Origin of the sequence: Psychrobacter sp. 219-2-C, assembly GCF_049560815.1 — a bacterium.
GTDB lineage: Bacteria > Pseudomonadota > Gammaproteobacteria > Pseudomonadales > Moraxellaceae > Psychrobacter > Psychrobacter faecalis.
The window spans coordinates 230,686-461,371 of the sequence record NZ_CP186933.1 but is presented as its reverse complement, the minus strand read 5'-3'; the positions used below and the strand labels follow the sequence as shown (position 1 = coordinate 461,371).

At 43.5% G+C, this 230,686-nt stretch carries 178 protein-coding genes, 1 tRNA gene, 7 pseudogenes and 2 riboswitches (2 of these 188 running past the window's edge); of the genes and pseudogenes, 88 read left to right on the top strand and 98 right to left on the bottom strand.

Annotation, left to right across the window (positions count from 1 at the left end; translation table 11 throughout):
- The 8 genes from ACPEGP_RS01900 to ACPEGP_RS01865 all read left to right on the top strand — a co-directional run.
- On the top strand, positions 1-65 hold the 3' end of the coding sequence (locus ACPEGP_RS01900; protein WP_191691233.1) for a 1,6-dihydroxycyclohexa-2,4-diene-1-carboxylate dehydrogenase. It extends 715 nt beyond the left edge of the window; the window shows 65 of its 780 coding nt (coding positions 716-780); its start codon lies beyond the left edge, outside the window; it ends in the stop codon at positions 63-65.
- An 89-nt stretch (positions 66-154) separates the two neighbouring features.
- Positions 155-1,384 carry a benzoate/H(+) symporter BenE gene (benE, locus tag ACPEGP_RS01895; protein ID WP_191691235.1) on the top strand — a complete coding sequence of 410 codons (1,230 nt, stop codon included), beginning with the start codon at positions 155-157 and terminating at the stop codon, positions 1,382-1,384.
- A gap of 113 nt (positions 1,385-1,497) precedes the next feature.
- The gene (locus ACPEGP_RS01890; RefSeq protein WP_191691237.1) at positions 1,498-2,220 is read left to right on the top strand and encodes a 3-oxoacid CoA-transferase subunit A; all 723 of its coding nucleotides are present in this window, start codon (positions 1,498-1,500) and stop codon (positions 2,218-2,220) included.
- Between the two features lie 26 nt (positions 2,221-2,246).
- Positions 2,247-2,912 (top strand): 3-oxoacid CoA-transferase subunit B, encoded by a 666-nt coding sequence (locus ACPEGP_RS01885; protein WP_191691239.1) that lies wholly within the window; start codon positions 2,247-2,249, stop codon positions 2,910-2,912.
- A gap of 17 nt (positions 2,913-2,929) precedes the next feature.
- On the top strand, positions 2,930-4,165 hold the full coding sequence (gene pcaF, locus ACPEGP_RS01880; RefSeq protein WP_201589658.1) for a 3-oxoadipyl-CoA thiolase: 1,236 nt from the start codon (positions 2,930-2,932) through the stop codon (positions 4,163-4,165).
- Positions 4,166-4,247: 82 nt separating this feature from the next.
- A complete protein-coding gene (gene pcaD, locus ACPEGP_RS01875) occupies positions 4,248-5,027 on the top strand; it encodes a 3-oxoadipate enol-lactonase (protein ID WP_191691254.1) in 780 nt (259 codons plus the stop codon).
- A gap of 274 nt (positions 5,028-5,301) precedes the next feature.
- The gene (locus ACPEGP_RS01870) at positions 5,302-6,666 is read left to right on the top strand and encodes an MFS transporter (RefSeq protein ID WP_102076542.1); all 1,365 of its coding nucleotides are present in this window, start codon (positions 5,302-5,304) and stop codon (positions 6,664-6,666) included.
- Positions 6,667-6,965: 299 nt separating this feature from the next.
- Positions 6,966-7,499, top strand: coding sequence for a DUF2058 domain-containing protein (locus tag ACPEGP_RS01865; protein WP_102076920.1), 534 nt, complete (start codon positions 6,966-6,968; stop codon positions 7,497-7,499).
- 156 nt (positions 7,500-7,655) lie between these two features.
- On the opposite strand, the gene ACPEGP_RS01860 is transcribed toward ACPEGP_RS01865, so the two are convergent.
- The 4 genes from ACPEGP_RS01860 to speB all read right to left on the bottom strand — a co-directional run bounded on the left by ACPEGP_RS01860 (position 7,656) and on the right by speB (position 13,620).
- Positions 7,656-9,155 carry an aldehyde dehydrogenase family protein gene (locus ACPEGP_RS01860; RefSeq protein WP_423813765.1) on the bottom strand — a complete coding sequence of 500 codons (1,500 nt, stop codon included), beginning with the start codon at positions 9,153-9,155 and terminating at the stop codon, positions 7,656-7,658.
- 93 nt (positions 9,156-9,248) lie between these two features.
- Positions 9,249-10,655: a YjiH family protein gene (locus ACPEGP_RS01855; protein WP_423813764.1), complete on the bottom strand. Its 1,407-nt coding sequence runs from the start codon at positions 10,653-10,655 to the stop codon at positions 9,249-9,251.
- A 124-nt stretch (positions 10,656-10,779) separates the two neighbouring features.
- On the bottom strand, positions 10,780-12,531 hold the full coding sequence (locus ACPEGP_RS01850; protein WP_423813763.1) for a 5-guanidino-2-oxopentanoate decarboxylase: 1,752 nt from the start codon (positions 12,529-12,531) through the stop codon (positions 10,780-10,782).
- A gap of 120 nt (positions 12,532-12,651) precedes the next feature.
- The gene (speB, locus tag ACPEGP_RS01845) at positions 12,652-13,620 is read right to left on the bottom strand and encodes an agmatinase (RefSeq protein WP_296192769.1); all 969 of its coding nucleotides are present in this window, start codon (positions 13,618-13,620) and stop codon (positions 12,652-12,654) included.
- A gap of 254 nt (positions 13,621-13,874) precedes the next feature.
- On the opposite strand from speB, the gene ACPEGP_RS01840 reads away from it, so the two are divergent.
- A complete protein-coding gene (locus ACPEGP_RS01840; RefSeq protein ID WP_423813762.1) occupies positions 13,875-14,774 on the top strand; it encodes a LysR family transcriptional regulator in 900 nt (299 codons plus the stop codon).
- 72 nt (positions 14,775-14,846) lie between these two features.
- Here the strand turns inward: ACPEGP_RS01840 and ACPEGP_RS01835 are convergent, their stop codons facing one another.
- Together ACPEGP_RS01835 and ACPEGP_RS01830 are read right to left on the bottom strand one after the other, a co-directional pair.
- A complete protein-coding gene (locus ACPEGP_RS01835) occupies positions 14,847-16,637 on the bottom strand; it encodes a potassium/proton antiporter (RefSeq protein ID WP_200661726.1) in 1,791 nt (596 codons plus the stop codon).
- A 477-nt stretch (positions 16,638-17,114) separates the two neighbouring features.
- Complete coding sequence (locus ACPEGP_RS01830; protein ID WP_423813761.1) at positions 17,115-18,779, bottom strand: alpha-keto acid decarboxylase family protein; 1,665 nt, start codon at positions 18,777-18,779, stop codon at positions 17,115-17,117.
- Positions 18,780-19,039: 260 nt separating this feature from the next.
- On the opposite strand from ACPEGP_RS01830, the gene ACPEGP_RS01825 reads away from it, so the two are divergent.
- Positions 19,040-19,114, top strand: a tRNA-Gly gene (locus ACPEGP_RS01825).
- 428 nt (positions 19,115-19,542) lie between these two features.
- Here the strand turns inward: ACPEGP_RS01825 and ACPEGP_RS01820 are convergent.
- The gene (locus tag ACPEGP_RS01820; RefSeq protein WP_105245245.1) at positions 19,543-19,767 is read right to left on the bottom strand and encodes a helix-turn-helix domain-containing protein; all 225 of its coding nucleotides are present in this window, start codon (positions 19,765-19,767) and stop codon (positions 19,543-19,545) included.
- A 196-nt stretch (positions 19,768-19,963) separates the two neighbouring features.
- Here ACPEGP_RS01820 and ACPEGP_RS01815 point away from each other — a divergent pair, with 196 nt between their 5' ends.
- From ACPEGP_RS01815 to ACPEGP_RS01780, 8 genes and pseudogenes are all read left to right on the top strand, one after another.
- Complete coding sequence (locus tag ACPEGP_RS01815; protein ID WP_011513303.1) at positions 19,964-20,179, top strand: hypothetical protein; 216 nt, start codon at positions 19,964-19,966, stop codon at positions 20,177-20,179.
- A 16-nt stretch (positions 20,180-20,195) separates the two neighbouring features.
- Positions 20,196-21,440, top strand: coding sequence for a tyrosine-type recombinase/integrase (locus tag ACPEGP_RS01810; protein WP_423813760.1), 1,245 nt, complete (start codon positions 20,196-20,198; stop codon positions 21,438-21,440).
- Entirely contained in the window at positions 21,437-21,730 is a 294-nt protein-coding gene (locus ACPEGP_RS01805; RefSeq protein WP_423813759.1) for a hypothetical protein, read from the top strand. Before ACPEGP_RS01810 ends, ACPEGP_RS01805 begins: the two co-directional genes overlap by 4 nt.
- Positions 21,731-21,740: 10 nt before the next feature.
- Positions 21,741-22,058 (top strand): hypothetical protein, encoded by a 318-nt coding sequence (locus ACPEGP_RS01800; protein ID WP_423813758.1) that lies wholly within the window; start codon positions 21,741-21,743, stop codon positions 22,056-22,058.
- Positions 22,059-22,519: 461 nt separating this feature from the next.
- Positions 22,520-22,786: pseudogene (locus tag ACPEGP_RS01795) on the top strand (transposase); the annotation flags it as partial.
- A gap of 147 nt (positions 22,787-22,933) precedes the next feature.
- Positions 22,934-23,812: pseudogene (locus tag ACPEGP_RS01790) on the top strand (IS3 family transposase); the annotation flags it as partial.
- Positions 23,813-23,876: 64 nt separating this feature from the next.
- Positions 23,877-24,083 (top strand): annotated as a pseudogene (locus ACPEGP_RS01785) (SIP domain-containing protein); the annotation flags it as partial.
- A 249-nt stretch (positions 24,084-24,332) separates the two neighbouring features.
- Entirely contained in the window at positions 24,333-25,055 is a 723-nt protein-coding gene (locus tag ACPEGP_RS01780) for a hypothetical protein (RefSeq protein ID WP_423813757.1), read from the top strand.
- 87 nt (positions 25,056-25,142) lie between these two features.
- Here the strand turns inward: ACPEGP_RS01780 and ACPEGP_RS01775 are convergent, their stop codons facing one another.
- The 7 genes from ACPEGP_RS01775 to ACPEGP_RS01745 all read right to left on the bottom strand — a co-directional run bounded on the left by ACPEGP_RS01775 (position 25,143) and on the right by ACPEGP_RS01745 (position 43,611).
- Positions 25,143-26,312, bottom strand: coding sequence for an HlyD family efflux transporter periplasmic adaptor subunit (locus ACPEGP_RS01775; RefSeq protein ID WP_062844805.1), 1,170 nt, complete (start codon positions 26,310-26,312; stop codon positions 25,143-25,145).
- 2 nt (positions 26,313-26,314) lie between these two features.
- A complete protein-coding gene (locus ACPEGP_RS01770; RefSeq protein WP_423813756.1) occupies positions 26,315-28,561 on the bottom strand; it encodes a type I secretion system permease/ATPase in 2,247 nt (748 codons plus the stop codon).
- A 72-nt stretch (positions 28,562-28,633) separates the two neighbouring features.
- On the bottom strand, positions 28,634-30,085 hold the full coding sequence (locus tag ACPEGP_RS01765; protein ID WP_423813755.1) for a TolC family protein: 1,452 nt from the start codon (positions 30,083-30,085) through the stop codon (positions 28,634-28,636).
- A gap of 660 nt (positions 30,086-30,745) precedes the next feature.
- Positions 30,746-34,891, bottom strand: coding sequence for a Mur ligase family protein (locus ACPEGP_RS01760; protein WP_423813754.1), 4,146 nt, complete (start codon positions 34,889-34,891; stop codon positions 30,746-30,748).
- 267 nt (positions 34,892-35,158) lie between these two features.
- Positions 35,159-41,227 (bottom strand): beta strand repeat-containing protein, encoded by a 6,069-nt coding sequence (locus ACPEGP_RS01755; protein WP_423813753.1) that lies wholly within the window; start codon positions 41,225-41,227, stop codon positions 35,159-35,161.
- 63 nt (positions 41,228-41,290) lie between these two features.
- On the bottom strand, positions 41,291-42,280 hold the full coding sequence (locus tag ACPEGP_RS01750) for an OmpA family protein (protein WP_423813751.1): 990 nt from the start codon (positions 42,278-42,280) through the stop codon (positions 41,291-41,293).
- Between the two features lie 165 nt (positions 42,281-42,445).
- A protein-coding gene (locus ACPEGP_RS01745; RefSeq protein WP_423813750.1) for an IS3 family transposase occupies positions 42,446-43,611 on the bottom strand; the annotation gives its coding sequence in 2 pieces (ribosomal slippage) (positions 42,446-43,353 and positions 43,353-43,611; 1,167 coding nt in all).
- A 788-nt stretch (positions 43,612-44,399) separates the two neighbouring features.
- On the opposite strand from ACPEGP_RS01745, the gene ACPEGP_RS01740 reads away from it, so the two are divergent.
- Positions 44,400-45,281: an IS982 family transposase gene (locus tag ACPEGP_RS01740; RefSeq protein WP_423813749.1), complete on the top strand. Its 882-nt coding sequence runs from the start codon at positions 44,400-44,402 to the stop codon at positions 45,279-45,281.
- 287 nt (positions 45,282-45,568) lie between these two features.
- Positions 45,569-45,994, top strand: a complete 426-nt coding sequence (locus ACPEGP_RS01735; RefSeq protein ID WP_423813748.1) for a transposase family protein — start codon at positions 45,569-45,571, stop codon at positions 45,992-45,994.
- Between the two features lie 156 nt (positions 45,995-46,150).
- Here ACPEGP_RS01735 and ACPEGP_RS01730 read toward each other — a convergent pair whose 3' ends face one another.
- The 6 genes from ACPEGP_RS01730 to ACPEGP_RS01705 form a co-directional block, all read right to left on the bottom strand.
- Positions 46,151-46,450: an AtuA-related protein gene (locus ACPEGP_RS01730; RefSeq protein WP_238060452.1), complete on the bottom strand. Its 300-nt coding sequence runs from the start codon at positions 46,448-46,450 to the stop codon at positions 46,151-46,153.
- Positions 46,451-47,794: an acyclic terpene utilization AtuA family protein gene (locus tag ACPEGP_RS01725; RefSeq protein ID WP_198328004.1), complete on the bottom strand. Its 1,344-nt coding sequence runs from the start codon at positions 47,792-47,794 to the stop codon at positions 46,451-46,453.
- A 22-nt stretch (positions 47,795-47,816) separates the two neighbouring features.
- Positions 47,817-49,106 (bottom strand): CitMHS family transporter, encoded by a 1,290-nt coding sequence (locus ACPEGP_RS01720; RefSeq protein ID WP_423813747.1) that lies wholly within the window; start codon positions 49,104-49,106, stop codon positions 47,817-47,819.
- 368 nt (positions 49,107-49,474) lie between these two features.
- Complete coding sequence (locus tag ACPEGP_RS01715; protein WP_423813746.1) at positions 49,475-50,830, bottom strand: PLP-dependent aminotransferase family protein; 1,356 nt, start codon at positions 50,828-50,830, stop codon at positions 49,475-49,477.
- A 111-nt stretch (positions 50,831-50,941) separates the two neighbouring features.
- Entirely contained in the window at positions 50,942-51,889 is a 948-nt protein-coding gene (locus ACPEGP_RS01710) for an IS256 family transposase, variant Zn-binding type (protein ID WP_423814229.1), read from the bottom strand.
- A gap of 152 nt (positions 51,890-52,041) precedes the next feature.
- Positions 52,042-54,393 (bottom strand): FepA family TonB-dependent siderophore receptor, encoded by a 2,352-nt coding sequence (locus tag ACPEGP_RS01705; RefSeq protein ID WP_423813745.1) that lies wholly within the window; start codon positions 54,391-54,393, stop codon positions 52,042-52,044.
- A gap of 512 nt (positions 54,394-54,905) precedes the next feature.
- Here ACPEGP_RS01705 and ACPEGP_RS01700 point away from each other — a divergent pair.
- Together ACPEGP_RS01700 and ACPEGP_RS01695 are read left to right on the top strand one after the other, a co-directional pair.
- A protein-coding gene (locus ACPEGP_RS01700; protein WP_423813744.1) for an IS3 family transposase occupies positions 54,906-56,071 on the top strand; the annotation gives its coding sequence in 2 pieces (ribosomal slippage) (positions 54,906-55,164 and positions 55,164-56,071; 1,167 coding nt in all).
- A gap of 46 nt (positions 56,072-56,117) precedes the next feature.
- Positions 56,118-56,252: pseudogene (locus tag ACPEGP_RS01695) on the top strand (integrase core domain-containing protein); the annotation flags it as partial.
- Between the two features lie 111 nt (positions 56,253-56,363).
- On the opposite strand, the gene ACPEGP_RS01690 reads toward ACPEGP_RS01695, so the two are convergent.
- The 9 genes from ACPEGP_RS01690 to ACPEGP_RS01650 form a co-directional block, all read right to left on the bottom strand.
- Positions 56,364-57,353 (bottom strand): hypothetical protein, encoded by a 990-nt coding sequence (locus ACPEGP_RS01690; protein ID WP_423813743.1) that lies wholly within the window; start codon positions 57,351-57,353, stop codon positions 56,364-56,366.
- Positions 57,337-59,250 carry a dynamin family protein gene (locus ACPEGP_RS01685; protein ID WP_423813742.1) on the bottom strand — a complete coding sequence of 638 codons (1,914 nt, stop codon included), beginning with the start codon at positions 59,248-59,250 and terminating at the stop codon, positions 57,337-57,339. Before ACPEGP_RS01685 ends, ACPEGP_RS01690 begins: the two co-directional genes overlap by 17 nt.
- The gene (locus ACPEGP_RS01680; RefSeq protein ID WP_423813741.1) at positions 59,228-61,327 is read right to left on the bottom strand and encodes a hypothetical protein; all 2,100 of its coding nucleotides are present in this window, start codon (positions 61,325-61,327) and stop codon (positions 59,228-59,230) included. The genes ACPEGP_RS01685 and ACPEGP_RS01680 overlap by 23 nt, the downstream gene beginning before the upstream one ends.
- Positions 61,328-61,410: 83 nt before the next feature.
- Positions 61,411-61,737 carry a WYL domain-containing protein gene (locus ACPEGP_RS01675; protein WP_423814228.1) on the bottom strand — a complete coding sequence of 109 codons (327 nt, stop codon included), beginning with the start codon at positions 61,735-61,737 and terminating at the stop codon, positions 61,411-61,413.
- 191 nt (positions 61,738-61,928) lie between these two features.
- A complete protein-coding gene (locus ACPEGP_RS01670) occupies positions 61,929-65,141 on the bottom strand; it encodes a tyrosine-type recombinase/integrase (RefSeq protein WP_423813740.1) in 3,213 nt (1,070 codons plus the stop codon).
- The gene (locus ACPEGP_RS01665; RefSeq protein WP_423813739.1) at positions 65,134-67,557 is read right to left on the bottom strand and encodes a hypothetical protein; all 2,424 of its coding nucleotides are present in this window, start codon (positions 67,555-67,557) and stop codon (positions 65,134-65,136) included. Before ACPEGP_RS01665 ends, ACPEGP_RS01670 begins: the two co-directional genes overlap by 8 nt.
- Positions 67,550-68,101, bottom strand: a complete 552-nt coding sequence (locus ACPEGP_RS01660) for a hypothetical protein (protein ID WP_423813738.1) — start codon at positions 68,099-68,101, stop codon at positions 67,550-67,552. Before ACPEGP_RS01660 ends, ACPEGP_RS01665 begins: the two co-directional genes overlap by 8 nt.
- Before the next feature lie 398 nt (positions 68,102-68,499).
- Positions 68,500-69,201, bottom strand: coding sequence for an IS1 family transposase (locus ACPEGP_RS01655; RefSeq protein ID WP_423813737.1), 702 nt, complete (start codon positions 69,199-69,201; stop codon positions 68,500-68,502).
- 474 nt (positions 69,202-69,675) lie between these two features.
- Positions 69,676-69,912 carry a helix-turn-helix domain-containing protein gene (locus tag ACPEGP_RS01650; RefSeq protein ID WP_281490000.1) on the bottom strand — a complete coding sequence of 79 codons (237 nt, stop codon included), beginning with the start codon at positions 69,910-69,912 and terminating at the stop codon, positions 69,676-69,678.
- A 122-nt stretch (positions 69,913-70,034) separates the two neighbouring features.
- On the opposite strand from ACPEGP_RS01650, the gene ACPEGP_RS01645 reads away from it, so the two are divergent.
- The 3 genes and pseudogenes from ACPEGP_RS01645 to ACPEGP_RS01635 all read left to right on the top strand — a co-directional run.
- Complete coding sequence (locus tag ACPEGP_RS01645) at positions 70,035-70,250, top strand: hypothetical protein (protein WP_423813736.1); 216 nt, start codon at positions 70,035-70,037, stop codon at positions 70,248-70,250.
- Between the two features lie 26 nt (positions 70,251-70,276).
- A complete protein-coding gene (locus ACPEGP_RS01640; RefSeq protein WP_423813735.1) occupies positions 70,277-71,224 on the top strand; it encodes an Arm DNA-binding domain-containing protein in 948 nt (315 codons plus the stop codon).
- A 21-nt stretch (positions 71,225-71,245) separates the two neighbouring features.
- Positions 71,246-72,294, top strand: a pseudogene (locus ACPEGP_RS01635) (IS3 family transposase); the annotation flags it as partial.
- A gap of 342 nt (positions 72,295-72,636) precedes the next feature.
- Here the strand turns inward: ACPEGP_RS01635 and ppiC are convergent.
- Both ppiC and rluF read right to left on the bottom strand, forming a co-directional pair.
- Complete coding sequence (gene ppiC / locus ACPEGP_RS01630; RefSeq protein WP_193031961.1) at positions 72,637-72,915, bottom strand: peptidylprolyl isomerase PpiC; 279 nt, start codon at positions 72,913-72,915, stop codon at positions 72,637-72,639.
- A 110-nt stretch (positions 72,916-73,025) separates the two neighbouring features.
- Positions 73,026-74,018, bottom strand: coding sequence for a 23S rRNA pseudouridine(2604) synthase RluF (gene rluF, locus ACPEGP_RS01625; protein WP_423813734.1), 993 nt, complete (start codon positions 74,016-74,018; stop codon positions 73,026-73,028).
- A gap of 415 nt (positions 74,019-74,433) precedes the next feature.
- Here rluF and ACPEGP_RS01620 point away from each other — a divergent pair, with 415 nt between their 5' ends.
- Positions 74,434-75,429 (top strand): diaminopimelate dehydrogenase, encoded by a 996-nt coding sequence (locus tag ACPEGP_RS01620; protein WP_423813733.1) that lies wholly within the window; start codon positions 74,434-74,436, stop codon positions 75,427-75,429.
- A 123-nt stretch (positions 75,430-75,552) separates the two neighbouring features.
- Here the strand turns inward: ACPEGP_RS01620 and ACPEGP_RS01615 are convergent, their stop codons facing one another.
- From ACPEGP_RS01615 to ACPEGP_RS01570, 10 genes are all read right to left on the bottom strand, one after another.
- Entirely contained in the window at positions 75,553-76,266 is a 714-nt protein-coding gene (locus tag ACPEGP_RS01615; RefSeq protein WP_423814227.1) for a DarT1-associated NADAR antitoxin family protein, read from the bottom strand.
- Positions 76,267-76,514: 248 nt separating this feature from the next.
- Positions 76,515-77,834 (bottom strand): short-chain fatty acid transporter, encoded by a 1,320-nt coding sequence (locus ACPEGP_RS01610; protein ID WP_423813732.1) that lies wholly within the window; start codon positions 77,832-77,834, stop codon positions 76,515-76,517.
- Between the two features lie 234 nt (positions 77,835-78,068).
- Positions 78,069-79,322, bottom strand: coding sequence for an NAD(P)/FAD-dependent oxidoreductase (locus tag ACPEGP_RS01605; protein ID WP_423813731.1), 1,254 nt, complete (start codon positions 79,320-79,322; stop codon positions 78,069-78,071).
- A gap of 91 nt (positions 79,323-79,413) precedes the next feature.
- Positions 79,414-80,442 carry an ornithine cyclodeaminase family protein gene (locus tag ACPEGP_RS01600; protein WP_423813730.1) on the bottom strand — a complete coding sequence of 343 codons (1,029 nt, stop codon included), beginning with the start codon at positions 80,440-80,442 and terminating at the stop codon, positions 79,414-79,416.
- Between the two features lie 238 nt (positions 80,443-80,680).
- Positions 80,681-81,967, bottom strand: a complete 1,287-nt coding sequence (locus tag ACPEGP_RS01595) for an NAD(P)/FAD-dependent oxidoreductase (RefSeq protein WP_423813729.1) — start codon at positions 81,965-81,967, stop codon at positions 80,681-80,683.
- A 14-nt stretch (positions 81,968-81,981) separates the two neighbouring features.
- Positions 81,982-83,442 carry a Na+/H+ antiporter NhaC gene (nhaC, locus tag ACPEGP_RS01590; protein WP_423813728.1) on the bottom strand — a complete coding sequence of 487 codons (1,461 nt, stop codon included), beginning with the start codon at positions 83,440-83,442 and terminating at the stop codon, positions 81,982-81,984.
- Positions 83,443-83,593: 151 nt separating this feature from the next.
- On the bottom strand, positions 83,594-85,084 hold the full coding sequence (locus ACPEGP_RS01585; RefSeq protein WP_423813727.1) for an aldehyde dehydrogenase family protein: 1,491 nt from the start codon (positions 85,082-85,084) through the stop codon (positions 83,594-83,596).
- A gap of 141 nt (positions 85,085-85,225) precedes the next feature.
- Positions 85,226-86,653 carry a 2-oxoadipate dioxygenase/decarboxylase HglS gene (hglS, locus tag ACPEGP_RS01580; RefSeq protein WP_423814226.1) on the bottom strand — a complete coding sequence of 476 codons (1,428 nt, stop codon included), beginning with the start codon at positions 86,651-86,653 and terminating at the stop codon, positions 85,226-85,228.
- A 150-nt stretch (positions 86,654-86,803) separates the two neighbouring features.
- The gene (locus tag ACPEGP_RS01575) at positions 86,804-88,075 is read right to left on the bottom strand and encodes a 2-aminoadipate transaminase (RefSeq protein WP_423813726.1); all 1,272 of its coding nucleotides are present in this window, start codon (positions 88,073-88,075) and stop codon (positions 86,804-86,806) included.
- 284 nt (positions 88,076-88,359) lie between these two features.
- A complete protein-coding gene (locus ACPEGP_RS01570; protein ID WP_423813725.1) occupies positions 88,360-89,316 on the bottom strand; it encodes a LysR substrate-binding domain-containing protein in 957 nt (318 codons plus the stop codon).
- Between the two features lie 232 nt (positions 89,317-89,548).
- Between ACPEGP_RS01570 and ACPEGP_RS01565 the strand changes: the two genes are divergently transcribed.
- On the top strand, positions 89,549-89,962 hold the full coding sequence (locus ACPEGP_RS01565) for a hypothetical protein (protein WP_423813724.1): 414 nt from the start codon (positions 89,549-89,551) through the stop codon (positions 89,960-89,962).
- Between the two features lie 141 nt (positions 89,963-90,103).
- On the opposite strand, the gene ACPEGP_RS01560 is transcribed toward ACPEGP_RS01565, so the two are convergent.
- The gene (locus tag ACPEGP_RS01560; protein WP_423814225.1) at positions 90,104-90,493 is read right to left on the bottom strand and encodes an MgtC/SapB family protein; all 390 of its coding nucleotides are present in this window, start codon (positions 90,491-90,493) and stop codon (positions 90,104-90,106) included.
- A 348-nt stretch (positions 90,494-90,841) separates the two neighbouring features.
- On the opposite strand from ACPEGP_RS01560, the gene ACPEGP_RS01555 reads away from it, so the two are divergent.
- Positions 90,842-91,318 carry a CinA family protein gene (locus ACPEGP_RS01555; RefSeq protein WP_423813723.1) on the top strand — a complete coding sequence of 159 codons (477 nt, stop codon included), beginning with the start codon at positions 90,842-90,844 and terminating at the stop codon, positions 91,316-91,318.
- Here ACPEGP_RS01555 and ACPEGP_RS01550 read toward each other — a convergent pair.
- The 11 genes from ACPEGP_RS01550 to ACPEGP_RS01500 form a co-directional block, all read right to left on the bottom strand.
- Entirely contained in the window at positions 91,315-91,995 is a 681-nt protein-coding gene (locus ACPEGP_RS01550; protein ID WP_423813722.1) for a DUF421 domain-containing protein, read from the bottom strand. The two genes, ACPEGP_RS01555 and ACPEGP_RS01550, sit on opposite strands and share 4 nt — an antisense overlap.
- Before the next feature lie 232 nt (positions 91,996-92,227).
- Positions 92,228-92,794 (bottom strand): tellurite resistance methyltransferase TehB, encoded by a 567-nt coding sequence (gene tehB / locus ACPEGP_RS01545; RefSeq protein WP_423813721.1) that lies wholly within the window; start codon positions 92,792-92,794, stop codon positions 92,228-92,230.
- 40 nt (positions 92,795-92,834) lie between these two features.
- Positions 92,835-93,509: a glutathione S-transferase gene (locus ACPEGP_RS01540; RefSeq protein ID WP_423813720.1), complete on the bottom strand. Its 675-nt coding sequence runs from the start codon at positions 93,507-93,509 to the stop codon at positions 92,835-92,837.
- A 265-nt stretch (positions 93,510-93,774) separates the two neighbouring features.
- Entirely contained in the window at positions 93,775-94,410 is a 636-nt protein-coding gene (locus ACPEGP_RS01535; RefSeq protein ID WP_423813719.1) for a hypothetical protein, read from the bottom strand.
- Between the two features lie 281 nt (positions 94,411-94,691).
- Complete coding sequence (locus ACPEGP_RS01530) at positions 94,692-95,276, bottom strand: alpha/beta hydrolase (protein ID WP_423813718.1); 585 nt, start codon at positions 95,274-95,276, stop codon at positions 94,692-94,694.
- A gap of 57 nt (positions 95,277-95,333) precedes the next feature.
- Complete coding sequence (locus tag ACPEGP_RS01525; protein ID WP_423813717.1) at positions 95,334-96,263, bottom strand: hypothetical protein; 930 nt, start codon at positions 96,261-96,263, stop codon at positions 95,334-95,336.
- Positions 96,264-97,126: 863 nt separating this feature from the next.
- Entirely contained in the window at positions 97,127-99,172 is a 2,046-nt protein-coding gene (gene betT, locus ACPEGP_RS01520) for a choline BCCT transporter BetT (protein WP_423813716.1), read from the bottom strand.
- Positions 99,173-99,501: 329 nt separating this feature from the next.
- Positions 99,502-101,202 (bottom strand): choline dehydrogenase, encoded by a 1,701-nt coding sequence (gene betA, locus ACPEGP_RS01515; protein ID WP_423813715.1) that lies wholly within the window; start codon positions 101,200-101,202, stop codon positions 99,502-99,504.
- A gap of 118 nt (positions 101,203-101,320) precedes the next feature.
- Entirely contained in the window at positions 101,321-102,835 is a 1,515-nt protein-coding gene (gene betB / locus ACPEGP_RS01510; RefSeq protein WP_423813714.1) for a betaine-aldehyde dehydrogenase, read from the bottom strand.
- A gap of 112 nt (positions 102,836-102,947) precedes the next feature.
- Positions 102,948-103,523: a TetR/AcrR family transcriptional regulator gene (locus ACPEGP_RS01505; RefSeq protein ID WP_288727362.1), complete on the bottom strand. Its 576-nt coding sequence runs from the start codon at positions 103,521-103,523 to the stop codon at positions 102,948-102,950.
- A 332-nt stretch (positions 103,524-103,855) separates the two neighbouring features.
- Positions 103,856-104,584, bottom strand: a complete 729-nt coding sequence (locus tag ACPEGP_RS01500; protein WP_423813713.1) for a cupin domain-containing protein — start codon at positions 104,582-104,584, stop codon at positions 103,856-103,858.
- 323 nt (positions 104,585-104,907) lie between these two features.
- Between ACPEGP_RS01500 and ACPEGP_RS01495 the strand changes: the two genes are divergently transcribed.
- Entirely contained in the window at positions 104,908-106,107 is a 1,200-nt protein-coding gene (locus ACPEGP_RS01495) for a sugar transporter (protein ID WP_423813712.1), read from the top strand.
- A 116-nt stretch (positions 106,108-106,223) separates the two neighbouring features.
- Here ACPEGP_RS01495 and arfB read toward each other — a convergent pair whose 3' ends face one another.
- Positions 106,224-106,637: an alternative ribosome rescue aminoacyl-tRNA hydrolase ArfB gene (gene arfB, locus ACPEGP_RS01490; RefSeq protein WP_423813711.1), complete on the bottom strand. Its 414-nt coding sequence runs from the start codon at positions 106,635-106,637 to the stop codon at positions 106,224-106,226.
- Positions 106,638-106,967: 330 nt separating this feature from the next.
- Here arfB and uvrA point away from each other — a divergent pair, with 330 nt between their 5' ends.
- A complete protein-coding gene (gene uvrA / locus ACPEGP_RS01485) occupies positions 106,968-109,535 on the top strand; it encodes an excinuclease ABC subunit UvrA (protein WP_423813710.1) in 2,568 nt (855 codons plus the stop codon).
- A gap of 124 nt (positions 109,536-109,659) precedes the next feature.
- On the opposite strand, the gene ACPEGP_RS01480 is transcribed toward uvrA, so the two are convergent.
- The 4 genes from ACPEGP_RS01480 to ACPEGP_RS01465 all read right to left on the bottom strand — a co-directional run bounded on the left by ACPEGP_RS01480 (position 109,660) and on the right by ACPEGP_RS01465 (position 114,299).
- Complete coding sequence (locus tag ACPEGP_RS01480; protein ID WP_264753723.1) at positions 109,660-110,424, bottom strand: SDR family oxidoreductase; 765 nt, start codon at positions 110,422-110,424, stop codon at positions 109,660-109,662.
- A 42-nt stretch (positions 110,425-110,466) separates the two neighbouring features.
- A complete protein-coding gene (locus ACPEGP_RS01475; protein WP_289049931.1) occupies positions 110,467-111,249 on the bottom strand; it encodes an SDR family NAD(P)-dependent oxidoreductase in 783 nt (260 codons plus the stop codon).
- Between the two features lie 3 nt (positions 111,250-111,252).
- Entirely contained in the window at positions 111,253-112,272 is a 1,020-nt protein-coding gene (locus ACPEGP_RS01470; RefSeq protein ID WP_289049933.1) for an NADP-dependent oxidoreductase, read from the bottom strand.
- Between the two features lie 221 nt (positions 112,273-112,493).
- The gene (locus tag ACPEGP_RS01465) at positions 112,494-114,299 is read right to left on the bottom strand and encodes an acyl-CoA dehydrogenase (protein ID WP_423813709.1); all 1,806 of its coding nucleotides are present in this window, start codon (positions 114,297-114,299) and stop codon (positions 112,494-112,496) included.
- 201 nt (positions 114,300-114,500) lie between these two features.
- Here ACPEGP_RS01465 and ACPEGP_RS01460 point away from each other — a divergent pair, with 201 nt between their 5' ends.
- Positions 114,501-115,523 carry a GlxA family transcriptional regulator gene (locus ACPEGP_RS01460; protein WP_423813708.1) on the top strand — a complete coding sequence of 341 codons (1,023 nt, stop codon included), beginning with the start codon at positions 114,501-114,503 and terminating at the stop codon, positions 115,521-115,523.
- 345 nt (positions 115,524-115,868) lie between these two features.
- Here ACPEGP_RS01460 and ACPEGP_RS01455 read toward each other — a convergent pair whose 3' ends face one another.
- Complete coding sequence (locus ACPEGP_RS01455) at positions 115,869-117,092, bottom strand: LD-carboxypeptidase (protein ID WP_423813707.1); 1,224 nt, start codon at positions 117,090-117,092, stop codon at positions 115,869-115,871.
- Between the two features lie 260 nt (positions 117,093-117,352).
- Here ACPEGP_RS01455 and ACPEGP_RS01450 point away from each other — a divergent pair, with 260 nt between their 5' ends.
- A complete protein-coding gene (locus ACPEGP_RS01450; RefSeq protein ID WP_423813706.1) occupies positions 117,353-117,805 on the top strand; it encodes a YkvA family protein in 453 nt (150 codons plus the stop codon).
- Between the two features lie 117 nt (positions 117,806-117,922).
- Here the strand turns inward: ACPEGP_RS01450 and ACPEGP_RS01445 are convergent, their stop codons facing one another.
- Together ACPEGP_RS01445 and ACPEGP_RS01440 are read right to left on the bottom strand one after the other, a co-directional pair.
- A complete protein-coding gene (locus ACPEGP_RS01445) occupies positions 117,923-118,228 on the bottom strand; it encodes a hypothetical protein (protein ID WP_144297070.1) in 306 nt (101 codons plus the stop codon).
- Between the two features lie 57 nt (positions 118,229-118,285).
- Complete coding sequence (locus tag ACPEGP_RS01440; RefSeq protein WP_200662793.1) at positions 118,286-118,843, bottom strand: hypothetical protein; 558 nt, start codon at positions 118,841-118,843, stop codon at positions 118,286-118,288.
- 286 nt (positions 118,844-119,129) lie between these two features.
- Here ACPEGP_RS01440 and dnaQ point away from each other — a divergent pair.
- The 8 genes and pseudogenes from dnaQ (at position 119,130) to ACPEGP_RS01400 (ending at position 128,216) form a co-directional block, all read left to right on the top strand.
- Positions 119,130-120,733 (top strand): annotated as a pseudogene (gene dnaQ, locus ACPEGP_RS01435) (DNA polymerase III subunit epsilon).
- A gap of 180 nt (positions 120,734-120,913) precedes the next feature.
- A complete protein-coding gene (locus tag ACPEGP_RS01430) occupies positions 120,914-122,596 on the top strand; it encodes a hypothetical protein (protein ID WP_423813705.1) in 1,683 nt (560 codons plus the stop codon).
- A gap of 125 nt (positions 122,597-122,721) precedes the next feature.
- The gene (gene nudC, locus ACPEGP_RS01425; protein ID WP_423813704.1) at positions 122,722-123,765 is read left to right on the top strand and encodes an NAD(+) diphosphatase; all 1,044 of its coding nucleotides are present in this window, start codon (positions 122,722-122,724) and stop codon (positions 123,763-123,765) included.
- 121 nt (positions 123,766-123,886) lie between these two features.
- Positions 123,887-124,738: an RnfABCDGE type electron transport complex subunit B gene (locus ACPEGP_RS01420; RefSeq protein ID WP_144297075.1), complete on the top strand. Its 852-nt coding sequence runs from the start codon at positions 123,887-123,889 to the stop codon at positions 124,736-124,738.
- 53 nt (positions 124,739-124,791) lie between these two features.
- A complete protein-coding gene (gene nth / locus ACPEGP_RS01415; RefSeq protein ID WP_102077140.1) occupies positions 124,792-125,487 on the top strand; it encodes an endonuclease III in 696 nt (231 codons plus the stop codon).
- 509 nt (positions 125,488-125,996) lie between these two features.
- Positions 125,997-127,163, top strand: a complete 1,167-nt coding sequence (gene metK / locus ACPEGP_RS01410) for a methionine adenosyltransferase (protein ID WP_191691369.1) — start codon at positions 125,997-125,999, stop codon at positions 127,161-127,163.
- A 208-nt stretch (positions 127,164-127,371) separates the two neighbouring features.
- Positions 127,372-127,668 carry a DUF3144 domain-containing protein gene (locus tag ACPEGP_RS01405; protein WP_102077162.1) on the top strand — a complete coding sequence of 99 codons (297 nt, stop codon included), beginning with the start codon at positions 127,372-127,374 and terminating at the stop codon, positions 127,666-127,668.
- A 218-nt stretch (positions 127,669-127,886) separates the two neighbouring features.
- Complete coding sequence (locus ACPEGP_RS01400; RefSeq protein WP_144297078.1) at positions 127,887-128,216, top strand: hypothetical protein; 330 nt, start codon at positions 127,887-127,889, stop codon at positions 128,214-128,216.
- Positions 128,217-128,572: 356 nt separating this feature from the next.
- On the opposite strand, the gene ACPEGP_RS01395 is transcribed toward ACPEGP_RS01400, so the two are convergent.
- The 7 genes from ACPEGP_RS01395 to ACPEGP_RS01365 all read right to left on the bottom strand — a co-directional run bounded on the left by ACPEGP_RS01395 (position 128,573) and on the right by ACPEGP_RS01365 (position 139,532).
- Positions 128,573-130,222: a BCCT family transporter gene (locus ACPEGP_RS01395; protein WP_423813703.1), complete on the bottom strand. Its 1,650-nt coding sequence runs from the start codon at positions 130,220-130,222 to the stop codon at positions 128,573-128,575.
- Between the two features lie 132 nt (positions 130,223-130,354).
- A complete protein-coding gene (locus tag ACPEGP_RS01390) occupies positions 130,355-131,605 on the bottom strand; it encodes a PQQ-dependent sugar dehydrogenase (protein WP_423813702.1) in 1,251 nt (416 codons plus the stop codon).
- 206 nt (positions 131,606-131,811) lie between these two features.
- Positions 131,812-134,409, bottom strand: a complete 2,598-nt coding sequence (clpB, locus tag ACPEGP_RS01385) for an ATP-dependent chaperone ClpB (protein ID WP_423813701.1) — start codon at positions 134,407-134,409, stop codon at positions 131,812-131,814.
- 389 nt (positions 134,410-134,798) lie between these two features.
- The gene (locus tag ACPEGP_RS01380) at positions 134,799-135,362 is read right to left on the bottom strand and encodes a L,D-transpeptidase family protein (RefSeq protein WP_423813700.1); all 564 of its coding nucleotides are present in this window, start codon (positions 135,360-135,362) and stop codon (positions 134,799-134,801) included.
- Positions 135,363-135,493: 131 nt separating this feature from the next.
- Positions 135,494-136,279 carry an SDR family NAD(P)-dependent oxidoreductase gene (locus ACPEGP_RS01375; RefSeq protein WP_423813699.1) on the bottom strand — a complete coding sequence of 262 codons (786 nt, stop codon included), beginning with the start codon at positions 136,277-136,279 and terminating at the stop codon, positions 135,494-135,496.
- 179 nt (positions 136,280-136,458) lie between these two features.
- Positions 136,459-138,174, bottom strand: a complete 1,716-nt coding sequence (locus ACPEGP_RS01370) for an AMP-binding protein (protein ID WP_423813698.1) — start codon at positions 138,172-138,174, stop codon at positions 136,459-136,461.
- Positions 138,175-138,383: 209 nt separating this feature from the next.
- Positions 138,384-139,532, bottom strand: coding sequence for a DNA topoisomerase IB (locus tag ACPEGP_RS01365; protein ID WP_423813697.1), 1,149 nt, complete (start codon positions 139,530-139,532; stop codon positions 138,384-138,386).
- A 178-nt stretch (positions 139,533-139,710) separates the two neighbouring features.
- Between ACPEGP_RS01365 and ACPEGP_RS01360 the strand changes: the two genes are divergently transcribed.
- A complete protein-coding gene (locus ACPEGP_RS01360) occupies positions 139,711-139,887 on the top strand; it encodes a hypothetical protein (RefSeq protein WP_423813696.1) in 177 nt (58 codons plus the stop codon).
- Positions 139,888-139,902: 15 nt separating this feature from the next.
- Positions 139,903-140,163 (top strand): annotated as a pseudogene (locus ACPEGP_RS01355) (GNAT family N-acetyltransferase); the annotation flags it as partial.
- Between the two features lie 123 nt (positions 140,164-140,286).
- On the opposite strand, the gene ACPEGP_RS01350 reads toward ACPEGP_RS01355, so the two are convergent.
- The 3 genes from ACPEGP_RS01350 to ACPEGP_RS01340 form a co-directional block, all read right to left on the bottom strand.
- Entirely contained in the window at positions 140,287-140,571 is a 285-nt protein-coding gene (locus ACPEGP_RS01350; RefSeq protein ID WP_191691384.1) for a pyrimidine/purine nucleoside phosphorylase, read from the bottom strand.
- A gap of 213 nt (positions 140,572-140,784) precedes the next feature.
- Positions 140,785-141,880, bottom strand: a protein-coding gene (gene prfB, locus ACPEGP_RS01345) for a peptide chain release factor 2 (protein WP_191691386.1) whose coding sequence is annotated in 2 segments (ribosomal slippage) — positions 140,785-141,807 and positions 141,809-141,880 — 1,095 coding nt in all. Because the reading frame shifts where the segments join, the coding sequence is not laid out codon by codon here.
- Between the two features lie 116 nt (positions 141,881-141,996).
- Positions 141,997-142,698 carry an HAD family hydrolase gene (locus ACPEGP_RS01340; RefSeq protein WP_198328058.1) on the bottom strand — a complete coding sequence of 234 codons (702 nt, stop codon included), beginning with the start codon at positions 142,696-142,698 and terminating at the stop codon, positions 141,997-141,999.
- Positions 142,699-142,893: 195 nt separating this feature from the next.
- On the opposite strand from ACPEGP_RS01340, the gene ACPEGP_RS01335 reads away from it, so the two are divergent.
- Positions 142,894-143,340 (top strand): hypothetical protein, encoded by a 447-nt coding sequence (locus ACPEGP_RS01335; RefSeq protein ID WP_423813695.1) that lies wholly within the window; start codon positions 142,894-142,896, stop codon positions 143,338-143,340.
- Between the two features lie 19 nt (positions 143,341-143,359).
- Here ACPEGP_RS01335 and ACPEGP_RS01330 read toward each other — a convergent pair whose 3' ends face one another.
- Positions 143,360-143,896, bottom strand: a complete 537-nt coding sequence (locus tag ACPEGP_RS01330; protein WP_423814224.1) for a gamma carbonic anhydrase family protein — start codon at positions 143,894-143,896, stop codon at positions 143,360-143,362.
- 242 nt (positions 143,897-144,138) lie between these two features.
- On the opposite strand from ACPEGP_RS01330, the gene ACPEGP_RS01325 reads away from it, so the two are divergent.
- The 8 genes from ACPEGP_RS01325 (at position 144,139) to ACPEGP_RS01290 (ending at position 155,985) form a co-directional block, all read left to right on the top strand.
- Positions 144,139-144,687: a phosphatase PAP2 family protein gene (locus ACPEGP_RS01325; protein WP_198328060.1), complete on the top strand. Its 549-nt coding sequence runs from the start codon at positions 144,139-144,141 to the stop codon at positions 144,685-144,687.
- A 329-nt stretch (positions 144,688-145,016) separates the two neighbouring features.
- Positions 145,017-146,249, top strand: a complete 1,233-nt coding sequence (gene carA, locus ACPEGP_RS01320) for a glutamine-hydrolyzing carbamoyl-phosphate synthase small subunit (RefSeq protein WP_191691396.1) — start codon at positions 145,017-145,019, stop codon at positions 146,247-146,249.
- Positions 146,250-146,411: 162 nt separating this feature from the next.
- Positions 146,412-149,666: a carbamoyl-phosphate synthase large subunit gene (carB, locus tag ACPEGP_RS01315; RefSeq protein WP_423813694.1), complete on the top strand. Its 3,255-nt coding sequence runs from the start codon at positions 146,412-146,414 to the stop codon at positions 149,664-149,666.
- A 375-nt stretch (positions 149,667-150,041) separates the two neighbouring features.
- A complete protein-coding gene (greA, locus tag ACPEGP_RS01310) occupies positions 150,042-150,518 on the top strand; it encodes a transcription elongation factor GreA (protein ID WP_191691401.1) in 477 nt (158 codons plus the stop codon).
- A 497-nt stretch (positions 150,519-151,015) separates the two neighbouring features.
- Positions 151,016-151,966 carry a hypothetical protein gene (locus ACPEGP_RS01305; protein ID WP_423813693.1) on the top strand — a complete coding sequence of 317 codons (951 nt, stop codon included), beginning with the start codon at positions 151,016-151,018 and terminating at the stop codon, positions 151,964-151,966.
- A gap of 231 nt (positions 151,967-152,197) precedes the next feature.
- Positions 152,198-153,466 (top strand): putative DNA modification/repair radical SAM protein, encoded by a 1,269-nt coding sequence (locus tag ACPEGP_RS01300; RefSeq protein WP_423813692.1) that lies wholly within the window; start codon positions 152,198-152,200, stop codon positions 153,464-153,466.
- Between the two features lie 57 nt (positions 153,467-153,523).
- Positions 153,524-154,396: a TIGR03915 family putative DNA repair protein gene (locus ACPEGP_RS01295; protein WP_423813691.1), complete on the top strand. Its 873-nt coding sequence runs from the start codon at positions 153,524-153,526 to the stop codon at positions 154,394-154,396.
- Positions 154,397-154,566: 170 nt separating this feature from the next.
- Positions 154,567-155,985, top strand: coding sequence for a glycosyltransferase (locus ACPEGP_RS01290; RefSeq protein ID WP_423813690.1), 1,419 nt, complete (start codon positions 154,567-154,569; stop codon positions 155,983-155,985).
- 120 nt (positions 155,986-156,105) lie between these two features.
- Here ACPEGP_RS01290 and ACPEGP_RS01285 read toward each other — a convergent pair whose 3' ends face one another.
- The 3 genes from ACPEGP_RS01285 to ACPEGP_RS01275 all read right to left on the bottom strand — a co-directional run bounded on the left by ACPEGP_RS01285 (position 156,106) and on the right by ACPEGP_RS01275 (position 160,702).
- Positions 156,106-157,545: an APC family permease gene (locus tag ACPEGP_RS01285; protein ID WP_102077156.1), complete on the bottom strand. Its 1,440-nt coding sequence runs from the start codon at positions 157,543-157,545 to the stop codon at positions 156,106-156,108.
- Between the two features lie 211 nt (positions 157,546-157,756).
- The gene (gene gabT / locus ACPEGP_RS01280; protein ID WP_423813689.1) at positions 157,757-159,055 is read right to left on the bottom strand and encodes a 4-aminobutyrate--2-oxoglutarate transaminase; all 1,299 of its coding nucleotides are present in this window, start codon (positions 159,053-159,055) and stop codon (positions 157,757-157,759) included.
- A 174-nt stretch (positions 159,056-159,229) separates the two neighbouring features.
- Positions 159,230-160,702 (bottom strand): NAD-dependent succinate-semialdehyde dehydrogenase, encoded by a 1,473-nt coding sequence (locus ACPEGP_RS01275; protein ID WP_423813688.1) that lies wholly within the window; start codon positions 160,700-160,702, stop codon positions 159,230-159,232.
- A 278-nt stretch (positions 160,703-160,980) separates the two neighbouring features.
- Between ACPEGP_RS01275 and ACPEGP_RS01270 the strand changes: the two genes are divergently transcribed.
- Entirely contained in the window at positions 160,981-161,745 is a 765-nt protein-coding gene (locus ACPEGP_RS01270) for an IclR family transcriptional regulator (protein ID WP_144297099.1), read from the top strand.
- On the opposite strand, the gene ACPEGP_RS01265 is transcribed toward ACPEGP_RS01270, so the two are convergent.
- Positions 161,742-162,941 carry a CaiB/BaiF CoA transferase family protein gene (locus ACPEGP_RS01265; protein WP_423813687.1) on the bottom strand — a complete coding sequence of 400 codons (1,200 nt, stop codon included), beginning with the start codon at positions 162,939-162,941 and terminating at the stop codon, positions 161,742-161,744. The genes ACPEGP_RS01270 and ACPEGP_RS01265 overlap by 4 nt on opposite strands.
- A gap of 163 nt (positions 162,942-163,104) precedes the next feature.
- The gene (locus tag ACPEGP_RS01260) at positions 163,105-164,289 is read right to left on the bottom strand and encodes an acyl-CoA dehydrogenase (RefSeq protein WP_423813686.1); all 1,185 of its coding nucleotides are present in this window, start codon (positions 164,287-164,289) and stop codon (positions 163,105-163,107) included.
- 175 nt (positions 164,290-164,464) lie between these two features.
- Here ACPEGP_RS01260 and ACPEGP_RS01255 point away from each other — a divergent pair, with 175 nt between their 5' ends.
- The 4 genes from ACPEGP_RS01255 (at position 164,465) to ACPEGP_RS01240 (ending at position 169,215) form a co-directional block, all read left to right on the top strand.
- The gene (locus ACPEGP_RS01255; protein WP_423813685.1) at positions 164,465-165,292 is read left to right on the top strand and encodes an IclR family transcriptional regulator; all 828 of its coding nucleotides are present in this window, start codon (positions 164,465-164,467) and stop codon (positions 165,290-165,292) included.
- 179 nt (positions 165,293-165,471) lie between these two features.
- Positions 165,472-165,930, top strand: a complete 459-nt coding sequence (locus ACPEGP_RS01250; protein ID WP_289049898.1) for a DIP1984 family protein — start codon at positions 165,472-165,474, stop codon at positions 165,928-165,930.
- Positions 165,931-166,513: 583 nt separating this feature from the next.
- Complete coding sequence (locus ACPEGP_RS01245) at positions 166,514-168,316, top strand: FMN-binding glutamate synthase family protein (protein WP_102076647.1); 1,803 nt, start codon at positions 166,514-166,516, stop codon at positions 168,314-168,316.
- A 56-nt stretch (positions 168,317-168,372) separates the two neighbouring features.
- The gene (locus ACPEGP_RS01240) at positions 168,373-169,215 is read left to right on the top strand and encodes a phosphodiester glycosidase family protein (protein WP_423813684.1); all 843 of its coding nucleotides are present in this window, start codon (positions 168,373-168,375) and stop codon (positions 169,213-169,215) included.
- A gap of 137 nt (positions 169,216-169,352) precedes the next feature.
- Here the strand turns inward: ACPEGP_RS01240 and ACPEGP_RS01235 are convergent, their stop codons facing one another.
- From ACPEGP_RS01235 to ACPEGP_RS01220, 4 genes are all read right to left on the bottom strand, one after another.
- Positions 169,353-170,576, bottom strand: coding sequence for a vWA domain-containing protein (locus ACPEGP_RS01235; protein ID WP_423813683.1), 1,224 nt, complete (start codon positions 170,574-170,576; stop codon positions 169,353-169,355).
- 81 nt (positions 170,577-170,657) lie between these two features.
- On the bottom strand, positions 170,658-171,521 hold the full coding sequence (locus tag ACPEGP_RS01230; protein ID WP_144297108.1) for an AAA family ATPase: 864 nt from the start codon (positions 171,519-171,521) through the stop codon (positions 170,658-170,660).
- A gap of 258 nt (positions 171,522-171,779) precedes the next feature.
- Positions 171,780-172,397: a hypothetical protein gene (locus tag ACPEGP_RS01225; RefSeq protein ID WP_423813682.1), complete on the bottom strand. Its 618-nt coding sequence runs from the start codon at positions 172,395-172,397 to the stop codon at positions 171,780-171,782.
- 231 nt (positions 172,398-172,628) lie between these two features.
- A complete protein-coding gene (locus tag ACPEGP_RS01220; RefSeq protein WP_102076631.1) occupies positions 172,629-172,949 on the bottom strand; it encodes a YcgL domain-containing protein in 321 nt (106 codons plus the stop codon).
- A 236-nt stretch (positions 172,950-173,185) separates the two neighbouring features.
- A riboswitch (glycine riboswitch) is annotated at positions 173,186-173,322 on the top strand.
- 52 nt (positions 173,323-173,374) lie between these two features.
- Positions 173,375-173,533, top strand: a riboswitch (glycine riboswitch).
- Between the two features lie 182 nt (positions 173,534-173,715).
- Between ACPEGP_RS01220 and gcvT the strand changes: the two genes are divergently transcribed.
- The 5 genes from gcvT (at position 173,716) to ACPEGP_RS01195 (ending at position 180,212) form a co-directional block, all read left to right on the top strand.
- Positions 173,716-174,900: a glycine cleavage system aminomethyltransferase GcvT gene (gene gcvT / locus ACPEGP_RS01215; RefSeq protein ID WP_423813681.1), complete on the top strand. Its 1,185-nt coding sequence runs from the start codon at positions 173,716-173,718 to the stop codon at positions 174,898-174,900.
- A gap of 72 nt (positions 174,901-174,972) precedes the next feature.
- Positions 174,973-175,353, top strand: coding sequence for a glycine cleavage system protein GcvH (gcvH, locus tag ACPEGP_RS01210; RefSeq protein WP_068404068.1), 381 nt, complete (start codon positions 174,973-174,975; stop codon positions 175,351-175,353).
- Between the two features lie 259 nt (positions 175,354-175,612).
- Positions 175,613-176,371: a nitroreductase family protein gene (locus ACPEGP_RS01205; RefSeq protein ID WP_423813680.1), complete on the top strand. Its 759-nt coding sequence runs from the start codon at positions 175,613-175,615 to the stop codon at positions 176,369-176,371.
- Between the two features lie 71 nt (positions 176,372-176,442).
- Entirely contained in the window at positions 176,443-179,340 is a 2,898-nt protein-coding gene (gcvP, locus tag ACPEGP_RS01200; protein ID WP_201588929.1) for an aminomethyl-transferring glycine dehydrogenase, read from the top strand.
- A gap of 179 nt (positions 179,341-179,519) precedes the next feature.
- The gene (locus ACPEGP_RS01195; protein ID WP_423813679.1) at positions 179,520-180,212 is read left to right on the top strand and encodes an esterase/lipase family protein; all 693 of its coding nucleotides are present in this window, start codon (positions 179,520-179,522) and stop codon (positions 180,210-180,212) included.
- Positions 180,213-180,263: 51 nt separating this feature from the next.
- Here ACPEGP_RS01195 and ACPEGP_RS01190 read toward each other — a convergent pair whose 3' ends face one another.
- The 5 genes from ACPEGP_RS01190 to ACPEGP_RS01170 all read right to left on the bottom strand — a co-directional run bounded on the left by ACPEGP_RS01190 (position 180,264) and on the right by ACPEGP_RS01170 (position 184,713).
- On the bottom strand, positions 180,264-181,592 hold the full coding sequence (locus ACPEGP_RS01190) for a ribonuclease D (protein WP_286796990.1): 1,329 nt from the start codon (positions 181,590-181,592) through the stop codon (positions 180,264-180,266).
- 142 nt (positions 181,593-181,734) lie between these two features.
- Positions 181,735-182,328 (bottom strand): recombination mediator RecR, encoded by a 594-nt coding sequence (gene recR / locus ACPEGP_RS01185; protein ID WP_144297116.1) that lies wholly within the window; start codon positions 182,326-182,328, stop codon positions 181,735-181,737.
- 121 nt (positions 182,329-182,449) lie between these two features.
- Entirely contained in the window at positions 182,450-182,779 is a 330-nt protein-coding gene (locus tag ACPEGP_RS01180) for a YbaB/EbfC family nucleoid-associated protein (protein ID WP_423813678.1), read from the bottom strand.
- Positions 182,780-182,869: 90 nt separating this feature from the next.
- Positions 182,870-184,189, bottom strand: coding sequence for an O-succinylhomoserine sulfhydrylase (locus tag ACPEGP_RS01175; protein ID WP_423813677.1), 1,320 nt, complete (start codon positions 184,187-184,189; stop codon positions 182,870-182,872).
- 335 nt (positions 184,190-184,524) lie between these two features.
- A complete protein-coding gene (locus tag ACPEGP_RS01170; protein ID WP_423813676.1) occupies positions 184,525-184,713 on the bottom strand; it encodes a hypothetical protein in 189 nt (62 codons plus the stop codon).
- A 2-nt stretch (positions 184,714-184,715) separates the two neighbouring features.
- On the opposite strand from ACPEGP_RS01170, the gene ACPEGP_RS01165 reads away from it, so the two are divergent.
- The 3 genes from ACPEGP_RS01165 to dusA all read left to right on the top strand — a co-directional run bounded on the left by ACPEGP_RS01165 (position 184,716) and on the right by dusA (position 189,039).
- A complete protein-coding gene (locus tag ACPEGP_RS01165) occupies positions 184,716-186,386 on the top strand; it encodes a phospholipase D family protein (protein ID WP_423813675.1) in 1,671 nt (556 codons plus the stop codon).
- Between the two features lie 112 nt (positions 186,387-186,498).
- Positions 186,499-187,800, top strand: coding sequence for an MFS transporter (locus ACPEGP_RS01160; RefSeq protein ID WP_423813674.1), 1,302 nt, complete (start codon positions 186,499-186,501; stop codon positions 187,798-187,800).
- Positions 187,801-188,067: 267 nt separating this feature from the next.
- Complete coding sequence (gene dusA / locus ACPEGP_RS01155; RefSeq protein ID WP_198327926.1) at positions 188,068-189,039, top strand: tRNA dihydrouridine(20/20a) synthase DusA; 972 nt, start codon at positions 188,068-188,070, stop codon at positions 189,037-189,039.
- A 98-nt stretch (positions 189,040-189,137) separates the two neighbouring features.
- Here the strand turns inward: dusA and ACPEGP_RS01150 are convergent, their stop codons facing one another.
- The 4 genes from ACPEGP_RS01150 to ACPEGP_RS01135 form a co-directional block, all read right to left on the bottom strand.
- Positions 189,138-189,926: a lysostaphin resistance A-like protein gene (locus ACPEGP_RS01150; RefSeq protein WP_423813673.1), complete on the bottom strand. Its 789-nt coding sequence runs from the start codon at positions 189,924-189,926 to the stop codon at positions 189,138-189,140.
- Positions 189,927-190,000: 74 nt separating this feature from the next.
- Positions 190,001-190,888: an alpha/beta fold hydrolase gene (locus ACPEGP_RS01145; protein WP_423813672.1), complete on the bottom strand. Its 888-nt coding sequence runs from the start codon at positions 190,886-190,888 to the stop codon at positions 190,001-190,003.
- Positions 190,889-191,014: 126 nt separating this feature from the next.
- Positions 191,015-192,070: a signal peptide peptidase SppA gene (gene sppA, locus ACPEGP_RS01140; RefSeq protein WP_198327924.1), complete on the bottom strand. Its 1,056-nt coding sequence runs from the start codon at positions 192,068-192,070 to the stop codon at positions 191,015-191,017.
- 266 nt (positions 192,071-192,336) lie between these two features.
- Entirely contained in the window at positions 192,337-195,399 is a 3,063-nt protein-coding gene (locus tag ACPEGP_RS01135) for a ComEC/Rec2 family competence protein (protein WP_423813671.1), read from the bottom strand.
- A gap of 286 nt (positions 195,400-195,685) precedes the next feature.
- Here ACPEGP_RS01135 and ACPEGP_RS01130 point away from each other — a divergent pair, with 286 nt between their 5' ends.
- Complete coding sequence (locus ACPEGP_RS01130; RefSeq protein WP_223808538.1) at positions 195,686-196,264, top strand: DUF2062 domain-containing protein; 579 nt, start codon at positions 195,686-195,688, stop codon at positions 196,262-196,264.
- Between the two features lie 109 nt (positions 196,265-196,373).
- Here ACPEGP_RS01130 and ACPEGP_RS01125 read toward each other — a convergent pair whose 3' ends face one another.
- From ACPEGP_RS01125 to ACPEGP_RS01115, 3 genes are all read right to left on the bottom strand, one after another.
- On the bottom strand, positions 196,374-196,691 hold the full coding sequence (locus ACPEGP_RS01125) for a hypothetical protein (protein ID WP_198327921.1): 318 nt from the start codon (positions 196,689-196,691) through the stop codon (positions 196,374-196,376).
- Positions 196,692-196,889: 198 nt separating this feature from the next.
- Positions 196,890-197,570, bottom strand: coding sequence for a lipoprotein-releasing ABC transporter ATP-binding protein LolD (lolD, locus tag ACPEGP_RS01120; protein ID WP_423813670.1), 681 nt, complete (start codon positions 197,568-197,570; stop codon positions 196,890-196,892).
- A 51-nt stretch (positions 197,571-197,621) separates the two neighbouring features.
- Positions 197,622-198,857 (bottom strand): lipoprotein-releasing ABC transporter permease subunit, encoded by a 1,236-nt coding sequence (locus ACPEGP_RS01115; protein ID WP_423813669.1) that lies wholly within the window; start codon positions 198,855-198,857, stop codon positions 197,622-197,624.
- Positions 198,858-199,318: 461 nt separating this feature from the next.
- Between ACPEGP_RS01115 and ACPEGP_RS01110 the strand changes: the two genes are divergently transcribed.
- The gene (locus tag ACPEGP_RS01110) at positions 199,319-200,299 is read left to right on the top strand and encodes a hypothetical protein (protein ID WP_191690618.1); all 981 of its coding nucleotides are present in this window, start codon (positions 199,319-199,321) and stop codon (positions 200,297-200,299) included.
- A gap of 107 nt (positions 200,300-200,406) precedes the next feature.
- Here ACPEGP_RS01110 and ACPEGP_RS01105 read toward each other — a convergent pair whose 3' ends face one another.
- Entirely contained in the window at positions 200,407-200,796 is a 390-nt protein-coding gene (locus ACPEGP_RS01105; protein WP_068408139.1) for an SCP2 sterol-binding domain-containing protein, read from the bottom strand.
- Positions 200,797-201,673: 877 nt separating this feature from the next.
- On the opposite strand from ACPEGP_RS01105, the gene ccoN reads away from it, so the two are divergent.
- From ccoN to ACPEGP_RS01075, 6 genes are all read left to right on the top strand, one after another.
- Positions 201,674-203,155 (top strand): cytochrome-c oxidase, cbb3-type subunit I, encoded by a 1,482-nt coding sequence (gene ccoN / locus ACPEGP_RS01100; protein WP_191690616.1) that lies wholly within the window; start codon positions 201,674-201,676, stop codon positions 203,153-203,155.
- Positions 203,156-203,164: 9 nt separating this feature from the next.
- A complete protein-coding gene (ccoO, locus tag ACPEGP_RS01095) occupies positions 203,165-203,803 on the top strand; it encodes a cytochrome-c oxidase, cbb3-type subunit II (RefSeq protein WP_191690614.1) in 639 nt (212 codons plus the stop codon).
- Positions 203,803-203,985, top strand: coding sequence for a cbb3-type cytochrome oxidase subunit 3 (locus ACPEGP_RS01090; protein WP_191690612.1), 183 nt, complete (start codon positions 203,803-203,805; stop codon positions 203,983-203,985). Before ccoO ends, ACPEGP_RS01090 begins: the two co-directional genes overlap by 1 nt.
- Positions 203,982-205,127, top strand: a complete 1,146-nt coding sequence (gene ccoP, locus ACPEGP_RS01085) for a cytochrome-c oxidase, cbb3-type subunit III (RefSeq protein ID WP_191690610.1) — start codon at positions 203,982-203,984, stop codon at positions 205,125-205,127. Before ACPEGP_RS01090 ends, ccoP begins: the two co-directional genes overlap by 4 nt.
- Before the next feature lie 509 nt (positions 205,128-205,636).
- On the top strand, positions 205,637-207,049 hold the full coding sequence (gene ccoG / locus ACPEGP_RS01080) for a cytochrome c oxidase accessory protein CcoG (protein ID WP_423813668.1): 1,413 nt from the start codon (positions 205,637-205,639) through the stop codon (positions 207,047-207,049).
- A 198-nt stretch (positions 207,050-207,247) separates the two neighbouring features.
- Complete coding sequence (locus ACPEGP_RS01075) at positions 207,248-207,829, top strand: FixH family protein (RefSeq protein ID WP_191690606.1); 582 nt, start codon at positions 207,248-207,250, stop codon at positions 207,827-207,829.
- Positions 207,830-207,927: 98 nt separating this feature from the next.
- Here ACPEGP_RS01075 and ttcA read toward each other — a convergent pair whose 3' ends face one another.
- Positions 207,928-209,127 carry a tRNA 2-thiocytidine(32) synthetase TtcA gene (gene ttcA / locus ACPEGP_RS01070; RefSeq protein WP_423813667.1) on the bottom strand — a complete coding sequence of 400 codons (1,200 nt, stop codon included), beginning with the start codon at positions 209,125-209,127 and terminating at the stop codon, positions 207,928-207,930.
- A 273-nt stretch (positions 209,128-209,400) separates the two neighbouring features.
- On the opposite strand from ttcA, the gene queC reads away from it, so the two are divergent.
- The 8 genes from queC to ACPEGP_RS01030 all read left to right on the top strand — a co-directional run bounded on the left by queC (position 209,401) and on the right by ACPEGP_RS01030 (position 219,248).
- Positions 209,401-210,249, top strand: a complete 849-nt coding sequence (queC, locus tag ACPEGP_RS01065) for a 7-cyano-7-deazaguanine synthase QueC (protein ID WP_423813666.1) — start codon at positions 209,401-209,403, stop codon at positions 210,247-210,249.
- A 341-nt stretch (positions 210,250-210,590) separates the two neighbouring features.
- Positions 210,591-210,920 (top strand): hypothetical protein, encoded by a 330-nt coding sequence (locus tag ACPEGP_RS01060; RefSeq protein ID WP_068408057.1) that lies wholly within the window; start codon positions 210,591-210,593, stop codon positions 210,918-210,920.
- Positions 210,921-211,091: 171 nt separating this feature from the next.
- On the top strand, positions 211,092-211,589 hold the full coding sequence (locus ACPEGP_RS01055; RefSeq protein WP_198327913.1) for a peroxiredoxin: 498 nt from the start codon (positions 211,092-211,094) through the stop codon (positions 211,587-211,589).
- Positions 211,590-211,660: 71 nt separating this feature from the next.
- Positions 211,661-213,157 (top strand): dihydrolipoyl dehydrogenase, encoded by a 1,497-nt coding sequence (locus tag ACPEGP_RS01050; RefSeq protein WP_423813665.1) that lies wholly within the window; start codon positions 211,661-211,663, stop codon positions 213,155-213,157.
- Positions 213,158-213,401: 244 nt separating this feature from the next.
- Entirely contained in the window at positions 213,402-214,589 is a 1,188-nt protein-coding gene (locus ACPEGP_RS01045) for a mechanosensitive ion channel family protein (RefSeq protein ID WP_423813664.1), read from the top strand.
- 204 nt (positions 214,590-214,793) lie between these two features.
- On the top strand, positions 214,794-217,091 hold the full coding sequence (gene rlmKL / locus ACPEGP_RS01040) for a bifunctional 23S rRNA (guanine(2069)-N(7))-methyltransferase RlmK/23S rRNA (guanine(2445)-N(2))-methyltransferase RlmL (RefSeq protein ID WP_423813663.1): 2,298 nt from the start codon (positions 214,794-214,796) through the stop codon (positions 217,089-217,091).
- Between the two features lie 240 nt (positions 217,092-217,331).
- Positions 217,332-217,907, top strand: coding sequence for a TerD family protein (locus ACPEGP_RS01035; protein ID WP_068408067.1), 576 nt, complete (start codon positions 217,332-217,334; stop codon positions 217,905-217,907).
- Between the two features lie 279 nt (positions 217,908-218,186).
- Positions 218,187-219,248: a DUF475 domain-containing protein gene (locus tag ACPEGP_RS01030; RefSeq protein WP_423813662.1), complete on the top strand. Its 1,062-nt coding sequence runs from the start codon at positions 218,187-218,189 to the stop codon at positions 219,246-219,248.
- Between the two features lie 161 nt (positions 219,249-219,409).
- Here the strand turns inward: ACPEGP_RS01030 and ACPEGP_RS01025 are convergent, their stop codons facing one another.
- Complete coding sequence (locus ACPEGP_RS01025; RefSeq protein WP_201588881.1) at positions 219,410-220,069, bottom strand: 7-cyano-7-deazaguanine/7-aminomethyl-7-deazaguanine transporter; 660 nt, start codon at positions 220,067-220,069, stop codon at positions 219,410-219,412.
- Positions 220,070-220,396: 327 nt separating this feature from the next.
- On the opposite strand from ACPEGP_RS01025, the gene ACPEGP_RS01020 reads away from it, so the two are divergent.
- The 3 genes from ACPEGP_RS01020 to ACPEGP_RS01010 all read left to right on the top strand — a co-directional run bounded on the left by ACPEGP_RS01020 (position 220,397) and on the right by ACPEGP_RS01010 (position 222,670).
- Positions 220,397-220,972, top strand: coding sequence for a TerD family protein (locus tag ACPEGP_RS01020; RefSeq protein WP_068408073.1), 576 nt, complete (start codon positions 220,397-220,399; stop codon positions 220,970-220,972).
- A 196-nt stretch (positions 220,973-221,168) separates the two neighbouring features.
- Positions 221,169-221,921: a TIGR00266 family protein gene (locus ACPEGP_RS01015; protein WP_198327908.1), complete on the top strand. Its 753-nt coding sequence runs from the start codon at positions 221,169-221,171 to the stop codon at positions 221,919-221,921.
- A gap of 140 nt (positions 221,922-222,061) precedes the next feature.
- A complete protein-coding gene (locus ACPEGP_RS01010) occupies positions 222,062-222,670 on the top strand; it encodes a TerD family protein (RefSeq protein ID WP_068408075.1) in 609 nt (202 codons plus the stop codon).
- 108 nt (positions 222,671-222,778) lie between these two features.
- Here ACPEGP_RS01010 and ACPEGP_RS01005 read toward each other — a convergent pair whose 3' ends face one another.
- On the bottom strand, positions 222,779-224,032 hold the full coding sequence (locus ACPEGP_RS01005) for a TerD family protein (RefSeq protein ID WP_423813661.1): 1,254 nt from the start codon (positions 224,030-224,032) through the stop codon (positions 222,779-222,781).
- 302 nt (positions 224,033-224,334) lie between these two features.
- Between ACPEGP_RS01005 and ACPEGP_RS01000 the strand changes: the two genes are divergently transcribed.
- The 5 genes from ACPEGP_RS01000 to ACPEGP_RS00980 all read left to right on the top strand — a co-directional run bounded on the left by ACPEGP_RS01000 (position 224,335) and on the right by ACPEGP_RS00980 (position 230,238).
- Positions 224,335-225,498, top strand: a complete 1,164-nt coding sequence (locus tag ACPEGP_RS01000) for an ATP-grasp domain-containing protein (protein ID WP_423813660.1) — start codon at positions 224,335-224,337, stop codon at positions 225,496-225,498.
- Positions 225,499-225,540: 42 nt separating this feature from the next.
- Entirely contained in the window at positions 225,541-226,800 is a 1,260-nt protein-coding gene (locus ACPEGP_RS00995; protein ID WP_423813659.1) for a phosphoribosyltransferase domain-containing protein, read from the top strand.
- Positions 226,801-226,922: 122 nt separating this feature from the next.
- The gene (locus ACPEGP_RS00990; RefSeq protein WP_423813658.1) at positions 226,923-227,744 is read left to right on the top strand and encodes a hypothetical protein; all 822 of its coding nucleotides are present in this window, start codon (positions 226,923-226,925) and stop codon (positions 227,742-227,744) included.
- 83 nt (positions 227,745-227,827) lie between these two features.
- Positions 227,828-229,012 (top strand): cysteine protease StiP domain-containing protein, encoded by a 1,185-nt coding sequence (locus tag ACPEGP_RS00985; protein WP_423813657.1) that lies wholly within the window; start codon positions 227,828-227,830, stop codon positions 229,010-229,012.
- Positions 229,013-229,161: 149 nt separating this feature from the next.
- The gene (locus ACPEGP_RS00980; protein WP_423813656.1) at positions 229,162-230,238 is read left to right on the top strand and encodes an HpcH/HpaI aldolase/citrate lyase family protein; all 1,077 of its coding nucleotides are present in this window, start codon (positions 229,162-229,164) and stop codon (positions 230,236-230,238) included.
- A gap of 165 nt (positions 230,239-230,403) precedes the next feature.
- On the opposite strand, the gene ACPEGP_RS00975 is transcribed toward ACPEGP_RS00980, so the two are convergent.
- Positions 230,404-230,686: the 3' portion of an alpha/beta fold hydrolase gene (locus ACPEGP_RS00975; protein ID WP_423813655.1), read on the bottom strand. The gene runs 530 nt beyond the window's last position; only the last 283 of its 813 coding nucleotides appear in the window; its start codon lies off the right edge, out of view; its stop codon occupies positions 230,404-230,406.

Below are 230,686 nucleotides of genomic sequence, written 5' to 3'. Positions count from 1 at the left end.
CATCCGATGAGTCTTCTTATATTACTGGAAGTACCATTCCTGTGGGCGGTGGCGACGAAGGCTAATAATAAATCTGCCAATAAATAGCATGAACCTGAATTTGTCATCCCAAACTGTTAATCCCATGACCAATGCTAATTTGCAAGGAAGCAATATGGCCTCTGTAATCCAAACCTTAAAAAGCGATTGGTCGCTCTCCGCCTCGGTTGCAGGGTTCTTAGCGGTTCTTATTTCTTATGCGGGTCCTTTGATTATTTTTTTTCAGGCCGCACAAGCCGCACAAGTTTCAGATGCCATGATGGCGTCTTGGATTTGGGGTGTCTCCATCGGTGCTGCCATTCCTGGTATTTATTTATCTATTAAATATAAAACACCGGTTATTACAGCATGGTCCGCCCCTGGTACCGCTTTACTAGTTACCCTATTTCCACAGATGAGTATTAATGAAGCTGTTGCCGGTTATATCATCTCAGCGATTGTCATATTTATTGTTGGAGCGACAGGTTACTTCGACAAAATATTAAAATGGATTCCTAACGGTATTGCCGCTGGCATGATGGCAGGGATTCTATTTCAATTCGGCTTAGAATTATTTAAAGCCACTGATAGCATGCCATTTATCGTCTTTAGCATGCTCGGTTGCTATTTATTAGCCAAACGCTTTTCGCCGCGCTATACGATGATCTGGGTATTGATATGCGGTGTTATCTTAAGCGTCTTACTTGGCAAAATGAACCCTGTCCATTTCGATTTAGCCGTTACCATACCTACTTTTATTGCACCTGAATGGTCGTGGAACTCAACGTTTAACCTCGCTATACCCCTTATTCTTGTGAGCTTAACAGGACAGTTTTTACCGGGAATGGCTATTTTAAATCTTAGCGGTTATAACACGCCAGCCAAACCCATTGTCGCCATCTCTAGTCTCTCGTCGTTAGCAGTCGCCTGCGTTGGTGGTATTACCATTGTGCTTGCTGCCATCACTGCGGCGCTTTGTACTGGTAAAGATGCTCATGAGGTAAAAGAGAAACGCTATATTGCAGGCGTCGCCAATGGCATCTTCTATTTATTTGGCGGTTTATTTGCTGGCAGTATCGTGATGGTATTTAGCTTGCTTCCAAAAGAGCTTGTCGCGGCACTGGCCGGCCTTGCATTAATCGGTGCCATTTCTGCCAATATCACCATTGCTATGAAAAATGATGAGCAAAGAGACTCTGCATTGATTACATTTTTAGCGACAGCATCGGGTATGAGCTTTTTGGGATTAAGCTCTGTGTTTTGGGGCATTCTTATTGGCATGATTGCTCACTATATTCTGACCAAAAAACGCCTACTACCAACATCATCTATCTCATTAACGACCTCTAATAATGAAGCCAATTAAGAGCAAGTCTCTCACGAAAAAAATTAAGTAGTGTCAGAGCAATGAGTCCAACCCATGTACCACTTATTAATTTTAAAGACACTACCTCATATGACTTTTTATAGGATATAAACATGATTAACAAAGCAGATAAAAACATCACTGACGTACTTAGTCAAATCAAAGATGGCGCCACCATCATGATTGGTGGCTTCGGTACTGCAGGGCAACCAGCTGAACTCATTGATGGACTTATTAATTTAGGCGTAAAGGATTTGGTCATCATTAATAATAATGCCGGTAATGGCGATCACGGCCTTGCCAAGCTCTTAAAAACAGGTGCTGTGCGTAAAATCATTTGTTCTTTCCCGCGTCAATCGGATTCTTGGGTATTTGATGAGCTTTATCATGCTGGCAAGATTGAGCTGGAGCTAGTACCACAGGGTAATTTGGCTTGCCGTATTCAAGCAGCAGGTATGGGACTCGGTGCGGTATATACGCCCACAGGCTTTGGTACTTTACTCGCAGAAGGTAAGGAAACTCGAGAAATCGATGGTAAAGACTATGTTCTTGAATATCCGATCAAGGCTGATTTTGCTTTAATCAAAGCTTCTAGAGGCGATCGCTGGGGAAACTTGGTGTACCGCAAGTCTGCCCGTAACTTTGGTCCAATTATGGCAATGGCAGCTGACGTGACTATCGCCCAAGTCTCCGAAACGGTTGAGCTTGGCGCGCTTGATCCTGAACACATTATTACGCCGGGTATTTTTGTGCAGCATGTGGTGCAAATTCAGCCTGCTAGCACTGAATCTGCTAGCGCTGAACTTTTTAGCACAGCTACTACAGCCACCGCTTAATATTGCCAACTATAAGGAGCGTCATCATGAACCATACTTCCTACACCGTTTTGACCCGCGATCAAATCGCCGAGCGTGCTGCACAAGATATTCCAGATGGTGCCTATGTCAATTTAGGCATCGGACTACCAACTAAAATTGCCCAATACCTACCGGATGATAAAGATGTATTTTTGCATTCAGAAAACGGCTTATTAGCTTTTGGGCCACCACCTGCCAAAGGTGAAGAGGATCCCGAGCTGATTAATGCCGGAAAAGAGTACGTCACAATGCTCGATGGCGGCAGCTTCTTTCATCATGGCGACTCTTTTGCCATGATGCGCGGTGGTCATCTTGATATCTGCGTACTAGGTGCATTTCAAGTGGCTGAAAATGGTGATCTAGCCAATTGGAGCACCGGTGCGACAGATGCAATACCGGCTGTTGGCGGCGCTATGGATTTAGCCGTCGGTGCCAAAAAAGTCTTTGTGATGACCAATCACACCACCAAGACTGGCGACCCTAAAATCGTTAGCAAGCTTACCTACCCTGTGACTGGCAAAAACTGTGTTGATCGTATTTATACTGACTTATGTGTCATTGATGTCACTGATAAAGGTTTAGCCGTCACTGAAATGGTCGATGGCTTAAGCTTTGCGGACTTACAAGCATTGACGGGTGCGACGCTAATTGATGCTACAAATTCAAAATAATAAAAAGGACAAGGATGATGACTGATTCAATCACTGGTTTAAATGATGCTTATATTATCGATGCCATTCGCACACCTTTTGGACGCTACGGCGGCGCTCTAGCACAGATACGCGCTGACGATTTGGGAGCTATCCCTATCAAGGCGTTAATGGAACGTAATGCCAATGTCGATTGGGTACAAGTAGATGACGTTATTTACGGCTGTGCTAATCAGAGCGGTGAAGACAATCGCAACGTCGGGCGTATGTCATCGTTACTAGCTGGCTTACCTTATCAAGTGCCTGCCACTACCGTGAATCGCTTATGCGGCTCGTCAATGGATGCGTTAGCGATAGCGGCACGCGCCATCAAAGCCGGTGAAGCTGATTTGATTATCGCAGGTGGCGTTGAGAGCATGAGCCGTGCGCCATTGGTAATGGGTAAAGCAAATAAACCCTTTGATCGTAGTCAAACGCTTGAAGATACAACCATGGGCTGGCGCTTTATCAATCCAAAGCTTGACGAATTGTATGGCACGGAGACCATGCCGCAAACTGCTGAAAATGTCGCAGAACAATTCAATATCAATCGCGCTGACCAAGATGCTTTTGCCCTACGTAGTCAACAACGGACCGCAGCGGCGCAAAAGGCAGGGTTTTTCAAAGATGAGATTACTCCAGTCAGCATCCCGCAACGCAAAGGCGAGCCTATCACTGTCGATACCGATGAACACCCTCGCGCTGATACCACGCTTGAGAAGTTGACCAAACTGCGCCCTATCGTCACCTCAGATGGCACCGTGACGGCTGGCAATGCGTCAGGTATCAATGATGGCGCAGCGGCTTTTTTAGTGGCATCAGAGCAAGCGGTGAAAAAGTTCAATCTAAAACCGCGTGCACGTATTGTGGCCTCAACTACGGTAGGCGTTGAGCCACGTATTATGGGCTTTGCTCCAGCACCAGCGATAAAAAAACTACTGGTAAAAACTGGACTGTCACTTGATGAGATGGATGTCATTGAATTAAACGAAGCCTTTGCCGCTCAAGCTCTCGCTTGTACGCGTGACTTAGGGTTAGCTGATGACAGCGCGCGCGTCAACCCTAATGGTGGTGCCATTGCCCTTGGTCATCCACTCGGTGCCTCAGGCGCACGTTTAATTTTAACAGCACTCAATCAACTTGAGAAAACTGATAAGCGTTATGCTATTTGCTCGATGTGTATTGGGGTTGGACAAGGCATTGCGATGATTATTGAACGGGTTGTCAACGATTAGATAGTGCTATTCATAAATATCGCTCAAACCACCCACCATTACTACTGCAATGACATTACCATGATTAAAAAGGATAATAATGATGCCCATATTTGACAACAAAGACGTTGCCCTAAACTATGCCACTTTTGGCGATAGCAGCAATCCTGCTCTGATATTTTCTAACTCTTTGGGCACTAGCTATCATATGTGGCAGCCGCAAATCGATGCCTTACAAAACGATTACTTTATTATCTGCTACGATACCCGTGGCCATGGTAAATCTTCCGCACCAAAAGGCCCTTATCGTTTAGATCAGCTTGGACAAGACGTTATTGATTTGCTTGATTATCTAAACATCGATAAAGCGTCTTTTTGTGGCATCTCTATGGGCGGAATGACGGGTCAATGGTTAGCTATCAATTACCCTGACCGCTTCCATCACTTAATGCTTTGCAATACCGCCGCGAAGATTGGCAATGAGGATGCTTGGGTAGATCGGGCAAAATTGGTACGTGAGAAAGGATTAGAACCTATTGCATCGACAGCTGCTTCGCGTTGGTTTACAGCAAGTTTTATCGATGATTATCCAGATGTCGTTAAAGCATTATCTGATGCTCTCGCAGCTGGCAGTAGCGAGGGTTATGCTAGCTGCTGCGAGGCATTATCTGTCGCTGATACTCGCGAGCAGTTACAAGATATTCGTGTACCCGTCACAGTGGTTGCAGGTACTGAAGACCCTGTGACCACAGTTGCGGATGGTCAATACATGGTTGATCATATCCCAAATGCAACACTCACGACCATTAATGCCTCACATATCTCAAATATTGAACAGCCTGACGTGTTCAATCAATTAATCAAACAATATTTTCATGACTAATAGAGTTACGGATACCATCAGATTTTTTAGTAATAAAAAAATAGTCTAACAATTAAGAGTTTAAATCTTTCATTTGGTTTAAGAAAAGCACCTGCATATCTAAAGGATATGTAGGTGCTTTTCTCTTTTACCACATGTCACCGCCCTTTATTAAGTTACGTCAAAATCTATACTTTATAGGTATAAATTAATACTCAGATGGTTTTTGACTTGCTTGATAGAAAACAATAACTTAATAAAGACTTATAGGGATATTACCCACGGAGAAAAAAGAATGGACTCACCTACTTTAAACATCAATAGGGTTATTGATGAAGCCAAATTTGCACCTTTTCACTGGAAAGTCTTATTTTGGTGTTTATTGATTATTATCTTTGATGGCTATGATCTTATTATTTATGGTGTAGCATTGCCCCTACTCATGGAGGAATGGTCATTAACCGCAGTACAAGCAGGTTTTCTTGCCAGTGCTGCACTTTTTGGCATGATGTTTGGCGCCATGATTTTTGGAACACTCTCAGACAAGATTGGACGCAAAAAAACCATTATGATTTGCGTCGGCTTGTTCAGTAGCTTTACTTTTCTTGGTGCTTTTGCTGGTGGTCCAATACAGTTCGCCACTTTGCGCTTTATTGCAGGCCTAGGTATCGGTGGTGTTATGCCTATCTGCGTGGCTTTAACCTCCGAATATGCACCAAAACGTATTCGCAGTACTTTAGTTGCTATAATGTTTAGTGGTTATGCCATTGGAGGCATGGCATCGGCATTATTAGGCTCGTTTTTGGTGGTAGATTTTGGCTGGGAGATTATGTTTTATATCGCTGGCATTCCAATGCTACTTTTACCAATCATTTGGAAAATGTTGCCTGAATCTTTGATGTATTTGGTAAAAGAGAAGCGAGATAAAGAAGCCAAAATTATTGTTAAAAAATTGGCACCGCAAGAAACGATTACCACTTCTACCAGTTTGCTATTGGACGAGCCGACCAAAGGCGATGATGCACCCATTAAAGCCTTATTTCTGAAAAACCGTGGTTTCACTACTATCATGTTTTGGGTCGCTTTCTTTATGTGCTTACTGATGGTGTACGCCCTTGCTAGTTGGTTGCCAAAACTAATGATTCAGGCGGGTTACTCACTAGGTGCAAGCATGCTGTTCTTATTTGCACTCAATATTGGTGGCATGGTGGGAGCTATCGGCGGCGGCATACTGGCTGATAAATTTCATCTTAAACCTGTCTTAGCCATCATGTTTGCCCTAGGCGCTGCGGCGTTGATACTGCTTGGCTATAACAGCCCTCAGCTAGTACTATATACTCTGATCGCGATTGCAGGCGCTACGACTATCGGCTCACAGATACTACTCTACACCTTTGTCGCACAGTATTATCCGACGAGTGTACGGACAACAGCTATGGGCTGGGCATCAGGTATTGGTCGTATTGGTGCTATCGTAGGTCCTATCTTAACTGGCGCGTTACTTACACTAGAGCTAAGCCACCAGACGAACTTTTTGTTTATCGCGATACCAGGATTAATTGCAGCCACTGCTATTTTCCTTGTGAATTTAAGCGCAGCAGTGGATGGCAAAACAAGCAAGGTACAACCAGTAACTTTAGATACGCCTATAGCAACCTAAATCTGACTAAACTCTATTTTTATTTAAGCATTTTTATATTACACCTATATAGCTTTTAGCGTACTCACGATGTGGGTGCGTCTTTTTGACAATTTGAATAAAAGCTTAGCTCTTTATCTTTAAACCTTATGTGAGAGATATTATGTACAATTACTTTTTAAAATTATTCTTTTAAGGCGTAATGAACGATTTTTACGCCAGACTGTGACAGTACTGCACAAAATTTGCTACCATAACCTTTTTAAACACTATAATTTTGGATCTAGGCAATTTCACTTAGGTACTTAGGTAATACAGACATGGCCAAAAACGCCCTACAAGAACAACTCTTAAAAGCTGGATTGGTGGATAGCAAAAAAGCCAAAAAAATCAGCAAACAGTCACAGCATGCCAAGCGCACAGGTGACGCATCAAATCTTGAAGCCAAAAAAGCCTTGGCAGACGCTCAAGCCAAAAAAATAGAAAAAGACCAAAAGCTCAATCAAGAAAAACAGCAGCTTTTAGAAGAAAAAACGCTAAGAGCCAACGTTATCCAAATGATTAGGCAACATCAAATCACAGAAACACAGGGTGACATCACTTATCAGTTTGTTGATAATGGCAAAATTAAAAAGATTTATATCTCCCAAAAGCTCTATGATCAAATCGTAGCGGGTCATGTGGTGATTGCGCGCTTAGAAGACGATTATGCGCTGCTGCCTCGTCCACTAGCTGATCGTATCAACGCCAAGCTCGAAGGTTTCATTGTGGTGTCGAATGACAAGTCAGAGGTCGAGCTGGCAGAAGATGACCCTTATGCCGCTTATGTTATTCCAGATGATTTGATGTGGTAATCTACAATTTTATGGCTACGCATTAACCAAAATCCCCTATATAGAATATCTATAACAGGGGATTTTTATTAGCGAGATAGAAAAATGCTCTAAGCGCAGAAAAGCATGATGATTAAAATGACAATGATTAAAATGATAAAGCGCTAAAATCAGCAATTACGACGGTAGCAAAACGTGCTTACTCTTCTGATAAGCAGACAAACCATCAGCACCCAATTCGCGACCAATGCCACTTTGCTTAAACCCGCCCCAGCCTGCTTCGGGCAATACGATTTGCTGCTCGTTAACCCAAATATGACCAGCTTGAATTTGTAGCGCCATCTCTAACGCTGCACTTTCATTGGCGCTCACAATAGTCGCTGCCAAGGCATACTTACTATCATTGGCAAGTTCAACCGCCCACGCATCGTCTGCAAAGGTGGTACTGACCAATACCGGCCCAAATACTTCTTCTGTCCATAACCGACTACTCACTGGTACCTCTGTATAAATGGTCGGCGTGACAAAATACCCTTGACGCTCTAGTATCTTGCCACCTGTTAGGCAATTAAGATTTTCATCAACCGCGATATCGATATACTTTTTGACTTGAGCAAGTTGTTGCGCGCTAACCAATGGACCCATTTGCGTATCGACAGCAAAACCATCGCCTATTTTTAAACCTTCTGTTTTTGTTTTCAGTGTTTCAAATAACAATTGGGCAATGTCTTGATGGACGAGCAATCTTGAGGTCGCAGAACATATTTGACCGGCGTTGGTAAAGATACCGCCGATGATTAAATCACAAGCATAATCAATATTGGCATCTGCGCGCACTACGATAGCGGACTTACCTCCCAGCTCTAGACTGATATCCTTGATACCTGTTGCTGCTTGGCGCATTACTTTTTCACCGACGATATTACTGCCGGTAAAAGACACTTTATCAATCAGCGGGTGGCTGGTCATTGCTGCGCCTACTTCTGCTGCGCCTGGTAGAATGTTAACCACCCCTTTTGGCAGCTTAATAGTAGACAATATATTGCCCAGCATCAACTCTGGTAATAGTGTCACCTCTGATGGTTTGAGAATAACGGTACACCCTGCCGCCAGCGCTGGCGCTAGTTTCCAGGCGGTGGTCACCATCGGAAAGTTCCAAGGCACGATAAGGGCGCAAATACCAACGGGCGCATAGGTTTTTAATAAGCGTATGCTTGACTCGTTTGTCTCGACCTTAGACCAAGTCGTCTGCTCGGTGATAAGATTGGCATAATAGCGATAACAAGCAATGGCGTCGCTCACGTCTATTTTCGCCTCTGCAATCGGCTTACCATTATTCAATACCGACAACGCAACCAGCTTCTCAAACTGCTGCGCCATCGTATCTGCAATCGCCTGTAGATAACGCGCGCGCTCATTGACGCTGGTTTGCGACCAAGTTGCATAAGCGCGTGATGCGGCATAAGCGGCGCTGTCTACCTGTGCGCTACGACACAAGCGAGTTTTTGCAATGACTTCGCCGGAGTTTGGATCATATAAAGCATGCTCATCTACTGATTCAGAGGCTGCAATCGTGACCCAATCACCCTCTATGTAGGCGGCATTTAACCTAACTTCATTTTTCATGCTTTGCTGAGCGGCGGCTCTCGTTAAGGATAAAGAATTTGTTATTTCCATGATGACTAGTTGCCTTATATTGTTTAATAAAGTTGTCTTTACGCTAACTGTTCGCTGCTTTTTTAACGTTAAAATGAGGCGTTGCAATCACGGCTAATACAATAGATGCGCCACCGACGTAATGACCACCAAGCTAATCAGCGTCCGCAAGATAAAAATCATAAACAGCTCTAAGACGTTCAGCTTGATGTTTGATTTTAATATCAGCGCGCCTACCTCAGACATATAGATAATCTGGGTAATAGAAGCCGCACCAACGATAAAGCGCGTCATTTCACTCTCGATACTTTTACCAACCAAGGCTGGCAAGTACATATCGGCAAAGCCCATAATCATCGCAGGCGCCGCCTCTGCTGCCTCTGGAATTTGCAATAATTCAAGTAATGGCACGAGCGGCGCAGAGAGCCAATTAAATACCGGCGTGTATTCTGCCAAACCAAGACCAATGACGCCAATAGCAAAAATAACCGGAATTAAGCCAAAATAAATATCAAATAAGTTCTTTAGGCTATGCTTAAACACTTTCCCTAAGCTTGGCATAGAATGCGCGCGCGTGACGGCACGATTGATCGCCCATTGGTAAGTAGAATACTCAGTAGGAATTTCTTCATCGAGCATACTTTTGCCAGAATGATAAGTGTCAGGTTTTAATGACAGCGGCGGTATACGCGGCATAATAATCGCAGCGATAAAACCAGTTGCAGCAATGGTCAGATAAAAGAAAACAAAGTTGTTATCGACGCCGATGGTTTTGGCAACGACATAAGTAAAGGCGATGGAGGTCACCGAAAAAGTCGTCGCGATAATTGCCGCTTCACGCTGACTGTAGTAGCTTTTATCATACTCTTGCATGGTCACCAGCAGACCAATAGAGGCGGCGCCAAACCAAGAGGACATCGCATCGACCGCAGAGCGACCCGGTAACCTAAATAACTTAACGAACACCTTGCTAGATAAAGTACCTAAAAACTCCATCAAACCGAAATCTGTGAGAAACGGTAAAGATAAAATGGCAAAAAAGAACAAAGGAATCAAAATAGGAATCAGATCTTCAAAAATCACGCCGCCGGTATTACGATTGATAATAAACTCAGGTCCGACTTGTAAATAAATCATCCACGCAAACAGCACGCCCAAAAAGCGGGCAGCAAGCCAAAACCAGTCCACATCAAAAAGCTTTGCCCACATAGAGCCTTCATGCAGATTGGGTCTTAATACCTTAACTGCCAGCGCCCCGATAAAGGAAGCCGTTACAATTGCCAATACCGCGTAAACCACATAACTGCCCAGCACTGCTTGCAAGGTATCGGTTAATACGCCCAATAAAATGGTGACTTTGCCATCCCACTGAAAGGGAATAATAAACAGCGCAATACCCAGTGCTGAAAATAGCAAAAACTTCCACATTGAAGCTCGCCAATGTAGGCCTTCTGGCGTGCCTGAAACGATGGTATTGTTGCCTAAGATTGGCTGCTGGGATTTATCGATATAGTTCGTCATTCAATCCTCCTTGATAGGCGACGAGCGCCAATTTTTTTTGGCTGCCCAATCTATCCATAGACTGAGCGCATTGCGCAAATAGTTAGATAACGTTTTATAAGTTATTTTTAGTAGCAATTATGCTTTAGCTAAAGCAGGTAAAACCTTTACCCATTTCAAGAAGAAATTTATCGGCTTCATCGACTTCATAAATAATAGGTTGTTTGCCTTTGATATCCTTTTGCAAGGCATCTAATAGCTGCTGCTTATCTGTAATTCGACGATAACCGGCGCTAAATCCTGCGGCTAACCGCTCAAAGTTCGGGGTTTTTATATTGACTCCAATCAAAGGCAAGCCACCCTCTTGCATATAGCGGCGAATCTCACCATAACCTTGGTTGTTCCATAACAGCACAATTAATGGCAGCTCAAGCTCGGCAGCGCAGATTAGCTCGGCAATAGTAAACTGAATGCCGCCATCACCAATCAGGCTGATAACGGGCGCTTTTGAGCCAATCATGGCACCAATCGCGGCGGGCAAACCATAACCCAGGGTGCCAAAGCCCGTCGATGAGTTAAACCATCGACGCGTAGTTAACGCCTCAAAGCCAAGATTGCCGCTATAAACAGGCTGGGTTGAATCGCCAACGAAGATAACGTCTTCCACCTCATCTCGAATCAGCTGTAGCAGCGCGTTTTGACCAGCAAAATCTGGCGTCATTTCTTCTATCAACGCTTGCTTTACCTTTGCTACTCGCGGTGCTGCTTGATGATGCAGCGGTTGATTTGCCAAGCACGTACATAGACCACTAATGGCCATTTGCGCATCCGACAATAGCGCAATATCCGCTCTAAACGGACGCTGTAATTGCTGAGCGTCACAGTCGATACGAATCAACGTGCCATTGATTTTGAATTCACCGTTAAAGAAGACGTCGTAATCAGTCTCACCAAGCTCCGTACCTATCGCCAATACTAAGTCGGCCTCGCTAATGACGGCGCGACCAGCGGCCAATGATTGATTGCTACCCAAACTCAGCGGATGCGCAGGCGGCAGTAAACCTTTGGCATTGATGGTCAAAAATGTCGGCGCATCGATAAGTTCTGACAGTTTTTGTGCGTCATGATTAACATCCACGCAGCCACCACCATAAAGTAAGACTGGATTTTTTGCCGTTTTTAAGGTTTCAACAATCAAATCTAATTGTGCAGGGTGAGGAAGTGGTTTGTTTGCTTGTGGTTGCACCAAAATATTATTAGCAGATTGGCTGTTGAGAGAAGTATCTAGCTTATTTAGCTTATTTAGTTTAGGCGGCTTGGCGACATGACTGGCATCGGCGGTAATCACATCAATGGGCAGCTGGATATGCACCGGCCCTGGACGCGCGTCATTAAATAATGCAAAAGCTTCGGCGATAACTTTGGGTAGTGACTCAGGTTGCCAAATGGTTTTACTCATAAGCGCAACCTTACTGATCATACCTTGCTGATCGTGCAGCTCATGTAAGTGCCCTTCACCGCTGCCGGTATGCTGCACTTTATTGACACTAGATATCACCAGCATCGGTATAGAATCTGCCAATGCTTGCGCCATCGCCGTCATGATATTGGTCATGCCGGGACCAGTGATGATAAAACAAACCCCCACTTTGCCAGACGCGCGGTAATAACCATCGGCCATAAAGCCAGCACCTTGCTCGTGACGTGGCGTCACGTGGCGAATATTGGTATTCGGCAGGCCACGATATAGCTCGACCGTATGCACGCCCGGAATACCAAATACCGTCTCCACCCCGTAATATTCTAACCATTGGACAAGTAGCTCACCGCAAGTCAAAGATGAGGCAGTTGGCGCGGAATTTGGCAATGAAGAAGGCGTTTGCAGAGAGTGCGTCATGAGTTAATCATCCTAAAAAATTCAATAGCAATTAAATAAGTCGTTCAGTATCAAATCCAAGCTAAACCCAAACTGCCCTTTAATTCCTTATAAAAGGCAGTTTAAGTGTAGAAATTGTGCTTAATAAATGGCTTTAACCTTATCGTCATAGCGCACACCCGGTAGGATACATAGCATCTCAAATAGCAGGTTCGCAGCTAGTACCGAGGTGTTACCAAACGGGTCATACGGCGGTGACACTTCTACTAAATCGCCACCAACTACGTCAAGTCCGCGCATACCGCGAATGATTTCGATACCTTGCGTTGACGTTAGGCCGCCAATTTCAGCGGTGCCCGTACCGGGTGCAAACGCCGGATCGATGCCATCGATATCGAAACTTAAATAGACAGGGCCGTCGCCTAATTTTTCGCGCACTTCTGCCATTAATGGTGTCAGTGATTTGTACCAGCATTCTTCAGCAGGCACGACGCGAAAGCCTTGCTCGGTTGACCAATCAAACTCCTCGGCGCTATAACCCGTGCCACGCAGACCAATCTGAACGACGCGATTGCCATCGATAAGGTTCTCTTCGACAGCTCGGCGGAATGGGGTGCCATGGGCAATTTTTTCGCCAAACATCTCATCATTGATATCGGCATGGGCATCGATATGTACCATCCCAACAGGGCCATGTTTTTTGGCGAGCGCGCGCAAAATAGGCAAGGCAATCGTATGATCACCGCCTAACGTTAAAGGAATAGCGCCATGGCTAAGGATTTTATCGGTATAGAATTTCTCAATAATATCGACACTTTTTAGCAGGTTGAAAGTATTGATAGGCACATCGCCAATGTCAGCGACTTGTAAAGATTCAAAAGGCGCGGCACGAGTGGCGACATTATAAGGGCGAATCATGCGTGATTCATCGCGAATCTGTCTCGGACCCAATCTTGCACCGCTACGGTTTGAGGCACCAATATCTAAAGGCACCCCAACGAATGCTACATCTAGCCCTTCAGCATCGGCTTGGGTTGGTAGGCGCATCATAGAAGCGAAGCCGCCAAATCTTGGCATGTCGTTGCCACTTAGTGGTTGGTTAAATTTCATCACTTACATCCTTGTATCGATTGGTCAAAACAGACAATTTGTCTATATTACTTTTTATCTATATTACTTTTTGTCTATGCCGTTTTTTCTATAGCTCTGACAATACCTAAATATCAGAGGCGAGACCATGGTAAAATTCAGAAGTAAGCTTCTGGTTTTTCGTAGTAACTTTGATTTATTCGTTATTTGTAGAAGTTTTATAAAAAATTTGGTTAAGACAGATTAAGGTAATAGAGACGAGGACATGACTTTCAATGCTAGATGAATTGATAAAAATTGATATCAAGACCTTGCGCAGCTTTATGGCCATCGTAGAATGCCAAGGCGTGACCGCCGCGCAGTCACGCTTAAATGTCACGCCGTCTGTCATTAGCGGTCATTTAACCCATTTAGAAGATCGTTTGGGTATGACGCTTTGTCATCGCGGGCGCGCGGGTTTTAAGCTCACCGAAGACGGCGCAGCAGTTTACGAGGCGTGCTTAAGCTTTAATGAGGCAGTGGCCAGCTTTCAACATCAACTACACTATATTCGGCAGCTAGATTCAGTACGCGGCGGTCATATTCGATTATGTCTTATCGATCAGATGCCAACGATTTTTTATGATGTCTTGCGTCAGTGCTTAGCTGCGAGCTATCGCGACAATCCACTTATTCACTTTTCTATCGATGTGCAAAGCCCTGAGAGTATGCTTGATAAGTTACTTAGCAATGAAAGTGACATTGGCGTGGGATATTTTGGCAGCTTCCCGCCCCTACTAACCTTCCAGCCAGCATTTATCGAAAAGCAAGTCGTCTGCTGCGGCCGTGAGCATCAGTTATTTGATAAGTCAGCTGGTTTAACCTTTGAGGATTTGGAACAAAATTATCCATGGATAAAACGAGGCTATATTACCGATTTGAGCATCAATCATGTCCGCCCAAAAACGTTAAGCGCCACCACTTACCATATGGAGGCGACTGCACAGTTAATTTTGGCGGGTCATCATGTCGGCTACTTGCCCAATGATTTGGCCAAGCGCTATGAAGAAAAAGGAATGATGAAAATACTGTTACCCAATGAGGCAAGCTACGAGGTCAAGCATCATTGGGCCTATCGAGAAAACCTGCATAAGCATGTCGCTGATTTTTTGCAGCAAATGACTGGGCTTTTATAGAGTGATAAGCATTTAATGGATAATAATAAAGGATAACGATAAACAGTCATGGCAAAAAATAACGATAAACAGCTACCCTGCTTTTGGTAGCTCTTCACGTTTTAAACCAATCGTTCTAAGCTTGCCTTTATCATCGACTTCTTTGATGACCAGTGACCATTCATCATTAATCGCCACCGTATCGCCCGATACCGGCGCCATATCTAGGTTACCTTTGACGTATTCAGCAACCGTTTGCTGCCACATATTTTTTTCGTTATCTTCTGGTTTGGACTTAAGCTTATCGACCAAAGATTCAGAGGTCATGACACCAGTAAAAAATGGCAAGTCGCCCAGCTTAACACTCGGTGATAGGAGCCAATCGCCATAAAAGTCATCGATAGCTTTGCGGTCTAAGGTGGTGTCATTAAAAATCCGCGCAATTTGGCTGGCATGATTGCCGCGCATCGCATACCACACGCTATCACCAAATTTCAGCTTAGTGTCTTCGTCGACAATGACAATCTGCTGCCCGCGTACCAAGGCAAACACACTAATTTCATCAGGATTAACGTGGTTAGAAATGCTTTTTGGATGACGTCCAATCGCAAACGCCCCAGACTTTACTTGAAACTGATATAAAGTAATACTTGCCTTGTCCGATACCCAAACCTCATGCTTCTCTTCGGGGTCTTTGTTATTGGGAATGCGTACTTTAAATAAATCCGCCATAAAGGGAATGGTTGTGCCTTGCAAAATCAAGGATAAAACTACTACGCCAAAGGCAATATCAAACAGCATAAAGGCGCCGTCAATACCCGCCATTACGGGCAAAATAGCAAGGGTAATCGGTACGGCACCGCGCAAGCCAACCCAAGAAATAAAACCGATTTCTCGGTCTTTAAACTTAAAGGGTTTTACGCTGCTGTAAACGGCGATAGGACGAGCAATTAAAATCATAAAGGCGGCAATCGCAACCGAATAATACCAAACGTTAATGACGTTTGATGGCGTCACCAATAGACCCAGCACCACAAATAAGACGGCTTGCGATAGCCACGCAAAGCTGTCCATCACGCGCATGACATGCTCGGTTGAGCGCACTTTATGGTTGCCTATCAGCACGCCAGCCAGATAAACCGCCAAAAACCCACTACCACCGATTAAATTGGTCGCCGCAAACACTGCCAAGCCCGCCGACAATATCAAAATGGCATACATGCCTTCTGCCAAATGTATCTTCGGTAATAGCCTTGCCAATAAATAACCAAATAATAAACCCATACCGAGGCCGAAGCTCAGCTGCTGTAATAGCAAGCCTATAAAACCCAGTACCGTTTGTCCCTCAGGGTCGACATTTAGCGCAATCAATCCGGTGACCAATAAAATGGCTAGTGGATCGTTGGCACCAGATTCAAGCTCCAACGTCGCTTGTACGCGGTCGTTAAGTTTAACCCCGCCATTACGCAGCAATGAAAATACCGCTGCCGCATCGGTCGAACCGACAATAGCTGCCATCAATAGCCCAAAGCGCCAATCGACATCGAGTAGCCACGTGACAAAGACGCCCAGTATCATGACCGTTGCCAGCACTCCCCACGTGGCAAGAGTAATAGCAGGTCTTAGCCCCACTCGAAAAGATTTAAAGGAGGTGCGCAGTCCACCATCTAACAAAATACAAGCCAGCGCCGCCTGCCCGACAAAGTTAGCAAGACCATATTGAGAGAACTCAATACCCAAGATACCTTCTTCACCGGCGAGCATGCCCACGACTAAAAACAACAATAATAGCGGCACGCCCAAACGCGCCGACAAGGTACTTGCCATGATACTGGCAAAAATTAAAACTGCTCCTACGAAATACAGGATATTTAAGGTATCCATCTTTTTTAAGCCCTATTTTTAATCATTATTATGTAAGTGTGTCCTTTAGCTTTTCTAGCGTACTTGTTGCAAAAGCTTCAAATTGAAATGCTCTAAATTAAACAGTCTTATTGTAGTTTTCTTAACTGTCTAACTTTAAAAACCCAATCTATAAAAGCCTACTCTATTGTATAACATAGAATCCTAACGGTAGTTTGTGTTAAGCGTCGTACGCATGCAATTCCTATAGAAAATATTCACTATTGGCTCTTTATTTGTTCAATCATAAAGGCTTTTAGCGTCGCTATAAACCTTAGTCTAAGAATATTAGAAAGCAAATTAATAACCTGCCTTTTCATCATCAAAAAAGCCCTACTTAGCATAATGCCAAATAGGACTTTTCTGTTTTATAAGTGCTCAGTGTTTTTATAAATGCTTAATCATTATTAATGGTAAATGATAAATACTCATGCAAATTATAAAATTATATTACTTAGGCTATTTTGGTTTAAGGGCAGCACTGATATCAGCCAATAAAGGCGGGATATCGTGTTTATCTGTCATCACTTCTAACATTACCAGTTTATCTTTGGTGGCCGCTGCTTTTTCGAGCGCTGCTTTTAGTTCGCCAGCGGTTTCTGCTTTAAGGATTAAGCTATTTTCTTCCGTCGCGCCAAAGGCTTTTGGCATCATTTGCCAGTCGCACTTAGGAATGTCATTATAGCGCTGATTTTCACCATGAATCGCTCGCTCAACGGTATAGCCATCGTTATTAATCAGGATAATAACCGGATTGATGCGCTCTTTAATCATTACCGCGATTTCTTGAATGGTTAATAAAGCCGAGCCGTCACCAATCAATAAGATACTACGCTTATGCGGTGAGGCAATAGCGCCACCCAAACTCGCTGGCAAGGTATAGCCGATTGAGCCCCACATTGGTTGCCCATAAGACGTCACCCCTTCTGGCAGCCGCACATCACTGATACCAAAATACGCCGTGCCTTGGTCAGAAAATACGAGGTTTTTATCATCAAGCGCATCGGAGATGATATGCCACAAGTCATCTTGGCGAATCGGCTCGTCATCCTTGCCGTTTTGCTCATGCGGCTGCATCTCTTTGCAAAACTGCTTCGGTACGATATTAACGCCTGAGGTCATGACTTCATGCAGGGTTTGCAGCGCATCTTTGAGCGCAATCGGTGCAAAGTTTTGACCGCTGATAGATGCCCGCTCATAATGCAAATCAACCACAACTTTTTCATCAATATTTTGGCTAAAACCTGCGGTGGTTGTGTCGGTATATTGCACGCCGATTTTAATTAAGCATTCGCAATTTTCTACCGCATCTTTAACCACAGGACGCGATGCCACGCCTGCATAAGTACCTGCCCAACGCTCACTGTTTTCATCAAGCAAGGTTTTGCCCCATGATAACGTCGTATAAGGAATGTCGGTATCAGCAATTAAAGCCTTTAGCTGGTTTTGCAACCCCAAACGATGCACCATCAAATCTGCCATCAGTGTGGTGGTTTTATTAGGTAAAAACTCTATCAATGCTTGCTTAAAGTCTGCCAACGCGGCTTGGCTGGTGATATCTTCTTGGCTATCATCAAGCTTGGTCGTTGGCGGATAAATCGGCATCTTCGCCACATCTGGTGATAACAACAAATAACCGGGACGATGCTTTTTCAGAATAACTCGAATCACACGATCAATCTCAGAGGCAGCGTTATCAGGCGTGATTTGCGCGCGTGCCACGGTGACAGGTTCCACCATTTTAATAAAATGATTAAACACCCCATCACCTAAAGTATGGTGAATCCGGCGTTTCGAATCTTGCAGGGCGGTACTTGGCGCACCGACCACGTGCAGCACGGGTGCGTACTCGGCAAAAGAGCCCGCGGTAGCATTAATCGTCGACAGCTCACCCACGCCAAAAGTCGTCACCATAGCAGCAAAACCACGCTCACGGGCGTAGCCATCAGCAGCATAACCAGCATTTAGCTCATTGGTATTGCCGACCCAGCGCAATTTATCAGACGCAATAATATTATCTAAAAATGTTAAATTAAAATCACCGGGCACGCCAAATATTTCAGTCGCACCCGCTTCAGCGATACGATCGAATAAATAATCCGCGATGGTATATTGTTGACTCATTTTTTATCCTTAATGCTTAAAATTATAAATATTGATGACTATCAATAAGAATGACATTTTTCATAAAATGTACACCAGCTTATTTCTTCCATACAAAGCTTTTGGAATACATATTATAATAAACTGTTATAACATAAAATTATGGCTAGATGACATGCCTGTTTTGCTAACTTTTACTTTTTTTCGTGATAGGTGTTGACAGATAAATAAAAATGCGTATAATACGCCATCATCAACTGACGATAGTTAATTGATAATTAGCGGGAATAGCTCAGTGGTAGAGCATAACCTTGCCAAGGTTGGGGTCGAGAGTTCGAATCTCTTTTCCCGCTCCAAATACTTAAAAAGCCTCACTTAACAGTGAGGCTTTTTTTTGTCCGATTTTTAAGAGCTGTAGCGTTTTTCAGCATGAGCTATTCAGTCTAATTGCTAAGTTTATCTAACATATTAAAAGCTCAAAAATCAGCACCGTGACCAAAACGTGACCATTTCGTGCCCATGCTATAAATACTGATTCTATAACTGACCCCAACTTATTATTCTTATCTTTATAAAAAACCATCCTAAGAAAATATTTCTTAGCATGGTTTTTATTTTTTCACTGCTTTTGCAAATTAAGCTCATTGCGTGACCAAAACGTGACCAAATCATGAAAAAGGAATTATTAATAATAACCCCAACCTTAATTTCACACCTTGAAACGCCTTATATATATCGCTCTGCCACTTATTTCTCTGCGCATATTTTTCAATTTTGTAGATCCTCAAGACTCTTCATTATCTTTATTATTTGGCTTATAAATAAATAAGTCACCCACCTGCACATCTAAAAACTCACATAACTGGTCGATGGTATTGAAGTCAATTCTTGATGACTCTTCATTGTATAACTTATGAAGGGTTGATTTACTCATACCTGTTGCTCTTACAACATCTGCTACACGCAACTTTTTCTCTGCCAGAATCACAGGGAGTTTAGACACAATCATAATTAATACCTCTTTTCGGGTAAAAATGCTTTACATTGAGGTAAAAAGGTAATATAGTACACAAATCGGTTACTAACTACCTCTAAGCGGGTAAATTACAGCTGATACTTCAAAGGTGCATTTTTACAGGCTGATAAAATAATTTCTATTCTATCACTTAATGCGATGACTTAATAACTGAAAAGAGGTAAACACTATGAGCAATACTTATTTAACAACTGATGAGTTAGCCGAACGTATCAAGTACGACGCACGTACTATCCGCAATCAAATGAAAGACACCGTTTTGATTGAAAACATCCATTACATTCGTCCTTTCGGCGGTCGCAAGATTTTGTACGTATGGGAGCGTATCGAAGAGGATATGTGTAAGCCAGTTATGAGCGCCATCAACGGTATGGCACTTCAGTAATAAAAGGAGAATTACTATGGCTACTATGCGAGGACGGTTTGGCAAGCTGGTCGTTGACTTCCGCTACTTAGGTAAGCGCTGTCGAGAGAAAACCAGTTTAGAAGACAATCCAGCTAATCGTAAAAAATTAGCGCAAGTCTTGAAAAAAATGGAAGCTGAAATCACCTTAGGTATCTTTGACTACGCGTCTTACTTCCCAAAGAGTGAACGAGCGCAGGAAATGAATGCACTGGCTGATAGAGCGGAAGCTTGTATCAGTCGCAACCCCACCTTTAGGCAGTTTTCAGATATTTGGTATGAGGAGAAGAAGATTGAATGGCGGCCGAGCTATCGGCAAAAGACGCAGATTATTTTGAACAAGTACTTGTTGCCTGAGTTTGGTGGTAAAGCAGTGCATGCCATAAAAAAACCAGACTTGCTGACCTTCCGTAGCTCTCTCGCCAAAGTTCGTTACGGTAAAGATGGTCAGTCAAGTCTGTCAGTAGCACGAATCAATCAGATCATGATACTTCTTCGTATGATACTAGAAGAAGCATCAGATCGCCATGAGTTTGAGATGCCTTATAAAAATATTAAAAATCTCAAACAAGCTCGTCCGGATGTGAATCCTTTTACATTGAGTGAGGTATGGCTGATTTTAAAGCATGTACGCGCTGACTATAAGCCCTACTACACCATTCGCTTTTTTACAGGGATGCGTACCAGTGAGATTGATGGGCTTAAGTGGGAGTGCATTAACTTTGATCGTCGTGAGATCAGTATCAGAGGTGCATTAGTGAATGGTGAGATGGGTCCGACTAAGACGTTAGGTTCACAACGTGATATTGCAATGTCGCAGTTGGTCTATGACGCACTACAAGAGCAAAAGACTCGCACCTTTGGCAAGTCAGAGTTCGTATTCTGTAACTCACAAGGTAATCCGATGGAGTACCGTAATGTGAACCGGCGGGTATGGAAACCTACGCTTGCCCTACTCGGTCTCAAACATAGGCGGGCTTATCAGACTCGGCATACCGCAGCGACGCTTTGGCTCGCTGCTGGTGAGAACCCTGAGTGGATTGCTCGGCAGATGGGTCACAGCAGTACGGAGATGCTGTTTCGGGTGTATAGCCGTTATGTGCCTGATATCACCCGTCAAGATGGCTCAGCGATGGATAACTTGCTACTAGCGAGTAAGGATAAGTTAACAGGTGCATCAAATAGCTCTGACACTGAAGAAACAGCTACGAGCGCACAAACTGACAAGGAGACGTCACAATGAAAATTATCAATTATGAAGAGCTGTTTGGTGAGTTTAAACGGGATGGCGCGATCAGTGAAGATGCGAACCTTATTGCTAATGCATTGATGCGTGAGTTGTATATTTCATCGGGTCATAACCTCGCACGCTTCTTAGGAGTAAAGCGCTGCTTTACTAACGATATGGCGATGCGTGTGTGGGTACAGAAGCGCTTGGATGCGAATCTTGACTATGTGATTGAGGATATGCGTTGTCAGCTTCAGAGCGAGCTTTATGAGCTATTACCGCACTCCGACTATGTCGGCTACTAAGGAGAATGTGATGAGTGTAAAGCTTCAGCCGAATATGACGCAGAACGCACGAGATCTAAGAATCTGTGAGGATTACTGGTCATATGATAATAAAGGTGATTATATCGCACATGTAGAAGCGGTCTGTGAAAAGTATAAAATAAGCCCACAAGTACTATTCAAAACAATCGGTGAATGTTTTGCTTATTTAGATGATGTGCTTTGTGAGTACTGCGGCTATGTTTGTCCCTTACAAATACCAGCAGACATTCCATATATGCGCTCAAAAGAAAGTTGGTGCTGTGAGGTATGTGAGCATGCTGTATGGCGGGAGCATAATCATAGATAAGTCGTTCACAATATTAAAGCCAGACAGCTTAGGTTGTCTGGCTTTTTCGTGCGCGGCATTTCTCTTAAACACTGTCCAATTTAATTATGCCACTACAGTTAACAATTTGATTGTCGCTAAAGCGTGTCTTTTTCATAGAATTCTCCTGCTGATATATTTTAGCAGTTAATCTCTATTTCTAAGTGTTCTTATTTATTGGGGGGATTACCGTCTGATAATAAATGTAGGATCTTCTCTTTCATTAATTTTCTTTTGTGAAAAATCAATTGTGAAAGAAGTATCACTAACACCAACTATGTTAGTAGCGATGCAACCTGAAAGTACAGCTAAGGCCATAATACTAGTTACTATTGATAGTATATATTGCACAATTTACTCCTTAATTTTTTAGTATTTTGAGCTATGTTGAATAAACCGTACAACTAAACTTGGTAAACTAAGCGTATTAACCGGAGTTTACCATGACCAAGAAAGTAAGAACCTACAGTGACGAATTTATAGCCGAAGCTGTTAAAAAGATAGCAGACAACAACGGCAATATTTCAGCGACCGCAAAGCAGCTTGGCATTGCCATGCAAACCTTATCGAACTGGAACAACAAAGCTAATCAAGGCAAACTTGTAGGAACAGCTCAATACGATCCTGATCTTATAAGTGCTCTTCAAGAGATAAAGCAGCTCAAGCGACAACTTAAAGTTGCCGAAGAGGAGCGCGAAATACTAAATAAGGAGGGATAAAGCGAAGCACTGCTTCGCCCCGACGCAAGGGGAGAGCTATGCTCGAATGAGGCCACGGCGTACTTCGCGAATGAGGAACGTTAAGAAACAGTCTGGGAGACTGTTTTAGTGACGCAAGGCGAAGGGCTATGTCCGCAGTGACAGCTAGTCAAGTACGCCTTTATCAAAGACAACCAGAAAATCTTTAGCATTAGTAGGATGTGCCGCGTACTACAGGTTAAACCCTCAAGCTACTATGACTGGCTAGGTCGTCATATCAGCTGTCAGCAGGTACATCGTAATCAGTGCGAGTTACTGGTTAAAGCCGCTCACAATGAAATGAAAGAACGTTATGGCGTAGATCGACTGCATGCTCATCTAAGCGAGCAAGGCCACAACATTAGCCTGTATATGGTAAGAAGCATCAAAGAGCAACACGGCATTAAATGTCGTAGTCATAAGCGCTTTAAAGTCACCACCGACTCCAATCACAACAAGCTGGTCTATCCAAACGTACTGGATCAGAAGTTTGATGCTAAGCGCCCTAACGAGTCGTGGGTCAGCGACATCACCTATATCTGGACGAATGAGGGTTGGCTGTACTTAGCAGGGGTCAAAGACTTATACACCAAAGAGCTTGTCGGTTACGCTATTAACAAGCGTATGACCGCTGATCTAGTATGCAAAGCATTGAACATGGCCATCAGGAATAAACGTCCAAGCAAAGGGCTAATTGTTCACTCTGACAGAGGCAGCCAGTATTGCAGCCATGCCTACCACAAGATCGTTAAGCAGCATCAGTTTACAGGTTCAATGAGCGCTAAAGGTAATTGCTTCGACAATGCTCCAATAGAAAGCTTCTGGGGCACTTTAAAGAACGAGCTGGTATATCATCAGGATTATAAGACTAGATTTGCAGCGATCAACGATATTATTGGCTATATTGAGCTGTACTACAACCAAACGAGGATTCAAAAGGGCTTGAGCTATAAATCGCCAAGACAGGTGTGGTTTGACTATTATCGTCAGGCTGCGTAACTAAAATCTCCCAAGTTTAAGTCTACGGGATTGACGGCAGGGGTCAAACTGTCCATTACTTGAGCACACCAAAACGTTAACGTGGCTGACAGGAAAGCCCGCGGTATGGGCGGCTTGTGAATTCCATAGTATGCGCGCGCTACGCCAGTTTTTTAAAGTCGAGCGTCCGATAGAAAAAACGCATTTATACATCTCAAGCTATTGGAAAGTCGACAATACCGAAGATCAGCACAAAATTGAGAAACGCAACGATGCAGAAAGCGCTGCCTAATAGGCGACGTTCTTTAGTGGCAGTGACCATATTCGTAATAACATTAGCAATCCCTTAAGCAATATGATGACATCATATACTCAGTCATATCGCTTAAGGGGTTTTTGGTTTGATAGGTATGTTTTATTTCTAAAACCACCATTTGTAATGGCTTATATCGATAGCAACGTGTGGCATTATTTGCTAACCTCATCTATAGCATCAAGGTATTGGCCGCACGCTATCATCTATAAAAGGTATCGTCATCTAATGATAATATTTCGTGAAAAATGGCTTTGGGCATTGTGCCTTGCGATATTGGTACACGTGGGTTTTTTCTTTATTTTTTATATGAATGTTAATAAAGAAGATTCGACACAAGTGAGCAATAACCGTGTCGATACGGCCAATCCTTCCGAGAAGCCTGACATTCTAGATGACTTGCCGCCTACTATTGCCAAAACCTATACTGCATCTGCACCTGATAAAAAATCGAATACCGACAGCTCCAAAGATACGATAGAAATACAATCAACGACTCAGCAGAAAGCCATCACATCTACACAGACAGACGACATGAGCGCTGCTAAAACACTGACAGAAGACGCTGTATTAACGTCTACTAAGTCAGCCTCCACGCTTAAAGCGCGGGCCGAAAAAATCAAGCCGCCAAGTCCCGATACAGATGAGATGTCTGCGTCTATACCATCGGACAATATCGAGGCGCTAGAGAGTATCAAGACCCGTGCTGGTTTGTTGTCTATCGACGTGCCGACCCAGCAGCCCACTATCAAAATAGACAAAGACTATCTCTCGGCAAAATCTGAAGTAGAAGACATCAATAGCCAATTGAGCGCCGCCATTAATGAAGTTAAAAACCGCAATCAGCAAAAAATAGATGAGACGCAGCGGTTAAGAAATGGTGCTGATACCAGTGAAAATCAAAGCGCCAATCAGGTATTTGAACAAGAGCGTCAAGATGACTCACTCTAGAGATGATTACAACATTGCCTTTATAGTAAAACCCCAGTTATTATTGGGGTTTTATCATTTGCGCGCTAAAGGTTTATCAACCCTTTACTATCGTTCCCCCATGCCTTCTGATAAGGTTTTAGTAATAGGTTTGGTGAGATAAGACAATACCGTACGCTCCATCGCTTTGATATCGACAGAAGCTGTCATACCCGGCTTGATAACAATCTCATCTTCCCGACCTTCAAACTCAGCACCAGTAATAACAACCAATACCCGATAGTAAGGCTCTTCACCTTTAGGCGTTTTCTCTATCAAAGTATCTGGGCTGATGTAACTTACCGTGCCATTCATAGCCCCAAAGATTGAATAATCATAGGCATCGAGCTTGACGGTCGCGCTTTGTCCTTCTTGTACATAAGCAATATCGGCAGGACTGACCTTTGCATCAATCACAAGATCACTGCTGGTCGGCAAGATCTGCATGATGGTTTCGCCTGGTTTTACCACACCGCCAATGGTTGTCACGTTAATATTATTGATTTTACCCTCTGTCGGTGACAGCAGACGCTTTTCTTCTAATACTTGTAGACTGTCTCGCAGAACCTCAATCTCGGTATCTAGCTCTTCTTGTGCTTTGGTCATCTCAGCTTGCGCTTCTTCAAAATACTTATTGCGCTTGTTATTGATTTGCGCTTCGATGTCAGCGACTTGACGGCTCAGCTTTATAATATCTGCCTGACTGACATCACCGTACTTCAATAACGGCTCATTCATCTTAAGCTCTTGTCTTGCCAGCACGAGCATTTTTTCAAGTGAAGAAACCTCTTCGTTGATGGCTTGACGGCGACGATTATAGAGCGCGGTTTGGTTCTGTACATATTCTGGATAGTTTTTAACTTCTTTCGGAAAGACCAAAGGCGTTTCAAAAATCTCTGCGTTTAGACGTGACAGTTTGGCTTTTAACGCCGCTGTTTTAGAAGCAGAGTTATCCACTGCCGCTTTGGCACGCTCTTCTTCTAAAACCACAAGCAGCTGTCCTGCTTTTACTTCCTGACCTTCCACAACAGCCAACTCTGTCAATATCCCTCCTTCTGACGCTTGAATCTCTTGCGTGCGCGCGCTAGCAATCACCGTCGCTTTGGCACGCGTGACTTGATCAATCTTAGCAAAGGACGCCCATACGAGTAGCGTTATCATACCAACTAAAGCAATCCAAATATTCAGTCTTGAACGACCAACCTTAAGTTTTGTGGGCGTATATTTATAGTCTGCCATCTCTACTTACCTTGAGCGTGTATTGAAGTTTTGGTGGGGATAGGTTTGATAGTAGTGGTTTGGCTCTCTGCTTGACTCGCTTGTGCTTTTGTACGCTCATTTTTCCTCAATCCATCAAGCACGACTTGTTTTGGACCATCCATAATAATACGTTGATTGTCCATGATAATCAGACGATCAACCAATTCTAATAGCGCTGTTTTGTGGGTCGATACAATGAATGTCTGGCCTTCTACCAATGCTTGCTTCAGTACCTGCAAGCAGCGCTGCTCTTGTCTGTTGTCCATGGAAGCTGTCGGTTCATCGAGTAAAAACACATTGGGCTTGGTCAAAAGCAGGCGCGTGAATGCAACGAGCTGTTTTTGTCCGCCTGATAAGCCGCGACCACCTTCACTGATCGGCAAATCCAAACCACTTGAATGACTGGAGACCAGATTTATCAGCCCTGTCTTCATCAAGGCGTCTTGCAGTACATCGTCATCAGGTGCCGCCATTCCTATTAATAAATTCTCTCTTAGTGTGCCTTGGAACAGTCGATGGTCTTGCTGCAAATACCCCAAACACTCACTCAGGGTTTCGCGGCTGATCTGATGAATATCCAACCCATCTAACAATACCTGTCCTTTGGTAGGTGCGTATAAGCCAGCCAATACTTTTAGCAAAGTAGATTTTCCTGAGCCTATGGGGCCAAGAATGGCAATACGCTCACCAGGGCGAATGGTCAGATTTTTAATGCTAATAGCCGCCCTATCATTGTCTTTATAATTGAACACCAGATTGTCACATTGATAAAAACCACTAATGCGACTGGGTGACAAAGGATAGGCGACGCCATGATTGTCTTGCTCAAGCTCAAACAAGGCTTCGATATTGAGCTTGGCGGCTTTCGCATGCGAATACTGAACCAACAGATTGGGCAACGTCATCACTGGCGCCAGTACTCGCCCACCCAATATCGAGCAAGCAATCAGTCCACCCATGGTCATATCGCCTTGTATCACCACAAACGAGCCGACGATCACGATCCCTACATAGCTGACTTGTTGCAGCATTTGGGTAAAATACGTGAGATTGTCATTGGTGTGCTTCATATCCAGATCGTTTTTGATCGTCACATTCATCACATCAAGCCAGCGTGACAAAAATTTCCAATTGCCCGCCCCTGCTTTTATCGTCTCAACCCCTTCGACCGCTTCTACCAACAAGCCCGTCTTATAATAAGAGGCCGTCGCGCCTTCAGCCGCAATCGCATCAATACGTTTACGCGCAGACAAGCCCATGACTATCGCAATCACAGCCGCAATCACAGGAACGACAGCCACCAAAGGTGAGCCAATAAAAGCCACTAAGCTGACAAAAATAATGGTCATCGGCAGATCGACCAATCCAAATAAAGTACTGGCGGTGAAAAAACTGCGTACTTGCTCATAGCCACGTAGCTGCGCTGCCATAGAGCCCACCGACCCTGGCATCTGATCGATACGTACTTTGAGTAAGCGCTGAAACACTTCGCGAGACAAATACTGATCGAGTCCCACAACCACTTTATCCATAATTCTCGACCGTGAGAATTTCATAAAGGCTTCAAACAGAATAATAAGAAACACACCACTGGCTAAGATAATAAGCGTATATTCACTACGCGTCGGAATCACTCGATCATAAACTTGCATAGAGAATAGCGACACCGCCAATGCCAATACATTAATTAAAAATGTCGCAATAACCGCTTCAATCAAGATACCTTTATAATTACCCAAATCTGACTTAAGCAAATCAGAAAAAGACACTTTGCGCTGTTTGACAGGGTCATCTTTTAAACGGATTTTTAAGATTAATGACAGCTCATCAGCACGTGTGTGAACATGGCGTTTCTCTTGACGAAAATTCCAATTTTTTTGCGGCGTCTGACTATCGAGAATTCCCCACCCTAAGTCAGGATGATAGGCCAATAATGGCAAAAAAGCGGCATCCGGCTGCTCTAATATTTCTGGCGTATCGGTAATACCAATGCCTTCCAAGATTGCAATAATACCGCCCACTTCACGAATACTTTGGTTATTTTTGGGGTGATCGCTGTGCTGTTTGACGACATCATTCAGACGTATATTATCGACTGGATATCCTTGTTGACTCAGTAAATGCTTGATGGCATCGACTAAGCTTGAGGTCAGATCATTCTGATCAGGCGTGTTTTGCTCATCATGATGAACAAAAGCGGCTTTCGTCGGTTTCAAGTTTGAACTCATATTCATCACTTATTTAATATTTGGGACAGCCATAGGATTAGTAGCCCGATTATTTTGGTCGTGGTATTTTCTTTAGTTGATACTGTTTCCTTCAACGATAGGCGTAATGCTATAGTCATCGTTTAGCATGATACGTTCGCCTCTGTTTAGGCTTTCTTCTACATCAGCAGGCAGTCTGATTTCTATGTACTCTTCATTGAGATCTGACACGTCTGGCTGATAGCCCAAGCTCTGGCTGGCTCTTTTTTTATCCTGTTTGTTTATCCACTCTTTGACAGGATCTGTCGGTCTAAATAACGTCACTGGCTGACGGTTATGTCCAAACTGCTGCCACGGCATCGTACCGAAATCTACTTGCAGACGATGAAATGCACCCAATATGTCTGCGCGCGTTTGTACCAGTTGCACTTTATAATCATTGTTTTCGCGAACGGCGTTCAACACTTCAAGCCATGATTTACGCCCAGCAATGAACTGTCTACGATAAGAGTTGACGACAATCTGCGCGCCTGCCACAGCAGCAATGAGCGAGTTTTCTCTGTCTTTTGCACTTACAAACTGCTGATACTGAACCTGAATATTCTCAATCACCTGACGGCGTGACGCTTCTTGCGTTTGCACCAAGCTGTTGACTTGTGCCTGAGAGGCTCGTGCCAACGCAAGATTAGAAAACCCAGCGCCGGGCGCGTAACTCAACCCGAGTGAAAACTTGCCGTCATTTTCATTATCGTCATGATAATAGGCGTGTTCGTATTGAGCATAAACGGTAGGATAACGAGCGGCTTGCTGTGACTCGACGCCTTGTTTGGCAGATTCAATTTGAAAATGTTCTTTGACGATGACAGGGTTATAAAAACTGGCTTTTTCGAATGCCATTCTTTCGAAGTTGGCAGATTGTTGTTTGGCTTGATTGACCAACACTTTGATATCAGGAAGACTCATGGCGCTCATTTGCGATACAGGCTGGCCGATGATCTGCTCAAGTCTCGCCGCTGCGATACGTTGCTGCTCGCCAGCTGCTTGATAAGCCGTTTGTTCTTGCAAGATACGATTGGTCACAAGATCCAGCTCAATACGAGCAGAGACCCCTTGCCCCACGCGGCGCTGCATCATGGCCTCAAACTCGCTGAGCTCTTTTAGGGCTTCAGAATGAACATTTTGTTTTGCAATGGCTTGGATATAGCTTTGCCACGCGTCAATCGTTGTTTTGGCGACGAGGTTTTGTTGTTCGTAGATATATTCTGTAGCTGCTTTATCATCGAAGATGGCTTGATTGACATCGGCTGTCAGCTTGCCACCCGTCCATAAAGGCTGGCGGATAGACACTTGTGAGATAAAATCATTGTCTCTATCGTAGCCTGAGCTCACACTGGGTGTCGGTAAAAGGTTTAACTTTGCCGCATTGATGCCTTCTGTAGTGGCTTGCTGATTGGCTCTTGCCGAGCCCACCAAAGGATGAGTCTGGATGGCTTGCGTAATCAAACTGTCTACGCGCAAATCCTGTACTGCGGCTTGCGCTGTCATAGTAAAACACGTACCAATCACTAAAAGCGTCACATAATGGCAACGTAACAGCCGATCGCATAACTGGTTTTTGTTTGACGATTTTTTCATATTAAGTTTCAGTAGCTAGCCCTATAAAAATACGCTTGATTAAGTGTTTAGCTTTTGTGTGTTAAACCTTACTAAAACTTAGAGTATAAAACAATCATATACTGGCTAAAGAAATGTTTAAAGTAATAAATCAACCGAGATTGGGCTTAATATCAGATAGGTATAGAGATATACGAAGGGTAGAAAAATTAATATGAAGTAAGCCGATGAATCTATAGAAGTTTAAGCAGCATTTTTTATTTTTAGTCATAGGGTTGCAGATTCAACTATCAATATTCTATTTTTGTAGAAAATCAAATTCATCAGTAATCGTAAGTATTTTAGGATGGTAATTATGAAATGAGACTTATATGCCATTTATTGAATAAATGCATGCCGAATATTGGGGGGGGGGGAACAATAAGAGCTCATAAAATGAAACACCGCTTTTTAATGAGAAAAAATTAAAGCGGTGTTGGTCGTAAAACTTAAACATCAATAATTGGAGTAATCAAACCTCAACATATAGGAGATCTGATAAATTGGTAAACCTCTATAAGAATCACTCAAAATTTATGTTCGTATAATAGGTTAAACACACATCTCTATTATTCTTTCAGACAATGCATAGCAAGTCTCTCGATTTTCAGCCTCCAAAACAATACTAATGTAATGAACGTCCTTATCCACCCAGCAATTGATTAAATTAGAGCCGATACCAACTAGATTGCCCGTTTTTAATCCTTTAATATTTGTATAAGAACGTATTAATTTATTGGTATTAAAAACTTTTTTATTATTGTATTTAAAAATTTTAAGAGAACAATAGGAAGCAATTGCTGCGTATTGACTGATAAACACTTTGGCAAGCGTACTCATGTCTTGGGCTGTGGTATAAGCCTGTCTCTCAAGTCCTGTACAACTTGTCCAATGGCTGTACGTTAAGCCAAGCAAGTGCGATTTACGAGCCATATTCGGTACAAAATCGGATTCGCTACCAGAATGCCAGCAAGCCAAAGCAAAGGCGGCCTCGTTAGAGCTGGCGATTAGAGCAGATTTAATGAGTATGATTAATGGGATTTTCTCTCCTTTTTTATAAAACTGATAGTATTCACTACTGCCTTTTAATAAATCCACAGGCATCTCAATGAGCGTTTGTGCTGGGTCAATATTGTCCTGTTTTACTTTGTCCCATATCAGCATGATGGTCATTAGCTTCGCTAGTGACGCCATCATTTTTGGTACGACTGGCTGAACAGACATTATTACCTTATGTTCGCTGATCTTATTTTCCTCTAGCTTAAAACGTTCTACCAATATGGCGGCATCCGTTTTGACAGCTGTTAACAGCCTATTTTTTAGATCAGCAAAGTTTGTTTCTTGATTTTGCACGACCTCGTTTTGCTCACTTAGCTCGTTTTGCTCCCTTAGAAAGAGTTTATTAAGACCGATACCGTTAGACGCTTTGATAAAAACATGGTCGTTGTCTTTAATAAAACTAGGCATTTGAGTCGCTAGAGTTTGCGTATCTTCGGCATAATAAGCATGTATATTTGATAATTTAAGCTGGTCTACCAATACTTTCATGTGCTTACCCACCAAGATTAAAACTCTAAAATCCATTGATTCGATAATGGGCGCCATTCCTAAATGATATTTGCTACTGTCATTACCAAGCTCCAACATATCGCCCAAAATCAATACTTTTTGATGCGCGGGTACAGCTAACTGCTGAAAGGTTTCGAGCGCCGATTGCATGGAGAGTGGGTTGGCGTTATATGCGTCGTCATAAAGTGTGATTGCTCGGCCCTGATAAGTGGTATCAAGCACCTGCCCACGTCCAGCAACAGCTGTAAAAGACTCCAATCTAGTGATAGCGTTATCAATTGATAAATGATAATGCTGAGCCACTGCTAAAATAGCCATCGCATTCAGAACCATATGCTGACCACGGGCTGACAAATTCAGCGTATAAGTCTTATGGTCTATTACTATCTGTGCTTGTGCGTCTTCTTTGCTATAGTTTACTAGTCTAATGACAGCGTCATCATGCTTGCCATAGCTAATGACACGAATACCCCAAATGCGTGCGAGACGTTCAATCAGCTCATACTGCTCAATATCTCGGCACACGACGGCTAAAGAACCAGGTGCCATGCCTTCAAAAATACGTGATTTTTTGAGCGCGATATTATCGACATCATAATGATACTCAAGATGCGCAGGGGCAATATTGGTAATCAAAGCCACATCAGGACGCACCAAATCAGTATTGGCAGACATAGACCCAATCGCCATCTCTAACACCCAATAGTCGTTAGATGGCGGCATACATGCCAAGTTCCATGCGATACCGACAGGCAGATTTGCACTAGACTGCGTGTAATTGGCTTTGCCAAAACCATTTAGGGTATGCGCCAACATATGAACGGTCGTGGTTTTCCCTGCACTACCCGTAATGCCGATGACTTGACCATCAAACGCCTGCCGAGCATAACGACCAATATTCATCGTCGCTTGGCGCACATTGCGTACGTACAATACAGGAACGCCCATGTCTTTATAGGCTTCCATATCATCCGTGACGATCGCCACAGCGCCTTTTTTTACTAAAGACGCTATCGTTTTCTTCGAGAGATAACCCACATCCATTGTCTTGCTTCGAGCCACTATTATGTGGCCTGATTCAAAACTGGGTGGCCAAATGCAAAGACCTGTCGCTGACCAATCTTCTGCCGGTACGACCAGCCACCTACCTTTGGTTGCCGCTACAAGCGCACGAGGTGTTAATACAGATTGCTTTGGACATATGCAGTTTGCTTGTGGCGGTTGCGTGGTTATTTCATCATTTTTGCGGATGATGGTTTTGGTCTTTTGATACTGTTTGGTCGCTAGTGTCGGATATTGAGCAGTTTTTAAAAGATTTTGATACGCAATCGATCCTGATAAATAGTGCTCCACATCATCAATGCGCACTCTGAACGAATGATGACGAATAAAAAACCCATGCAAAATAGTCTGCGGCGCTTTATAAAACATCGCCATCTCGGGAAAGAAAAAACCATTCATTAAATGATTGGCACGCGCATGTAAGGCCTGATAAAAATGCTGAGTATCAAAACCTATTAATACGTCATGAAACTCTGGATGCTCATCAAGTTTCAATAGCATTTTGTGAAATGCCATCGACAGCTCAAGCAGGGTCGGAAACGTGGTGATACGATTTTTGATAAAATCGGTATAGCCTGCGATGTTATTGACCGCAAACTGAAAATATTTTTTTTCAGGTTTATAAATCACCAGCTCATTTGAGCAGTAAGAGAGCCAATGGTCATGAGCGCGGTGGTGCTTGGCTTCGATAAAATAATCAAAAGCTCGAGTCACACAATTCAGCCAGCGCTCATCTTTGGTCAAGCCATATAAACGCATCAGTGCAAATGCGGCCTCTCCATCATAATAAATGATGCGATGTTTTTCTTTTAAGGTTAAGTCTTTATGCAATACATGGACAAAGCTACCATCTTCTTGCTGCATATCAGTGATGCCCAGCGCTAACTTATTGGTCAAATCAAGATACTCATTTGCCAATGGTGTGTCTGCAAATACCTGTAAATACTTAACCAATGCCAATATTGCGACTGCGTTGGCGCCCAGTTTGATCTCGCCACCCGTATCTATTACATACGCTTTGTCATCATAGGTGTGAATCAATTGATGAATCAGATAACGCATTGCGCCATCAATATTGTTCTGCATATCAGTCAAACTTAACTTGGCAGGCGCGGCTATATTTACGCTATCTAAACGGTTAGAACTATTAAGATGACTAAAGCCACGGCAGGCTTCATAACCTTCAATCAGGGCATAAGTGCTACTGGCATGACGCAAGCTATTGTAAGTATTTATCTTACGATCAAAGCAAGGGAAATACCCATAGACGTATTGACCCGAAGGCTGGACTTGTCTGGCTAAGTACTGCGTGGACTGCTCGATGATAGGTTGAGTCGTGGCAGCTGAGAGTGGCAACAGCTTGCGGTGACCTTTGAAGCGCGGCTGTGTATCGAGATTATGGCAATCACCCGTATCGCCATCGAGAAACACACCCGCTGTGTTAAAGCTGATTACTGGTAAATCATCACGAAAATTGGGTATTTGGCTGCTACCATGGCGCGCTTTAAAGTAGACATCGAGGTTGGTGGTATTTACCTGTGCATGAGCCACGGTATTTCCTGCATAGAGGCAGGCATTGGCATTTAGTTCCACTTCTGTCAACAATAACCACGGCGCGCGTATGCCTTCAAATGCAATACCTGAACGATAATAGTTTCTTTTAAAGCGTTTTAAATCTTGCTGTAAATCTGCCCACGTTGTAAGTGTTGCCTGATGCAGCCACTCAAGTCGCAGCCACACAATCGGTGCGTCGAACTTTGATGAGAGTTTGTCTATTTTTGTGTGAATGACAGGTAGTATTTTTTCAAAATCTGCAAAGCGATTGGCGCTGTCGGTTTTATCTGCTTTTATCAAGTCATCAATGATGAAGGTAACTGTTTTGGCTTTTTTATGACCATCAGACACAGATAGAACAAAAGTATAAGGTAAAGTGTCTGTCCTACTGCCCTTTATATTATTTTTATTGTCTATATGAGCAATATGGGTTTGTATCCAATTGTCATAAATAGCTGGAAGATTTTGTTTTAAATGACTCATCAAACGGTTTATTTTTATAGGCTCATCCATGTTTTTATCATCCTTTTTATTTTTCAGTTCCATCGTATTTTTAATAATGTTTATTATAAAATCAGGTTAAATAGTCAAATTTTCGGACAAACACACATACAAAAAAAGCTGACAAATTTCCATTATAAAACTTGAGCTTATCATATCTGATTGCGTTCGCTCCACATTTTATATGCTTAAGTTACCCTTATTGTCTATGTCTTATTCAAAAAAAACGCCTCCAATTTGGAAGCGCTTTTCTAAGTTCAGTCAAGGATAAAGTAACTATCAGATAATGTGTGACGCATTTGCGATATTGGCCAAATTGTCCCAATCATTACTGGCAATCAGATTAGAACTATCTACTGTCATGTCAATCATTTGAGTATCAGTACTCACTTCATTATCTGATGACTTATTGCTTGTACCGTCGACGGTCACCGCTGTTTCAACCGTTTCTTGTCCAGTAAACGCTAGTGTCGTATTGCCGTCGTCATTCGTTGCAATATCGATATACAGTCCTTCGTCCACCTGTAAGACATCACTGAGCATAAAGTCACTGTTAATACTGGCAGTGGTATCACCCAATGCATCAATGGCTGCAAAACTGGAAAAGTCTAAATCAAGCGTTTCTGTTCCACTATACTCTACTCCTAAAGCCGTTAGATCATCAGAAAGTGCCATGCTATCATCTGATATTATACGAGCTGCTGCTAGATTTGAATTGGCAACAGTAGCCTGCCCGTCACCATTGATAGTTACGATCAACGTAGCTGTATCGATATTACCATTACCATTATCAATCGTATATTCAAAGCTGTCTGATTTACCAATCACATTAAGATTTGATTTCGGCGTATAGGTATATTGACCGTTAGTGTCTATAGCCAAACTACCGTATTCACCTGTAATAGTGGTTAATTCACTTATCGTATTGCCATTAACTTTGGTCACTACTGTCGACAGCCCAGTATCGATATCATTAGTAAGAACATTACCAGTAGATGGTACTAAATCAATATCAAAATCAGTCAGCGTAGTAGAATCCGTTTTAACAGTGACTGACGTCCCTGCGCCGAGATTTAATATTCCGCTTCCGTTAGCGACCACGATATAGTACTTCGCACCGCCAGAGAAAGTATCAAGCTCTAAAGGTAAGCCTGTCCAAGTGCCGCCTATAACACCAGCTATACCTGCTTTGTAATCAAGCCAGTTTGGTACTGCTTGAACCAACTCAGCTTGATTACTCCCTACCGCTTGGCGATAGACAAGAACATCAAAGTCTTCATCTGCACCAAGAGCCAACCCTAATGCCTGATTTCCAGTGCCAGATATCGTAAGATCCTGTGTGGTGTTAGTTGCAACATCTACTGTAAAGGCAGTGCTTGAGCTAAGCAAACTTACATTAACTACATCACCAACTGCGCCAAGGCTGACTAAGCTGCTAACGGTTCCAGACTGTCCACCTGTAGAGTTTGTTGCGACTGGTGTTAGGTCTAATCCAGCAGATGCCTGATCATCTAAAGCATCTGGCATCGTCGTGTCCACTTTTACAGTGACTACCGGAGCATTACCACTGACATTATCTACCGCGTCTTTTATATTGTAGCTTAGCGCATGATCCCCATCCTCTAATGCCGTTTGTGGCGTTAACGTATAACTGCCATTTGAGTTTTTCACGACGATTGCATCAACCACGATACCATCCACTACCAACTGCGGTGTTTGTCCGTCAGAAATAATATTAGGCGCAATTTCAATACTTGGCGTATTGTCATTGGTAGTGCCGCTGTCTGCAATGATCTCTGCATCGATAAATACACCACCGCTACCCACATTATCAGTGATAATTGGAGTAGGTGCTGTAAAGCCGATATTAATAGTCAGATTTGCAGTGTCAATAGTTGCACCATTAGAGATGGTATATTCAAATACTTCTGTTGCACCTGGTGGGAGGTAGTTACCATTTGCGGTATAACTATAATCACCATTTTCATCAATAACTAGAGCACCATATTCACCTTGAATGGTAAATACCTTGATACCATTCACGATATCAAATGTAGGCTCTGATTGAGTGTTGTTACTGTCTATATCAATTAGTACCGTGTTAGCAGTAACCGTATCTTCTCCAGGCTCACCTGGAATCAATACATCAGGATCAATGACATTTCCTTCAATGGCAGTATTGTTAGCATAATCGAACTCAGTCACTGTCGCTGTAATATCTGTGGTTTCGAGTAGCGTTAAAGTATTGCTAAGTAGCGCTTCAGCAACAGCATCGAGTGCTGGATCGATCACACCATCAAGTAATGTATTTAATACTGTACTTCCTTGAAGTAGACTTACGATTTCACCAGCACCTAACTCTCCTGTTAAACTTAGTGCAGTGCCAAGAACACTATTAACAGTACCGCCTATAAGTGAGCCTAGTGAATCTTCAATAGCAGCAAAAACAGCCTCTTGGTTATCAGCGCCTAATACTATTCCAGAATCGCCTAAATCAGCCAACTCTACGTCTTCCACTACAGTAGCTAGAGCACTATCACTTTTTCGGACGACAACAGTATAACTCCCTGGCTCTAAATCAGACACTGTGGCCGTTAATGTATCATTACCAGTTAAACCAAGTAGCTCTAAACCTATTACATCACCGACAAGTGGGTCACCACCAGTAGTACCAACATAAACAAGATCACCACTACTATTATAAACCTCTATGTTGACTGCATCAGCTACTGCTACTAATGCAGTCTGCTGGACAGATATATTTACCGAACCACTTGTGCCTTCACTCACAGTGAAGCCAAGGTTACTTTCTGCATTTCCAATACCTTCACCGATGCCAATGATGTCTAAGTCAGAGCCATTAACTGAAGGATAGTTGGTTACTTGTAGCTCGCCTAAATCTATATTATCTGTGTCATCTCGAGCAATGATAGTTCCAACCGCATCTTTCACATCCGTGTCGGTGGCAGTTAGTGGGTTGCCATTGTTGTCAGTGGCGGTGACCGTCGTGGTGATCGTGCCATCCAACAAGCCTGAGGTGTCAATGGCCGCCGTGGTGTAACTGCCATCAGCGCCTACGATGGCCGTGCCTGTCGCTGTGTTATTTGCGCTATCGGTTAAGGTCACGCTCACGGTGCTACCAGCAACCACATCGGTACTGGTTCCGCTCACGTCTGCAGTTGCATCGGTGATTTCAGTGGCAACCGTCAAGGCACCCTCAACCGCATCTTTCACATCGCTGTCCGTGACGGTTAATGGATTGCCATTGTTGTCAGTGGCCGCAACACTCGTGGTGACCGTGCCATCACGTAAATCTGAGAGGTCAACATCCGCGACGCTATAAGTGCCATCCGCACCCACAGTTGCCGTGGTGGTCACCGTGGCACCATCTGCATCAGTGAAGGTGATGCTCACGATCGTACCAGTCGCCACATCGGTACTGGTTCCGCTCACGTCTGCAGTTGCATCGGTGATTTCAGTGGCAACCATCAAGGCACCCTCAACCGCATCTTTCACATCGCTGTCCGTGACGGTTAATGGATTGCCATTGTTGTCAGTGGCCGCAACACTCGTGGTGACCGTGCCATCACGTAAATCTGAGAGGTCAACATCCGCGACGCTATAAGTGCCATCCGCACCCACAGTTGCCGTGGTGGTCACCGTGGCACCATCTGCATCAGTGAAGGTGATGCTCACGATCGTACCAGTCGCCACATCGGTACTGGTTCCGCTCACGTCTGCAGTTGCATCGGTGATTTCAGTGGCAACCGTCAAGGCACCCTCAACCGCATCTTTCACATCGCTGTCCGTGACGGTTAATGGATTGCCATTGTTGTCAGTGGCCGCAACACTCGTGGTGACCGTGCCATCACGTAAATCTGAGAGGTCAACATCCGCGACGCTATAAGTGCCATCCGCACCCACAGTTGCCGTGGTGGTCACCGTGGCACCATCTGCATCAGTGAAGGTGATGCTCACGATCGTACCAGTCGCCACATCGGTACTGGTTCCGCTCACGTCTGCAGTTGCATCGGTGATTTCAGTGGCAACCGTCAAGGCACCCTCAACCGCATCTTTCACATCGCTGTCCGTGACGGTTAATGGATTGCCATTGTTGTCAGTGGCCGCAACACTCGTGGTGACCGTGCCATCACGTAAATCTGAGAGGTCAACATCCGCGACGCTATAAGTGCCATCCGCACCCACAGTTGCCGTGGTGGTCACCGTGGCACCATCTGCATCAGTGAAGGTGATGCTCACGATCGTACCAGTCGCCACATCGGTACTGGTTCCGCTCACGTCTGCAGTTGCATCGGTGATTTCAGTGGCAACCGTCAAGGCACCCTCAACCGCATCTTTCACATCGCTGTCCGTGACGGTTAATGGATTGCCATTGTTGTCAGTGGCCGCAACACTCGTGGTGACCGTGCCATCCAACAAGCCTGAGGTGTCAATGGCCACCGTGGTGTAACTGCCATCAGCGCCTACGATGGCCGTGCCTGTCGCTGTGTTATTTGCGCTATCGGTTAAGGTCACGCTCACGGTGCTACCAGCAACCACATCGCTGCTGGTACCGCTCACAATGACCGTGTCAGTGGCGTCATCAATGACGGCATCGGCGCTCAAGGCGCCATCAACCGCATCTTTCACATCCGTGTCGGTGGCAGTTAGTGGGTTGCCATTGTTGTCAGTGGCGGTGACCGTCGTGGTGATCGTGCCATCCAACAAGCCTGAGGTGTCAATGGCCACCGTGGTGTAACTGCCATCAGCGCCTACGATGGCCGTGCCTGTCGCTGTGTTATTTGCGCTATCGGTTAAGGTCACGCTCACGGTGCTACCAGCAACCACATCGCTGCTGGTACCGCTCACAATGGCCGTGTCAGTGGCGTCATCAATGACGGCATCGGCGCTCAAGGCGCCATCAGCATCAGCATCGGCATCGGCATCGGCATCGGCATCGGCATCGGCATCAGCGTCGGCATCGGCATCGGCATCAGCATCGGCATCAGCATCGGCGTCAGCATCAGCGTCAGCGTCAGCGTCAGCGTCAGCGTCAGCGTCAGCATCGGCATCGGCATCGGCATCGGCATCAGCATCGGCGTCTGCGTCTGCATCAGCGTCTGCATCAGCGTCTGCATCAGCGTCTGCATCGGCATCGGCATCGGCATCGGCATCAGCGTCTGCATCAGCGTCTGCATCAGCGTCTGCATCGGCATCGGCATCGGCATCAGCGTCGGCGTCGGCGTCGGCGTCGGCGTCAGCATCGGCATCGGCATCGGCATCGGCATCGGCATCAGCATCGGCATCAGCATCGGCGTCAGCATCAGCGTCAGCATCGGCATCGGCATCGGCATCAGCATCGGCGTCTGCGTCTGCGTCTGCATCAGCGTCTGCATCAGCGTCTGCATCAGCGTCTGCATCGGCATCGGCATCGGCATCGGCATCAGCGTCTGCATCAGCGTCTGCATCAGCGTCTGCATCGGCATCGGCATCAGCATCTGCGTCGGCATCAGCATCAGCATCGGCGTCAGCATCGGCGTCAGCATCGGCGTCAGCATCGGCGTCAGCATCGGCGTCAGCATCGGCGTCAGCATCGGCGTCAGCATCGGCGTCAGCATCGGCGTCAGCATCGGCATCGGCATCGGCGTCGGCGTCGGCGTCGGCATCAGCATCGGCGTCAGCATCGGCGTCAGCATCGGCGTCGGCGTCAGCATCGGCGTCGGCGTCTGCGTCAGCGTCAGCATCGGCGTCAGCATCAGCGTCGGCGTCAGCATCGGCATCGGCATCGGCATCAGCATCAGCATCAGCATCAGCATCTGCATCGGCGTCGGCATCGCTGTCATCGTTATCATTATCGTCATTAGAGAAAGCAGCGGCAGCAAGACCAATTCCAGCAAGACCTGCTAACCAAGGCAGAGCATTAAAAGCGCCAGATTCTGTAGCACCTATCCACCAAGGCGAAACCTGTGGATCTCCGCCTAATGACTGGCCTTGTATCTCACCTGCTTCTAACTCAGTGACATAATCAGTAACTTCACCAGTATCAGGAACATAATAGTAATAACTACCATCTTCTGCGACACCGATAAGCGCACTCTCAGTAGCGTCGTAGAAACCCTCAATAATTAGATCAGGGTCGACACTATTGTTTTCAAAAGAAATCTGAAGGTCTTGACCGACACGTTTAGTAATAATGTTGTTGGGGGCGTAACCCGTTGACTCATCAAGAAACTCATAGTTAATTTTATCGGTAGCTTGGAGCACCGTAGGAGTACCGTCTTGTGTCACAACTGTATGTTCAGCAACGGTTTCGGCTTGGCCGTTTACCTTGATATTTATAGTGCTCATAAAATCATCCTTAATTAATTAATTCTAAATAAAATAAGTATCGACTTAGAATAAAGATTTGATTCAGTTAACTTTTTCACTAACAGTGGTGACAACTCGGCGGTTGTTTTGGCGTCCTTCTTCAGTATCATTGGTATCAATTGGCATCGCCTCTCCGTACCCTACGGCGCGTAAACGTGAAGGCTGCATACCATATTTATCTACTAAAATATTTTTTACTGTATTTGCGCGCTTTTGAGAAAGCTGCAAGTTATAGCTTTCAGAACCTCGACTGTCTGTATGACCTTCCACAGTGATATTGGTTCTTGGATAAGACTGAATAAAACTGGCCATGCCATCTAGCACAGCGTTATTGTTGTTTTTCAAGTTCGCGCTATCAAAATCAAATAACACACTGAACTGTTTAAGATCACTTATATCTACTGGAGTATTTGCTATAGGTTTCTTGACTGGTTCTTTTGGTAGATTTTGATTTGGCAATGGCTGACTGAGTAGCGTTTGACTTGTCATGCTACAGTCTGATGGCATACGACTGATTTGATGCGTCTGGCGATTGGCTTGGCTCAATGATGACAAGGCTTCGTTGGCTGATATTTGCTGAAGAACAGGTTTGCCCGTTGCTGTTAAGCTAACTCTTATATAAGTTGTTTTTTGAGGAAGGAATTGAAAACTTTCTGAATAAGAAACGATATCGCCATTTTCTTTTAAGACTGACGCATTGATGATTTGTGCGTTATCACAAATGATTTTTTCCGAGTAATGACCATTGTCTAGACTGGTTTGAAAAATATTATCCAGTCCAATACCTATATTGATATTATTTTTTTTCTCATTGTGAGCGTCTCGAAAAAAAACAATTCTACGCTCATTTACTTTTAGATCACTATCATTAGGCAAACGAAATAATTCACCACTTTTTTCCCAACCAACTTGATTAACTCGCTGGGTATCACTAGAGGAAAATTTTATTTTATCATTTGGTACAGTTTGACAGCCTACCAAACCTACCAATGTAAACAATGTCGTCGATAATAGTAAACCTTTACTGTCCATAGCTTTTCATCCTAATAAAATCTAGTTTATGGGCATCTATTTTTCTCTTATACAATTCATTCTTATTAAAAAATCATCATCTTTAAACGATATTTATTACAGTTATTATGAAATTTTTTTGACCCATGCTGTCAAATCCGTAGAACCAAACTTGGGAGATTTTAATTACGCAGCCTGACGATAGTAGTCAAACCACACCTGTCTTGGCGCTCGATAGCCCAAGCCCTTTTGAATCCTAGTCTGATTATAATACAGCTCAATATACCCAATGATATCGCTAGTGGCTGCAAACCTCGTTTTATAATCTTGATGATATACCAACTCATTCTTCAAGACGCCCCAGAAGCTTTCTATAGGTGCGTTGTCATAGCAATTACCTTTGCCGCTCATTGAGCCTGTAAACTTATGCTGCTTAACGATCTTGTGGTAGGCATGGCTGCAATACTGGCTGCCTCTGTCAGAGTGAACAATTAGCCCTTTGCTTGGACGTTTATTCCTGATGGCCATGTTCAATGCTTTGCATACTAGATCAGCGGTCATACGCTTGTTAATAGCGTAACCGACAAGCTCTTTGGTGTATAAGTCTTTGACCCCTGCTAAGTACAGCCAACCCTCATTCGTCCAGATATAGGTGATGTCGCTGACCCACGACTCGTTAGGGCGCTTAGCATCAAACTTCTGATCCAGTACGTTTGGATAGACCAGCTTGTTGTGATTGGAGTCGGTGGTGACTTTAAAGCGCTTATGACTACGACATTTAATGCCGTGTTGCTCTTTGATGCTTCTTACCATATACAGGCTAATGTTGTGGCCTTGCTCGCTTAGATGAGCATGCAGTCGATCTACGCCATAACGTTCTTTCATTTCATTGTGAGCGGCTTTAACCAGTAACTCGCACTGATTACGATGTACCTGCTGACAGCTGATATGACGACCTAGCCAGTCATAGTAGCTTGAGGGTTTAACGCTTAATACACGGCACATAGTAGTGGTGCTAAATATCTGACGATTGTCTTTGATAAAAGCGTACTTTACGGGCTGTTTTTCGCGAAGTACGCGGTCGCCTTTTTTAGAATCTCGCGCTCCTCTTCAGCCACTTTGAGCTGACGCTTGAGCTGCTTTATTTCTTGAAGAGCACTCATAAGGTCAGGATCATATTGCTCTGTGCCAACAAGCTTGCCTTGATTGGCTTTGTTATGCCAGTTTGATAGCGTTTGCATAGCAATACCTAACTGCTTTGCAGTAGCTGAGATATTGCCATTATTATCTGCTATCTTCTTGACAGCTTCAGCTTTAAATTCGTTACTGTAGGTTCTTAATTTCTTGGTCATGGTAAACTCCTATAATTGTGCTTAGTTTACCAAGTTTAGTTGTACGGTTTCTTCAGCATAGCTCATTTAGCATATTATTTTATAAAATAGAGACGTAGTTAAATTTTATTATATTCACATCAATTAATAATGCAATTTCAGAATGTTTAGAAAAATGCTTAATTCTTATATATGAATTGCGTGAATACTATGTTTATCAACGCCTGAAAACAAAAGAACTTATGTAAGGTAAATTGTAAAGAAACATTAATACTACATTTTCAATACTGAAGTATTAAACTTATAATAAGTAAATAATTACAATTAGCTCGCTTTTATTAGATTAACTTACTTATGTAATATTATTAGTACATTGCGAATAATTCTTTACAACAAAAAGTAGTGGATTCTTTAGATTAGAGATCTTCTCACTGTGATGCATGTTCTTTTGATTTACCTTTCTGACACACATCAAGGTATAAACTTTCAGAGAATCACTGATAAAAGTTCTGAATCCGAATCCTTTTTTGAGTAAATTACTGCACTAATTAGGTGACAATTTATACAAGGTAGAGGAAGAATACTGGTGATTAAACTGGTTATCTTCTTAATGACATCAATAAATACTATTACTGATAATAGAAATTAACTAAGAAATTAGAAAGCTGCCGACGTGAATGGTATTGACATTAATGTACGTCACTATTAACCCCCAGTTCGGGATAAGGGCTCAAAAAAAGGTAAAAAAAGAAGTCCGAAGTTGCTAAAGTAAGTTTACCAAGACCACTTAAGCAAAAAGGACTTCTTACATGGACAACCTAACCGAACTATACTGCCATATTGACGACTTTTATCAGCAATTCAAACCTGAGTTTGACGCTCATTTAATCGCAACGGGCCGTCAACGGCTAAGAGCATGCCAGATAAGTGTAGCAGAGATGATGACCATCTTGGTACTGTTTCATCAACGGCGGTATCGACAGTTTAAGGCGTTTTACTACCATCACATGCTTGGCATGATGAAACGGGAGTTTCCAAATCTGCCGAGCTACTCGCGATTTATAGAGCTTATGCCGCGCAGTATCATACCACTGTGCAGCTACTTGCAAAGCATGATGGGCGACTGTACAGGTATCAGCTATATTGATTCAACCAAGATAGCAGTTTGTCATAACAAACGTATCTACCGTCATAAAGTCTTTAAGGGACTTGCAACCCGAGGCAAAAGCAGCATGGGCTGGTTCTATGGCTTTAAGCTACACGCCATTATCAATCATAAGGGCGAGCTTGTATCTGTTAAAGTCACTGCGGGTAATACGGATGACAGAGTGCCTGTTAAGGATATGGCAACACCTGTGTTTGGCAAGGTGTTTGGGGATAGAGGCTATATCAGTAAAGCACTGAACGAGTGGCTCACAAAACACAGTGATACTACGTTGATAACTAAACTTCGGCGTAATATGAAACCCCAATTACTCAAGCCGATGGATGAGGCACTACTCAATCATCGCTCTTTGGTTGAAACGGTGTTTGGAGAGCTTAAAAACTTGTGCCAAATCGAACACTCACGCCATCGTAGTGTCACGGGGTTTATCACAAACTTGCTGTCAGGGTTGATTGCTTATTGCTGGTTTCCCTATAAGCCCACCATCAAAAACATGCCTCAGCAGGGACAGGTAGCGACATTGTAAATAGTATCAATGAGTTACAATGTGGCTTATCCCGAACTGGGGTTATTTAGATGATGTGCTTTGTGAGTACTGCGGCTATGTTTGTCCCTTACAAATACCAGCAGACATTCCATATATGCGGGCAAAAGACAGTTGGTGCTGTGAGGTATGTGAGCATGCTGTATGGCGGGAACATAATAGTAGATAAGTTATTAGAAATTTTAAAGCCAGACAGCTTAGGCTGTCTGGCTTTTTTGTGGGCGGCACATCTCCTCTTAAATACAGTCCAAATTTAGTGTGCCACTACAATGTATAGCGGTAAGAAAAAACAACACACCTTGAAAGCACAGGTTATCGTTCATTGGCAAACAGGGTTGATACTTGATGTGCAAACCTGCAAAGGGTCAATCCACGATTTTAAGCTCTATAAAGATACTTGTCCTGATTGGCTTCCTGACAATGCTAAATTACTAGCAGATAGTGGCTATCAAGGTATACCAAAGCTACATAAGCAAACCTTCACCCCTTTTAAAAAGCCACGTGGTGGTCAGTTACTGGAGATATGCAAACAGGCCAATCACTATCTGGCAAAGTTCCGTATTGTGGTTGAGCACAAAATAGGCTTAATCAAGTTGTTCAAAATCGTGGCTCATAAATATCGTAACCGTCGTCAGCGCTATGATCTTAGAATGAAGCTGTTTGCTGGTATCATTAATTTCGAGCTAAACCTATGACTTTTGCAAGAGGTCTATTACTTACTGTTTAAATCACCGTCTTAATATTGCAATTGCTACTCGGTTGGCTGCTCTATCCTGACCTGGCCTATAAATTTAAGCGATGTACACTTTTTCTCTATCGAACATAGCACTCTATTGAAGAATCTTGTCCATTTATATGTCTAAATCCAATAATTTAGAACTTAAACTTTTCCCGTGCATATCCTGTGCTAAGGATTTTGTAACACCACCACCTAAGGCTCCATACATAACAAAGTTGAATGCATTAAGGTTTGGCAGTTCATAGCGGACGACCTTTCCTTGCACAATACCCTTGAACCATTCTTTTACTACCCTCTCAGTAACTTTCTCTTTAATCAACTCATAGTCTTCGCTTTTGAATGCTATAAGCGAAATATTTGATATATCACCTTTATCACCGGTTCGAGAATGAGCTATTTCACGCAATTTCATTTATGTCACCTCACAATATGAAATTTTAATATTTGTATCTTCTTCTGGAATCAAAATTGAGCCTATTGAAACGATCTCTTTAATGTTTGAGCGAATCCCACCACCACCTGCGGGACCATTTGTATAAAGTGACTCTACTTCTCGAATAATAGCTTCAGCCATTACATCATTTTCGACTCTTGTAGCAATACGAAGTCTGACCTCATCCGCTTCCTGCGTACTCAGTATTTTATTTCCATATAATGAGTTAAGTCCGATAAAATCATAACGAATTTCATTGGGTTCTATGTTTTGAGCGGCCAGCCTTTTTTGAATAATTTCTTTTGCTAAATTGGCTCTTTGAACTGAGCCTGAACCCCCATAGCTGATTTCTGCCTCAGCAATATAGCCATCTTTATATCCTATACTGGTTTTTAGCAAACCTGTTTTTGGCTTACCAGACCCGCCAAATACCTTAATAACATTACTCTCTACTTCTTCGACTTGAATCTTGGAAAAGTCAGCAATAACATCGGGAGTCAGATAGTTGGCTGGATCATGGATTTCATACAGTAATTGTTCTTTTACAGTTGCTAGAGAAACCAAACCGCCAGCGTCATCCAGTTTAGTAATGTTATAATCACCTTTTTCATCCACTTCCATAATCGGGAACCCTACGTTCCAAAGTTCTGGCACTTCTTTATATCCAGGATCTGCAAAATAGCCACCCGTGATTTGAGCACCGCACTCCATAAGATGGCCACCTATGGTACCTTTCCCTAGCAGTTCAGTATCTTCAAAAGACCAGCCAAACTCATACATCATAGGTCCAAGAAATAGGGACGGATCAGCTGCTCTACCAGTAATCACAATGTCAGCCCCCGATTCAAGCGCTTGAACAATTCCTCTTGCGCCAATATACGCGTTAGCAGATACAATTGACGAGACAAGGTCTTTGATCTGTTTGTTGTTTTCTAGCAGCGTTTCATTCTGATAATAATTAATTCTTGAAAATACATCATCGCCTGTGACTGCTGCTATTTTCAGATTATGTAGCCCTTGCTTTTGTGCAATATTTTTGATCATTTCGGCAGCCGCTTCTGGATTAGCAGCACCCATATTGGTGACTATTTTTACTTTATTTTTTACACAAAGCGGTAAAACCTGCTCCATGCGATATTCAAGCAAGCTATCATAACCTTGTTTTGGGTTCTTCATTTTTCGTTGCTGTGCAATGGCAATCGTACGTTCTGCAAGACATTCAAAAACAATGTAATCGACTTCTCCGTACTGAATGATATCAAGTGCAGGTTGTAGCCTGTCATCTGAATAACCTGCGCCCGACCCTATTTTGATAGATTTCATAGCATACTCCATTTTATTCTATTTATATAATGACACCGGTAATAACGGCCACTACAGTCATAACTATTGTGGTACCAAACGCCCATTTGAATACGAATTTTTGGTGGTCAGCCAGTTCTACCCCTGCCAAACCAATTAATAAAAAGGTTGATGCGGTCAGCGGGCTCAATGGAAATCCCGTTGTCATTTGTCCCAGCATCGATGCTTGACCAATTTGTATTGGATCAAGTCCGTATGCACTGGCTGTTTGCGCGAGAATTGGCATGACACCAAAATAATAAGCATCTGGCGTGAAAATTAAACTTAATGGCATACCTATTACGGCGACAATAACGCCCATAGAGCCACCCACAGCCTCTGGAATGATATTGACCAGTGAAGTGGCCATAGCCGTGATCATACCAGTACCTGAAAGAATACCTGTAAAAATACCTGCTGCAAAAATAATAGAAACAACGGTAATCATGCCTACGGATTGGGTTCTTATTTGATCCATCTGATCATTTGGTTTAGGGTAATTTATGAGGACAGCGACTGCGAACGCCACCATAAAGACGATCGGTAAAGGCAACCAAACTTGAACCAAGGCCACAATGGTTAGAATGGTTAAAACCAAGTTGAACCAAAACAGTTTCGGACGGCGCATACTGCGCTCTTCTTCCGTCATTTCATCATGTAAACTGTGCTCCATCTCTTGAACGCCTAAGCGCTTACGCTCTTTTTTGCCCACCAGATATGCTACAAAAACAATCCAAACGATACCCGCTATAAAGGCCGGAATGATAGGATTAAATAATTGTGCCGTACTGACATCTAGTGCGGCTGCGGCTCTTGCGGTCGGTCCGCCCCAAGGTGTCAAATTCATAGTACCTGCGCCAAGAGCCACCATACCCGCCAGTACAATTCTGCTCATCCCTAACTTATTGTATAGAGGTAGCAGCGCAGGAATGGTAATCAAAAAAGTGGAAGCTCCAGATCCATCTAAGTGAGCAACCATCGCAATAATAACCGTCCCTATGGTAATTTTTACTGGATCTCCTTTAACCAGTTTTAAGATCCTCGAAATCATCGGATCAAATAAACCTGCATTGTTCATCACGCCAAAAAACAAAATAGCAAATCCTAACATGATGCCTGTGGGTGCGACGCTGACAATACCATCCAACATAAAGATTCCCAGCTCACTGCCAAAACCGCCAATTAAGGCAAAAACAATCGGTACTAAAATTAGCGAAACAATTACGGATACTTTCTTAGTCAGTATCAATCCCAAAAATACAGCAATCGTCAAAAACCCCAATAAAGCCAACAAATTTACTCTCCTTTTAAAAGTTAACTTCTTCCCTGTAATATCCCTACCAGTCCGCCTTGGCATAAGCTGATGACTTGCGTCAGACTGTAATAGAAATATCACGGACGGAATACGCTTCCAAGGGTACAGAGATGATTTTTCACATAAAACTGTACCCATTTTTAGTAAAAATTTATGCTTCAAGACAGGCAGTTGATAGAAAAAACGGAGATGTGGAGAGGTAAAATATTTCTGCAGCAATATTATCAAATATCGCTGTATTCTTAGAGGCTATTTACTGCCTTGGCTTTTTGAAAGTACAGGCTAAATGATTTTTAAAGACATTAAAAATAGAATTGGTGCTGGTAAATGCTGAGAATGAGAAGGCTTTAGTGATTATTAAATATGATTGTCTTAATGAATTTAACAGTGACTTTATCTATATAGAATTTATTAACCCTTAAGGCAAAATAAGCGGGGTCGGATGGAAAAAACAGATTGCCTGGAGCAATAAAAATATTATTACTTTTTGCATCGTTCACGGCTCTTTTGTCATCCATCGGAATACGAAACCATAAAAAATTACCGCTGGGATTGTGAGGATAAAGCGTAAGTCCGTCAATTTTGTTCAGCGCGGTGATGGCAGCGGCTGATTTCTCATAAGATATGCTTTTAAGTGCTTGTAGATGATTGGCTAAAGCACCACTGGTGATGAGATGATTGAGAATATTTTCAGTGATTGAGGAGGTGTTAATGACGGTGATCATTTTTAACCTTGTGAGTGATTTGATCACAGGTTTAGAAGCAGCTATAAAACCGCACCTGAGTGAAGCCGACACTGTTTTTGAAAAACTACTCACATAAATAACTGGACAATCTTTATTAAAAAAGTAACTTGCAGCGTTATTTCTTGTCAATAAAAACGGATCATTTTCAACAATGAGCACATTATAATTCATGCATAGTGCCTGAATAGCCGTCATATTGGGGACAGTCAAGTCTGTCCCTGTCGGATTATGGGCAAAAGGCTGTAAAAATAAAATCTTAGGATGTTTTTTTTGGATGATTGACTCTAAATTGTTTAAATCTAAACCAAATCTAGTTCGCTTGATAGCATTTATATGGACTTGATGTAAGTCAAGCTTACTAAATAATGGATAGTATCCAGGAGACTCTACGATGACATGATCGTCTTTGGTTAAAAAGTGCCTAATGATCAAGTCCAAACTGTGATTCGTACCATAGGTCATCAATAAGTTCTGAGACTCAACAGTCAACGCGCGCCTACTCAGGATATCCACAATTAGTCCTCGAAGTAAGATATTACCAGATGGATCACCATTACCACGGTCGAAGTGTAATACTTCATCGCTGTCACTTACCTGCCCCAAGTAGCTTTCGAGGTTGAGCCTATCCATATACTCTTTAGGGTAGCGGCCCGCACCAGGTTTATGGTAAGACTCGTTGATCATCTGTTGTTCTAATAAATCAATGCCAGTATAAAAAGAGGTTGAATTCAGCATCGGTGTATTGGACAAATCTTCACCGACATAAAATCCTGATTTCGGTAGCGCCTTGATCCAATGTTGCTCGAGTAAGATATTATAAGCATTTACTACTGTATTCTTGGACACCTTGTGTTTTTCTGCCATCGCTCTAATCGAAGGTATTTTATCCCCCACTTTTTTTCTACCAGACTTGATGTCATCAATAACTAATAGGCATATTTCTTCGAACTTCTTCACCTTTCAACTCCAATTTGAATAGAAGACTCATTAAATATCATAATAACCTGGTGTAATGGACAAAATTCATGCTAAAAAGTAGAAGGTAGTCGCTAATGGACATAATTCATGCTATTTGAGTGACTTTGACCCTAAAAAGTCTTTAATAAACCGCACCTTACGCTGCTCACTTAGACCGTGATGACTGTGTAATTGTCGCTTTAACTCACTGAATAATCCTTCAAGATAATTGGTGGTATTTGGTATATCTAAATGCCCATATTCTTGATAAGTGAATAGCCAATCGCTATTGGTTCTGAGACTACGATAAGCACTTCTAAGACGCTTATGCGTGTACCACGTTCTACTGTTATCGTCATTGGTACTACGCTCATTAAGATAGTCTTCATGAGTTAACAACCAATAATCTAAGTGCTCTATGACGTCAGCTTTATTAAGCTGTGTTAAGTCTAAAGTGAGCCGTCTAAGCTCAATACTTGCGATATTCTTAGGTCGACGAGTGAGATAGCGAGTTACTATTTGTACCTGATGGAACTGGCACATCTGGCAAGGGGTGTAGGTAAATAACGTACGCAGTCCTCGTCTACCATCACAGGTAATGCTTTGTACATCAACGCCTAACGATGCTAGATGATCAATTCCTTGCTTGTAGGCACTGTTGGTTTCATGACTGACTATCGCGTAGTAAAGAACGGCTTTAGTGGTATTGTCCATAAAAACCATTAAACCGAACTTACGACCGAAGTAAGTGGTATCCATGATGATGTTAGCAGTATTCGGTCGTTTAACTTGATACTGGGTACTGACTTTGTCTAAGCGTCTTTGAATGGTTTTAAGACTACAGCTATACTTGTCAGCCAGTTGTTTGTAGGTCTGTTTCCCTTGGGTGTATTCAGTCCAAAGGGTCTGGTTATTGAGTCTTTTGCCACCTAAAAACTGCCGTCTGCAAGCTAGACATTGATACTGTTGTTTGCCTAGCTTGCGTCCATTCTTCTTGGTGTGTTTATCATGACAAAAAGGGCAGTTTTTTGATTCATAGCTTTGATTCCTTGCAAATATAGACAGTATATAGCGTTAGACACTACGCCAGCATGAATAATGTCCATTACACCTTTTTACAAGATTATGAGACAATTGATCACCCAAATAAAAAGGTCTGAACCATTAGTTCAGACCTTTTTTATTCTTAAAGAAAATACTGTATCTAAGAATTAGAAATCAATACTCACATCAAACACATAAGCCCGACCTGGCTCATTAAAAGTTCGAGCACCCGCATTGGTACCCGTGCCTTCGCGTTTAATTTGCTTATCAAATAAGTTTTTGATTCCGGCACCAACGGTGACACTATCCGTCAAGTTATAGCGAGTGCTGATATTGGCAAGTGCATAAGGCTTACGATCAAGCTTTAGCGTTTCTAACGCATCGCCAGTAGTAACTGAAACTTCAGGCGCTTCAATAGTTCCGTAATAACTAACACCAAAGTCGGTATTCCAACGTGGGGTAATGTCCCAGTTAACGTTAGAATTAACAGTAAACTTAGGGATTAATGATAACGCTTCGCCAGTATCTTTACGTTCTGAGCGAATATTTCCAGTGACATTAGTAGACCAAGAAACCGTGTCAGTCACTGGCACTTTTACAAAGCCTTCAAGACCCTCAATGATGGCTTCGCCTTGGTTCTCCCATTGAAAAACAGAGCGGTTTATATCTGCACTATCAACCACCACACCAACTACACCCACACGATCTACACCCGCACCAATACGGTTGTCATAGGCATTATGATAATACGTCAGACCAGCATTGAGTCCTGTACCATCGTCATAGGTAAAAGTCAGCTCTTTGTTCCAAGAAGTCTCATGCTCGAGATCAGTGTTACCCAAAACATAGCAGCCTCGTTGATCAGTCGGAATCCAAGAAGGACAGCCATTGCCTTTAGTGTAGTAGATATAGTTGGGATCAAGTTGATAAAGTGATGGTGCTTTAAAGGCGCGACTGACCCCTGCTTTCACCGACCAGTTTGGGCTAAAGTCCCAAGTAGTATTGATACTCGGTGACCAATTGCTACCGGCTTCGCTGTGATAATCAAAACGGAGCCCTGGGGTTACATACCAATCTTGAGTGATTTGGTAGTTGTCTTCTAAATAAGCACCGACAAGGTAAGCATCTGATTTTGGATCGCGCTTAGCAGGGTCAGTTTCCACATCCCCAAAGTCAAAGCCTTCATCAAAAGTTAAATCTGAAACCACAGGATTATTGAGTTTTTCACCACGGAACTCAGCGCCTGCAGTCAAGGTGTGGCGGTCAAAAAAGATATCCCACTCTGACTTGGCGTTAAGTGTGTCATAAGTCGCTTTGTTCCATAGGTAATCTTCGCCTTCTACTGGAGGCTTAATTTGACCTTCAATACTACCACCAGTACCTTCAGCCAAGCGCTCATTATTGGTACGGTTAAACTCTAAATAGCTGTTACTACGGGAGTTTTCATAGTCACCTCGATGGGTTAAAGCAGCACCATAGCGGCGCATCTTATTGGTGGTGTCACCCCCTAGGGTTTCGACCAAGTCATCATTGACTGTTTGGAATTGCGAGTCGCCCGCCCAGCGGTTATCTTGCGTGCTGTAGTTGACCTCAAAACCCACAGTATTCATCGCATCCATAGCGTATTCAAAAAGCTGGCGGACGTCTACATTTTCTACCCCTTCAACACCTGCCGCAACCGAAGCCGCAGGCCCATCACGCCCATCAACAATCTGGGCATCTTCGGCATTAATGTAGGGGTCATCGCCTTCACTGTCATGATAGCCAAGCGTGGTACGAAAAGACAGTTTATCACTTAGAGAGCCAGCCATATTGATATTGGTACGCCAATCTTGACCTTCCAAATTACTCTCTGGCAACTCGTAATGACCGGTGACCGAAAATTCTTTTTTGGTAGAAGCTTTAGTGATGATGTTAACTACCCCGCCCATACTACCAGAACCATATCGAGCCGCCGCTGGGCCACGCAACACCTCGATTCGTTCAATAGCACTCGGCGGCACCCATTGTGAATCTCCACGGGTATCCTGCTCGCTAGCTCGACCGGGACGAACCGCATTACGAGAGGTAACAGGACGACCATCAATTAAAATCAGCGTGTTATTCGGGCCCATACCGCGAAGATCAATCTGGCGCTGGTTGCCACGTTGCCCAGAAGTTGACGAGCCTGACAGATTAACCCCAGGCATTTTGCGCACGATCTCTGCAATGTCATTGGAAACAGAGGCTTTTTCAATCGCCTCTTCGCTAATTACTGACAGACCAGCTGCTTGTTCTAGCTCCTCTCGTGCCGCCTTGACTACAATAGTCTCTAGCTCAACTGATGGCAGAGCTTGCTGTTCCGCAGCTTCTTGCGCTGCTATTTGTTGTACAGTAAGGCCATCACTCTCAGCTGCGAATGAAGTAGTAGTAAGAATAGAGGCGATAGTAATGCCAAGCAAAGCTTTCCTAGTCGTTAAACGCGGTAATTCTTGTAAGCAAGGGTTTTTTGTAGCAGAAGGGGTTCGAAATGTTGGCATAGATAATAATCCTAAAGGTACTTAGTATTCACCAATGCTTTTCAAATTTTCTGATAGAGGTGATTCGATATAACATCATGACTACCTGCTAGAAAAACACGGTAAAGTTATGCTTTTTAATTGCTATAAAAGTAAGATAAGTAATTGAAGTATTAATATAGATAACATCTTAAAACTAGAAGATGCAAAGAGCTACCCACTACTCAGCAATAAAGAATGCACACTTTAGCAACATTATAAAAATAACGCAAACAATAATGATAATAGTTATCATTATTCTTCAATACAATATCGAATACCTTCAATTAGCTGATCATTAGCCTTATCGTTAAGCTACATAACTAAAACCTCCGAAAATGTCAGTCGATTTTTGGATGGTGTTGGTGGTAACGTGATTTAGAAAGAATTAAAGCACATGATATAGAAAATTCTGTTTGAGACAATCGTTGAGCTATGCTGAAAAAACCGTAGAGATAAACTTGGTAAACTAAGCGTATTAATCGGAGTTTATCATGACCAAGAAAGTAAGAACCTACAGTGACGAATTTAAAGCTGAAGCTGTCAAGAAGATAGCAGATAATAATGGCAATATCTCAGCTACTGCAAAGCAGTTAGGTATTGCTATGCAAACGCTATCAAACTGGCATAACAAAGCCAATCAAGGCAAGCTTGTTGGCACAGAGCAATATGATCCTGACCTTATGAGTGCTCTTCAAGAAATAAAGCAGCTCAAGCGTCAGCTCAAAGTGGCTGAAGAGGAGCGCGAGATTCTAAAAAAGGCGACCGCGTACTTCGCGAAAAACAGCCCGTAAAGTACGCTTTTATCAAAGACAATCGTCAGATATTTAGCACCACTACTATGTGCCGTGTATTAAGCGTTAAACCCTCAAGCTACTATGACTGGCTAGGTCGTCATATCAGCTGTCAGCAGGTACATCGTAATCAGTGCGAGTTACTGGTTAAAGCCGCTCACAATGAAATGAAAGAACGTTATGGCGTAGATCGACTGCATGCTCATCTAAGCGAGCAAGGCCACAACATTAGCCTGTATATGGTAAGAAGCATCAAAGAGCAACACGGCATTAAATGTCGTAGTCATAAGCGCTTTAAAGTCACCACCGACTCCAATCACAACAAGCTGGTCTATCCAAACGTACTGGATCAGAAGTTTGATGCTAAGCGCCCTAACGAGTCGTGGGTCAGCGACATCACCTATATCTGGACGAATGAGGGTTGGCTGTACTTAGCAGGGGTCAAAGACTTATACACCAAAGAGCTTGTCGGTTACGCTATTAACAAGCGTATGACCGCTGATCTAGTATGCAAAGCATTGAACATGGCCATCAGGAATAAACGTCCAAGCAAAGGGCTAATTGTTCACTCTGACAGAGGCAGCCAGTATTGCAGCCATGCCTACCACAAGATCGTTAAGCAGCATAAGTTTACAGGCTCAATGAGCGGCAAAGGTAATTGCTATGACAACGCACCTATAGAAAGCTTCTGGGGCATATTGAAGAATGAGTTGGTATATCATAAGGATTATAAAACTAGATTTGCCGCCATTACCGATATCATTAGATACATCGAGCTATATTACAACCAGACTAGGATTCAAAAGGGTTTGGGCTATAAATCACCAAGACAGGTGTGGTTTGATTATTATCGTCAGGCTGCGTAACTAAAATCTCCCAAGTTTAAGTCTACGGGATTGACGGCAGGGGTCAAATCAGGAGCTGTTTGATAATCTAGAGCAGGTACGCGCACAAGCAGAAAACTGGTTATACCATTATAATCATAAGCGCCCAAACATGGGCAATGGCGGTTTTACACCGATACAGAAACTCAATCAGGCAGCTTAATTCTATTTATTAGGTGTCTTAAGTTTGGGAGGGTTACCTATATAGACCTTTATAAAGCATGCTCAGTGTAGTTAAGCAGCAATTAAACTATATTTAGTTAAAAATTGCGTTTTAAGAACCATACGCAACAAAGATAACTGCTATTAAAATTAAACAGTTTAATACTACCAAAACTTTAGTAGATAAATATATTTTATCTAGTTTTTTCTGTACAATTTCATAATTATTATTTGACTTAATAAGCACATTATCTATAGTAGATTTCAAACTAGAATTTAATTCTTTATACTGAGACTCCATAGTTTCCTTGGTTAACGTAAATTCCTTATCCATCCCTTGACTACTTTCATCTATTTGCTGTAGTAAAGAGTCGTATTTACTACAAATCAATTTATTGATAACAGACATTTCTTCTAACAACCTACTAATATTATAATTATTTTTTTCAGAAAATAATTCTTCTAAATTAGAGGAGTGTGTTAGTAATATTTCTTTCTCTATCTGCAAAACTTCTGTGAATTTCTGATATGTATCATCAGTAAACTGACGGTTCTCATCTATAGTACTCAATAAAGTATCAAGATTATTATTTAGTAATTGACCAACCTCAGAAATAACCTGCATTGTTTCTTTGGCTATCTCCTTACGGCTCAAATCTGAAGACTGTAGCAAGCTACTTAATGACTCATCTTTTGCAATTAACTCTTGACTACATTTTTTTAGGGTTTCAATAATTTCGCTAGTATTTTTACTATTATTAGCTTCTGCTGAAGACTGTAAATCTGATAAATTATTTTTTATATCAACACTATGCTTGTCAATAAATTCTAATAAGTCTTGAGATGTTTTATCAATTTTTTCTATTTTTTTTACTACATCTTCTAACTCGATATCATTTTTTATAAAATCTTCAATTCTATATATTTTTCCACTTAATATATTACTATTTTTTGATATTTCTTTTTTTATAAAATCTATTTGAAGTCCAACATCATCAAGTATCATATTTTTTTGATCAGAGTTTTTTTCCTCTATCATCTTACCGAAGATATCTTCCACTAAGATATCGAATGATTCTTCATAATCAATTTTTTCTGTCATTTTTTCCCTCTACAATTTTAAAGTCAACATTCAACTGTCTAATCAACATTATCCAATATAGCTTTGCCATATTATCTGATTCTTCTTTAGCAAGGTTTGAAAAGTATGATATAGCTAGTTTAAATTCAGTATGGACAAACTCTGAGAAGTTCTTACTGTATTCTATTTCTACATCACGCTCATAATTAAATCTCTCTAATTTTTCTTCTAAATTTGACTTTTTTCTATACAGCATATACCTCCTTTTAACTAAATCCCTTTTTCTATTTTTTAACTTTAGAATAGTATTATTGGAGTATTTGATTTTTTTATTACTTTCTGTTCTTATATAGCTCGAGCATTCTAAATACGAATTCTTTAGTGATTCATTCATACTTGACAACTGTTTATCGATGATATATTTTATTTTTTTTAAGTCATTACTATAGTTTTCTTTAAAAAAATATGTTTGAAAAGTATAATTCTTTAGACGAGATTGCATACTATCTATGTCATTTAAGTAAGGAAAGTCCCTAATATCAATACTACCTATACTATCTCGTTTAATTAACTCCCACTCATCCTCAATAATTATAATATTTTTTAATAAGTAGTCTGCTAGCATGCTAGTATTTTGTTGTTCAGGTTCTCTTATAGTTTTACTTAGTTTTTTTATAGATACATGTGATATCTTACTCCGATAATCATTATATAAATCATTAATATATGCTACCCGATTGCTTGTATATTTCTTCTCATAATCAATAGATGCTTGATGATTATCAATACTAATATCAATATTTTTTATTTCTTTGTTGATTTTTTTTATTTCTTTCTCTAATATATTTAGATCAATATTTATTTCTTGATTCTTTTCTAACTTAAAGTTTTTAGATATTTCACCAATCTGATATCCATGACAAAGCCTAATTATAGGACTACTAGCAGAGTAAATAACATCTTTTAGCTCATCGAAAAACACATTCCTAATTTTTTTTAGCGACTGAGTTTCTTCACTATATTCTGTTAAAAGTTGATACCAACTATCTCCCACCTCTAGTGCGTAAAGTTGGCTTTTGACATCCCATTTCCAATCATTATCCAAAGTATATATTTGCTCTTGAATATGAGTGCGAATATCATCTTTATTTATAGAACCTTCTTGCTCATGAAGTTGGTTACAGAGCCTTAGACTTGAGTCGTCTGAATAAAACTTAGTAAAGACAATCTTAAATCTTTGTGGGTTAACCCTCCATTTTTGCAACTCATCTAATTCTAAGTTTTCAGGCTGTACTACCAAACCTATGTTATCGATAGTAGTGACTAATAGCACTAAATCAGCTTTTTCAATCTTATCTTTAATCGCCTTAGTAACAAATTCGCGCTCATTATTGTTTTCTGCTTTAACTCCTGGTAAATCGCGAATGACAATATCTTTATATCGATCACTTTTTTTACTCAAATATTCTTCAGGAATACTAATATCAATTTCTTCGACATTATATTGGTCTCCCATAACTTCCATATCAGAACGAATTTTTGCTAAAACCTTTTTGGCTTGATTTTTATTTAAATTCTTCCTATCGTTGCTACTCTCGCTAACATCATGTATATGCCAGTAGTTATCACTAGACGCGCGATAGCGAACTACTGTTGCTGTAGCAGATCTTCCATAATCTCTATCCGCTCTAAGAACATTCTGAACCGTACTATGGTGTTCTGGGAGTACACCTATTAGCTCAAGAATTAAAGATGTTTTGCCCACTTGTGAAGCACCGTAGACGGCCACAAATATTTGATCTTTGATTTCATGTGTTGAATATAGGTCGTTGTCAAAATTAAGCATAAATTTTGAGTGAGCTGATTTAGCCCACTCAAATCTATGTTTATAAACTTCAGACCAAGTTAAGTTGTTCATTGTTCAACACTCTCCGTACGTCTCTATGAGTATTTTTTAAATATTTGAGTGCCACCATTAGATGATGCTGGGTATCTGTTGAACCTACACCATACATTTGCTCTAAGTTTGAACGTAAATACTGTGATATTTTTTGCATATGCTCATCGTATTCGCTAATTACCATTGCATTGTTTTTACGTCCTAGATCTTGTGCGTATGACTCAATAAATGCTTTATTTGATATATCCATTGAATTAACAGAATTAGACATTTGGTATGCAGTGAATGCTACAGCACCAACTGCGACTGCTAAACCTGCTACTCTAGTAGCTAATAAAGCAGCTGTTTGTAATCCATTATTGTTGTTCGATGAGCTATCTGAAAAATCGATTTGACCATCAAGCTTACCATCTATCATGTCCAAGCCTGTTAACGAACCAACTATACCCATAACTGTCTTAACACCTTCGGCAGTCGTATCAGTATTTCTAACTACATTAGCCATTAATCCTTGTATATCCGTTGTATCAAGATTTCTATTTTCGAGCTTGTTTTTTAAAGTAAAGTTATCTCCATCTGAATGTAAATAAGCAATTTGGACAATGCGAGAGTACTCCATTGCTACAGCAGGCAGTACTTCCAAGGCTTTTTCAATTATCACTTTATTATTTTTCCTGCTGCTACCATTATCAGGTAACTCTTCTTTTCTTAATAGTATTCTAAGCCCTGCATTAACTGATTCATGATAGTCTGTTGGAGAGTCTTCATAGTTGTCCATTTTTGTATCTGAATAACCTAATAAGTTGTTAGGTGTATGATTACTTAACTTTAAGTTTAATTGATTTTGAGCAGTTTCATTGATAGCCTCCAAATTCGAAGTCATAACGGCTGTAGGGGTAAAGTTATCCTTGACTCTTTCTCTGCGTTTATCATTAACCTTTGAGCGGTTAAAAGTAATGTACTTAAAGCCTAGTTTTACATTATTTATTAAGCCTACTTCTTCCTCACCGTATTCTTTTTGAGCACGCTGGATTGCTTTTGCAACCAATGTCGCAGTATTTCTATTAAGCTCTCTTAATAAGTCTTGTTTGTACTTATTGGCAGATTTATCAAACTTGTCTATAAGCTTATCTACTAAACTGTTTTGAGCACTATCGCTAACCTCAGCATTTAGTGCTAAACCTTCAAGATCATTGATGACTTCTGATAAATCATTATCAATGACCTCTAATAAAGTGTGGATTTTATTATTTTCTACAGCAGAGTTCTTATTTAATAAAGGTATTACAGCTTTTTCAAAGTTATCTCGCCAGTTATTCAGATCGGTTCCTGTAAAAATGACTTTATCCTCTGAGACTTTAAAAACTTCTTTTGCTCGTTTAGTCAGCTGGCTTATCTTTTCTTCATTATTGCGATAGTTCTCTGAACGAGAAATAGCAATAACCGGCTGACTAGATTGTAAGTTTTCTGCTAAGTCATCAGTAATATCAGTTTGCACATGTGCCAGTCTTTCTTCACTAGTTACAAGGACAACGCCTAGAGCATGAGTCATGACATAGCGCATAAGCTGCTGCCAAGCATAGTTTTTATGTGTCTCCACCTCATACCCTGGTAATAATACCCAACCAAAGGGAATATCGAATACTACAGGTACAAATAATTTGACGTAAACGACACGTTCATCATCTTTACCGTCGCCTTCCCATTGAGTGATAATCTTTTTAAACTCTTCTTTGGCACACTCAATCTCGGATTCTTTTTTTGTTTTTGTGTTAAAAACAATCTTACTAGCTATTATTTCTGTAATGCCTTGCTTCTCATAAACAAATACAGGAACTTGCTCCCCCCGACCACTATTAGAAGTAAGCCAGTCATCAGCATTATAGATGGTACTTAACAAAGTGGTTTTTCCTGCTCCTTGTGTACCTCCAATGGCTACGAAGTGTTCATTAGCTAACAGACGACTCAAGCGAATTTTCCGATATGTTTCAACAATTTTTTTCAAAGTCTCTTTACTGCAACTATCAAGATCACAGGCAATATTCATTACTTGTCTTAAGTTGCTTTCTAGCAATTTTAAATATTCAGCATTCATTTTTTACGCTCCATTTTGCAGTTCAAAAAATTATTCTTACTCATTGAATAAATATATGTTTAAGCCTAAAAAAAATAAAAATTTCAATTATATAAGTAATTCCTTAAGACTTTTGTCATTTGCTCCTGAATTCCACTCGGACTAATAACACGAATATGTGGTATACCATATTGAACGATAGGGACAACTTCTCTTGGGTGTACATCTTTACATATCAGAAGTAAGTCTCCATTATCAAGCTTTCGTACCAGCTCCTGATTGGGTAGTAGATCACGACGTTCAAAATATCCGGCAACTTTCTCATCGATTTGTAGGACGATTTTACTGATTTGATTGCCAAAGAATAAACTGTCCGTACCAAGGATTTTCTCTTTGATCTCTTCAGAACATGCAAAGGTCTTAGTACTAATTTGCAGGTTAGCTATTTAGGTAAAGCAAAATGTCCGCGTTTGTCCATTGCGACAGCCAACTACATACCAAATACTTTTTTTATTGAGTAGTCATTGCTTATTCTCCGGTTAGTGGATTATAAGCAGTTACACAAAGTTTGGGAAACTCTCTTTAATTACGTAGCCCGACAACAAAAACTATTCTATCAGCCTCACTTTTCACTATCTTGTTCAAGCATTATCACCAACACCTCTCCCAAAAACTTCAAAACGCCCGAAGACTCGTAAACCTTTGCATTATCAGAAGAGCTTTTTAATTTTCTGACAACTCTAACTTCAAAGCCTACACATTTTTGGTTGGCTTCTACCCTAATGGTACTATCGATTTTATGCCTCTTCTTAAAATCTCTAACCTCTTTTGCGCTACTAGAAGTGAGTTGCCAATGGTGAGGAGCAATAATTTGACACCCTATCTTCAAAAATTCAGCCAATAGCTCATGTTGAGATTTTTTAATACCAAACTTTAAGTAAGACCGAGAGGTAATGTGCTTTTGCTTATAGATACTGACAAACTCTCGTAATTGATCAGGTTTCTGTACGGACAGGTTATAAGCGTTATCCAATGCCGTGGTAATAATAGCTTGGGCAGCTTGACCTTTGACTTGAGTGATGAGCTTATCGTTATTATTTAAGCCACTCGCGTTTTTGTATAGCTCTCGTGCATTGAGTAAATGGATACCGTGTTTTATCGCTATATTTTCCAACTCTTTTTCACGCAGCTCAGGTCTGAGTCTATCTATCTCTCTTAGAAAGCTAATAACAGCATCGTACCTTGCTTCAATAAAAACAGAGTGCTGTATCCTCTCACCTTCAGCACTCTGCTGGATAAGTTTGGTGCTCACATCGGGTGCTGTAAATAAAGGATTGTGATGTGCTTTTAGCTTTTTTGCAAAATAAGGTCTTAATTTCTTCAACGCTACCGCTTTAGTAGATTTATCATAGGCAGTTTTATCGTGATAATTAATTGTTTGATAGTCTATACCAGTGATATTCTGTAGTACCGTAAAAGGTATTTCGATTTTTGCGTTGCTTAATTGCCATCCTGCTAATAAATGTGCGGTATGGATGTAATGCTCAAAAGTTGTATCACAAGTCAGATGACCTACAAAACTTGCTAGCCCAAACCAAGCACCCTGGATTTGATGATAGCCTGCCAAGCTGTCAGCAATACTTTGGCATTCCTGTTGGGTATAGTCGGTCATCACCTCCGCTAATGCAGACTGATTGATAGCCAATGCCAGATGACTGATTGCCGTATGTCTAAGGCTATGAAAAGTATAATTGTGATTGTCTTGCCCAAGCACGCCATCCCATAGTATTCTCATCAAATTGCTAAAAAAATACGTCGGTAGTGGCTGCCTACTAGCTCCTTGTGAAAATAAATAGGACGCCCCCATTCTTTTTTGCTGAGCAATAAACGACGTCAATATTTTTAATTCATCTTTCTTTAAAAGCGCCGCTAATAAAACTCTTCTTTTAGCACTACTACTTTTAAGACGTAGATAAGGGTTTGGCGTAAGTACAATGCTAACATCCGAAAGATTTTTTATATTTTTAAGCTTTATACCTGCAAGCTCATTAATACGCATGCCAGTACGATACGCTAAAATTAATATCGTCTGACATAACAGCGTTTGACTCTTGTTTAATTCAGATACTTGTAGTCCGCTATGCATGGCGTTATATACTCGAGGGGATACCATACTCGCTTTGACAACCTGCTTGTTTTCTCCCCATGCAAAAACTACATCAGGAGCTTCGAAATACTGCATCTGGTATCGATGAAAAGCGCGCAGACGCCCATAGGTATAAGACTGAGTGTTTTTCAGCTCATCTAAGCTAGTGGATTGTTTGCCTTCATCTTTTGAGTCGATATTTTGGTCTAGCGCCTGCTCTAAATCAGCTACTGGATCATCTAAATAATCATCTTTACCATTCTTGATATCATCATCATCAAGTTCAATGTCATCTCTATCATCGATCGGGTCTTTCTGCAAAACATCTTTTTTACGAGCATCTTTGACTTTACTTAAGATAATTTGCTCATATATTTCTTCATAATCATTGGTACCCCATTCCTCTAATTCTTCATCCATGGTCAACATAAGCCATTCACGTCCAATACAACCTACATATTTACTGACTGAGTTTAAGTTGGTTTGATTGCCTTCTAGTAAAAATAGTACCCAGCCTAGCAGACGTATGGCGTTAGGCTGAGGAAACTCATCTCTTATGTTGTTAATAGTATCTTTGGCAGATAATCGAGTGCCTTTCAATGCCTCTTGAATGAGCTGAATGATATTCTTGCTAAAAGCGGGATAGCTTTTACTGGGCTTAGAGGTATCGTTCGATGATGTGCTTTGAATAAACAGCTGTTGCCAAGTAATAGCTGGTTGAGTACTTTGGATGATTTCTTGGTTATAACTAAGTAGTTGGTCAGTAGGTAGTGACGTACTTTTAAGTTGTCCTTGCATGATTAAACTGCCAGCACTATCGATAGCACTACCAGGCCACTGCCGCCAATGAAAATTAGCGTATTTGATAAGATGTGATAAATGGATTTTTTTTGGATCTCGGCAAGTAAGTTCAAACTTATTATTCAATCCTTTGATAATCGTCTCAAACTGCTGTATTTTACGCTTATTTATACTAGTATCACCCAAAGCGTATAGAAACATAAGACTTAGGTCATCAGGAACATAAGAAGCATAGCGAGTCAATGAATCATCGTTGTCATAAACTCTGCAACCATATTTGTCATCTCTGATCTCTAAAGGGATCACGAGCAGAATTTTATCAGTATCTAACTTCTTATTATCTTCAGCCTGTTTTTTTAGGTTCACAAGATATAGTTTTCGATCGCTAAAGACCCACTGATATAATGCCTTTAATGCAGATAAATCATTTAGGCCGCCGAATATAATACTGCTATATAAAAAGTAAGCTACGTAGTCATTGGCACTAAAATTACGCTTGTTTTGCCAAGATAACTGCATCTTCTCCCAAGCAGTCGAAACCTTTGAACCTTCAACGAACCACCCATAGCTAATGGTGAGCTTATCTCGTTCAGCCACAATAGGAACGACTGGCTCATCTAACGAGCAGTTGTTAATTTTATTGTAATTCCTAACTGCTTGTAGAAACCCTTGCCTTGCACAGCGGTATTGAGTGAATGTAGTAAACTTTATCGATAACTCATTATCGATAATACGGTAATGTTCTGCCATATCAGAATCATTGAAGGGCTGATATTTATATAAATAGTCAGTAACGATAACTTCAGCTTTCCTGACTAAGAGTAACTTCTGATGCTGTAAATTAGCGGCTCTGCGCTCGTGTGAAAATAACTCTATTGGCTCAGCCATAACGTCTGACCTCAACTTGCTTAAGATCAAGCTTTTGTACCACACGATCTAACTGGGGCAATAGCTCCTCCCTATATTGATTTATAGATACAGAGGACATCGGATGGAATATCTCTTGATCCGCATGTTCATGGCCGAATAAGGCACAGATGTATAACTCGTCGACTTCGTTGGTCAGCATGGAGCGTAGTTGATGTCGCAGCCAATTATCTTGATGAGGAAGCGCATTGCCTACAGCGCTTCTAATACGTCTTGGTGTGATAGGCATAAATTTTTTCGGGTTAAAGCTAAAAATTTGTAAAAGAGAGATTTCTGATTGCAGAATCTTATCAATTTCAAGCCTGTGTTCTGGATACAAAGGATTATGCTCACTAGCAAAATGTTTGATATAGCTAATATAATTTTTCAATGCCGTTTTCAAAAAATGGCTAATAGGAATGAGGCGACCATAATCCTTACCTTGGCGTATAGATTTATCTGACACCCAATACATGTCATGGCTAAAGTTGAACTGATTTAAAAATCCAGGTACATCATTAACGGGTCTTATACCGGTCTGGATTTGAATAACATGCCATAGCCATAGGCTATAAGCATTAAACTGCTTGATATATTCATCCTCTCGATCGTTTTTGCCCCGGTTTAATTGTCGACTATCACCTTGTACATTATCGGCAAGCAGAGCGAAAAATTTACCACAAACCTTATCAGTCAATGCCATATTACTACCGACAAAGATTTTATTTTCATTACTAGCAACAGATGATACATTGGAAAAATATGTATACTTATGCGTTTGCCACATTTGATGATGTTTTGGATTTGAATAAATGGAAGACTTTTGCGAATCACCGACTTTAGAGTATAAGTTACTCCTAAAATCTTTAAAGCATCGAGCACTAAGCATATTGATTGCGATTTGGTAAGTATGCAATAAAGATGAGGTTTTGATGCTGGTATAGTAAAGTGGTGATGAATGCTCCACTTCCACACCTGTAAGAATGTCTGAGTGTAGTGGCTCACCGATTTGATGAGTAATAATAAAGGCTAGCGCTGATTCTATATGTTGACTTGATAATAAAGGTAAAGATAAATCTTCTTTAAGTAGTTTAAGAGTTTGGTTGACTTCGTTAGGCTCTACTGCAAACTTAAACTGTAATATACCTTGCAACGTTTCTGGTAGCGCCAAACTAAAATGATTGCTATCGCTTTTGACCACTTGCTTTATTGCATCACGCTGGTTAACTGTCACGTTAATACGGTTTCGAATCATGGCTATACCGCTCTCCTCTTCCACCAAAAACTGTCTTTGGCTTTTATTGCTTGCTACCTCATGAATTACGGTTTGAATTGATCTACCGGTTAACATTGATAACAACAATATAGTAGCAATCCGCCTATTAAGTTGCGCTTCGTTAGACAACATATCCCAGAGTTTAAAAAAAACTAACTGATAATCTGATAATGTTAATAACCTAGTGTTACTGGGAAACATAAATCGATTACGCTTACTATGCAAGTAGTTGGTTTTGACTTGATACTGTTGTAACTGTGATGATTTAGCAGTTGTCTTAGTGGGGTTAAATTGATTATCCAACAACGCCGGCGGATCATCATCCGCTAGGTTTTCTGATTTGACGACGTTATTATCTAAAGACAACTTAGGATAGCGAATTCGACGCGTGCTTTCAGTAACGAAAGGCAAAACCTGCTCATCTCTCGGTTTTTTTAAAACGGCAGCCTGAGCATTAGATTTTCGGTTTCTATCGATATAATCCTTATCTTCAATAATAACTTCATAGGCAAGCCTTATTTTGCCTATTTTCGTAGCTGTACTTTTGGTTTTAACTATGCCTGTCTGCTCCCTATGATCCATATTTTGCTCATAGGTTTTTATGTCAGCAAAGTTCTCAATAACATTAGCAGATGAGTCATGTATACGTATAAGCTCATCGATAATTTCAGTCTGAGAAGAGTTCTTTGTGAGCGCCATTCTTATACGAACACCAAGCGCATTAATCTTATTGAAATGCTTATCCTCACGCTCTGCTATTAAAAGTATGAGTTGGAGATACTTGCTCATAAAGAGCCAAGTTTTATCAGTAAATGATTTTTGCCTATAATAGTTAGTAAAGATAGCTAACATAAAAGGAACAGACCAAGCTTTAGTTTTTTTATTAGAGTTGACTGCTTTTATGATGACAATGCATTGCTCGTCGGTCAGTTTCTTTAAACTTGAACCTGCACTCTCAACATCCGTATTGATTAAGTAGTTTGGTGACAGCCTTATTAGATCAAATACCAATATATGTATTTGAACTGACAATGGTGAATCGTATGGCACAATTAGCCCGATTAAACGATGCACCTCTTCGACCTCTAAGACCCTGGGGATCCATTCTTTCACACTATTCATCGATCCAATCCGTATTCTGAGCCAAATCAAACGTTTCTTTACTTTGCTTTAAAGATTTCTGCGCGTAAGAATACTGATCCATATTTATGCCTGCAAAGCTGCAATAGTCCTCATTGTAAAGACTGTCACAGCCCATCAATTCTTTTAGTGTTGTTGCGGAACAATTCTCTTGTAAGTGCTCCCATAAGGAAACGTGGTCGACATTTTTATAAAAACATAGTTTCAATACCTCAGCCCATGCCGCCTTAGTAACCTGCTGATCATTACCTATAATAATGACGAAGGGTTGGCTTATATTCATTTCATACTGGAACACATTTGACATGCGCTCAAAATTATCAAAATAGAAATAATGATTTTTGTCGTAATAAATGATTCTGGTAAGTGGTCTATGATATTTATCGAGACCAGTAAGGTGTATAGGTGATGTTTTAGGACGATATTTAAGCCAAGTTTTGTAGGCCGATAAAGCCTTAGGGTGAACAGTCAAAGTAGTATGACTGGGGGTAAAAGAATGAAGGCGGGCAGATTGTTGCTTTGACATTTATCACCTCTGAGCTTTTTACCAATACTGTGTCATGATGTTGACGATAGGGTAGGAGTAGCTTTATACTATATTAATAATAGTTAGGTATCAATATATGCAATTATGCTGTGACTAAAATATCAAAACTATCTTTTAATTATCCTAAAATCTCCATTATTTTTGTTATAACCTTATTATTATATCAATTAATATCATATACTTAAGGTTTATATCCATTTTAGTGAAATAGTTCGACACCATTGCCAAGGTTGGGGTCGAGAGTTCGAATCTCTTTTCCCGCTCCAAATACTTAGAAAGCCTCACTTAACAGTGAGGCTTTTTTTTGTCTAATTTTCATAGGTTACAGCGGTTTTTCAATAAAACTATCTGGTGGTGTTCTAAAAAGTATGCTGACATCAGACATAGCCATAATTGACATAGAAGAATACCAAATCAAACACCTTAAAGTGGTTATCAAACTTCTTTGAGAAGCAACAGATCTTTCGAACGGCTCGTCGCAATCGGTGTCTAAGGCGACAGTTATTACCTTCTATGCCTACCGTATGCTGCTTGCCGATTTGTTTGTTATCTGCCTTAAAAGCCGTTATAAAGCTGTCCCAGTTATCCATGCTAATAGAACCATAGCTGACTTTCAGTTGTTTAAGACGGGCTCTTAGCTTCTTAGCTGTTTTCAGGTCACGTTTGCCCCAAACATAAGCAACAATCTCACCCGTAGCACGGTCATAAGCGTAGATGAGCCAGAATTTACGTTTCTTGCGATATACGTAAGTCCAGAACTCATCAACCTCTAAGCGTTCATAATAGCGCTTTTTAGGTGTAATCTTATAGACCGATGAGCCTATGGTGCTAAGGACTTTACCAATACTAATAGAGGCTATAACGGCTATGTCTCTGACGCCGCAACCTCTAACCGTCATTAGCCGTATGATGTCTTCTATTTTAGAGTGACAGCCATGATAAGTTAAAGCATGGTCGCCAATGAATTGACGTTTGCAGTCCTTGCACTGGTAATTCTGCTTGCCATAGCTTTTTATACCATGTATCGAAAAACTGGAGCTGTGACAGTCGGGGCATATGATATCTATTTGTGTCTTCATAACCTCAAATATATCATCTTGCTTCGGCTGTCACCCTCCTTTCATCTTCTCAGCATACTTTCTGACACACCACCAACTATATTAGTAATAATTAAGAAAAACTAACTAACTAAAAGGGGCGTTTTTAGAGCGGTGCCCATTTGGTGCCCAAACCGTGCCCTGCCCTAAAACTGCGTATACGTATCTGACCACAACCTAGCTATTTTTGGTTCAAAAACCATCATGACACCTAACCTAGTGAATTTGGCACTATGCTGATTTTTGAGCCCAACCTCAATTCAGCAAAAAACGTGTTTTTTAGAGGCCTAAATTTTCCGAAATCTATTTCATATTTATAACATTCGAAATTAATTGTCGCTTAAACAGTGATGACTACAACCTAATATTTAAAAGTAATTAGACCGAGTAAAATATGTATCGGCGCTAAGCTTAATGATTTTCAAGACACTTCGAACAACCATCCTAGTAAGCATTCTAACTTTCTTTTGAACTCTCTTCCTCACAAACTTCATCTTCTTCATAGAGGATAATATCGCCGGGTGTGCAATCTAAAAGCTTACAAAGCTCATTTAATGAATCAAAGTCTATTCTAGTGACTTCATTATTGTACATTCGATACAAAGTAGACCTTCCTAGTTTAGACATCCTGTCAGCATCAGCTACACGGATGCCTCTTTGTGCAAATAAAACAGGTAAATTGAGCTTAATCATATACAAAGTCCCTAAAATGATAAAAAAGTGCTTGCAAGTGATAATACTTATAGATAATATGTACTCATTAGTGATAACTAATCATTCACTAATAGTAAATTTATTTCACATGGAGAACTATTATGTCACAGACTTATCTCACTACTCAAGAATTAGCTGAACGTATCAAATACGATGTTCGTACTATCCGTAACCAGCTTAAGGATACTGTCTTGATTGAAAATATTCACTACATTCGTCCTTTTGGCGGTCGGAAGATTTTATATGTATGGGAGCGTATCGAAGAGGATATGTGCAAACCTGTTATGAGTGCGATCAATGGTATGGCTTTACAGTAAGTTTTATTTAAACAAGGAGATTAACAATGGCATCAGTAAGAGCAAGGCGTGGCAAGCTATTCATAGATTTCACATATATGAATATTCGTTGCCGTGAGACAACAATCTTCCCTGATACTCCCGCAAACGTTAAAAAATTGACTTTAGTGGCAAAAGAGATAGATGCAAAAATAACCCTAGGCATCTTTGACTATGGCGCCTACTTTCCGAAGAGTACGCGTTTAAAAGAGATGACGGCACTGGCTGATAGAGCGGAAGCTTGTATCAGTCGTAATCCAACCTTTAGGCAGTTTTCAGAGATTTGGTACGAAGAGAAGAAGATTGAATGGCGGCCGAGCTATCGGCAAAAGACGCAGATTATCTTGGATAAGTACTTGTTACCTGAGTTTGGTGGTAAAGCAGTACATGCCATAAAAAAACCAGACTTGCTGACCTTCCGTAGCTCTCTCGCCAAAGTTCGTTACGGTAAAGATGGTCAGTCAAGTCTGTCAGTAGCACGAGTCAATCAGATCATGATACTTCTTCGTATGATACTAGAAGAAGCATCAGATCGCCATGATTTTGAGATGCCTTATAAAAATATTAAGAATCTCAAGCAAGCTCGTCCAGATGTAAACCCGTTTACATTGAGTGAGGTATGGCTGATTTTAAAGCATGTCCGTGCGGATTATAAGCCCTACTACACCATTCGCTTCTTTACCGGGATGCGTACCAGTGAGATTGATGGGCTTAAGTGGGACTGTATTAACTTTGATCGTCGTGAGATCAGTACTCGAGGAGCATTAGTAAACGGTGAGATGGGCCCGACTAAGACGTTAGGCTCACAACGTGATATTGCGATGTCGCAGTTGGTCTATGACGCCCTACTAGAGCAGAAGGCACGCACCTTTGGTAAGTCAGAGTTTGTGTTTTGCAACTCACAAGGTAATCTGAGCTATGCTGAAGAAACCGTAGAGATAAACTTGGTAAACTAACGACTTGATGAGGAGTTTACCATGACCAAGAAAACTAGAACTTATAGCACAGAATTTAAAGCAGAAGCCGTTAAGAAGATAGCAGACAATAATGGCAACATTTCAGCTACCGCAAAGCAGCTTGGCATAGCGATGCAAACCTTATCAAACTGGCAGAACAAAGCCAATCAAGGCAAGCTTTTAGGAACTGAGCAGTATGACCCTGATCTTATGGCAGCTATTCAGGAGATAAAGCAACTCAAGCGGCAGCTTAAAGTGGCTGAAGAGGAACGAGAGATACTAAAAAAGGCCACGGCGTACTTCGCGAAGCACAGTTGATGAAGTACGTCTTTATCAAAGACAACCAGCACCTTTTTAGTATTACCTGCATGTGTCGTGTATTAAACGTAAAACCATCAAGCTACTACGACTGGATAAATCGTGAGATTAGTGAACAGCAGATACACCGTAACTACTGTGAGCTATTAGTTAAAGCGGCTCACAGTGAAACTAAAGAACGTTATGGTGTTGATCGACTACATGCCTACCTAAGTGCGCAAGGGTATGCTATCAGCCAATATATGATTAGAAGCGTTAAAGAAGAGCATGGCATCAAATGCCGTCGTCACAAACATTTTAAAGTCACTACCAACTCCGATCATAACAAGCTTGTCTATCCAAACATGCTGGAGCAGCAGTTCGATGCTAAGCGCCCCAATGAGTCTTGGGTCAGTGACATTACTTATATCTGGACTGCTGAGGGTTGGCTATACCTAGCAGGTGTTAAAGATCTCTACACCAAAGAGCTGGTTGGCTACGCTATCAATAAGCGCATGACCGCCGATTTAGTCTGTCATGCATTGAATATGGCAATTAAGAATAAACGACCCAGCCAAGCACTGATTGTGCATTCTGACAGAGGCAGCCAGTATTGCAGTCATGCCTATCACAAAATCATCAAGCAGCATCATTTTAAAGGCTCAATGAGTGGTAAAGGTAATTGCTTTGACAATGCGCCAATAGAGAGTTTCTGGGGCATATTGAAGAATGAGCTTGTATACCATCAGGACTATAAAACAAGGTTTACAGCGACCTGAGCTGTGCTCAAGAAACTGTAGAACCAAACTTAGGTAATTCCAATCGCAATTTTGGTTAGTCTCTACCCTAATGGCAATACCGAGTTTATGCTTCTTCTTAAAGTCCCTAACCTCTTTTATCCTACTTAAAGTCAGTTGCCAATGCTGCGGAGCAATAATTTCACCTTCTATCATCAAAAATTCAGCCAATAGCCCATGTTGTGACGTTTTATTACCAAACTTTCAGTAATATCTAGAGGTAATGTGCTTTTTTTGAGTAATGAGCTTATCGTTATTATTTAAGCGACTGGCGTTTTTATATAACTCTCGTGCATTGAGTAAATAAATACCTAACGCTTACGTCCTATAAAGCACCTTAACCACATGCCAGCCAAATTTAGTTTTCACTAAATGCGGGGTGAAAAGTTCGCCGTTAAAGCAAACTTTATCAAATGCTGGTACCATTTGACCTTTTTTAAACTCACCTAAGTTGCCGCCTTTTTTACCTGATGGGCAGGTTGAGTGTTTCTTAGCCAGCACGTCAAACTGCGCACCTTTTTTAAGTTTGGCCATAATGTCATCAGCCAGTTCTTTGTCTTTTACTAAAATGTGTAAGGCGCTAGCGGTACGAGCCATAATGTAAACTCTTTATAAAATATCGATTATCGGGGCATTATATCACTACTGAGTTTGGTGACTAACCTAACTTAAATGCTCTACTGCATCAAAAGTCATTACCTACTGGCCTATCGTTTTGAGGACCGCGAAGAACCTCGACCTTTTGAAGGACGTTTACCATTGGCCGCAGGTTTGCCACTGCCGCCAGACTTCTTGTTATCCCCGAAAGGACGCTTACCTTTAGAACCCGCTGGTTTTCTAGCGCCATCTTTGGGGTGTTTAGCATTGCCCTTTGCTGCGCCCGCTGGTTTTGAAAATTCTTTTGATTTTGATGAAGTATCAGTACGCGGTTTTTTTCGTGGCGACTTACGCGATTTCTTAGCCGCAGTATTGTCTTCTGAAGAAGAATCTTCTATAGATTTCAGTAAAACGGACAACTCTTTTGGGGTTAAATCTCGCCAGTCTCCAACGGGAATACCCTTTAGACTCACATTCATAATCCGTGTGCGTTCAAGCTTTACGACTTCATAGCCAAAATGCTCACACATACGGCGAATTTGACGGTTTAATCCCTGTACTAGCGTAATATTAAACACGGTAGGCGCTACCTTAGTCACCGGGCACTTTTTCGTCATTCTCCCCAAAATAGGTACGCCACCTGCTAGACCTTCAATAAAACTATCCGTTATCGGCTTATTGACCGTCACCACATAATCTTTTTCATGGTTATTACCCGCACGCAACACCTTATTAACCAAATCGCCATTGCTCGTTAAAAAGATTAAACCTTGAGAATCTTTATCCAGACGCCCAATCGGGAAAATACGGTCGCTATGTCCAACAAAATCAACGATATTGTTTTTCTCAGAGCTTTCTGTGGTGCTCACAATCCCGACTGGTTTGTTCAACGCAATAAAAATGAAATCGTCTGCTTCTCGTGGCTCAATGAGTTGCCCGTTAACTTTTACCGTATCTCCAGCAACCACTTGCGCACCTACTTGAGCACGTTTGCCATTGACGTACACGTTACCTTGTTCAATAAAACGGTCAGCGTCGCGCCGAGAGCAAATACCGCTTTCGCTAATATATTTATTTAAACGAGTCGAGGAAGTATTAAACATAAAGTGCCATTTTCACCTAATAAAAAGCTTTTTGTACTAAGAAAAAGACTGAATTGAATGAATAATCAATAACGAGATAGCTGACATTATATAGGAAATTCAGTACCTATTTTAAGAGAGATGAAGCCAAACCTATTTATCATCACTGAAAACAACTTAGCGACTCATTGAGGCAGTCATATTATGTAAAGTCCATACTTAACCTCATCTGAAATTTAGTATGACCGCGCCCTATCACTTGTAAAAATAATCCTCTAAAATAGATGCCATTTCTAGCAATCAGTTATTCATTACAGGGCAGATTACTGCGCATACTTTACTTCTCAGTAAGTATGAATTGCATAGCATTGTTACTTGTTACGTATCACTTTAGCAGTAACGGACTGTCCGCTTCATCAACGTAAGGCTAATCATAATGACATCAATAATTAGAGTCGCCATCGCCGGTTACGGCAACCTTGGCCGCGGCGCCCAAGCCGCCATTAAGCAAAGCCCAGACATGCAGCTGGTTTGTGTATTCAGCCGCCGCGATCCTGCCTCCGTCACCCTGATTGACGACAGCGTGCCCGTGTATGCGATGGACGATATTGCCCAATATAAAGACGACATAGACGTGCTGATATTGTGTGGTGGCTCTAAGTCTGATTTGCCTGAGCAAGGTCCAGCGCTCGCTGGTTTGTTTAATATCGTTGACAGTTTTGATACTCACGCCAAAATCCCTGAGTACTTTGCCGCGCTTGATACACCTGCCAAAAAAGCCAATAAAGTCGCCATGCTATCGGTCGGTTGGGATCCCGGTTTATTTTCTATCAACCGCTTATACGGCGAAGCCATTTTACCCGTTGGCGAAACCTACACCTTTTGGGGCAAAGGCTTAAGCCAAGGACATTCAGATGCGGTACGCCGCGTCGATGGCGTCAAATCAGGCGTGCAATATACCATTCCCTCAGAATCTGCGATGGAAAAAGTACGCAATGGTGAGCAGCCAACCCTGAGTACCCGCGAGAAACATACCCGCGAATGCTATATCGTGCTCGCTGATAGCGCCGATAGCGATAGCGTACGCGATACCATCGTCACCATGCCGGATTACTTTGCCGACTACGATACCACAGTGCACTTTATTGACGAGCAGACGTTTGAGCGTGACCATCAAAAAATGCCGCATGGTGGATTCGTTATTCGCAGTGGCGTAAGCGGTATGGATAATGCGCAAAACAATCAGGTGTTAGAGTTTTCGTTAAAGCTTGGCAGCAACCCTGAATTTACCGCCAGCGTGCTCGTGGCTTATGCCCGCGCTGCTTATAAAATGAATCAAGCAGGAGAGAATGGCGCAAAAACCGTCCTCGATGTCGCGCCTAGCTTGTTATCGCCTAAAACGCCTGCCCAGCTGCGTAAAGAGTTGCTGTAAGTACTGGCTATGAATTAGAAATAAAACCTCCACGCTAAAACAAAAAGCACCAAGCCATGCAAGCTCGGTGCTTTTTTTATACTTAACTGTCTTTATGTTCAAAAACTTAATTAAAAACACCAATCACAACAAACCATTTTCCAGAAGTTTAGCCGTATTACTGACTTTAAAGTCATGGTATAAATCATAAAACACAATCGGGTCTTCAACGCCATCAAGCAACCCACGTTTATTGAGCGCGACAAACATCGCTAGTGAATAGGCCGCACAATGGATAGATTTTTTGGGATTAAACTCACGATCGGTAAAGGCCTGATACTGCATAACCTCTTCATGCAGCTGAGGATTTTGCTTGAGCGCATTGACATACAGCCAATCATAAAACGCAGTCAATGGCTCAAGGCTCCACTCCATGCCAAAATAATCATAGCCAATCAGCTCACCAGAGGTTGTTAAACGCTCGTCTTTTTTGGCCTGTCTTGGTGCGACGGTCAGTAAGTCAAGATACGGCCCACCGTGCTCGAATACTTTACTGGCTTGCAAAGCATTTTCGACACTATAGGCTTGACCATCATGCTCATTGGTAATTTTTAAGCTTAATGGACTGAGCGGAAAACTGAGTTTATTGCCAGATTTGCTAGACAGCTCTAAGACATGGTTAAAGCCATATTTTTTGCGAATGACTTGATGCATATCTTTGATGGATTTTTTCTTTTGTCTACTGGCAAACCCCACATGGCGCTCAAACCTTACCATGTCCGTTTTGACCAAATTATCACTATTGACTCTAGGCATAAAGACCGGTTGATGCTCTACCGCGCTTGGCGTTTGTTCCATAGGATTCTGTCTTTGTTGCATCGTGATACGCCTTATATCAATGGTCTAGTATAAATATTTGGTTAAGAGAATTGATATGCTGCTTTATCAATGCTGCTTTAAGCGATTCATTTAATTTTAGGATAGCTATGATACCCCATTAGGGTTCGCATTTCATGGGGCGATATTGTTTTTTGCGTGAGGCGTTGTGGTTTTTCAAAAAAAAGCCTCACCTATAAACTAGGCAAGGCGGTTAACTACAGTCTTATTTATAAAAACAACAGCCCCACCCCAATCACAACACCGCTGACAATCAGCACAATGACACAAAAACCCATGATATCCTTGGCTTTGAGTCCAGCGATTGCCAAGGCAGGCAACGCCCAAAACGGTTGAATCATATTTGTCCAAGCGTCACCCCACGCTACCGCCATCGCAACTTTGGCGGGATCACTACCGAGCATCTCCGCCGCCTCTAACATAATTGGTGCTTGCACCGCCCATTGTCCGCCACCTGAGGGGACGAAAAAGTTAACCAGTCCTGCACTTAAGAAAGCAAAAAGCGGAAGCGTATCCACTGTCGAGACGTTAACAAACGCTTCTGACATCACTCCGGCTAAACCAGAAGCCGTCATCATACCCATAATCCCCGCATAAAATGGGAATTGAACGATAATACCGCCCGCCCCTTTAACCGCTTCTTGTATGGCAATCAAATACTTACGCGGCGTTCCGTGGAATATTATCCCAAGGAATAAAAACATGAAGTTCACCAAGTCGAGCGTTAAAGCAAAGCCGTTCTGCACAAAATAATAAACGATAAAAGCAATACCCAATAAGCCAATGACCATGGATAAAATCCAACTATTCTCTAAGCGCTCCGCTGGGGTCATCTCTGACTTTGCTGGAAGCGCCTCAACGATAGGGTCTACAAGAAGTTTTGGATCTACCGTAATCGTATCTTCTTTTTTCGGCATCATCAGACGGTTTAATAACGGCACGATAATGACCAATGCCGCGACGATAATTAAGTTATAGCTCGCAAAAATGGTAGCACTCGTTGGAATCACCCCAATCTTATCGACGAATGGATGGCCTTCTGTTGCAATGGATAATGGGATAGAGCCAGAGAAACCCGCATGCCAAATGATAAAACCAGAATACGCACTGGCAATAAGCAAACGGTAATCCACATTTTCGACACGTTTGGCCAACTCTTTTGCGAATAACGCGCCAATCACCAAGCCAAAGCCCCAGTTTATCCAGCTAGCGGCAAGGGACACCAAGGTGACCAATATAATCGCGCTACTGGGCGACTTTGCAAAGCTGGCCAGTTTGCCGAGCCCTTTTTTAAATATCGGACTACTGGCCAACACATAACCCGTAACCAGCACCAACACCATTTGCATGGAAAATGCCAGTAGTGCCCAAAACCCTTCGCCCCAAAACGCCACCATCTGTATCGGTGAGGAATCGGTCAGACCTAAGCCCATGACAAAAATAACCAAGGTCAAGATAATGACAAACAAAAATGGATCAGGTAAATATTTCTCCATTAAGCTGTTTGAGAAGCGTGTGATTCCTTTCATGTTTAAACTCCCTTTTTTATTTACATTTCCACTTCTTTTCTAAGCTTAATATTACCTCATTTCCATTTTTTCAGGGTGGGTGTTTGACTATCAATAGTACTAACGATATGCTTTAAGCGTTACGGCAAAACGCCCTAGCTCACGTATTAATCAGTAGGAACAAAAGTAAAAATCATGTTGCAAAAAAGAAAGATAGGAAAAGCAGGAAAGAGAGGAAGTCGCTGCGGAAAACGGTTAAAGATTAGCAGTAAAACGATGACTACTAAAGGGCTTAGCATCGATAAATAATGGCTTATTATGGATCATCTCTTCGATAAGACGTCCTGTGACGGGCCCTAATGTCAGCCCCTGATGAGCATGACCAAACGCAAACCACAAGTTAGTATGTTTTGATGCACGGCCAATCACTGGCTTCATATCAGGCATACAAGGCCGTGTCCCGCACCATGCTTCAGCCTCCACGGCATCTTCAAGTGGCACAAGCTTTCTTGCATGAGTCAGCACGGCTTCTAGTTGGGCGAATTTTTTTGGCGCGTCTAAATTTGCCATTTCAGCACCCGTGGTAACTCTGATACCTTGCTCCATTGCCCCCATCACAAACCCTTTATCAATATCGAACAAGCTATGTGAAAGGGCGTTTTTGGCCGTGATCTTAAAATGCTGATGGTAGCCACGCATAGGGAACATCGGTATGTTATAACCCAGTGGCTTGATAAGCTTAGCTGACCAAGGCCCTGCCGCTATCACGACATGCTGACAGACGTAGGTATCATCGCCGCATACAACTTGCCAGCCTTCTGCCGTTTGCATAATATCTGTCACGGTTGACTGCTTAACCTCGCCCGCCATGGCTGCAAAGCTTTTTGCATAAGCTTTCACCAAACGGCTAGGATTGTTTATTTGCCACGAGTTTTTCCAGTGGATACCGCCAATATAATCGGTAACATTTAGATTTGGCTCTAGGGCTTGCAGCGCTACTAGCGATAGCACTTGATACTCTACGCCTTGCTCCGCAGCCTTTACGGCTTTATTAATGGCTTTTTCAAAATGAATAGAGTTACGATGAAGCTCAATCCAGCCTATTTTACTGACCAGTGCTTCTGCGCCAGCCGCTTTAATCATCGGCTCGTGCTCATTGGTACAATGCTTAATCAGCGTCGCCCATTCTTTATCGATAACTTCGATATTTTTTGGGCTGGAATGTAGCCAGTACTGAAATAAAGGGCGCTGAGAACCATAAATTGCCGACCAACGGTAGCGAATATCGGTACGGTTATTTGGCAATACACTAGAAATCTCTTTAACACTTCGCGGAAAAGGTTTGGTATTGACCGCTTCTCTGGTGATAATGCCCGCATTACCATAGGAGGTTTCTTCTCCTGGGGGCTTTTTATCAAGTAAGAGTACCTGCGCGTTGTTTTTTTGCAGATGCCACGCGATAGAGGTTCCTACGATGCCTGCCCCAACTACAATCACGTCATAGCGCATATCAATACTCTTCAAGACAGTTAGACCAAAATAAAACCGTTGTCTTAAAAATCGTTGTCTTAAAAACTGTTACCTTAATAGCAGACAGCTTTTATAACGCAACAAACTGGCCCAAATCTTCTTTTTTGACCTTTTGAGCAACCTTTAAAGCGACGGCGGCATCAAAGCTTGCCGCGCCAACCGACTTAAACAGCGTGATACCTTTATCGACATTTAGGTCAATTTGCACTTTTTCATTGACCAAATCACTTAGCGTTCCCGTCAGCTTATCCCACGTCCAAGTACTATCAGCGTCTTCATGAGCCTGTATCAAATCGCCCGCTTCATGCAAGCCGCCCTCGGCGTCATCGATAATGACAGACGTGCTGGCTTCTATCACCGAATTGCTCACTTCCTTCATCGATGCTTGATAGGCGCCAACGGCATTGATATGAGCGTCGGCTTTTATCTGCGCCGCTTCGAACAAGCCTGACGTCGCACGCGTTGCCAAATTGATAATATCGGCGTCTTGAATCGCCGCTTCGATATCGTCGCAAACCGTAAAATCAACATCCCATTGTGGGTAGTCTTTTTTAAATTTCTCCTGAAATTTATGCGCGGTCTGCTTGGTTCGGTTCCAAAGATTCACCTGCTTGATATTTGGACGTACGGTAAGAATAGCATTAAGCTGTTCATACGCCATACCGCCCGTACCGACCACTGCTGCCACCTGACTATCGGGATTGGCTAAATATTTAGTTGCGATACCAGACAGCGCTGCGGTGCGTACTTGGGTGATATAGACCCCATCCAAAAAGGCCAACATCTCTCCTGTGTCATTGTCGGAGACCGTAACATTGGCCATGGTTGTCGGTTTATTGCGCTTAGGATTGTCTGGGCAGATAGTAACCAGCTTGACGATTGCATATTCATTAGTACCGTCAAATACCACTGCCGGCATGGATAAATGGCTGCCTAAGCTCTTCGTACTGCTTTCCTCAAAAGTTGGAATGACAAGGCGTTCAGGCGTTTTGACCCAAGTCGGATGCTCGCCTTGCACGTTGAGTAATTCCTCAATCGCCTCAATTGCCATCGACATGGTCAGCTGTTTTTTTACCGTATGAATGTCTAAAATTCGCATAATGTTCCTTAAACTGCCCTGTAATTTTATTATTAACAATCCCTAAATGTGACATTAAAAAAGCTAACAAGCAACCCGCCATTTATTAAAGCTTTTATCACGGTTTATAATTTTAAAATATTCTTAGCAATAAGCTTAAATGTATGACTTATAACGACGGTCATATTGACTATGATATTTATAAAATATTTAGTCGAATTTTAACCAAGTAAATAACCACACTATGTAAATAAACATGTTATCTGATAATTTTAAGGCATTGGCCAGCATGGTATAAAGTCAGTCCCAATTCCGTAAAGCCAGATTTAATGCCTGCAAAAGGGATTTTCGCTTCTTCTAAGGTCTTGAAGGGAATAGGTATACTCTCTCTATTACCAGTCAATATATACTCAGCAAAGCATTTACCCATGAGCGTACCGGTAGTAATACCGCGACCATTATAGGCCGTCGCGGTCAGCAAACCTTCATCGGGCTCCATCACGCGAAAGATATGATCTTGGGTAAAACCAAAGCTACCGCACCATTCATATTGCCAATTAAAGGCAGGCAGATCTGGATAATAGCTCTTTTGCACCGCATTGGCCCACGCTTGATAAAAGGATGTTGGTTTCATTTGCGTCCCACCAACCGTGCCCAATAATAGGCGATTGTCATTATCACGGCGGAAACTCGATAGCGCCAAGCGGGTATCCCATGCCCCTGTTTTATAAGGTAAAATGCGCTCTGCCGCCTCGCCGCTCAGTGGTTCAGAGGCGATTTGATAGTAATAAACCAGATAAAAAGTTTTCTTAATTTCTGTCCATTCGCCTTCGCTATAGGCATTGGTAGCGATGATGACGCGCTCAGACTTGACGCGCGCTTTGGCGGTTCTTGCATACCAATGACCGTCCACCTTTTCTAGTGCTTCAACGCCAGAATGCTCGTAAATCGTCACGCCAAGATTGGTGGCAACTTTGGCAAGCCCTCTGACATACGCCAGCGGATTGATGGTACCAGCGCGGTGGTCTAATAAAGCTTTATTAATACTGGTGGTACCGCAGTATTCATGGCATTTGCTGCCAGTCAATACCTCAACATTGGCACCGCGGCGGCGCAGCTGCTCGTATCTGATATCGACATCGATTTCACCTTTGGCATTATGCGCCATGTGAAGGTTGCCCGCTTGGGTGGCTTGGGCGTCGATATCATAGCGTTTGATTAGATCAAACACCAAACTTGGTGCTTGTCCAAGCGCTTGGGTCAAACGCTCACCGGCCACTTCACCCAGACTGATATTCAAGTCATCAGGGCGCGCCCACGTTCCGGCGTTGACTAGCCCAACGCTTTTTCCTGAGCCGCCACTACCGATGGTTTGGCTTTCAAGCAAGACAACTTTGACGCCTTTTTCAGCCAGATGAATCGCCGCTGACAATCCGGTATATCCGCCGCCAATGATGCACACCGCCGCTTGGGTATCGCTACTCATTTGGCTATAAGCATCAATATTAGGCGCGGTCATGTTCCATAAACACTGCTCTTGCAACATATCATCTTCCTTTATTAGCGCGCTTCATTGACAGAAAAAGCAACGTCGACCTTTTTTACTTCAGGCTCTTCGCGCGGTATAAATTTATCAAGGAACGCCCATAACAGTCCAAATAAAGGCGATAACCAACACGCAAAAGCAAAAGGTGCATAAGTCAATGTTGCTATCCCAAGTGTTGCTGCCACAAAGCTACCGCCCATATTCCACGGGATAAGGGGTGACAAAAGCGTACCAGTGTCTTCGATAGAGCGCGTCAAGGTTGTGCGCTTATAGCCCATGTTTTTATATTTGTCTTGTAATAAACGTCCTGGCAATACCAACGTCGTATACACATCACCGATTAACGTCCCAACTCCAAGAACACTGGCGTAGGTGGTAAGAATTAAACCGATACGCGACTTCACCGCTTTATCTATTTTGGCCATAATGGCTTTGAGCGTACCGTAGTGCTCAAGTGAACCGATAAAAGCAAGGGCAAAAATGGTCAAGGTAATGACCCATGTCATCGACATGACGCCGCCCTTTGACAACAATTGATCTACCACTTCAAAACCCGTCTCACTGACAAAGCCATTTTGTAAAACATTAAAAACATCACTCACGCCCACGCCTTGCATAAAGACGGCAATCACTGAGCCTACCAGCACCCCGCTTAATACGGTCGGTATCGCTGGCATTTTCATCACAGCGGCGACAATAACCACTAACGCTGGCAATAAGGTGATGACACTTAAATTGTAATTGGCCGCTAAGTTATCCTGCAATGCATGAATAGAAGACAAATCGATGCTATCGTCACCATAACCCATACCAATCCAAGCATAGAGCGCCAACGCCGTAATCATGGCGGGCACGGTCGTCGGCAGCATACCTTTGATATGATCCCAAAGGTCTACACCCGCCGCGGCTGGGGTTAAGTTAGTGGTATCTGATAGCGGTGACATTTTGTCGCCAAAAAAAGCACCGGAGACGATAGCCCCACCTGTTAGATGCGCGGGAAGACCCAGTCCCATGCCAATTCCCATCATCGCAAGACCTACCGTACCAACCGTGCCCCACGAGGTACCCGTAGCGACAGAAATAATGGCGCAAATAAGACAGACGGAAAATAAAAACGAGGAAGGCGAGAAAATACTAAAGCCGTAGTACAGAATGGTCGGCACGGTTCCGGCGATAATCCATGAGCCGATGAGCATACCGACGCCCATCAGGATAATCATCGCTGGCAAGCCGATTTTAATAACCTTTAAAAACCGCTCTTCCATACCTTGCCAACTACGGCCGCGCAGTTTCATAAACAAACCGGTGATTAAAATACCGCAGGCTAAGGGTATGTGGGGGGTGAAATCTTTGAAGACGAAAAACTGTATCATCAGAATGATGGCAGTCAATACAAGCGGCGCGATATCAAGTAAAAAGCTAGACGATGGATCATAACCGTCTATATCGGGGTTATGTGTTTTATCATCGATCATAATAGTTCTACCTTCCTTAGTAGTCGTCGATGGGAGTGGCAACCAATCCTTGATTGCTTATCATTTTTAGCCTGCCAAGCTTCTATAAAGTACGCTTGGCAGTTTATTTATAAATACATCAAATTAGCAAAAGTCTGTACTCACCTTTTTATTAACCAAAGCTAATGCCTTGGGCAAGTGGCAACTCTTTTGAGTAATTGATGGTATTGGTCTGACGGCGCATATAGACTTTCCACGCATCAGAGCCAGATTCACGGCCACCGCCAGTTTCTTTTTCACCGCCAAACGCGCCGCCAATCTCAGCGCCACTGGTACCGATATTAACGTTGGCAATACCGCAATCACTACCACGATCACTGAGGAAAATCTCCGCCTCACGCAAATCATTGGTAAATACGCATGATGATAGGCCTTGTGGCACATCGTTTTGCATCTCAATCGCTTCATCAAAATCTTGGTAGGTCATGACATAAAGAATGGGCGCGAACGTCTCGCTTCTGGCGACATCGTTTTGCTCGTCAAACTCGACAATGGCAGGCGTTACGTAATAGGCGTTAGGATATTTGTCTGCAAGGACGCGCTCGCCGCCCGTGACCGTGCCGCCCGCTTCTCGCGCCTTTTTTAACGCCGCTTGCATATTATTAAAGCTGTCTTCATCGATCAGTGGACCGACAAGATTACCTTCTAGTGGATGACCGATACTGACGGTTTCATAAGCGGATTTGATGCGCGGTAGGATGTCGTCTTTGATAGATTCATGCACAAATAGACGACGCAATGTCGTACAGCGCTGCCCCGCCGTCCCAACCGCGGAGAATAAAATGCCGCGTAACGCTAAGTCTAAATCTGCACTTGGTGCCAAAATCATGGCGTTGTTGCCGCCAAGCTCAAGCAAGCATTTACCAAAACGGTTGGCAACTTTTGGCCCGACTTCTCGGCCCATACGCGTACTGCCGGTGGCGCTGACCAAAGCAACATCTTTATGCTCAACCAAGGCGTTACCGACATCGGTTTTACCGAGTAAGACTTGCGATAGATGGTCTGGCGCATCGCCAAATTTGGCCAAGGCTTTTTCAAACAGTGCCTGACAGGCCAAAGCGACAAGCGGGGTTTTTTCTGATGGTTTCCAAATCACCGGGTTACCGCAGACGATAGCCAGTGCGGCATTCCAAGACCAAACCGCAACGGGAAAGTTAAAGGCTGAGATGACACCAATCACACCGAGCGGATGCCATGTCTCACGCATGTGATGGCCTGGACGCTCTGACGCAATCGTCAAACCATAAAGTTGACGAGACACCCCGACGGCAAAGTCACAAATATCAATCATTTCTTGCACTTCGCCTAGGCCTTCTTCTTTGATCTTGCCCGCTTCATATGACACCAGCATACCCAAGTCTTCTTTATGCTCGCGCAGCACTTCACCGAGCAGGCGCACCAGCTCGCCACGTCTTGGCGCCGGCACCACGCGCCACTCTTTAAAAGCTTTTTTGGCATTGGCAATCTTGGTATTGACCTCATCAACGCTGTCCAAGGTTATACTGCCAATCACCGAGCCATCAATCGGGCTATTGACGTCAAAATCACCATTTTGATATTGCACTTCTTCGACGCCCATCGCGGCCATATACTGCTTGATCATAGTCCATCCCTTTTATTAATTTATACTTCCTTGAAGACTTATTAACTTAACTTGCACCCAGCTAAGTTGCAAAATAATTAATTTCGTACTGCCATTCCTTTTTGGAATGCTCATTAATAGTTTCAATTATCTATCTCTGTTTTAGATAACACCATTTAAAGCTTTATTATTTAGATTCGCCAAACACGCTTTGAGACTTTGCGCTTGCAGCGTTTGATAAAGCGCTAGCTCATCGTAAACCTGAGCGCCCAAAGCATTCTCAAACGCTTCTTTATTAGTATGAACTTCACCCTTACTTTGTTTGCCGCCGTTTTCATTATCGTTTTCATTGTCGTTTGTGCTGTCGTCATGCAGATTGGACTGAAAAATCCCCGCCGCACTGACAGGTAAAAAATCCTCATAAACGATAGGTTCTAGGCGAATCATTCCTTGCTCAAGCAAATCAGTAACCACTTGCTTTGATAAAGAGTCATTTACGTTTTCTACGTCTATAGAATCTAGCGTTGGCTCGTTATCTGTATCGCTATCGACCGCTTGATAGTAAAAATACGCCAAACCTTCATCATGCAGCGTTTGATAATCATCAGGGAACGCTGCAAATGCACTTTCTAAAATCTGATAATACTCTGAGGCGTTATCGGCATTTGGCGTCACAGCTAACTGGCGGCGAGCTTGGCTAAGCAGTTGATCATAAAGCGCTCTACCTTTGGACGTTAAAGCCACGCCGCGCTGCTCAATCTCACCAAAGCGCGCAGTATGATGACCCGTTTCATAGCCGCCGTTAGGATTTTTAAAGCTAACCGCTTCTTCTAACGCTTTAAAACTTGTCTGACGCAATAAAATAGGACATCTCCGTCTCGGTGGTCCTTCTATAATGGCTTTTGGCGGAATACCTTTTGCCTGCATACCAGCTTGTACCGCATCGATATCTAAGGTTCGAGGGGTTAAATGATTGATGTGCGGGCCTTTAAAACCCACGACGTCAGCGATAAGTCCATGTTGGCTTAATAGTTGCTGATAAAGCACTTTTGAGACGGGCGTATTATCATGCCAGCGAAAGGTTTCTAACGCTTCTTTAACAAATTGCTTAGCGTCTTCCGCCGTCAACCCGCCCTGCGCCTCAAAGCGCTTAATTAAATTAATAACGTTATCTGTAAAGATAGTGCGCTTATCCAAAGCAGCAATCGCTTCTTGTTTTAATGCTTCATCATCTATCAAATCAAGGCGCAATAGAGAAGTAAAAACGCGAAAGGGACTTTTATTTAAAGACTGCGTGTCAATCGCTCGAAACGCCGTAGAGTGCACAGGCACGCCAGCGGGCGCCAAATCATAGTAACCAACGGGGTACATGCCCATCACCGCAAACAGCCTGCGCATCATGCTTAGCTCAGCGGCGGTGCCTAATCTGATCGCACCGTGGCGCTCCATACCTAGCCTATCAATCTCTCCAGTGTGCTCAAGTTGCTGCCTAATTTCAGGCTGCTTATTTAATACTTCAGTATTTACCTCGCTCACCAAATCAATGAGGTCACCATATAACGGCACTTCTTTTTGGTACATCTCTGACATGGCGAGAGAAAAATCGTGGCGAATATCATCGCTATTGATAAAGGTAGGGTTCACAAGTATGTATCCTTTTTAATTAAGATATTTTTAGATAAAAACAGTCGTCTCAGAAACTCTTAGCAAAGTAAAAAAATTCACAGTAGCTCACAGCAACTACCGCTTTGGTACTTCATTAGGAATACCGCTTAGCACCGTTTTTAAAATATCAAGACCCGCTGTTAGGGTTTCAGGCTCAATCGTCAGCGGCGGCAATAAGCGAATAATATGTCGATGCTTACCACTTGGCATCAACAGCAAGCCCTGCTCGCGCGCTTGTGTTAAGACACGCTCCATCACACTTGGATGCGTGCCATAAGTTGGATGACGCAGCTCGATACCGCGCATCGCCCCTATTCCTGTAAGCCCATATAGCCATGGAGAGAGGTTTTGCTGCTGCCATTCATTGACGGTATTTTCAATGGTGTTGGCATAATGCTTAGCTGATTGCCAGACTTCATCGTCTTGCATGATATCCAAAGTAGCATTTGCCGCCGCACACGCCACTGGATTACCTGAATAGGTTCCACCCAAGCTCCCTTTTGGCAGACCATTCATCACGCCAGCTTTGCCGACTACCGCTCCAAGTGGTAAGCCGCCGGCGATACTTTTACCGAGCAATAGCAGGTCAGGCTCAACCCCTAAATGCGTAAGAGCAAAAGGCGTACCTGTGCGACCATACCCCGACTGAATCTCATCCATGATGAGGAAAATGCCGTGCTCATCACAAAAGCTGCGTAGATATTGGGCAAACGTCGCTGACAGCAGCTGAAAACCGCCCTCACCTTGGACGGGCTCGACGATAATGGCGCCGATATTAGCCACATCAGTCTCTACCGTAAATAGACGTTCTAAAGCCGCGATCGCCTGCTGATCGCTGATATTGTTATCAGGACTAGGAAAAGGAATATGGTAGACGCCGCTAGACAATGGCCCAAGCCCGCGCTTATAAGGCGCGACCTTACCATTTAAATTAACCGCCGCCAGTGTACGCCCATGGAAACCACCATCAAAGGCAATCACACCAGTGCGTCCGGTCTGCATACGGGCAATTTTTATGGCATTTTCGGTGGCTTCTGCGCCGCAGTTGGTGAGCATGCCTGCAAGCTCACCTTTAATAGGTATCCATTCACACAGTCTTGGCATAAAAGTTTGATACGGCTTATGAGCCGCGGCGTTATAAGCATAATGAATCAGCGACTGCGCTTGAGTGACAATCGCGCTGACAATATGAGGATGACAATGACCAAGGTTTAAGACCCCAATACCGCCGACAAAATCAATATAGCAACGGTCTTTATCGTCCCAAACGTTGGCATTTTTACCTTTGGTTAAGGTCAGCGGATGCACCATCGTAAAGGCATCAGTGACGTTGTATAGCTGCTCCATGGTGGTCTCTTATCTTCCTTGATGAGAGATTCATTTGAGCAAACTGCTACCCTATCAGCAAACGAATAATAGTTGTGATGTCATTCCTTTTTGTCATTGCCATGCTTATTATTGCCATGCTTATCATTGCCATGTTTAACATTGACAAAAAAAACCGGCTCAAGGCCGGTGCGTTGCTATCTTTTCAAACTTTACTTTTGCAAACGTCACTTTTAACCTTGTTAATAGCCAAAGGATTAAAAGCTCACAGCGTTAATCGTTAAAAAGTTCCAATCTGTTTTACATTACAAGATAAAATTCAAGTCTGGCGTAGGCTCCTTTGACTTAGCAAGATAAGCTGAAATCCACTCTACAATGACCTTTATTTTATGCGAGTTGCCCATGGCTAAAGGGTAAGACATATAATAAGCACCCCTACCTTTTGAAGCATAACGCCATGCCGTCACCAAGGCACCTGATTGTAGCTCTGGCGCAACCAAACGCAGTGGCACCAGTGCAATACCATAGCCGAGTAGTGCCGCCGAAATAGTCGTATGAAAGGTGTCAAAGCGCGGGCCGACAAAGGTACCATCGATACGAATATCCTGCTGTCTAAAATATTCATACCAAGCGCTAGGACGTGAGCTGAGTTGTAATAACGTGCAATTATCTATATTGCCTATATCACCCATGCATACGGCTTTGTCTGTTAAATAATCCGGATGACAGACGGCCACATTGTACTCGTCAAACAACTTAATCGACTCCATGCCGCCCCAAATCCCATCACCATATAAAAACGCCACATCAACGTTTTGATCTTCAGAAAAAAACGGCCCCGCCAGCTCTTTGATGGTTAAATTAATCAGTGGATTTGCTGCCCCAAAGCCGTTTAATGCAGGCATCAGCCAGCGCGAGCAAAAAGTTGGATGCGAGACGATTTTCAGTACTTCTGAATTATCGCTGTTTGACATCAGACTAGTAGTCGCCGCCTCAATATGTTTGAGGATTTCGAGCACTTCTAAGTAGTAAGTCTTCCCAGCGGGCGTTAAAGAGATGCGATGCGGTGTGCGATAAAACAGCGACAGGTTCAGCATTTCTTCAAGCTGCGCGACTTGCTTACTGATAGCGCTTTGCGTCATGTGCATCTCTTGCGCCGCATTGGTAAAACTCAAATGCCGAGCCGCCGTCTCAAAACATTGCAGCGCCGTGGTCGAAGGATACCTTCTAAAAGCAAGTGGGGTTTTATTATCGGGTTTCATAATGTATTGGTTCTTTTAGTTACTTATAAATTATTTTAAAGAATATATGATACACAGATTGACAAACCTTTACCTTTATTCACCTGAGTTTTTTAAGTTTCTTTATTATATTTAGGCATACTGTCAGCTGAATTGTCAGGTATTTTAATTATCAAGCATAGACGAATAAACCGCTAATCTGGCTAAATATTATTGTAAGCTGGCAATCAAAAACAATAACAAGGATATGAAAATGAAAACATCAGTCACGCCTAAAAAGCTTCAAAACAAACTATGGATAGCCTTATTAGCCAGTGTGATTGGGCTTAGCGCTTGCAGCAATGAAAGAGAGGATGCAACGGATGTTAGTACAGAGCCTGACACTGCCGACATGACCACGACCAATGACAACGTCCAGTCTACCGATACGCAAGCTGACGAAATGGCGCCTGTAGCCACTACGACAGACAACGAAACCTCGACCACCACGGCGACCACTTCTACAGACACTACCACCACCTCTAATGACGCGACCGAGAATGATGGAGATCAAACCTATTATTCTGGCGTAGATGGAGCAGAAGATGAAGAAAAAGGCGTTGATGCTGTGGTTGTTAATGAAAACAATCCAAATCTCGATCAAACACCGGCAGAGGGCGTGCAATAACTTTGGGCTTGGCAAACCGCATCGCTATACGCAATAGATAAACCGCACAGCAACAGAGACATAAAATAAGCGAGACCATCATGGTTCTCGCTTATTTTATGTCTAATATCTTTTATCCAATCATATTAAATAGCTTAATTATCAATCTTTGCGCCTATGCTTTGGCTTAAAGGGTTTGGAGAATTGCAAAATAATAAATCCAACGACTGATAGAATAATGGCAATTTCATAGCGCCCATAGGCGACTGAGATACCAATTGCCGCTGTATTCCATAGCCCAGCGGCGGTTGCCATGCCTTTTGCCCCATTCTCGTTTTTAAAAATAGCCCCACCACCAATAAAACCCATACCAGTTATGATGCCGTACATGATACGAGCTTCTGCGTCCGAGCCTTGATAAATATCCATACCTACCAACATAAAAGCGCACGAGGCAATCGTAATCGTCACCAAAGGAAAGGTTCTGAGTCCCGCACCATTGTCTTCAAGCTCACGATTAAGGGCAATCGGTAGTGACAGTATAAAAGCAATGCCAAGCTAAAAGGCGTGGTAGGTTAAAATCTTCATACTGATATCAAATGCAAACATAACTATCGCCTAAAAGTCCGTTTAAAGGGTCATCAATTGTATTTAAAACCCAGTCTCTTCAGACTAAGCTAAAAACCGATTTCCTATCAAATATTTTATACTATATAAAGATATTACAAGAACTAATCCTAAAGCTAAATAACATTTAGTGAAGAAAGGTAAGTTTTAAATAATAGTTACGCAAATTCATCAATCCATAAATTGAATAATTACGAGCAAAGTACTGTAATAGTTTAAGTGAATAGTGGTTGTTTTTATTTTACGAGCTTTAATAAAGAAAAGGAGGCAGGCGTGACCGATAGTTGTGCAAAATTACTCGCTGATAAAGGATTGACGGTGGTCTTTATTGAAAGCGCGACCGCGGGCTACTTAGCGCATCGCTTTTCTGTCAGTCCATATTCTGGTGATGTATTAATGGGTGGCCTAGTATGTTATGACGTTTCGATAAAAAAGCAGGTATTAAAAGTACCTAGCCAATTAATTGAGGACTGTACGCCTGAGTCGTTAAAAGTGACGCGTGAGCTGGTCATCAAAGCCAAAAAAATGTTTGAGGCCGACTTACATGTTGCCTGTACGGGGCTATTAAAGCCCGGTGGCTCTGAAACTGAAGAAAAACCCGTCGGCACGTTTTTTTATTGTATCGGCTATCAAGGCGAGATTTATGATTTTCGCAGCCTGTGCCACGGCGCTCCTGAGCAAAAGCTACGCAGCATAAACAGCCTTATTTGTAAAAGTATTATTGAGGTGGTCACCAGTCATACTGCTTAATTTACAAACTTGGTATTGAGCGCTTTTGCCCATCCTTTTGACTGATGACAGCGATGGCAGACTTCATCTAGCATTGAGATATTGTCGATATAACCGCAATGCATACAGGCATAAGGTTGTCTCTTTTCTAACACTTTTGCTGCCTGAAATTCTTTAGGAAAAATGGGTAGTCCATACTGCGTTTTCTCAGGCTCAAATAACAACACGCTAAAATCACCATCTGTTTCGAGCAGCCCTACCTGAACTTGACCTAGATGACGCACGCCTTTTTGGCGCATTTCTGAAAAGAACTCATCGTGCGACATTTTGCCCTTTTTGACATCCTCTAAGACCAATAAACCATCCTCGACAATACAAGTCGGCTTACCTTCTAAGATAAGCTCAAAAATTTTGTATCTTGTCGAGCACCAAGTAAAAACCCGATAAAGTAGCAAGACAATACTCATGATGAGCACTGCTTGAATAAGCGGCAAATCTTCTGTGAACATCGGGTCGCCTGCAATAGAACCCAGTGACAAGATAATGGTTAACTCAAAAATAGAAAGTTGGCGGATGCCGCGTTTGCCCGTAAAGCGTAATAATAAAATAATCAGGCAAAACATGATGATAGTACGTATGGCGATTTCTGCCGCAAAAGACCATGTGGTGTCATAAATAAAAATACTGAACCAATCCATGTTATTTTTCCATTATTCTTTTTTATCGTGTTATTTCTCTAAGTATGAGTATATTAAAAAAACGACTGCTCCGCTGTATAGCGCGTTTGTTATTGCTGTATAGGCTTGTAAAATTTTTAATTAAAAAAGGCTGCTAACGCTGTGGTAAATATAGCGCTAACAACCTTGTGAATTGACAGTATGACTAATGTGATCTGATTAAGATTTCTTGTCTAACATCACTTAACATTGCTTAACTGGGCTTACGTGCCAACATGGTAGTAAACTGTAATTGCGCGCCGTTATGCATGGTGCCGACGTCTTCATTATATTTAATCAACTCCCAGCCCTGATACATGTCGCGTAATTGCCCTTCGTTTAGAGTAAACGGGAAATTAACCTGACATGGATAGGCTTGAGTGTTCATGGCACAAACAATCAAATTATAACCACCAGCCAGCGTATGCGCCTGCATATCGGCAATGACAGCGTCAACGCGCGCGGGGTCAAGGAACATCAGGGTCACCGTACAGCTGATAAAACCATAATCGGCATCATGGCTGGCACGATTGATATCGTACACTTCGGCTTTGAGGTTTGTAAGTCCTTCTTGTTCAACAATGTCTTGTAGCATATTGATAGCGCTAGGATTGGCATCTATCGCCGTCACATTAAACCCAAGTTGGCTAAGATACAAAGCATTGCGCCCATTTGAGCAGCCCATGTCGAGCGCATCGCACGGCTCAATAATTTGGCACGCTTCTACGACTTCACTATGAGCAGGATTCAAGCCGTAGCGGCTATTGAGATCAACGGTCATGGCAACCTCTTATATGTAATTGAGAGATTTTATCATAGCACTAATGACAATCGATGAAAGCGGCAGGAAAAACCACCACGTCATCTTTTTCTTGCCAGGGCGCAAACTTGGTCATCGCTTGCAAAAAAAGTGGATGGTTGAGCCAGTCTTGTAGCCAGCGCTGCAAATTTGGATAAGGTAAATCGTAAAAAACCTTGCGATTCACATGCGCAAATTGACGGACAAACGGCATGATACCAATATCAGCGATGGTTATACTCTCTCCTAGTAAATAAGGATTTTTGATTAATAACTCCTCTAACATTTGTAAAAAAGCTTCACCTCGTTGTCGATACTCTGCTTGGCTCATATCGAGATGGCGGTCGGCGTATTTATAGCGATCGAGCCAATATTTAAACTCATTGTCGTTTTTATCAATCAGCGCATTTGCTTGCGGCAAAGTCTGGGCAGCAAGCAACCCTTGCGCATCTTGCTGTTCAAGCGCCCATGTCATTATCTCTCTACTCTCTTCAATCACTGTGCCATCTAAAAGCTGCAAAACAGGCACCGTGCCTTTTGGGCTAATCGCTAGCATTTGCGGCGGCTTATTTTTTAATGTTATCTCGCGCAGCTCGACCTGCAGCCCCGCAAACAACAACCCAAGACGGGCGCGCATGGCATAAGGACAGCGACGAAAAGAGTACAGACGAGGATAAGAGGAAATCGAAGGAGTCATAGACGTGTTTCGCAGTTTGGTTAATCTTTATCGTTTTAGGCTTAAAAGTTATTATGTTATGTATAGCTTGGCTTATCATAACAATGACCACACTTGCCTTCAATGGTAGGCTTTAATTTTAAAAATTTTTACTTAATACAAAAAAGCCTCGCTATCATAAAAGGATAGAGAGGCTTATGTTTAAGATGATTTTTAATATGACATTTAATTTAAAGCAATGTAAGGATAGTTTTTTGAAATAATGATTTTATTTTTGCTTAGGTTATTACACACTTTTAGATTTTGGTAAGTCGTACGCGACTCTCTCGACCTCTTTATCTTGCAGTTCCATAATCAAGCAATAGCCTTTTATAGCGCCATCGTACGGCACGTTAGACCCACACTCTTGATAATGCGTGCGGATACGCTCTTTAATAATACTTTTACGCGCAGCTTCATCCAGTTTGGCAAATCCGCTCGGCAAATCTACCTGAGTCCAAAGTGCAGCGCCCCAACGAGACAGCCAATTGGCGTTGTCATCAAACTTAAAATCAACATCGGCGTATAAACGATATCGAGGTTGCGGCACAGCACCCTGTGCTATCTCATCTTTAATCTGGGCGATATCTTCTGCAAATGGCTCATAAGGCAAATCGAGTACCGAAAATAACTTTGCTAAAAACTCATCGGCGGTAAAGTATTTATCCATATAGCTGCCGTCAAGGCCAAGATGCTTATTGGACAGCACATGACGCAGGCGCTCGCAAGCAGGCATGGTATGCTTTAGTGGGTAACCCATGGTTTTAACAATATATTGCGCGCGATATTCTAACGTATCTATTTGCGCGATGACGTACTGTGCGAGAGGATGGCACGGCTGAAAACGGCGGGTAAATTTGGATGGCTGGGCAGATTGGCTCATGATGATGAAGACCTTATATTCCTATAACTCCGACGAAAAAGTATAAAATCAGGCACAAATGAGGATGTCGGAGTACAGGCTCATGCGCTTTACCAGGATTGTTTTATATCGTGCTGGAAGTTGCAAGGTTTGTACGCTGCCACCAATTGCAATCATGATGATTTGCAATAAATGACGAGGACAAAACTGTTAAACCCACGATAGTTTATTCAATGATGATAGCACATCAGCCCATAGAAAATAAATACGCGATCATGACTTCTTTTTAATCAGCAAATATCCTAATCTTCACCATGATACGTCGCCTCATCCATCCAAACGATAGGGTCTTCACACAGATGTACCAAGTGATACCAAATATCACTACTGCGAGCGATACGGTGATGACCGCCGTCAAAATAATCGACTTCCCAGCTATCCGGCAGATTAACCAAAGTTCGCCTAGCGACCGCCACATGCAAGCTTTCATCGTCGACTTCTACCATCACTCGCATCATCTCAGTATTTGAGGTCGGAAACGACAATTTCATATCGGCTACGGCGGGAATACGGTCCGCTAAAACATCACTTGGATAAATACACGGCGCAATTAAGAGCGCCCGCAAGTTATATTTATGGGCAAAATGATTGGCAAACCAAGCGCCAAGCGAATGCCCTGCCAACACCACGCGTGGATACTCTTGCATTTTTTCTTGAATTAAAGCATCGTAAATCTTAAAAATTTCTGCAAAATTTTCGCGGTAATTGACCGTTTGACAATATTTCGGCTCGCGCTTGATACACGTGTATTTACTGGTCTCGCAACTTGAATCGAGACCATGGAAAAACAGTAAAAACGTGTCGTTATTTTCGATAGGAAACATCATAGCTTTCTCCTTTTATCATTATTTTTTAGTATTATTTTTAATAATTTTATCTATTGTTTAAACCGCTTTTTGATTGGCAATTTGCGCTTGGTATAAACACAAAATCTCCTCACAAGCCTGCATTGAAGTATTTTTTGCAAAGCTCTTACCAAACCAAAAATCATAAACCGCTTGGATAATGGCTTTTACCGCTTCAGTATCTTTTGGTTTTTGCGCTGTTAATTTACACGCAATATCTTTTGCTTGAATATCGGACTCATTGTAGGGCGCACTCCAGCCTACACAATAGCGATAGAGCACATCATTAATAGCCAAGATAAATATAGCGTCAGCCACGCCATACTGTTCAATAAATTGCTCTAACATCGAACAGCGCTCGTCATAGAGTAAAGGCTCTATCGGCATCTCATTGCGCTCAGTCACATACTCACTGCTCACTACGTGCGAGGGCTTGCTAAAATCCTCCCACAGCAATGGATAAGATCCGCCAATTCCGCCCTTCTCCACCACATTAAAGCGCCAAATGCCATAATGCGTATCAATGCCTTTGGTATCAATGCCCTTATAAGGCACATCGATAAACCACTGCATCAGCGCATCGCTATCATAAATGACATGCGTACTGCCAATACGCACCGCTTGTTTCGGTAAAACGTCCGTATATAAATACTCGATATCATCGCTATAAAGTTTTGCCTTTTCTACGTTTTCAGCACTGACATCACCGAGCTTAGCCCTTGCCTCACCTATGTTTCGGCACAGCCGAAACGGCGCGACAAAGCTCAAGGTATCATCGGTATTATTGACAAAATATACATCATCTTCATAATTGTTTATCGAAACCGTCTCAAGATAAAACAATGGGCTTTTACGTACCCGCCCTTTCTCATCATTCGCCAATGCCGTTATTCCAGATAGTTTTGCGCCATCCGACCACTGCACATTGTCTATACGTTTTTGCTCAAATTGATAGGTTAACTTTGTCATCGTCATATCCTTATTATTTTGATTTTGGTTTGTTCGTTGCAGTATTTTTCGTACTTTTTTCTTGCTTTCTTATTTTTTGGGCTTTGTTAAGCGCAATTTTAAGCCAGCCGAGTCTGTTCGCCATTTGCTTAAATGACGTTATTGACTATAAAATTAGTGAAGTTAATTGGTTTTAGAATGTAAGATTGGGTGTTTTTTATAATTGTTTAGCCGTAGTTTCTCATTATCGTCGCGCTATTTTTTAGCGTTATAAATTTTAAAAAACTAACATTAACAGGCGTTTTTCTGTTCAGTTATTTTGCTTATTAATCAATATTTTTTTGGGGGTTCAGGTTTGGATCTGTGCAGGCGAAGTGGTTTAGGAGTAAACCAAAATAACATTATTAAAAATGCTTGCTAAAAACAACTCAGTTAAAAAGTGAAGCGTTGCGCCCCGAGGGTTAACGGTTTGTCCTGTTATTTTTGCCTGACTCAATAACTATAATATAAAAACTGATGAAAATAAAGCGACTAAAAAAACTGTGCGACAACCGCTGTCGCCCAATCACTTATTACTAGGTTTATCACTAAATTTATCATTAAACGCAATATGTGTTGAGCTAATTTATATAAAAAACCCCATAAGCTGTATGCAACTTATGGGGTTATGTTTTGCCAAATGATTAATCACATCTCTAACATCTAGCAAGTTATAGTAGAATTACTTTAAAATCGATACAGTGCGACTGGGATGAATTTTTCGTAGCCTCTGTGATAACAGCAAGCAAGGAAAATTTATACCAGTCGCACACAGCTATAATTTCTCGCTTTTATTTTGAACTAACTATATATACTAGCCTTTGATGAATGATTTTATGAATGGATTAACGTTCTAAATGCAGATACTGCATATGACATTCGTACTGATGCAAGATATCGACCAGCACTTGCTCTTTGGTATAGCCAACCAAGTCATACTCTTGCGAGCCATCACTTAAAAACACCTCAGCACGGTAATAAAACTCGGCCTGCTTACTGGAAGTATTGAGGGTAAAGTTTGGTCGCTCAGCTTTGATGAGATTGACTTCATAAATAAAGTCATCTTCATCACCATGCCCGACGCGCAGTTTTACCCCATCTATCTGACCGTCGTCTTCGTCCGTTGCAGTATCGATATTTTTACCAATGCTGGCCAAATTTCGGATATCCAGTGAGGTTTTAAGACCGCCTGCTTTTAGCTCGTTTTCTACCTCAATCATGGCAGGCTTAACGACCGTCTGTAAAAAGCGTTCGACTTGCTTGTGACTTGGGAAGCTGACGATACGCTGCAAGCGCGCTTTCCAGCCTTTACCGCTATCGAGCACGTTTGCCGTGCCAACCGTACTGGCTTTGCGCTTGTTGCCCTCTTCTTTTAGTGATTTCCACATAGCCATCATGTAAAGCAGCAAAATAAGCGAGAACGGCAGACCAGCAATGACGGAAACCGATTGTAGCGAAGTAAAACCACCCGCAAACAATAAACCTAAAGTAATCAAACCTGTGGCTGCTGCCCAAAACAGACGTAACCAAACAGGCGCGTCGGTATCATTGGTCATGCCTTTTGAGCTTAGATTTGCAAGCACTAAAGCGCCTGAGTCCGCTGAGGTCACAAAAAATATCAGGCCAATAAATACGCCTGCCAATGAAAAAACATCGCTATAGGGGAAGTATTCAAACAAGGCAAACATACCCATCGCGGCGTCATTGACGGCGATTTCACCGAGCTCAGTTGCGCCATTGGCGACCAAATCTATCGCTGAATTACCAAAGATGGAGAACCACGCAAAAATAAAACCAAGCGGGATAAACATCACGCCAAAGACAAACTCACGCAAAGTGCGACCGCGGCTAATACGCGCGATAAACAAACCGACAAAGGGCGCCCAAGCGACCCACCATGCCCAGAAAAATATCGTCCAACCTGACTTCCAATCAGCGCCAGCGCTGCCATCATAAGCATAGACATCAAAGGTTTTAAAAATAATCGTTTGGAAATATTGCCCAATATTTTGGGTAAAGGTATTGAGCAAATAAACCGTATTACCTAGCACCAATATGGCCAATAGTAGCAATATCGACGACAACATATTAAATTCGGATAAACGGCGCACGCCTTTTTCAACGCCGGTCATGGCAGAAATAGCGGCAGCAACAACCACGCCTAAGATAATCAGGCTCTGCACCATTTTGCTCGATTCGATACCGAAAACATGTGTCAAGCCTGCGTTGGCCTGCAATACCCCAATACCTAAGCTGGTGGCGATACCCATCAAGGTACAGACGACGCCAAAGGTATCAATACCATCACCAAGCCAGCCTCTGATTAAGCGCTCACCAAATATCGGTGTCAGCGGTGAACGTAGCGCGAGTGGCATGTTTTTACGATACGCAAAGTACGCCAATGCCATACCAATGAGCGCATAAATACCCCAACCATGCAGACCCCAGTGTAAAAAGGTTTGCGAAAGCGCTTCACGCATCGCTTCAGCACTGGCAGGCTCTAAGCCCGTATGCGGTGTCAAATAATGCATCAACGGCTCAGAGGCACCAAAGAATAATAAATCAATCCCGATACCGGCGGAGAATAGCATCGCTGCCCACGCTAAAAAAGGAAACTGAGCTTTTTCGTGATCTTGCCCAAGCTTGATATCGCCGTATTTAGAAAAACCAACAAACAAAGCAAAAATACTATAAGCGGCAACCACTAGCATGTAATACCAGCCAAAGCTCTCTGATACCCATGCCATACTGGCGCTTAATAATGCCTCACTATAATCTGGTAAGGCAATCGTCCAGATGATCAATAAAATAGAAATAATAGCTGAACCTAAAAAAACCGTCTTATTTAGAGTCAGGGGTTTCGTCGCATCTTCTGATGGCGAGCTGTACATAAAAGACCTCAATAGGTAAATGAAACAGGGTCTGATATTGCTTTGTCCGTCATAATTTTATGACTGATAGTCACATAAGATATTTATCACCGCATGACGCACAAAGCAGTACCAATTAATAAAAACTGAAAGATAAACGATTAGAAAAACAGCGACGCAAATGCTAAGTAATTTAACCTCAACGGTTTTCATCTCTATAAACATAAACGCTGATAAAAAAGACCTTTGCTACGAAAGGCCTTTTGATAGAAATGGACTTATATTACTTATTGTTTATTAGTTCACGCAGTTGCCTAAATACTCGTTTAGGCATTCATTTAAAAAGGCGTTTAAACGACAGAATTATAAACGCGCAGCGGTTCGGCTCTGAGCGGTGCGCCATTGGCAACGTAATAATCTGCTGTTGAACGTGGTAATTGCTTGCCTTTCATCTTATCAACGATTTTTTCAGCGAGCATAATGGTGGTTGCGTTCAAATTACCACTGATGATATTTGGCATAATCGACGCATCGACCACGCGCAAGCCATCGATACCGTGTACCAGCCCTTCGCCATTAACCACCGAATAATTACCTTCGCCCATCGCACAAGTACATGAGGGATGATAAGCCGTCTCACTATGGTTACGGACATACTCGTCTAGCTGCGCATCGGTCACCAAATCATCGGTCGGCGCAATAGCTCGACCACGATAAGGGTCAAGCGCTGGCTGATGCATAATCTCACGGGTGATACGCATGGCAGCGCGGAACTCTTGCCAGTCCTGCTCATGCGACATATAGTTAAATAAGATACTCGGATGCGCGCTTGGATCTTTTGAAGTTAGCTTGACGCGGCCACGGCTTGGCGAGCGTAATGAGCCCACATGCGCTTGGAAGCTATGCGATTTCACCGCGCTGCGACCATCGTAACGCACCGCTAACGGTAAGAAATGATACTGAATATTAGGATGGGTGAATTTCTCATCGGTACGAATAAAACCGCCGCCCTCAAACTGATTCGACGCGCCAAGTCCTGTGCCATTGAATAACCATTCCGCACCTATGGCTGGCTTATTCCACCATTTATTGGCAGGGGCAATTGAGACGGGTAGCTTACATTCATACTGCATATACAGTTCTAAATGGTCTTGCAGATTATTACCGACGCCCGGCAGCTCTAAAATCTCGTTAATATCTAAGTCTTTAAGCCATTGACCAGGACCAATACCTGAACGCTGCAATAATTGCGGAGAGGCAATCGCACCCGATGAAACAATCACTTCACGAGACGCATAGAATTTTTTGATTTGACCTTGGTGCTCGACTTTAACGCCGACCGCACGCTTGCCATCGAATAAGATGACATCGGTCAATGCACCGGTTAAAATGGTGATGTTGCTACGTGGTTTGGCGCGGTCAAGATAACCGCGCGCGGTGGATGCGCGGCGACCATTAGGCGTGACAAAACGATCCATTGGCCCAAAGCCTTCTTGTTGATAGCCGTTTAGATCCTCTGTACGCGGATAGCCAGCTTGCACGCCCGCTTCAATCATCGCTTCAAACAGCGGATTAACCCCAGGTTTTGAGGTGGTCATTTCAACCGGACCGCCGACGCCATGATAGTCATTTTCGCCAGCGTCACAATTTTCTGACTTTTTAAAATAAGGTAAGCAGTCGAGATACGTCCAGCCCTCTAAGCCTTTAATTTTGGCCCAATCATCAAAATCGAGCGCGTTACCACGGATATAGCACATCCCATTAATGAGTGACGAGCCGCCAAGCCCTTTACCGCGGCCACAGTCCATAACGCGGTTGTTCATATAGGGTTCGGGATCAGTTTTGTAGCCCCAGTTATACGTGGTGCCTTGTAGCGGCATCGCGAGCGCCGCTGGCATCTGGGTGCGAAAGTCTAAGCGATGGTCTGGACGACCTGCCTCTAACAGCAACACCTTAATGTTGGCATCTTCGGTCAAGCGCGTGGCTAGCACGTTGCCTGCTGAGCCTGCGCCGACGATGATGTAGTCATATTCAGGTGTGGTTGATGTCATAAAACGCTCCATAAAATTAAAAATATCCATCATTTCATAGCAGTGAAGCGGCGCAAAAAGGAAAAATGAGTCCTCACGCCTTAACTTTACTGTTTAAAAATTTTTACCGTACAACTGCTTAAAATACCGATTCAAACTTGCCAAGCTCTACTTGGATAGATTTGGTCTGCGTATAGTGCTCAAGGGCTTCGATGCCGTTTTCGCGGCCAATACCAGAATGCTTATAACCGCCAACTGGCATTTGCGCAGGCGACTCGCCCCACGTATTTAGCCAGCAAATACCCGCTTCAATCTGACCGATTACTCGATGCGCGCGGGTCAAATCAGCGGTTACCACTCCTGCCGCCAAACCGTACTCCGTATCATTGGCACGGCGAATCACTTCTTCCTCAAGCTCGTAGGTCAATATCGACATGACTGGACCAAATATTTCCTCACGTACGATGGTCATATCATCGCTGCAATCGCTAAACACGGTCGGTGCAACGAATGCCCCATTGGCAAGCTCGCCTGCCGTGATACGTTCGCCGCCCACCAATAAACGCGCACCGCCCGCTTTACCTTGCTCGATATAACCAAGCACTCGCTCCATATGCGGGAAGCTAACCAATGGCCCCATATTGATGCTCTCGTCCAGCGGATTGCCGAGCTTGATACGCTTAACACGCGTCAAGATTGCCTCTTCAAACTTGGATTGTAGCGCTTTTGGGATAAAGACGCGCGTGCCATTGGTACAGACCTGACCTGTACTGTAAAAGTTCGCCATCATGGCAATATCAGCAGCGGTATCGATATCGGCATCGTCGAAAATGATCAATGGTGATTTACCACCAAGCTCCAAGGTTACGTCTTTAAGCGACGATGATGCGGCGCTTGCCATGACTTTTTTACCTGTTGGCACGCCGCCTGTGAATGAGACCTTGGCGATATCAGGATGCTGGGTTAATGCTTCGCCAACTTTATAATCCCCTTGCACGACGTTAAAGACGCCGTCTGGTAAGCCTGCTTCGGTGAAGATTTCTGCCAGTTTTAGTGCCGTTAACGGTGTGACTTCTGAGGGTTTAAAAATCATCGCATTACCAGCAGCCAATGCTGCCGCTGCTTTCCACATCGCAATTTGAATCGGATAATTCCACGCACCGATACCTGCTACCACGCCGAGTGGCTCGCGGCGGGTATAAACAAAACTGCTATCACGTAGTGGAATCTGACGACCCTCTAACATTGGTGCAAGACCCGCATAATACTCAACGACATCAGCACCAGTGACGATATCGACATACTTGGTCTCAGAAAGCGCTTTACCCGTGTCTTTGGTTTCGAGTAATGCCAGCACATCATTACGCTCGCGCAATATCGCAACTGCGTTTAATAAAATCCGGCCACGCTCAACCGCGGTCATCGCTGCCCACACTTTTTGACCTTGTTGCGCGGCTTTTACCGCCTCATCGATTTGCTCAGTCGTCGTTTGTTGAATGATAGCTAACACTTCACCTGTCGCTGGGTTGATATCTTCGAAAGTTGATAAAGAATCATCGACCGCCAAATAGCGACCATTGATATAAGCGGTCTGTGTTTGTGTTAAGTCGATAATATCTGTTAAGTTATTTATGATTGTCTGAGTAGCTGTCATAAGTTTTCCTTAGGGCGACGGGTTCGCTTTATAAAAAAGCTTTTTTATAAAGTCTTAAAAACAATGTCGTCATGGATTAAAGGTGAAAAATAAAAGTGGTTTGTATGCATTTTTAAGCGTCAAAGTCACGCTGCGTCATAGTTATCAAGCGCGTGCGTAGTGAGGCTTTGTCCGAAATATCGATACCCGAAAAGTCAGAGAGCCAAATTCCATCAGCAACCAGACGCACCATACATAGCGTTTCGGTATTGTCCGTGGCAGCGTGTTTTTTTAGCTGCTCGTTTGACCATTCAGCCCAGCGTTCGCGCAGCATCCTATCTCCTAGCATCAAGACATATAGCGTGGCTTGGCTATTAAACTCGGCTTGACCTTTTTCGCCCAAACTGATGGTGGCATCGATATAAGCGCGGGTAAACGAGCCGTAGCTGACCGGATCTTTTGCCATCGCTTGATTGACTTCCGCCTCAAACTTAGCCATCGCGTCATAAAACACCTCTAAGATGAGCGCGTCCTTGGTGGCAAAATGATGCATCACCCCGCCTTTGGTCACGCCGACGGCATCGGCTACCGATTGGAAGGTCACTTTAGACAAGCCCTGCTCCAAAGTGATGCGCGCTGCTTCATCAAGCAGCGCCCGCCGTATAAGCTCTGGCTGTTTTTTACGTTTATGAGCGTTTTGAGTTTCCATTTTTATCTCGATATTAGCGCGTCAGTTTAACTAAAAATAATTTGGGCTTTAAAAGAATATGTTTTATTAATATAGAAGAAAAAATAGTTTCTTTTAAAGAAACCGTACGGTTGGTATTTTATAGAAATAAAGCAGCAATGTGAAGGGCAGATATGAACCGAGGAGTTACAGAACATTATTTTAATAATTTTCTGCATTTTATAGCTGATTATATGTAAAGGGTGTCAAAGCTATTTTCCAGAAAAATAGTTCTGACGCCTTTTTTATAGTGAAGCAGTAGCCTATAAACCATTAAAGTCGCTATTAATAATTGCTAAATCTACGTTTGCGTACTATTTTTCTTCTACTTTAGCGCCAATGACTTTAGACAGGTGACCAGTTTTGAGATAAACCGTAGCACCGTGCACGCCTGCTTTTATTTGCGGTAGTGCACCCACTGGCAAACGTAGCCAACCACCGCGAGTATAGGTTTTAGCGTCATCTGTAAGTTCAGTATCTATCAGCTCGCCATCTAGCACCAGTATCTCAGCGCCGCCTTTGATTGCATCGGTGAATACTGTGTCTATAAATACTGTGTCGGTAAATAGGGCTTCATTGGCCTTTAATCGCTGTAAGCTGACATGTTCGCTGTTATCTGAAAATAAATGACAGATATCACGATTGTCCTGTATTTGCCAATTTGCTGCATCGTTAGTATCGATAGCGACATAACGTGTTTCGGCGGCCGGCATTTGCCAAAGTTTGACAAAAATAACTGCGCCTTCTTTACTATACGGCTGATGGCCAGAATTTGGTGGATTGCGTAAGTACCAACCTGCTGGATAATCGATATTATCTGCCGAAAAAGTCCCCGATAAAACCAAAATCTCTTCGCCGCCCGGATGCATATGATGCGGAAAATAGGACTCAGGCGCATAGCGGACGATACTGGTGGCACGGGCTTTTTCTGCGCCGACGCGGTCGAGCATGACACGCTCGACGCCGTTTTGCGGTGATGGCACCCATTGATAGTGTTCGGGTGCCAATGCAGCACGGCGAGTAAAATCTGCATTAATCAGCATAAAATAGTTTCTCGAAATAAGGTTTAATGCTGTAGATTATCCCCTGATTTACAGCGGCTGACAAACAAGACACTGTTCTTATTATTAAAAAATCGTATTTACGCTCCTCAAAGTAAGTTTATAGCGCATAAATGCTTAACCTGAACAATCCTGCCAAGATTCTTGCTAATTATCAAAAAATTACTTTAACTGCTGCCTCTGACTTGGTATCTTGCTCTCCTTCTTTCTGTTACTACGACGTATCTTTGCCATCTTATTAAGCTAATGAGTGATTGTTAAGCCACTTTGCTGTATTAGCGCCTTCTTTATTTGTATTGGATCATATGAAACATAACCTTGAGGTGAGCGCAAATGCTCGCCGAACTCAGTATTTCCAAGTATTTTTGATGGGCGTCAGCGCCTTTATTATGAATACCACCGAATTTGTCCCCGTTGCCCTATTAAGCGACATCGCCCATGATTTTTCTATTACCACGGCTGAGACTGGCTGGATGTTGACGCTATATGCGTGGATTGTCGCAGCCATGTCATTGCCATTGATGCTGCTCACCAGCCGTTTTGAGCGTAAAAGCTTACTTTTGGGCTTGTTTGTGGTGTTTATTGCCAGCCACGTCTTATCCGTATTTGCTTGGAGCTTTGATGTATTGCTGATTAGCCGCGTGGGTATTGCGCTATCACACGCGATATTTTGGTCCATCACCGCCGCGATTGCGATACGCGTAGCACCGGAAGGTAAAAAAGCACTGGCGCTTAGCGTGCTTGCAACCGGTACTTCATTGGCGATGGTGCTTGGCGTGCCTCTAGGACGCTTAGTCGGTCAATGGTTTGGCTGGCGAGCGACCTTTGGCGGTATTGGCGTGATTGCTTTTATCGTCTTTATCTTGCAAGCAAGGCTATTACCAACGCTACCGAGTATGTTTGAAGGCTCGTTTAGAAAAATTCCAGAATTGCTTAAGAATCCGTTATTGGTCTGTTTGTATTTGCTGATTTTATTAGTCTTTACCGCTCACTATACCGCTTATTCTTATATCGAACCCTTTATGCGACAGGTTGGCGCTATAAGTGAAAACGCTGCGACTGTTGTCTTGCTATTATTTGGGGTAGCAGGGATTGCGGGCAGTGTGATTTTTAGCCGTTGGGGTGATCGTTTTAATACCAGATTGATGCTGATATCGATCATATTAATGCTGCTATCTATGCTGGTACTATTGTTTGCCGTGACTTCTATCTGGGCACTGAGTTTCATTGCGTTACTGTGGGGCGCGGCGCTGATGCTGCTGATTATCTCCATGCAAGCCAAAGTCATTATGGTTGATGTCACTGCCCAAGACATGTTGATGTCGATGTTCTCAGGGATTATTAACTTAGGCATTGGCGCAGGTGCGCTATTCGGTGGTTATGCAGTGACGCATATTTCCATATCAAGCGTGGGCTATGTCGGCGCCGCTATCGCTGGTGTGTCGCTGCTCTTGATGTTATTTATGATAAAGCGCTTTCCCAAATTAAGCAGAAGACTTGGTTAATTAGAAGGCTTGGATAGCTAAAAACTTGATAGTAAATAAGCATAAAAAATGCCAGCCAATTAAATGGGCTGGCATTTTGCTGTTTGGTTAATTAAAAAACCGAGTAAGCCGCTTATTTAAAAATCTACCTTGCCACGTAACGCTTTGGTCTTACCGCGCTGGGTTTTTTCATCAACGCGTTTACGTTTGGCATTTCTACTAGGTTTGGTCGGCCTGCGAGTTTTATTGACATGAGTGGCTTGAATAATAAAGCTTTGCAGCCGCTCAAGCGCATCAATTCGATTGCGTTCTTGGGTACGAAACTGCTGCGCTTTAATAATAAGTACGCCTTCTTTGGTGATTCGGCTGTCTTTACTGTCCAATAAGCGCTGCTTAATGACATCGCTCAAGCTTGAAGCATGAATATCAAAACGCAGATGAATCGCAGAGGACACTTTATTGACGTTTTGCCCGCCTGCCCCTTGCGCGCGTATGGCGCTAATGTCCACTTCGCTGTCATTCAGACTGATATTATTGCTGATAAAAATCATAAAACACTTTTATAAATGATTAATAGATAAGGTTAATGATAAAGCATTCGCAGTTAACACGCTACTTGCCCGCTTAATAGCGGTCAAAACGTCATATTTTTTAACCTCTATAATCCGCAATTTGTCGGGTAAACCTTATAAAAGTTATCGTTTGACGTTGCTGTGTCTATCCTCTGTCTATAAAGCGTAAGCCTGCGCAGGGTTTTGATTTTAAGGTGATAGGATGACGTTAAGCAGACACGATATTAAAAGAACACTGTATTAAATAAATACGGTATTGTTGAATCAAAGCGTTAACAAGCCGATTTTAGTCAAAGGAATAAGCGTTGTATGACAACCAATAATAAGAAATCTAATCATAAAAAATCTAACACTTCTCTCAAAAATCACAACCTTACCGCTGATGAAAGCATTCAAGTCAGGGGCGCGCGGGTGCATAACCTCAAAAATGTCGATGTGGATTTACCGCGTAATGCACTGGTTGTTTTTACTGGCATATCAGGCTCAGGTAAATCGTCGCTGGCATTTGGCACTCTGTTTGCTGAGTCGCAACGCCGCTACCTTGATTCGGTATCGCCTTATGCGCGGCGCTTGATTGACCAAGTTGGCGAGCCTGATGTCGATTCGATAGAAGGCTTACCGCCCGCCGTCGCCCTGCAACAGCAGCGCGGTACGCCGTCGGTACGTTCATCGGTTGGTAGCGTGACGACGATTTCAAATGGTCTGCGCATGCTGTACTCGCGAGCGGGCGAATACCCTGCTGGGCAAGATATGCTGTATGCTGATGCTTTTTCGCCAAATACGCCAGAAGGTGCTTGCCCTACTTGCTCAGGTATTGGCCGCGTGTTTGAGGTCACAGAAGATTTGCTCGTACCTGACAAGACGAAAACCATTCGAGAACGCGCCATTGCCGCTTGGCCACCGGCATGGCAAGGGCAAAATCTGAGCCGGATATTGACGACACTTGGCTACGATATCGACAAACCTTGGAACACGTTATCCAAGGAAACCCGCGATTGGATTTTATTTACCGATGAAACCCCAGAAGTGCCAGTTTACCCAGAGTACAATCTCGAGCAAGTACGCGAGGCGATTAAAAAAGGCGAAAAACCCAATTATAAAGGCACCTATACCAGCGCAAAAAATTTCGTCTTACATTCTTTTGCTACGACCCAAAGTCCACGTACCAAAAAACGCGTGGCGCAGTTTATGCAAATTTCAGAATGTCCAAGCTGCCATGGCAAAAAGTTAAAACAAGAATCGCTGTCGGTTAAATTTGCAGGGCTTGATATTGGCGAGTTATCACAATTAGCCTTAACTGAACTGGCGCTTAAACTTCACGACGCTGCCAATAAAAAACTCAGCGATGATATGCCCGATCGTGAAAAAGCCATCGTCGCCAAGCGTATTGTTAGCGATATTTTATCGCGTGTAGAAGCGTTAACCAGACTTGGGCTAGGTTATTTATCGCTTGAACGCACCACACCTACCTTATCGCCTGGCGAGCTACAGCGCCTAAGACTTGGCACCCAAATTCGCTCTAAACTATTTGGCGTGGTTTATGTGCTCGATGAACCGTCCGCTGGCCTGCATCCTGCCGATACTCAGGCGCTATTAGGCGCTCTAGATGAACTGGTAGCGGCGGGTAATTCATTATTCATTGTCGAGCATGATGTCAGCGTCATTCGCCACGCCGACTGGATAGTCGATGTTGGACCAAAAGCGGGCAGTCATGGCGGTGAAATCATGTATAGCGGCCCTGTCGAAGGATTGCGTGATATCTCTGATTCCTATACTGGACAATATCTCTTTAGTAAAGACACAGCAACTCAAAAGTTAAAAACCGAGCAACCAAGACGACCTACTCATTGGCTAAAACTTGCTAATATCGAGCGTAATAATTTACAAGGGCTAGATGTGGCATTTCCTTTAGCGGTATTAACCACAGTGACGGGTGTTTCAGGTTCGGGCAAATCGAGTTTGGTTAGTCAAGCGTTGGTTGAACTGGTCTACAATGCGCTAGGGCAAAAAACCGTGATTGAAGCACCCACCGATGAAGCGGCTTTACTGGAGCAAGAACAAGAAACACCAATAGGCGGAGAGATAGTCAGTGGTATGGAGCACATCAAGCGCTTAGTCACTGTTGACCAAAAAGCCATCGGGCGCACACCGCGTTCGAACTTGGCCACTTATACTGGACTGTTTGACCATGTGCGCAAGTTATTTGCCGCCACCAAAGAAGCAAAAGCAAGACACTATGATGCCGGACGTTTCTCATTTAACGTTAAAAAAGGACGTTGCCCAAATTGCGAAGGCGTCGGTTTTGTCAGCGTTGAGCTGCTATTTCTGCCGAGTGTTTACTCGCCTTGCCAAGTGTGCCATGGTCAGCGCTACAATGACGAAACCTTAGAAATTACTTATCAAGGTAAAAATATCGCCGAAGTGCTTGATTTAACAGTCGAAGCCGCTGCTGAATTTTTCATTGATGATGCCCCAATTATGCGCGCCTTAGATGCCTTGCTAAAAGTTGGGCTTGGCTATCTAAGGCTTGGGCAACCAGCGACCGAGTTGTCTGGTGGCGAAGCACAGCGTATCAAGCTTGCTACCGAACTGCAGCGTACCCAGCGCGGCGATACGCTGTACGTGCTCGATGAACCAACGACTGGCTTACACCCTTCTGATGTCGCGATGCTGATGGCACAGTTAAATGGGCTGGTCGCAACTGGTAATACGGTGATTATGGTTGAGCACGATATGCAAGTTGCTAGCAACAGCAATTGGATTATCGATATGGGCCCCGGTGCTGGCGATGAAGGTGGGCTTATTGTCGCAGAAGGCACACCTAAAGAGGTAGCGAAATCCAAAGACAGTCGCACTGCACCTTTTTTATTGACTTAGTATTGATATAAAAGACAGTACACTAACTAAAAAACGGAAATATGCAATAAGAAAAACCGCATCACTATTAAAGTCATGCGGCTTCCTATTTTTAAACATCGGTTTTTTAAACATGCATTGCTAACTAAGCAAGCATACCACCATCGACAACCACGGTTGCACCCGTCGTATAGCTTGAGGCGTCAGACACAAGATACAATACCGTGCCCGCCATCTCATCAGGATTAGCCACGCGCCCTAACGGAATCGCATGTAGCGCCATCTTTAAGACTTTATCATTGGTCGTTAACGCCGAGGCAAACTTGGTATCGGTTAACCCTGGCAGCAGCGCATTAACGCGAATGTTTAATGGACCACATTCTTTGGCAAAGGCTTTGGTCATGCTAATCACCGCCGCTTTAGTAATTGAATAGATACCTTGCTTGTCACCTGCGACCAAGCCATTGACCGATGCGGTATTTAAAATCACCCCGCCGCCCTGCTCGCGCATCATTTTCCCCGCTGCCGTCGACATAAAGAAATAACCGCGAATATTGACCTCTACGGTCTTATCAAAAGCGGCTAAATCGGTATCTAGAATATGGCCATAGTAAGGGTTTGCCGCGGCATTATTGACCAAGATATCAATTTGACCGAATTCACTTTTTATATGCTCAAAAATTGCCTCAATCTGCGCCATATCGCCAACATGACAAGCGAAGGCACTGGCTTTGTGACCATCAGCGACAATGCTATCGGCGACCGCTTGGCACGCGTCAATTTTTCGGCTAGAGACAATCACATGCGCGCCTCTTGACGCTAGTAAACGGGCAATAGATTCGCCAATACCACGGCTAGCACCGGTAACCAAAGCAATCTTACCCGTTAAATCAAATAAATCTTTCATCATTATTCCTTATATTTTTAAATATTTTAATAAATACTTTTGATGTTAAGCCAACATGCCGCCATCAAGGGTAAAGGCATGACCATTCATAAAGCTACTTTCATCACTTGCCAGCCATGCAATGGCGCCAGATACTTCATCGACATCTCCCAAACGGCGCATTGGGCTGGCTTTGATGGTGGCTTGCTGGGCACGCTCGTCCATTTTCGCCATGGTATTACGGACCATCGGCGTATCGATAAAGCTTGGGCAAACGGCGTTAAAGCGAATATTGACGCGCGCATATTCATGAGCAGCAGATTTGGTCAGCCCCATGACACCATGCTTCGCAGCGCTATAAGCTGTCAGCAGTGGTGCTGAACGCAAACCAGCAATGGAGGCCACATTAATCACATGACCACCACCATTGGTCGCCATGCAAGCAACAGCAGCGCGCATACAATGCCAGACGCCTTTTAGATTAACCGCAATATTACGGTCAAAATCATCGTCACTTAGCTCATGCATCGGCGCTGGCTTATGGTCAATACCGGCATTATTTATCACCACATCAAGGCCGCCCAATGTTTCCATGGCAAAGGCAAACAACGCGCGTACTTCATCGCCGCTCGTGACATCCACCTTTTTAAAGACAATACTATTACCAGCATCTTGCGCTTGTTTGGCAACAGCAGCGCCCATCTCTTCCGCCAAATCACCAATCACCACTTTCGCACCGCGACTGGCGAGCAATAACGCACTGGCAGCACCGATGCCAGATGCACCACCGGTGATTAAAATACGTTTACCAGTGACGTCTGATGCAATTCCATTTGTATTCAATGTCATAATTTATCCCTCTACCTTAAGTACCAGTTTACCGAAGTTTTCACCTTTAAAGAGCATCATCAGGGTATCTGGGAACGTCTCGATGCCTTCAACGATATGGTCTTTTACTTTAATGTCGCCTGACCCAATCCAGCCAGCAATATCTTTCATCGCCGTCGGATACTCTTTGATATTATCAAAGACGACGATGCCTTCCATACGTGCACGATTGACCAATAATGACAGATAATTTGATGGCCCTTTGACCTCTGTGGTGTTGTTATATTGGCTAATCGCACCGCAAATTACGATACGGGCATGCAGATTAATTTGCGTCAGCACATCATTTAAAATATCGCCACCGACGTTGTCAAAAAAGACATCAACGCCGTTTGGACAGGCCTGCTTTAAGCCTTTTTTCACATTTTCGTTTTTATAATCTATAGCAGCATCAAAACCTAGCTCATCGACTAAGAACTTACATTTTTCACTACCACCAGCGATACCAACAACGCGGCAGCCTTTGAGTTTGGCAATTTGCCCAACTAAGCTACCAACCGCGCCCGCAGCGCCAGAAATAACCACAGTCTCGCCAGCTTTTGGTGCGCCGGTTTTTAATAAGCCAAAATAGCCCGTCATACCCGGCATACCGAGCACGCCCAAGTAATAAGACAATGGCGCAAGGCTCGGATCGACTTTATGTAGACCTGTACCATCGCTGACTGCATACGACTGCACGCCGTTATGACCTACGACATAATCGCCAACAGCAAACTTCTCATGCTTACTTTCAATGACTTTACCCACCGTTCCTGCACGCATTACCTCGCCAATCTGTACGGGCGGTATATAAGATTTTGCATCGTTTAGCCAACCACGCATTGCAGGATCCATCGAAATATATTCAATTTTTATCAGCAGCTCACCATCTGAGATAGTCGGCAGTTCTGTCTCGGTATATTCCCACGTATCAGCGTTTGGTGCGCCCACAGGTCTTGCTTTTAAGCGCCACTGCTTATTGATCTGTTTGTTATCAGCTGTCATTATTTATTCCTTTAAATTTTTATAAAAAGCCATTGGTATCGTTTGCTTAAAAAGAGTTTATTCAAAATAAGCCAAATATATTAAAAAGCGTTCTTCTGGGATAAATTTTTCTCGCTTGCTGTGCGCTTTGCACTCTAGAGGCTTCGAAAAATTTACCCCAGCATCACTTTTAGCATCCTATTAGTAGATATTGTTATGTTAAAAACTTACCAAACAATCTCTTAAAACCATTCTACTTGCATATCGGTACAGACCGCATTGTCACTATTTAATAGCTCAATATCGCGCTTGATTAACGGCAATTCCCAATCAATAAAGTATTTTGCTGCTTGGATTTTTCCATGATAGAAGTTTTGCTTATCGACGTCGGCCGTATCATTTAATAATTGCTCAGCTTTACTCGCTTGGCGAATCCAAATCCAACTCACTACGATGGAGGCAAAGATATTCATCAAGGCCTGCGCATTACCCGTCAGCGTCATGGCTTTTTCCGTTTGTAGAATTTTGCTTAAATGCACGAGCACTTCATGTAAATGACCCATATAAGGCATCAGTTTGCCAGCAAGTTTGGCGGTTTCGGGTGTACTGATACTTTCTAAATCTTCGGTAATTTCACGTTTGAGAATTTGAATACCGAGTCCGCCTTTTTGCCATAACTTACGAAATGACAAATCTAGTGCCTGTACGCCATTTGTGCCTTCATGAATGGGATTGAGACGATTGTCACGCCAAAACTGCTCGGCTTGATATTCACGTGTATAGCCTGCGCCGCCCAATACTTGAATACCTAAATCATTGGCCTTTGGACCGTATTCAGATGGCCATGCTTTGAGTACTGGCGTAAGTAAGTCCAATAACTCTGATAGCTCAGCTTTTAGCGTGGCATCTTCACAGGTGTTGATACGGTCAATGAGATTGGAGCCATATAGACAGAGTGAAATACCGCCCTCGCTATAGGCTTTTTGCGCCAGCAGCATGCGCTTAACGTCACCATGCTGAATGATTGCCGTTGCCGCATCTTCAGGCTTATTATTCGGTGCGATTCTGCCCTGCGTTCTGTCTTTGGCATAATCGAGCGAATACTGATAACCGCGATAGCCAATCATCGCTGCACCAAAGCCAACTGCGATACGCGCTTCGTTCATCATTTTAAACATGTAGCGCAGGCCAAAATGCTCTTCACCGATAAGATAGCCGTGACAATCGCCTGCATCGCCAAAACTTAACGCCGTAGAAGTTGCGCCGCGATAGCCAAGTTTATGAATAAGTCCAGTTAAATGGACGTCATTACGCTCGCCGACTGATAAATCATCGTTTAAACGATACTTGGGTACGGCAAATAACGAAATACCTTTAACGCCAGCGGGTCCACCCGGCACTTTGGCTAATACCAAATGCACGATATTGTCAGACAGTTCGTGATCGCCTGCTGAGATATAAATCTTGCTGCCTTTGATACGGTATGATCCGTCTTCTTGTTTCACGGCAGTGGTTTTGATATCGGCAAGCGACGAGCCTGCATGTGGTTCTGTTAATGCCATGGTGCCAGTGAATTCACCGGTTAGCATACGCGGCATAAAGGCATTTTTAATCTCATCACTGGCGAAATGAGAAATGACATTAATCGCCGCCGTGGTTAAAAACGGATAAGCGGTGGTCGATGGGTTGGCCGCCATAAAATAGCCTGCTACCGCCGTCATCACGGTTTCGGGTAATTGCATGCCGCCATCGTCAAAACTATAACGACCCGCGATAAAGCCCGACTCGCGAAAGGCATCAAAAGCAACCTTTACGTCGTCTATCATGCTGACTTTTTTGCCGTCAAACTGCGGCTCGTTTTTATCCGCTACGTGGTTGTGCGGTAAAAATAGCTGGGTGGCGATTTTATTGGCGGTGCCTAATACCGCATCAAAGGTTTCGCGGCTGTGTTCTGCAAACTTTGCATGCTCGGTTAAATGCTCAACCCCCAATACATCGTAGAGTTGGAACGGTAATTCAAAGTCGTTGATAAGCGTATCTGCTGCCATAGTCATTTCCCTATTATGATAATGATAAATAAGCGGTGATGAATAAGTGATGCATTGATATTAATCTAATTTAACGCCTTACCGTATTGTCATTTATGACATAATTATGGTCAAATAAGACAAAATTAATATGCTAATTTGGGAAAAACTGCTAATAAACTGACATTTTAAATACGTCTTTTCATAGGAAAATAAGCACTTATGCCCTACTTTAAACCCTTTAAGGTCATTATTATCGGCTTCGATGGCGTGCTTGGCAGCGCTTTGACAGGCGCATTAGATTTATTTTCGTTCACCGGAGTGAGTTGGCAGCGCTTTTTGGATGAAGAAGTAGAACCAAGATTTAATGTGCAAATTGCCAGTCTTGGCAGCGTTGATATCAGATGTAGCAACCGCTTAATCATGCAAGCGCATTGCGATATTCAGGAAGTCACAGAGTGCGACTTATTATTAATTCCAACCATTGGCGATTCCATCGATAAAGTCTTGAGCCAAAATAACGCTCTAATTCCGCATTTGCAGCGACTGGCAAATACCAAAGCCGATATCGCTAGTAACTGTAGCGGCGCGTTCTTTTTAGCAAAAGCAGGCTTGCTCGATGGCAAAGTAGCTACCACCCATTGGGGTTATGCCAGTAAGTTTAAGGCAGATTTTCCACTGGTTGATTTGCAAGAAAACCAATTTGTCACTCAATCAAAAAGCCAGTCAAAAGAACAATCGGGCAATATATTTTGTGCGGCAGGCGGTAGCGCCTTTTATGACTTGGGATTATTGTTAATCGAGCGTTATTGCGGGCGTGAAATTTCTACCCAAGTGGCAAAAACTCAGATTATTGATAGTAAACGCGGTAATCAAAACAGCTATACCAATGTGACATTGCATAAACCGCATGCGGACCAATTGGTTCAGCAAGTACAAGAGTTTATCGAGGAAAACTTCAAACAACCCATTCAAGTTAGCGGCTTGGCAGCGATGGTCAATATCACCCCGCGCACACTGAATAGACGCTTTCAATCCTGCGTGGCGATGCGCCCGATTGAGTATATTCAAGCCGTTAGAATTGAGCAGGCGAAGCGTTTATTAGAATTGGGCGATGTGACGATAAAATCGCTCGCTGAGCAAGTCGGTTACGATGATATCTCGTCATTTACGCGGCTATTTAAACGCGCTACTGAGCTAACCCCGAAAGAATATCAGGATAAATTTTCACGCTTGGCGATTTAACTTTATAACGCCAATCTCAACTTATCGTAGGCTTTTGATTTTTATAGAATTTAAAATTCTAATTGTTTTAACTGAAATTTTAAAAACTAAGTAAACCAATACCTTAGAAAAACAAGTTGAGAGTGGGGTCTTTATAGTAGATTTGTTAGAAGTAATACGTTGCTGCAACAAATTTATCGCAGCAACAATTTTTATATAATTCATTCGATATAAAAACGATACGATGAAACGTTTTTTTCGTAGCCTATGTCGGCGTAGGCACAGCACGCAAGAAAAACAACGTTTCATTGAGCGACTTGATGGCTACGTATCTGATTTATTTGGATTCGACTATAGACCTAATTTTTATTGCCACAAGCCTTCGACAAGAATGGCATCTGCTTTAATCGTTGGATAGTCGCTAAACATCAATTGATAACCGCCAGCGTTATTTGGGCGAAGCTGACATGTGGCACCCAGCGGAAAGCTGTATTTTTGTCCAATATGACCAAAGCGCATACCGCTATAAATCGGCAATCCTGTCAGCTGATGCAATTGACGAATCACGGTGGCGACATCATAACGCTTATCATAACTGTCCTCACCACTACCCGATAACGCACCAAATACAATCGCTTGCTGACCTTTAAACACCCTTGCCAAATACAAATCATATAGCATGCGCTCGATGCGGTAAGCTTGCTCGCCGACGTCTTCTAAAAATACGATACCATCTTTGATCCGTGGTAAGTACTCACTCCCTGCCAGTGCCGATACTACGCTGAGATTGCCGCCCCAAATGGTGCCGGTTAGCGTTTTAGGTTCAGTGTTTGTCAAAATACTGGGTAAATTTACACTGGTTAAAGACGCATCTGCTATATTAATCGTCAAATTAGAATTGGTTAATGCTTCTACGAATTGGCGACAGCTGACTTGATCCGGTTTGGTTTTGCCAAACTCGCTATAAAGCATTGGCGCCGCAAGCGAGCTCATACTGCCTTTTGCCAGTAGCGCACACTGGATCGCCGTCACATCGCTAAAGCCCGCCAGTATCGTACCGCGCTCCTTCATAATACGCCCAAGCGTTGACCAATCCACCATTGGTAATACTCGCACTGCACCGTAGCCACCACGTACCCCAAGTAGCAGTTTAGGTGCTTTTATCGCACCCGTAGCGATGTTTTGCAAGTCACTGGCACGCTGCGAATCCGTACCCGCAAAGCGCAAATACTGCCGTTTGGTAATTGCCGGATTATCCACTTTAAAACCCGCGCAGGCTAAACGCTCTAACGCCAACTCATTACGTTCGTCACTACCACCGACATTAGAGCTAGCAAAAAGCCGCGTTTCAATCGTTGGGACGATACATCTTGCTGGCGCTGGTTGTGCCTCACCTTTAAAAGACAAATGCTCATCTGAAAACGCTGTTGGTAAATCATCCTTGGTAAGCTGCGTACCGCTATCTTGCTCAATAGCATTTGTAGCCAACGCCCGAGTGATATTTTGCGTCGCTAGAAGCCCTGCTCCGGCACCAATACCAACGTGACGTAAAAACTGGCGACGATTTAACTTGGATGATATCTTAGTCATAATGCTACCTTTTTTACCGTTTAATTGCTGCTTACCCTAGCAACCATTATTGAAACAAAGCGCGTATTATAACGCAGGTTGGGATACTATTTAGTACTCGAGCAGTATAGAACGCTTAAGTCAGGAGCATTTGGCATTTTAATAGACAACAAAACGATACAGAGTTACTTACCGTCTTATTTGGCTACAGACCCGACTCTTGCTATAGTAAAAAGCGCTGAACAACAAACAATAATGATAGATATAAAAGGATTATAAAGATGGCTGAGCAAGAAAGTGCAAAAGAGAAAGACAATAAAAGTCTGATCGATAGTATTAAAATCATCTTAGGTAAAGAAGATAAGCTGAAGGATCAACTCGAAAAAGAAAAAGGTCTTGAGAGTTATGCTAAGGATTTGCTCCTGCTGATGAGCTTAGTCAAAGACTACTATAAAGGCAACTATCGCAATATCCCTTATAAAACCATTTCAGCAGCCGTGGTTGGACTGCTTTACGTGATCAACCCTATCGATATCATTCCTGACTTTATCCCCTTTATCGGTCATATCGATGACGTCTTGGTACTCAGATTTTGTCTAAAACTTGTAGAAAAGGATTTGGCAAAATACAAAAGCTGGAAAAATGAGCAAACAGCGTCGAAAGACGCAACTTCAAAGCATAGCGATAAAAAGTTAGAGGATAAAAGTAAACGCTTAAAGAAAACAGATAAATAATCTGGTAAGCAATCCCATAAAAAACACGGTCAATGACGCCTGCACTGACCGTGTTTTTTATAGACCTAAAATAGAAAATTTTAAATGTATTTAAGCACTCAGCCTTTTAATTTTTTATTAATCAGGCACATCATAGCTTGGCTTTTCTGGATTTAGACCAAACGAGTAGACAAAGGTGCCTATAAGGCTATTAATGATAATAAATGGCAAATCAATGGCCACATGGCCGAGTAAATAGCGGCCGATGAGCCACGACACAATCAGCATAATTATGAAAAATGCACCGAGATATCCTAAGATAGTTGGATGTTTGAGATGATAAGGCTGCTCAGGTTTTGGCTGTTTATCGAGGATATAGGTTCTTACTGCCCAACCGGCCGCGTAACAAAATCCGCCTAACACCACATAACTAAAAAAATTCATATTGCCCGACTCTGATTAGAGGGTTGTTTATCATAAATACTGCTTTATAAAGGCCAATTACATACTGTCATTGACGTTATCAATAACGATATTGGCGTGAGGATTGGCTAAAATATCGGTATTAACGTCATCACATTCGACGCGATAAATGGTATTGGCACCGCGATAAATGTAAGACAAGTACTCACTATCTAGTAGCGGATCGATATTGGCATAAACAGGCTTCACATGCGCCAACACCAGCACTCTGTCTGGACGACCAATCACCGCATCGACATTATCAGGGTCGATAGAAAAATACGTCGGGATATCACTTTTTGCAAGCACTTCTAACGGTTCAGCGTCATCCCAAACGCGCTTAGCGCTAGCAGGCTCTTTCATTTGCATGACCCAACCGCCGCCCTGTTGGCTGACTTTTATTTGCGCTGGCTCATCATGGCTGACCGTATAGCAGCCTGCAAATATGGATAAATCCGCTGGCGCCTCAGCTTTTTTGGCATCAGCCGGCGTATTACTGTCATTACAGGCACTCAAAAACAGCGCGCTACTTGCGACCAGAGCAACCATTAAAGGCGTTAATTTTTTATTCAAAACACTCGAGCTTACGGACATCATCGATTTATCCTGCATTGGTACATAAAAGCTTATATTGTGCTTATTGTGCTAAGGCATGTCCGCACAATCAAAGCTATTTTAACAGAAAACGGCAGCGTTACCGCTATGATATGTGCTTTTGCCCTTTTATGGTTTTTATTCCTAGCAGTCACTGATAGATAAGCGACCATAAACAAGCAAGATTTGCTATACTCAACCCTAAAATAGATGGTGCTAGCCTGTGCAAAAATAACGCTAGAAACCCTCTTTGCTCGATGTTTATTACTTATTAGGCTCATACTTTTTTATGTCAGAAAACTCTACTTCAGCGCGTTCATTTAATACGAGCAATCCGCTTGCTGCCAAAGCAAATATGACGGTTGCTTATACCGACGGCGCTTGTAAAGGCAATCCGGGTGCTGGTGGTTGGGGGGCGCACCTAATTTTTAGCGATGGGCAGACGCAGGATTTGTATGGCGGTGAAAAAGTAACTACTAATAATCGCATGGAGCTGATGGGTGCGATACAAGCATTGACCCATAGTCCGCGTGCGCAAACCCTTGAGATTTGGACAGACTCAAGCTATGTTAAAAAAGGCATCACCGAATGGATTGAAGGCTGGAAAAAACGCGGCTGGAAAACGGCCAGCAAAAAACCGGTGGCCAATCAAGACCTTTGGCAGCAATTAGACGCGCTTTGCCAGCAGCGCGATGTTGCTTGGCACTGGGTGAAAGGTCACGCGGGACACGCGGGCAATGAAAAAGCGGATGAGCTAGCAAATTTGGGCGTGACGTCTAGCAGTGAAGATTTGAAAACGGCTAGCTTGCAAGATGCGGCTAAAAAAAAGATCTTCTAATGGCTGATAAAAAACAAAATCCAAGCGATGATTGGTTAAAATTTGACCCATTAGGCTTTGATATGATGGATGATGAGCTTGATGAGTCGCTATTAGATGGTCAAAATCTTACTGACGATATGGTAAATACAATAACAAATACAATGGCAAACACAGATATGTTAGTGGAAGAGAATCACAATCCGTACAATGCTAGCGAACCCATGAGACACACCGATATGCCAGATATAAATACCAATATGGATACTGAAGTAGAAACTAAAACGGAAGCTCGCATAGACACGGACACACCGACATTCGATGGTGACACTAGCCGAGCCAATCCGCATTTTATACCCCTGCTACCCAAACCTATCCACCGCCATGAATCTGACCGCCAGCTCATTATGGATACGGAGACCACCGGTCTTGATCCCATGAAGGGCGACCGCATTATTGAGGTCGGTATCGTAGAGTTAGTCGGGCGTAAATTTACCGGCGAGAAACTGCACGTCTACATCAATCCGCAGCGCGGAATGGATGAGGAGGTGATTCGTATTCACGGAATCTCTGAAGCGTTTTTAACCGATAAACCGACCTTTGATCAAGTGGCTCAAGCGCTTTATGACTTTATGGACGGTGCCGAAATCATCGCTCATAACGCTACCTTTGATATGAACTTCTTAAATATGGAGTTTGCCAAAGTTGGCATGCACGACTTTGCCGAGCGCGTACGAGTGACCGACTCTTTGATGATGGCAAAACAGCAATATCCGGGGCAAAAAAATACCCTAGATGCTCTGGTTCGTCGCTTAGATGTCGGTAAACAAGACCGTACTTTCCACGGCGCATTACTTGACTCGGAGATTTTGGCGGAAGTTTATCTGGCGATGACCGGTGGGCAAGTCACGCTGGCGATTGAGGAAGATACCCAAGCCGATGGCGGACATACTGCCCATGCAAACTTTGCCGGTTTGGCGGCTTTATTGCTCGAGTCAAGCAGTAATGAGAGCGCCAATCAAGGCTGGTATGCGTCGCTTGCGGACGATTATCCTGCGCTTAAAGATAAAATGTAACCCGTGAAGCATAAGTCATTAAAACGGTTTTTTATATGAACATAACGCCTTATACTGACCGTTAAGTAAGTAAATCTTGATTGTTATGCCGATAAGCGTTAAAACCTTATTTATAGACATTTTCAAATGCTCATCTAAACCTTTGCTATTTTCATCAGTACGTCATGGGAAAAAACAACTATGAATCCTTCTACACAAATGAAATTAACCGCCCCGACCTTGAGTGTGACTGATTTTAACCTACCATCGCTGCATTTATTGCACGATGAAATTAAGGTCATTTTAAAAGATACTGAAATTCATTTGGGCGAATTTAATGATGATGATAGCCAAGCGCCTTTATTGTTAGACTCTATTATTGTCCTAAAACAGCTGTCTTGTATTTTTCAGCTGATATCTTCGGTCGGGGCAGAAGTGCTCAATAACGCCATCGTCAATGGCTTGCAAAAACTTTATGACAGCCGTGATAATAATGATAGCGCTTTGATTATGGATTTATCAGAAGCCATTATGACGCTTGATCGTTATATTGAGTTTATTTTGCTGACCGAATCGGTAGAGCCGACTTTACTCCTGCCTATCATCAATAGACTCAACGCTCATGGGCAAACAGCACCAATCGATGCCGATTATTTTGCCGCCTTTGGTCATAGCAGCGTCATTATTGCCAACCCAGAAAACAACTTTCAACCGCTTAACGAGCTCAATCTTGATAGCGAATTATTAACTTATGCTTATCGTAGTGGACTTGGCGTTGCCTTATTAAATCAAGACGGTAAGGTAAGTGAGGATGAGCAGCAAAAACTCGATGCGATGTCGGCAGCGTGCGCTTTGATAGCAGCAAATACCAACAGTCTGTTTTGGCAAGCAGCCACCGCTGCCGTTACAGATATTGCCAGCATCTTACCGCTAAGCTTAAGCCAAAAACACACGCTTATCTATTTAGAGCAGCAGTTTCAAAGCTATCTGCCGGTTATGGACACGCGCTTTGCGCACTTGGTCAGCTTTGCTTGCCAGCGCGATACCAAAGAAGCTCAAACGCTGCGTGAGCTATATGCTGCCAATCAATTGGAAGACTCACAGCGCAAACAAATGGCGCAGTTCCTATTTGGACCCAATCGTGCTTTAACCGATACCTTAAACATCATTATTCAAGCGCAAATCAACACCATCAAAGAAAATGTCGATAGCTACGCACGCGGTGATTCTATCAACCCTGTTGATATGCAAACCTCGCAAATCACCGAGCAACTGACTGAGCTGCGTTCAGCTTTTCAGTTATTGGGTCTGGCAAATGCTGCAAACAGTCTCAATGCTGCCGCAGAAGCGGTGAAAAAATGGCGCGCGCCTACGCCAGAAGATTTTGACCATTTATTACTCGCTTTGATGCACGCAGAAAATGCCACTATCGCCATGGCAGAGATGCATACCCCTGGGGCAATCTATTTACCTTTGAATAATCCGCATATATCATTGCATCAGCTGAATACTGCCTATGATACCCTGATACAAGAAAGCCGTACGGCGATTGCCAGCGCCGAACAAGCCATCACCGATTATTTGGCTGAGCCTGAGCGCGATGTATTAAATATTCAAAATATTCCTGAAATGCTGCGCCAAGTGTCAGGTGCAGTGCGCTTTTTACAGCTGCCAACGCCCGCCAGTATGCTTAGCCAATTGGCAAGTTATTTACAGCAGCGTATTAATAGTGGTGCACGTCTAGATGATGGTACTTTGGCTTATATTGCTGATGTCATTATGGCCGTTGACCATCATTTAGATGGCTTTGAAAACAATCGCCCAGTCAGTAAGCAAGCGTTAGATGTTGGGCAACAAAGCTTAAGCCAACTGCTTGCGGCATAATTTTAGCGTACTAAATAAGTAGGTTATATAGCTTACTTATTTAAATATTAGTTAACTGTTTATGTGAAATAGACTCGTATCCGTTTGGGTACGAGTCTGTGTTTGATTGTTTGGAAACTGAACCTATGAGCCTTGCCTTTATACTTCGTGACGAGACGATTTTATGCCGTCAAACGCTTCATGGCTGGTGGCCTGTGCAGGTTGAGTTACCACAGTTGAATAATGATACAGGATTAAGTCATGAGACTCAGCCCGCCTATCAAGTTGGACGAGTGACGCTACTTGAAAGCTTAGCGCCGACCCATTGGCTACCTAATGATGATAGCCGTCAAAACAAAAACAGCTTGACTGCTTTTGAAAGCGAAACTGCTAATACATTTACTACTAATGCTTTTACGTCAAAAGCTACCTTAGCAATGACTTATGATTATGCGATAGCAAACCATGTTACGTTGCCTAAAATTTTAGAAAATGCTGAGTTAGAAAGTCGCGATTTAACAAGCAATAATAAAGAAAAAAATACTTTAGGTAATGACGAGTGTGCTTTTATTGCGTATCGCCTGCTTATTACACAGCTGCCATTTGCCTTATCTGACCAACTTAGCCAAGCCATACAGTTGTTACGCTGGCAAGCAGACACACGGTTTTGTAGTCGCTGCGCAGCTCCTGTTGTCCATGCCAACCACGGTGAGCGCGCGATGGTCTGTCCTGTTTGCCGCTTACGTCAGTATCCACGTGTGCAGCCGTGTATCATTACCGCCATTACCCGACCCAATCCGCAAACGGGTGCCATGCAAATTTTATTGGCGCACCATCATCGTTATGGGCAACAAAAAACCCCTCAACAAGCGCTACAATATGGTTTGATTGCCGGTTTTGTAGAGGTCGGTGAAAGTTTAGAGCATGCGGTGGTACGCGAAGTGGCAGAAGAGGTAAATATTAGTCTCAAAGACATTCGCTATGTCAGCAGTCAACCTTGGCCATTTCCGTCCAATTTGATGCTCGGCTTTCGGGCGGCGTATGCGGGTGGAGATATCGTCATACAAGAAGACGAGCTGTCACACGCCGATTTTTTTGACCTGACAAATTTACCAAAAATACCGTTTAAAGGTAGTATTGCCTATGCGCTGATTGCACAAATTGCTCATGAACAAGGCATCTCGCTCTAATCGATATTTAATTTATAAGACCAAGATGTCTTTTATTAAATATCAATGCTCTTGATAAATAACGCTATTACCCTGTTTTCTCATATTAGCACTTAGTACTAATATAAAGGTTTTACATTAAATGCAAAGCACTACCAGTAACAACAGCAATCTTATCCGTCTCGCCAATTTGCCTATCTTGTTCGATAGCTTGGACCTAGAGCGCTTGCCTACCGCAACCCAAGCAAAGATTGCGCGTATTGATGCCTGCCTACCGCAAACCCAATGCGGGCTTTGTGACCATGCCGATGGCTGCTTGCCGTACGCGGTGGCGATTGTTATTGATAATGAGCCTTATAATAAATGTGTGCCCGGCGGTCAGCCGGTGACCGATGCGATTGCGCAAATCATCAATCAAGATAGTAGCGATACACAACCACTTAACGCTGAGCCGTCAAAATGGCCGATAGATGTAAGCTCTCAGCGTCCAGTAGAAGTGCGCGCGGTGATTCGAGAAGATGATTGTATTGGCTGTACCAAGTGTATCCCCGCCTGCCCTGTTGACGCCATCGTCGGGACTGGTAAGCATATGCATACTATTTTTACGGACTTATGCACGGGCTGTGAGCTATGTATCGCGCCCTGCCCAGTTGATTGCATAGACTTAGTCACCGTTGAGCGTACCCAATCGACAGCTGAACGCACGCTTGAACAAGAGGATTTGCGCCAACGTTATCATACGCATTTAAGACGCGTGAGTAAGCAGCTAGCGGATAGCAGCAATAGCAAGCCGGTGGTCAGCATGGTAGAAGCCAAGCTAAATAATGCCGCCAGTCAATCGTTAAATATCAGCGAAGAACAAGCAAAAAATACCATTGCCGCAGCTAAACTACGCAGTAAAATCAAGAAGTTAGAAAAGCAGCTGAGCGTACGGCCTAATGAGAGCAAACAGACGGAGCTTGAAGCATTACAAACTGAGCTTGCCCAACTTTAATATCCCATCTCTAATTTTGAATAACCAATGAATAAAACAGTGCTAACAATACCATGAGTAAAACCGTTAAACATAAAACTGCCGATACGCCGCCATCGAGGCGCATGCCCAATCGTGATGTGCGCCCGTTTTTTGAGAAGTTGGCTGCGACGATTGATGAGCCAGTGACTGAGCTCAATTATAACAGCAACTTTGAGCTGCTTATCGCCGTCATATTATCGGCGCAGGCGACCGATGTCAGCGTCAATATCGCCACCAACCAGCTTTATCCGGTTGCCAATACGCCCGAGTCCATTTTGGCATTAGGCGAAGAAGGACTAAAAGCGTATATTAAGAATATCGGTTTATATAACGCCAAAGCCAAAAACGTTATCAAAACCTGCCGTGACTTGATTGAGAAGTTTGATAGCACCGTTCCTGATAACCGTAAAGATTTAGAGTCTCTAGCAGGTGTCGGGCGTAAGACGGCAAACGTGGTGTTAAATACCGCCTTTGGACAGCCGACGATGGCGGTCGATACCCATATCTTTCGCGTCGGCAATCGTACTGGCCTTGCTACGGGTAAAAACGTCTTAATCGTTGAGAAAAAACTGCTCGAACGTATTCCCGATGACTTTATCGTAGATGCGCATCATTATCTGATTTTGCATGGGCGCTATACTTGTCAAGCTCGCACGCCAAAATGCGGCGCGTGTCCTGTTTATGAAGAATGTATGTTTAAAGACAAAGCCAAGTTTTTAGAGTTATAGTTTAGAGTTAAAAATTGAAGTCACCGTTTAAAACAATCATTTTAAACATTAGGGTATATATTATGCTTTTCATATCCACTGAAAATTGCTCATAACAAAACGAACCTACAGATAGCATGCTACTTAACGACTATAGGCGCATTGTTGAGGTTTACTTATCGTATAACAAGCGCAGCTCACTAGAGTTTTGTCACGTTTCGAGTTAGAATAAGCCTATTTTTAGCCTGATGCGCCAGACTAATCATCTCTTATATCGTCAGGCAATAAACCCGTTACAGGTAAATGCTTAGTATTAATTATCATTTATGCTAACACATAGAAACTGGCTAAGTTGAACCATATTTTTAAAACCTATTTAGTAAATACCTTTTTTATAAACGAATTTAGCAGCACCCATTTATCAAAAATTTAACGCCGAGCAATTGATTTGTTTGGTCAATATTAATTAAAGCAGCGCTCAGACGTTATGCTTTTTCCTATCTTTATTGATTCAATTAAGCGATCCCATTATGCGCGAATACAACTTATTTACCTCAGAATCTGTGAGCGAAGGTCATCCTGACAAAATGGCTGACCAAATATCAGATGCTATTCTTGATGCCATCTTACGTGAAGACCTTCATGCCCGCGTTGCCTGCGAAACACTGGTTAAAACTGGCGCGGTCATCTTAGCAGGCGAAGTGACCACGACTGCCAATATCGACGTTGAGCGTATCGTCCGTGATACGGTAAATGGCATCGGCTATCATCACTCAGACTTGGGTTTTGATGGTGAGACTTGTGCCGTTATTAATATGCTCGGTAAGCAGTCGCCAGAAATCGCCCAAGGGGTTGATCGTAGCAGCCCTGAAGAACAAGGGGCAGGCGACCAAGGCTTGATGTTTGGTTATGCCAGCAATGAGACTGAAGTATTGATGCCCGCGCCTATCGAATATGCGCATCGCTTGATGGAGCGTCAATCTGAGCTGCGCCGCGCTGGTGAATTGCCTTGGCTACGTCCCGATGCCAAAGCACAAGTGACCCTCAAATACGACGGTAATAAACCGATTGCCATTGATGCCGTGGTGTTATCAACGCAGCATGATCCAAGCATCTCACAAACAGATTTGCAAGAAGCGGTCATGGAATCGATTATCAAACAAGTACTGCCAGCAGACTTATTGCATGCTGGTACGCGCTATCATATCAACCCAACTGGCAAATTTGTCATCGGTGGTCCTGTCGGCGATGCTGGTTTGACTGGTCGTAAAATTATCGTCGATACTTACGGCGGTATGGCGCGTCATGGTGGCGGTGCCTTTAGTGGCAAAGATCCTTCAAAAGTCGATCGCAGTGCAGCATACGCGGTGCGATACGTGGCCAAAAATATTGTCGCCGCCGGTATTGCTGATCGCTGTGAAGTACAAGTCAGCTATGCGATTGGCGTTGCTGAACCGACTTCGATTTCAATTAATACTTTTGGCACTAATAAAATCAGCAACGATGAAATTATCAGCTTGATTCGTAAACATTTTGACCTACGTCCTTATGGTATTACACGTATGCTCAATTTATTGCAGCCAATGTATCAGCAAACTTCAACCTTTGGACATTTCGGTCGTCAAGGTTCTGAAACTGCCTTTACGTGGGAAAAAACGGACAAAGCAGAAACTTTAAAAGCCGATGCAGGTTTATAAGACTGTTTCCATTTTTTAGATGTATTCGGTCTTTATACTTATCAATTTTAAAGACCGCTATGATATATTCAAATTTACTTACCATTCTTAGGAGTCGCTTATGTCTCAAGACAATATGCCAGACAATGCTCAAAATGACGCGCTAAACGACGCTTTAAATAATAGCCAAAATGACGAAATTGATACCGCTCTTGAAATCACTCCTGAAATGCAAGCGTTCTATCAACGTGCTGACGAAATCATTGGCGTCGCCAATAGTCAACTGGGCCCTAACGCGCACTCAGGTCAAGTCGGCGCGTCCTTGCTGTATGCAGCAGCGCGTTATAGTGCGTCAGTTGCCTCGATTGGCTTTGTAAAAGGTGATGATTTTGCCAAAGAAAAAGACGATATCGTTGAGTTTTATACCAAACAATATCGCCAAATGTTAAGCGACAACTTGACTGATTACGCACAAAACTTTGATAAATATGTGCAGCTTAATAAAGAGGATAAACCTGCGCAGTAAGTTTATAAAAGCTCTAAGTTTATAAAAGCTCAGTCAAGAAACGTATAAGAATTAATATCAAAAGCCCAAGCCTTCGTAGCTTGGGTTTTTTGTTACTCTAATAATATGCTTATTAAATATCAGCGACGAATTAAAAAACGAATAGCACATTTGCTTTTTGTTTGAAACTGGCGTTTAATGCAAAAATAAATGATAAAAACGATATAAGGATATTTATTATGCGCGCGCTCTCTACTTTCAAACTTACAGTCACCATAAGCTTTATGCTAGCTTTAGCAGGTTGTAACAATATTAGTTCTAACTCAAACCCGATGCCTGATAGCACGCCCATTCAGCCGCCCGCCTCTAACACCAGTCAACCCCCAAAAGGCCTTGTAGCACAGTGTCCAACCTTTGACCCTGCAAAAACCATGTGTACAGCGCAATACGATCCGGTCTGCGTAAAAACGCAAGTCGGCTCAGTGATAAGCTATCGTACGGCGGGCAATGCTTGCTCAGCTTGTAGCACTCCTGAAGCCGTCAGCTATGTCAAAGGTGAATGTTTATAGTGACAGTGTGGCTGTAAAATTGTCGTTGTGAAAATTACCAGTTTAAAACCTATAAATGATTAAATGTCCATAAAAAATCCTAAGACAACGATGCATCTTAGGATTTTAAATGACAATTATTATATTGTGTTTTTAAGTAAAACCAACGGCAGCTAACTACATTATTGGTTTAATAAAAATGATTTTAAAGCCGATATTTTTAGAACCGCTAATAGTAGGTTCTCTTTAAATCAATCAGTGCGACTGGGATGAATTTTGCGTAGCCTCTGTGATAGCGGCAAGCAAGGAAAATTTATACCAGTTGCACGTGCTAACTCACGTATCTATTGATTTCAAACCGACTATACGCAGCTTAATTAATCACCTTTAACAATTTTAGGCGGACCTTTTAATAAGTCCTCATCGACAAACTCACTGGCCGAATTATGGTCAGCTGACTCATCGGTAATATAACGCTGCTGATTGCGATATAAGATAAGTCGGTCGCGGCTCATACCGCGCAGTAACGCATACATCATCACAAAGATGACCAACGCAAAAGGTAGACCTGCCACAATAGCCGCCGCTTGCAGGGCATCTAAACCGCCCGCTGCCAATAATATGGCGGCAATCAAACCTTGCATCAGCGCCCAAAACAAACGCTGGATTTTGGGTGGATTGGTATCACCGCCCGCCGTCAGCATATCGATGACAAAACTGGCTGAGTCTGATGAGGTCACAAACCAAAGGACAATCATCACCACAATTAATAAGGTAATCGGTTTGGTCAATGGATAATATTCAACCAGCTTAAAGATGGCACTACCGTAATCGGCTTGCACTGCCGCGACCAATCCTGGGCTAACTACCTCAGGATTCATGCCGGCGAGCATCTCCATCTGTATCGCCACACCGCCAAAAGTCGTAAACCAAAAAAACAAAATCGTCATCGGAATCAGCAGCACGCCAAATACAAACTCACGAATGGTACGTCCACGGCTGATACGCGCAATAAAAACACCGACAAATGGCGACCAGCTGACCCACCATGCCCAATAAAATATCGTCCAAGCTTTTTGCCAATCAGTATTACTATAGGCTTCGCTCCACGTCGACAACGTGACGATGTTTGCCAAGTAGTTGCCTACGTTTTCTATAAAACTGTCAAAGATAAATAGCGTCGGGCCTAAAATTACCATAAACGCCAATAAAATACCGGTCAGCCCCATATTAATATCACTAAGACGTTTTATGCCTTTATCAAGACCGAGCATCAGTGAACCACAAGCTAATGAGGTCACAAAAGCAATGATAATAAACTGTATCGTTAAAGTAGAGGGAATACCAAATAATCCCTCAAGGCCCGCGTTAATTTGCATAACGCCAAGACCTAAAGAGGTCACCACCCCAAACATTGTCCCAAACACGGCTAAGACATCGACCGTATGCCCCCATTTACCATAAATCCTTTGTCCAAGAATAGGATAAAGGGTTGAGCGTATCGATAATGGCAGGCCACGGCGAAAATGGAAATACGCGAGCGACAGCGCAACGATAGTATAAATCGCCCATGCATGCAGCCCCCAATGCAAAAATGACAGATTCATCGCTTGTTTTGCCGACTCAAGGGTTTCTGCTTCCCCAAGCGGCGGTGCCATAAAATGATATAAAGGCTCAGCCGTCCCCCAATACACCAGTCCAATCCCGATGCCCGCCGAAAACAACATTGCAATCCATGAAAATAAGCTATATTGCGGTCGCTCCGTCTGTTTGCCTAGACGTATATCACCGTAGCGACTGGCAGTCAGATAAATACAGAATACCAATGCCATATTGAATAAGATGATAAACAACCAGCGGAATTTTTCGGCGATAAAGGCCTGTAAGAAGCTAAAAAGTGTTGCTGCCGTTTCAGAAAATAACGAACCAAAGATAATAAAACCGACGATTAAGACACTTGAGGTAATAAACACCGGTTTATTTACCTTTGGAAAGGGTCCAAGTTTACTTACTTTTACTTCGTTCATTGGCTAAAACCTTAAATTTAAGAAAGGCTACCTTAACAAACTGCGCCCTAATTATCAATTTACTACAAGATAAGGGCGACTAGACTCTTTTATTAGTAATATGACTCGCAGTCTAATTAGTTATTTAAATGGCTATCGAGGTAGTAATTGCAGCAGCCTACCTTTATCGCCATCTTCTAATAACCACACTTGCCCATCGACAGTTAAGACACTACGAATTCGTTCACCCATATCATAGCGGTAGCGTTCGGCAGCGCCGTTATTGTCAGCAAACTTAACCACGATAAGCGCTTTTGATGACAAGCCGCTGATAAGGGCATTACCTTGCCACGCTGGGAAATCATTATATTTACCAGTCTGATAAATGCTAATCGACGACGGTGATATTACAGGCGTCCACGATATTTTTGGTACAGCAAAATCAGGACGCGTATCATGATCAGGGATATCCGTCCCGGAATAATTGCGTCCGTTCGAGACCACGGGCCAGCCGTAATTATTGCCTTTTTCTATCAGATTAAATTCGTCACCACCGCGCGGCCCCATTTCATGCGCCCACAACCTACCTTTATCATCGAATGCCATACCAAGTACGTTACGATGACCAATCGTCCAAAATTGGGCGGCAATGTCGCTACCATTTTGTGCAAATGGATTATCGGCTGGCACTGAACCATCGCCATGTAATCTGATAATTTTTCCCAGATTCACACTCATATCTTGGGCTGGTGTTTTTTCTTGACGCTCACCTGAGCTGATATATAAATACTGCCCGTCAGGTGAAAAAAGCAAGCGATGGCTATAATGCCCTTGTCCTTTTAGTTTCGGGGTTTGCTCCCAGATGGGCGTTATGGCTTGCAAGCGTGGCGCGTCAGTATCTAAGCCCGTTAATGTGGCTTTGATAACTTTTGCCCCAAATTTATTACTGTCGCTTCCTGTGCCCGCCTCGACATAGCTGATATAGATATTATTAGAAGTAGCAAAATCCGGCGCAAGAATGATATCGCCAAGTCCGCCCTGCCCGCCATACGCCACTTTTGGCACACCATTAACGCTTGTCTTGACACCTGTTGCCGTATCAACAATCAAAAGCTCGCCTGCTTTTTGGGTTATGAGCAGTTTGAGTGGCTGATTATGAATGCGAGGTAATGCGGTCATTGCCCAAGGTTCATCGAAGCTAGCGACCGTCTTGGTTGTAAAAGTAGGTTTTTCAGTATTGGCTAGAGACTCATTGACAGAGGCTTGCCCTTCTTTATACTCGGTCAAATCGTTATTGGTATTGACGGTGGCAGGATTGGAGCATGCAGAAGCACTAAACAGCAGTGATGTCATGACTAATGATAATAGTAATGGCGTGTTTGTTGATTTCTCATTGGTTATCATCCTGATGTCACCTCCCTTAAATTTTTCATATTCTTATATGCACTATCATTATTTATACCACAATCAAAGCGCGCAAACGGTAAATAATATTGGCACAAAAAAAACCCCTTACCTGCCTATATAAAAATAGGCAAATAAGGGGTTTTTAGGTTTATACCATTTAGCAAATAATATTTAATCAATGCACGTTAAAACGAACGTTTATTTTAGCTCATTCTAAGCTTATCAAAGGTCAAATTATCATCAGCGCCGACATCAATTTTGATGATATCGCCTGGAACAAAATCACCGGCCAGCAGTTTCAATGACAATGGGTTTTCGATCTCTTGCTGAATAGCACGTTTGAGTGGACGCGCACCATACACAGGGTCATAACCCACTGCGACCAATTTATTCATCGCATCTGCCGACAGCTCGATATCCATCTCACGCTCTTGAATACGTTGACGTAAACGATCCAATTGAATATCGGCAATACCTGCCATCTGCGACATACCAAGCGGATGGAAAACCACAATTTCATCAATACGGTTGACGAACTCTGGGCGGAAATGCTGCCCGACCGACTCCATGACTTCCGCTTTGATATCCTCGTAGCTCTCACCGACCATTTCTTGGATTTTATGCGAACCCAAGTTACTGGTCATAATAATGACGGTATTTTTAAAGTCGACCACGCGGCCTTGCGAATCGGTCAAGCGACCATCGTCTAGCACTTGTAGCAAGATATTAAACACATCAGGATGCGCTTTTTCGACCTCATCAAACAATATCACGCTATAAGGCTTACGGCGTACCGCTTCGGTCAACGTACCGCCCTCTTCATAACCGACATAACCTGGAGGTGCGCCCACCAAACGACTGACGCTGTGTTTCTCCATGTACTCACTCATGTCGATACGAACAATTGCATCCTCACTATCAAACAAGAAGTTCGCCAGTGATTTGGTCAACTCCGTTTTACCGACACCCGTTGGTCCAAGGAACAAGAACGACCCAGAAGGACGATTCGGATCCGACAAACCAGCTCGGCTACGGCGCACGGCATTAGCGACAGCTTCGACAGCTTCGTCCTGACCGATGACGCGCTCATGGAGTTTTTCTTCCATCGCCAGCATTTTGTCACGCTCACCTTGCATCATTTTGCTCACTGGAATACCAGTCGCCGCTGCTACGACTTCGGCGATTTCGTTATCCGTGACTTTATTACGTAGCAGTTTTACACCGCTATCTTCACCGCTCTGTTCTTTTTGCTCTGCCAAATCAGACTCATGAATACGGCGCTCAAGCTGCGGAATGGTTTCATACTGCAGCTTACTCATGGTCTCATAGTCGCCTTCGCGGCTGGCTTTGTCATAAGCGATACGCGCTTTGTCCAGCTCGTCTTTTAGCTGCTGACTGCCTTTAACCAGCGCTTTTTCCGCTTGCCAAATCTCATTAAGATCGGCGTACTCTTTTTCTAGCTCTTCGATTTGACTATCAAGCACTTTACGCTCGGCTTGTGCGCCCGCATCTTCTTCGTTTTTGAGTACTTCACGCTGCATTTTTAACTGAATCAAACGGCTATCAAGCTTACCGAGTGCTTCAGGTTTGCTGTCCATTTCCATACGTAGGCGACTTGCCGCTTCATCGATTAAATCAATCGCCTTATCTGGCAATTTGCGATCGGTAATATAACGATGGCTCATGCGCGCTGCCGCAATAATCGCGCTGTCTTGGATATCGACACCGTGATGCAGCTCATAACGCTCTTTTAGACCACGCAAAATCGCAATGGTGTCTTCAACCGTTGGCTCATCGACCAGCACTTTTTGGAAACGGCGCTCAAGCGCAGCATCTTTTTCGATAAATTGACGATACTCGTCCAAGGTCGTTGCACCGACGCAGTGCAGCTCACCGCGAGCAAGCGCAGGTTTTAGCATGTTGCCTGCATCCATCGCGCCTTCTGACTTACCAGCACCGACCATGGTGTGCAGCTCATCAATAAATAAGATGACATTACCTTCTTGCTTCGCCAAATCACTAAGAACCGCTTTGAGACGCTCTTCAAACTCACCGCGGAATTTTGCCCCCGCAATAAGCGCCCCTAAGTCTAACGACAGCACTTCTTTACGGCGCAGTCCTTCTGGCACATCACCATTGATAATTTTTTGCGCCAAGCCTTCAACGATGGCGGTTTTACCAACACCTGGTTCACCGATGAGCACAGGGTTGTTTTTGGTACGACGCGATAGCACCTGAATGGTACGGCGAATCTCTTCGTCACGACCAATCACCGGATCGAGCTTACCAAGCTCCGCCTGCTCAGTTAAATTAATGGTATATTTATTCAACGCATCACGCTGATCTTCGGCATTTTGATTATTCACCGTTTCATCACCTCGCAGTTGCTCAATGACCGCTTTTAGTTTACTTGCCGTCACCCCAGCACTTTCAAATATCTTTTTGGTGTCGCCTTGCTCAGCAAGTGCCAACATCACCCATTCAGTGGCGATAAAATCATCGCCCTCTTTTTGCGCTTGGCGATCGGCCAAGTTCAAAATCTTCACCGAATTTGGGTTTAGATTAACGTCACCAGTTGGCTCGCTAATTGTCGCCTGATTGTCAAGCGCTTTTGCCACGCCATTTTTTAATGCTGGAATAGACGCGCCGGCTTGCTGACAAATAGATAAGTTAGACTCATCTTGTAGCAATACGGCCAGCAAATGCACAGGGTCAATCCCAGTGTGGTCGCGACCTAGCGCCAAACTTTGGGCTTCTTGAATCGCTGATTGCAATTTTTGGGTAAATTTCTCGAATCTCATAGTGTGTCCTTTAATCATTAATAGTCGTTTGTATCTGCTAGTCGCTGCGGCTTTTTATAAGTATTCAGATGCCGCAAGCTTTTCGTTGTTATCTATATAAGGTTTGTTGAGTAATATTTCAATGTCATTTTAACTATTGTCAATAGTATTTATTGACTTGTTGGTACCGACCTATGCAGCATATATATGAGCAAAAATAAAATCTGCAAAAAAAATAAAACCTTACTCATAACAATGATATAACGTTAAAGTATTAATAGGCACATTTATAAGAGATTTCAAGAGAGATTAGTAAAGAAAAATTAGGAAGTCTTGAGGCTGTACAAACACAGAGAAATGTATTTTAGCGGACGACTAAAACAGTCAAATGCGGGAGATTAACAAACTATTTATTCTACAATTTCGATCGGTGTACCAATCTTTACCGCAGCCATGATTTCATCCATCTCATCATTGGTCACGGCTATACAGCCTTCCGTCCAATCGCGTTGCTGGTTCAGTAGACCCAATGCACCAAAACCGTTTTTTTGCCCATGAATCATGATATCACCGCCAGCACTGACACCTCGCGATTTGGCTCGGGCTTTATCGGTAGTATTTGGATAACTTATGTGGATAGAGCGGTAATATCCAGATTTTTCATTTTTATAATCGAGTGTATAGCTGCCAACAGGGGTACGCTGGTCGCCTTGTTGCTGCTTATGACCGACAGGATTGCCACCGAGCGCAATATGATAAGCTTTAATCATCTTATTATCGCTTAACAACTGCAGGGTACGAGCAGATTTATCGACAAAAACTTTATCAACCACAATATTGTTAAGCATGGCTTGTTTGTTCTCTGAAACACCCTCAGCAGCAACGGCACTCGTGCTAGTCATGATAGCGAGGCTAATACCCATGACAATAAATAACCAAGGTGAATATTTACTATTTATATTGAAAAAAGACATAGCTTTTGCTTCTTAAAGGTAAGCGTTCATTGATAAAATCATCTTTGATAAGATAGCAAAAGACTATGCCAAGTTTATGCAAACGTTATAAATTAAACTTAAATTTGCTGCAATCAAAATCTAAAATCACCTTACACCATACGAATTGCACCATCTAGGCGAATCACTTCACCATTTAAGTAAGCATTATCGATAATATGTGTGACCAATTTAGCAAACTCACTAGGGTTGCCCAAACGCTTCGGATAAGGCACGCCTGCTTCTAGCTGTTCGCGCGCTTTTTCAGGGATAGTCTCCATCATCGGCGTGGCAAAAACACCAGGAGCAATCGTCATGACGCGAATACCATGACGTGCCAGCTCACGCGCTAGCGGTAAAGTCAGGCCAACGACGCCCGCTTTAGATGACGCATAACTGGCTTGCCCGACTTGCCCATCAAAAGCGGCGATAGAAGCGGTATTGATGATAATACCGTTATCGGCATTTTGCGCACTATCAGCGTTGGTATTGGCGGCGACACGCTTTGCAATACTAGCTGCCACCAAACGTGCGACATTAAACGAGCCGACTTGATTGATAGTAACGCCGCGTGTGAACGCCTCTAGATCCGCTGGGTTATTGTCACGGTCGAGTAGCTTTTGTACCACAGCGATGCCCGCGCAGTTGATAGAGCCTTGCAGACTACCAAAGTCCGTCTCAGCGGTAGCGACTGCCGCTTGTACGTCATCGCCGCTGGTGACATCACAGCGCACAAAGCGAACGTTATCGCCAAGCTCACGGGCTAAAGCTGTCCCCGCCTCTTCATTGAGGTCCGCGATGACTACTTTTCCGCCTTGCGCAGTGATAGCGCGAACCACGGCTTCGCCTAACCCTGAAGCGCCGCCAGTGACTAAAAAGCTGTGTTGTTCAATTTGCATAATCCTTCCTTTTATTTGTCTAGTATTCTTTGCATGTAGTCTTTATAGTGTACGGAAAAATATTTGAGACAGTGCATGATGCATTGCTCATCTTAAGCTAACATGGCCAATAAGGCGGTGACTGACGTACAGTCGCCCTTAATATGGCCGCGTCTTGATATCGTCGCGTTTTTCTTGGCTTATGCCGCAGACAAACTGCGCAGCAAAAAGCGCTGAATCTTGCCACTTGGGGTCTTGGGCAATGCTGCCACAAACTCAACGTCACGCGGATAGGCGTGTGTCGATAGACGCTTGCGTACCAGGGCTTGTATTTCTTTGGCCAGCTCATCTGAGCCTTCGATGCCGTCCTTTAGCACCACATACGACTTGATGGTATGACCGCGCACTTCATCAGGTACTCCGACGGCCGCCGACTCTGCCACCGCATCATGCTCCAGCACGGTGTTTTCGACATCAGTCGGCCCCACACGGTAGCCTGCGGTGATGATGATGTCATCATCACGCCCTGAGAACCAATAGCTACCGTCACTATGACGTTCGACCACATCGCCTGTTAGGTAGTAATCATCCACAAAGGCGTCTTTTTCATTCCAGCTATAACCACGGAAATAAAACGCGGGCGACTGACTGACCACCACCGCCAGCTGGCCTTGCTCACCATCAGGCAAGACATTCATGTCATCATCCAACACGACGAGGGTATGCCCTGGAAGCGCCATACCCATTGAGCCGATAGGACACTCATGGATCAAAGCATGGTGCTCGCAGCACGTCATTCCCGTCTCAGTTTGTCCATATTGGTCACAGACTTTGCAGTTTAGATAAGTCTCCACCCAGTTGACGACCTCAGTATTTAGGGTCTCGCCTGCCGAGTTGGCGCAGCGTAGGAATAACGCGGCATCGCTATCATCATGCGCCCGCTCAAACACGCCGCTGGATTTCATCATACGAAAGGCAGTGGGTGAGGAGGCCAAATTGGTAATCTTATGACGCACCATAAAGTCGCGCGTGTTTTCTGCATCAAATCCTGACTCATTAAAATGGGTGGTGATGCCCATCAGCAACGGCCCTGTAATGGCATAATACAACCCATAGGCCCAGCCAGGATCAGCCATATTCCAGTAATTATCATCGGCGCGCAAATCGATGGCATAACGCATATATAGATAAAAAGCCGAGAGCGCGCTGAGAGGAACGCTGACGCCCTTAGATTTACCGACGGTCCCAGAGGTAAACATCTGCAAAAATGGCACATCTGTATCCAAGAGCACAGGCGCCGCCGTAGATGACTGCGCTGCTACCACCTCCTCATAACGATCGTCACCCCAGCCATGGTCCTGCTGGCTATCATTGCCGCCCACCAAGACCATTTTGGTTTGCTCAGCCAAATCCTCAAACTTGCCGCGGTTCTCAAGGTTGGTAAATACCACTTTGGTATTGGCCTTATCCATACGGTATTTGATCGACTCATAGCCAAAAGCGGTAAATAACGGCTGATACACGGCACCAATACGCCATGTCGCCAATACAATAGTCAGCAGTTCAGGTGTGCGCGGCAGCATGGTCGCCACTTGTTCGCCAGCTTGCACACCATATGACTGGAGCAAGTTGGCAACGTGGCCACTGGCCTTATCAAGCTCAGCGAAGCTTAGGCGCGTGACGTTGCCTGCTGTGTCTTCGTGTACGAGTGCGAGATGCTCACCCCGCCCATCACGCACATGGCGCCCGCAGCAGGCCATGTAAGCATTTCGCTGGTCGTCCAGATGCTCGCCATAGATTTCTGCCAATAACGCATTCATATCAAAATTATGATAGTAATCGTTGTAGCTCGTTGGTGTGTGGGTAGTATCTTTAGTAGAGTTTGCGGACGAATGATTGGAAGATGTGGTGTTCATAAGCTAATCCTTTAGCAATAGAGAATCGCTGACGATAGACGATATCAGCACTTTATTAGAAGTCAAACAGTCCTATCCTAGTCACTATTTGCTCTTATGTTTTGCGCATATAAAAATACGTATACTCTATTAGTAACGCATTTTAATATTTATATCAATACATAACGTATCATTTTCAGAAATTAATAGGAGTTTTGCTAAAAATAGATTTATTGGATAGCATTTAAAAAGCCTAGCAGCGCTTTCTCTTCGCAGCTTTGATATTGTTTGGTACGGCCACGGCGTGCTTGTTTATAACACTCAAAAAACTGCCCTGCTAAAAAGCGCTCGATAATAATAGGATTGATATAAGACGCTCGGCAAACAGCAGGCGTGTTGCCAAGCTCTTCTGCCACCACTTTAACCATATCAACGACCAGCTGCTGGCGCTCATTGCTATTAGGCTCACTGGCTAATATTTCTCTGCCCTCGACAGTCTGCAGCTCGTCGTACAAATAACTGGCCGCAAGGACGCTTGCCATCCAAGTACGAAAATCCTTGGCGCTATATACATTGCTGCTGTATGTCTTGCCCTCACTATAATGACCGCCAGTATGATGACCGCCAGTATGCGACCGTATATAGTCATTGATATCGCTACTATCGACGACTTGCTTATCACCATTATCATCCAAATATTTAAAAATCTGATAACCTGGCAGCTCAGAGCAGGCTTGTACAATCTCAATTAAGCGCTCGTCTTGCAGTTCAATATGATGCTCTTTGGCACTTTTCCCGACAAAATCAAACGCCAAGCCATTATCCGTTTCGCTGACGTGCTTGCTGCGTAAGGTGCTTAAGCCATAGCTTTTATTCATCTTCGCATAGCGGCTATTACCGATACGAATTAAAGTGGTTTCCAGCAATTTAACCACGGCGGCGAGTACATTGGCGCGTGATAGTGGCGCTGCCTCCAAGTCTTTTTCGACTTGCGCTCGCAGATTTGGCAACGTTTCAGCAAAGCCTATCATCGCTGCAAACTTAGCATTGTCTCGCACGCGATTCCATTCAGGATGATACAAGTACTGCTTGCGCGCTTTATCATCGCGGCCTGTCGATTGCAGATGACCTTTAACATCTTGGCATATCCAAACCTCTGACCACATCGGCGGTATCACCAATGCATCAAAACGCTGACGCAACGCTTTATCTTTGACCGTTTTGCCGGTGGCGTCTTTATAAGTAAAGCCGCGGCCCCAACGCCTACGCGTAAACCCTGGCTCATCATCGCTGACGTAGCGTAAGTTGGCCAAGCGCGCCAAATGTTCATAATCATGGCGCACATCTTGCGTGGTCGTTTGGTCATCTAGCTTCGCCATAAAAAATACTCAATTAATCAAATAGTCGTTTTAGGATAATGAATTGCGACTATTTTTGCTGTTTGTTTGCCACAAGCAAAGTGTAATCGATGTGTAAAACACCGCTTTGAAAGGTTCTAAACGATGAGATTTTAAGCCATAATTCGCTGAACACCACAACTTAAGTCAAATAAATATAATGACAAATACTTCGATAAAAATAGCCCCATTGTCTAAAGCGGATTACGACGCTTGGTTGAAATTGTGGCAAAATTATTTAACCTTTTATGAAACTCGTCTGCCGCCAAGTACCACAGAAAAGACATGGCACAACCTACTTGAAAGCGATGTGCCGATTTATGGCTTTGGTGCGTAGCAGGACGACAAGTTAGTAGGTATCACGCATGTGGTACTACATCCCAATACTTGGAATACGACAGAATGTTGTTACTTAGAAGATTTATACGTTAGTGATGCGGTTCGCGGGCAAGGCGTTGGACGCGCACTGATTGAACAGGTGTATGAATTTGCCAATAACAAAAACTGCAACCGTGTTTATTGGACGACGCAAGAAGACAATGCGACGGCACGCAATCTCTATGATGTAATCGCTACTCAAACTGACATGGTGCAATATCGCAAAGACTTATAACTTTGATTGGCTCTATGTTGTCAGTCTACTATCTTTAAATTTATTCAGAATAATACGCACAAAAAAACGCCAAGCGTTAAGCACTTGGCGTTTTTTTACGACACAAATCTAAACTAAAAATGATTATTTACCATAAGTACATAAATAAGCACTTTCAACGTCTACTTTTACTTGAAACTTCTGGTTGGCTTCAACGGTAAATTGCTCGCCCGCATTAAAGGTCTGCCACTCATCACTTTCTGGCAGTTTTACCGTCAATGCTCCACTGACTACGCTCATGGTTTCAAAATCGCTAGTACCAAACTCATACTCGCCAATTTCCATCACGCCAACAGTAGCTGGCAGGGTTGCCGTTTGAAAGGCGATAGAAGTCACTTTATTATCAAAATAGTTATTAACGCTTGGCATAATTTTCCTTAAGTCGTTTCGTTTAAAGTCTGATTAGTGATTAAATAGCAGTAATAGGCTATCTATAACAGCATAGCAATTTAATAAAGAACACTCGGCTCTGTTGTTCGTAAACTCTCAAAGTCGCTCGTTTATCTTTATTAAATCGCCTTTATAATAGGCTATTTGCTGTTCCTTTTATGTATAGCAGTCGATAGTATTTATGGACTAAATTTACAGCCCAGCTTTTAAGCTTGCTACGATAAATTGATCGAGGTCACCATCGAGTACCGCGCCAGTATTAAAGGTTTCAACACCAGTACGCAAGTCTTTGATACGCGAGTCATCGAGTACATAAGAGCGGATTTGACTGCCCCAACCGACATCAGATTTATTATCCTCGACCGCTTGCTGGCTCTCCATACGTTTTTGCATCTCAAGCTCATACAACTTGGCGCGGAGCATTTTCATCGCCGTCGCTCTGTTTCCATGTTGGCTACGCTCGTTCTGACACGTGACCACCACGCCACTTGGCTCGTGAGTAATACGCACCGCAGAATCGGTGGTGTTCACGTGCTGACCACCCGCGCCTGATGAGCGGTAAGTATCGATACGCAAATCGGCTGGATTGATATCAATTTCAACGTTGTCATCGATTTCAGGCGATACAAAAACGGCGGCAAAGGAAGTATGACGACCATTATTACTATCAAATGGTGACTTACGCACTAAGCGATGCACGCCAATTTCGGTACGTAACCAACCAAAGGCATAATCGCCTTTAATCTCAATCGTCGCTGACTTAATGCCAGCGACACTACCTGACGATACTTCGATAACTTCGACTTTAAAGCCATGAGATTCGGCCCAGCGCGTGTACATCCGCAGCAGCATTTCCGCCCAATCTTGCGCTTCGGTGCCACCACTACCCGACTGGATATCCAAGTAGCAATTGTTCGGATCCATCTCACCGCTAAACATCCGGCGGAACTCTAAATCCGCAACGCGTTTCTCCGCATTGTCGAGCTCTGCTTGCACATCAGCAAGTAAGGATTCGTCTTCTGCTTCTACTGCTAAATCAAGCATGGCAGCGGCATCTGCTAAAGTCATTTCAAGCGAAACCACAACGTCGATGACGCCATCAAGCTGACTTTTTTCTTTATTAATCTTGGTCGCGCGCTCTGGATCATTCCACAGCTCAGGGTTTTCCAATTCTAAATTGACTTCCTCTAAGCGTTCTTGCTTACCGTCGAAGTCAAAGATACCTCCGCAAATCCTGCCCACGCTCAGATAAATCTTTGATACGTTCTTGATACGGATTGATTTCCATAAAGTTTCCTGTCTTTTTAAATAAATATCTTACTGATGTGGCGCTATTTTAAATGAGATTGATGCTAAATAGTTGGCTAATTAATACTGCTTTTATATTAAATAGCTATAGACCAGCTAAATCGTCCAATCTTCTACTGCCCAGCGATGGGCAAGCGCGTGCGCATGTAGCGCATCATCGGGTGACACGCAGATAGCCACATCCGCCCATTCGAGTAATGGGATGTCATTTTTGGAATCTGAATAGGCATAAGTTTTATCAAAAGTGATACCCGCTAATTGCTTTTTATTAAGCCACTTGTCTAGATGGTAGATTTTACCTTCTTTAAAATTGGGCTTATCGGTTAATTTACCGGTATAACGCTCGTTTTGTATCTCAAGTGGCGTCGATAGTACATTACTCTCTTCAATACCAAAACGCTTAGCAATCGCCGACACTACAAAATCATTGGTGGCAGAAATAATCACCACGTCGTGACCCTGCTCGACGTGATGACAGAGCGCCTCCATGGCTTTTGGGCGAATATGCGGCTCGATTTCCGTCTTAATATAATCTTCGCGTAGCTCATGCAGTCTGTCCATCGGTAAGCTACTTAAAAATTGCGCGACAAATTCATTGTATTCGGTCGCATCGAGCGTACCTTCGATATAATCTTGATAAAACTTTTGATTGGCGGTGCGATATTCAGCTTCGTCAACCAGATTATGCTTGACGATATACTCGCCCCATAGGTAATCGCTATCGACATCGAGTAACGTATGGTCTAAATCAAAAAGTGCCAACTCTTTTGGAGCTTGTCCCGCTTGTGTTGCCTGCATAATGGAGCCTTGTTTTTATTAATTAAAGGAATGATTTTTTGACTATAAAATATGTTAGAAAATTATTGGATATAAAACGTGTTGCATCATGCGCTATAAGTCTACTGTTTACTAAACATAATTATGCTAACTTATTTACTTTAATATCTCATTACCTTATCTTTAATCTGCTTGATAATAACAATAGAGAACTGTATGAAAGCGCCTGATGATAAAACTGCTTTGTCCAACCGACCGCGACGTCCTGCCCGCTCCATCAGAGAAATCAGGCGACGGCAGTTAGGCAAAAGCTATCAATCGCCTTTAGAGCGTCTACTTTATGCGCTGTTAAACGCTCTGTTATATGGTTTTGGCGGCTTACTTATCGACCTTGCCATCGTTGTTATTCGCTCCATCGCCGGTATGGGCAATGGCGAGATATTCTGGCTATTCACGCCGTTTATGCTAGTTTTGGGGGCGTTAACGGGTTTTATCGTCGGTAAAAGCGCCGGCGCTGAAAGCGTCAATGCTTTAAATATCGATGATACGAATAATAATTATTACCTTAATGACCATTCTATACGCCATGATATCTTCCGCGGACTGATTATCGGTATTATCATTTTTGCCGTTATTTGGCTTATCATGATGCTAATGGCATAAAATTCCGCTTTCTGATGCCTCAATCAGGCATCGCTATTTCTGTTAGGCCGGTTTTAAATTTCTGACAGCGCTCCGCATAATGCATAGCTGATAGCTTTAACATTGCCGCTTGCTCATCGCTTAAGGTTTTGACCACTTTTGCCGGCGCACCCATCACCAGCGAATTATCCGGTATCTCTTTACCTTCAGTAACCAAAGCTTTGGCACCAATGATACAGTTTTTACCGATTTTGGCATTATTCAATACCACCGCGCCAATACCAATCAAGCTATTATCACCAACTTCGCAGCCATGCAGCATCGCTAAATGGCCAATGGTGACGTAATCGCCGATTTTAACCTCAATCCCTGCATCGGTATGAATGACGCTGTTTTCTTGCACATTACTATAATCACCGATATGAATGCGCTCGTTGTCACCGCGAATCACCGCGCCAAACCAGACGTTGGCTTGATGACCCAAATACACATCGCCTATCACCTGTGCGGTATCAGCAACCCAACCATTAAATGGTACGGCAAACTCTGGCGTTTTGTCTAAATATTGATAAATCATCATCCATCCTTAGTGGTTATTTTTATACAAGTTTATATATGGTAAAAAGCGTGCCACAAATAAATGTGACTTAAAGCATGATAGTTGTAAAGAAAGATAAAAACTTTATAGTATAATGCTGCCGCCAATCAATAGAGCAATTAGAATTTAGAATAAAGCCGTATGCCATTTATCCCTATAAAATAACTATAGAATTTTATAGAGACAATCAACGCTCACCAACCTTTTTTAGGATCGCAGTGATGATCAGCAAAAAATACGCCCCTATCGTTTTATTATCGACCAGCTTGATGGCTGCCATCCCTGCCCACGCTGACAGTAGCACTACTAGTAAGGTAGGCGATGTACTGGCCTTTGCCATTCCAGCTGCTGCTTACGGTAGCACTTATTATATGGATGATAAAGAGGGTCGTCAGCAATTTTACTATTCATTTGCGACCAACGTTGCTACGACGCAAGTCCTAAAGTCGGTGATAGACAAAGAGCGACCCAATGGCCGTGATGAGGATTCCTTCCCTTCTGGCCATACCTCGATGGCGTTTCAGGGTGCCAGCTTTATCCATAAACGCTATGGCTTAGAATATAGCATTCCTGCGTATATTGGCGCAGGTTTCGTGGCTTATAGTCGTGTTGAAGCCGATGAGCATGATGTGGCCGACGTGGTGGCAGGGGCAGCATTAGGAATTGCCAGTAGTATGTATTTAACCAAAAGCTATTATGACGACCAAGTGCACATCGCCACCAATTTAGCACCCGACTATTATGGGGTATCGGTGCATTATAATTTTTAATAGCACTTATTTATCCCATTTGAAAGCACTAAATACAGACATTAGAAATAACAGAAGAGATAAGATGCTAGCCCTTAACGCAAAACTCTAGTATAATGCGCAAAATCTGTGCCAAAGCGAGCGGACATGATGCAAGTTACTCATTCACCCTTAGTGAATCCTGTACCTTTTCATCTATGATGTCTTCTCGCTTTTTTGTGGAAAAAATTTGGCTTCAGCCCTTTTTTATGTGTATTTAGCAGTATTTAAATACCTCTAAAAAGCCATTTTAGAACAAAATTTTTATCATAAAACATCACGGCACTCACCCATAACAGCGGAGGCAACCCTTGAATTCATCGGCAGAAATACAAGCAATTTTGGCACTAGCAGACGGTACGATTTTTCGCGGTTTGAGTATCGGTAGTCTTGGTCATCGTGTCGGTGAGGTGGTATTTAATACAGCCATGACAGGGTACCAAGAAATTCTAACTGACCCAAGTTACGCGCGCCAGCTGGTCACGCTTACCTATCCGCACATCGGCAATACTGGCACCAACGCTGAAGATGTCGAATCTGGTAATGGCCATCAAGTATGGGCTGAAGGGCTTATCATTCGTGACGCGACGATGGTCACTTCAAACTTCCGTAACTCAGAGTCATTGACGGATTATTTACAGAACCATGATACGGTCGCCATTGCTGATATCGATACCCGCCAGTTGACGCGCTTATTACGTGATAAAGGTGCACAAAACGGTTGTATCATGACCGCTTCTAACGGCGCAACGATTAGCAGCGAAGATGAGCAGCAAGCGATTAAATTGGCGCAAGAATTCGCTGGTATCGAAGGCATGGACTTGGCAAAAGAATGCTGTACGCCGAAGACGTTTGAATGGACAGCAGGCAGCTGGGATTTATCAGATACACTACTCAACCGCGATATACCGGGCAGCCATGATAGCGGTACGGGCGGCTTTTTTAAACAGCTTGGCACCCATGTTGACTCAAAATACAACGTTGTCGCCTACGATTTTGGTAGCAAAACCAATATCCTGCGTATGCTCGTAGACCGCGGTTGTCATGTGACGGTCGTACCCGCCCAAACGCCTATTGCAGATGTGTTAGCAATGAATCCAGACGGTATCTTCTTATCAAATGGTCCTGGCGATCCTGCGGCTTGTGATTACGCTATCGATGCGGTCCGTCATATCATTGAAGAAACCGACATTCCAACCTTTGGTATCTGCTTAGGTCATCAGCTCATTGGTCTTGCCAGCGGTGCCAACACCATTAAGATGAAAACCGGCCATCATGGTGCCAATCATCCAGTACAAGACTTAGCCACTGGTACGGTGATGATTACCAGTCAAAACCATGGTTTTGCCGTTGATGAAGACACCTTGCCTGATAACGTTAAATCTACCCATCGCTCATTATTTGATGGTACCAACCAAGGGATTGAGCTGACCAATAAGCCGGTCTTTAGCTTCCAAGGTCACCCAGAAGCCAGCCCTGGCCCACATGATGCTGCGCCACTGTTTGATAGGTTTGCGGATATGATGGCAGCGGCGAAAGCGTAACTTATCAATAGTTAACCGCAAACAGAGAATAAATATAAGTATAAAGCTTGAAGCACAGATGGTGGTTCAAGCTACACCCTAGCAGACACGATAAGTATTATCGAACATATCGTTAAAATACAGATTACTCAAAATATCACCCAAACGAAGGTAGCCCTAACTATGCCAAAACGTACCGACATAAAAAGCATTCTTATCATTGGCGCAGGCCCTATCGTCATCGGCCAAGCATGTGAGTTTGACTACTCAGGCGCGCAGGCGTGTAAAGCGCTAAAAGAAGAAGGCTACCGCGTCATCTTGGTCAACTCAAACCCTGCAACCATCATGACCGACCCTGTCATGGCTGATGCGACTTATATCGAGCCGATTACCTGGCAGACGGTTGAGCAAATCATTGCTAAAGAGCGTCCGGATGCTATCCTGCCAACGATGGGCGGACAGACAGCGCTAAACTGTGCTTTAGACCTAGACAAACATGGCGTCTTGACCAAATACAACTGTGAATTGATTGGCGCGACCAAAGACTCAATCGAGATGGCAGAAGACCGCAACTTATTTGATAAAGCCATGAAGCGTATCGGCCTTGAGTGCCCGCGCGCTGAAACCGCTGAGACCATGGAAGAAGCCTTTGCAACCCAAGAAAAAATGGGCTATCCGTGCATCATTCGTCCGTCATTTACCATGGGCGGTTCAGGCGGCGGTATTGCGTACAATCGTGACGAATTTATCGAGATTTGTGAGCGCGGTTTTGACTTATCACCGAACCATCAATTGCTTATTGATGAGTCACTAATCGGTTGGAAAGAATATGAGATGGAAGTGGTTCGTGATAAAAACGACAACTGCATCATCATTTGTGCGATTGAGAACTTTGACCCAATGGGCGTGCATACCGGCGACTCAATCACAGTCGCCCCAGCACAAACTTTGACCGACAAAGAATACCAAATCATGCGTAATGCTTCATTAGCCGTACTGCGAGAAATCGGTGTGGAAACAGGCGGCTCAAACGTCCAGTTCGGTATCAACCCTGACACGGGTCGTATGGTCGTCATCGAGATGAACCCGCGTGTCTCACGCTCATCGGCATTGGCATCAAAAGCAACCGGCTTCCCGATTGCTAAAATCGCTGCCAAATTGGCGATTGGTTATACCCTAGATGAATTGCAAAATGACATCACAGGCGGCAAAACGCCAGCGAGCTTTGAGCCGGCGCTCGATTATGTTGTGACCAAAATACCTCGCTTTAACTTTGAGAAATTCCCACAAGCCGACAGTGTGTTATCAACCCAGATGAAATCGGTTGGTGAAGTGATGGCAATCGGTCGTAACTTCCAAGAGTCGATGCAAAAAGCATTACGTGGTATGGAAACTGGCAATGATGGTTTTGATGAGCAAATCGACTTATCAAAAGTAAGCATTGAGAAAGCCCGTAGCGAGATTAACAATCGCTTAACCATTCCAACCCCTGAACGTATTTATTATATTGCTGATGCTTTCCGTATTGGGATGAGCGTCGATGAAGTGTTTAACTTAACCAAAATCGATCCATGGTTTTTGGTACAAATTGAAGACATTGTTAAAACCGAAGCACAAGTTAAAGCCCTAGGCTTTGGCGGTTTAACTGAGCAAAACCTGCGTAGCTTTAAGCGTAAAGGCTTATCAGATTTGCGTTTGGCAAAACTGCTTGGCGTCTCACAAAAACAGCTACGCAAAAAGCGTTGGGATTTAAACGTTTATCCTGTCTATAAACGCGTCGATACCTGTGCGGCAGAATTTGCCACCAGCACCGCTTATATGTACTCAACGTACGACAGCGAATGTGAAGCCAATCCAACGGATAACAAGAAAATCATGGTTATCGGTGGCGGTCCTAACCGTATCGGTCAAGGTATCGAGTTTGACTATTGCTGTGTTCATGCGGCGCTTGCCATGCGCGAAGACGGCTACGAGACCATCATGGTCAACTGTAACCCTGAAACCGTTTCGACCGATTATGACACCTCTGACCGTCTGTATTTTGAGCCAATCACCTTAGAAGATGTACTTGAAATCGTCCGTATCGAAAATCCAGACGGCGTGATTGTGCAATTTGGCGGTCAAACCCCATTAAAACTGGCGCGTGCGCTTGAAGCTGCTGGCGTCAAAATCATCGGTACCAGTCCTGATGCGATCGACCGCGCTGAAGACCGCGAACGCTTTCAGCATATGATTCAGCAATTGAACCTTGTGCAACCAACCAATGCGTTAGCGACAAGCTTAGAAGATGGTTTGGTCAAAGCCAAAGACGTTGGCTATCCGCTAGTAGTCCGCCCATCATATGTACTTGGTGGTCGCGCGATGGAAATCGTCTATAACGAAGACGAGTTAAGACATTACTTGCGCACCGCGGTTCAAGCGTCAAACGAAGCGCCTGTACTCCTTGACCGCTTCTTAGATGATGCCATCGAAGTCGATGTTGACTGTGTCTGCGACGGCACTGACGTGGTGATTGGCGGTATCATGCAGCATATCGAACAAGCTGGCGTGCACTCTGGTGACTCGGCTTGCTCATTGCCGCCTTACTCATTATCAGATGAGCTTTGCGATAAAATGCGCGCGCAAACCGTTGCGATGGCAAAAGAGCTTGGCGTCGTCGGTTTGATGAACGTTCAGTTCGCGGTAAAAGGCGAAACGGTTTACATTCTAGAGGTGAACCCACGTGCCGCCCGTACCGTACCTTTCGTATCTAAATGTATCGGTACGTCATTAGCACAAGTCGCGGCGCGCTGTATGGCTGGTACGTCATTGAAAGATCAAGGTTTTACCACTGAAATCGTCCCAGCATTTTATGCGGTCAAAGAAGCGGTATTCCCATTTGCTAAATTCCCGGGTGTTGACCCAATCTTGAGCCCTGAGATGAAATCAACCGGTGAAGTCATGGGCGTTGGTAAAACCTTTGGCGAAGCATTCTACAAAGCGGTTATCGGTAGTAATGAGCGTCTGCCAGGTCTACCAACTGAGGGCGAAACCAAAACTGTCTTTATCTCGGTGCGTGATAGCGATAAAGAACAAGTTACTCCTATCGCTCGCCAGCTTCTAGATTTTGGCTTTAACATTGTTGCCACCACTGGTACGCAAAAAGTACTGGCGGAAAACGGTATTGAATGTAAGCAAATTAACAAAGTCACCGAAGGTCGCCCACATATCGTCGATGCCTTGAAAAATGGCAAAATTGACCTTATTATCAATACTACTGAAGGCAAACAAGCGCAAGAGGATTCATTCTCTATCCGCCGCAGTGCCCTACAAGGTAAAGTATTCTACGTCACGACATTAGGCGCGGCAGATGCAGTTTGTAAATCTTATGCGATTGACCTACCGTTTGATGTGTATAAGCTACAAGATTTGCATGAACAAGCAAAGACTATCGCTTAGTACTATTGACTTGGTGGTATAATTTCAGTAGATTAAGCATCATAGTGACGTTTATTTAAAAGCGTTGGCAAAAATTATGTCTGGTTTTTATACGACTATAGTACTTAAAAAAATTGTACTTTAGAAAAATAAAGTTTTTAAAAGATAAACCTAAAAAGCATAGTGGCTGAACTGCGACTATGCTTTTTATTACGTAAGGTTAAGGCGTCTTTTCGGTAAGTGTATCCGTACTGATAGTTAATCGCTAAGTGTGCAGTTACTTACGACGCAGCCTCAACCTCATTCTTTTTATATTACATACTCATTGCAACAACACTGACACCATCTCACTATTCACTAGGAGATGGTGTGGTGTTATTGGTTTAAGGAAAAAACATGCAACGTTATCCCATGACTCCACAAGGACATGCGGCGCTAGAAGCCGAACTAAAACAGTTAAAAAGTGTCGACCGTCCACGTATTACAGCGGCCATCGCTGAGGCGCGCGAACACGGCGACTTAAAAGAAAACGCTGAATACCATGCCGCTCGCGAACAACAAGGTTTTTGCGAAGCGCGTATACGTGATATCGAAGCCAAGCTTGGCGCTGCACAGGTCATCGACCCTGCTACGCTACCAAATGATGGCCGAGTGGTATTTGGCGTGAGTGTGGTCATTGAAAATATGGATACCGAAGAAGAAAAACAATACAAAATCGTCGGTGATGACGAAGCTGACTTTAAAGCTGGCAAAATCTCAGTCAACTCGCCGATTGCGCGTGGTTTGATTGGCAAGTCTGAAGGCGACGAAGTCCGTATCGAAACGCCCAAAGGCATAGTCGAGTATGAAATCATGAAAGTGATTTACGATTAATCTTGCTTATTTTGTAGATAAATAGATCACCTTTAAGAAAAAGCTTTCGATAACAAAAGCTTTTTTTGTAGATAGGTATAGTTAATTAGATATAAAAACGATACAACTTTTCATTGAACGATTTGATAGCTACGTATCTAATTTATTTGTATTCAACTATATATTTTTAGTGCAACTTATAGATGCAAAAAATAGTACACAACGTCATTATTAGTAAAATATTAGTTACACAATGCAGCTTTTTTACTCAATTCTTTTTAGCGCATAATTGTTCACACATTAAGTGCTAAGCATTTGACTAAAATAATGATGGAATGATAGCAAGTGTTGGCTATCATAAGTACCTTTGCCCTCGTTATTTGACATGGTTTACATGCTCATTTGACGAGGGTTTTTTCTTATATAAGCGTTGTTTTTCTCAACCTTGTTTTTTTAAATTTTATTTTTTTGCTACTTCATTAGCGGCTTTATTTACTGCTACTTTAAAGGAATCTATTATGACCACGCCAATCAATACGCCAGCATTTCAGGCTACGAATAAAAAAGCGCTTAAACATGCCTTCATTAAAAAAAACACTATTCCTACAGCCATATCAATGGTCTTAGCGGGTAGTTTTCTGTCGCTAGCTGCTGCCCATGCCGCACCTGAAGTAACGGTTGTACCATCTGTGAGCAGCAGTACCACAGTGGTCGAAAGTTACTCAGACGGCAAAACAGCGGTTATCACTGCAACGCCAAATGGCATTACCATGCAAGATGGCATGCCGTTTTACAGTACACAAGTGAGCAATGTGCCTCGTTATATGGTTCGCTCAGGCGCTAATACTGTCGTTACTCAAGGCAATGCCACGGTCACGAGCGTACCTGTGACCAACCAAGTCACCAATCAAACCAGTAGAGTTGACGTCATAGCGGTTCCAACGACCAGCGTGACCGAAGTCTTGCCGGTGACGCCGGTGACCCAGTTGCCCGTCATCAATGCCCCAACGACTACTATCGTCACCAACCAACCGGCAACGACGCAAATCGTTTCTACCTCTTTAGATACTCTGCAATTGACCCCAACTTTTAGCACGCCTGATGTGGTTAATGCTCAAACCAAAGTCATGAAAATATTAAAAAATAAAGATGGTCGTGAAGTGGCCGTACCCGCCAATCATATCGCGCCTGGTGACGTCATCGAATATCACACCACTTATACCAATACCACCGCGCAGCCTGTTACCGATATCAATGCCATGGTTTCTCTGCCAAATGGCGTGCAATTAGTGTCACTAAACAGTCCGTTACCAACGCTTGCCACCACTGGCGGCGATAGCTATCAAACTATTCAGCAAGTAGGCAATACTGTGGTTGTAAAAGAAAACTATTCTGGTCTTAAATGGAACTTGGTTGATCTAAGTCCAAACGCTGCTCAGACCGTCGTTATACGAGCTAAAGTTCAGTAATGACGACCTTATAAAATATCATATTTTATTAAATGATTACTCTAAAGCCTTGCAAACGCGGGGCTTTTGTCATTTTAAAGAAGTATGAATCTCCAACTAATCTTGTTGAAAATCTTTGTCTTCAAGCGACACTAGCTGTCGTCTTGTTTATGTAGTTATCCTACCTTTACCATGACTTAGGCTTAATTTTGCTAAAATACATACCTATAAATGATTTGGTAAATCGCGCTTATGGCAACCATCAACTATGAACGACTACAAGGCAAGCTCAATATCTTAGCGGACGCTGCTAAGTATGATGTCTCTTGCTCATCCTCCGCTGGTACGCGCAAAAACCAAGGCGGTGGTCTTGGTGATGCCTCCGCAACGGGTATTTGCCACAGCTATACCGAAGATGGTCGCTGCGTCAGCCTGCTTAAAATCTTGCTAACCAATCACTGTATATACGACTGCGCTTATTGTACCTCGCGTAAAAGCAATGACACGCCGCGCGCCGCTTTTAGTGTCGAGGAAGTTGTTGATTTGACCATGCAATTTTATCGTCGTAATTATATTGAAGGGCTTTTTCTCAGCTCAGGTATCTTTAAAAGCGGCGATTATACGATGGAGCGCTTGGTCGAGGTCGCCAAGATATTGCGGACCCGCGAGCGCTTTAACGGCTATATCCATCTAAAAACTATCCCCGGCGCGTCAAAAGAATTGCTACTAGAAGCGGGATTGTATGCCGATCGCCTTAGCGTCAATATTGAGATTCCAACCAAATCAGGACTGGCTTTGCTCGCTCCAGAGAAGTCGCATGATGAATTAAAAGCGCCAATGGAAACGGTTAAAACTGAAATTATCACCATCAAAGAGAGCCGTAAAACCCATAAAAAAACGCCTAAATTTGTGCCAGCGGGTCAGACCAGTCAGATGATTGTTGGCGCCAGCAATGAGACCGATTTGCAAGTCATACAGCTATCGAGCCATTTTTATCAGCAATATGATTTAAAACGTGTTTATTACTCAGGTTACGTGCCGATGTTGTCCGATAGTCGTCTGCCAGCGATTGGGACGCCTGTACCGATGATACGTGAAAACCGTCTGTATCAAGCGGATTGGCTGATGCGTTTTTATGGTTTTGGTGCGCACGAAATCGTTGAGCCTGACTCGCCGTTCTTAGATTTGGACTGTGATCCAAAGCTGGCTTGGGCAATCCGCCATCGTGAGCACTTTCCCGTTAATATACAAACCGCCACTTACGAGATGATTGTGCGCATTCCCGGTATCGGTATTAAGACCGCTAAGAAGATAGTCAAAGCGCGTAAGTTTAATCAGTTGACGCTTTATCATTTAAAAAAAATGGGCGCGGCGGTCAATCGCGCTAAGTACTTTATCGCAACAACGGGTAAAAACGAGCATTTGGCGCATTTAACCCGCGGTAATTTCCGCCAATATGTGCTGGCGCAAACGCAAACCAAATATAAAGATCAGCGCAATGGTCAATTGGCGCTGTTTTAATCAGCATGGTTTTAGTCGGTATGGTTTTAATTGTCACTATTTTAAATAGGAACATAAATGTCACAGTTGATGCAAAGTCATGACTATATTGTCGGTCACTTAACGCCCAGTATTGTGCTTTATGAGCCCAGTTTTGAAGGTTGGCTCAGTGCCGTATTTTATGTCTATACCAATAAGTTACAGGACGATGAATCCCTACAACTAATTGCTCACGACTGCTATATACCATCGTTGATTGCGCAGGCAACAAGCGTAGCAATGGATGCAGACAACGCCGAACGTGTACTAACCAAGCTGCATAAACTCTTAGGTCGCTCAGGTATGCGCAATATCCTCTGGGGATTTTTATCAGAAAAAGCTCATATCGGCACCACTTTATTTCAAGTAATCAAATACGCCATTGACTACCCTAGCCGCCATATTATGGAAGATTTGGGCAACCTAAATGTTTTGGAATTGGTACAAACCGTCAAATCGGTCGGCCGAGAAAAACACCGCATGGAAGCCTTTGTGCGCTTTGAGCATACCACTGACGATATCTACTTTGCCCGCGTTGAGCCTGACTTTAATGTCTTACCATTGATTGGTGAGCATTTTCGTCAGCGCTACCAAGACCAGCATTGGGCGATTTATGATGTGGCGCGCGGCTATGGCATTTATTATGACAAAAGTAAAAGCACGCCGTCGCGCCCTGCTGCCCTGCAAACCATCACTAACCTAGATGATGCGGTACTGCGTAATCCTGCTAGCATTCATAGTAAGGACGAACAGCGTTATCAAAAGTTTTGGCAAGGCTACTTTACTAATGTCAATATCAAGGAGCGTAAAAACCCACGGCTACATAAGCAATATCTGCCGCAGCGCTATTGGAAATATCTTAGTGAAAAGCAAGTGCTACCAAATGCTGAGCATTTACAAAAACGTCGCTAGTTTAGTAACGATACCTATTGCCAAATGCTTATTCTTAGCTAAAAAACTCTTACTCTCAGCTAAAAAAAGTATGGCAAATTTGACCTTATCTTTTTATCTTGGTGGTTGAGTTTTCAGTACTTTTAACTGACAATAGCAGCTTGATATCTTATTTGGTGACCGACGCTATTATGAAAGTTATGCGCTTACTGTCGTCCTTAAAGCATGATGAATCCGAGCGCGGCATTTTTCATCTGGGTCGCGCTTTGGTTAAAAATGGGCATACTTCCATTATTATCGCTAGCGCCGATGAAGAAAATGACTTGGTCAAACGCCTAAAGCGCGATGGTAATATCTACCATCAGCTGTATATGAATAAGAAATCTTGGCTGTCGCTGCTACAAGTCGCCCCGCTGCGCCGCCTGATTGAGAAATATGACCCTGATGTCATTCATGTGCATTCGCGCACCCCTGCATGGATATTGCATTTGGCCTTGCGCCGCGCCCGCCTCAAGCGTCGTCCCAAACTGGTCTCGACCATGTACGGTTTTTATCCGATTAATAAGTACTCGCAAGCGCTGCTCGATGTCGATACCATCATCACGGTCTCTGATAGCGTCACCAATTATTTAAAAAAAGGCTTACGCCGTGAGGAGCTAGAGCCTAAAGTTATTAAGCGCATCTACCGCGGTGTCGATACCCGTCGCTATCCGTATCGACACAACCCTTCTGTGTATTGGCTGCGACATACGTTCGCCGAATACCCTGAACTTGAACATAAAAAATGGCTGGTTTTTCCGACCATTATTGGCAATGAATATGGGCAAGAATGGCTGATTGATATCTTGGGTAATCTGCAAGAACAATTTCCCAATATTCACGTCATTATTATGGACGATGATTACCGCGAAGGTGATGTGGCGCATGAAGATTTCCGCCAGCGCAGCAATACGCTTGGACTGTCTGAGCGCATAACTTACGTCGGCAGCAAACGTAATGACATGCGCGAATGGCTGTCGGCGGCCAATATCGTCATGGCGTTGGCCAACGAGCCAGAATCGATTGGCATCAATGCCCTGCAAGCAATTCACTTAGGTACGCCAGTCATTGGCTGGGATCAAGCGGCCTTTAGCGAGATACTACAGCCACTTTATCCGCAAGGATTGGTCAAAAAATACAACGCCAAAGCGCTCTGCAAGGCAGTGCGCAACCAGCTAGAGAGTGTCACCCGTCCTGAGATGACCAATAAATTCACCATGCGTGAGATGATTGAACAAACCCTACTCGTCTATCAAGGGTTATATGACCAATCGCTTGCAGAAGAACAAGCGCAGGCGGATGCAGCGGCGGTTAAAAGAATCAAAAAGAGTCTGAAACCAACGATAAAACCTTTTGATAAACCTTCTGATCGTTTAGTTAGTCAAGAGCCTGCGCTACCCATTACTCTCAAAAAAGATAAAACAATAGCGCAAGATAATGCCGTTATGAAATCTGACAAAGAAGTTGTGCAACATAAAGACAGTATCACTTTAAAGGATAAAAAACTGGATACTGACTCTTTAGATAAGCACGCTTTAAAGAATGATGCGTTAGATAATAAACCGTTATAAAATGCCAATCTCGCTAACGGTTTGGTGCAAGATTATTGATTGATAAGATTGATGCTGTGAATATGTAAAGAAAGCCTAACGCTTACGCTAGGCTTTCTTTATTTTGAGCAAATCTTATTTTTATTTGGGTGGATTATCCTTTAACCATAGCTGATTAACGATTTTTAATTCGCGTAACTCCTCTGCCATGATGGATTCACTGATACCGGGATATTTCATGACAGCATAGCTATAAAGACCGATACCAAGCGCTGTCCAACCAAAGAAAATCCACCACTCGATAGCGCTGAGCGCTGACGGCATACCCGGCATATATAAAATGAGCAAGCCAATGCCCAGTACGATGGTAAACATACCGACCAATTTGCCCGCTGGCACTCTAAACGGGCGCACCATATCTGGCTCACGGTAGCGCAAGACTAAGAAAGAGATGGCGACACAGGTATAAGCAATCACGATACCAAAACCACCAGCATCAACAATCCATACTAGCATCTTACGACCAAATAATGGCGCAAGCGTCGCTAGACCACCAATCAATAAAATGGCGTTTTTTGGCGTCTTATACTTCGGATGTAGCTTACCCAAAAATGCAGGCAACATATGGGCTTTTGACATGGCATAAAGTAAGCGACTACCACCGATTAAAAACGCGTTCCAACTCGATAAAATGCCTAATACACCGCCAATGACTAGTAAAATACCCGCCCATTTGCCATGCCACGCATTGGTCATCGCGTCAGCGGTCGCCAAGGTTGAGCCTTGTGCTTGAATGAGCGGCAAAGTGCGACCGACACTCCATGCTACGCCGACATACCACATCACCGCAATAATAATAGAGACAATCAAAAACTTACCAATATTAGGACGGGTCAGATCAATCTCTTCGGCCGCTTGCGGAATCACGTCAAAACCAACAAACATAAACGGCACCATGACAATCACCGTCATCATACCGCCGATACCACCGATAAAGGCAGGCGCTTGTACAGCGGTTGAATTCGCAGGATTGTAAATTACCGCACCAATAAACAATAACGTACCGACAAATAAAATACCGAGTACGGCTGTTTTTTGGAACCAAGCGCTGACTTCCATGCCGCGAATATTAAGCCAAGTGACGATGATTGAGCCTAGCATACCGACGCCAACCCACGTGGCATAAACGTCCCAGCCCGCTATCGTCCACAGATAGCCTTGGTTATAATTGGGAATAAAATATTCAACTACCGTCGGCAGCGCTACTGCTTCAAAAGCAACGACCGAGAAGTAACCAAATAAAATACTCCAAGAGCAAATAAAGGAAACCGTGACCCCGAGCGCTCGGTGGGTATAGGTATGCTCACCGCCGGTGACCGGCATTGATGACGCTAGCTCTGCATAGTTAACACCAATCATGATAACGGCCAGACCACCAATCATGAATGCTAACATCGCGCCCCATGTGCCCGCCGCTAAAATCCAGTCCCCTGCTAAAACGACCCAGCCCCAACCAACCATAGCACCGAATGCTAAAGCAATAATGTCAAACATGCCCAGCGATTTTTTTAGCTCAGACATAACTTACTCCTTGTCCGTGTGTCATCCGTGTCAGCCCTTTTTAACGGCACTGATACCCACTATTTTTATGTAATAGGGCGCTGCCCTTTTTTATCTTTTCCTGCCTATCGAGCGATAGGTTTAGTATTCAAAAAATGCTTAGCAAAGACAGCAACGGCGTCTTGATTTGCAAGGCGCCGCTGTAAAACCACCACTCAAAGCAGCACTGTCATTATCCTAAGCTTAAGCTTTCATTTTTTGAATTAACGCCTTGAGCGGTCAAAATACCTTTGATAATATCAAGGCCTTCTTGTAGCACTTCGTCCTCCACTGTGAGCGGCACCATCACACGAATGGCGTTGCCAAACATGCCACAAGACGCAAGCAGCAATCCTTGCTCGAAAGCTTTGGCTTTTAGGTTGGCAGTCGCCGCCGCATCAGGCTTGCCATCGTTGTCGATTAGCTCAAACGCTAACATCGCGCCTTTATGGCGAATATGACCGATGCTGCTTAGGTTCAAATCTTTTAAAAATGCTTCGATTTTGTCACCAATCTCGATACTGCGCTCAAGCAGATTTTCTTCTTCAATCACTTCCATGACAGCAAGCGCAGCCACACAAGCCAATGGGTTACCAGAATACGTACCGCCCAAACCGCCGACTTGCGGGGCATCCATGATATCAGCGCGACCGATAACGGCAGAAATAGGATAGCCACCCGCTAAGCTTTTAGCACTGGTCATCAGATCCGGCTCAACGCCCAACTGCTCAGACGCAAACAAGGTACCGGTACGAGCAAAACCACACTGGACTTCATCAAAAATCAGCACGATACCATGCTCATCGCAAATCTCGCGCAGCGCTTTGGCAAACGATGGTGTCACTTGATGGAAACCGCCCTCGCCTTGTACAGGCTCAATAATCATCGCCGCCACTTCACTTGGATCGATGTCCGCTTGGAAAATCATCTCGAGGCTATGCAATGCTTGCGCTTCGGTAACGTTTAGCTCTTCTGCTGGGAATAACGCATGGAACACAGGGCCTGGCATCGGACCAAAGTTCTTTTTGTATGGCAATACTTTACCCGTTAGGCTCATGCACATTAGCGTACGACCATGCCAACCACCAACGAAAGAGATGACACCCGGACGACCGGTTTTTGCACGGGCAATTTTGATACAGTTTTCGACCGCTTCTGCGCCCGTAGTCAAGAACAGGGCTTTTTTCGGACCGCTGATAGGCGCTTTTTCGCAAAGCTTTTCAGCAAGCTCGACGTAGCATTCATAGTTAACCATTTGCGCGGCAGTATGGGTAAATCTGTCTAGCTGCTCGTGCACACGCTGGGTGATTTTTGGATGGCTGTGACCAGTATTCAGTACTGAGATACCGCCGACAAAGTCAATATAACGATTGCCTTCGATATCCCACACTTCTGAGTTTTTTGCTTTTTCGGCAAAAATAGGAAAGGCAATGCCAAGGCCTGTTGGCAAAACAGCTTTACGGCGCGCAAGTAATGATTGATTGGTAGTCATAAGAATATCCTTTTCTTTTTTCTTTACGTAGATGCCAATGATGGTATGGCGGTTTATAAAATAAGCTGTGGCTAAATTTAGGATTTATGCTATTGAATCCCGTTAAATGCTAGGTGAAAATCTATAAAAAACAAATGGTTAAAATATAAAACAGCTAACCATTAGCTCTAACTATTAACTAACATCAGAGCACCAGTATTTGGTCACGACATACTCTTCAATGCCGTATTTTGAGCCTTCGCGGCCAAAGCCTGATTGCTTGACGCCGCCAAATGGGGCGACTTCGGTAGAAATAAGACCGGTATTATGACCGATGATGCCGTACTCTAAACCTTCGGTGACGCGCCATGACCGTGCATAGCTGCCGCTGTAAAAATATGCGGCCAAACCATAAATAGTGTCGTTGGCTTGGCGAATGACGTCGGCTTCATCTTTAAAGGTAAAGATAGTAGCGATAGGACCAAATATTTCCTCAGAAGCGATATCCATGTCACTGCTGATATCGGTAATTACTGTTGGGTTATAAGACAGCTCTGATACGCCGTTGGTGCTGCCGCCCGTGATAAGGGTTGCACCTTTATCTAGCGCGTCTTTGAGCAGCGCTTGTACTTTTTCCAAGGCTTTTTTGTTAATTAAAGGACCAATATCCACGCCTTCATCCATGCCGTTACCGACATTAAGCTCAGCGACTTTTTTCACAAAGACGTCGAGGAATTTGTCTTTGATACTATCTTGCACGTAGACACGGTTAGCACAAACACAGGTTTGACCCGCGTTACGATATTTAGAAGCAATTAAGCCTTCAGCGGCTTTTTCAAGATCGGCATCATCAAAAACGATAAATGGCGCATTGCCGCCGAGCTCTAATGACAGTTTTTTGATGGTTGGGGCGCACTGTGCCATCAAGGTACGACCGACTTCGGTAGAGCCAGTAAATGACAGCTTATGAATGCGTGGATCGCCGGTTAGGATATCGCCGATGGTTGACGATTTGCCCGTGACGACTTGAATAACGCCTGCTGGAATACCGGCTTGCTCAGCCAATACCGCTAATGCCAATGCAGAAAATGGCGTTTCGGTTGCAGGTTTGATAATCATGGTACAGCCTGCCGCTAGTGCAGGAGCTGCTTTACGGGTAATCATCGCTGCTGGAAAGTTCCAAGGCGTGATTGCCGCGCAAACACCGACCGGCTGTTTTAAGATGACATGGCGCAATTGGGTTTGATTGGCAGGGATAACATCGCCGTATACGCGCTTACCTTCTTCAGCAAACCAGCGGATAAAGCTATTGGCATAGCCAACTTCCCCGCGTGATTCGGTTAAAGGCTTGCCTTGCTCGGCGGTCATAATGATGGCCAAATCTTCTTTATTGGCATCGATAAGGTCGGCCCACTTTTGCAGTAGTTCCGCCCGCTCTTTAGGAGTTTTGGCCGCCCACGTGATTTGCGCCTCATGAGAAGCAGCAACTGCGTCATTGACATCATCGGTCGTCAAGCTCGGTACGTTACCGATGACATCACCGTTAAAAGGATTGCTCACGTCGATAGTCGCGGCATCACTGGCATCATGCCAGCCGTCTTTGATAAAGCACTGCTGTTTGAGTAAGTCTGGATTTGCTAGCGTTAGCGTATTTGACTGTTGTGACATGTTGACACTCCTTGTCAGTGTTATTATGCAAATAAGGTTTGCAGATTTATAGTGATAAACGAATAGCTAAAAATAAAAACGACTAAAAATAAAAGGTTATGACTTAAATAATCATTGATAACTTGTTATTTGTTCAGTATACTGAATATGTATTCTATATACGAGACATCATTATAAGAATGATAATCCCCTATTTGCAACCCTTATTATCAATTTTGTGCTGATTTATCATTTTATTTTGCTACTTCCTTAATTTTATCGTCTTTTATAGGTTTCTTATGAGCACCACTGCCGTTCCTGCTTTGGACAAAACTTTTCAAATTTTAGATTTAATAACTGACAGCGCCCAACCTTTAACGGCGGCGCATATTGCCAAAGCGCTTAACCTGCCGCGCAGCTCAACCCACAATATTTTGCAAAGTTTATTAGCCAAACATGTCATCTATAAAGACAGCGATAGCCGCTTTCATTTGGGCTCGTATTTGATGTATTGGGCGGGCAAATATGAGCAGCAGCAAGGCGTCATCCAGTTATTCAAAGACCTTATTGTCCAATATCCTATTCTGCTTCAGCATACCGTTACCTTATCCAAGCTCGATTTTGGTGAAGTGGTGTTTTTGGCTTGTCATGAAGCGCCGGCGCCGCTTGGCTTTACCTTTCGCGCTGGTGTGCGCGTACCGGCAGTATTCTCTGCCACTGGTAAAGCCATGCTTTCCACCTTTTCTATGGACAGCATAAAATCCATCTATGCCAGCGGTTTCCCTACGCCTATTACCAAATATGGTGTCGATAATTTTGCAGATTTATCCACCGAGCTGACGGCTATTAAAAACAGTCGTATCTCACTTGATGATGGGCAACTGCGCGAAGGTATGTATTGCTTAGGTACTTATATTCGTAACGCTTCTGGCAATGCTATTGCAGGTATGGCAGTCAGCTTTTTACAAGCAGAATATGAATCCAAGCGAGCTGAGGTCAGTGCGGTACTGATTGAATTGGCAGAGCAAATTGAGCAGCGTTTGGGTTTTAAGGACGAGCATTAAACAATCCCATCGGCTTTCAGCTTGGCGATCATCTCGCTGTCATAGCCCAAATCAGCAAGCGTACTATCGGTATGTTCGCTCAATTGCGGTGGCGGTGTCCGATAAGCGACCGGTGAGGCAGATAATTTAATGGGATTACCAAGCGCCCGCACAGGACTGCCTTGCTTACTAAAATCAACCACCATCTCACGAGCTTGTGCTTGCGGCATCGCCAAGGCCTCAGAGATATTATGAATCGCCCCGCACGGGATACCTGCTTTATCTAAAACCTCTAACCAATAACTGCGCGGTTGCTCGGTAAACTGCTTGCTCAGCTCATCACACAGCAGCTCACGATTGGCAACGCGTTGTGGATTGGTCATAAAGCGTTCGTCCGTATTCCAATCAACGCCCAATACGTTACAAAGCTTGGCAAACTGACTGTCATTACCGCAGGCTAAGATAAAGTGCGACGCGCCTTTTGCCTCGAATACTTGATAAGGCACGATATTGGGATGCTGATTGCCTAGTCTTGGTGGGACTTTATCTGATGCCAAATAGTTCATGCCGACGTTGGCGAGCATCGCAAGCGCGCTATCAAGCAATGCCACATCGACATGTTGCCCAAGTCCGGTATGCTGACGCGCTAATAGAGCAGCTTGAATGCCAATGGTCAGCTGTAACCCTGCAAACAAATCAACCACTGCCACACCAACCTTATGCGGTTCACCATCGCTTGGACCGGTAATGCTCATCAGTCCTGACAAGCCTTGAATGATATAGTCATAACCGGGGCGCTTGGCATCAGGCCCTGTCTGCCCAAATCCCGTTAATGAGGCGTAAATAAGGCGCGGATTGTCTTGTTTTAAACTGTCATAATCTAAGCCGTATTTTTTTAAACCGCCAACCTTAAAGTTTTCAACGACGATATCGCTATCGGCGACAAGCTGTTTGATAATGGTTTGTCCGGCAGGTGTGGTGATATCGACGGTGAGGGATTTTTTATTGCGGTTAATGGTGGCGTAATAAGCAGAAGTGTCATCGCTGAATTTTGGCGGTGCCCAGTGCCGCGTTTCATCTCCAATATGCGGACGTTCGACCTTGATGACTTCAGCGCCCAAATCTGCAAGTACTTGTGTACAAGAAGGACCGGCCAATACTCTCGATAAATCAAGCACCTTAATACCGTGCAATGCACCTTTTGCCATATCCGTCATAATAATCCCTTATTGTGTCGCGTATTTTTTGATCATAAAATTGTTCTTCGTCATTTAATGGCCAAGCAGTTAAATGATGAAAAACAACTGAAAAACGTACGCTACTGTTTAAAATCTGCTTATAGGAAGCCAAACAGTAGCGCACGTAATTAGCTAATAACGCTTAATAAAATGCTTGAATACCCGTCTGCGCACGACCTAGGATAAGCGCATGAATATCATGTGTACCTTCGTAGGTGTTAACCGCTTCTAAGTTCATGACGTGGCGGATAATATGGAACTCATCAGAGATACCATTACCGCCGTGCATATCACGCGCAACACGCGCGATATCGAGCGCCTTACCGCAGTTATTACGTTTAATGAGTGAAATCATCTCAGGCGCGGCATTGTCTTCATCCATCAGACGACCGACACGTAACGCCGCTTGTAAACCTAAAGCGATTTCCGTCTGCATATTGGCAAGCTTCAATTGCACAAGCTGGGTTGCAGCAAGTGGACGACCAAATTGCTTACGGTCTAGCGTGTATTGACGCGCCGCTTTCCAGCAAAATTCAGCCGCGCCCATTGCGCCCCATGCAATACCATAACGGGCTTTATTTAAGCAACCAAATGGCCCTTTTAGACCACGGATATCTGGGAAAGCATTGGCCTCAGGGACAAATACCTTGTCCATGACAATCTCACCAGTCACTGAAGCACGTAGTGAAAATTTACCTTCAATCTTCGGCGCCGATAAGCCTTTCATACCTTTGTCTAAAATAAAGCCGCGAATCTCATCGGCGTCGTCTTTTGCCCAAACGACAAATACATCAGCGATAGGACTGTTGGTAATCCACATCTTATTACCCGTCAGCTCATAACCGCCATCAACCGCGCGTGCACGGGTCGACATCGAGGCAGGGTCTGACCCTGAATCCGGCTCAGTCAGACCAAAGCAGCCAACGTACTCGCCAGTGGCAAGTTTCGGTAGATACTTTTCTCTTTGCTCTTCGGTGCCATATGCCCAAATAGGATGCATGACTAAGCTCGACTGCACGCTCATCGCCGAACGATAACCTGAATCCACCGCCTCAACTTCCTTGGCAATCAGACCATAAGCGACACTCGATAAACCAGCACAGCCATAACCGTCAATCGTCACACCAAGCAGGCCCATCTCACCCATTTGACGCATGATATTGCGATCAAAGTGCTCGTGACGATTGGCCTCTAAAATACCAGGCATCAGCTCTTTTTGAAAAAACTGACGGGCGCTGTCAGTGACCATGCGCTCTTCATCAGTTAATTGGTCGCGTAATAAAAACGGATCTTCCCAGTCGAAACTTGGACGCTTAGATGTTGCCATGTGGAACTCCTTGTTATCAGTCTTCCTGACCGATGAGTAGTGATTAATGCGTAAATCAGTTGTATAAAAGATTGACTTGCTTATTCCGCTATGCGAAACTTAGTTTCATAATTTAAATCTATTTAAGCAAAGTTTTACTACGCTGTAAACCTTTATCAAAAAAAATGAGCATAAAATGACAAAAGATGTATCGGCAGCTCTGCCACTACTCGATCGAATGACCACTATTCTTGTGCAAAGTAAGGACGATAACGATAGGCAGTTTGTCACTGCACTGGGCCGTGGACTGACTTTATTGGCAGCCTTTGAGCAGCATGAGCAGCTTAGCCATCAGCAATTGTGCCAGATGACCGCCTTGCCAAAAGCCACTATTACTCGGCTTATTCATACCTTGATGACGCTTGGGTTTTTACGTATGACCGAGCACGGACAATATCAGCTGGGCAGTAGCGCGGTGCGATTAAGTGCTACCGCGTGGAGTCGTCATGACATGGTGGCAACTGCTGAACCATTGCTGCGGCAATTTGCAAGTAGCAATGAGGTATCGGTGAATTTGGCAACCGAAGTCGAAGGAGAAATGCGCTATCACGCTTGTTGTCGTAGCCCTGCTCGTCTGTCAGTTAATCTGCAAGTTGGCTCAGCTGTACCTGTCGCCCGCACTGCCATTGGTCGCGCTTTTTATGCAGTAAGCTCGCCAGCGAGAAAGGCGGTGATTCGTAGTAATCTACAAGAGCATTTATCTAAAGAAGAGTATGACCGCGCGCAATCTGCGTTAACCGAGGCGACAGAGCATTATGCAAAATACGGCTATACGGTATCCGATGGTGAGTTTTCTACCGATATATTGGCAGTTGCTGTTGGCGTCTTTGACATCGCAACTGGACAGTATGCATATTCACTCAATGCCAGTGTGCCAAGTGCCAATTGGCAAGCGGAAGAATATGCAGCAATGATTGTGCCAAAGTTGCAGGTGTTGGCTGAAAGGATTGGCAGTGGGTTTTAGAAAAGCTGAGTGGATTTATTTATTTTTTAGCGGTGTATAAAGGTGTTGGTAATGCGATGAGACACAAAATGATTTGGTGGAAGTGCTATATAGTTTTCGGCAAGTGGTTTGTGTTAAAGAATGAGAAGCGCTAAACTTTAAAGCAAATATCAATAATAATAAAAGTATTGGAGTCAACCATGAAACTCGCCGAAGCCCTCCTCATCCGTAGCGATATGCAAAAAAAGCTCGCCCAAATTAAAGGGCGTATTCGTAGCAATGTCAAAGTCCAAGAAGGCGATACGCCAAACGAAGACCCAAACGCGCTGATGATTGAAGCCAGTCAAGTCATTACTGAATTATCGGCTTTGATTGAACGTATTCACCGAACTAACGCTGTCGCTCAGACCAATGAAGGTCAATCGATGCTGACACTATTGATCGAACGTGATACCTTAGAGATGCGCCATAAGTTATTGATTGAGGCCATTGAAGCCACTGATACCGAGGTTGACCGTTATAGCCCTCGCGAGATTAAATGGCATATCATGGTTTCGGTTGCCGGTTTACAAAAGCAAGCCGACGACATCGCGATGAAGCTGCGCAAAATTAATATCGTCATTCAAGCCAATAACTGGCAAATTGACCTTGTAGAATAAGTATTTTTAAACCATTGATATGATAATTTTCTGTCCGTTTTATTTATTTAACAATACTATTCGATAATAAACAGATAGACTGTCCCTTTGGAACCGACTGAGCGAGTGTCAGACCCCAAACCGCCACAGCAGGGGGTTGAAAACATACTGTAGTGGCTGCTACGCGTTGCGGGCAGACGCTTTTTTTACCATTCATGCCCTGCACCCGTCACAACTCACAAGGCACTATTTAGACCTTACTACCAGACACTGACAGTCGGTTTCAATCTTATTTTTAATGCTTTTCGTTATTGCCATTGAGTGCCTTTTCCTTATCTTCGACGCCAAATCATCAACGGAAAATCATTTGAAATAATCAATCAGAGCCGATTACGTCTAAAAACTGTTATTTTGAGCGCAACATTAGCACTCTGTTACCCAATTAAACCGTCGCAGTGATATCATATGTGTATGATGTACGCGATAAATTTAAGCATTTAATCCATTCTTAATAACCATGTTTATGACATGGTTATTTTGTTATGGATACTTTGTTTTTTATCATCGCGTTTTTATTATTTACGTAACACTGTTGAGTATCGTTATGCCCCAATCTCGTACCAATCTAAACCCAAAACCCAAACAGGATTCTCCTTATTTAGTTGGCGTCATGTTGCGCTACAGTACTTTTGCCGCTGCGACCCTGCTGTTTATAGCAGGGCTGTTATTGATGAATTGGTGGCTGATTATTCTTGGCGGATTGGGTGTGGGTTTGGGGATTTATGATGTCATACAGGCAAAGCATGCCATCTTAAGAAACTATCCAGTCGCTGGGCATATTCGCTATGTGCTTGAGGATTTTCGCCCTGAGATTCGTCAGTATTTATTAGAAAATGACAAAGAACAAGTGCCGTTTTCACGCCAGCAGCGCGCACTGGTGTATCAACGAGCAAAAAACGTCAGTGATACCAATGCTTTTGGTACGCTTGATAATTTATACGCACACGGTAAAGAATGGTTTTTGCAATCAGCGGTCAGCCAACCGTTAGAAAATAAAGACTTTCGTATTATCGTGGGCGGTGAGCGCTGCCAGCAGCCGTATGATATGTCGGTATTTAATATCTCAGCGATGAGCTTTGGGAGTTTATCAGCCAATGCCATTATGGCGCTTAATCAAGGCGCTAAATTGGGCGGCTTTACCCATGATACCGGCGAAGGCGCCATCAGCCCTTATCATCGTAAGTTTGGTGGCGATTTAATCTGGGAGCTGGGCACCGGTTATTTTGGCTGCCGTGATGAGCTTGGCAATTTTGATCCGCAGTCCTTTGCCGAACAGGCAACCGATCCGCAAGTAAAAATGATTGAGATTAAACTCTCGCAAGGTGCAAAACCTGGTCAAGGCGGCGTACTGCCAGCAGAAAAAATCACACAAGAGATTGCTGATACGCGCCACGTACCGATGGGCAAAGACTGCGTGTCGCCCTCGTCACACAGTGCTTTTAGCACGCCGCGTGAGTTGGTGACTTTTTGGCAGCAGCTACGTGATTTATCAGGCGGTAAACCGGTCGGCTTTAAGCTGTGTGTCGGTCAGCCGTGGCAGTTTATGGCAATCGTGAAAGCCATGATAGAGATGGACAATTACCCTGACTTTATCATCATTGACGGCGCAGAAGGCGGTACAGGTGCAGCGCCCGTTGAATTTATGGACAACGTCGGTATGCCGATGGTTGAAGGCTTTATGCTCGTGCATAATACTTTGGTTGGTGCGGGTATTCGCGATAAGATTAAGCTTGGCGTTAGTGGTAAAATTGTCTCAGGCTTTGATATTGCGCGTATGATTGCGTTGGGTGCTGACTGGTGTAACTCGGCGCGCGGCTTTATGTTTGCCGTTGGTTGTATCCAATCGCGCTCATGTCATACCAACACTTGCCCGACTGGCGTTGCTACCCAAGACCCGTATCGCCAAAAAGCTCTTGATGTACCAAGTAAAGCTGAGCGCGTGGCAAGTTTTCATAAAAATACGCTAAAATCACTTGCCAGTATCGTTGGTGCGGTTGGTCTTCAGCATCCAAGCCAATTACAGCCGTATCATATCGCCCGCCGTTTAGACGATGGCCAGATTAAGCTGTTATCGAAGTTTTTTTACTTTGCCGACCAAGGCGCCCTGCTTGAGGAAAATGCTCGCGCCGACGTCTTTAACCAAATGTGGGTGATGGCAAATCCTGATAGCTTCCTTGCCAATAACGATGCGCTGATTGCTTATAACAAAGACTCGCGTGATAAAGGTAAAGAAACCAATGCCCCAACCACCCAGCACCCCGATGATTCGGTAGATCTCATCGATGGTGGTCTGTTAATTGGTAACGTCAATAATACTTTCCGCGAAATTCCGCCATTAGACGACTAAGGATTATGGCGTTTTTTAGACCATCTAACGTTATCCTATAAAAAGATAAGTCATCGATGCCAAGTTCTATATTTAGGTTTCCTTACTCATTGTTGGCGGCAGCGCTGGTTGCATTAAGCATCAGCGCTTGCCAGCCGACAGAAGATAATAACCATGACGCGATAAGTAGTGATGGCAAAAATTGGTCATGTCAGGCGCAAAACACGCCCTTTGCCTATAGCGTTTGCCGTATTGATGCAAAGGCGCTGACCGACACGCGTTATTCATTACAGCTATTTTGGCAACAGAGCGATAGCAATGCTGATAACAACCAGCCGCTACTGACTTTTGATGCTTTATTAGCATCGCTACCTTCTAACCAAACCCTCAACTTTGCCATGAATGCTGGCATGTATAATGAAAATTATGCGCCGATTGGCTATACGGTTATCGAAGGTAAAGAGCTGCGCGCATTAAATATTAAAGAAGGCGGCGGCAACTTTCATCTGTTGCCCAACGGCGTCATGTGGTGGGATAAATCTGGCAAAGTAAAGATTACCGAAAGCAAAATGCTGGATAATCATCTCAAAAGTGGCAATGCGCAGCCTTGGTATGCGACGCAATCGGGTCCTATGTTAGTCATCAATAATGAGATTCACCCGCAGTTTAAGCCTAACAGCACTTCGCTTAAGCTACGTAATGGCGCAGGTGTTTGCAGTGATGGCAGCATACAATTTGTCAATAGCGAGGCGCCGGTGAGCTTTTATCAATTTGCCGCCTTGTTTAAAGATGAATTAAGCTGCCCAAATGCCCTATTTTTAGATGGCGGTATCGCTTCGGCACTCTACGCACCGACCATTGATAAGCATGATAAAAAAGAGATGGGTGTGATGATTGCGCTGATAGAAACGAAAAATTAGAAACAAAGAATTAGCAAAGCAAGAGTAAAAACAGAAATTAGAAATTAGAAATGAAAAAATAGCCGCTATATTTTATAACGGCTATTTTTATGCGTGTTTACAAAATAAATAAAGTAAATGATTCTTACAACTGTCCCTTAGCGCGCCAGATAATTGGTCATCTCTTCCACACCATGCAAGGTCATCGGATACATTTTATTGTCGAAGAGTTTTTTAATCTCAACGATGGTTTGGGTGTAATTCCAATACGCAGGATTTTCCGGATTGAGCCAAGCGACTTTATCAAAATGGGCCAGTACCCGTTTTAGCCAAACGATGCCCGCCTCATTATTCATATATTCGACGCTACCGCCAATCGTCATCAGCTCATACGGCGACATCGACGCATCGCCGACAAATATCACCCGATATTCGCGACCATAGGTATTGAGCAGCTCATAAGTCGGCATCGGAGCGCTGTGGCGACGATTATTGTCTTTCCAAACATAATCATATAAGCAGTTATGAAAGTAAAAAAACTCTAAGGTTTTAAATTCGTTTTTGGCCGCAGAAAACAACTTTTCCAATGCTTCGACGTGAACATCCATACTACCGCCAACATCAAATAGCATCAGCACTTTGACACGGTTGCGGCGCTCAGCTTGCATATGAATATCGAGCACACCTTTTTTAGCGGTGCGCTTAATGGTTTCGTGAATATCTAGCTCATCGGCGCTACCCGTACGGGCAAACTGGCGCAAGTTACGCAGTGCCATTTGGATTTGGCGCGTGCCAAGCTGATTGTCATCATCGAGATTGCGATATTTACGCTGCTCCCACACTTTGGCAGCGCTGCGTTTACGTGACTCGCCACCGACGCGCACGCCTTCTGGATGGTCGCCATAGGCACCAAATGGTGACGTGCCGCCAGTGCCGACCCATTTACTACCGCCTTGATGACGCTCTTTTTGCTCTTTAAGACGTTCTTCAAGCGCTTTCATCAACTCCTCTAGCGAGCCGTATTTTTTCAGCAAGCGCCGCTGCTCTTCGGTCAGATTTTTTGGATCAAGCTTTAAATCCAGCCACTCTTTCGGAATATCCGTCAACTTTGCGAGCAGCTCATCCATATCAAGACTATCGACGCCCTCAAAATAATCTGCCATAGCACGGTCAAATTTATCAAAGTGACGCTCGTCTTTGACCATACAAAGCCGAATCAATCGATACATATCCTCGCGACTGGCAAAAGTAGATAGCTCTGGGTTTTCAGGATGCGGCTGCATCATCAGCCCTTGATCTAAGGCCGCGTTTAGGTCAAGCAGCTCACGCGTACTGACTGGCACGCCGTAGGTCCGCAGGGTATAGAACAATTTGATAAACATAAAAGTCGCATCACTTATTGGCTGATAGAGTTACGAGTTGGACTGCTTCATTAGCGTCAATTATGACAAACGAGCTATCGCTTAACGACGCATCATATTGGCAAAACGCTGCAATAAACTCACATCGGCTTCGTTTTTCAGCAGCGCGCCATATAGCGGCGGAATAGACTTTTCCCCGCGTAAGTTTTCTTCCAGCTCGTTTTGTGCCATATCATCAGCGAGCAATAACGTTAACCAATCGACCAATTCTGAGGTTGATGGTGGCTTTTTAAGTCCTTGGATGTTACGCAGTTTATAAAAAATATCGAGCGCATCATTGACGAGTTTTTCTTGGATATTCGGGAAATGCACCTCAATGATTCGGCGCATGGTATCTTCTTCTGGGAAATCGATATAATGGAAGAAACAGCGGCGCAAAAACGCATCTGGCAGCTCTTTTTCATTATTTGAGGTGATGATAACCACCGGACGCTGCTCAGCAGTGATGGTCTCGCCCGTTTCATAAACGTAGAAAGACATTTTATCGAGCTCATGCAGTAAGTCGTTTGGAAACTCGATATCGGCCTTATCAATCTCATCAATCAATAACACACTGCGCTCACTGCTCGTAAAGGCTTCCCACAGTTTACCAGGCTTGATATAGTTGCCAATCTCATACACCTTGTCGTCGCCCAATTGCGAATCACGCAAGCGCGATACGGCATCGTACTCATACAGCCCTTGCTCAGCTTTAGTGGTCGATTTAATGTGCCACGTAATCAGCGGCATCCCTAAACTCTCCGCCACTTCTTCAGCCAGTAACGTTTTACCCGTGCCCGGCTCGCCCTTAATAAGTAGCGGCTTTTGTAACGTCATTGCCGCATTAACGGCCAGCTGCAAATCATCGGTAGCAATGTAGTTTTGCGTACCGGTAAAGCTTTTTTTCGTTTTATCAGTCGTGCTCATAATACATTCTCAGTTATTAGAAAAAGTTATTAAAATCAGTTATTGTTATCCGTTAAATATAGTAGAAAGCTTAGAGAAAGTCGTTAGCAGATACCTAATTATTTAGATTAGCACAGTGCCATTAATTGCCAAAGTACTCATGCGTTCGTAGTTATCATTGACTGGCTGTACAGCCGATAAATGAGTATAAAAAAAGACACGCAGGGTGTCTTTTGTCTAATAAATATCTACAGCAAAAAGCTTTATTACTCATATCTATTATTTGCGGTCTTTTTTTAAGCTAACCTCAGCTTTAGGCTTACTTAATTCATTCTTAGCCAATTCAGATTTAGACGACAATGCTGAATGATCAAACGACTCTGATAAACCCGCATCGTCTGCTAAATAATTACCAGTAGTCAATTGGGCAGTCGCTTGCGCATCATCCGCCGTACGGCTGCGAGCTTTATCCAAGCTGGACTCAAACGCGCCGCGAATCAGTTGCCAGACAAAACCCACAAACAAGCCCACGACCAACACCACTAAAATCGGCAGCATATTGGCTATCGCGCCAGCCGTATCTTTCATCATAATCGCATAAACGACACTGATACTCGCCGGCGCAATCACACTAGGATCACCAAGCGCCGTACCAGGTGCGAGCAAGACGGCGAACAACATCATCCAGCTCATACCACCAAGCGGGCGCGGCAAAATACGAGCAACCAACAACCAGAGTATCAAAACGATAATCACGCCGCCAAGATACGCATACATAGGTAAGTCTGCGGGTGGCACATCTTTGACCAGTTGCCCCCACCAAATCGTAATCTCACCGAGGATATCACTGATAGCGCCTATCGGTAAGCTGTCTATAATGCCTTTTAACCAATCCATGCGTGTTTCTTTACCTGCGTTTATTACCTGCGGCGCGTAAAGCGTCAAGCGGTATAGGGTAAGTTTTGTCAGACTAACAGTGCGACAAAATACATAATCATCAACTGCACTTAATTATGTGTGTCTAATGGCGATTAGTTTATCACGACTTGCTAGCAAAATGCATAAGCGCAAATGTTTCGTCGCTTTTTTAGTGCATTTAGGCCAAGTCTCTTAATTTCAAAACCTCTATCAATCGTAGATATTATCCTGCGCTTCACGAGCGCGTAGCTCCGCTTGACGGCGCATGACATCTTGCGGCGGCAACTGCACGAAATACCCTTGCGACTTTAGTTTTGTCAGCACTTCTTCTTTGTCAACGCGCGCCAATTTTGGCGTGCTCGCCAAGTCTAAATGCATGACAAACTGACTACGCCCTAAGCTTGCCCGAAACTCTTTTGGCAGTACACCAAGCCAGTCTTTAATCTCATCGGTATCATCAGGATAATCAGGGCGAGCAATGTAAACATACATATCGTCGTGTTTGGGAAATTTATAAATATCGCAATGCATAAAAACAACCTATCAGAAACTATCGCCATAGATTAGCATATTTGCAGCTGCAATCAGTAGTCGCTTTACGTTTTGCTATGGTAAATCACTGTAAAGTCCGCTAATTTAATGACCTTTTACACATGCTATTTATTCATAAATTTGTCAGCGCTGCTGCTAAAAAGTTGTTTTTAACAACATTATCGACTTTAATGCGGCAGATGGCTTGTAAAAACAGCCTGAACCTTTCATAATAAAAGCGTTTTTCAGGAGAGAGTCTTGGGCATTATATTAAGTGCGCTTATATTTACGAGCTGCGCTAATCACTGCTTGATGACCACCGAAGGCGCATACACCCTGCCAATCGCTCAGGTAAAAGGACTGAAAAACATATGTCATAACTGTTTTACTGCTATCACAACTGCATAGCATTCCAAAACATAAGACATAACAAATCTGGAGAGCGGTAAGGACGGACGACGCCTTACCCACCGAAGGGGAGAAAATGCGACATCATTTGCTTGGGCTTTTTAAGGCTTTGGCTTTAAAAAATCACAATGATGGTTCGTGTTGAAAATCTCAGGTTACAGGACAGATAGGGCTTTTGCTTAAACCGACGTTTGGCGTCTGTTTGGCTGATTGTTCTATTTTTTTGTACGACCCTTGGTTGCACTGCTTGCGCCCTGCAAGATTGCTACTCACTACTATGATAATGCACATCTGCCCTGCTACTTTGATATTTTATACCTGATTATCAAGTGCTGCTGATGTTCCATAAGGATTTGTTATGACCGACACTCACAATACCAGTTCTCACAATACCAGCACTTCCGCCCCTAAACGCACGCCCCTTTACCAGTCGCACCTTGATAGTGACGGCAAACTGGTGGATTTCTCTGGTTGGGAATTACCAATCCATTATGGTTCACAAATCGAAGAACACGAAGCCGTGCGTACCGACGCCGGGATGTTCGATGTCTCGCATATGGTCGTTGTTGATGTTAAAGGCTCGGATGCCAAAGCATGGTTGCAAAAGCTCCTTGCCAATGATGTCGATAAATTAAAAACCGTTGGTAAAGCACTTTATTCTCCGATGCTTAATGAGCAAGGCGGTATCATTGACGATCTAATCGTTTATCTGATGAATGAAGACGCGAGCGAATATCGTATCGTGTCAAATGCGGCTACCCGTGATAAAGACATGACACAATTTGAAAAAGTTGCCGAAGGTTTTGAGGTTGCTCTAACGGAACGTGATGACTTGGCTATGCTCGCGGTCCAAGGCCCGAATGCCGTTGCAAAGCTGGCACAAGTCAAACCAAGTTGGGCAGATACACTGGCTGCCCTTAAGCCTTTCGTTGGTGCTGATTTAACCGATATCGAAGGCAAAGATTGGTTTGTGGCGCGCACTGGCTATACAGGCGAAGACGGCGTTGAAGTGATCATGCATGGCGATGATGCACCAGCATTTTTTGAGCAATTAAAAGCCAATGGCGTCAAACCTGCTGGTCTTGGCGCGCGTGATACCTTGCGTATGGAAGCGGGCATGAACCTTTATGGTCATGATATGAATGAAGAAACCAGCCCTTACGAGTGCAACATGGGCTGGACACTGGCGCTAAAAGACGAGCGCGACTTTATCGGCCGTGACGCCTTAGTAAGTAAGCGTCAACAAGCAAAAGATGACAACAGTGCCATGAAGCAAGTCGGTTTATTATTGACGACACGCGGCGTCTTACGTGAAGGCATGACCGTGACCATCAATCAAGGATCAGACAACGAGCAAACTGGCCTGATTACCAGTGGCACTTTCTCCCCTAGCCTAAAAAATTCGATTGCTATTGCCCGTGTCCCTGCCAGCTTATCAGATGACGATAGCGTGCAGGTCGATTTGCGCGGCAAGGGTAAATTCGTCGACGTCCGCGTTGTCAAGCTGCCCTTTGTGCGTAATGGCAAGCAGCAATTTGACTGATATCCTTGTTACCTTTTATTATGAGCGTCCCTTGTTTTTATTAACCATTCTCTATCATTTAGGAGAGAGACCATGAGCAACATCCCAGCAGAACTAAAATACATCGCTAGCCACGAGTGGCTGCGCCTAGAAGACGACGGTACGATTACAGTTGGTATCACTGACCATGCTCAAGACTTGCTCGGTGACGTGGTGTTTGTTGAATTACCAGACGTTGGCGATATCATCGCGGTTGATGACGAAATCTCTGTGGTTGAGTCTGTAAAAGCGGCCTCTGACGTTTATGCGCCTATTTCAGGTGAAGTAGTAGCCATTAACGAAGCGCTAGAAGATGATCCAGAAATCATCAACTCTGACCCATACGGCGAAGGTTGGTTCTTTAAAATGAAGCCTGACAATATCGCTGACTACGAAGCTTTGCTAAGTGCTGATGAGTACGAAAACGAGCTGTAATAGTAAGCTAATAGGCGCTAATTAATTAAGCTATCGCTATTTTTAATATTAAAAAAATGACTTGTTGTGACAGATATTGGCGTCAGCTGGTATCTGTGCGCCTTTTCTTAACATACTTAGCCTTAGCGCTCAATTTAGCATTTGCAATCGCCAGGGCATTTTTGGGCCGTACTCATTGAGCAAAGAATATTAACCATGCACCTCAAGTATCTCGACACCCAAACTTAGCCACGCACTCAATCCCAGCATGGATTTTCATATGACCCCTGATACTAATAAGCAAACCATTATTGCTACGCCCGATCATACCCCGCAGCTACAAGCGTTTCGCGATGTGGTTGAATCACGCCGATCTGTCCGTCGCTTTACCGACACCAAGATACCTGATGATGTGTTGGCTGACTGTCTGCGTTTGGCCATGCTCGCGCCGAACTCAAGCAATCTTCAGCCGTGGGAGTTTTATGTGATTGATGATGCGGATAAGCGCAAACGCGCGGTAAAAAACTGCATGAATCAAAACGCGGCGAAAACCTCAGCGCGCTTGATTGCGGTCGTTGCGCGTACCGACATTTGGCACGACCATGCTAAGCAAATATTGCGTGAATACCCTGACACGCCCGTGCCCAAAAAGGTCAAAGACTACTACAACAAAGTTGTGACCATGGATTTCTTACGCGGACCGGTCAACGTTATATCAGCGGCTAAATGGGGTGCAACGCAAGTGGTCAGACGGGTAAAAGGTCCGATTAAATCGCCTTATTATACCTTTGAAGACACCAAAAACTGGGCAACCAACAATACTGCTCTTGCAGCCGAAAACTTAATGCTTGCTTTACGCGCGCACGGTTTTGATAGCTGTCCGATGGGCGGCTTTGATGAGCCTGCGATGAAACGCTTATTAAATTTAAGCGACGATCACCATATCATTATGATGATTGGTGCCGGTGAGCGCGCTGATAATGGCGTCTACAACACCCAGTTCCGCTTTGACCAAACTCAATTTGTCCATTACGTCTAAAACCGTAAACCGTTATTATTTATTCGTTATTTTAGCCATCTCCTTTATCATCCCTTTTATCAAGGACTGTTATGACTATCTCTCAAAACCCAACGTTTGATACCTTTCAAGGTTTATTCAACGAAGCTGAATTTGTCTATCGTCATTTAGGCTCAAATGATGCCAAACAAGCCGACCTATTAAATGCCGTTGGTTATCAAGATATGGCAAGCTTTATCAATGATACCGTGCCTGAACCTGTGCGCTTACATAAAGAGCTAGATTTGCCTGTGGCAATGAGTGAGCACGCCGCACTTGCTAAACTACGTACCATGGCAGACGATATCACGGTTAATAAGAGCTATATTGGTCAAGGTTACTCGCCTGTTCGTATGCCAGCAGTGATTCAGCGCAACGTCCTTGAAAATCCAGGTTGGTACACTGCTTACACGCCTTATCAAGCTGAAATCGCCCAAGGTCGCCTAGAAGCATTGCTTAACTTCCAGCAAGTTTGTATTGATTTGACAGGTTTGGAGATGGCTGGTGCGTCATTACTTGACGAAGCGACGGCTGCGGCAGAAGCGATGGCGATGTCGAAGCGTGTGAGTAAAAGTAAATCAAACCAGTTTTTTGTGGATGAGCGTATCTATCCGCAAACCTTAGATGTCATCAATACTCGTGCCAAATATTTTGGTTGGGAAGTGGTGGTTGGTGATTTCGAACTGGCTAAATCAGGTGATTATTTCGGTGCTATCTTCCAATACGTCGGTGTTGAAGGCGATGTAAAAGACTTAACCGATGTTATTGCGGCGGTAAAGAAAAACAAAACCTACGTCAGCGTTGTCAGCGACATCATGAGCTTGGTGCTATTAAAGTCACCAGCCGATATGGGCGCAGACGTAGCACTCGGTAGCACTCAGCGTTTTGGTATTCCGATGGGTTTTGGTGGTCCACACGCCGCCTACTTTGCCTTCTCGGATAAAGCCAAGCGTTCAGCACCTGGTCGTATCATTGGTGTCTCTAAAGACTCGCAAGGCAATACCGCGCTACGTATGGCACTGCAAACTCGCGAGCAGCATATCCGCCGCGAAAAAGCCAACTCAAACATCTGTACCTCACAAGTATTACTTGCCAATCTAGCTGGTATGTATGCCGTTTATCATGGTCCAAATGGCGTTAAGCGTATCGCCACTCGTATCCATGCGTTTGCGACTGCCTTTGCTGATGTTATTAAAGGCGCTAACGATAGCAATTTAAATGTGGTACATGATCAATTCTTTGACAGTGTCGTCGTTGATTGTGGTTCAGAAAAAATGGCAACGCAGATTTTTGAAAACGCCGACAATATTGGCTACAACTTATGGCGTCTTGGCGACACCAAATTAAGTGTTGCCTTTAGTGAGACTAGCGATGCGCAAGATTTTAATGTCTTAACGCAACTATTTGTCAGTAAAGCTCATGACTTGCCAACAGAAGCTCGCGTGTCACTCGATGGCGCTCACTTGCGTAGCGATGACATCTTGACCCATCCAGTCTTTAACTCGCATCATACCGAACATGAAATGCTGCGCTACTTAAAATCGCTTGAAGACAAAGATTTGGCGATGAACCGTAGCATGATTTCACTCGGTAGCTGTACCATGAAATTGAATGCGACCAGTGAGATGCTACCGATTACGTGGCCTGAATTTGCCAATGTGCATCCATTTGCGCCACGCGGTCAAGTGACTGGCTACATTGCAATGATTGATAGCTTGCAAGAGCAATTAAAAGCCATCACAGGTTTTGATGAAGTGTCTATGCAGCCTAACTCTGGCGCTTCAGGCGAATACGCTGGTCTCTTAGCAATCCGTCGTTACCATGAGTCATTGGGCGAAACGGACCGTGATGTTTGCCTAATTCCAATGTCAGCGCACGGTACCAACCCTGCTACCGCCATGATGATGGGCATGCAAGTCGTCGTGGTGAAAACCGATGAAAACGGTAACGTAGACATCGATGACTTGACCGCCAAATGTGAAGAGCACAGCGCGCGTTTAGGTGCCTTGATGATTACTTATCCATCGACACATGGCGTATTTGAAGAAGGCATTCGTCATATTTGTGATTTGATTCATAAGCATGGCGGTCAAGTATACATGGACGGCGCCAATATGAATGCGCAGGTCGGCATGATGCAGCCTGCTGATGTCGGTGCAGACGTACTACATATGAACTTGCACAAAACTTTCTGCATTCCACATGGCGGCGGCGGTCCTGGCATGGGCCCTATTGGCATGAAAGCACACTTAGCACCATACATGGCCAACCATACGTTGAGCCCTGTACATAATGCGCAAAATGATTGCTCAGCTGTATCAGCAGCCCCTTATGGTTCAGCGAGTATCTTACCTATCTCATGGATGTACATCGCTATGATGGGACGCGATGGTCTGCTAAAAGCCACTGAGCTTGCACTATTAAATGCCAACTATGTTGCCAGCCAGCTGAAAGACCACTACCCTGTTCTTTATACGGGTAAAAATGGCCGCGTCGCTCACGAATGTATCATCGATATTCGTCCATTGAAGGAAGAAACTGGCATCAGTGAAAGCGATATTGCTAAGCGCTTGATGGATTATGGTTTCCACTCACCAACGATGAGTTTCCCAGTTGCAGGCACCTTGATGATTGAGCCCACTGAGTCTGAATCTAAAGAAGAGTTAGATCGTTTTATCAGTGCGCTACAATCTATCAAAAATGAGGCAATGAAAGCCAAAGCTGGCGAAGATGGTTGGACATTAGAAGACAATCCACTGGTCAATGCACCGCATACCGCGGCGATGATTACTAGCAGCCAATGGTCACATCCGTACAGCCGTGATACCGCTGCATTCCCACTGCCTTACATCCGCACCCATAAGTTCTGGCCGAGTGTGGCACGTGTTGATGATGCTTACGGCGACAAGAACCTCATGTGTTCTTGCCCAAGTATCGAAAACTATATGTAGTTTTCAAACAAAGATAAATAGTTGATATAAAAACAAACCTCCAAGTCAGTAGCTGATTTGGAGGTTTTTATTTTGTCTATTCTGGGCTAATAATTTAAAAGATCATGAGATTAACGTTTAAATTAGGAGCTAGAGCCTAATATAATAAAATATCAGTAAAATAACTTTTGGACAATAACATGCAACAAAAAAACCGCGTTATTCTGATTCATGGTCTGCATCAAACCGCTTGGATTATGCGGCCATTAGCCAAACGCTTGCAAGCCGCAGGATTTGATACTTATCAATTTGGCTATCGTAGTCTGCGTGATGGCATCAAAACCAATAGCGCACGGCTCAATCGTTGGCTAGAAGAAAACCACCATCCTGACCAGCCAATCGATTTAGTCGGTCATAGTTTGGGTGGTTTGATTATTCGTGATTTCGTTAATGAATATGCACAATGGCAAATTGGGCGCTGCGTAACGCTCGGGACACCGCATTTAGGTAGTGTTTGTGCAGATTATATTTGGCGCTTATCCCCAGTGGTAGTGGGGCGTTCGTACGTCGATGCGCTAGATGGAACCGTCGCGCCCTTACCGGAGCATATTACCTTAGGCGTGATTGCCGGTAATCGTCCTTATGGCTTAGGGCAGTTATTTTTGCAGTATCATAATCGCAAACTTTGTAAGACAAATAATATGCCATCAGCAGAACATCTACTACACGATGGCACAGTATATATAGAAGAAACCAAAATAGAGGCAGCCACTGATCATATTGTCTTGCCCGTCTCGCATACTGGCATGCTGGTCGATAAAACAGTGGCCGCACAAACCAAGTATTTTTTACAACATGGACAGTTTGACCATAGCGAGCTTAAGCACTTATAAATGTTAAGCACTTATAAATGTTAAGCACTTATAAAAGCTAGTTTTTATCGCTTAGCGAACATTGATACCCATACCCTGCTGCAACTCGGTTTTATGCTCTTCAATCACCGGAATCAAAGTTTGCATCACCCACTCATTGCGCCAACCTTTTAACCCTTCAGGCAACTCGCTTATTTCCTTATCAAAAGCAATCACTTCATAGAGCTGCGCGAGCCATTTTTTACGCATCAAAACATTAGCAGGCACACCGATTTTTTCTGCTTGCGCATCGATTGCTTGTTGCACAGCTTTTGATAAGACTTTGTTTTTTGAACGATACGGTGGCAGTAGACAATCCGGATGCTCAGCAGGATGCAGGTTTTTGGCTTCTTTAATCACCTTGAGCAACTCTTCACCATAGAGACGCAGCATACTACGATGCATGGTAGTTTTGTGCGCAAGCTCGCGCATACTGCTTGGTTTTTCTGTAATAATCTCGCGTACTGCTTGTTTTTTTATCACAAAGGTACGCGGCTGATTGGTCGCGCGTGCTAGCTCCTCGCGCCATGTTGCCACTGCTTGCAATATCGCCATCTGCTCAGAGGTATAACGATAATCTGCCATCGTTAGATACATCTCATCATCGGCTACATGCTGTGCGTCATATAAGTCACTGGCATAAAGCTGGCAGTCCGCCCACACGTATTCAAACAGACCCTGCTTTTTCAGCTCATATTCAAGGCTTAGATAAAGCGCTGGCAAAAAACGCACGTCATCTATCGCATACTGCTCTTGCTCATCTGATAGCGGGCGTTGCAGCCAGTCTGATTGGCTTTGCTCTTTATCGATATGCATATCTAATTGGTCATCAAGCGCCTGCTGATAGCCCATTTGCAATTGGCCAGTTAAATATGACAGGGCAATTTGCGTATCAAAAATATTGGTCAACGGCGGGCAGTCAGACAATAGATAAAAAATCCCCAAATCTTCACCGCAGGCATGCCAAATCGCCACGTCTACTTTAGCCAACGCTTCCCATAGCTCGGCCAATTGCAACTGCGGCGCATCTAGTAAATACACATGATTGCCAGTATTCAGCTGCACCAGTGCCAAGCGCGGATAGTAGGTATCGCGCTTGATAAATTCAGTATCTAACGCCACCCGGCCGCAAGTTGCCAACGCATCGATAACTTCAGCCAAATCATCCTGCTTACGTACCCAGGTAACAGCCGCATCATCAGCGGCATCTAGCAATGCATCGATATTTGGCTTGGGTGGCAAATCTGTGGGCGCTACCTCGTCATTGACTGATGGTTTTGATAGCTCATCATCAGTAGCAGTATTATCTAAGCGGTTTGATTGGTTAGAAGTAGTTAAAGCTGTTGAAACATGGTTTGACACGGGCAGATACCTGCTGAAATAGAAGAAAATAAAACGCTAAACCGCGCCTTAATACAATGAAAAAAGAACTATAACAATATCATAAAATCAGATGAACAAAATTTTGTTTTAAAAAAGCAGTAATACCAAAGAGACAGAAATACTACAAAAATGAGCGATTTTGCATGGCTTGCCCAAGGGTCATACTATCAAGGTACTCAAGCTCGCCGCCCATCGGTACGCCTTGCGCCAAGCGGGTGACTTTATTGACATGACGACCAACCGCCTCACTGATAAAGTGTGCCGTCGTTTGACCTTCGACCGTCGTACCAGTCGCTAAAATTAGCTCTTCAACCGGCTCTTGCTTCACCCGCCAGACCAGCTGATCGATATTTAGATCATCGGCGCTGATACCGTCTATGGGCGATAAATGCCCGCCCAACACGAAATAACGCCCACGATAGCCTGCGGTTTGCTCTATCGCCATCACGTCCGCTGCGGTTTCAACCACGCATAACAAGCCATCATCACGTCTTGGATCTTGGCATAATGGACAAACTGCCTCGTCGCTAAAACTATGGCAGCGCTGGCATTCGACAATATCACGCATCGCCTCATCAAGTGCTTGCGCGAGCGCCATGCCTTGGGGACGTTTTTTGGTAAGCAAATGCAATGCCATACGTTGGGCGCTTTTTTGACCCACACCCGGCAAAATACGTAGCTGTTTGACCAGCTGATCAAATTTGGCTGTCAGCAAAGTAACTTCCTTTATTTAGCTTAATTTATAAATCGTAGCTATAAAAATGGGGTCGTATCGTGTCGATAACAACCCCATTTTTGTGTTCAATCAGCAGTTTTTAGCGCTTATAATTCGCTATTTAGAACAGACCTTGCATACCTGGTGGTAAGCCCATACCTGAGGTCGCACCAGCCATTGTTTCTTCATACAGCTCATCCGCTTGACGCACCGCATCATTGATGGCAGCAGCGATTAGGTCTTCAATCATATCTGGCTCGTCTTCCAATAAACTTGGATCAATGGTCAAACGTTTAACGACGTGGCGACCAGTCATAGTGACTTTAACCAGACCACTGCCCGCTTCGGCTTGCACTTCTTTATCGGCCAGTTCTTTTTTGGCGTTTTCAACGTTTGCTTCGACTTTCTTTTGCATCGTTTGTGCTTGTTGCATCAATGCTTGAATATTCATAGTTGCCTCTTTTATTTTGTATTAATGCGTATCATTATAAAACGTTATTCATCACTAAATCTGATGTTAATGGCGATTATACCTTGATCTTTACAAACTGTCTAAACCACGCGCCAAATCTTTGATGATATCTTCCACATCTTCTAAGCCTACCGACAGGCGGATGAGACTATCATTAACGCCTGCTTCTGCGCGCGCCTCAGGCGTCAAGCGAAAATGGGTAGTGGTCGCGGGATGGGTAATGGTGGTTTTAGCATCGCCCAAATTATTGGTGATAGAGACCATTTGCGTTGAATCAATCACATGCCACGCTGCGGCTTTTGCGTCCCCAATATTTGAATCAAGGCTTTTTGAATCAGAGCTAGCTGACGACTTAACTTCGAAGCCCATGATAGCGCCATAACCATCTTTCATATGATGTTGACGCGTTGCCAATTCATGAGCGGGATGGTCGCTTAATCCTGAAAAGTGCACGGTGCTGACGTTAGGATGATTGACCAAAAATTCTGCTATTTGATTGGCATTTCGACAATGCGCTTGCATACGTAATTTCAGCGTTTCAAGCCCTTTAGTAAAGACCCATGCGTTAAATGGGCTCATACTGATACCACCTGAACGAACCACAGTAAACGCCTCTTGCATCAGCGTATCGCTACCGACTAAAGCGCCGCCCAATACCCGACCTTGACCGTCTAAATATTTGGTTGCAGAATGAATGACCACATCCGCGCCCAAATCTAATGGGCGCTGCAAGGCTGGTGTGGCAAAGCAATTATCAACGACCAATAAGATATCATTGGCTTTACACAGCTCGCTCAGATAGCCGATATCACAAATTTGTGCAAGCGGATTGCTCGGGCTTTCACAATAAATAACCTTGGTATTTGGCCGCACAGCTTTTGCCCAAGCGTCATTATCGAAGCAATCGACATAGCTGACTTCAACGCCAAACTTTGCCATATAGTTATTAAACAAACCAATCGATGAGCCAAATAATTGATTGGCGGCGAGCAAATGATCGCCAGCTTTAAGATACGCCAAACACATGGTCAAAATCGCGCCCATACCTGAGGCAGTCGCCACCGCACGCTCGCCATTTTCAAGCGCGGCTAAACGACGCTCAAAGGTGCGGACGCTAGGATTGGTATGGCGTGAATAGACGTTGCCCGTCTTGTCACCGTTGAAATGGGCTGCTGCATCTGCCGCCGACTCATAAACATAAGAGCTGGTGGTAAAAATAGCCTCTGAATGCTCGCCTTCATCAGTGCGATGCTGCCCTGCTCGTACGGCGATGGTTTGCATGCCATAATCGAGTTCTAGATTGAGCGCGTCATCGCGCCAGTTAGGGTCTACTTTATTTGTCTCTGTTTTATTTGCATTGCTATCATCATGCACTTGCGACTGGCTCATAAATTTTCCATTGCACTGGTTATTATTAAACATACGGCCTATTTTGATTATAAACACTCTTTATTCGCGTTATCATAGCATGGCAACTTATTCCAAACAGCTGGTTTCAAAGCCATGCTAAATATTATTTTTGAATACTAGAGGTTTAGCACTTAGCATTAGGTTTCAGCACTTAGTGTTCAGAAATTATTATTAAATATTTAGAATTAACTATTAACGACTTAATACTAAAAACACCGATGCATTTATAAGGATAAGATGCAAGCGCAGACGATGACTGGACGATGTGGTTATCATGACCAAATAACGTGTCGTATCTAACAAAAATAACGTATTTATAATAGGCACGGATGACAACAGCTGCTAAGCTTAGCGGCGCTGCGAATATTGCTTTGAGCAATAGGATTTTGAACAATATAATTATACGCGCCATACTCAGTGCTACCATCGGTAAAAATAGCCAATAAATCAAGCCCACTTTTAACCCGTGCTTTATTCAATTCAGGTCCACTAAGGTCACTCATTTATGTCGATGTTCAGTATAGAACCAAGTAACTTATCGTTGAGCTTAACTCTCGGCCTTACCTTAGGTCTTAGTGGATGTCAGAGTTTGCCAAAGCAGCCGCATTTGCCTGAAAGCCAAGCTTTATCCGCGCGTATCGACGCTTTATATCAACAAGAGGGTCGCGAGCAAAATAGCAATCAGAAAGACGGCCAACAAAACAGCCAAACTACCAATACAAAAACGGATAGCACTGACTTAGTCGCCGCTATCAGTGAACAGAACGAGATTCACCCTGATTTATCGGGTTATCATCCGATTGTGACAGGTGCCAACGCTTTTGCTTCACGCAGTATTTTGACCAGCATGGCCACGCGTAATATCGATGCCCAATATTATATCTGGCACGATGACCAAGCTGGACAGCTGATGCTAAAAGACTTATGGGACGCGGCCGAGCGCGGCGTCATCGTTCGTTTGTTGTTGGATGACTTTAATAATAGCGCCAAATTTGATCAGCATTTATTACGTTTTGCCAGCCACCCAAATATCGCTGTACGTATTACCAACCCATTGATGTACCGCAAATTTCAAACCTTAAACTTCGTGACAGGTCTACCGCGCATCAATCGGCGCATGCACAATAAAAGCATGACCTTTGATAAGCAAATCACTATTATTGGTGGGCGTAATATTGGTGACGAATACCTAAGCAATGACAAAAACAGCCAATTTGCCGATTTAGACGTTTTGCTCATCGGTAAAGTAGTCGCTGACATTGACAATAGCTTTGCCAGTTACTGGTCAGCGCCAATTTCATTTGATATCCAAACCCTTGCCACCCTTGATAAAGGTGAAACCACGGATTTTTTGGAAGGTTTGGACAAACTCAGAGCTGATGAAAAAAACAACAGTAAGAGCAGCTTAGACGTCTATAAAACCGCTATCGAAGATTCCTCTATTGATAGTGACTTAATCAATAAGCGCGTGCCCTTTCGCTGGACTGACATGCAGTTTTTAAGCGATGACGTCGGCAAATTGACCAAGACTGTCCCAGCCGATACCAATTTGGTACATCAGCTGCGTACTTTATTGGGCAGTCCAACCAAACGCCTGACGATTATCTCATCCTATTTTGTCCCCACCAAAGACGGGGTCAATACACTGGTCGAGCTGGCAGAAGCTGGCATTGATATTAAGATTTTGACCAATTCTTTTGATGCCACCGACGTGACCGCGGTGCATTCTGGCTACAGTCAATGGCGCCCAAGCTTATTGCGGGCTGGGGTAAAAATCTACGAGCTAAAATCAACTGCTTCTGAAGAAAAACGCGAAAACAAGCTTTGGAAGGCGCGCAGTCAATCGTCTACCAGCCTGCATGCCAAGACTTTTGCCGTTGACGACTACCAAGTATTTATTGGCTCATATAATGTCGATCCGCGCTCCGCCAACATCAATACTGAGATGGGCGTCATTATCAATGACGAGGAGCTGGCAAAACAATTGCATAGTGCGCTCAGCGATGAATTATTGGGTCAAGCCTATGAAGTTAAGTTGTTAGAAAATGGCAGTTTGCAATGGCATACCGTAGAAGCAGGTGAAAAGGTCGTTTACGATTCAGAGCCGCGCGTCGATATTAGTGATCATGTTTGGTTGGCCATTATGTCGTGGCTACCGATTGATTGGTTGTTATAAGTTTTTATAAGTTGTTATAAATAGCTGAACCTTTTTAGCGCACGACCTTTATTTTATACGCTTTATTTACCCATTTTAATAAACCCCTCTTTATGTGGATGCGTGATCTGTTATGCCTTCTCGTTCTCAATATGCTCTGATGTCTTCTAAAGATAGAAATGCCGTACTGTTTATTTGCTTTAGTAGCGCAGTCGCGTTTTTTGATTTTTTGATTTATTTATATCTTGCCGATATCATCGCCGCTGCCTTTTTTCCTGCTAATACCAGTGCGGCGATGGCGAAAATACAAGGGCTTGGGCTATTTGCGATTGGGTATTTGGCACGTCCGTTTGGCGGGGTTATCTTTGGGCGCTTTGGTGATATCAGTGGACGAAAACCGATATTATTAATGAGTATTTTGGTGACCGCTGCAAGCTTGCTGGCGATGGCCTGCTTGCCAACGTATGCGCAATGGGGTATGGCTGCGCCTGCTTTATTCATTATTTTACGCCTGATACAAGGAATGGCGTTTGGGCTTTTTGCACCGCTGGCTTGGGTTTTTGTGTCAGAGCATGTGCCGCGCCAATATTTGTCAGTCGCCTGTAGTTATGTAACGGCAAGCTTTTTTGTCGGTGTACTATTTTCCAACGCCTTTTTTCTTTGGCTAACCAACTCCATGACCACCGAGCAACTGGCCGCTTATGGCTGGCGGGTACCATTTTTTATGGCGGCCATCCTAAGCGTGGTGCCTTTTTTGGCGTGGCGCTGGATAGATGAATCGCCGTTTTTTATCGCCATGAAAGCTGCAAAGCCGCGTGATTATATTGCCAAACCCTTTATCCTGCTCTTTAAGCATTGTAAGCATTCTATCTTTATCGGCTTGCTACTTACCTTTATCATAGCCAGTATCACCACCGTTATCATTCTACTCCTACCCGATTTAATTGAGCTGCGTTTTACTTTGGATAATGATTTATTTGGCTTTTCACACAGTTTAGGCATCGTATTTATGATTTTCGGCTGTGTGTTTTACGGAATCATATCCAACCATCAAAACTTTGGTAAAGTATTGGCCATTGGTTCTATCTTGTTGATTGCGCAGATGTTTGCATTCTTTTATCATCTGCAAGCAAGTGGCGATTATATTCTTATCATGTATGCGCTGTTAGGGTTTTGTGCGGGTATTGTGGGCATGGTTCCGGCCATTTTGGTACAATTATTTCCCACCAACGTGCGCCTGACAGGTATGGCACTTTGTTATAATGTTACTTATGGGATTGTCGGAGTGTTGGTGCCTTTTGGGCTTGGTTACGCCACTTTATATATCAGCTTTTCGCCTGCGCTATACATTGCCTTTGTAGGCTTTATCGGCATTATCATGGGCATTTATTTTTATAATTTGCCTGAATTCAAAAAAATTGATGAAGTGATTTAGAGAATAATTACTGAGCTTTTCCCTATTTTTGCTTTCTTATTGATTTTCCTATTATTTAACTTATATGGATAGAATAATCAAAAGGCGTCATGAAAATAACACTCATGGCGCTTTATCTATTCTCCTTTTAAACACATTTAAAAATGCACGTAAAAGCAAGGTCGGTTCGCAATAAAATTGGCAAATTGATGAATATCGACGTGAGACTGGTATAACGATTTTAAAACGACCTACTATATGCATGCATAATAACGAGGCTTTACCCTAATGGTTGATATGACCAACAAACGACTCTCTGTTGCTCCTATGATCGACTGGACAACGACAGATTATCGCTACTTTGCACGGCTGTTTAATCCGCATGTTTATCTTTATACCGAGATGATTAGTACTGGTGCGCTGCTCTATGGCAATCGCGCGCGGCATCTGCGCTTTGATACGCTTGAGCATCCACTGGTGCTACAGCTTGGCGGTGCCGATAGTAGCGAGATGGCCCAATGTGCCCAATTTGCGCAGCAGCATGGCTACGATGAGGTCAATATCAACGTCGGTTGCCCCTCTGATCGCGTCCAGCACAATAAAATTGGCGCCTGCCTCATGGCAGAGCCGCAGACGGTTGCTGATTTGGTCAAGCACATGCAGGCAGCTGTCGATATTCCGGTGACCGTTAAACATCGTATTGGTATCGACGATTTTGATAGTTATGAGTTTATGGTAGATTTTGTCGAAAAAGTCGCAGCGGCAGGTTGTACACGCTTTATTGTTCATGCCCGTACGGCGTGGCTACAGGGCTTGAGCCCGAAGCAAAATCGCGAAATACCGCCACTGCGTTATAATGATGTTTACCGTCTCAAACAAGACTTTCCAACGCTTGATATAGAAATTAATGGCGGTATCGAAACAGTTGCCGATATTAAAACGCATTTACAGCATGTCGACGGGGTGATGATTGGACGGGCGTTTTATCATAACCCGTACTTGTTGGCAGAAGCCAACAGTTTATGGGGCGCGCCGATTACTAAGCGCTCGGATATTTTAGCGCAATTATACCCTTATCTAGAAAAACAAAGCGCTAAAGGTGAAGCACTACCAACGATGACGCGGCATTATTTAGGGTTGTTTCAAGGCTTAACAGGTGCGCGCAAGTGGCGACAGGCATTGAGCGGTAAACCGCAGCTAACGATAGACGATATTAAACGAGCCGCTGAAGAAGTCTTAGCCTTAAATCCAGATGCCTAGTCATCAATCACTATAAACATAAAATAACAGCTAATGGGTGCATAGCTAGTTGATAAAGACATTCATCAATTAGCTATTTGACGTTTATATATAAACCTTTAACTAATTTCCGCTAAATACTGCGCCATCGCGGCGCCATTATTAATAATATGTAACAGCATCGGTAATACTAGCGAGCCTGATTTGATACGCGCATAGCAAAATATCAATGCCAATACCACAATGGTGCCGATTTCATAAATACCATATTGCAAGTGAATTACCGCAAATATCACGCTGGTCACTAAACTTGCAACTATTGCGCCGCGATGCTCTGCGTTAGCTACGTTTGAGAACTGCTCAGCAATAGCCGACCATAACAATCCACGAAATATAAGCTCTTCATAAATCGGCGCGACAATCACCATGGCAAATATCAATAACCAGACTGAGCTGACAGACTGATATAAAGGGTCGACGAAAACCAACGGTGATTCATTGAGCAGGTAAGTTAACGCTTGACTGCCAATCATAAATATCAGCAATAACCCTAACATACCGATGCCAACCGACCATGAAAATGGCTGTAGCGCCAGATACTTCCTTACATTGCCGCCCCTCACCCGAATCAATAAAGCGCTGACTGCCACCAGTAATACACAGCCGATAATGATAGAAAGACTGACCACCGTACCATCATTACTGCCGAAAAAGAAAATATCGCCCATAGTAGCGTTTTTAGTAGCGGGCAATATAAGCTTTCCGGCGATATAGACGCCGATTAATTGGCTGATAAAGAAAGTCACTACCATGCCTATCACTAACAACAACGCACCCAAGCGTGAAAATAGCGGCGTAGGTTTAGACGCTGTGGTCTTAATAGATGCGGTGGTCGCTTTTTTTAGCATAAATCGTCACTCAAAAAAGTGTGCTAGCTGCTCACATTACATTTATCCTAACTTCTAGGATTCACAACCATCAGTTATTGTGGCAACTGCTTTTTGATAAGCTCAAGCACTTGACGCGCCACCGACTCTGGGTGCTCAAGCGGGAACATATGGCCGCCAGCGTGGGTTTCATAATCGATATTCAGGCGTGATTTGATTTGCTGCGGGAAGCGGCGCTTAAGAAAGATACTGTCTTCACCAATGATGAGCGTCACTGGCGGTTTAGGTGCACGGTTTGGGGTCAGCCAATACCATGACGGATTGGTACGAAACACCTCAACTTCACTGGCTTTAGGGATTGCCAGTGTGACTTTGCCGTCCGCACGCTCATGTAAACCATGCTCGATATAGCCTTGAAAACTACGCTCATCGAAATCTTTAAAAAAGCCTTTATGACGCAGCTTATCATAGGCGTCTTCGCGGCTATCCCAAACATCACGGCGATGCTTAGACACGCCCGCTGGCGAGAGCTTATCCATCAAACGATTATTCATCAGCGGTAATCTATCGGCGGTTTTGGCTAAATGCCAGAGCAGGCTGACTTTGCCATAAATCCACGGCGGATCCATCAGCACCGCTTGCGCAAATATCTCCGGCGCACGGTATAACGCCTGCATAGTACACATGGCACCAAGCGAATGACCGACACCAACCACCTGACTCACGCCATGCTGCTCACACGTGCGTTTAACGCTATCAATAATCTGCTGGGTCAGGCTTTGCCAATGGTTATCTACTGGATAATCGGGCGTATTACCCAGCATAGGGATATATTCAATGGTAAAAAATTCAGCAAGCGGGGCAAAAAACGGCGCATAAACGGCGCTTGGCATACCATTGGCATGGGCAAAATGAATGACAGGTTTTTGGGTTATCTTAGACTTGGGTAGTGACGCAAAGGTCTGTGGATTAATGGCACTCATGACAAGCTCTCAGTAATTTAAATAGCTGTTTATTATAATAACCGAAATTTATATACAATTAAGGCTGAGCATAATCATATACTCAGCCTTAACAATCATACACATTAAATCTAAAATATAAAGCGCTTAGCGCATCTGCGCTTGACCCTCTTCTTGCGGTAACACGTCAAGCTTGATACTTGAACCAAGACCGGCGCCTAACTTAACGGCAAAGCGATCCATGAATAAGCTAAATGGGTCGGTTGGCGTATAATTGACGACGTTATCAAGCTTCAGCTTCTTCTCTAAAGTCGAAATACTGCCCTTTTTGTCAGCTAGGCCAAGCTCAATCGACTGCTCGCCAGTCCAAAACAGCCCTGAAAACAGTTTATTTTCCTCAGGATTCTTTAGACGATCGCCGCGACCTTCTTTGACTGCATTGATAAAGTGCTTATGAGTATTGTCCAGCACTTTTTCGACGTGCTGCTCTTCATAATCAGTGAGCGGACGTGACAAGCTTAAAATATCTTTATACTCGCCTGCGGTAATGGTGCGGTCTTTAACGCCAAATTTATCCATTAAGCCTTCGATATTATAGCTTGGCATAATTACGCCAATCGAACCGACTAAGCTTGATGGATTGACATAAATCTCATCCGCAGCTGAAGCGATATAATAAGCGCCCGAAGCACCCATATCACCAATCACCGCGTAGAGTTTTTTGTCAGGATATTCTTGACGCAAATCCATCATCGTCTGCCAGATTTCATCGGACTGTACGGGTGAGCCGCCGGGCGAGTTGATATCAAGCGCCACGGCTTTGGCATTACTGTTTTCAAAAGCGCGAGTTAAGGCCTCATTAACATCGTAAGCATTGGCGACATCACCACTACTAATCGTTCCTTGGATTTCAACCACTGCCAAATGCGGCTTACTGGTATCAACGCCTTCAAGCCCGGACGGTGTTTTGGTACTACAACCGCGACCAATGGTCAAAAATATCAATAAAATATAACCAAAGGTCAATAGCTTAAAGAAAATACTCCAGCGACGGGCGCGGCGCTGCTCAACCACACTGGCTAATAACGTATTTTCAAGCAGTCGCCACTCTTGTCCACTCGGCTGATTTTGCTGCTGCAGCGGCGCTGGCTGGTTGGCCGAGTTGTCAGGACGTTTGTTAGGGTCTGGTGGCCAGTTGGGCATATAACTTCCTAAGTCAGAAACAATGTAAAACGATAAAAGAGAAACTCTAAAAAATTACAGAATAAGAATTAAATATTCTTACTTAAACAAGCAGTTTTTTTTAGAACTTCAATAATAAGAATAATAATTAAATAAGCTACTAAGTATGGTGGCATTTCGCTCATGGTTCAATAGCAGAACTGTGAAATAGCTTGATATTATAAAGGCGACAGGTTATAGGAGCGAGATGTTTTATAAGGATGATCCCAATAAGTCAGATTATAAGGTTAATCCTTACTATCGGCCTCAAAAGCTAGAGCGGCATCTAGTGACTTATTATCATAAGTGATTGTCTCATCGATTTGTTGCGCCCTTATTGCATCTGCAGAGATATGCGAAGTGCTGTGCCCAAGCCATGTTGTGCTGTTTATGACATTACCTAAGGTGTTGTTTAATGAGTTTTTTAAAGTGTCATTTTTAGTATTCGGTTCAATCGCGCATAATAACGACCACATTTGCCACACGCGCGGATGGGTATCGACATTTAAAATCAGACGTGATTGAGCATTTTTAGTATGAGAAGGTGGCTCTTTGTTATCGGACTGAAGTGTTTGTACTTTAGTAGCTAATGATTTGAGCGGGTCAGCAGCATTATAACTGACAATTTGAATAGGTAATCGACTGTCAAGTTCAAGCGTACAGTCCCAGACACTGGCATCGTTTATTTTGCTCCAACCTGTGATAGCTTGCAAGGTTAAATCACCATTGGCGAGTTGCCAGGTTTTACCTTGCTCACAAGCTTGGGCACTGATGGTTGCCTGAGTTTTATTTTTACCAGATTGACTGGTCAGTTGATAAGCGCGCTGGAGCTCGGGCCAACGCTCGCTACGCCCGGCTTGCCAATACTGAGCGGTTGGGAGACGTTGACTTAACTCAGCGACGGTCATTGGTAGCAGCTCAGAGTCGTTTGGCTTATAGATGGTCGGCTGCAATGACTGACGGTTGTTATTTGTTAATGTCACTAAAGATGTCGTCAAGGCCGCGCTACTGCTTTGGACTACCATACCTTCTAGACGCTTGATAGATAAGCTGCGTAGTTGTTGCTCTAATGTCGCAGATAGCTTGTCAGCGGTTAGCGTGCTTGGCATCGTACGAGTATCATAAGGCCTATGATCGGCTAAAATTAACCAGCTAACGTTTGTCTTATTATCTTCATTATTTAGCACAGGGTATTGTAGCACCGCCGCGCTTAAATATTGGTCGCCCGTTGGCAGAATATAGAGAGTCGGAGTCATGGTTAACGACTGCTGGTTGGCGTATACCGTCATAACCAGTAGCGTTAACGGCGCTAGCGCGAGCCAACGACTGATAAGGCCACGCGGTAATAGCCACGGCAACATCGCCAATAATACCATCAGCAAAATTGCCATATTCACTGGCGTATAAAGCCATGCCCCTGAGAATATCGGTAACGCCGTTAGCCACGTGATAAGCTCGTGTAAATGAGCGACGAGAGCAATCACCAGTGCCCAAATAGTATCAGCTAGCGCAGGCGAGATAAGATAGCACAGCCCAGCCAGTAAATTTAGCGGTACAATCACCCAACCAAATAATCCAATAGCAAATAAATTAACGATAAGCCCTAACAGTGATGCCTTACCGAATAACAATAAGGTTATGGGTAATAGCGCAATAAATAGCCAAAACTGTAACTTAAACAACCTTTTAAACCCTAGCCGTAAGCGTTGAATTATCTTCGCATTTTTATTGTCATTAGAGTTCGTGGTCGTTAAGCTTGCAGACTCTGCTTGACTCCATGCTACTGAACTATCTTCGTACTTTAATAGCAGCGCTACCGCTATAAAGGACAGCCAATAACCAGCCTGCCACAGTACATACGGGTCGAACCATGCCATCAGTATCGCCAGCGCCAACAATATACGCATGGTACTAATTGGCAGTAGCGTTAAGCGTATCAAACCTATGGCTAATAACATCCACGCGGTACGCGCAGCAGGGACATCAAACCCAGTAAACAAGGCATAAATAAAAGCCGCGCTCATCATAACCCACCAGCGCAATTGCCAGCGCGGGATATGACGATAGAGAGAGGGGTAAAAACGATTCAACAGTAAGACTGCCAATCCCGCTAACACAATCGCTAAAAATAAAACATGCGTTCCTGAGATGGCCAATAAATGAGAAATACCTGCCAGCTGATATAAATCTTTGGTAGCGCGATTGATTAAACTGCGATCACCGGTCAGTAAGCTTAAAGTCACTGCTTTTGCTTGCTGCTCTGCGGAAGTTTGCCCTGCCCAATCTTGATAAAAATGCTGACGTAGCTGCCAACGTCCTTGGTCTATCGTGTTACGAAAGCGGTATAAATAAGAATTGTCCGCTTTAGACAATGCTGCTGAGCTATTAAACAGAATAGTCGCATTACTGGTCGCTAATATCGTGGCAACCCCATCGATATGTCGCCCTCGTAACCAACGATAACTATCAAATCCCGTTGGATTGTTCAGCGCTTGCTCAGAGTTAGCAAGTGGCGCTAGCGTCAAAGTCATCAATAACTGATCACCTGGCTGCAAATCATTTAAGTCTATAGTCTGCGATTTATTGTCAGTACTTTTTTTAGAAGGTTTTTTAGAGAAAGACTTTTTTGGATAAGCATTTAGCAGTATACGATATTGTTTATTTTCGAAATATTCGAAATTATCTCCGTTTAAGTTATTTTCTTTATTGCTTAGGCTATTATCAGTCACCTCTTTATAATTGGCATTGTAATTTACGCTCAGTTTGTCCAAATCCTGCGACGTTATCTCGGACAGTAAAGGCGATATATGGCTAATGGTAGCAACCTGCCGATAGCCACTATTACTTGCGTCATCATAGACACTATCACTGATGCCTTCGATGCTCACCAACGCTTGCACGCGCACAGTTTGTTTGATGGCATTACTTTGCGCCTGCTGCTGACTTATCAAAGCGAGCAGCCCACTACCAGTAATCAGCGCTAACGCTAATACTGTCGTTAATAAATAATGAGCAAATTTATAGAGTAATGGTGATGTAGAAGATGGGGTTTTAGCAGAATTTTGAACAGCAAGATTTTGAGCAGAGGAATTTTTAGAAACCCCTTTTTTAGCGTCAATCGAGGGTGCAAGCGCAATGTAACGCTGATTGATAAATAGCAGAACAATGGTCAAAGCCATTAATAATAACGGCAAGATAGAAGATGGGCTGAGGTCTGGTAATAAGGAGCCAATAGGCAGCGGAATAGTATCCGCGACGGCCAAAACTCCCATCATAACGATGATTATCAAGCTACCAATTAACCAGTACACCAGCGCTCCTCGCTTGCTTGATAGCTCGTCCATTGCATATAAGATGTAGATGGATAATGACTGTTCTAAACATTGAACCAACCACCAAGTGCGCAAACCGTCAAGCGATGGCATTTATGTGGCTATTACCCTATACTTACCAGAAATATTGCAATAGTGATTATTCAACATTATCTAGCCGCTTTTCTGATAACATTTATAGCTATATTTTTTATTAATAATATCATTGTATATCAGCCCATCAATATGATTGAGCGGGTTGAAGTTAACATGTAAAGGCGATTCTGTGCCAAACAAACGTCTAAAAGACCTACTCCCTACCCCTGAAAAAATCTTAGAAAGTCGCTCATTAAAACTATTTGCGCCGCAACTTGCCGACCCGCGTTTATGGCATTTTAATCGCCATAGTTTAAATAAAGCGGTTTATATAGGCGTGCTCAGCGCATTTTTCCCGTTGCCAGGACAGATGTTGCTGGCCTTAATCGGCGCGCTTATTTTTCGTGCCAATGTGCCGATGGCGCTTGGTCTGACTTGGATTACTAACCCGCTGACGACCCTGCCGGTGTTTTATGCTGGCTACTATATCGGTGCCAAAATCCTTGATGTGCCGATGATAAGCTTGCGCATTATCGGTCGCATGATTTCAGATTTTACCTTATGGATTATCTCTGATGGCGCCAATCCTTTTATTACTTATAAAGGTACGGTATCTATCGCCGCTTTTTGTCTAGGGCTAACAATTTTAGCGGTCATCAGTAGTATTGTCTGCGGACTGGCGTTTAAAGCCATCTGGCGCTATAAAACTGTCACCAGCTGGCAAAAACGTCAGAAAGACTCTGCTGAAAAAACCAGCAAGCATGAATAGCCTTAATTATTAATAATCGATCTTGTCGCGTCAGTCATCTTATAAAAATAGCAGCATTCTATAAAGTTGGAAATATCTTATAAAATCATTACCCAATTCATAAGCGACCTTATAACTCGCCTTCTTCCTCTTTATGCTTGTCGATAGCGTTTTTAACATTATCAGCCAGATTATTATCCATCACAAAGATATCTATCACCTTCTCATCTTTTAGCAGCGTATAACGTTTTCCCGTGGCGCTATCTTGCGCCTTTAAATCGTAATCTGCACCCGCTAAGGTAATTGAGTCGAAAACCGGCGTCAGCAAGTCTATTTGTGCTTGTCTATCAATGGTGTCAAACAGCGTCGGATCCATATAAGGCTTTAGTGGTTCGTTACCTTCTTCGGCGCTACCAAACGCTTCAATCGGGTCATCATTTTTATCCATCTCATCATTCCTTATTTAGCATTTTAGTTATGATTTTATCTACTTGTTAAGGCTGCTAGATACAGTCTGTTTTTTTCGTCGTTTTTATCAGTAACTTTTATAGTCAGTAACTTTTATAAAAAAGCTAACCGTATCATGCTGCTGCTCAGTAACAGCAGTTCTACAGTTTATTGAAAAAAAGTATTAAAAATGACGCCTTTAGTAATCTTCCCAATGCCCATTGCGCAATAACAGCTGACGGTCAGCAAGGGCTGCCAAACTACGGTCATGCGTCACCATCAATAGCGCGGTTTGCATGGTGCTTTGTAGCTCGGATAACAGCCCAAACACACTTTGGGCGTTGTCATAATCTAAGTTACCAGTCGGCTCATCGGCCAAAATAAGTGATGGTTTGGTCACAAGCGCGCGAGCAATCGCCACACGTTGACGCTCACCGCCTGATAGCTCACCGGGTCTGTGCGCTAAACGATGCTCCAAACCGACACTTTTTAAAATATCTATCGCTTGTTGACGTGCCTCGGTCGTCGATACTTTTGGACGCATCAGTAGCGGCATAGCGACGTTTTCAACAGCAGTAAACTCTGCTAATAAATGATGAAACTGATAAATAAACCCCAAGTGTTTATTACGCATCGCCCCGCGCTCGGTCTCATTCATACTATTTAATAGCTGCCCGTGTAGCCAAACCTTCCCGCTACTGGGGGTATCAAGTCCGCCAAGCAAATGCAGCAAGGTACTTTTTCCCGAACCACTGGTACCGACAATCGCAATGCGCTCACCGGCATTGACGGTCAAATCCAGACCGGTCAATACTTGCGTGCTCACCGCCCCTTCATCATAAATTTTATTAATATTGGTCGCTTTTAAAATTTCAGACATGGTACTTCCTTTGTTTTCTTTATCATGGCATTGACGATTGACGCCTGTAGATTACTCGTAACGCAACGTTTGCGCAGGCTGAATTTTCGCTGCTCGGCGCGCTGGATAAATGGTCGCCAAGAAGCTCAGTATAAATGACGCACTGGTAATCAGCACCACATCGGCCAAACGCAGCTGCGATGGCAGATAATTTACAAAGTAAGCATCAAACAAATTGAGGCCAAAGGTTTGATTGATAAAGCCCAAAATATCACTGACGGTCAGGGCAAAGATAACACCAAGTATCGTGCCCGCAATGGTACCAATAAAGCCAATAACGATGCCCTGTACCATAAACACATGGGTAATCAGACGCGGTGAAGCGCCAAAGGTTTTTAAAATAGCAATGTCTGCTTTTTTGTCAGTGACTAGCATCACCAAACTTGAAACGATATTGAAAGCGGCTACAAGGATAATTAAAAACAGCAGCAAGCCAACCATGGCTTTTTCCATTTGGATGGCACCAAATAAGTTGCCGTGCGTTTGCGTCCAATCGCTAGGATAAAGCTTGTTAGGCGCAATAGCTGCTGCTTTTTGGGCCGCCATCGGTGCGTTAAAGATATCGTCAAGCTTCATACGAATACCCTGCGCGCCCTCTGGTAGACGCAGTAATTTTGCCGCATCACCCATCGGAATAAACGCCATTAAGCTATCTACCTCGGGACTGATGGTAAAAATACCTGTCAACGTAAAACGCTTGAAGCGCGGTATCACACCCGCTGGTGATGGCGACGCTTCTGGCAATACCAACGTCACTTTATCGCCTAAGCGCAGCCCCAACGATTGCACCATCTCTTCACCAAGAACAATACTGAATTCACCGTTTTGCAGTGTATCAATACTGCCTTCTACCATGTGCTCGTTGATGATAGAAACGTTTTTCTCATACTCTGGATCAACGCCGGTGACCATAATCCCAGCCACTTGACCGTTGGAGGTCAGCATACCTTGCAGCTGAATAAAGGGTGCGACGGCAGCAACTTCGGGATCTTCTTTAATTTTATCAGCCACCTCTTTCCAATCGCCGATAATCTCGGTTGAAATAACCGTCGCTTGTGGCACCATACCCAAAATACGCGTTTTGAGCTCGCGATCAAAACCATTCATGACCGATAGCACCGTAATCAGTACCGCCACGCCAAGCGTCAGACCAATCATTGAAATCAGCGAGATAAAGGAGATAAAACCATTACTACGCTCTGCTCGGGTGTACCGTAAGCCGATAAATAACGCTAAAGGACGAAACATATTCAAACTCTTTATCTTATCTACGTGCGACTTTATTTATGTTATAAAATCCAATGCAGCAACCGCCTTTTAGCATCACACTCACTAAGACCGTCGCCGCAAAAACATATCAATCGAACAAAAAACAGGGGATTATGAGCAGCAAAATACCGCTGTCAAAAGGGAGCTAGTTTGACACAATTTAACTTATATGTGCCAGTCATTAGCGCAAACTGCCAGTATTTTTTAGTAAAAACTCAACTTTTTATATTATTTTTCGCGAGGGGCTTGCTATTAGTTGCGTCTATACCTATATATTGTATGCTAAGGACAATTGTCATTAACCCCTCATTGTTGTTTGCTGCCTCTTTACTGACGACATTGCTGGTTATCATAAACCAATCCGCTCATATATTGGATAATGGTCAGCAATCACAGTTTTAGACCCAAACCTCATGGCTGACTTAAGTTTGAGTATATTCATGACCATTAATTATCAATATAAAAACATCCAATCTCCCACCAAAATCACCTTAACTGACGAGCAATCTGCCGGTCACGCCGATCATTGGCGGATTTTGACCGATGACATGAGTCAAGACGTGCCAGAATGGCTACAAAAGATGATTGAAAAAGCGGCGATGCCGAAAGGGCTCAACAGCAATGTCAGCGCTAAAGACAGCTGCTTATTGCTATCTGAAGACCAGCCTTGTCATATCAATCAAGTGCTGGCGATGAAAGACGGCAAGCCTGAATGCTTTATTAATGCTTACCCTTGTGTCGATAGCCCTTATGGTTTGACGTGCAAAATCGAGCGTATGATTGTCAATGACAACACTCACGATGCGGTCTTACGCTTACGCACCGCTGATGGCAGCATTATTTATGCTTTCGACCAGCTATATACCGCTAACCGTCATTTATATCAGCAAGATACCGCTTATTATGTGAACTTTAGTGCGTGGGCGCATGAGATTAAGCTGAGCGAGCAAGACGAAGTGATTATGGTCGAAGACCAAGAAGCCATTCGCTACCATCGCGCCTTTAACGACATCGTTGCCGCTAATGATGGAAAAATGCCTGACGATTTACAAGAGCAAATCAAAGCATGGCAGCCTCAAACCAAAGAACAAATGGCGCCCGTCGAGATTAATCTCGGTCATATGTGCGCGTATTTGTTCGGCGATACCATAGGGCAAGAAGATGAAGCTTGGTGTCAAGGTCAGGTGCTTGGTAAGCAAGAAACACTATTTAATGGTCAGACCATTATCTTATTTGATGTGGTGGTACTGCGTGAACAAGATGCAGATCCTTTTGTCATTCGCATTGGCGCACCTAAAACCGAAGCCACCGCTGCTATTGAAGTGCATGACTATGTACAGGCCAATATCTGGTTACAAGCGGCGATTTACAAAGAAAATCAAAAACCACAAACAACTGCGCAACAATCAAAAGCCAGTTAATTTAGAAGTTACTTTACTGTTAAATTCTCCGACGAAAAAGCCCTTAATTCATATTAAGGGCTTTTTTTATGCTAAACGTTATTGATACAAAAATGAAAAACAAGTCATTAAGCTAAGGTAGTCATTGACTTGATATTACTATAAAGCTCTTTTTGCTCAGCACTTGGACGCGCGGTTTGTACTGCCATCAATTGTGACATATCACCTTCGACACGAATTTTACCGGCCATAAAAGCGCCCATGATTTCATTGGTATCAAAGTTGGTAATAATAGATTGCAGCAGGCTACGATCCAACAATAAGGTTGTGGTTGCCTTATCATTCAAACCGCGATGCAGTAAGCCGTCAGCAAAGCTTGCTTCGATATCTTGCTCCGTATCGGTAACTTTTAAGTTCACCACCATATTAGCAAGCGCTGGTGGTAAATTTAATTCACCGGCTTCTTGACCCATTTTCTCAACTTGCTCAAACCATTCGTCTGTCAAAAAAACTGCCATATTATTATCCTTAATACCTATTATTTATGAGGTTATTTATGAAGGTAGGCTTGTGCCAGCATACGGCTAAGCCTAACCACTATTTAAAAGTTCAAAATATTCGTTAATATCAGTATAAAGCACTTGGTTAGCGATACTACAAGGCGTCATTATAAGGTGCGATTCGATGATAAGTAAAACTTATTTATAGCGCAAATGCTGCTATTGTTACAAAACCACCGCTTAATTGTATTTTTTGCGCCAAAAAGCACTATCTTTTTTCACCCCTAGAATAGTAGGGAAATTGGGTATAAAATAGGTGTATAACGCTGAAAGATTATATCGTTCATAACTATTTTTACCAAAGAGTTTGTATTTTGGCGCATAGTTCTGATGATATTTGATTAGGTTTGCGTTACAATACCCTTAAACAGAGTCGGGAGTTTTAACTAAACATTACGTAAACATGGTTTTTGTCAGCTGCCGCTAGCATACATTGATGGTGTATAAGTTTTTTATCACCGATTGAATATCAGTATCTATCTTCGTTCATACTGGCTTTTTAGCAGTAATAATTAAGATACATACTCAGCCTCAATAGATGTTTGATGCTCAAGGAAGGCACATTATCTTATCAAATTTAACCGTTTATTATTTATTAATCATCCTATTATCGTCCAGCTGTGAGCGCCGTGCATTTATATCGCCGCCCTCTACTCAGCAGTAACCACTGGTAACTAGTGTAGGTGTGACTTAATAGTAAATAAGGTCTCGATAATAAGATTTGGCAAAAACAACATGTACCGCAACCATAATCTGCTTATAATTTTTTATAATATAGAGGCTGCGGAGAGTTAGTTAATTCTGTTGATAATTCGGGCTGTAAAGGAATCATCCAATGAGTTTACAAAACACAGCAGTCGCCCCAATTGACCGTGAGTATGAAATCACTGTCGTAAGATTCTTTACGATAATGGCCGTGATATGGGGCATCGTCGGCATGAGTATTGGTGTGTTCATTGCTTCACAGTTAGCATGGCCAGCACTAAACTTTGACATTCCATGGCTGACATTCAGTCGTCTAAGACCGCTACACACTAACGCGGTTATCTTTGCATTCGGTGGCTCTGCCCTGTTCGCAACCTCTTATTACGTGGTACAGCGTACCTGTAAGACGAGACTATTCGCCCCTTATTTAGCTTGGTTTACCTTTTGGGGTTGGCAAGCGGTTATCGTCGCAGCGGTGATTACTCTTCCTTTAGGTCTGACATCGACCAAGGAATACGCTGAGCTTGAGTGGCCAATCGATATCTTGATTGCTTTGGTATGGATTTCTTATGCCATTGTGTTCTTCGGTACGCTCATCAAACGTAGAACTTCACACATTTATGTGGCTAACTGGTTCTTTGGCGCATTTATTATTACGATTGCTCTACTGCATATCGTAAACAGTATGGCTATCCCTGTTAGTGCGTTTAAATCTTACTCATTATTTGGCGGTGCGACCGATGCGATGGTGCAGTGGTGGTACGGACATAATGCGGTAGGTTTCTACTTAACGGCCGCTTTCCTTGGGATGATGTATTACTTCGTTCCAGTTCAGATTGGTCGTCCTATTTATTCTTATCGTTTGTCTATCGTTCACTTTTGGGCATTGATTGCTTCATACATGTGGGCTGGTGGTCACCATTTGCATTATTCAGCGCTTCCAGATTGGACGCAGTCTCTAGCAATGGTATTCTCAATCATCCTATTTGCGCCATCTTGGGGCGGAATGATTAACGGTGTCCTAACGCTATCAGGCAGTTGGGATAAGCTGCGTACCGATCCGATCATTCGCTTTATGATTGTGGCATTGTCGTTCTATGCAATGTCAACGTTTGAAGGTCCGATGATGTCTATTAAGACCGTCAACGCGTTATCGCATAACACGGACTGGACAGTCGGTCACGTACACTCAGGTGCACTTGGCTGGGTTGGTATGATTACCATTGGTTCGCTATATGTATTGTTACCACGTATCTATAACAAACCAAAAATGTATTCTATTAGCTTAATCACCACGCATTTCTGGTTAGCAACAGCGGGTACTATCTTCTATATCGTTTCTATGTGGATTTCAGGTATCGGCCAAGGCATGATGTGGCTTGCGACCAATCCAGATGGTACGTTGGTATATAGCTTCGTTGATACCGTTGAGTTCTCACATTTCCCATATATTGGTCGTGCTTTTGGTGGCCTATTGTATGTATCGGGTATGTTTGTTATGGCATATAACGTTTATAAAACACTGCAAATGCCAGAAGGTAAGCCTGTAGATATCGCTGACCCAACGGATCATGAACCTAGTGTTGATAAACCTTCGGCAGCTAACGTATAAGGAGCGATCATGTCTGGTACACCGCATGAAATTATTGAAAAAAATACCGGCTTGTTGGTTATCGGTATTGTCATTGCCATTAGCTTTGCAACGCTCGTTGAAATCGTACCGCTGATTTATGATAACAAGGGTCCTGAAGAAGGTGGGGTGAACGCTCCCCTTCCCGCCATGGAACCATGGACCGCACTTGAGTTTGAAGGTCGTGACATCTATATTCGTGAAGGCTGTCACGTCTGTCATACACAAATGATTCGTCCGTTACGTGCTGAAGTTGAGCGTTATGGACCTTATTCGCGTGCTGCAGAATCAACGTGGGACCATCCATTCTTATGGGGTTCAAAACGTACTGGTCCTGACCTTGCACGTGTTGGTGGACGCTATTCTGAAGATTGGCAAAAACAGCATCTGATTGCGCCCCGTTCTTTAGTACCTGAGTCAGTAATGCCTGGTTTCCCTTGGCTTGCAACCAATGAAGTAAACGGTACCAATGTGCAAACTAAAATGCGTCTATTCCGTGATCAGTTTGGCGTGCCTTACACTGAAGAAGATATCGAAGGAGCGCCAGATGCGGTACTTGGCGCCACTGAGCTTGATGCTCTGGTTGCCTACTTACAGCAATTGGGTACCGCGATGGAAGGACAGCGCTAATGGGTATTGGTGAATTACAAACAATTGCGACCGTTTCTGCTTTTATTGCCTTCGTGGGCGTTGCATGGTGGGCGTATTCGCCAAAAAACAAAAAACGCTTCGAAGAAGATGCACAACTTGCGCTTGATGACGAGGATATCGAATCTTTGTCTGAAGAGCAGCGCAATAAGGATAAACGATGACATTTTTTTGGAGTTCTTGGATCACCATACTAAGTATTATGTGTTGGGCGGGTATCCTCGGCGTCTTACTAATGGTGTTGAAGTACAAGCCAGAAGTAGAAGAAGACGGTACTACTGGGCACACTTACGACGGTATTCAAGAATACGATAAGCCACTGCCTAAATGGTGGTTAGTGATATTTTTTGGCTCAATCATTTGGGCCGTTGCATACTGGATATTTTTCCCTGCTATCTTTCCATCAAAGTGGGAAGGTATTACAACCGTAGAAGTGGATGGCAAAACCTTACCATGGACTTCTCATAACGAGTTGAACAGCGAACTTGAAAGTAATAACAAAGTATTTACCGATAACTTTGAGCAAAACATTTTGGCCAAGGCCGATGCGAGCGGTGCAACAAAAACCCTAGCAACGCTTTCTGAGATGCAAGCAACCCTGCGTCATAGTGAGAAGCCACCAGCAGAGCTACAGGCTCAAATCGACGAGAAAGTGGCCGAGTTGGCACCTTATGTCGAAAAGCTGGCTGAAAACCCGAATGCATTGAAGGTTGGTAGTCGCTTGTTCTTACAGAATTGTGCTGTCTGTCACGGCTCTAATGCGAAAGGTGCGCTAGGCTATCCTAATTTGACCGACAATGACTGGTTATATGGCGGTGAAGCTTCACATATCCTAACGACGCTACATAATGGTCGTGTTGGTGGTATGACAGCTTGGCGTGACCAACTTGGCGAAGATGGTGTGCGGGCAGCGGCTGAATATGTCTTGTCAATCTCTGGTAACCAACCAGGTTATGAGCTTGACCAAGCTAAAGTTGCTCAAGGTAAAGCCATTTTCCATGAGCCTACTAACTGTGTGCTTTGTCATGGTGAAGACGCTAAAGGTATGATCTCTACTGGGGCGCCAAACTTGACTGATAACATCTGGTTATATGGCGGCGATCGCGAAAGTATCCGTGATACCATCCGTTATGGCCGTGCCGGTGTGATGCCAGAGTGGGAAACCAAACTAGGTAATGAGCGTATTATGCTGCTTGCTGCGTATGTTTATTCTCTATCAGACAGAACGCCTCAGCCTGCTAAAGCGCAGCCTGTTTCTGCCGCTGCACCAAAAGCAGCCACACCTGAAACGGCAGTTGCAAACTAAGCACATTTAGTCAGTTGTATATCGTAAATAAGTAGTATTTGACAAAGGGAGGACTGTGATTGCAGTTCTCCCTTTTTAGTTATTTATCAGCTTTATGTTTTATTAATAAACTCTGCCTACGAGCAACTCGCAAAATCAAACTGCCGATAGATTTAATACTTTTTATGCTCTATCACCACTGGTTTTGATATTTATCAAGCTTAATAGTGATACGCACTTTGTCTATCAATAAGTCGCAGATAAGTATTGCTTTTTAACATTCTCACCCCATTTATAGTAGGGAAACTGCTAAAATAGCAATCGAGTAGAAACACTATAGAATCATCTATTTAAGCATATTTTAATCCTTTATTTACAATCGCTCATTTGGTAGCAAGTTTGGATACTTTTTTTGGTATGAGACTTGCTACTTACTGACATTGATAACATCGCACATCCATATACCCAGGTATTGAAGGTATTTGTTCATCATGCCAGCAGACTGATTCTTTTTTTAAAGAGGCACGTTTATGTCAGCACAACCATCCAATAAAATTCCTGTCGTTGAGGTGGATCTTAACGCCAATAAAAAACGCGTTCACCCTAGGTTTATCACCGGATTTTACCAAAATATCCGCGTGATTAGCATGTATGCGTTATTGGCATTATTTTTGATTTTACCGTGGATAAGGTATAACGGCAGGCAAGCTATCTGGTTCGATGTGCCGTCGCAGCATTATTATATTTTTGGTATGACGTTTCTGACACAGGACTTTTACTTTCTTGCCGTCTTTGCGCTTATTGCGGCGTTTGCGCTATTTATGGTGACGGTATATGCAGGACGGGTTTGGTGTGGTTATGCCTGTCCGCAAACCATCTGGACGCATATGTTCCAATACGTTGAAAAAATAGTCATCGGCGATCGCAATAAACGCATTAAGTTTGATAAAGAACCTATGAATGCTAAAAAAGTCTTCAAGCGTTTCTTAATCTACTTTATTTGGTTTGTATTTTCGATGATTACGGCGATGACGTTTGTCAGTTATGTATCAGGGACAGAAGCTCTATATGGTAGTTGGCAAATGTTAGGGGGTGTTATCCCCTTCCCTGATTGGTCAACGTGGATATGGGTATCGATATTTATTTTCGCTTTTTCAACTTACGTCAATGCAGGCTACATGCGTGAGCAGATGTGTATCCAAATCTGTCCGTATGGCCGCTTCCAAAGCGTGATGTTTGATAAAGACACCTTGATTGTTTCTTATGATTATGAACGCGGTGAACCTCGCGGCGCCCGTAAAAAAGGCACCCATCCTGAGAATTTAGGCGACTGTATTGACTGTACGATGTGCGTGCAAGTATGCCCAACGGGTATCGATATTCGTGATGGTTTGCAGGTTGCGTGTATCCAGTGTGCCGCCTGTGTCGATGCTTGTAATGATGTAATGGATAAAGTTGGCTACCCACGTGGCTTGATTCGTTATACCACAGAGCGGCAATTGGTCGAAAAAGAGCCAAGCCGTGTATTGCGCCCGCGCTTTTTTGCTTATTTAACCTTGCTTGCGGTACTTTGTGGCGGTGTGGTTTATGCATTGACAGACCGCGTACCGTTAGAGATTGATATTCGCCGTGACCGTAATCAGTTATCGTCATTGAACCAACAAGGCATGATTGAAAACAGCTATATCGTTAAATTGACCAACAAAACCCAAAGTGCGCACACTTATAAAATAAGCCTTGAGCCACAAGAGGGCTTGAGCTTAGGCGTACGCTTCAACGATGTGCCATTAGAAGCAGGCGAAAGCTTTGATATGCCAGTCAGTATTTATGGCGACCCTGAGGTGATTGAGTTTGGTCAAACGCCGATTACTTTAACAGTAGCCAGCGAAGATGGTAAATATAATGTGAGTAAACAAAATATCTTTACCACGCAAGGGCAGTAATTATTGAGTATGTAGTTGCTTTTATTTATTCATCCGCTCGTTAGTGGTGCTTGGTCAAAGGCTAATCATCACTGACTGGCAGCTGAATTATTTATCATTAAACTGGCTGCTCTGAGCCGTCGGTTTATTTTTTGATAGCGTTTATAATAAGCTGACAAACCGCACTTTATAAACGAATATCTGATTAATAGGTATGTTATGTCTAGTCCAGCACCGAACTTTAAGCATCAAGACAGCCAACCATGGTACAAAAACTATATGGTGGTTATCTTTGTCATTGGCATGCCAGCTTTTGTAGTAATCGCTTGCATTTGGTTTGTTTATTATTCTTATCAAATCCGTGATAGCGTGGTACGCGACGATTGGTATATGGATGGCAAAACCCTATATCATGACGTCTCACGCGACAAGCTCACCTATGATTTAGATTTACATGGCAAGATGCAGTTTGCCGATAATGGCGATGTCGTTTTTTATCTCAATTATCCTGAGCAAAGTTTGCAGTCTGGTAAATTATTAAACGGTGAGCCTTTAACCTATCCTGACTCTTTAGAGTTGTCTATCTCGCACGCCACCGACATTAAAAAAGACCGCGATGCGGTACTCAAACATCAAGAAGGTAACAAGTACACGGCGCAAGTCGATTTGGATGACGTAAAAGGCAAATATTATTTGCAAGTCAGTTATGATGGAAAGAATGATTGGCGTATGCAGGATGTGGCAAAATTACCACGCCCTGAGGTGAGTTTTAACCCTCTACCCGTTTTTGCCAAAAGTTAATTGTTAAGGTTAAATAAATACAAAAAAAACCAGCCATTAGTGAATAATGCGCTGGTTTTTTTTGACGTTAATTCTATAAAAATTAATGTCTATATGATTTAAATCACCGGATTAATCGTGGGGATTTTTTGCGTGGTACGGCTAGTTTTTGCCATGCTATCGGTGCTTTCTGCCTGCTGATCATGGTCGTGGTCGTGGTTGTGATGACTGGCAAACTTCGGATTAAAAACTTGAGTTTTTGGCGCTACTGGTAAACCAATCTCAGCCAAACTGTCGGTCTGCCCTGCTTGGATATTATCGCCTTCAAATAAGCGCTCATTGTCATCGCGCTCTATGTTTAAAGTTTCAAAGTCAAACAACTCGCGATCGGCCAATTGTGACGGCGCGACGTTTTGCATCGCTTTAAAAATAGACGCCAAACGCTGTGGATGGGCGTTATCCCATTCGCGTAGCATATCATTGATAATTGCGCGTTGCAGATTGGTTTGGCTGCCGCATAGATTACACGGAATAATCGGAAATTCTTTTAAACGTGCGTATTCAATGATGTCTTTTTCTTCAACGTAAGCAAGCGGACGAATCAGTAAGTTTTGCTTATCATCGCTTAGCAGTTTTGGCGGCATGGATTTCAGAGCGCCGCCGTGGAATAAGTTTAAAAAGAAAGTCGCCAGCATATCATCGCGGTGATGACCAAGGGCGATTTTGGTGGCACCGATTTGTTTGGCAAAACCATATAGCGAACCGCGACGCAGGCGTGAGCAGGCTGAGCAGTACGTTTTACCTTCTGGCACCACGCTTTTGACGATACTATAGGTATCTTTTTCTAAAATATAATGCGCGATACCTTGCTCATTCAAATAAGTGGGCAAAATATCTTCTGGATAACCGGGCTGCTTTTGGTCAAGATTGACCGCAACGATATCAAAGCTAATCGGGGCAATGCGTTTGAGCAGCAATAAGATATCGAGCAGCGTATAACTGTCTTTACCGCCTGAAACGCAAACCATGACTACATCGCCATCTTCAATCATATTAAAATCGCGAATCGCCCATGATACTTGGCGGCGTAGCTTTTTTTGTAGCTTGCGAAATTCTGCCGTTTCAGTCGGTAAAATTTGCGTAGAGGATGTTTGCTCAGTGGTATTATTACTTATAGCCGCGCCAGCAATGTCGTCATACCCCATACTATCAGTATGTTCAGCATAACTATCCCAGCCAGTATCGGTAGAACTGGTTTTCGAAGAGGCTTCATCAAACTGAGAAGGGATTTTAGGCGTAAACAAGGTCGCGACGGTCATAAGGCACTCAATATCTTTACAAAGTTGATGTTACGGTAAAAATAAGCAGCCGTAACTTTAACAGGCTGGCTCTAAAAGCAGCGATTATAACAAATTTTGCTAACAGATTGAAAAGTCGCACAAAATTAGTGGCTTTTTGAGCCTATTTTTATCGCCACTTAAGGGCAATTAAACATATCTTCAAAGTTATGCAATAATGTCACCTTAGTTAAAATAGCCATTTCTCAAAAACTCAAGTTTTTCAAATTTCTTAAACCAACAATAGACAATACTATGACTCAAATAACTGCGCAGACCTCCTCTCCCAGTCCCAAAGACAATGCTGATTTAGAAACACTACATAAAAGCCAAAATGCCGTGGTGCTGCTATCAGGCGGGCTTGATTCCGTGACGTGTTTGTATTGGGCAAAGGCGCGCTATGCGTCTGTGACGGCGGTCAGTTTTAACTATGGTCAACGCCACAATAGCGAGCTTGTCGCTGCCAAAACCATTGCAAAGACTGCCAATGTTAACCATCGCATTATTGATATCGATATCGCCCAGCTTGGTGGCTCATCACTCACCGACCACAGCATGACTGTCCCTGATGGCGATACTAATAAATTCCCGAGTAACGATAGCGATGGCAGTGATGTCAATAATATCGATAACGTTGATAACGTTGATAACGTCGATAACGTCGATAACGTCGATAATAATGCCATTCCAAATACCTATGTGCCGGCGCGTAATACCATATTTTTATCTTATGCTTTGGCAGTCGCTGAAGTCACTGATGCTAATCATATCGTCATTGGTGTCAGTTCGGTCGACTATTCAGGCTACCCTGATTGTCGTCCAGAATATATCGCCGCCTTCGAACACATGGCAAATCTCGCCACCAAAGCTGGCGTTACTGGCCACCATTTATCGATTCAAACGCCGTTGCAGCATTTATCCAAAGCCAAAACCATTGAGCTCGGTTTAACGCTCGGGGTCGATTATGGACAGACGATCTCTTGTTATCAGGCAGATGCCAATGGTCTTGCTTGCGGTATTTGCGACAGCTGCGTCCTACGTCGCCAAGGATTTGCCCAAGCTGGGGTTTCTGATCCGACGCGTTACCAGTCTAATGAGTCTTAATAAACCTTTGGAAATATTCTCTTAAGTATTTGAAAATGCCACTATTATTATCTTAGCATAATGGCTTATTAAACATTTACGCAACATTTGCTTGCATTAACACAGCACGCTAGCGTTGTATTTTAGACGATTTACTTGCTATGGTATGGGCGACTATGTCAGTCACAAGCGACATGTACTGCTGGTTTACTAAAATATAATGAGTGACATAGATAAAAAAGCTTTTATAGTTACCTATACTTTTATCATCACTTATATAAGCCATAAAACCTGTGACCACATAACACTACCAAGATTTTATATAAAATCTGAGAAATTGACACGACCCGTAGAGGATGTTTATGAAGTTTTTGCCCGTTTTACCCCTAGCTCTTGCTGCGCTGTTTGCCTTACCACAAGCTAACGCAGCCGACATCAAACAAGACAATATCAATACCTGTGTCAATGGCGCGGTCAAATATAAAGTCGCTAATAAAAGCGATGCCACCAAGCTTTGTAACTGCACCATCGGTGTCCGTAGCAATATGACCATCGGTCAAATGTGGGAAATCGAAAGCTATGCAAAAAGTAAAAAAGACCCATCAGGTCTTCCTTACGTGAAAAAAATGCAAAAAGACTTGCAGCAATGCACCGTGGGCTTGGACCTAAAACAGCCACAAAAACCTGCCTAAGCTGCTTAAGAAAATACTTGCTACAAAATACAAAAGACTGGTCATTGCCAGTCTTTTTTGTTGCGAATGAATAAGTGAAGTGTAAAACGGAGTATTTATTTCTGCCAATCTGCCTATAATAAGACCACCTACTATAATATACGTATAACCGAAACTAATAAGGATTTTATAATGGCTAAGCCCACTACAGAGAACCTTGCCCTGCCCGATTTTCCGGTCACTATCGTGCGCGAGCTAGACGGCAATTTTATTCATGACGATATCAGCCTAAAAGAGCTGGTTGCCCATACCGATAAAGGGCTTATCTTATATTTTTATCCAAAAGACAACACCCCAGGCTGTACCACCCAAGCGACAGAATTTACTACTCATATCAATGCATTTGATGAGTTGGGCTACGATATCATCGGTGTGTCGCGCGATAGCGTTGAGTCTCACGAAAAATTCATCGCTAAGTACAATTTGCATATTCCTCTGATTAGCGACAGTGATGAGAAATTGTGCCAGTATTTTGATGTAATTAAAGAAAAAAATATGTATGGTAAAGTCAGCTTAGGTCTTGTACGCTCAGCCTTTGTCTTTGATAAAGATGGCACGCTCACCCATGCACAGCGCAATTTACGCGCAGCCGGCTACACCGAACGCTTACTTGCCACGCTCGCCCCATAATATTTTTATGATTGTTTGGCAATTTTATTTATCTCTATCGACTACTATAAAACCTTTTTTTTGTGAGTAATATGAATCAACAGACTGACAGCACCACCGATAATAACACTGATAAAAAAGCGATGCGCAAGGTAACGGTGGCGGTCATCGGCGCCGGTACCGCCGGTCAAAATGCCTTTCGCCAAGCCAGAAAACTAAAAGACGACGTCCTCATTATTAATGACGGCTCTTGGTCAACGACTTGTATTGCCGTCGGCTGTATGCCGAGTAAACTTCTCATCGCTGCTGCCGATCGCGCCTATGACACCAACCATTCTGGCGAGTTTGGTATTCATGCTACTGCTCAAATAGATGGCAAACAAGTGATGGAGCGGGTTCGCGCCGAACGCAATCATTTTGCCAGTTACGTCCAAAAGCAAGTAGAAAGCTGGCCTGCTGAGACAAAAATAGCGGGTCGCGCTTACATCAACCAACAAGGTCTCATTGAAGTCAATGACGAACTTATCGAAGCTGATAAAATTATCGTAGCGACTGGTAGTAAGCCGTTTATCCCCGATAACTGGGCGGATAAACTTGGTAAAACTTTACTCACTTCTGATACCGTCTTTGAGCTGGCTGATTTACCAAATTCACTAGCCGTCGTCGGCGCAGGTGCTATCGGCTTGGAGCTTGCACAAGCCTTTACGCGTTTGGGCGTCGAGGTCACGCTTTTTAATCGTGACAAACGCGTCGCTGGTTTAAAAGATGAGGATATCAGTAATAAAGCCATTGATTGCTTAAGTCGTGAGCTGACCATGCATTTGGGCAGCAAGATTAACGATGTCGGTCAGCAAGCAGCAGATAACGAAGGCTCAGCGGCTTTTATCGATTACGAAGACAGCGCTGGTGAAGCGCGCCAGTGGCAGGGTGAGTATGTATTGGTCGCTACGGGCCGACGCAATAATATCGCGGCCCTAGGCGTTGAAAACGTAGGGGTTGAGCTTGATGACAAAAATCGCCCAAAGCAGCTCGATAAAAAAACGGGTAAAATTGGCAATTTAGAAGTTTATATTGTCGGTGACGCCAATGCCAATTTGCCTTTATTACACGTTGCCAGTGATGAAGGTTTTAGTGCGGGTAGTATGGTCTGTAACAACAATAGCGATGCATATATCCGCCCAACTGCCGCGCCGTTTTCTATCGTCTTTTGCTCACCACAAATCGTTAACGTCGGCATGTCGCTACCTGAAATACAAGCCGATCCAGAGCTTGAATATGTGATTGGAAAAGCCAGCTTTGATAATCAAGGTCGTAGCCGCGTGATGGGTGTCAATTGTGGTCTACTGCACATTTATGGTTGCAAAAAGACAGATAGAATCTTGGGCGCAAGCATGGTTGCCCCTGATGCGGAATATATCGGTCATATATTGGCGATGGCGATTACCAATGATATGAGTATAAAGGACATGCTCGATACGCCTTTTTATCATCCGACGATACTAGAAGGTCTGCGTACGGCGTTACGTGATGTGCAGCGTATGATGAAAATTCCTTATCAGTATCACGATACTCAAGAAGGGACTTTTTAATCGACTGATAAAACCATTTTTATTAAAATTAACGTTAATATGGTTTAAGCTATTACGCGCAGCTAAGCTCAGATCGAAAATGAGCTGTGCGGTTTACGCTGATTGTTCCTTAAAAATGCTGATTGTTCCTTAGAAATTTAGCGTTAAAACTTTATTTTTAGATGATTTTATAGCTGAATTATCTTAGTATAAGCTCTTTTTACGATTCATTTGATGTAGACCCAAACTTTGCATGGATAAAACAATGGCAATCGCTGGTATTACTGACTTCTTTCAAGAGATTGTTCGCGACCTACATACCAGCCTATATATTGCTATCGGCGGTTCCATCGAAGAAGACTCACTCGACTGGACTTCTAAATCAGTAGAACTGGTGAGCACGGCCATCAAAATCCTAATACTGCTGGCGGTATTGGGATTTTTTTATTGGCTTGCCATCTATCTTATCAAAAAAAGCAAAAGCCGCATTGGTCTCAATGAACGCCGCTCCAAAATCGCCCGCTCGGTATTACGCTATATTTGGATAGTCAGCAGCTTGATTGCCATTATGAGTCAGCTAAGCTTTGAACCAGATACAGTCAAAGCCACGGCTAAAGCCAGTACGTGGGCGGGAATTTACTATGTGTTATGGGCGTCATCTGGACAAATTATACATAAGGTTTTACAGCACTATGGTCTAAACGCCTCTATTGAGCAGCTGCTCAAAAATATTTTATCAGTGCTATTACTAGTCTTCGGACTTGCCAGCGTTATGGCACAATTTGGGTTTGATATCGTATCTTTGGTAGCAGGTCTGGGGATTGCCGGTATTGCCGTGGGTTTTGCCGCCCAATCGACGCTTGCTAACTTTATCGCTGGCATTACCATTTTACTTGAGCAGTCCTTTCAAGTCGGTGACTGGGTCAACATCAATGACAATGAAGGGCGGGTTGTGGTCATCGCTTTACGCACGACCCATATTTTGACACGCGATAACATCACCGTCATCATCCCCAACTCCAATGTCGCCTCATCAGTGGTCACTAATTTGACCTCAAAAAACTTTATCCGTTTTGATATCCGTATGCGCATTGCTTTTGAAGATGATGTCGATAAGGCGCGCGAGGTTATTTTACAAGTATTGTCTGATAGTGAAGTGGTGCTAAAACGCCCTGAAACCTCAGCGACGATAGACGAGATTGGCGAATATGGGGTATTTTTTGTCATCCGTTTTTGGGTCAAGCCTGCCGCCGTTGCGCGTATGCCAAAGATTAAAGAAGCCTTGACGGAAAATATCAAACGGGCGTTCGATGAGGCAAATATCTCAACCCCCTACCCGCATATGCGCCTGCTAATGCCAAAAAACGTTGATTCTCCTATCGACACCAAACCCTTTGCAACCACGACCAAACTGATTACTGAAGACAACTCATTAAAAAAAGATGCTGAATAACGGCTCGATAATCTCAAAACCCAGTAAGTCATCATTTTTTCAACGTAGCTTTTAAACACTGCACCATAAACACTGCCACTTTAAACTATCAACTTCGTAATTATGGTAAAATTGCCAGTTAAACCTCATAATTTTAAGCCTTAAGATTTTAAACATCAGGGTTTTGAGGTGCATTATTTATCAATTTAGCCCACAGGTAACCGTATGACCGAAACTACCACGCCCAACTCCTTATCAACCGCTGCAGCCGAGTTGTCGCTTGACCTTATTATTACTTGTGCCGATGGGCTTGAAGCACCGCTACAAATTGAGCTAAGCAGCTTTGGCATTGCAAGTGAGATGAAAAGTACAGGACGCTTAGCGGTCACTGGTAGCTTGCGCGACCTTTATACCATTTGTTTATGGTCACGGGTGGCGTCGCGGGTATTGATGCTGATTAAACGTAAAAATATCAATACTGAATACGATGTGGCAGAACAGCTGTATGGCTTGGCAAAATCGGTCAATTGGACCGAGCAATTTAGCTTAGAGCAGACGTTCGCCATTCGTCTGTCTGTCGATAAGCGCGTTGCCGTCAGTCAGCAATTCGCCATGCTGCGTATCAAAGATGCGATTGCCGATACCTTTAATGAAATCTATGACAGCCGTCCGAATGTCGATAGTAAAAACCCAGATTTTTCAGTCTTTGCGACGGTCAATGATAAGCAGGCTGAGCTGTATTTAGATTTATCAGGTACCAGTTTGCACCGCCGTGGCTACCGCGTTGCCATGACTGAAGCGCCGCTAAAAGAAAACTTGGCAGCGGCGCTACTTTATAGCGCGGGTTGGCATAAGAAAAATGATGCCGGTAATGCCCCTTTTTATAATGCCCTAATCGACCCGATGTGCGGCTCTGGTACTTTCATCATTGAAGCGCTACTCATGCACTGCGATTATGCTGTCGGTATCGATAAAGCGGCCAATCAATTTGGCTTTTATCAATGGCAACATCATGATGAAGCGCTATGGCAACAGATGATTGACGATGCGCAGACGCGTTTTCGTGAAGCTTTAGAGATTATCAACGAACAACCTGATACATTGCCGCTCGTTTTGGGATTCGATGCCGATAGTGGCGCGATTTTGGCGACAGAAAAGAACTTGATTGCCGCAGGTTTGCAGGATTTATTACCGCTACTTGACCTTGAAACCCGCGCCCTCAATCAGCTCAGCCACGTTTTAAAGCCGTTAGCCGATGATGGCCGCTTAAGCAATCCTTTGGTCATTACCAACCCACCTTACGGTGAGCGCTTGGGCGATGAAGAGATGATTAAGCCATTATATCAAGCGCTTGGGCTTATCTTACAAGACAGCTTTGCGGGTAGTGGCGTCAATCCGATGCTTGGTATCTTGGCAGCCAATGTCGAACAGGTTGATATCTTGCCCATTAAAGAGCCAAAAACTTTGCGCTGCCATAATGGAGCAATCACGGTTTATTTCCGCTACGGCACCTTGATTGCTGGGCAAACAGGTAGCCTTATTAGTCGCTTTGAGAAGCGCGAGATTGCCGTGGAAGAAGGACAAGACTTTATTAACCGTTTGCAAAAAAATCTGGGCAAACTTAAAAGACTCGCTAGCAAAGACACTGTCAGCAATATTCGCGTCTACGACGCTGATTTGCCTGACTTTAAAGTGGCGATTGATTTGTATGGCGATTACGTACACGTGCAAGAATATGCGCCACCAAAAACCATTCCGGTAGAGACCGCAAAAAAACGTTTTAATTTGGCCTTGATGGGCATTCGCGAAGTGCTCAACATTAACCGCGAACAAGTTTTTATCAAAACTCGGGCACGCCAATCGGGCAACGATCAATATAGCAAGCAAGGCAGTAGCGAAAAACGCGGTAAATTTTATGTTGCGCGTGAAAATGGCGCCTATCTGTACGTCAACTTTACCGATTACCTCGATACAGGCTTGTTTATTGACCACCGCAATATGCGCGCCCGTATCAAAGACAATAGCCGCGGCAAATCGGTGCTGAACTTATTTGCTTACACTTGCACGGCAAGTGTGCACGCAGCATTGGCTGGCGCGAAGAAAGTCACCAGCGTTGACTTGTCGCAAAACTATCTTGATTGGGGCAAGCAAAACTTTGCTTTAAATGGTTTAAATGTCAGCAGCAATAAATATCAATTCGTCGCCGCTGACATTTTTGAGTGGATTAAAGGTAATACGGAACAATTTGACATTATCTTTATCGATCCGCCAACGTTTTCAAATTCAAAAAAGTTCCAAGGTACCTTTGATGTTCAACGTGACCATGCTGCCCTTATTAATCGTGCGATGAACCGCTTAACCTCTGATGGCGTGTTATATTTTTCCAACAACTTCACGCGCTTTGAGCTTGATGAGCAGTTAACCGAACGCTATGACATTATCGATATCACGCCACAAACGATAGGCTTTGATTTTAATATCAAAAAGCCGATTCATCAAAGTTTTGAGATTCGCCATCGTTAGAGATGCTTGGTTAAATATAAAAGTAGCATTTAAGCCCAGTCTTTTCCAGTCCGTCTTAGCGTACACATAACTATGACCCAATCAGCTTTGATTGGGTCATTTTTTGTTGCTATGATAGAACGTTACTAGCAACCGTTAAGCGACAGATTTATAACCGCTTTAATCCCACTTTTGCTAGCGTTTTGATTGATATAACCAAACTATCAAACCCTTAATCACTCTAATAACAAGGATAATCTCATGGCTTTATCATTAAATAAAGGCGGTAATTTATCGCTCACCAAAACTGACCCAAATTTAACCAAGCTACTTATCGGTCTTGGTTGGGATGAGCGCGCAACCTCTGGCGCTGAGTTCGACCTTGATGCCAGCGTGTTTTTGCTAAATACCGCTGGTAAAGTACGCGGCGATCATGACTTTATTTTTTACAACCAGCTAAAATCTGACAATGGTGCAATCGAACATACCGGCGATAACCGCACGGGCGAAGGCGACGGCGATGATGAAGTCGTCAAAGTAAACCTGACCCAAGTGCCTGCTGATGTCGATAAAATCGTCGTTACGGTCACGATTCATGATGCTGCTGCCCGTAGCCAAAACTTCGGTCAAGTCGCCAATGCCTTTATCCGAGTGGTCAATGAAGAAACTGGCACGGAAGTGGTACGTTTTGACTTAGCAGAAGATTACTCTGTGGAAACGGCAATGGTGTTTGGCGAAGTCTATCGTCATAACGGTGAGTGGAAATTCCGCGCCGTTGGTCAAGGCTATTCAGGCGGCTTACAAGCCATGTGTCATCAGTATGGCGTCAATATCTAACTCGATATTAACCTCTGCGAAAAACTTAGCCCATACTAAAAACAATGCCTAGACATAAACACTTCCGAAACTTAGGACAATATGGCAGCGTTATCACTTGTCATTCTGCCAGTAAAATATGGTTGCAAAATAGTCACAATTATTCCTAGCTAAAAGACTGGTAATGCTTTAAGTTTCGTTTAAAATTAGGCAAAAAAGTGGTTAGCGATAACCACTTTTTTTGTGGTTTGTGTTTATAATAGACCGACTTTAGCTTTATGCAACCAGACAGGATATGTCATGAGACATTTTTATTTAGACTTTATCTTTACCGCCATTGCATTAGCGATCGCGGCATGGTGGGGATATTCACATGGCGGGATGGGTGGTTTGATCGCAACCTTATCTATTACCGCTATTTTGGCCGTCATGGAAATCTCATTATCATTCGATAATGCGGTGGTTAATGCCTCAGTCCTGAAAGGCTGGGATGAATTTTGGAAAAAGATATTTTTAACCGTTGGTATTTTGATTGCTGTATTTGGGATGCGCCTGGTATTCCCAATCGTTATCGTAGCAGTGACGGCTGACCTTGGCGTTATGCAAGTGGTCGATTTGGCCTTAAACGATCCTAAAGAATACTCAGCTAGACTATTGGCTCACCATGCTGAAATCTCAGCCTTTGGTGGTATTTTCTTATTGCTCGTCTTCTTAAACTTTATCTTTGATGATAAAGAAGTGCACTGGTTTGATTGGTTAGAGAGCCGTTTGGCAAAGCTTGGCAAAGTAGATGCCATGAGCGTGTTTGTCGCGCTTATCGTGTTGATGATTGCCGTATCATTTGCTGACCCTGAGCAATCCGCCGCGGTATTGATTGCAGGCGTTTGGGGTATCTTAATATACCTTGGCGTACAAGTGGTCTCGGGTATGCTAGAAGGCGACCTTGAAGAAGACTTAGAAAACGCTGAAGCTGGCTCAGGTGCAGCAGCGACCAGTGCGATTATGAAAGGGGGTATTATCGGCTTTTTATATCTAGAAGTCCTTGATGCCTCATTCAGCTTCGACGGCGTGATTGGCGCCTTTGCGATTACCAATGACGTTATCGTGATTATGCTCGGTCTAGCAATCGGTGCGATGTTCGTGCGTTCGATGACTATTTTCTTAGTCGATAAAGGCACGCTTGATGAGTTTGTCTATCTCGAACATGGCGCGCATTATGCCATCGGCGCTCTAGCCATCATTATGCTATTGTCGGTGAAATTCCATGTGCCAGAGCTTATCACAGGTTTGATTGGTATTGCCTTCATTGGTTGGGCGTTGGTCGCGTCACTCAATTATCGCAAACGCCAAGCGCTCGAATAACGTCGTAATTTTAAGCGTAAGCATTAGACTCAGTTAAGTTGTTCAATGACAGGTCATAGCCATTATTGGTTATGATCTGTTTTTTTATAGTGAGTATAATATAGTGGTTGTAGATAATAGAATTATGCGCAAGGCATTAGCTTGAACCATTACCTTATGCGTTACTTATCGGCTAGCATTTTTTGCAATTTCGCCAGTATCACGCCATATAAAGGTAAAAAGATAAGCACGCCCATCACTATTTTAAACAGATAGTCCATCGCGCCAATCTCAACCCAGTGCGTTGCCATAAAAGCATCTGGGCTTTTATAAAAAGCGATGGCAAAAAAGCAGAAGCTATCGACCAGATTACCAATAAACGTCGATGCTAGGGGTGCAATCCACCACGTTTTAAGCTGGCGTAACTTATTAAAGACTTTGATATCTAACAGCTGTCCAATGACGTAAGCACTAAAGCTGGCAAGGACAATGCGAAAGACAAATAAATTAAAATCGAGCAGATGCTCATGACCGACGAACTGTCCATCTGCAAATACGACCGAAAAATAGTAAGAAATAGCGAGCGCTGGCAGCATGGCAAAGAAAATAATGCGTCTAGCGAGATGTTGACCAAAGATGCGTACGGTCAAATCTGTAATCAAAAAGATAAAAGGAAAAGTTACCGCGCCCCATGTCGTAATAAAGCCAAATAGCCCGACCGGTATTTGCACTAAATAATTACTAATGGCGATGATAAAGATATGCAGGCTGACAAGCCAGAACAACGCACGGCTGTAGCGAATGGATGTAGAGGGATTGGTCGAAATGGTACAGGTATTCATAAAGGAGGCCTTTTTTTGAGTCAGGGTGGAGGGAACCTGAGCGCGCTATTATAAATGATAATAAGATAAATAGCTAAAATAGGTCAGACATGCTCGTAACATCCTCTTATATAAGCAAAAATATAACTGTCAGATAGGCACACAAAATACACCTTGCTTAGTAAGCAAACGCTTAGTATAGTAAAACGTAATGATAGGCAGGTTATGGCGTACAGGTCGATTTATTGACCTTTTTGCGCTGAAATACTTACGCGTAAATAGCATGACTGCCCTATTTTTATTTTATAAAATCAAATCCACTTAATTATTAATCCAAAGGATATTTATATGGCTATTAGCTTAACAAAAGGCGGCAACGTAAACTTATCAAAAGAAGCCCCAGGCTTAACCAACATTACCGTTGGTCTTGGCTGGGATCCACGCGCTACTGATGGTCAAGAATTTGACTTAGACGCCATTGCCTTTTTGGTAAACGAAGCAGGCAAAGTGCGTAATGACCAAGATTTTATTTTCTTTAACAATCTAAAGTCGGACAATGGCGCGGTTGAGCACACAGGTGACAACCGTACGGGCGAAGGCGACGGTGATGATGAAAAAATCAAAATCAATCTTGCTAGTATTCCAGCAGATGTGAGTAAAGTCGCTATCTGCGCCATCATTTATGAAGGTCAAGCGCGTAACCAAAACTTTGGCCAAGTTGGCGACGCTTATATCCGTGTAGTCAATGATAATGGTCAAGCCGAAATCGCCCGTTATGACCTATCAGAAGATGGTAGCACTGAGACAGCGATGATTTTTGGTGAGTTATACCGTCATAACGGCGACTGGAAATTCCGCGCTGTTGGTCAAGGCTTTAGTGGTGGTCTAGGCCCATTAGCCTCTTCTTATGGCGTCAACGTTTAACGCTCTATAAGATATTTGTAAGACGACTATCGAAACCACTATCGCAATCGACTATTTGATTGCGATAGTTAATAAGCCATCAGGTGTGCCTGTCTAAAGCATTTGATGGCTTTAAATGTAATTGGTAGGCTTAAATTACAGATGCTCATTTTTTATAAAAAAACATTCAAGATATTAGAATAAGGATTTGCACCCCATGGCAGCGACGTTTAGCCTAATCGGCACCATTGAACCTTTTTTGCATTGTAACTTAAAAAAAGGCGATTCGATTTATTGTGAAGCCAATGCCATGGTGATGATGGAGTCGAACCTTGAGCTTAAAGGTAAGCTACAGGGCGGTCTTATGCAATCACTGATGCGCCGCTTTGCCAACGATGAATCCTTATTTCAACAGCAGATTGAAGCGGTCAATGGTGAAGGTGATTGTCTGCTAGCACCGACGCTTGATGGCGATATGCAAATCATCGATTGCGGTGCGCAGCAATACACCTTGAGCGATGGCGCGTTCGTTGCCGCACAAACGGGCATCGACATCAGAGCCAATATCCAGCGTAACCTCGGCGGCGCGGTCTTTGGTGATACCGGCGGCTTTATGGTGATGCAAACCCAAGGTAAAGGTCAAGTTGTCGTTTCTGGTTTTGGTTCGCTATTTGAGATTGATGTGACGCCTGATAAAGACGTCATCATTGATAATGGCCACGTGGTCTGCTGGGATTCAAACCTTGATTATAAGCTGTCAGTCTCGACCAGTAAGAAAAAAGGCATCATGAGCAATATTATCAATTCGGTCACCAGTGGTGAAGGCATGGTTTTAAACTTCTCAGGAACGGGCAAAGTTATCATCTGCTCACGTAATCGTGACAGCTATCAAGGCTGGTTACAAAGCATCTTAGGTACGAGCTCAGGCGGTCGCGGTGGCAGCGGTGGTTTTTTAGATAATATTTTATAATTGAAGTTGCATTCTATCATTTTAAAGTTATCGCCAAGATTGAAGCTCTAAAGCAGTGCAGAAATGAAGCACTAAAACAGCGTAGAAATTAAGCACTAAAAATTCATTAATCCCCTCACAATTATTATAAGGATTTTACCATGGCAGTTAGTTTACAAAAGGGTCAAAAAATCTCCCTCAGCAAAGAAGCTGGCGGTGAGCTTACGCAAGTAAAATTGGGTTTAGGTTGGGATGTCTTTCAAGGCCAGCAAGAGAAAAAAGGCGGCTTCTTAGGCAAGTTATTTGGCGGCGGTACGGGCGGCGACTCGATCGATTTAGACGCCTCATGCATTATGTTTGATGCCAATAAACAAGCGGTTGATGCGATTTGGTTCAGCCAGCTAAAATCAAAAGACGGTAGTATCGTCCATACAGGTGACAACCGCACAGGTGACGGTGACGGCGACGACGAAGTCATTAACGTTGATTTATCAAAAGTGCCAGCGAACGTAGTATCGTTAGTATTTACCGTTAATAGCTTTACTGGTCAGACCTTTGAAACGGTAGAAAACGCTTTTTGCCGTATCGTCAATGCCAATAACAATCAGGAAGTTGCCCGCTACAATTTATCAGCGCAAGGTGGACACACCGCAATGATTATGGCAAAAGTCTATCGTCATAATAACGAGTGGAAAATGCATGCCATTGGCGAAACTGCTTCTGGTCGTACTTTCCATGACTTGATGCCTGCTATCACGCCGCATGCGTAAATAGGTTAAGCAATCTTAATTAAGAGTTTTAGTAATCTATAAGCAATCAGCCCGTCTATATAAATAGACGGGCTGTTTTTTTAAATTATACTTTATTATCAAAAAGCCTTATTTACTACCACGCTTCCAGCTGAAGCCCCAATTAAAGGCTTTGTCCATTTCTTGATGACCTTTAAAGTATTGATTGATCCGCTCAACATTAATACTGCCATTTTGATTGACCAGACGCGCAATCGCACACATGGGCAAGTTACCTGTGCCTTCTGTCAAACGAGTTTCAATCGGCGGCTGATCTGGCACATGAATGGTCACAACGCCATCGGTTTGCGCCCAATTTGGTACGCCTTCGTAAATAAAAGCAAAGATAAAGACTTCTTCAATCTGCGACCACTGTTGCCCGTTGATATCGAGCCACTCACCGCCACTGACTTGTCCGGTTCTATCATCGGCACGGAGCAACACATAAGGCGCTGATTGTAAATTACCAAAGCGATTGCCCAAGGCCTGAATCAGCGTTTTTTCACCATTTTTCAGATGAATCATCGCTCCGACATCAAGGTCAATACCACTAGCTTTATGCTGTTTGAACAGATCACCAAGCAAGCCTTTTTTAGGCGCTCGTGTACTATTATCTGGACGTTGATTCCAGTTGAGGTTGACAGAGATTTTACCAAAATCATCGCGTTTCTTTAGATTGATGCTAGATTGGTTCTTGGTTAAGGTGATTTTACTGAGATTGATTGACGGATTTTGAGCAGCGCTAGGAATTGGCGGCGGCGTAGTTGTTTGCGGCGCACTACCCGCTTTTTGCGTGTTGATTGGCTTCTGCGTATTGATTGGTTGAGCTTGAGCTGGCGCTTCATCAGCAATCTCTACACCGAAATGTTCAGATAAGGGCTTTAGACCACCTTCAAAACCTTGGGCGATAAAACGAAACTTCCAGCTACCTTGGCGACGGTAGCATTCTGCAAGGATAATGGCTTTTTCATTACGTCCAGCAGCACTTAACTGACAAGTCATCAGCACTTGGCTGCCTTGTAAGACTTGAATCTCTACGTCACCGACTTGCGCAAGCGTTTGCGCACTAGAAAACGCAAGGGCTATCTTGTCAATACTCGCTGGCTGTACAGGTAAATTAATATCAAAAAACCCATCGCTATCATGTCCACGGAAGCTTACACTGCCATCATCGCTACGTGTCTGCCCATAAAATATCATGTCGCCATCGCCGCGTACTTTACCGTTAGTCGTCAGGCGATAAGCGGCGCAATCGATGGCGCTTTGGCTTAAAATACGGATGCTGATATTGTCCGTTGGCAGCGGCGCATTGGCACCAGCAATCAGTCGTTGAGGTTGACTCATCATTTATCCCTTAGGTTATTTATTATTTGTTAATATGGGTGCTGTTGGCTATCGCCCTATAGTAGCATGGAAAACAGCTAATTTTTACAGCGCACGGTACAGTTCAACAAGGGGTTAACAAGCCTGCAAAAACATTTTTACAAATCCTTAATGCTATTTTGTTAGCAGCATTTATAACGCTTAGCATTTGTATATAATAGCCTCTATTTTAGGTAATATGATAACGCGCTGAACGACTGACCCTCTTCAAGACTCAATTCTAGTTGTTGCACTCTATAAATTTTAATAACGCTGAGAGAATTATGAAATCCCCTGCTAACCAAAGCCCTCACACAACGTCTACTACGCCATCTGCCGTTTGGTTAGCGGAAGGTCAGTCAAGCCAGCGTGATATGCTCGCCAGCCTACAAGCATTAAAAGCCCAATCTGAGACGCCATTTAACATTATTGCTTCACACCGTCATAATAGACCTGAGATTTTTGAATTTGCCGATAGCGTATATATTGAGCCGTCTGCAAGTGCCACAGATAGCGATGAGCAAGCAGAGCTTGAGTCTGCTGAGCCAGTAATGCCGCGTTGGCAGTTTGTCTTAGAGCAAGCCAAAAATAACAACGTTAAAGTGCTACTCACGGGGCGCAATGGCATTGATTATGAAGCGCAGCGGGAAGCATTTGACGCGGCGGGTATTCGTTTATTGACTGGCGCGACAAGTGTGGCGGCGTTAGAAGCGATAGATGATAAGTTTGCCTTTATGCAGCAGTGTCATGAGCATGATATTCCCGTCGCCGAAGCGTGGCGCTTTGATAATGTCGCAGAGCTTGAATCACTCCTTGCTAGGCACGGTCATCAGCCTTTATGCGTCAAACCAGTGACAGGTATTTTTGCCCAAGGGTTTTGGCGACTTGATACCGACAAGGAAGCTGACGCACGATACGATAGCTTTGAACATTTATATTTTACCGAAGAGAAAAAAATCAATACCACGCAGTTTATTCATGCCTATGCTCACAGTCTAATGGTGCACGAGCGCCCAATTCCTATGTTGCTGATGCCATATTTGTCAGGGCAAGAATACTCTATCGATGTCGTCTGTGAATACGGCGAAGTATTGGCGGCTGTTACCCGCTATAAAACGGGTAAAATCCAGCATATCGGCTACGAGCAAGCGGTCATGGATGTGGTTACTCCACTGATTAAAGCGTTTGGCTGCAATGGTATCGTCAGCGTACAAACCAAGGCCGACGATGACGGGCAGCACCGCGTACTTGAGATTAATAGTCGCCCCTCTGGTGGTATCGGTTACACCACTCATAGCGGTGTAGATTTAACACAAGTTGCATTTGGCTATTGGCTTGGCTTAACCGCTAAGCCAAAGCTTGCAGATATTGCGCAGCAAGTCATGCCGTGCCAAGTACGCTCAATTATGGTTAGCGTAAAGATTGAAGCAGAAAATGCTAGCGAGTAAGTAAAAATAAAGACAAAAAATTGTAAGACCAAAGGAAAATAAATGCCAAATAAGCAACACAGCACGACCATTAACTTACCACGCGGCACTCTTGATTTAACTTATCAAACCAATTTTAGCGGTGACAGTAAAAACTACGAGCTAGAAGACTTGCTTGGATTTGCGCAGCGCATTAATCCTAAACGCGCATTTTTATTCGTCTCAAAAGTCTTAGGTCGCCATATTCCAGTCGCGCCTAGCACCATGCGTCATGCTTTTACGGATTTGGCAAACTTAGTACCAGATGATTTGCCTGAACCCATTTTGGTCATTGGTATGGCAGAGACGGCGGTTGGCTTATCTGCTGGCGTACATCAAGCGCTACAAACTCGATATCCAAACGCTTTATTGCTCAACTCAACCCGTCATGCACAACATAACGACGATAATACTGAAACCTTGCTAACGACTTTTAGCGAAGATCACAGTCATGCCAGCCAGCACTTAATTTATCAAAGTGCAGATACAGTAACCCAAGCGCAGCTACTAGCGAGCAAAACCTTGATTATGGTGGATGATGAAGCGTCAACGGGCAATACTTGCGTCAATGTAGTCACCGCCCTCCGTAACGCAGGTCTTGACCAGTTACAGCAAGTCCATCTGACCACTTTGGTCGATTGGTCATTAAATCAGAACCAGAGTCACGCAAACGCCGATGACACTATCGCGACGCGCTTATCAAATATCGAATTTCATCGTCATCACCTACTATCTGGCGCGTGGCAATGGACGGATGCGCCTAATCCTGAGCCGATTACCATGCCATCGGTCGATACCACTGAGGCTGGCAGTTATGCGCTAGGCGATACTGGCAACTGGGGACGATTCCCAACCTTAGACAGCACGGATGGTTTTGCTTTTTATCTTACGAAGTTTCAAGCAGCATTTAACCTTTTTAATCAGCAAGCCCAATCTGAAAAAGCCTCGTTTGAGAAAGAACAGTTGCCACAGCGGATTTTAGTACTGGGCAGTAATGAGTTTGTTTGGTTGCCGTTTTTATTGGCAGAATGGCTTGAGACGCAAACTCAAAACGCTACGGTTAAGTTTAGTGCATTAACCCGCTCGCCGATTGCCCTTGGGGGCGCGATTACTACGATGCTCAGTTTTAGCGATAACTATGGGCTTGGTATGACCAACTTTGCTTATAATGTTGAGCCTAGCGATTGGGACTTGATTGTCTTGTGCGTGGAAACATCGGCGGATAGCGTCGATGAGATGTGGAAAGATTTGGATAATGTGTTGGTGGTGAGTCCGACGCTTTAAGCTGCTTTATAAAAGTTAGCTTACCAAGGCTATCTTATAAAAGCTGTCCTATTAAAACTATCCTTTAAATCCTACTTTGTTTCTTATATCTAACCCTTACGCACGCTTTTATGGCAAATACTATGACTAGCCCATTTTTTCAAGCCAATCCCGATATTATCAAACCCTACGCGCTGATGGATTTAGACGATACGCTTTTTCAAACCCAACGTAAAATTGATGCATGGGAATTGCCAACGTCTGAACCTGAAAATCTAGTTTGCGCGACCGTTAATAAACAAGGTAAGCCACTAAGTTTTATGAGTCAGCGTCAAGCCGCATTCTTTAATTGGTTACTAGCTAGCACTGATCTAATCGTAGTGACAGCACGCGATCGCAGTGAAATAAAACGCGTTAAGCTGCCTTTTGATAGTTGGCAGGTCTTAACACACGGTGCCATTATTCTTGATAGAGACGGTGCGCTACAAGCCCAGTGGCAACAGCGTATGCATAGTCAGCTTGCACCACTACAGGATAAGTTGCAGCAGCTTAGCCAATTATTTGCCAATCACAGTAAAAATGACATTAGCCAGCTGGTATTTACACCGCATATCGATCACTTTAATAATGGCGCTGTTAATGAAGCGCTGACCATTTACCTGGCTATTAAACATGGGCAAAAGGACCATCAAGCGTTAGTAGAGCTCGCTAAAAAGTTACCAACGTTAATACGTAACTTTGAGCAAGATTTTTATGTGCATGTGAATGCCAATAATCTGGCGATATTGCCGCACGCGGTTCATAAACGCCATGCAGTACAGTTCTTATTAGACCAGCATTTAGACCATCAGCGTCCAAGCTTTGGTTTTGGTGATAGCTTGGCCGATTTACCATTTTTGCAACTACTTGATTGGTACGGCATGCCGAATAATGGTCAGCTACATGAGCGCTTTAGCTCGCAGTAATTCTAAACGTTTGACCTCTCCTAAGGCGTGTCCTCATTTTAAAAACAATAATAGAACGCATTTTTGTAAGTAGAAACTATCTTATGACACATCCTATAGCTAACCCTAATATGCGAAAAATCCAAGAATACGGCTCAGGCAGCTACCTTGCCAGCGATGTGACCGTACTGCTTGATATCGTTGATAAAGACGCGGTTGCTGATGTACCCGTCAGCCAAAAAGAAGCGCTGATCCAAAGCGGTCAGCGCCATTATTCTGATATGTTGACATTAGAGCATACGCCGACTGCCATGCATGAGCAATTGTATCAGCAGGCATTAGCGCAAGGTACAACCAGAACCGCAACTGATATCGCTAACTTGGCTTATACGCTACATCATATTTTTCAGCAAACGGTAAGTACTGAACGTCCATTAATATTAGTCAGCTTGGTACGCGCAGGTTTACCCATTGGCGTATTGTTGCAGCGGGCATTAGCAGATGCTGATAGCAGCTATGCGTTGCCAAGTGTGCATTATGGTATCAGTATCATTCGCGATCGCGGACTTGATCCAGTCGCGCTGCAGATGATATTGGCTGCTCATCCAGACAGCACCATCATATTTGTCGACGGCTGGACGGGCAAAGGGGCAATTTATCAAGAGCTGGCTCGCAGCTTAGACGCCTTTAGTGACCCTAATCATCCAAATTTTGCCAATATTTTCCATCAAGGTGAGAATGTTATTCCGCTACTGACCCTTGCTGACCCCGCAGGCGTTGCTTGGTTGGCGGCAAGTGAGGAAGATTGGCTGATTCCATCAGGGTTATTAAACAGCACGGTATCTGGGCTGATATCACGCAGCTTATATACCGAGCCGCAATCGGGGCTACATCGTAGCGTCTTTTATGATAACTTGGTTGCGGTAGACCATAGCCTAGCCTTTGTTGATCATATTGATAGCACGCGGCGTGCATTGTCTACATCTCCACAATACTTGCAAACGTTTAAGCAACCACGCTATCAGACGGCGGATTTAATCGATATGCTAGCAGCAGAGTATGACATTAGCAATCGCAACCGTATTAAGCCGACCATTGCAGAGGCGACACGGGCGATATTACGCCGTGATCCTGAATGTATCTTACTGGCCACCGCCGATCACCCTGGTACGGTGTTGTTGCGGCATTTATGTAGCGAGCGTAATATCAATATCACAGTATTAGGTGCTAAAATACTCCCCTATCAAGCGATTACACTGATCAAGCAGCGGTCAACAAACCGTCCATGATTTATTAATGTATTGATGCCCTGATATAATGATGTCTTGCGAAAGAAATGCATTAATACTGCATCAGCAGCGCTGTTTTTATCATACGTCCTTACGCTATGAGCCTCCCTCTATAAACCATTCATTTATCACTATCTACGATGCCAACTATGTCCGATATACCGCACAACGAGTCCAACCTTTATAACAACAATCAGTCTTACGCCCACCTGATTACTGAGCGTCATGCGATGCTTAAGCCGCTTACCCATCATCCGTATCAGTTGGGTGCCAGTCTTTACATGCCTGCGACGCGGCAAGATATTTGGCAGGTCATTACGCGTGAAAAATTACCGACCATTAACAGTATTATTATCTGCTTAGAAGATGCGGTCAGCCATGGCGATGTTGAGCTGGCGCTCATACGCCTGCAAACGCTGCTACATACGTGGGCGGCGCATGTCGATAGTATCAATGACCCTGCAAAAAAAGAGAACATTCAATCAAAAGCGCAAACTGCTCAACCAACCAGACCGTTAGTATTTATTCGCCCGCGTCATCCGGCGATGCTAGAGCAGCTGGCAGATTTTGCTCATATTGATTTGGTCGACGGTTTTGTGATGCCAAAAGTTGATATGTATAGCTTGTCTAATTGGCGCATGGCGTCTCAGAATTTAAGCACTGAGCAGCTATTGATGCCGACGCTTGAGACGGCAGCGCTCTTTAATCCTCATCACAATCAAGAATTGGCGATTGGCTTTAAAGAAGCCTTCAGCCAGCCCGTTTTTGCCCTGCGTATCGGTGGTAACGACTTATTTGCCGCACTGCGTTTACGCCGTCCTAAAAATAGCATCGTTTATGATACCCCGATTGGTACGCTCGCCTATCAGCTGCTTGGCTGCTTTGTACCGCATGGTTTTTATCTTACCGCACCGGTATTTGAATACTTAGAACAGCCAACGCTGTTTATGAAAGAGCTGATGCATGATGTAAACTTAGGACTGGTCGGCAAAACGGTCATTCACCCAAGCCAGATTGCTTTGGTACAGCAAGCGTATTGCGTACCGTTAAGCACCTTGGATGAAGCGCAGGCAATCTTACATAGCGAGGCAAAAGCGGTATTTAAATATAATGATACGATGCTCGAGCCTGCCACGCACCGTGCATGGGCCACCGAAATCGTCAATCGCGCTGAGGTTTTTGGCACCCTTGATGATATTAATAGCGACTATACGACCCGCTTATAAATAAAGACGTTAGCCTGACTCTTTTATAGTATTTTTTAAAACTGCCGCTTTAACGTTAATCTGTTAGTCTAAGTTTCAATAAAAAAGCCGTTATCCTATTTAAGTTAACGGCTCTTTTTATAAATACTTCGCTTCATTCAAGAAGACTTCTACTTTAGCTACAACCTAAACACAGTTTGCTAAAAAAGTATTAATCACTTTATTAACCTGCTCCGGTTCTTCTACCGTCGCTGTATGTCCAGCGCCTTTAATAACTGCAAGCTTTGAGCCTTTAATGGCAAAATGCATGCGCTCCGCTTTTGAATAAGGCGTTGCCACATCTTCATCGCCAACGATAATCAATGTCGGCGTGCTAATCTCGCCTAGCTGATCATAAGTGCCCGAGCGCTCAATGACACCTGTGGTCGCCTTAACGACCCCGCCCTTACGATTGCCTTGTAACATCGTG

Bases quoted from the DNA above. Each gene is read 5' to 3' on its own strand.
- benE (WP_191691235.1), top strand. From the start codon at position 155: ATGGCCTCTGTAATCCAAACCTTAAAAAGCGATTGGTCGCTCTCCGCC.
- ACPEGP_RS01890 (WP_191691237.1), top strand. From the start codon at position 1,498: ATGATTAACAAAGCAGATAAAAACATCACTGACGTACTTAGTCAAATC.
- ACPEGP_RS01885 (WP_191691239.1), top strand. From the start codon at position 2,247: ATGAACCATACTTCCTACACCGTTTTGACCCGCGATCAAATCGCCGAG.
- pcaF (WP_201589658.1), top strand. From the start codon at position 2,930: ATGACTGATTCAATCACTGGTTTAAATGATGCTTATATTATCGATGCC.
- pcaD (WP_191691254.1), top strand. From the start codon at position 4,248: ATGCCCATATTTGACAACAAAGACGTTGCCCTAAACTATGCCACTTTT.
- ACPEGP_RS01870 (WP_102076542.1), top strand. From the start codon at position 5,302: ATGGACTCACCTACTTTAAACATCAATAGGGTTATTGATGAAGCCAAA.
- ACPEGP_RS01865 (WP_102076920.1), top strand. From the start codon at position 6,966: ATGGCCAAAAACGCCCTACAAGAACAACTCTTAAAAGCTGGATTGGTG.
- ACPEGP_RS01860 (WP_423813765.1), bottom strand. From the start codon at position 9,155: ATGGAAATAACAAATTCTTTATCCTTAACGAGAGCCGCCGCTCAGCAA.
- ACPEGP_RS01855 (WP_423813764.1), bottom strand. From the start codon at position 10,655: ATGACGAACTATATCGATAAATCCCAGCAGCCAATCTTAGGCAACAAT.
- ACPEGP_RS01850 (WP_423813763.1), bottom strand. From the start codon at position 12,531: ATGACGCACTCTCTGCAAACGCCTTCTTCATTGCCAAATTCCGCGCCA.
- speB (WP_296192769.1), bottom strand. From the start codon at position 13,620: ATGAAATTTAACCAACCACTAAGTGGCAACGACATGCCAAGATTTGGC.
- ACPEGP_RS01840 (WP_423813762.1), top strand. From the start codon at position 13,875: ATGCTAGATGAATTGATAAAAATTGATATCAAGACCTTGCGCAGCTTT.
- ACPEGP_RS01835 (WP_200661726.1), bottom strand. From the start codon at position 16,637: ATGGATACCTTAAATATCCTGTATTTCGTAGGAGCAGTTTTAATTTTT.
- ACPEGP_RS01830 (WP_423813761.1), bottom strand. From the start codon at position 18,779: ATGAGTCAACAATATACCATCGCGGATTATTTATTCGATCGTATCGCT.
- ACPEGP_RS01820 (WP_105245245.1), bottom strand. From the start codon at position 19,767: ATGATTGTGTCTAAACTCCCTGTGATTCTGGCAGAGAAAAAGTTGCGT.
- ACPEGP_RS01815 (WP_011513303.1), top strand. From the start codon at position 19,964: ATGAGCAATACTTATTTAACAACTGATGAGTTAGCCGAACGTATCAAG.
- ACPEGP_RS01810 (WP_423813760.1), top strand. From the start codon at position 20,196: ATGGCTACTATGCGAGGACGGTTTGGCAAGCTGGTCGTTGACTTCCGC.
- ACPEGP_RS01805 (WP_423813759.1), top strand. From the start codon at position 21,437: ATGAAAATTATCAATTATGAAGAGCTGTTTGGTGAGTTTAAACGGGAT.
- ACPEGP_RS01800 (WP_423813758.1), top strand. From the start codon at position 21,741: ATGAGTGTAAAGCTTCAGCCGAATATGACGCAGAACGCACGAGATCTA.
- ACPEGP_RS01780 (WP_423813757.1), top strand. From the start codon at position 24,333: ATGATAATATTTCGTGAAAAATGGCTTTGGGCATTGTGCCTTGCGATA.
- ACPEGP_RS01775 (WP_062844805.1), bottom strand. From the start codon at position 26,312: ATGGCAGACTATAAATATACGCCCACAAAACTTAAGGTTGGTCGTTCA.
- ACPEGP_RS01770 (WP_423813756.1), bottom strand. From the start codon at position 28,561: ATGAGTTCAAACTTGAAACCGACGAAAGCCGCTTTTGTTCATCATGAT.
- ACPEGP_RS01765 (WP_423813755.1), bottom strand. From the start codon at position 30,085: ATGACAGCGCAAGCCGCAGTACAGGATTTGCGCGTAGACAGTTTGATT.
- ACPEGP_RS01760 (WP_423813754.1), bottom strand. From the start codon at position 34,891: ATGGATGAGCCTATAAAAATAAACCGTTTGATGAGTCATTTAAAACAA.
- ACPEGP_RS01755 (WP_423813753.1), bottom strand. From the start codon at position 41,227: ATGAGCACTATAAATATCAAGGTAAACGGCCAAGCCGAAACCGTTGCT.
- ACPEGP_RS01750 (WP_423813751.1), bottom strand. From the start codon at position 42,280: ATGGACAGTAAAGGTTTACTATTATCGACGACATTGTTTACATTGGTA.
- ACPEGP_RS01740 (WP_423813749.1), top strand. From the start codon at position 44,400: ATGGACAACCTAACCGAACTATACTGCCATATTGACGACTTTTATCAG.
- ACPEGP_RS01735 (WP_423813748.1), top strand. From the start codon at position 45,569: ATGTATAGCGGTAAGAAAAAACAACACACCTTGAAAGCACAGGTTATC.
- ACPEGP_RS01730 (WP_238060452.1), bottom strand. From the start codon at position 46,450: ATGAAATTGCGTGAAATAGCTCATTCTCGAACCGGTGATAAAGGTGAT.
- ACPEGP_RS01725 (WP_198328004.1), bottom strand. From the start codon at position 47,794: ATGAAATCTATCAAAATAGGGTCGGGCGCAGGTTATTCAGATGACAGG.
- ACPEGP_RS01705 (WP_423813745.1), bottom strand. From the start codon at position 54,393: ATGCCAACATTTCGAACCCCTTCTGCTACAAAAAACCCTTGCTTACAA.
- ACPEGP_RS01690 (WP_423813743.1), bottom strand. From the start codon at position 57,353: ATGACAGAAAAAATTGATTATGAAGAATCATTCGATATCTTAGTGGAA.
- ACPEGP_RS01685 (WP_423813742.1), bottom strand. From the start codon at position 59,250: ATGAACAACTTAACTTGGTCTGAAGTTTATAAACATAGATTTGAGTGG.
- ACPEGP_RS01680 (WP_423813741.1), bottom strand. From the start codon at position 61,327: ATGAATGCTGAATATTTAAAATTGCTAGAAAGCAACTTAAGACAAGTA.
- ACPEGP_RS01670 (WP_423813740.1), bottom strand. From the start codon at position 65,141: ATGGCTGAGCCAATAGAGTTATTTTCACACGAGCGCAGAGCCGCTAAT.
- ACPEGP_RS01665 (WP_423813739.1), bottom strand. From the start codon at position 67,557: ATGAATAGTGTGAAAGAATGGATCCCCAGGGTCTTAGAGGTCGAAGAG.
- ACPEGP_RS01660 (WP_423813738.1), bottom strand. From the start codon at position 68,101: ATGTCAAAGCAACAATCTGCCCGCCTTCATTCTTTTACCCCCAGTCAT.
- ACPEGP_RS01655 (WP_423813737.1), bottom strand. From the start codon at position 69,201: ATGAAGACACAAATAGATATCATATGCCCCGACTGTCACAGCTCCAGT.
- ACPEGP_RS01650 (WP_281490000.1), bottom strand. From the start codon at position 69,912: ATGATTAAGCTCAATTTACCTGTTTTATTTGCACAAAGAGGCATCCGT.
- ACPEGP_RS01645 (WP_423813736.1), top strand. From the start codon at position 70,035: ATGTCACAGACTTATCTCACTACTCAAGAATTAGCTGAACGTATCAAA.
- ACPEGP_RS01640 (WP_423813735.1), top strand. From the start codon at position 70,277: ATGGCATCAGTAAGAGCAAGGCGTGGCAAGCTATTCATAGATTTCACA.
- ppiC (WP_193031961.1), bottom strand. From the start codon at position 72,915: ATGGCTCGTACCGCTAGCGCCTTACACATTTTAGTAAAAGACAAAGAA.
- rluF (WP_423813734.1), bottom strand. From the start codon at position 74,018: ATGTTTAATACTTCCTCGACTCGTTTAAATAAATATATTAGCGAAAGC.
- ACPEGP_RS01620 (WP_423813733.1), top strand. From the start codon at position 74,434: ATGACATCAATAATTAGAGTCGCCATCGCCGGTTACGGCAACCTTGGC.
- ACPEGP_RS01615 (WP_423814227.1), bottom strand. From the start codon at position 76,266: ATGGAACAAACGCCAAGCGCGGTAGAGCATCAACCGGTCTTTATGCCT.
- ACPEGP_RS01610 (WP_423813732.1), bottom strand. From the start codon at position 77,834: ATGAAAGGAATCACACGCTTCTCAAACAGCTTAATGGAGAAATATTTA.
- ACPEGP_RS01605 (WP_423813731.1), bottom strand. From the start codon at position 79,322: ATGCGCTATGACGTGATTGTAGTTGGGGCAGGCATCGTAGGAACCTCT.
- ACPEGP_RS01600 (WP_423813730.1), bottom strand. From the start codon at position 80,442: ATGCGAATTTTAGACATTCATACGGTAAAAAAACAGCTGACCATGTCG.
- ACPEGP_RS01595 (WP_423813729.1), bottom strand. From the start codon at position 81,967: ATGTTGCAAGAGCAGTGTTTATGGAACATGACCGCGCCTAATATTGAT.
- nhaC (WP_423813728.1), bottom strand. From the start codon at position 83,442: ATGATCGATGATAAAACACATAACCCCGATATAGACGGTTATGATCCA.
- ACPEGP_RS01585 (WP_423813727.1), bottom strand. From the start codon at position 85,084: ATGATCAAGCAGTATATGGCCGCGATGGGCGTCGAAGAAGTGCAATAT.
- hglS (WP_423814226.1), bottom strand. From the start codon at position 86,653: ATGTCAGAGATGTACCAAAAAGAAGTGCCGTTATATGGTGACCTCATT.
- ACPEGP_RS01575 (WP_423813726.1), bottom strand. From the start codon at position 88,075: ATGGAGCAGCTATACAACGTCACTGATGCCTTTACGATGGTGCATCCG.
- ACPEGP_RS01570 (WP_423813725.1), bottom strand. From the start codon at position 89,316: ATGAAACCCGATAATAAAACCCCACTTGCTTTTAGAAGGTATCCTTCG.
- ACPEGP_RS01565 (WP_423813724.1), top strand. From the start codon at position 89,549: ATGAAAACATCAGTCACGCCTAAAAAGCTTCAAAACAAACTATGGATA.
- ACPEGP_RS01550 (WP_423813722.1), bottom strand. From the start codon at position 91,995: ATGGATTGGTTCAGTATTTTTATTTATGACACCACATGGTCTTTTGCG.
- tehB (WP_423813721.1), bottom strand. From the start codon at position 92,794: ATGACCGTTGATCTCAATAGCCGCTACGGCTTGAATCCTGCTCATAGT.
- ACPEGP_RS01540 (WP_423813720.1), bottom strand. From the start codon at position 93,509: ATGACTCCTTCGATTTCCTCTTATCCTCGTCTGTACTCTTTTCGTCGC.
- ACPEGP_RS01535 (WP_423813719.1), bottom strand. From the start codon at position 94,410: ATGAGCCAATCTGCCCAGCCATCCAAATTTACCCGCCGTTTTCAGCCG.
- ACPEGP_RS01530 (WP_423813718.1), bottom strand. From the start codon at position 95,276: ATGATGTTTCCTATCGAAAATAACGACACGTTTTTACTGTTTTTCCAT.
- ACPEGP_RS01525 (WP_423813717.1), bottom strand. From the start codon at position 96,263: ATGACAAAGTTAACCTATCAATTTGAGCAAAAACGTATAGACAATGTG.
- betT (WP_423813716.1), bottom strand. From the start codon at position 99,172: ATGTACAGCTCGCCATCAGAAGATGCGACGAAACCCCTGACTCTAAAT.
- betA (WP_423813715.1), bottom strand. From the start codon at position 101,202: ATGACATCAACCACACCTGAATATGACTACATCATCGTCGGCGCAGGC.
- betB (WP_423813714.1), bottom strand. From the start codon at position 102,835: ATGACAGCTACTCAGACAATCATAAATAACTTAACAGATATTATCGAC.
- ACPEGP_RS01505 (WP_288727362.1), bottom strand. From the start codon at position 103,523: ATGGAAACTCAAAACGCTCATAAACGTAAAAAACAGCCAGAGCTTATA.
- ACPEGP_RS01500 (WP_423813713.1), bottom strand. From the start codon at position 104,584: ATGCTGATTAATGCAGATTTTACTCGCCGTGCTGCATTGGCACCCGAA.
- ACPEGP_RS01495 (WP_423813712.1), top strand. From the start codon at position 104,908: ATGAAACATAACCTTGAGGTGAGCGCAAATGCTCGCCGAACTCAGTAT.
- arfB (WP_423813711.1), bottom strand. From the start codon at position 106,637: ATGATTTTTATCAGCAATAATATCAGTCTGAATGACAGCGAAGTGGAC.
- uvrA (WP_423813710.1), top strand. From the start codon at position 106,968: ATGACAACCAATAATAAGAAATCTAATCATAAAAAATCTAACACTTCT.
- ACPEGP_RS01480 (WP_264753723.1), bottom strand. From the start codon at position 110,424: ATGATGAAAGATTTATTTGATTTAACGGGTAAGATTGCTTTGGTTACC.
- ACPEGP_RS01475 (WP_289049931.1), bottom strand. From the start codon at position 111,249: ATGACATTGAATACAAATGGAATTGCATCAGACGTCACTGGTAAACGT.
- ACPEGP_RS01470 (WP_289049933.1), bottom strand. From the start codon at position 112,272: ATGACAGCTGATAACAAACAGATCAATAAGCAGTGGCGCTTAAAAGCA.
- ACPEGP_RS01465 (WP_423813709.1), bottom strand. From the start codon at position 114,299: ATGGCAGCAGATACGCTTATCAACGACTTTGAATTACCGTTCCAACTC.
- ACPEGP_RS01460 (WP_423813708.1), top strand. From the start codon at position 114,501: ATGCCCTACTTTAAACCCTTTAAGGTCATTATTATCGGCTTCGATGGC.
- ACPEGP_RS01455 (WP_423813707.1), bottom strand. From the start codon at position 117,092: ATGACTAAGATATCATCCAAGTTAAATCGTCGCCAGTTTTTACGTCAC.
- ACPEGP_RS01450 (WP_423813706.1), top strand. From the start codon at position 117,353: ATGGCTGAGCAAGAAAGTGCAAAAGAGAAAGACAATAAAAGTCTGATC.
- ACPEGP_RS01445 (WP_144297070.1), bottom strand. From the start codon at position 118,228: ATGAATTTTTTTAGTTATGTGGTGTTAGGCGGATTTTGTTACGCGGCC.
- ACPEGP_RS01440 (WP_200662793.1), bottom strand. From the start codon at position 118,843: ATGATGTCCGTAAGCTCGAGTGTTTTGAATAAAAAATTAACGCCTTTA.
- ACPEGP_RS01430 (WP_423813705.1), top strand. From the start codon at position 120,914: ATGAATCCTTCTACACAAATGAAATTAACCGCCCCGACCTTGAGTGTG.
- nudC (WP_423813704.1), top strand. From the start codon at position 122,722: ATGAGCCTTGCCTTTATACTTCGTGACGAGACGATTTTATGCCGTCAA.
- ACPEGP_RS01420 (WP_144297075.1), top strand. From the start codon at position 123,887: ATGCAAAGCACTACCAGTAACAACAGCAATCTTATCCGTCTCGCCAAT.
- nth (WP_102077140.1), top strand. From the start codon at position 124,792: ATGAGTAAAACCGTTAAACATAAAACTGCCGATACGCCGCCATCGAGG.
- metK (WP_191691369.1), top strand. From the start codon at position 125,997: ATGCGCGAATACAACTTATTTACCTCAGAATCTGTGAGCGAAGGTCAT.
- ACPEGP_RS01405 (WP_102077162.1), top strand. From the start codon at position 127,372: ATGCAAGCGTTCTATCAACGTGCTGACGAAATCATTGGCGTCGCCAAT.
- ACPEGP_RS01400 (WP_144297078.1), top strand. From the start codon at position 127,887: ATGCGCGCGCTCTCTACTTTCAAACTTACAGTCACCATAAGCTTTATG.
- ACPEGP_RS01395 (WP_423813703.1), bottom strand. From the start codon at position 130,222: ATGAACGAAGTAAAAGTAAGTAAACTTGGACCCTTTCCAAAGGTAAAT.
- ACPEGP_RS01390 (WP_423813702.1), bottom strand. From the start codon at position 131,605: ATGATAACCAATGAGAAATCAACAAACACGCCATTACTATTATCATTA.
- clpB (WP_423813701.1), bottom strand. From the start codon at position 134,409: ATGAGATTCGAGAAATTTACCCAAAAATTGCAATCAGCGATTCAAGAA.
- ACPEGP_RS01380 (WP_423813700.1), bottom strand. From the start codon at position 135,362: ATGTCTTTTTTCAATATAAATAGTAAATATTCACCTTGGTTATTTATT.
- ACPEGP_RS01375 (WP_423813699.1), bottom strand. From the start codon at position 136,279: ATGCAAATTGAACAACACAGCTTTTTAGTCACTGGCGGCGCTTCAGGG.
- ACPEGP_RS01370 (WP_423813698.1), bottom strand. From the start codon at position 138,174: ATGAACACCACATCTTCCAATCATTCGTCCGCAAACTCTACTAAAGAT.
- ACPEGP_RS01365 (WP_423813697.1), bottom strand. From the start codon at position 139,532: ATGGCGAAGCTAGATGACCAAACGACCACGCAAGATGTGCGCCATGAT.
- ACPEGP_RS01360 (WP_423813696.1), top strand. From the start codon at position 139,711: ATGACAAATACTTCGATAAAAATAGCCCCATTGTCTAAAGCGGATTAC.
- ACPEGP_RS01350 (WP_191691384.1), bottom strand. From the start codon at position 140,571: ATGCCAAGCGTTAATAACTATTTTGATAATAAAGTGACTTCTATCGCC.
- ACPEGP_RS01340 (WP_198328058.1), bottom strand. From the start codon at position 142,698: ATGCAGGCAACACAAGCGGGACAAGCTCCAAAAGAGTTGGCACTTTTT.
- ACPEGP_RS01335 (WP_423813695.1), top strand. From the start codon at position 142,894: ATGAAAGCGCCTGATGATAAAACTGCTTTGTCCAACCGACCGCGACGT.
- ACPEGP_RS01330 (WP_423814224.1), bottom strand. From the start codon at position 143,896: ATGATTTATCAATATTTAGACAAAACGCCAGAGTTTGCCGTACCATTT.
- ACPEGP_RS01325 (WP_198328060.1), top strand. From the start codon at position 144,139: ATGATCAGCAAAAAATACGCCCCTATCGTTTTATTATCGACCAGCTTG.
- carB (WP_423813694.1), top strand. From the start codon at position 146,412: ATGCCAAAACGTACCGACATAAAAAGCATTCTTATCATTGGCGCAGGC.
- greA (WP_191691401.1), top strand. From the start codon at position 150,042: ATGCAACGTTATCCCATGACTCCACAAGGACATGCGGCGCTAGAAGCC.
- ACPEGP_RS01305 (WP_423813693.1), top strand. From the start codon at position 151,016: ATGACCACGCCAATCAATACGCCAGCATTTCAGGCTACGAATAAAAAA.
- ACPEGP_RS01300 (WP_423813692.1), top strand. From the start codon at position 152,198: ATGGCAACCATCAACTATGAACGACTACAAGGCAAGCTCAATATCTTA.
- ACPEGP_RS01295 (WP_423813691.1), top strand. From the start codon at position 153,524: ATGTCACAGTTGATGCAAAGTCATGACTATATTGTCGGTCACTTAACG.
- ACPEGP_RS01290 (WP_423813690.1), top strand. From the start codon at position 154,567: ATGAAAGTTATGCGCTTACTGTCGTCCTTAAAGCATGATGAATCCGAG.
- ACPEGP_RS01285 (WP_102077156.1), bottom strand. From the start codon at position 157,545: ATGTCTGAGCTAAAAAAATCGCTGGGCATGTTTGACATTATTGCTTTA.
- gabT (WP_423813689.1), bottom strand. From the start codon at position 159,055: ATGACTACCAATCAATCATTACTTGCGCGCCGTAAAGCTGTTTTGCCA.
- ACPEGP_RS01275 (WP_423813688.1), bottom strand. From the start codon at position 160,702: ATGTCACAACAGTCAAATACGCTAACGCTAGCAAATCCAGACTTACTC.
- ACPEGP_RS01270 (WP_144297099.1), top strand. From the start codon at position 160,981: ATGAGCACCACTGCCGTTCCTGCTTTGGACAAAACTTTTCAAATTTTA.
- ACPEGP_RS01265 (WP_423813687.1), bottom strand. From the start codon at position 162,941: ATGACGGATATGGCAAAAGGTGCATTGCACGGTATTAAGGTGCTTGAT.
- ACPEGP_RS01260 (WP_423813686.1), bottom strand. From the start codon at position 164,289: ATGGCAACATCTAAGCGTCCAAGTTTCGACTGGGAAGATCCGTTTTTA.
- ACPEGP_RS01255 (WP_423813685.1), top strand. From the start codon at position 164,465: ATGACAAAAGATGTATCGGCAGCTCTGCCACTACTCGATCGAATGACC.
- ACPEGP_RS01250 (WP_289049898.1), top strand. From the start codon at position 165,472: ATGAAACTCGCCGAAGCCCTCCTCATCCGTAGCGATATGCAAAAAAAG.
- ACPEGP_RS01245 (WP_102076647.1), top strand. From the start codon at position 166,514: ATGCCCCAATCTCGTACCAATCTAAACCCAAAACCCAAACAGGATTCT.
- ACPEGP_RS01240 (WP_423813684.1), top strand. From the start codon at position 168,373: ATGCCAAGTTCTATATTTAGGTTTCCTTACTCATTGTTGGCGGCAGCG.
- ACPEGP_RS01235 (WP_423813683.1), bottom strand. From the start codon at position 170,576: ATGTTTATCAAATTGTTCTATACCCTGCGGACCTACGGCGTGCCAGTC.
- ACPEGP_RS01230 (WP_144297108.1), bottom strand. From the start codon at position 171,521: ATGAGCACGACTGATAAAACGAAAAAAAGCTTTACCGGTACGCAAAAC.
- ACPEGP_RS01225 (WP_423813682.1), bottom strand. From the start codon at position 172,397: ATGGATTGGTTAAAAGGCATTATAGACAGCTTACCGATAGGCGCTATC.
- ACPEGP_RS01220 (WP_102076631.1), bottom strand. From the start codon at position 172,949: ATGCATTGCGATATTTATAAATTTCCCAAACACGACGATATGTATGTT.
- gcvT (WP_423813681.1), top strand. From the start codon at position 173,716: ATGACCGACACTCACAATACCAGTTCTCACAATACCAGCACTTCCGCC.
- gcvH (WP_068404068.1), top strand. From the start codon at position 174,973: ATGAGCAACATCCCAGCAGAACTAAAATACATCGCTAGCCACGAGTGG.
- ACPEGP_RS01205 (WP_423813680.1), top strand. From the start codon at position 175,613: ATGACCCCTGATACTAATAAGCAAACCATTATTGCTACGCCCGATCAT.
- gcvP (WP_201588929.1), top strand. From the start codon at position 176,443: ATGACTATCTCTCAAAACCCAACGTTTGATACCTTTCAAGGTTTATTC.
- ACPEGP_RS01195 (WP_423813679.1), top strand. From the start codon at position 179,520: ATGCAACAAAAAAACCGCGTTATTCTGATTCATGGTCTGCATCAAACC.
- ACPEGP_RS01180 (WP_423813678.1), bottom strand. From the start codon at position 182,779: ATGAATATTCAAGCATTGATGCAACAAGCACAAACGATGCAAAAGAAA.
- ACPEGP_RS01175 (WP_423813677.1), bottom strand. From the start codon at position 184,189: ATGAGCCAGTCGCAAGTGCATGATGATAGCAATGCAAATAAAACAGAG.
- ACPEGP_RS01170 (WP_423813676.1), bottom strand. From the start codon at position 184,713: ATGAGTGACCTTAGTGGACCTGAATTGAATAAAGCACGGGTTAAAAGT.
- ACPEGP_RS01165 (WP_423813675.1), top strand. From the start codon at position 184,716: ATGTCGATGTTCAGTATAGAACCAAGTAACTTATCGTTGAGCTTAACT.
- ACPEGP_RS01160 (WP_423813674.1), top strand. From the start codon at position 186,499: ATGCCTTCTCGTTCTCAATATGCTCTGATGTCTTCTAAAGATAGAAAT.
- dusA (WP_198327926.1), top strand. From the start codon at position 188,068: ATGGTTGATATGACCAACAAACGACTCTCTGTTGCTCCTATGATCGAC.
- ACPEGP_RS01150 (WP_423813673.1), bottom strand. From the start codon at position 189,926: ATGCTAAAAAAAGCGACCACCGCATCTATTAAGACCACAGCGTCTAAA.
- ACPEGP_RS01145 (WP_423813672.1), bottom strand. From the start codon at position 190,888: ATGAGTGCCATTAATCCACAGACCTTTGCGTCACTACCCAAGTCTAAG.
- sppA (WP_198327924.1), bottom strand. From the start codon at position 192,070: ATGCCCAACTGGCCACCAGACCCTAACAAACGTCCTGACAACTCGGCC.
- ACPEGP_RS01125 (WP_198327921.1), bottom strand. From the start codon at position 196,691: ATGGATAAAAATGATGACCCGATTGAAGCGTTTGGTAGCGCCGAAGAA.
- lolD (WP_423813670.1), bottom strand. From the start codon at position 197,570: ATGTCTGAAATTTTAAAAGCGACCAATATTAATAAAATTTATGATGAA.
- ACPEGP_RS01115 (WP_423813669.1), bottom strand. From the start codon at position 198,857: ATGTTTCGTCCTTTAGCGTTATTTATCGGCTTACGGTACACCCGAGCA.
- ACPEGP_RS01110 (WP_191690618.1), top strand. From the start codon at position 199,319: ATGACCATTAATTATCAATATAAAAACATCCAATCTCCCACCAAAATC.
- ACPEGP_RS01105 (WP_068408139.1), bottom strand. From the start codon at position 200,796: ATGGCAGTTTTTTTGACAGACGAATGGTTTGAGCAAGTTGAGAAAATG.
- ccoN (WP_191690616.1), top strand. From the start codon at position 201,674: ATGAGTTTACAAAACACAGCAGTCGCCCCAATTGACCGTGAGTATGAA.
- ccoO (WP_191690614.1), top strand. From the start codon at position 203,165: ATGTCTGGTACACCGCATGAAATTATTGAAAAAAATACCGGCTTGTTG.
- ACPEGP_RS01090 (WP_191690612.1), top strand. From the start codon at position 203,803: ATGGGTATTGGTGAATTACAAACAATTGCGACCGTTTCTGCTTTTATT.
- ccoP (WP_191690610.1), top strand. From the start codon at position 203,982: ATGACATTTTTTTGGAGTTCTTGGATCACCATACTAAGTATTATGTGT.
- ccoG (WP_423813668.1), top strand. From the start codon at position 205,637: ATGTCAGCACAACCATCCAATAAAATTCCTGTCGTTGAGGTGGATCTT.
- ACPEGP_RS01075 (WP_191690606.1), top strand. From the start codon at position 207,248: ATGTCTAGTCCAGCACCGAACTTTAAGCATCAAGACAGCCAACCATGG.
- ttcA (WP_423813667.1), bottom strand. From the start codon at position 209,127: ATGACCGTCGCGACCTTGTTTACGCCTAAAATCCCTTCTCAGTTTGAT.
- queC (WP_423813666.1), top strand. From the start codon at position 209,401: ATGACTCAAATAACTGCGCAGACCTCCTCTCCCAGTCCCAAAGACAAT.
- ACPEGP_RS01060 (WP_068408057.1), top strand. From the start codon at position 210,591: ATGAAGTTTTTGCCCGTTTTACCCCTAGCTCTTGCTGCGCTGTTTGCC.
- ACPEGP_RS01055 (WP_198327913.1), top strand. From the start codon at position 211,092: ATGGCTAAGCCCACTACAGAGAACCTTGCCCTGCCCGATTTTCCGGTC.
- ACPEGP_RS01050 (WP_423813665.1), top strand. From the start codon at position 211,661: ATGAATCAACAGACTGACAGCACCACCGATAATAACACTGATAAAAAA.
- ACPEGP_RS01045 (WP_423813664.1), top strand. From the start codon at position 213,402: ATGGCAATCGCTGGTATTACTGACTTCTTTCAAGAGATTGTTCGCGAC.
- rlmKL (WP_423813663.1), top strand. From the start codon at position 214,794: ATGACCGAAACTACCACGCCCAACTCCTTATCAACCGCTGCAGCCGAG.
- ACPEGP_RS01035 (WP_068408067.1), top strand. From the start codon at position 217,332: ATGGCTTTATCATTAAATAAAGGCGGTAATTTATCGCTCACCAAAACT.
- ACPEGP_RS01030 (WP_423813662.1), top strand. From the start codon at position 218,187: ATGAGACATTTTTATTTAGACTTTATCTTTACCGCCATTGCATTAGCG.
- ACPEGP_RS01025 (WP_201588881.1), bottom strand. From the start codon at position 220,069: ATGAATACCTGTACCATTTCGACCAATCCCTCTACATCCATTCGCTAC.
- ACPEGP_RS01020 (WP_068408073.1), top strand. From the start codon at position 220,397: ATGGCTATTAGCTTAACAAAAGGCGGCAACGTAAACTTATCAAAAGAA.
- ACPEGP_RS01015 (WP_198327908.1), top strand. From the start codon at position 221,169: ATGGCAGCGACGTTTAGCCTAATCGGCACCATTGAACCTTTTTTGCAT.
- ACPEGP_RS01010 (WP_068408075.1), top strand. From the start codon at position 222,062: ATGGCAGTTAGTTTACAAAAGGGTCAAAAAATCTCCCTCAGCAAAGAA.
- ACPEGP_RS01005 (WP_423813661.1), bottom strand. From the start codon at position 224,032: ATGAGTCAACCTCAACGACTGATTGCTGGTGCCAATGCGCCGCTGCCA.
- ACPEGP_RS01000 (WP_423813660.1), top strand. From the start codon at position 224,335: ATGAAATCCCCTGCTAACCAAAGCCCTCACACAACGTCTACTACGCCA.
- ACPEGP_RS00995 (WP_423813659.1), top strand. From the start codon at position 225,541: ATGCCAAATAAGCAACACAGCACGACCATTAACTTACCACGCGGCACT.
- ACPEGP_RS00990 (WP_423813658.1), top strand. From the start codon at position 226,923: ATGACTAGCCCATTTTTTCAAGCCAATCCCGATATTATCAAACCCTAC.
- ACPEGP_RS00985 (WP_423813657.1), top strand. From the start codon at position 227,828: ATGACACATCCTATAGCTAACCCTAATATGCGAAAAATCCAAGAATAC.
- ACPEGP_RS00980 (WP_423813656.1), top strand. From the start codon at position 229,162: ATGTCCGATATACCGCACAACGAGTCCAACCTTTATAACAACAATCAG.